Genomic DNA, 226331 nt, shown 5'->3' with positions numbered 1-226331 from the left:
CATGAATTGCATCGTTACCGTCCATGTAGTAGCCGCGCATATGCTCCATTCCCACCAGCTTCTCAATTTCAGCAAATGGAATGGGAGGCCTGCGTCCCGGAAAGAGTGGGGCTGCCCACCCATTCTGACGGAAAAAGTCACTCCCCCATGCCGCCTCTGCTCGACGTTCGATCTCTGCGTCTGATTCCTCCAGTGGCTCCGGTGCCCCTCCCTGCGCTTCGACTGTCCGTGCGGCCTTGCGGGCCTCGGCCACAGTCCAGGCCCCGTAGCGGTCAGAAACGTTCGTGGTCATCGGCCCCTGGAGGGAGAGAGCGAGTGTGATGACTGCGAGTTCATGCAAGCTCCTGGTCCTCGCTCTTACAGCTTCAGGGAACCCGTGCTCGGAGAGGAGCCGAACCTCATTCGAAATAGAGCATGCACGCGAGTGCAGTGAAAGCAATAGCAGGCATTTGAGTGCTTTCCCTCCCAAGGCGTCTTGCACGCCTAGAAGTGCCTCTTTGGGGATAGATTTCTGATGTTCGAGAGTCCATGTGCCGATAGTGTGCTCGATAGCCGCGTTTAGTACCTCCGAAGCCGTTAAGGTTTCGTCGAACAGGATGAGCCCCCGCCCCCATCTCCGTAGATGAGTGCGCCTGATCTTGGCCATCATCTTTTTGCGGGCTCGACGCCGCTTCTCTATCTCGCGCAGGAACCAATTGTGATCTTCAGGTGTTAGCTCGTTCGCCAATTTGATTGCCTCGTTCATGGCTGCAAACAAGGCGCTCCCAACTTCGTCCTTGTCTTCCTTGGTGAATGATCCCTTCGCGATGTCTTCATTGAGCTTATTTACGGCGTGCCGCAAAAGCGCCGAGTCTTCCGGTTTCAATCTGCTTCACCCCTCCTGTCGGAAACCTTCCATTCAATCGCAGGTCTCGTGCAGGAAGCAACGGGTATGCGCTCTCCCACGCCTCTTGGTGCTTCTTCCCGCCCCTGGGAGGAGCCACGGACCGTCTGCCCAGGCCAGGCGCGTGCCAGCTGGGTGTTGGAACACGCCGGGCAACGCAGCCCGAGGCCTTCCGTGGGGTCGGCCCTGATTGGGTGCGGCCAACCTGCGGCCAAGTTGGAGAGACTGTTCGGGGGTAAAAACGCTCCGTTGCAGGTCAGGGCAAGTGCTGTGCCGGAAGAGTCAGCAGTCTTGAAAACTGTCGTGGCGGCAACGTCACCGTGGGTTCAAATCCCACAGCCTCCGCAGACAGACGGCCCCTGACCTGGGAACTCCCGGTCGGGGGGCGCTTCGTTTCCCCCGTGTCGTCGATCCGATGGATCCGCGGCTGACGGCCTTGGCCGTGTGCGGCCGCTCCGTGGTGGTGGGCGGCAGAGGCCCGTCGTAGGTGCTGGTCAGTCATTCCCGCGTCAGGCCCCCGGCGCTCGGGGCGTTGGGTGAGACTGCCCGGATGCTCGATCTGATAGCAGTGGTGTTCAGGGCGCTGGTGGTGCTGGCGTTCTGGGGGTTGGTCACGGGAGTCGTCGGTTTGCCGGCGTTTGTGATCTTGCGATTGCTCGACCCTGGCGACCGGTGGCGCGTCCGCGCGAGGGTCATGTTCCTTGGCGCCCGCGTGGTGGCCCTGGTGATCCGGGGGTGGGTGAGAGTCGTACATGAGGCCGTACGGGTCCGCGCGCGGTCGACAGGGCGATACCTGGCGTGGGCCCGCCGAGGGTTCGGCCCAGCTGCGGATCGGCTGTTCCCGCGGTCGTACGCGGTGCGCACGGCGGTGGCGCGGTGGTACGAATCCATCCCGGGGGCCCTGCTCTTGTACGTCGTCAAGGCGTACGTCTTCCTCCAGGTCACCCTGAACGCCGGTGCGCTGGTGACAGGCCTGACGCGGGGAACGGTTGACCTGTGGGAGAGGAGCGGTCAAGCGGCGGAGGCGGCCGAGGCGCACGGTGCCATCATCACTCGCGTGGACACGCCGCCCGACGTCGTCAAAGGGGTCGGGGGCGGGGGCATTGATCCGCTCGCATCGATCGTGGCGACGTTGCGAAGGACGGTCGAGGCCATCGCAGATACGGCCACGCCGTATCTGCCGGCGCTTGCTGATCCACTGGGCCGGCCCAGAGACGCCGCAACGGCCGTGGTGGCGCTGGTCCTGACGGTGGCGGCCCTTATGGCGGTGCGGGCGGTCCTGGTCGCGGTTGGGTTCCTGGCACCTCCCACCCGGTACCAGCAGGCGAAGAAGACGGCGCACCTGGACCCCACCCCGCGGTTCGCGGCAGCACGGAAACTGCTGAGCCTGCGGGTGGGTGAGGCCAGGAGGAACCGGCCCGTGGTGGACCTGGTGCGATGCCTCGCCCGGGTGGGATACGCGCGCCGGCACTATCTCCGGATGGCCGAGATCCGTGAGCCCTTGGCCGCCCCGCGGGTGCACCTGGCAGAAGCCGAGCGGGTGGTGTGGTCGGCCTGGCGTACGCGGCATGCGGCCGTGCGGGGTGTTCAGGCGGCCCGGTTCAAGCGGCACGCGGCCGATGTGGTGGGTGTCCTGCGGGCCGTGGAAGCGCGGCAGGACTCCGATGCGGACACCAAGGCGGTGTTCGATGAGATGGCGCGGCTGTTGGCCAAGATTGCAGAGCGGTACGCCCAGGGCCGCACGCTGGCTCTGTTGGACCCGGACGACCTTGAGGGCGTCACGGCGGCCGTGAACCGGGAATGGGTACGGCTGGTGATCCTGGGCGCCGGTGTATGCGGGGTGGCTGTGGGCGGTGCGTTCCTGGATCTCCCCGACCAGGTGACGGCCCAGGTGACGGGGGTGTCTGCGCTGGTCTTGGTTGCGCTCCTGTACGGCGTCCGGTTGGCGCCCACGGACCTCATGGACGTGGTGCGGGGCCAGAGCCGTAAGTAACCGGGAGTCGGCTGAGGCCAGGGAGATCAGCTGGTCTTCGAGCGCTACCGGTGAGGCGGGGAGGCCGCCGTCGGACGGCAGCCGCTCGGCGGCGGACGTCCTCAGCGATCCCGGATGCGCGATCCCGGATGCGCGATCCCGGATGCGCGGGCGCGGACGCAGGCGTGGGGCGCATCGCACGGAGACGGGAGAAGCTTCTGCAACTGGGCGTCCACGTGCGGCAGAAGCCCTGATGGAAGGGCCGAGCGAGGCCTTGGTGCTGACCCGTGCAGGACGTTCAAAAGATCAGCCGGAGATGGTCAAGGGCGCATGGGGAAAGCTTCAAAAGTGCGTTCGTTTCTCGCCGTGCCTTCAAGAGGAGGGTGCGGCTCGCTGCCGGGCCGATGGGCTGTCTTCCGCTCCGGTACAGGGTGACGTCGTGCGCCGAGGCGGGGCGTGGCCCGGGCCGGCACCGGCCGGTACGTCGACGGGACTTGTCGTTTTTCCGGCATCGAGTGTCACGGCATGACCAAGAAGCGCAAAGGAGCGTGCCCTAGGTTGGCTGTTTGGCATCCGCCTGGAAGAAGGGATTGGCCCGATGGCCGAGAACGGCCAGTTCTCCGTGCACCCGGAGGACATGAAGAGCGTTGCGCCGACTTTCGGCACGCAGAGTGCACACCTGAACAAGGCCTTGGGGGCGTTGAAGCACTCGCTCGACGGGCTGGGGGCACCGTGGGGTGAGGACAAGCAGGGGAAGCAGTTCGCCCACTCCTACGCTCCCCAGCGCGATGCGATCCTCAAGGCGCTCGGCGTCCTGGTCAAAGGCTTGGACAGCATCCATGACGGGCTGACGCACCATGCCGACAACCACGCCGAAGGGGACCGGCACGCAGCCGGGCATTTTCGGCGCTGACCTCGAAGCGACTTCAGCCAGGGCAATATGAGGGGGCGTCAGTGGGGGAGTCCACCACTGCAAAAATTGTACGGAAGACCACAGGAATGTGGTGGCCTGATGCCGACGCGGACGGTCTTCGCAAAGTGGCCGATGCCTGGCGGGAGATGGCCACCGCCATCGATGACGTCAGAGGGCCCACCGGCAAGGCCGCCCACAGCGTGATCGATGGAAATCACGGGAAGGCCATTGACGCCTTTCACGCCTTCTGGAACCGCTACGACAGTGGCGGCAAAGGCTGGCTGCCCCAGACGGCTCACGCGTGTCGGCAAATGGCCAAGGCGTTGGACGAATTCGCCGACGAGGTCGACAAGGCCGTACACAAGCTGGAAGAAGAAGCGGCGATCGTCGGTGCCACGCTGGTTGCCGGTACCGCGCTGGCCTTCTTCACCGCCGGTATCTCCGAAGCCGCGGCGGGCGCCGCCACGGCAGGGATCGTCGCGGCAGCGGAAACGGTGGGTGTCGCGGTCTCCGAGACGGTGGCCTCCATCGCCGCCACCACGCTGACGGGTGCGGCGTTCGGCGCCGTGGAATCCGTGGCGGTCGACGTCGCCGTTGCCCAGCCCGTCCGCATGGCCTTCGGCGACGGCGGATTCAGCGGAACCGAACTCCTCGACGCTGCCGAAACCGGCGGCCTGGGGGGCGGGCTGGGCGCCGGCGCAGGCGCCGGCGCGCGGGCGGTGGGCAAGGCGGCCTCGGGTGCGGAAGGGGCATCCGCCGTTCTCGCCGGCATCGGCAAGATCTCCACGGGAATGGACACCATGCCCGGCAGGATGGCCACCGGTGCGGCGATGGGTGCCGGGCAGGACGCCCTGTTCAACGGCGGCCACGTCAATCCCCTGGACGTCGCCACGGGAGCGATCGGAGGTGCTGCCGGCCCCGGGGGTGGAAAGGGCCACGAGTTCCAACAGGCGGACACCGCACACTTCGCGAAGAGTTCGCGACTCGATGAAATCCGCACGCCCCTTCTCAACCGCTCCATCGAGGGCCTCAGGCCGATTCGCGCAGTGGACCAGCACATGCTGGAGGAAGCCATGCCGAGGACATCGGACGGCAGCTTCCAGAAGCACGCCGACCCCACGCAGTCCTGGGTGCAACACCAGAATGACGGCGGCCCTTCGGTACCGGGGCGCAGCAACAACTGTGCGGACAGTACGCGTTCATTTCTGGAAACGTGGTACGGAAATCCTCGCGTGTCCGCCGCACGCACCCCCGACCTGCTGCCGGACGGCACTCTGGACCGGGCCACGCCGGAACACGACTCCGTGGGAAACATGGAGAGGTGGACCGGGGCCGGGCACAGCGAGGGCGGTCCGGGCTATGCCGGCTACAAGGCCGTCCATGACGATCTCATCGCGGGTGGGCACGGGTCATCCGCGATGGTCGGTGTGACCTGGCCCGGTGGAGGCGGACACGCTTTCGCGGCGGTCAACCACCATGGAACGGTCCACTGGGTGGACCCGCAATCGGGTGTGGTCGGCACTCACCAGATCCATCCCGGCGCCGCATACGTCCGCTACATCCCCCTTGGGCCGGACCGGGCGCCCTTGCGTGCCGGTACGCGGCTCGCCACCCCCTGAAGGAGTTTCGATGAACAATATGGACACCCCCGCACCCGTGGGCCCCAAGAACCCGGAGGAGGCCGTGGAGATGGCTCGCCCCCACTACGGCTGGCGTCGGCCCGACGGCAGTGCCGGGGGGCTGATCGCCCGGGAATTCAGCCACGGGTACATCATCCTGCCGGACCAGTTCCCGCCTGCCGCCTCGCCCTCGCAGCCGCCGCCCGCGGTGGGATGCGCTGTCATCGACAAGGAGGACGGCAGGATCACGCACCTCCCGTACATGGGGGTGGAGGGAACCGCCGACTTCTACCTGCGGCAGCGCGGACCACGGGGCTGACGAACCGGCTGGAGCCCGTCGACGGTGCGGTCGGCGGGCCGGTACTCGCAGGCCTCCGGACGGCGCCCTGGGCAAGGGAGTGCCGCGCCGCGGTCATCCGGCTGGCCTGCTGTGGGGACTCCTGACGGAGGTTAAGAACGGCCCCTGACCAGGGACTTTCCGGTCAGGGGCCGTTCCAGTTGCGATATTTGCAGGGATGAGTAAGGAGTGAAGGTGGGTTTGTGGTGGAGCCTGTCGAAATGTGCTTCAGGTAGTGGGCAGGCTGATCTGAAGTCCAGGGATATGGGAGTTCGCCGGTGAGGCGGCTGGCCCCATATCCATATGCGGTCGTCGGGTCTGCTCTGTTGCTGGCGTGCGTGGCATGTGCGTCAGGGGAGGTTGAAGGGAATCGTTCTGCCCTCCCCGCGTCGGATTCCACGGGGCCTTCGCGGCTGTATCGGCTTCCCGTGGTCGGTCTGCCGGACGATCCGCTGTCCGAGCAGGACATATCGATGGAACCGGAGAAGCGGAGGGTGGTCGGGGAAGTCCGCAACGGGGACGACCGGATCATTGTTTATGTCGCGGGGCGGAAATGCGGTCTGGCGACGACTCGTGACGGGGACCAGAGGAATCTTTCCCTTCACGTGATCAGTGCTTGGCCGAAAGATGGTGCTCAAGGTGCTGAAGGTGTTCCCTATGGGCCCTACTCGGATACTTCGGCCAATGGAGCGGGTGGCACCTGGGCTTCTCTTTCCTGTGGGAAGGATGTGATGGTGGTGAAGTTCTTCTCCCCAAATCTCTCCAAGGCTTCGAAATGTCGGGGTTCGCTTGATGTCGTCAAGGCGACGAGCGCGGAGCGTTCTGTGTCCATTGTTGTGGGGGAGAGAGGTATTAGGGAGAAGGTCAGGGCAGCTCTTCAGTCTCATTCGTGAGTCGTGACACGTAAGTTGTGAGCTGGGCAATGTGAGTCGTGGGTCCACTTGACGGACGTCGACTCGGGTTGCTTCTCGTGGCCTGCTGGTTTGAGCGGCCTCGGTCATAGGGTGGCAGGGAAGCGCCGTCTTCCCTGGGAACCCATTGATGTCTGATCCGCTGCCTCGTTCGCTTGATCAACGGCTGGATGCCCTTGCGCGGCATCCGTTTCGTGCGAAGTTTCATCTGCGTGGTCGTGAGCGGGTCTCCGCCGAGTTGAGCGGGTCGGCCACGATGCGGTGGCACGCCTACGACATCGTGGCCAAGCGGCTGGCACCGGCCGAGCCGTACAAGGACGGCAAGCAGACCCCCTACCGCGGCCACCCGGTCTTCGTCGCTCAGCATGCGACCGCGACGTGCTGCCGTGGCTGCCTCCAGCGCTGGCACGAGATCCCCAAGGGGCGAGATCTGAACCGTGCGGAGCGTGCGTATGTGGTGGGCGTGATCTGCCGTTGGATCGAACGCGAGGTGGCGGGTGGGGGATCCTCGGGTGCGTTGCCTTCGGGGGAGGAAAGTCCTGGCGGTAATTCCTGAATCATTGCCTGAATCATTTCCTGGCTCATTCCTGGCACGTTCTTAGCGGTTAGCTCCTGGCGCCTTCCGGAGAGGGGGGAAGTCTTTCTCGCCTGTCAGGGGCGGGAGGATTCTGGGCAGTTTGACGATGGGGTTTTTCTTGTGCGGTAGAGTGGTGGTGGGAATGGAATGGTGAATTTCTCCGGGATGCGGGAAAGGGGAGAGGTCGCCGTGGGCGCGCGTAGGGCTGGGATGGTGCGTGGGGTGCGGCGGGGGATTGTGGTGATACGCCGGGCCGAGGAGCGGGATGCGGGGCGGCTTACGCGGCTGGTGCGGAGGTCTCGGGCTTATGAAGGGCGCTATTACTCGATGGTTGAGGACTATCGGGTGGGGCCGGATTACATCGTGGCGCACCGGGTTTTTGTCGCCGTGGAGGAGTTGCCCGGTGAGGAGGGCGGTGGCGAGCGGGTGGTGGGATTCTATTCGCTGATGGTGGAGCCGGCCGAGCTGGACTTGATGTTTGTGTCGGACCAGGCGCAGGGGTACGGCATCGGGCGCCGGCTGGTGGAGCACATGCTGGGGGAGGCGCGGAGCGCCGGGATCGACAAGGTGCGGGTGGTTTCGCATCCGCCTGCCGAGGGCTTTTACCGCAGTGTGGGCGCCAGGTTGGTCGGAACGGTGCCCGCGGATCCGCCGGCGGTGAGGTGGGACCGGCCGGAGCTCGAATTTGTGGTGGGCGATTAGAGGGAGAGGAGGGAGGGGCGGGAGAAGGGGGAGAGAGGGAGAGGGACAGAGGGGGAGAAGGTCGGGGGTGCGCACCGGGGCACGGCCCGGAGTAAATCGGTGGCCAGGTGGGTTCTCGGCGGTGAGTGTGGGGGGATGATGCGACCTTTTGAGGAGTTGGTGGCCGAGGCCGATGCCGTGTCGGTCGAGGGGTGGGACTTCTCGTGGCTGGCGGGGCGGGCCACGGAAGAGCGGCCTTCGTGGGGCTATCAGCGGGCGATGAGTGAGCGGTTGGCGCGGGCGTCCGCGGCGCTGGACATCCAGACGGGGGGCGGTGAAGTGCTCGCCGGGGCGGCGAAGCTACCGCCGGTGATGGTGGCGACAGAGTCCTGGCCGCCGAATGTCGCCAAGGCCACGGAGCTGCTGCATCCGCTCGGCGCGGTCGTGGTGGCCGACGCGGATGAGCCGCCGCTGCCGTTCGGCGATGCGGCGTTCGACCTGGTGACGAGTCGTCATCCGGTGACCGTGTGGTGGGAGGAGATCGCCCGGGTGCTGCGGCCCGGGGGCACGTACTTCTCCCAGCAGGTCGGACCGGCGAGCGTGTTCGAGTTGGTCGAGTACTTTCTGGGGCCGCAGCCGGAGCACGTGCGGCGGGCACGTCATCCCGAGGATGCGCGCCGGGCGGCGGAGGCGGCCGGCCTGGAGGTGGTCGATCTGCGTGCGGAGTCGCTGCGGACCGAGTTCTTCGACATCGGGGCGGTCATCTACTTCTTGCGCAAGGTGGTGTGGATGGTTCCCGGGTTCACCGTGGCGCAATACCGGGAGCGCTTGCGGGAGTTGGATGAGGTGATCCGTGAGGAGGGGGCGTTTGTGGCGCATACGGCCAGGTTCTTGATCGAGGCGCGTCGGGGCTGACCGCCCCTGCCGCCCTCCCTCTGCCCCTGCCCCAGTCCATGGCTTTATGCCTGTGCCTGTGCCTGTCCCTGCACTGTCCTGTCGCTGTCGCCTCTGCGCCGCTTTCCCCTACGGGATCCCGGGCCCAGCTTCCATCCCCTACGGGTTCCTGCGCCCCGGCTCCCCTACGGGTTCCCGGGCCCGGCTTCTTCCCCTACGGGCTCCCGCGCTTGCCGCCCCCCTGCCGGTGGCGGGCTGCTGAGGCGATCGTGGCGCGTGCCTCCTGTGCTGACAGGCCGGTGTGGCGGGCGGCCTCCGTCAGCCGGGCGGCGAGTTCCTGGCCGAGGCCGGACTCGTCGGCGCGGCAGGCGGCCCAGAAGAGGCGGGCATTGCGCTGGCCGGCCGGGGAGGTGCGGACGAAGCGTACGAGCGCCGCTGCGGACTGGGGCGGGACGCCGGGCGGGGGCTCGCGGCGGGCGGACGGGGGCGGGGCCGTGAGGAGCGCGAGCAGGGTGTTCGGTACGGGGGCGGGACGCCGGGGTGCGTCCGGCGCCAGGGTGTAGTGCCCGCGGACGGTGAGTGAGCCGGGGCCCACGAGATAGCCGCCTGCGCCGCGGACGTCGATGCCGGGCGCGAGCCGACCGGCCGAATTCGCAATGACGGGGGACGGCGGGCCGGTGAGCCAGAGGTGGCGGCCGCCGCTGGGGGTGAGGACCGTGATCGTGGGCGGGATCGGGAAGCCGTGCTGTTCGGCGAGGAAGCGGAGGGCGGTCAGGCCGTCGGCGCCGTGCTTGGTGTCGAGGTCGATGCCGATGAGGTGGTGCGGGGGCCGTCCGCAGGCGAGGCCGTAACCGGTGGCCCAAGGGGCGGCGGCGAACATGCGGCGGATGGTGAGCGGGTCCGTACTCGCGTCGTGCACGCCGTGCCCGAGCCGGCCGCACTCGCCGCGGCAGGTCGGGACCTCGGGGTGCCCGCGGTGCGGGGAGCGGAGGGCCGGAAGTTTGTTGCGGGTCAGTGGGAAGACGGGATAGCCGCGTTCGGCGGCAAGGAGGGCGTGGGCGAGGGCCGCGGCGTGCGCGTCTGTGGCGTGCGCCTCCGCGGGCCCCGTGGGGGCATGGGGCCTGGTGCAGGCCGGTGTTCCGGTGGCCGGCGGGGCGGTCGGTCTACCGGCTGGTGTTCCGGTCGGTGTGCCGGTGGGGCGTCCATGGCGGCGGTGCAAGGCCATGGATCTATTTTCGTACGAATGTTCGACGAAGGGAAGGGGGGCGTGCGTGAACCGGTTCGCGCGCCGGTTGTGGTGGCCGGGCGTGTGGGGCACGCGGGCGTGTGGTTGGCGGGGCGTGGTGGGGTGCTGTGGCTGACGGGCCGCCGACGGGGAGGTTCGTGCGCCGGTCGGGGTTTACCCGGGCTTCCTCATGCTTGCGGGGGAATCGGCTCTTCGTGGCGGGTTCGCCGGGGGTTGATGGGCAAGCCTGAGTGCGCGACGTCGAAGCGAACGTCGTGGCAGTTGGCCAACTGTCCGGTGAACAAGCGGAGTTCCATCGATCCAAGCAGCCGGAGCAGCCCGGAGCAGTGGAAGCAGCCCGAGCGGCGGGAGCAGGCCGAGCAGCCCGAGCAGCCCGGGCAGTACAAACGATCCAAGCAGCCAGACGATCAACAAGCAGCCCAAGCGACTCAAGCGACTCAAGCGATCCGAGTGGTCCGAACGATCCAGGTAACCCGACCGATCCAAGCGATCCCAGCGGCCCAAGTGATCCAGTAGTCGTGTTCCGTAGGAGGAAGAGACATGGCACGTACCCGTACCGCCCGCGTCATCGCCGTTGCTGCCGCACTGCCTTTCGCGGCCGCACTCTTCACGGGCGTGGCGCAGGCCGACAACGGCGGCTTCGCGACGGGTGGGTCGAGCTCGGCGGCGACGAGTCAGACGGGAACCGGTGTCGGGGGCAGCAACTCCGGCAACTCCACCACCGGTCAGCAGGTCGCCAATGGCGCCGGAGCCTCCAACCAGAACAACACCGCGAGCGTGAACGGCTCCGGCCCCACGCGTATCGACCAGACCAACGCCACCGTCAACTTCACCAACCTCTGGTGACCTGGCCCGCCGCAAGGGGAGGCGGCGGCTGACCGAGGGGTGATACGTCAGGGGCGGCACGGAGAGAATGGGGCTTCTCCGGGGTTCACTGCGCCGACCTTGACAGCGAGCGGGTTCCTGACGGACAGTCAGAAACCCGCTCGCTCGTTCGTGCGCCGGGACCCTGCGTTCGTACGCCGCCGGGGCCCTGCGCACCGGACGTACGGCCACCAGAAGGGGAGCCGTCGACGTGCACCTCGCCCCCACCGCGCGCCAGGAGCAGCTGCGCACCGAACTCCGTTCGTACTTCCGCGAGGTGCTGCCGGACGGGCCGGTCGAGGACCCCGTCCAGCAGCGGGCGGTGCTCCGCCGGATCGGCGCCGACGGCATGCTGGGACTGGGGTGGCCGACCGAGTACGGCGGGCAGGGCCGCGGCGCCGACGAGCAGTTCGTCTTCTTCGACGAGGCGTATCGCGCGGGCGCCCCCGTCTCGATGGTCACCCTCAACACCGTCGGCCCGACCCTGATGAAATACGGCACCCGGCGCCAGAAGGACTACTTCCTGCCGCGCATCCTCAGTGGTGAGCTCGTTTTCGCGATCGGCTATACGGAACCCGAGGCCGGCACCGATCTCGCCGCGCTCCGCACCCGCGCGACCAGAGTCGTGACGGGAGGGGCGGCAGGAAGGGCGGCAGGAAGGGCGGCAGGAGGTGCGGCAGGAGGGGCGACGGGCGGCGCGACGGGCGGCGCGACGGGCGGCGCGACCAGAGACACGGCGAGAGGGACGGCAAGAGCGACGGGCGACGGCGACGACCACTGGCTGATCAACGGCGCCAAGAGCTTCACCAGCAACGCCCACCGTGCCGACTGGATCTGGCTCGCCTGCCGCACCGACCCCGACGCCCCCCGGCACCAGGGCATCTCGATCATCCTCGTGCCCACCGACGCCCCCGGTTTCTCCTGGACGCCGATCGAGACGGTCGGCGGGCTGACGACCACTGCCACCCACTACGACGACATCCGCGTCCCGGCGGGGAACCTCGTAGGGGAGGAGAACGCCGGCTGGCGGCTGATCACGCACCAACTCAACCATGAGCGCGTGGCATTGGCGGCGATCGGTATGCAGGCCGAGGATGCCTTCGAGGCGGCGCTGGCCCATGCCCGTACGCCGGATGCGGTGACCGGTGAGCGGCCCGCCGACCGTCCATGGGTGCGGTCCCGGCTCGCCGAGGCGCACGCCCGGCTGGCCGCCACCCGGCTGCTGAACTGGCGGTTGGTCGGCGACGTGGGCGCCGGGACGCTCGGGCCCGGCGACGCCGCCGGCGTCAAGTTCGCCGGGACGGAGAGCGCCGTCGAGGTCTACCGGATGTGCCAGGAGGTGGTGGGCGACGCCGCCCTGGTGCGGGCCGGTTCGCCGGGTGCCTTCGGGGACGGGGAGCTGGAGCGGATGAACCGCGCGGCGCAGATCAACACCTTCGGGGGCGGCGTGAGCGAAGTCCAGCGGGAGATCGTCGCGTCCATGCGGCTGGGGATGCGGCTGGGAAAGCGGAGGGGGCGGTGATGAGCCGGGTGCAGCTCACCCACGAGCAGCTCAAGGCCTACGAGGGCCGGCCGACCGGGACCGCCGGCGTGGGAAAGGACCTGGTCAACGAGCCGATGATCCGGCACTGGTGCGAGGCCGTGGGCGACGCCAACCCCGCCTACCGGGGGCCGGACGCCATCGCTCCGCCGGCCATGCTGCAGGCCTGGACGATGGGCGGTCTCTCCGGCCACACCGACCGCTCGGGGGCGTACGGCGAACTGTCCGCGCTGCTGGACGGCGCCGGGTACACCTCCATCGTCGCCACCGACTGCGAGCAGGAGTATCTGCGGCCGCTGCGCCCCGGTGACCGGATCACCTTCGACGCGGTGATCGAGTCGGTGTCGGAGCGCAAGACCACGAAGCTGGGGACCGGGCACTTCATCACCACGCGGATGGACATCCGCGCGAACGGCGAGCCGGCCGGCACCCATCGCTTCCGGGTCCTCAAGTACGCCCCGGCGGTGCGGGACCCCAAGACGGCCGAGCGGACGCGGACACAGGCACGGAAGCGGACACAGGGACAGGCACAGGCACAGGCGCGGACACAGGCACCTCAGCAGTCGGATGTTGCCGACCAGAAGCCGCAAGCAGTGCAGCAGCCCCGGGCCCGGCGGCCCCGCCCCGTCGTCAACCGTGACAACGTCGGCTTCTGGGAAGGCGTCGCCGGGCACCGGCTGCTGATCCAGCGCTGCGCGGAGTGCCGGACGCTGCGTTTCCCCTGGTTGCCGGGGTGCAATGGCTGCGGGTCGGCGGAGTGGGACACCGTCGAGGCGAACGGCGCCGGGACGGTCTTCTCCTACATCGTGATGCATCACCCGTCTTTCCCGGCCTTTGCGGCACCCGAGCACTTAGGGGAAGCGCCCGGCCCCTACGCGGTCGGGCTGATCGAGCTCGCGGAGGGGGTGCGGATCGTCAGCAATGTCGTGGGCGTCCCCGCCGACAAGGTGCGGATCGGGATGCCGGTACGGCTCCTGTTCCTGCGCGTCGACGAGGAGTTGGAGCTTCCGGTCTTCCGCGCGGAAGAGGGCGGTGAGGGGTGACATGGACTTCACTCCCACGCCGGAGCAGGCGGCGGCCCGCGAGCTGGCGGCGCGGATATTCGGTGACCTGTCCACGCCGGAGCGCCTTGCCGTTTGTGGCGGTGGCACGGACGCCGCGCTGTGGAAGGCCCTGTGCTTGGCCGGTCTGCCGGGCGCGGTGGAGGAGACCGGCCTGCTCGGGCTCGTGCTGATGCTGGAGGAGCAGGGGCGTACGACGGCGCAGGTGCCGTTCGCGGCGACCTGTGTGTACGGGCTGCTGGCGGTCGGCGCGCACGGTGGCCCGGAACAGCGGGCGCGGCTGCTGCCCGCGCTGCGGGACGGCGACGCGGTCGCCACCGGGGCGTTTCCGGCGCGGCGCGGCGGCGTACGGGCCGAGCGCACGGCGGACGGTACGGGGCGGCTGACCGGCACCGTCCCCGTGGTGCCGTGGCTGCGCGAGGCCACCCATGTACTGGTGCCGGACGGGACGGCGCGGACGCTGTGGCTCGTACGCACCGACGACGCCGGGGTGCGGCGGGACCCGGTCGAGACCACCGCCCCATGGTCGGCGGGCCGGCTCGTTCTGGACGAAGCCCCCGCTGAGAGCCTGAACGGGCGAGCCGTCTCCCCACGGCGAGTCGCCACGCACCGGCCGCAGGCCACCCCCGCCGGCACCCACGCCGGCCCCGATGCCATCCCTCATGCCGGCCCCGATGCCATCCCTCATGCCGGGGCCGACCCGGAGACCGACCCTGATGCCACCCCCGACCCCACCCCCTACGCCGACGTCCTCGCCCTGGCCCGCACCGCCTTCGCCGGCCTCCAGGCCGGGGTCTGTGCCGGCTCCCTGGCCCGGGCGGTGTCCCACACCACCACCCGCGAGCAGTTCGGCCGCCCGCTCGCCACGAACCAGGGGGTGCAGCTCCGCGCCGCCGACGCCTGCATGGACACCGAGGCCATCCGCGTCACCGCCTACGAGGCGGCCTGGCGCCGGGACGCGGGCCTGGACGCCGGGCCGCATGCGCTGACCGCCGCCTGGTGGGCGTCCGAGGCAGGTACCCGCGTGGTGCACACCGGTCAGCATCTGCACGGCGGCATCGGCGCCGACGTCGACCACCCCGTCCACCGGCATTTCCTGTGGGGGAGACAGCTGGCCGGGTATCTGGGTACCGGGGCGGAAATCCTGGACAAATTGGGGGACTTGCTGATGTCACCACCTGGGGGCGTGGAAGACCGGAAAGAGCCCCGAGCGAGAAGAAGACCCAAAGAAGAAGCAGACCGGAAAGAGCCCTGGGCGAGAAGACGACGACCGATAGGAGAAGCAGACCCAAAGGAGAAGGAGACCGGAAGGAGGCCGGATGAAGGCCGGTGACGAACTGCCGACGCTCACCATCCCCCTCACCCGCACCCTGATCGTCGCCGGGGCGATCGCCTCCCGCGACTACCAGGACGTGCATCACGACCCCGAGGCGGCCCGGGAGAAGGGCTCCCCGGAGATCTTCATGAACATCCTGACCACCAACGGGCTCGTCGGCCGCTACATCACCGACCACTTCGGGCCGCGCTGCACCCTGCGCAAGGTCGCCATCCGTCTCGGCGCCCCCAACTACCCCGGAGACACCATGGTGTTGAGCGGCACCGTCACCGAGGTGACGGACGGTACGGCGGTGGTGCGGATCGTCGGCGCGAACGGCATCGGCCACCACGTCACCGGCACGGTGACCGTCAGCCTCCCGGAGGGCACGGCATGAGCGTCCACCGCCCCGACTCCCTCGGCGGCCGGGCCGCCATCGCCGGGATCGGCGCGACCGAGTTCTCCAAGGACTCCGGCCGCAGCGAACTGAAGCTCGCCGTCGAGGCCGTACGCGCGGCCCTCGACGACGCCGGCCTGACCCCCGCGGACGTCGACGGCCTGGTCACCTTCACCATGGACACCAACCCCGAGATCACCGTCGCGCAGGCGGCCGGTATCGGTGAGCTGTCCTTCTTCTCCCGGGTCCACTACGGGGGCGGCGCGGCCTGTGCCACCGTCCAGCAGGCGGCCCTGGCGGTCGCCGCCGGCCTCGCCGAAGTCGTCGTCTGCTACCGCGCCTTCAACGAGCGCTCGGGCCGCCGCTTCGGCTCCGGCGTACAGCAGCGCGAGCCCACCGCGGAGGGCGCGGCACTCGGCTGGAACCTCCCCTTCGGCCTGCTCACCCCCGCCTCCTGGGTCGCCATGGCCGCCCAGCGCTACCTCCACACCTACGGGCTGACCCCGGACGCCTTCGGCCCGGTCGCGGTCACCGACCGCCGTCACGCCGCCCGCAACCCGGCCGCGTACTTCTACCGCAAGCCCATCACCCTCGCCGACCACGCCGCCTCCCGCTGGATCGTGGAGCCGCTGCGGCTGCTGGACTGCTGCCAGGAGACGGACGGCGCCCAGGCGATCGTGGTGACCTCGCCCGAGCGGGCCCGCGCGCTGCCCCACCCGCCGGCGCTGATCACGGCCGCGGCGCAGGGCGCGGGCCGCGCCCAGGAGCAGATGACCAGCTTCTACCGCGACGACCTGACCGGCCTCCCCGAGATGAACGTGGTCGCCCGCCAGCTCTGGCGCACCGCCGCCCTGACCCCCGCCGACATCGACGTCGCGATCCTCTACGACCACTTCACCCCCTTCGTGCTGATGCAGCTGGAGGAGTTCGGCTTCTGCGCCCCGGGTGAGGCCTCGGACTTCGTCGCCGCGGACGCCCTCCCCCTGAACACCCACGGCGGCCAGCTCGGCGAGGCCTATCTGCACGGCATGAACGGCATCGCCGAGGCCGTCCGCCAACTCCGCGGCACCTCCGTCAACCAGGCCGGCAGCCCCGCCCATGTCCTGGTCACGGCCGGTACGGGGGTGCCGACCTCGGGGCTGATCCTCGGGGCGGACGGCTGAACGGCCGGCGCGCGCCACGACCCCGGACCCTAGGGGACCGCCGGCCCCCGTCCCCCCAGAGTAGGTAGAGCCGGCTCCACCCCTACAACTTGAGAGGGATGCCGCTTCGGCACCTGGGGGCGATCCGCCCGACCCGCCGTCGCTTCTAGCGTGGTCCACATGACCACGCCAGTGTGCACCAGCGCTTCGACCGCCGCTGTGTTCCCGACGTTCTCGTCCTATGTACGGGCCCGGGGGCCGGTCCTGCTGCGCACCGCGCGGTCGCTGTCCACCAACCCGAACGACGCCGAAGACCTCCTCCAGACCGCCCTGACCAAGACCTTCGTGGCCTGGGACCGGATAGAGGACCACCGCGCCCTGGACGGCTACGTCCGCCGCGCGCTGATCAACACCCGCACCTCCCAGTGGCGCAAGCGCAAGGTCGAGGAATTCGCCGTCGACGAGATGCCGGAGCCGGACCCGCTGCCCGCCCCCGACCCGGCCGAGCTCCAGGGCCTGCGCGACGCGATGTGGCGCGCGGTGATGCGACTGCCTGCCCGCCAGCGGGCCATGGTCGTCCTCAGGTACTACGAGGACCTGAGCGAGGCCCAGACCGCCGAGGTCATGGAGGTCTCGGTCGGCACGGTCAAGAGCGCCGTCTCCCGCGCCCTGGCCAAACTCAGGGAAGACCCGGAACTGGCGATGATCTCGGACTGAGCCTTCCCCGTCGAGGGAGCGCATCCGCAGAAGCGCCCTCCCGGAAAACCGTGACCGCCTCTACGCTCTCCGTAATCCTGACGTTCAACGAAGGGGAGACGGAAGTGGGCAAACACCGCAGCCCGATCGGGGATGACGGACAGCAGCCGGGCCGGCCGATTCCGCCGGCAGAGCCGACTCCGCCACCACAGCCGAAGCAGGCTCGTTGACCTCTCCCCTGACGCCTGAGGAAGCCATCGGCGATCTGCTGGAGCAGATCGCCGAAGTGCTCGGTTCCCCCGTCCCCGCCCCTCTGCGCGCGGCCCTGCGGGCCGTGCCTCGCCACCTCTTTCTGCCGTCCACCGTCTGGCTGCGCGACGGGAAGGGCAGCTACGAACCGTGCGACCGCGGCCAAGACCCCGACCGCTGGTGGCACACCGCCTACCGCGACGCCCCGCTCATCACCCAGTTCACCGAGCTTTCCGACGGCGACACGGTGCCGTCCTCCTCCGCATCAATGCCCAGCATGGTTGTCCGGATGCTGAGGGACCTCGATGTGCAACCGGGCCACCGCGTGCTGGAGATCGGCACCGGTACGGGATTCAACGCGGCCCTGCTCTCCTTCCTCTTCGGCGCCGAGAACGTGACGTCGCTCGATGTTGACCCGGGCCTGATCTGCCAGGCTCGGCGGGCGCTGAAGGCGAGCGGGCAACAGCCGGAGGTGGTCTGTGCGGACGGTGCGGCCGGCTGGCAGCCGAACGCGCCCTACGACCGGATCATCTCCACCTGCTCCGTCAGAACCGTGCCGCCCGCCTGGCTGGAGCAGATCTCACCCGGCGGCCTGATCGTGACGCCCTGGGACACCGCGTGGTGCAACTTCGGGACACTCATCGCCACCGGGCAAACAGACGGAACGGCCGAGGGTTCACTCGTCCCCTACGGGTCGTTCATGCTGATGCGGGCCCAGCAGGTCGATGTCGAGCTGCACCGCGACCTCCTGCGGGACGGCCAGATCCCCGAGCGGTCCGTGACGGAACTGTCCCCCTGGTCGGTCGCTGGGAACGACCTCGATGTCCAGATGCATATAGGTCTCCGGGTGCCGGGCGTCTGGCATGCGTGGGACACCGACGCACCGGAGGCGCACACCCGGCTGTGGCTGGCCGACGACGAGGCGACGAGCTGGGCCGGCGTGGATTACGACGGACGGCAGACGTCGACGTTCGCGGTGGCGCAGTACGGCCCCAGGAGGCTGTGGGACGAAGTCGCCCGTGCCCACGAGGAGTACGTGTCCGCCGGACGGCCCGGAGTCGCACGGCACCGGCTGCGCCTCTCTCCTGAGGGCCGGAGAACCCGCCTTGAGGTGAGTCTGACCTGACGGGGGCCCTCAGCACGAAGGGTGCCCTCGCATGGCCGCATAACGCGCCGGCGCCGTGCCCACATGGCGGGTGAAGTGCCGGTGCAGATGGGATTGGTCGTGGAAGCCCACGGTGCCGGCGACCTCCGCCGGGCGCCTGCCGTCGAGCAGGAGCCCGCGGGCCCGTTCGATGCGCTTGCCGGTCAGGTAGGTGTGCGGCGGCAGTCCGTAGGTCTGCTTGAAGCATCGGATCAAATGGGTGGGGTGGGCGTGCAGGACGGTGGCCGCCTCCTGGAGGGACAGGCCGGTGGCGAGCCGGGCGTCCAGGAGGTCCCGCAACGCGGCAGCCAGTCGGTTCGCCTCGCGGCCCGGTGTACGCGGCGGCCGCAGCGCGGCCAGGTGGAAGCGCAGCCGTTCCCGGATGAAGGACAGCCGGGACTCGGCCTCGAACGCGTCGCCAGGGTGGCCGAGGGACCTGTGGAGCAGGTGGATGCGATGGCGCAGCACCGCGTCGCCGAAGACCGGCCCGTCCACCGCGCGGCCGGTCAGCCCCGCGGGGAGCACGCTCGCGTCGAGGTAGAGCACCCGCTTGCGGAAGCCGGACGCGGTGACCGTCCTGCCGTCATGGGAGACGCCGGGCGGCAGCAGGACGACCGTGTCGGAGCCGGTCACGCCATGACGGTGGCGGTCACAGGCGAAGTCGACCGCACCGTCATTGAGGATCATCAGAGCCCAGGTGTCATGGGTGTGGGAGGGGTACGCGTGCTCGGTGAAGTGTGCGTGGAAGACCTCGGCTATGCCCGGGACGGGCGGCCGCCAGGCGCTGATCGTCGTACGGGGCGGACCGTCTGTCATGCCAGGAACGTACAAGACCGCCGGAGCACGGGCACGGCAGTCTCAAGGCATGACCAACTCTCCCGCTCCCATCAATCTCACCGCCAAGCTCTCGCAGTTCAGTGATCTCTGGTCGCAGAAGAGGATCGCTGACGTCAACGACTACGAGGTCAAACTCGCCAAGCTGAAGGGCGACTTCGTCTGGCACACCCACGAGGACACCGACGAACTGCTCCTGGTCCTCAGCGGCCGGCTCACCGTCCAGCTCAGGGACGGTGATGTGGTGCTCGGCCCCGGCGAGCTGTTCGTGGTTCCCCGGGGCGTCGAACACTGCACGGTGGCGGAGGAAGAGACCGCCATCCTCCTCCTCGAACCGGCCGGCACGCTCAACACGGGTGACGCGGGCGGGCCACGCACCAAGGCCCCGGAAGCGCTTGCCTGACGGCTCCGCTCCGTGAATTCAGTAGCGAGCGCGGGCTGTCGCCCACGACCATGCGACACATGACAACTGACGACCGACCCGCGCGATGGACCAAGGCAACCGTCTACTCCGACATGTGGGTCGACCCGGACGACGATCCCCGCGACAACCAGGGCCCGGCCCCGGAAGGCGAACTTGCGACGCTCCAGGGCTATTTGGCGGACTACCGCACGACCCTGCGGATGAAATGCGACGGCCTGGACGCCGAGCAGTTGGCCCGGCGCTCCGTTCCGCCGTCGACGATGTCGCTGCTCGGCCTGATCCGGCATCTCGCCGAGACGGAGCGGGACTGGCGCAACTGGATCACCGACGGTGACCCACTGCCGAAGTTGTACGGCGCGCGCGACGCGGACTTCAACGGAGCTGTCGCCGAGCAGGCCGTGATCGACGCCGCGTACGCCGACCTGGAACGCGAGCAGGCCGCGACCGACGCCGCGCTCGCCGCGTACCCGGACCTGGGCGAGCGCCTGCGGAAGGACGACATCGCGATCCGCGAGCTGCTGGTGCACCGCATCGAGGAGTACGCCCGCCACTGCGGCCACGCGGATCTGCTGCGCGAGTGCGTCGACGGCAGGGTCGGCCAGTAGCGAGCCCGCGGCCCGGTTCTAGCCCCGGGCCGCAGCGTACGCGACGAAGTCGGCCCAGGCGGCGGGCCGGAGGCGGAGCTGCGGGCCGTGGGGGTTCTTGGAGTCGCGGATGCGGATGGTGTCGGGGGTGGTGGCGACTTCCAGGCATTCGTTGCTGTTGCTGTCGCCGCTGTAGCTGCTCTTCTGCCAGGCGACTTCGAGGCATTCGTTGCTGTTGCCGTTGTCGCTGTAGCTGCTCTTGGTCCACTCCAGCTCGGCAACGCTTCCGGCAGAGGGCTTGAGGGTCATGTCTCTCCCAGCAGTTTCTCGATGAAGGCCAGTGACTCCCTGGGCGAGAGAGCCTGAGCCCGGATGACGCCATAGCGCAGCTCGAGGACTCGGATCTGATTTGGTTGCGAGATCGAGCGGCTGCCGAACTGGCTCGGCGAGTGGCCCACTGCTGTCCCGTCTCCGAATTTCAGCACCTCGATCTCACCTCCCATTCCTGCGTGGTCTTCGCGGTCCGTCGGCATCACCTGGATCTCGACGCTTCGCAACTGACCTACTTCCAACAGGCGTTCGAGCTGTCGGCGTAGGGTCATTCTGCCTCCGAGAGGGCGGCGAAGCGTCACCTCTTCCTGAACGAAGGAGAGCGTTGGAGCGGGCCTGCGGTCGAAAATTGACCCTCGCGTCATGCGGCCGGACACTAAGCGATCTACTTTGTCCTCCGTCCAGGCGGGCCGTCGCATCTCGAACAGTGCCCGCGCGTACTCCTCCGTCTGCAACAGTCCGTGCAGATTGTGGCTGCCATACGCCCCCAGCTCGACCGTCTCGGCCTCCCACCTCGTGAGATCTCTGACCTTCTTCGGGTACCGGGCCTGCTCCACGTCCTTCTTCATCGCGGCGACCTTGCCGCCTGCGCCTAAGACCTCATCGGCCTTGTCGAGGTATTCCGGGCGGGGGATACGTACACCGCGCTCGATCTTGTAGATCAGGTTCTCCCCGTACCCGATGGCTGCCCCGAACTCGGCCGGGCGCAGACCAGCCGCCTCCCGCCACAGTTTGAGCTGGCGCCCGACCGTCTCCACGGCCGCCTGGGCATCGTCTTCCGGGTCGAGTTCCCAGCCCCCGTCTTCCGCACCGTCAACATTCATCCGCTTCCACCTCCTGGACAGCGGGGACGCCCCTGGACAAATCCTGGACATCACCATGCGTACTGGCGTCATCACTATTCAGCGTAAGCACCCTCGACCACGCTGAGTGACATGAATCAGGAAATCGCCGAGTACAAGCTCCAGTTCAAGGTCCAGCTCTCCGCCACCCGGCGGGGCGCGCGCCTCGCGCGGCTGCTCGCCACCGAACAACTCCGGTCCTGGGGCCTGCTGTTCGAATCCCCGGCTCACGTCATCGCCGAGCTGGCCGCGAACGCCGCCACGCACGGGTGCGTGCCGGGCCGCGATTTCCGCCTTGCCGTCCTGTCTGACGCGGACACGCTCCGTATCGAGGTGACGGACGCGCGCGGTGACGAGCTTCCGGCCCCCCAGGCGTCAGGTCTACGGGAGTCGGGTCACGGCCTGGTTCTGGTCGAAGCGCTCGCCGACCGCTGGGGTACCTGCCGGGGGCCCTTCCCGTGCAAGACGGTCTGGGCGGAATTCGACCTGCCGATGTGGGGCCGATGAGACCGGGGGAGGGGAGACGACCGGCGGCCCCGGCCCGTCAACCGGAGGCCGGGAAGCCAGGCGCCGGTGTGCTGAGCGCCGGTGGTTCGGCCTGTAAAAGACCCATCACCCCAGGTAGAGAAACCCCTCCAACCCAGCCCAACCCAGCTCGACCCACCCCGGCGCGCCCCGTCGTCACTCGCTTGGGTGATCCATGACCGGAAGGCTCGCCTCCGCTGCCCTCGCCCCTGCACTCTCGGCAGCAACAACCCCAAATGCCCGCACACATGCGACGGCCCCCGGCCGGGACTGGCATCCCGATCGAGGGCCTGACCAACGAGGAAGTCAGGACCTTCCCCATGGCTGAGCAAAAGCTTAATGCGCCTCCGCGCGCCCAGTACGAGATTCGGCGATCTCCGGCCGGCGTCCGCAAGGTCACCGAGTACCAGGGCCCCGGCTACACGATCGTCGGCAATCACCTCACCCAGCACCGCTCCCTGTCCGGCCTCGCGATCGGGCTCGCCGCCCACATCCAGTCGCTGCCCGAGGGCGCGCCGGTCGACATCCGTACGCTGGCCAGGCGGTTCCCCGAGGGGCGGGACCGGATCGCCGCCGCCTTACGGGAGTTGGAGGCGTACGGCTACCTCGAACGGGTCCGGCGGCGCACCGATGACGGGCGGGTGGTTACGGTCACGCTCTCGTACAACAACCCGGAGGCCACCCGCGCCCGCCGCGCCCGCGACGCCGCCGAGCAGGCCAAACGCCGCGCCGTCACCGAACCGCCCCCTCCCGCGCCGGACCCGGACCCGGGCCCGGTCTCCGTCCCCGCCCTCGTCCCCGTAAGGCGACTCCCGCATCCGGACCCCACATCGGAGTCGGACCCCACACCGGAGTCGGACCCCACGCCCAAGCCTGCCTCCGCGCCAAGGCCGCCCCTCACACCAACGCCGTCCCCCGCGCCAAATCCGTCCCCCGCCCCGCGGCTACCGGAGCCCACGACCGACGAGCACCACACCCCGGCCTCCGCCCTCCTGGCGAACCTCCGCCGCGACGACCCCCGCCTCCTGCTCTCCGTACGGGACATCCACCGCCTCACCCCGCCCGTCGCGGCCTGGCTGGAACGCGGCGCCTCCCCGGAGGCCGTACGCGGCGCCCTGACCGCGGGCCTACCGCCCACACTCCGCCACCCGGCGGCCTTGCTCGCCCACCGCCTCACGGAGCTCCTGCCCCCACCCCTCCCGGCGGCACCGCCCTCTGCCCCCAGCGCCCCGGCCCCACCGCCGCTCCAAACCTGTGACGGCTGTGAACGCGCCTTCCGTGCCCGTGCTCCGGGTCTCTGCCGCGACTGCCGCCACCCCGGCCGCAGCGGAACAGAGGACCGCTTCCTGACTCCGTGACTTCGTACGACGTGGTGTGCACCGCCGTCGGGCAGGGAGAGGGCCACCTCCGAACCGGCGCAGGACACTCAGCACCACCGGCAGCAGGAACCGACCGCCGGTCACCGGACCAGGGCCTCGGCGAGTTCCCCTGGCCGGGCGGCGAACGGGCTGTGGCTGCTCGGCAGGGTGTGGACGGTGAACGGCTCGCCCGGCACGGCCCGGTCGGCCTCCGCGATCATCAGGTCCTGTGCGGCCGGCGCCAGCGCCCGGTCCTGCGCGCAGCGCAGGAAGGTGCGTGGGATGCGGCCCCATCGCGCCGCGGTCAGGGTGACCGGGGTTGTCGGGATGGCCAGTGGCAGGTCGGGGCTGAGCGCGGAGCGCCAGCGGTCGAAGCGGTCGGCGGGCGTGTCGTGGTAGTGGGTCTGCCGTAGTTCCTCGACGTAAGCGGGTTCCGGCGAGAGCGGGTTGATGCGTATGGCGCCCAGTGCCTCGGGATCACCGAGGTTGAGGCTCCGTCCCCGTGCGGTGGCGTTCTCGGGGGTGCTGAGGTAGTCGGAGAACCGGGGGCGGCCGGCGGGGACGAACGCGGAGAGGTAGACGATGCGGTCGACCAGTTCGGGGGCGCGCTCGGCGGCCAGCGACGCGGGTCCGCCGCCCGCGCTGTGGGAGACGAGCACGACACGGCCGTAGCGGCGGACCCGGCGCAGCGTGTCCAGGACGGCATCGGCGCAGTGGTCCATCGTCACGGCGGCGAGCGGCGACTTCTCGGTCAGCAGATCGGGCTGACCAGGCAGCAGGTATCCACTGGGCAGGGGGACATCGAAACCGTGCCCGGGCATGTCGACGGCCACGCTCGCGGCACCGAGACCGGCGAGTGCGCGCTGCGTCGCCGCCCACTGCCACGAGCCGTGCCAGGCACCGTGGACGAGGACGAAGACGGTGTCGTTCACATCGGTGTTCGGGGAGGTCGTCATGGCTGCCATCCCAGTCGGCGACGGCCGCGTCATCCAGCAGAAGATATGGAACGCTGGCCGGCGATACTTTCTGTGTATGAAGGGGTGGCCATGGAGGCGCGGCATCTGCGGTACGCGCTCGCCCTCGCCGAGCACGGACACTTCGGCCGGGCGGCCCACGCGCTGGGCATCGCGCAGCCTCCGCTCTCGAAACAGGTCGCCGACCTGGAGCGCGAGACGGGAGCCCGGTTGTTCGACCGCACGCGCCAGGGCGTGTTCCCGACCGCAGCGGGCCAGGCGTTCCTCGCCCGGGCGCGGCGGGCGCTGGAGGAGATGACGGCGGCCACGGTGGACGCCGGCCGGGCGGCGCGCGGCGAGACGGGGCGGCTGCGCCTGGGGTTCATCGCCTCCGCGTTGCTCGACCCGCTGCCGAACGTCCTGAGCCGGTTCGGCCGCGAACGTCCCGATGTGCGGCTGGAGTTGCACGAGATGGCGTCCAGCCGCAGCGCCGCCACCCTCATCTCCGGCGAACTGGATGTGGCCGTCACCCTCGGACCGCCACGGGGTTCCGGGGCCGAGCACCTGGTGTCCGTCCCGGTCGGGCACGACCACCTGATCGCCGTCGTCGGCAGCACGCACCCCTACGCAGGCCAGGCGTCGGTGAGCGTGGACCAGGTGCGGCGGCAGCCGCTGATCGTGGCCGCCGGGGAGGACGAGCCCGCGGTCACCGCCGGGCTGCGCACCCTGCTGGGCGACGACGCGGTGGACGGCGCGTCCGTCGCCAGGGACGTGCACACGATCATCGGCCTGGCCGCCTGCGGGGTCGGCGTGGGCCTCGGGCCCTCCCGCATGCTGTCGGCCCCGCGCCCGGGGACCTGGTTCTGCGAGGTGACTCCGCGCACGGCACTGCCCGAACTGATCCTCTCCTTCAACGGCCAGGACCGCTCCCCGGTGCTGGGTGCCTTCCTCGGCACCGTCCGCCGGAGCTGCCCCGGCGTGGGTGCCGCGCTCGACCGGTGATCGGGCCACGCCTGGGGATCGGGTTCGGTTCCGTCAGCGGCCCACTGAGGGGCCTGTCCGGGACTGTACCGGTGGTCCGAGCGCCGGGCGGACGAACTCGATGGCGTGTCGGTGGAGGGGGCAGACACTTCAAGTGAACTATCCGCCGTTCAACGGGAGTTGATGGACCCCGTGCCGCCTTCCGTGGCGTTTTCCCCGGCTGCGAATAGCCGGACATTGAGCTATCAGTCGGCCCAAACAGCATGATGGACTGCCACGTCAGAATTTCACAGAATCCTCATGCTCAAGACTGCTCAAGATCCGCCCACCCGGGTTCCGGACGCAGATGCGGACTAGTACGTTCGTGGATGACCAAGAACGGGCGCGGTATCTGACCCATACTGCCCTGTGTGAAAAGTTGAATGGGGAAATTCAATGAAGAGCCTTGCCTCGGGTGTGGTGGCGGGCGGGGCCGGGGCGCTGGTCGTCGGCCGGTACGTCAGCAAGGGCGTCGCCTCGGACCTCGCCTCGGACCTCGCGAAGAAGACCGTTGCGGGCGGCGACACCGCCTGCCTCTCGGCTCTCGCCTAAAGGCTTAGGAAATCCTGATGGGCAAGATTGCATTTACTGTTCTCTGGGCCGGTGTGCTCATCGCGGTGAACAGGGTGCTGGAGCACGCCATCTGGGCTCAGTATCTGGCGATATTCGCCCTGGCGGGAATTTACGCCTTCACCGTCGACAAGGTGCCGGGACCGCGTGGAAAGAGCAGTCGGGAAAGCTCAAGGGTGTGAGTTTCACGTCCCGCGGCTGACCATCAGCCTGCCGACGGCCTCCTCCAGTTCGGTGATGCGGTCGGCAAGGCGCTCCTTGTCGGAGCCTTTTGCGTCGCGCAGGAGGAGTTCCACCTCGGCGAGCTGGCCGGCGATGTCCGCGAGGCGGGAGGCGTCGCCGGCGGCGGGCGTCGTGGGCTGCCGGGACGGCTCCGCAGGCGTCGGGGCGCCGGGGCCCTCCGGGGGGATGGGAGGGTGCTCGGCCACCCCCGGCCTTGTAGGTGAGGGGGCGGGCGGGGGCGACGCCGCGTCCGGAGGTGCGGCCGCTTCCGTTCCGGCTGCGGCGGCTGCCGCGCTGGGGGGCATGGGCGTGGTCGTGGCCGTCGGTGCGGCCGGGGCCGTGGTGGTCGTGGTCGTCGCGGGCGGTGGGCCCTCGCCCGCGGGGTGGTCGTCCGAAGTCAGCAGGCGCTTCAACTGTTCGGCCTGGGCGGCGAGTTGGCGGTTCTTGCGGTGGAGGTCGAGGAATACGTTCACCTTGGTGCGCAGCAGCCAGGGGTCGAAGGGCTTGATGAGGAAGTCGGCGGCGCCGACCGTGTAGCCGCGGTAGGCGTAGTTGGGGTCGACCGAGGCGCCGGTGAGGAGAATGATCGGGACGTCCTTGGTCTGGTCCAGGCCCTTGATGTTGGCGGCGGTCTCGAAGCCGTTCATGCCGGGCATCAGCACATCGATGAGGACGACCGCGAATTCCTCACGGAGCATGGCCTTCAGGGCCTCTTCGCCGGATCGCGCGCGGACCACCTTCTGGGTGAGCGAGCCCAGTACGGCTTCCAGTGCGACGAGGTTTTCCTCCATGTCGTCGACGATGAGGATGCTGGATGAGGTGTCCGGTGCGGTCGTCATGATTGCTCCCCGGCTGCTGTTCCCCGTCCGTCCTGGCCGTTGCCCTCGGCGTCCTGGCCGGTGCCCTCGGTGGCCTGGCCCGCGCCCTCCGGGCCGGCGTCCTCAAGGCCGACGGCCTCCGGGAGCGGGACCGGACCGGCCTCCGGATGCGGTTCCGCCTCCGGATGCGGTTCCGCCTCCCGGTGCGGAACCGCCTTGCCCTCCTGCGGGTCCAGAAGGCCGCAGATCACGGACAGCAGGCGGTCCACATCCACCGGCTTGGGGATGTAGTCATTGGCCCCGCTCTCGATCGCCCTTTCGCGGTCGCCCGGCATGGCCTTCGCGGTGAGCGCGATGACCGGCAGGTCGGCGAATCGAGGTGCTTGTCGGATCGCCTTGATCATCTCGTAACCATCCATTTCGGGCATCATGATGTCCATCAGCACCAGCGAGACATCCGGTGTCCGGTCAAGGACCTCCAGCCCCTCGCGGCCGTTCTCGGCGTATTTGACGCTGATCCCGACCCGGCCCAGTACGTGCGTGAGCGCGAAGACATTGCGGATGTCGTCGTCGACGATGAGGATGCGGCGGTTGGCCAGCACCTCGCCGGGGCGTCCGCTGAGCCAGTCCCTGAGGCGGGTGGTCTCGGGCCAGGTGACATCGCCGCCGTCGGGGGAGGGGGCACCCGGGTGCTGGTCCGGGTGCTGCTCCGGATGCGGGGCCTGGTCCTGTGCCCCCTGGGTGGGGAAGACATCACTGACGTTGCCGGGAGGGCTGCTCCGCGGGGTGGTCGCGGTCGGGCCGGGCGGCGTGGCCGTGAGCTGTTCGGCCAGGACCGGGCGGGCGGGGCCGGCCTGTGCGGTGCTGTCCGCGGGGCGGATGGCGGCGGTGGGGCTCGGGGCGGGGAAGGGGCCCGTGTAGCGCGCGGGCACATACAGGGTGAAGGTCGAGCCGACGCCCGGCTCGCTCTCGGCGATGATCCGGCCTCCGAGCAGCGCGGCCATATCGCGGCTGATGGACAGGCCGAGGCCGGTGCCGCCGTATTTGCGGTTGGTGGTGCCGTCGGACTGCTGGAACGCCTCGAAGATGCCGTCGAGTTTTTCCGGTGAGATGCCGATGCCGGTGTCCTTGACGGAGAGGGCGATGACGTCGTCGGCGGTGCGGAGGGATTCCTCCTCGAATTCCGTGCCGGGGACGCGCTGGACGATGAGTTCCACGCTGCCCGAGGAGGTGAACTTCACGGCGTTGGACAGGAGGTTGCGCAGGATCTGCTGGAGGCGCTGTTCGTCGGAGAAGAGCTCCTTGGGGACGTTCTCGCCGACCTTGACGTCGAAGGTGAGGCCGCGGTCGACGGTGAGCGGCCGGAAGGTGGCGCGGACGTAGTCGAGGAGTTTGATCAGCGGCAGGGCCTTGGGGTGGACGTCCATCCGGCCGGCCTCGATCTTCGACAGGTCGAGGATGTCGTTGATGAGCTGGAGGAGGTCGGAGCCCGCGCGGTGGATGGTGACGGCGAACTCCACCTCCTGGGCGGAGAGCCGGCCGTCGGGGTTGTCGGCGAGGAGGCGGGAGAGCACCAGCAGGGAGTTGAGCGGGGTGCGCAGCTCGTGCGACATGTTCGCCAGGAACTCCGACTTGTACTGGGAGGAGGTGGCGAGGAGAGCCGCCTTCTCCTCCAGCTCGGCGTTCGTCAGCTGGAGTTCGTCGGAGCGCTGGCGCAGCTCGGCGGTCAGCCGCTGGGACTCCGACAGCAGCGACTCCGTACGGGAGTTGGCGATGATGGTGTTGATCGAGACGCCGATGGTGTTCACGAACTGGTCGATGAAGGCGAGGTGGACCTCGCTGAACCGGCTGAAGGAGGCCAGCTCGATGACGCCGAGCACCTGGTCCTCGAAGAGGACCGGGAGGATGACGAGGCTGGCCGGGGCCGCGGCGCCGAGCCCGGAGCTGATGGTGATGTAGTCGGGCGGGACGGCGTCGACGACGATGCGCTTCTTCTCCATGGCGGCCTGGGTGATCAGGCCCCAGCCGGGGGTGCCCAGCCGCAGCCTCGGCAGCGAGCGGCGGCCCTCGGGCTGGCCGGTGCCGTAACCGGCGATCAGCTCCAGGCCCTCGCCCGGCTCGGCGCCCGCCTCCGCCAGGAAGAACGCGCCGAACTGCGCATTCACCAGCGGGGTCAGCTCGCGCAGGATCAGGTCGGCGACCTCGACCAGGTCGCGGTGGCCCTGCATCAGGCTGGCGATACGGGCGAGGTTGGACTCCAGCCAGTCCTTGGCGCGGGTGGTCTCGCGGAGGTTGGCGACCATCAGGTTGACGTTGTTCTTCAGGGCCGCGACCTCGCCCTGGGCGTCCACGGTGATCGAGCCGGACATATCGCCCTGGGTGACCGCGCTGGCCACCTCGGCGATCGCCCGGACCTGCGTGGTCAGGTTCAGCGCCAGCTCGTTGACGCTGGTGGTCAGCCGCTTCCAGGTGCCGTAGACGCCCTCGACGCGGGCCTGGCCGCCGAGCTGGCCCTCGCTGCCGACCTCGCGGGCGACGCGGGTCACCTCGGACGAGAACGACGAGAGGGTGTCGACCATCGTGTTGATGGTCGTCTTCAGTTCCAGGATCTCGCCGCGGGCGTCGACGTCGATCTTCTTGGACAGGTCGCCCTTGGCCACGGCGGTGGCGACCTGGGCGATGTTGCGGACCTGGGAGGTCAGGTTGTCCGCCATGAAGTTGACGTTGTCGGTGAGGTTCTTCCACACGCCGGAGACGCCGTGGACCTGGGCCCGGCCGCCCAGCCGGCCCTCGGTGCCGACCTCGCGGGCGACGCGGGTGACCTCGTCCGCGAACGCCCGCAGCTGCTGGACCATCGTGTTGACCGTGTCCTTCAGTTCCAGGATCTCGCCGCGGGCGTCGACGTCGATCTTCTTGGAGAGGTCCCCGTTGGCGACGGCCGTGGTGACCTGGGCGATGTTGCGGACCTGGGAGGTCAGGTTGAGCGCCATGAAGTTGACGTTGTCGGTGAGGTCCTTCCAGACCCCGGAGACGTCCCTGACCTGCGCCTGACCGCCGAGGTTGCCTTCGGTGCCGACCTCGCGGGCGACGCGGGTGACCTCGTCGGCGAAGGCGGAGAGCTGGTCGACCATGGTGTTGATCGTGGTCTTGAGCTCCAGGATCTCGCCCTTGGCCTCCACGGTGATCGTCTTGCCGAGGTCGCCCTCCGCGACGGCGGTGGCGACCAGGGCGATGTTGCGGACCTGGGAGGTCAGGTTGTCCGCCATGAAGTTGACGCTCTCGGTGAGGTCCCGCCAGACCCCGGAGACGCCCCTGACCTGCGCCCGGCCGCCCAGCCGCCCTTCGGTGCCGACCTCGCGGGCGACGCGGGTGACCTCGTCGGCGAAGGCGGAGAGCTGGTCGACCATCGTGTTGATCGTCGACTTCAGTTCCAGGATCTCGCCCCGGGCGTCCACGGTGATCTTCTGGCTCAGGTCGCCGTTGGCGACGGCCGTGGTGACCTGGGCGATGTTGCGGACCTGCCAGGTCAGGTTGGACGCCATGAAGTTGACGTTGTCGGTGAGGTCCTTCCAGACCCCGGAGACGCCCCTGACCTGGGCCCGGCCGCCGAGCTGGCCCTCGGTGCCGACCTCGCGGGCGACGCGGGTGACCTCGTCGGCGAAGGCCCGCAGCTGGTCGACCATCTTGTTGACGGTGAGCTTCAGCTCCAGCAGCTCGCCGGTGGCCTCGACGGTCACCTGCTGGGTCAGGTCGCCGGTGGCCACCGCGGTGGTGACCACGGCGATGTCCCTGACCTGCGCGGTCAGCCGCGACGCCATGGTGTTGACCGCCTCGGTCACATGGAGCCAGTCGCCGGAGAGCCCCTGGACCTTGGCCCGGCCGCCGAGCCGGCCCTCGGTGCCGACCTCGCGGGCGACCCGGGTGACCTCGCCGGTGAACAGCGACAGCTGGTCGACCATGCGGTTCACCCCGCTGCCCAGCCGGCGCAGATCGCCGCGGAGCGCGCGGTTGCCGTCGTGCAGATCGACCCGCTGGGTCAGGTCGCCGTCGGCCACCGCGTCCAGTACCCGGGTGGCCTTGGCGAGCGGGACCACCAGCGCCTGGAGCACGGTGTTGGCCGCCTCGATGTTCGTCGTCCAGGTCCCCTGGCCGGGGCTGGCGGAGATCCGCTCGTCCAGCCGGCCCTGCCGGATGATCTCGCTGCGTACGCGTTGCAGCTCAGAGGCGAGATGGGCGTTGCGGGCGGTGATCTGGTTGAGGACGCCCGTCATATCGGCCACCACGCCGTCCGTGGAGAAGCCGTCCTGAGGGATATCCGCATGTGCGGTGAAATCCCCGTCCCGCAGCGCCATCATCGCCGCGAGGAGAGGCCGTAGCTCACTGGTGCGTACCCACTGCCCGTCGTGCCGGGGGACGGGGGGCTGTGGGGGCTCAGTGGGCTCGGGAGGCTCCGGGGGCGGGGAAGCGGACTCGGGCCGGGCCGGGTCGAGCGCCATGGCACACCATCCCCCCAACGATCGTTTGCGGAGAAGCCAGTCGAGCAGGGTGATCCATTTGGGCAGATATGACATAGTATAAAGCGCTTGTAATCAGTTTTTCCCGGCATATTCAGGGGGCGCAGTGGTAGCGCTGTCCTCCCCGTACACGACGGAATCCGTGTCCCGGAAAGGGCTGCCCGCGAACCAGCTCGCGGCCGCCGGCGCACGTAAATTCGTGCGCGCGCTGCTCACCGAGCGGGCGACGGCCCCGCCCGCCACGGCAGGCCCCGGTGCGGCGGCGATCAGCGCCGAGCTCATCCACGATGTCGTCCTGCTCACCAGCGAGCTGGTCACCAATGCCGTGATGTACGCCGGTACCGACATCGACGTGACCTGCCGCCTGGAGCACGACGGGCCGGCCGCCGCCGAGAACGACGGGGAGCGCCGCCCGGCCAAGGTGGGCGTCGTGGTGGAGGTCTCCGACCGCCACCCCGCCCGGGGCGTACGCGGCGGGGCCGACGCCCGCACCGGAGAGCCGGGGTTCGGACTCCAGCTGGTGAGCGCGCTGGCGGAGTCCTGGGGCGTGACCTACCGCCATGCGGTGAAGACCGTCTGGTTCCGCCTGGAGGCCACCGAGGGCGAGCCGCTGCGTGCCCGCGCCGCGCCCGCCGCGCCCCGCCGCGAGTCGCACGGCACCGAGCCTCCCGTACGCCTGGGCCACCCCGTGACGCCGCGCGGCCGCCCGCGCGGGTTCGCCGCCGAATGGGCCGACCGCGGCGGCCCGTCCTTCCTCGCCGAGACCAGCGAGCTGCTGGCCGGGCAGCTCGACCAGGACATGGTCACCGCGCTCGCCGCCCAGCTGCTGGTGCCCCGGCTCGCCGACTGGTGCGCCATCTGGCTCACCACGGAGGGCGGCGGGGTCCAGCTGTCGCGGGTCTGGCACGTCGACGAGCGGCGGATCACCCCGCTCCGCGCAGAGCTGGAACGGGAGCAGCCGTCCGACATCATCCGCACCGCCGGCACCCCCTGGCCCTGGCCGGAATGCGCCGGTGCGGCCCCCTCCGGCGGTTCCGCGCTGGCCTTCCCCCTGGTCGCCCGCGACACCGACCAGGGCATGCTGCTGCTCGGCCGGGCGGGGCACCTCCAGATGACCGACACCGTGGTGCGGATGGTCGAGGACGTGGCACGACGGGTCGCCCAGGCCGTGTACACCGCCCGCCAGTACACCCGGCAGACCACGATCAGCCTGGCGCTCCAGCGGCGGCAGCTGCCCGCCACGCTCGCCAGCATCCCCGGCGTCGACACCGCGATCGTCTATGAGCCGCACGGCGAGGGGCAGACCGTCGGCGGCGACTTCTACGACGTCTTCCCGATGGGCGACCGCCGCTGGTGTTTCCTGCTCGGGGACGTCCAGGGCAAGGACCCCGAGGCGATGTCCGTCACCGGCCTCGCCCGCCATCTGGTGCGGCTGCTGGCCCGAGAGGGCCATGGCGTCGAGTCGGTGCTCGGCAGGCTGAATCTGGCCATGGCCGAGGAGAGCGCGGAGGCGGTGGAACTGGGCGGCGAGCAGGCCACCTCCCGCTTCCTGAGCCTGCTGTACGGGGAGCTGGAAGTCGATACGGGCGTCCCCGGGGCCCGCTGCACGGTCGCCAGCGCCGGCCACCCGCCACCGCTGCACATGTTCGTCGACGGCGCCGTGGAGCCGGCCTCCGACCCCCAGATGCTGCTGGGCATCGACGAGGGCACCGAATTCCACGCCAGCTCCTTCGCCCTCGCACCGGGCGAGACACTGCTGTGCGTCACCGACGGCGTCACCGAACGCCGCTGCGGCAACTGGCAGTTGGACGACAACGACGGCCTGATCGAGGTGATGCGCGACGGCATGGGCCTGGGCGCCAAGGCCCTCGCCGAACACGTACGGCGCGCCGCCCACGACTTCGGCACCGGCCCGGTCGAGGACGATCTGTCGGTCCTGGTCCTCCAGGCGGTGACTCCGGCGGCTGAGCGGAGGGGGTGAGGGGGCAGGGGTGTGAGGGAGCGGCCACCCGAGTGCAGGACCGTCACCAGGCGCGCAACGCAACAAGGGGGCTCGCGGCTCCATGCCATGCGCCCAGGTGTGGCCCGCTGATGGCCGCATTCCTGCACGAGAGGGTAAGAACACACCTCGGAGGGCGTGACATACCGATCGGTATGCGCTGACAATCGCAGCACCACTACCCGCCCGTAACAAAGCGGAGGCACCCGGTGCTCAGCACGATGCAGGACGTACCGCTCACCGTCTCGCGAATCCTGGCCCATGGGGCGACGGTTCATGGTGAGTCGCAGGTCATCACCTGGACCGAGGGAGATCCGCACCGGCGCAGCTTCGCCGAGGTCGGCCGCCGGGCCGCGCAGCTGGCCCATGCGCTGCGCGAGGAGCTGTCGGTCGCCGACGAGGAACGGGTCGGCACCCTCATGTGGAACAACGCGGAGCACCTGGAGGCCTATCTCGCGATCCCCTCCATGGGGGCGGTGCTGCACACGCTCAATCTGCGGCTGCCCGCCGAGCAGTTGGTGTGGATCGTCAACCACGCCGAGGACCGGGTCGTGCTCGCCAACGGCAGTCTGCTGCCGCTGCTCGCCCCGTTGCTGCCGCAGCTGCCGAACGTCGAGCACATCGTCGTCGTCGGCCCCGGCGACCGCTCCCTGGTGGCGGGCGGCCCGGCGCGGGTGCACGACTACGAAGAGCTGATCGCCGGGCGGCCGGAGAGCTACGACTGGCCGGAGACCGACGAGCGGGAGGCCGCGGCCCTCTGTTACACCTCGGGGACCACCGGCGACCCCAAGGGCGTGCTCTACAGCCACCGCTCGCTGTATCTGCACTCGATGCAGGTCAACACCGCCGAGGCGTTCGCGCTCACCTCGCGCGACATCACCCTGCCCGTCGTGCCGATGTTCCACGTCAACGCCTGGGGCCTGCCGCACGCCGCCTTCATGGCCGGTGCCTCGCTGCTGATGCCGGACCGCTTCCTGCAGCCCGCGCCGCTCGCCGAGATGATCGAGACCGTACGGCCCACCATCGGCGCCGCGGTGCCCACCATCTGGCAGGGTCTGCTCGCCGAACTCGACGCCACGAAACGGGATGTCGCCTGTCTGCGGACGGTCGTCATCGGCGGCTCCGCCTGCCCGCCCGCCCTGATGCGCGGCTTCGAGGAGCGGCACGGCATCCGCGTCGTGCACGCCTGGGGCATGACCGAGACCTCCCCGCTGGGCAGCGTCGCCCACCCGCCGGCCGGGGTCAGCGGCGACGACGAGTGGGCCTACCGCGCCACCCAGGGCCGCTTCCCCGCCTCCGTCGAGGCGCGGCTGATCGGCCCCGGCGGCGAACAGCTCCCCTGTGACGGCCAGGCCGCGGGCGAACTGGAGGTCCGCGGCCCGTGGATCGCCGGCGCCTACTACGGCGGCGCACAGAGCGGCCCGCTGCGCCCCGAGGACAAGTTCAGCCCCGACGGCTGGCTGCGCACCGGCGACGTCGGCACCATCACCCCCAACGGCTATCTGACGCTGACCGACCGCGCCAAGGACGTCATCAAGTCCGGCGGCGAATGGATCTCCTCGGTCGAGCTGGAGAACCATCTGATGGCCCATCCGCATGTCGCGGAGGCCGCGGTGGTCGCCGTACCGGACGACAAGTGGGGCGAGCGGCCGCTGGCGACGGTGGTGCTCAACGACGGCGCGACCATCGGGTACGAGGAGCTGAAGGCGTTCCTCGGTGAGCGGATCGCGCGCTGGCAGCTGCCGGAGCGGTGGGCGGTGATTCCGTCGGTGCCGAAGACGAGCGTGGGGAAGTTCGACAAGAAGGTGCTGCGCCGGCAGTACGCGGACGGCGAGCTGGATGTGACCTTGCTGGCCTGAGCCAGGGCGGCCGGACGACGGCGGCCGGCGGCGGGCAGCGGCAGGGGGTCCGGCCGCCGCCCACCGCCCGCCGCGGGCAGCTCACTCGGTACGGGTCAGTTCGTGCCGATCTTGGCGAGCAGGTCGACGATCCGGGCCTGCACCTCGGCGCTCGTGGAGCGCTCGGCGAGGAAGAGCACCGTCTCGCCGGCCGCCAGCCGCGGCAGCTGCGCCGGGTCCATGTCGGCGGAGGTGTAGACGACCAGCGGCGTGTGGTCGAGCAGGCCGTTGGCGCGCAGCCAGTCGACGATCCCGGCCCGACGGCGGCGTACCTGCATCAGGTCCATCACGACCAGATTCGGCCGCATCTGTGTGGCGAGGGTGACCGCGTCGGCGTCGCCGCCGGCCCGTGCGACCTGCATCCCGCGCCGCTCCAGCGAGGCGGTGAGGGCGCCCGCGATGGCGTCGTTCTCCTCGATCAGCAGCACCCGCGGCGGGTGGACCTCACTGTCGCGCGGGGCCAGCGCCTTGAGCAGGACCGCCGGGTCCGCGCCGTACGCGGCCTCCCGGGTGGCCTGCCCCAGACCGGCGGTCACCAGCACCGGGACCTCGGCCGCCCCCGCCGCCTGGCGCAGTGACTGCAGCGCGGTGCGGGTGATCGGCCCGGTCAGCGGGTCGACGAAGAGCGCCGCCGGGTACGCGGCGATCTGGGCGTCCACCTCTTCGCGGGAGTTGACGATGACGGGGCGGTAGCCGCGGTCGCTGAGCGCCTGCTGGGTGGCGACGTCCGGCGCCGGCCAGACCAGCAGCCGGCGCGGGTTGTCCAGCGGCTCCGGCGGCAACTCGTCGTCCATCGGCAGGGGCTGACGGTCCACCACCTCTATGGCGCCGTTCGGGCCGTCCAGCGGCTCGGGGCCCTCGCTGCCCTCGTCGGGCGCGGAGATGGCGAAGGCCCGCCCCTCACCGGCATCCATCAGATGCGGCTGCGGCGGGGACTGCGGCTGGGCGGGGGCCTGGTGCCCAGCCGGCGGTCCGGGCTGCTGCTGAGGCTGCGGCGCACCGGGGTGCGGACGCGCCTCGGCCGGCATCGACCCGGCGGGGGCGCCCTCCTGCGGCGGCGCGGCGAGCTTACGGCGGCGGCCCGAACCCGCGGACGTGCCGCCGGGCGGTGTGCTGCCGGGCGGCGGACTGCCCGGGGGCGTGCTGCCCGGCGGCACCTGCCCGCGCTGCTGGTCGGCGATCTGCTGGGTGAACGGCACGCCCTGCCCGAGCGTGCGCACGCTGAACGCCCGCCCGTGGGAGTGTCCCGCGGCGTGCGCGTCGTCCTCGGCGGCGGGCGGCAGCGGCTGACGGTGCGGGGCGGCGGCGGGGCCGCCCCGCGGGGGTACGGGCGCCTGCCCCGCGGCCTCCTCGGCGGGGCTGGGGCGGCCGCGCCGACGGCCGGTGGGAGCGGGAGCGCCGGGCGCCTGGGGGGTCTGGGTGCGCTGGGAGTCTTGGGTGGTGGCGGGGCCGTGGGGCGCGTTGGGCACCTGAGGCGCACTCGCCTCCGGGGCCTGGGTCTGGGCCGGCGTCTGGGCCTGAGCCTGGCCCTGGGCGATCCCGGGCGCCGTGCCGGTGGCCGTGGCGATCCCGGGCGCCGTGCCGGTGGCCGTACCCGTCGCCTCCGCCGACTCGTTGTGCTGCGCCACGAGCCCTTCCGGGCCCGCCACGAACGTGCCGGACGACTCGGAATCGGCCATGGCGGCCGCCGCCCGCTCCTCGGCCGCGGCCCGTCTGGCCCGTCGCCGGCCGGTCGGCTCGCCCTCCCACCCGCCTTGCGCCGCACCGGAGTTGACGCCCGCTTCCAGCGCGTATTCCGGCTGTCCGCCGGCCATCGCCTGCTCAGGACCGTTGGCCACCGGACGGCGCGCCCGACGGCGTCCCGTCCCGGCGGCCTCCTGCGGACCGGCAGTTTCGTGCGCAACGGCGGCCTCGTGCGGACCGGCCTGTGCGGGCACCTGGTCGGCGGTCGCGGGCAGCGACTGCGGGGTGCGGTCCGCCGCGGCAGGCGGCAGCGCGAAGGCGGCACGTGCACCGGGCTGTGCCCCGGAGGCAGCGGCCGCCGATGCCCGCTCCCGGTCACCCTGCGCGGACCGTTCGGGCGCCTCGGCCAGCGCCCGGCGCGCCCGCCGCCCGCTCGGCTGTACGGGACCGAGGCCCTGCGGCCCGCCCGGAGCCGGCGCCTGACCGGGAACATGCGGCCCGCCCGGAGCCGGGGCCTGTCCCGGAACCGGAGCCGATCCCTGCGCGGGGACCGGGGCCGAGGCCTGCCCGGGAATCTGCGGACGGGCAGGAAGCGGCCGGGCAGGAACCGGAGCCGACCCCTGTGCGGGAACCGGAGCCGAGGCCTGCCCGTTGGCCGACGGCGTCGCCGCGGGCCCCTGGGGGCCGGCCGCCGGCCCACCCTGCGGGCCCGCCACCGGACCGTGTCCCGGCTGCTGCCCCGGTCCCGACGTCTGACTCGTTCCGGAGGGGAGCGCGGGCAGCCCGCCGCCCTCCGTGGCGTCCTGCCGCCCCCGGCGCCGTCCGGTCGGCGGCACGGACTCGGCGCCCGTCATGCCCGGCGGCAGCCCCGTACCGCCCGCCGGCCGGCCGCCCTGCGTACCCGGCGCGCCGTCACCGTGCGGCGGATGAGCCCCACGGCCGCCCTCGGCCGCCCCGGGACCCGTTCCGCCCGTCCCCGTCCCACCGTCGTCCATGGCACCGTGCGCCACACCGGCCCCCGGCCCCGTGCCCGGGTGCGTGCCGTGCTCCGCGCCCTGCTCCGCGCCCGAGTGCCGCGCACGGCGACGACCGGTCGGCTGTGCCCCGCGTGCCTGATCCGGCACCACGACGCCGCGCTCCGCGCCACCGCCACCGAGCGGTCCGCCGGCCCCACCACCGGTCCCACCGGAACCGCCAGGACCGCCGGACCCACCGGAACCGCCGTCACCACCGGGGCGGCCCTCGTCGCCGCCCTCGTGCCCGTCGCCCCCCGGCCCCTGCTCGCCGTTGCCCGAGCCGGTACCCGGACCCGAGCCGGTGCCGTTGCCCGAGCCGGCATCCGCGCCCTCGCCCGTGTCCGCCGCATTGCCCCGGGTGCCCCGCGCATGGGCAGCCGGTACCGGCATCACCGTCGTCTCATTGCCGGTCGGCCCGTCCGCCCGGTCCGCGCCGCTCGTCGCGCCGTCCACCGTCGTGCCGTCCGCCACCACCGGCAGCTCCAGCACATACGCACTTCCGCCCGCGCCGGGCCCGCCGCCGGGCACCTCGTGCGTCTGCATCAGCCCGCCGTGCTTGCGCACGATCCCGCGGACGATCGGCTCATGGACCGGGTCGCCGCCGCCGAACGGCCCGCGCACCTCGATCCGTACGACATCGCCGCGCTTGGCCGCCGCCACCACGATCGTCGAATCGCCGGGAATCGGCCCCGAACGCCCGCCGACGGCAGCCTCACCGGCCGGCATCCGGCCCGTCGAGTCCACGCCCGCGACATCCGCGATCAGATGGGAGAGCGCCTGGGCGATCCGCTCCGCGTCGACCGTCGCCTCTATCGGCGGCGCATGCACCGCGAACTGCGCCCGGCCGGGACCGATCAGCTCGATCGCGCCCTCCACGCCCGCCGCGACCACACCGTCCAGCGAAACCTTCGTGCGGTTGAGCTTTTCCTTGCCGGAGTCCAGCCGCTGATAGCTCAGGACGTTGTCCACCAGCGTCGTCATCCGGGCGTGGCCGGCCGCGAGGTGGTGCAGGATCTGGTTCGCCTCGGGCCAGAGCTGGCCGGCCGGGTCGGAGGCGAGCGTGCCCAGCTCGCCCTTCAGCTCCTCCAGCGGCCCGCGCAGCGCCTGGTCGAGCACCGCCAGCAGCTGGGTGTGGCGGGCCGCCAGCGAGTCGAACGCACGGCGGTCGGTGAAGGTCATCACCGCGCCGACGAGCTGATCGCCGTCCCGCACCGGCGCCGTCGTCAGATCGACGGGCACCGCCCGCCCGTCCTTCGACCACAGCGCCTGCCCGCGCACCCGGTGCTTGCGCCCGGACTTGAGGGTGTCGGCCAGCGGGGTTTCCTCCCACGGCAGTGCCGAGCCGTCCGCCCGCGAGTGGTGGATCAGCGGGTGCAGCTCCTTGCCGCCCAGCTCGCTCGCCCGGAACCCCAAAATCTGCGCGGCGGACGGATTGACCAGGACGACCTTGCCCTCGGCGTCCACCCCGACCACGCCCTCGGCCGCCGCCCGCAGGATCATCTCGGTCTGCCGCTGCTGGCGGGCCAGCTCGGTCTCGGTGTCCAGCGTCCCGGTCAGGTCACGGACGACGAGCATCAGCAGCTCATTGCCCGTGTAGCCATTGCGGTGATCGGCGTACGCGGCCTCGAAGGCGGACTCGTACGGGGTGCGCCCGTCCTCCAGGTTGGCGCTGGTCACCTCGACCAGCAGCTCGGTCCCGTCCGTCCGCCGCGCGACCATGCGGGTCGGCTTCGTCCGGCCGCCCTCGGTGTCCTCGTCCCGGCGCCGCATGGAGCCCGGGATGCGCTTGGAGTCGAAGGAGGGCAGCAGATCGAGCAGCCCGCGCCCCACCAGGGCCGTGCCCGGCGCCTCGAAGGTCTCCAGCGCGATGGAGTTGGCGTTGACGACCGTGCCGTTGCAGTTGACGAGCAACAGCGCGTCGGGGAGGGCGTCGAGTATGGCTGCGAGGCGAGCAGCGCCTCGGGATGGCCTGCTGCTCACGACGACGCTTCCTCCCTGTTACCGCACCTTGCCGACCCACCGTGGCGGATCGCTGGAATGGAGTCTACGGGCACTTGCCCCAGGCGCGGAGGCGGATGACGAGGAGGTAATGCCACGGGCTTGTGCGACTCACCGCACGCCCGACATGTGCCCCTCGTCCTGACCTGGCGCGCTACTACGGCACGAACCGGGTCAGGAACTGGTCGACGGGAGCAGGGGTTCGAACCGGCCCCAGCGGCTGATCTCACACCCATTGGTGCGCCGGAAATCCGCGTTGACGGGACGTCCCGCCCAGGTCCCGGTGACATGCGCGGTGGCCGGGCCGCCGTACATCATCGTGCAGTTCACGCCCTGCGGTACGGGTGCGAACGGGTCTTTGCCCCACTTCGTCATCCCGTCCAGCTTGGCGCAGGCGCCCTTGATGTGACGGTGGTTGCCGCCGCCGGGGTGGCAGTACAGCTCGAAGGTGCCGTTGCCGTCCGCCGAACCGGAGTCGTGGACGGTGACGGTGAGGTGGTCGACGGGGGTACGGCGGGAAACCGGTGCGCCGTGGCCGGCGGACGTGCCGTGGCCGATAGACGTGCTGCGGCCGGGGGACGCGCCGTGGCCGAGGGGTGCGTTGTGGCCGGTGGGTGTGCTGTGGCCGAGGGGTGTGTCGTGGCCGGCGGTGGTGCCGTGATCGGCGGTGGTGCCGTGGCCGAGAAGCGCGCCGTGACGAACGGGTGTGGGGATGCGGTGACCGACCGGGGCCTCGTGACCGGCGGGGGCGCGGTGATCGAGGGGCGCGTAGTGATGGGCAGGCGCGCGGTGATCGAGAGGTGCGTCGTCTTCCACGGGTCTGCCGTGGTCAACGGGTCTGCCGTGGTCAACGGGTCTGCCGTGATCAACGTGTCTGCCGTGCTCGGTGCGGCCCGGGCGGGCGGCGGCCGTGCGGTGCCCCATGCCCGTGATGCCGCCCCCGGACCAGTGGTGCCGCAACGGGATCGGGGCGGCCGACGCGGCGGGCGCCGCCAGGACCAGCGCCGCGCTGACGGAGACGACGGACACGGCGGCGGTGGCGGAGACGCGGCCCGCGGCGGCTGTGGTGGCGGTCAGGCGGGTGACGGCCGTGGTGGCGGCGCTGGCGGCCGCGGCGAAGAGGGATGACGTCCGGCGGTGCGGCATCACGGGCTCCAGGGAGGCGAGTGCGGGGCGGTACGCGGTACGTACACGCCGGGGGCGCACGACGACGCGAGCCGCCACGGGCCCCGACACTTCTAACGCGCTGCCGCCCCCGACGTTGCGCTGCAGGAACGTCTTTGCCCGCCGGCCCGCGCGCCTAGTACCGTAGGGGGCGATTGGTGACAGCCCTGGGGGCTGTGCCATCATCTGGACACACCACAGCGTGCCTGCACGCGTGGGGTGTGTGGAGGCGTCGCCTAGTCCGGTCTATGGCGCCGCACTGCTAATGCGGTTTGGGGCTTACCCCCCATCGAGGGTTCAAATCCCTCCGCCTCCGCTCTTCTTCGTTCAGGCCCCGGTCCTCACCGACCGGGGCCTGAACGCTTTTCCGCGCCCCCGAAGCGATCTTCCAGCCCCCGCGAAGCGACTTTCTCCCCGCAGACGCAACCCGCTCGCCGCGCCAGCGGAGTGATCTTTCCTCCCTCCCCCCGCGGCTCCTTCACGCGGCGCCCGGGTCACCCGCCGGAGGGATCGACGCCAGCCAGGCGCCGCGTCTACGTTTTCGGCGCCCACCACGGCCGCCGGCACGGCCTGGCCTTCGACCCGGAGCTGCTGTACATAGGAGCGCTCTTCCACGGCCTCGGCCTCACCGAGAAGCTCCGCACCTCCCAGCAGCGCTTCGAGCTCGACGGCGCCGACGAGGCCCGCGCCTTCCTGACCGCCCGCGGCATCCCCGCGGACCGCGCCCGCCTGGTCTGGGAGGGCATCGCCCTGCACACCACCCCGGAAATCCCGCACCACATGGCCCCGGAAGTGGCGCTCGTCACAGCCGGCGTCGAACTCGGCGTCCTCGGCATCGGCTACGACACCCTCCCGCCGGAAACCCGCGAGGCCGTCATCGCCGCCCACCCGCGCCCCGACTTCAAGCGCCGCATCCTCCACGCCTTCCACGCCGGCCTGGCCCACCGCCCCCAGGCCGCCTTCGGCAATGTGAAGGCGGACGTCCTGGACCGCTTCGAAGAGGGCTCCACCCGCCCGAACTTCGTCCGGATCATCGAGGACTCCCCCTGGCCCGATTAGCCCCCCGAGCCTCCCCAGAGACACGTTTCCGCAGGTCAGAGGTGCTGCGAGCAATGGATTTCGCCTCACGGCGCAGGTCATGTAATGTTGTTCCCGCAACGCCGACCGGCAAGAAAAACCGCCGGAAAGCCAAGCGCTCGTAGCTTAACGGATAGAGCATCTGACTACGGATCAGAAGGTTGCAGGTTCGAATCCTGCCGAGCGCACACAGGTCAAAGGCCCCCTGGATATAGTCCAGGGGGCCTTTGACATCAGCGGCTGACATCAACGCGGGACGCGTCGCCCCTCACGCGGCCGACGAACACCCCGGATCGTCCTCCTCGCCGTCCCCCAGGTCGTCCATCCCCAGGGCGTCGTCCATCCGGTCGGCCGCCGCCTTGAGAGTGGTCTGCATGACGTGCGCGTAGGTGTCCAGGGTCATCGTGATGGTGCTGTGGCCCAGCGTCTCCATGATCGTGCGGGCGTCGACCCTCTGGGCCAGCAGCAGGGAGGCGCAGGTGTGCCGGAGGTCGTGCACCCGTACGCGGCGCACCTTGGCATCTCGGCAGAGGATCGTGAGCATGCGGTTGAGGCTGCGGGGGTCCGTGGCCCGGCCGGTGGCGGTGGTGAAGACCAGGCCGTTCGGGTGGCCGGGGACCGGCTGCCATTTGGCGCCGGCCACCTTCCGCTCCTGCTCCTGCTGCGCCTGGTGGGCGATGAGTGCATCCACGCACCTCTTCGGCAGGGACACCGTCCGGAGTGACCGAGCCGTTTTCGGTGTGCCGAAGAGCAGTTCGCGCTTGATGCGCTGGAGGTTGCGCCGGACCCGGAGCTGTCCGGAGTTCAGGTCGATGTCCGACCAGGTGAGGCCGAGGGCTTCCCCGCGGCGCAGGCCGGTGGAGATGAGAAGCAGCCACAGGGCGTAGAGCCGGTGGTTGCGGGCCGTCCTGAGCAGGATTTTCGCCTCTGCGACGTCCAACGGGCGTACCTCCTGGCGTTCGGCGGTGGGCGTTTCCACGATGCGGGCGACGTTGCGTGCGATGAGCTCTTCCCGGACGGCCTGCTGGAGTGCCGACCGCAGTACCGCGTGGACGTACTGGACAGTGCGGGCGGACGGCCGGCGCTTGCAGCACTTGTTCACGGCGCAGCACGTCCGGTCTTCCTTGGCGCGTGCCGCGTCGACTCCTCGCAGGCAGCAGAGGCAACCGCCCTTGAACTCCGCGAGGAACAGCCGGATGTCGGTGGGGGAGAGCCGGTTGAGTTTCTTCTTCCCGAGCGCGGGTTTGATGTAGAGCCGCGACAGTCCTTCGTAGCTGTTGAGCGTCGCGGGCTTGAGGCGGGTGGGCGCGATGGCGGCGAGCCAGTAGGTGAGGAAGTCGCCGAATGGCATAGCGGACGTGGCGGCCGGGATGCCCTGCCGGGTCTTCTCCTGGAGTTCGATGAGTTTGCCGCTCACCTCCTCACGGGTCTTGCCGTAGACGAACTTCCGCACTCGTGTGCCGTCGGGCCGGTAGACGTACGCAGCGGCCTGATAGCGGCCGTCGGTGCGCTTCGTGATCGTGCCTTCTCCGTTGGCGCGCCTCTTCGCCATCAGGCAGCCTCCTCAAGCTTGTTTTGGATGTAGGTGCGGAGTGAGTCGAGGGGGATGCGGCGGGCGCGGCCCTCGGTGAAGCTCGGCAGGGTGCCGGAGCGGATCAGGTCGTAGACCTTGCTGCGGCTGAGCCTCAGAGCGGTCATGACCTCCGGGACGGTGAGGGTTTGGGGGTCGCTCGCGACGACGGTCAGCACGTTGAGACCTCCGGAAGAAGGCTGGACCTGCGAATGGAGTTGGTTCGGGGGCTTCTTGGGGCCCGCGCCTGTCCGAGGGGCGGTTTTCTGCGTCATCGCGTCACGCACGTCATTTGTGGCTCTGACCTGTGGTTATGCGGTGACGCGGGCAGCTCGGGGCGTGTCACGGGGCGGGGCGGAGCTCTGTCACCCGTGACGCGGGTGACGCGGGATGACACAGGTTTTGCCGTCTGCGTCACCGCTGTCATCGCTGGTCAGGGAACCAGTTCGGGTGGCTGGTGACGTGGGTGACGCAGGATCTCTTCTCTTAGGAAAAAGAGGGGTGGTGTCTGTGGTGGTGCGGCTCGTCTCAGGACGTGAAGAAGGAGCCGCTTCGCGGCGCGTCTTGTGCAGCGGCGGCAAGCCGCCGGAACAGCAAGAGGAGCACGCCTCGCGCGGGGTGCTCCTCTTGCTTGTTCAGTGCGGCGCCGTGATGGCCCGGGTCAGAACGCCGCTTCCTGCTGGTTTGGGGTCAGTGACGCGTGGTGGGCCATCTCGATGTAGCGGGCGGCGCTGGTGCGGCCCCAGTCGATGAGGACGCCGCGTGCGGCGAGGGTCGGCTGTAGCCGCTTGAGGCGGTCGGAGAGGACCTTGCCGGTGGTGGGCCAGCCCTTGGGCAGGGGGCGGCACTCCTCGCCGCTGTAGAGGCTTGTGAGGCAGTGCAGCCACTCCGAGGACGTCATACGGACTTCCGTACCCGCGTCGAGTCCAGCCGCGTGGTTCAGAACCGTCTGCGCCAGCAGGTCACCTTCGATGACGTCGTCGTTGAGGTCATCGAGGCTGGCCCGGTACGCGGCCAGCGAGCCGAAGCCGGTAGCTGTGTCGAGCTGCGCGCACAGGTGGGCGAAGTCGGCCATCCGCAGGTCGGTGGGGGTGTCCGCCTGTGCGGCTCGCACCTTGACGGTCAGGTCCAGCAGGGAGCCGAGTACGGCCGGCAGGATCTCCGCGTACTCCGTCCACAGCTCTGCCTCGGTTCGCCGCACCCGGGGCCGCACGAGGCGGAGCGGCAGGAGGCGTTCGGCGAGGTCGGGCCGGATGACGCCGACGTCGATACCGGTCAGCAGCATGGGGCGCCGGTAGCGGGAGCGGACGACGTCGCCGTCGGTGAACAGGGCGCGCTTGATGCTCTCGGCGCCGGTGACGATGCAGCACATGAGGTCGGACAGGTCCGGGGGCAGGTGGGAGAGGTTGTCCAGGGCGGTGACCCATCCGGCGGCGACGGCCGTGATCATGTTCTCCTCGTCCTTGGGAGCGCGGCGCAGGTCGCCGCTCATGCCCTCGATGATCCGCACCAGCATCCTGCCGCCGGTGGATTTTCCCGCGCCTTGGGGGCCGGTGAGGAAGGGGGCTGGGACGGGGACGGACGGTTCTAGGCAGCCGATGAGCCAGGCGAGGGCCAGGCACTCTGTCTCTGCGTTGGCGAAGTTGCACAGGCGGAGCAGTTGGTCGATGCCCTTGCCGTTGGTGTCCTGGGCGGGCAGGGGGAGTTCGCCGGTGAGCTGGGTGCGCCGCCAGCAGACTTCTTGCGGGTCGGGGGTGAGGATGTCCCAGCCGGTGGGGTGGATGCGGACGGACTTGCCGTCGTCGCGGCCCAGGTCGAGCCAGGTCGCCCCGTCGAATCCGGGCGCCACGCGGATGTGGGTGGGCTGTACGTCCTCGGTCAGCGCGAGTGCTTCGATCAAGTCCAACGCCTCCTTGAGTGCCGTGCCGTTGAACACGCCGACCCCGTCCCTGAACAGGCCGACCATGAGTTCCTGGCGGTGGCTTCCCGTCGTGCCCTGGGAGCGGATGGGCCGGGCCACGGGGTGGCCGTTCTTCTGCGCGTAGACGGTGCCGTCGATGGTGCGGAAGTACCGGAAGTGCGTTTGCGCGTAGTCGGTGATGATCTGGCGGGCCGGCGTCTTCTCGTCCTCAGACATGGCTCACATCCCCAGTGCGGTGCGGGCGTTGGTCCACGCGTCGGTGCAGTGCCGGGGCGATTCGCCCTTGGCCTGCGCGGCGGTGAACAGCCGCGAGACGTGGGCTTCGGTGAGGCAGCCGCACCGGCCATGGGCGGACAGCACGGCGAGGAACGTCCGGTACACGGTCGTGTGGACCGCACTGGAGGCATCGGTGATGCGCTGCTCAGCCATGGCGATGCCCCGCTCCAGGTAGGCGGGCGTGCGGTGGTGGCACTCCCCGCCCCCGCCTCCTGGTGGCACGCTGACGGAAAACGGCGCCGGGCGGGCCGTCGAGGGTTCCTTCACGGTCAGGGCGCGGACGGCGTCCGGCAGGGCGGTCATGGTGCCGGTGCCGGGCCCGAGCCACCGGGCGTAGGACATGGTCGACTTGATGTCGACACCGGGTCGCACCGCGTTGGACGAGCCCATGGTGCCCCGGTAGATCCAGTGCTCACCGCGCATGGTGGGCACGGTGCGGGTGGCGGGGAGCGTGCGCCGGGCCCATGCGACGGCGTCGGCATCGTCCAGGTCGACGACGGCGAGCCCGGCCCCGCCGGGGTGGTAGGCGACGGCCGAGGCGTCACGCCACGCTTCCGCCCACTCCGGGGACGTGAGAACGGCGTGGTCGGTGGCGGCCGCGGCCCATGCGTGGCAGGGGCGGGGGCAGTGGCAGGGGCCGGGGGTCTTCATGTTCGGCCGGCCGCCGCAGGCGTTTCGGTGGCAGGCGAGACAATTGCCGAACGGCACTTTCCCCGCCCTCAGCGGCAGTACCGGCACACCGGCCGTGGCCAGGGCCAGAGCGGTGCGTAGGCGCTCCACGGGCGGGCGATTTGCACTGCGGAGCCGCGGGGGCTTGCAGTCTGCTGTCATGCTTGAGGTCTCCTGTTTCTGCGAAGGGACGGAGAACCGGGCTCCTGCCGGAAGACAGGCGGCCCGGCCGGGGCGGTCGCGGTCTTTGGCGAGAGGCGACCGCCCCGGGCGTATCTACGCGGCTGTGGCGTGTTCTTCAGCGCCTGCTGGGTGGAGCAGGGAGCGCAGGGCGTGAGTGGCCTGTTGCGGGACCACGCCGTTGCCGAGCGCCTTGAGCTGCGCGGAGCGAGACAGGCCGGGGACGGCGGTGACGTGCCCGGCAGGCAGGCCCATGAGCCATTCGACGAAGACGGGGCTCAGCCGTCCCACAGCGTCAACTGGCCCGGGGGCGGGGCGCTGGAGGACCGTTTCCCACCGCGCGACCGCTTCGGCGTACTCGCCCCACTCGGCGGGTCCTTCGGGAACGCGCTCAGCGCCACCTCGGGCAGATTCGCCGTTCCGGACTGCACCCGTCGGTGCGTCGCCTCCGTGCGAGAGACCGCGCCCTTCGTGCCATCCGTGGCCCGCGGGGTCGGCAGGAGCGAGCCCATCTCGGCGGCCAGGCTCTTGCCGTGCGTGCCCGCTTCCTGCGATGGGCTGCGCCTGGTCTGCCGATTCTCGTTCTCCGACGCGCGCGGGGTGGGCAGCAGCGAGACGACGTGACGCAGGTTCATCCCGCCCTGAGCCGCGTGTCCGGCTCCGGTGTTCTCCGAGGTCGACGGGGTCGGCAGGAGCGAGCCGACGGCGGTCGGAAGCTGCCCGCGCTGCCCGCCGCCCTTGAAGTCCCGTGCTGCCGGAGTCGGCAGGCCAGGCGAGGACGAATAGGCGGTTGCGCTGGTGGGCGGCGCCGACATCCGACGCGCGAAGAGTGCGCCAGAGCGCATCGAGCCCGAGGGCGGCAAGGTCGGCGAGCACGGTGTCGAATCCGAGGGAAAGGTGCCCTGCGACGTTCTCAAAGACCGCGAGCTGGGGTCGTAGAACGCGAAGGGCACGGGCGATGTGGGGCCAGATGTGCCGGGCATCGGCGGTCCCTTTCCGTTTGCCGGCGGAGCTGAACGGCTGGCACGGATAGCCGCCCAGCACGATGTCGACGGGCGGCACGTCCCGCCAGTCCAGGGCGGTGATGTCGCCGAGGTTGGGCACGTGCGGGTGGTGGTGGGCCAGGATGCGGGCAGCGCCCGGGTCGTTGTCGGCGACCCAGGCCAGAGAGCCGCCGAACACTTGCTGTACGGCCATGTCCAAGCCGCCGTATCCGGTGCACAGCGAGCCGAGCCGCAGCGCGGTGGGAGGGCTCATGCAGGGGTCTCCTGTTTTCGCGAAGGGACAGGGAAGCGGGCTCCTGCCGGAAGGCGGGCGGCCCGGCCGGGGCGGTCGCGGTCTTTGGCGAGAGGCGACCGCCCCGGGCGTAGTCAGTGGTGGAAGTGGTTGCGCTTGATGACGGCCTTGCGGATGTGGACCGTGGTGGTGCCGGCGCGGTGGCCGGTGGCGCTGAAGATCTGTACGGCGATCCAGCCGCCGAAGATAACGGCGGCTAGGACGATGAGCTGGTGGATGAGCGCGGCGAGCGCGGCGATGAACGTGGTCAGCAGGAACAGCCCGCCGCAGACGGCACCGAACCCGATGCCTCCGAGGGCGATGTTCGCTGCTGCCCGGGAGACGGCCGGCTTGGCCGCGACCGGTTCGGGCTTGGCGGCCTCGATGGCGTAGCCGGTCACGATCCGGCCGTTCGGGAGGACCACGCTTGCCACGGCGGGGACGCTGTCCGGCTGGAGGGGGACGAGCGGTGCGGTGGGCGCGGGTGTGATCGGTGTGGGGTGGTGGACCGTGACGGCCGCCTGATGATGCGCAGGTGGGCGGCGCGGCGCGGTGGGCTCGTTCATGGCGGGCTCCTACAGCTTGCTGGTGGCGTCGATGACGGCGTGGGTGAGCTGGTTGATGGGGCCGGAGGCGCCGGTGGAGGCGAGGAAGAAGCCGAACATCACGGCGATGAAGGCCGAGCCGTAGCCGAGGCTCTTGGAGCGCAGCAGGAAGAACAGGACCAGGCCGAAGAGGAAGACGAGGGAGAGGGTGATGGCCACGACGGGCTCCTTGGCGTGAGGTGGTGGAGGGTGTCAGCGGGTGCCGTCGCGGTGCAGGCGGGCGGCGACGTTGAACAGGTGACGGCCGACGCGGATGCGCTTGCGGTCGCCTCGGCAGCGGCGGCAGGTCTTGCCGGGGCGGAGCCGTCCGCGGCGGTCTTTCTTGAGCGCGTAGCCGAAGCCGCGGCACTTGTGGCAGTCGCCGAACGGCGAGACAGCACACAGAGCGGCATAACAGAGTGTGACTATCGCCAGGCAGGCGATAGTGAGCGCGGTGGGGGTCATGAACGGCCTCCGGGGCGGTTTTCGAGGGTTTCCGCAGGTGGGCCGCTATCCGCTAGCAGCCTGATCAGATGTGGTGTGGGGCGCTAGCGGGGCCGCTAACGTTAGCGAGGGTTACTGCTAGCGATAGCGGCCCCGCGGGCTCATCCGACGTCGCGGTTTCCGTCACGCTCCGCTACTGCGGCGACGATGTGGGCGCGTTCGATGCCGCGCCGGTTGACGACCTTGTCCTTGTCCTTGAGGCGGCGCCCGATCTGGACGGTGGCGATGCCGTAGGGCTTGAGAGCTGCGGTGAGCTGTTCGGCGGCCCACTCGCCGTAGACCTCGGGCCGCAGCTCGGCCAGGCGGGCCACGACGGTTTCGTTCCAGACCTTGGCCTCTTCGGCCGGGATCACGCCGAGCAGATCCCGCAGCAGGTCATACGCTGCCGCTTCGGTCTCCGGCTCCTCGCCCAGCGCGTGACCGGAGAGCAGGCCGGCGTCCTCACGAGCCTTGCGAGCTCGCAGCGAGATGGCCTCGGCGCCGACGCCATCGACGTAGACGGAGCCGACGATGCGGGCGTCGGAGCCTTCGCCGACGAAGTAGTGAATGCCCTTGTCGGCCCAGGAGAACATCGTGGCCCGCACGCCCCGCTTGTAGGCGGACGTGCCAAGCACCATGTCGTTCTCCAGCTGGCCCATGACCTTCAGGCACCAGCGGGCAGAGGCGTTCGCGGAGACGCCGGTGGGCAGCGCCTTGGCGTCGGGGCGCTGGGTGGCCAGCAGCAGCACGATCCCGGTCGCGGGACCGCGCTTGACCAGGTCGGTGGCGATCTCCTCGAACTCGTCCTTGTGCTTGGGGTGCTCGAAGAGGACTTGGCACTCGTCCACTCCGATCACGATCGGGTGGAGCCGCAGTTCCTTCTTGCTGGCCAGCTCGGAGGTCACCTTCGACTCCGGGCAGATGTCGCGCGGCAGGGAGCGGATCATCTTGGTGCGGCGCCGCAGCTCGGTGCGCAGGTCGCGGAAGTCGCGAAGCGTGTACTCGATCGCCTCGTCGTCGTCGCCGGCGGCGTGGCGGTGGGAGACGGCGTTGCCGACGGGGTCCAGGTCGCCGGTGCCCTTCATGTCGTAGGTGTGCAGCTCGGCCCGCGGATCCAGGGCGGCGATGAGCAGCAGCAGCCGCAGAAGGAACGTCTTGCCCATGCGGGGGATGGCGCCGATGATCCCCGCGATGTACATCAGCGTGACCTCAACCCAGCGTCCGCGCTGATCGGTTCCGAACGGCACCGGCTTGAACAGATCCACCGTCCCGGACTTGGCCAGCGGCCACGCAGGCTTCTTGGCCTTGGACATGTCCTGATCGCCCACCCACAGCACCAGGCGACCGGTGTGCTCGTCCGGCACCGCCTCGGGCCACACGCAGCCCAGCGGCCGGCGCAGACCCGAGGCCAGCTTGTCGCGCCGCTCGATCACGTCGGTGACCGTCACGCCGTAGGGAAGGTCCCCTTCGGCGCGCCAGCCGGGGCCGTCGCGGGTGATGGGCGCGGTGAACGTGAACCCCTCCCGCCCCTTGGACTGTGCTTGGTTGATCGCCGGGATACCCAGCGCTCCCAGCGCCCGCAGGACAATGTCCGAGGTGAGCTTCTGGGCCTTGGGCAGCTCCACCGCCCGGTTGATGACCGGGGCATCGGCCGCGTCCCCGGCCCAGCCCAGGGCCAGCACCACCGCGCCCACCGACACCGCCATCAGCCAGGCCGGGGCCAGCACATACAGCGCCAGCGCCGCCCCCAGACCGATGAACGACGCCAGAATGACCACCAGGGTGCGCAGGCGCACGCGGCCGTCACGCTGGCGGGAGAGCTTGAGGTAGGTGGCAGCGTCCTCCTTGGTCACCATGGCCCGGCGCACCGGGTCGCCTTCCGCATCGGAGGCCCAACGCATCGTGCCACCGAGGAACTTCGCGGCACCGCGCGGCGCCTGGAAGGCCAGGCGGGCGGCGTAGACCGGGGTGCGCAGGGCGTGGTAGCCGGTCATGTGGCCGTAGTGGCCAGCGACCCAGGCGGCAGCGATCTTCAGTTCGTCGGTGGACTTCAGCCACTCCGGGACGATCGCCCGGCGCTTGGCGCCCATCAGCCTCCCCAGGTAGCCGGGGCCCTTGACGTCGGGGCCGTCCACCAGCACGCGGGCGGACGGATCCGGCTCCGCCGGGCGGTCGGTCGGCTCGGAGGCGGGCGATTCGTCGGCCGCACCGCGGGCGGAGCGGGCCTTGCCCAGGTCCACCACCTCCGCGCCCTCCTGGTGGGCGGTGTCGGCGGCCATGTCGGCTTCCAGCCGGTTGAACAGTTCGCGGTCGTCGTCGTGATTCACTGCTGCTTCCTTCCGGAAACGGGAGGTGGAAGGGGCCCGGACGGCGCTTTGGCCGGCAGACGTCCGGGCCCCGTTGAAACGAGAACGGGCAGTTCAGAGCTGGTTGGGCTGTTGTGCGGCCATCACCGTGCCGCGGCTGCGGGCACCAGGTGCAGGCCCTGGCGGGCGGCGGTGGCGCGGCGTTCGTCTACGGCCTTGATGCGCTTGCGGGCCCAGCCTTCGGAGAAGCCGAACTCCCGGCCCAGCGCGGCCGGGCCGATCGGCGTTCCGGCGTCCAGGGACTGCGCGTACGCCTCCTCGGCGCGCTGGCGCGTACGCTCCAGCTCCGCTTCCTCGTACGCCTTGTCCGACGCGGCCCGCGCGGCCGTACGGGCGGGCCGTACGGGCGGTGTACGGGTCGGCTTCGGAGGTTGGGGCGTACGGGGCTTGACCTGCTCGTACGGCCCGTTCGCGGGCTCGTCCGTACGGGGGCCGGTGAACAGCTCCAGCGAGGGAAGCGGCCCGGCGTCGGCGTGCTCGGTGACGAGCTGGGCGACCTTCCCGGCGCGCTTGGTGTGGCGCTTGAGCTCCCGGCGGGTGACGCCGGGTTCGGCAGCGTGGACCATCCGCCACGCGGTCTCCCACGCACGGGCCTCATCCATCGGCGGAACGGTGGCCCACCGCAGCCGGGTTGCGGCGCGGTGCACCTTGCGGTGGTGACGCCGCCGACGCCGGTTGTGCCGGATCTCCTCCGGGCTGGCGTCGGTGTCGTCCTCGGAGACCGACAGGCGGTAGGTCTCGTACGCCACCGGCGCGGCCAGCGAACCGACCGCGGCGACCACGCCGAAGCCGAAACCCCACATCTCCGCGCCGTGCGCCAGGTTGATCCCGGCGGCCACCAGGGCGGCCGACCAGGTTCCGGCTCGGTGGACGCCGGCGGACAGGCCGCGCTGTTCGCGGCGCTGGCCCTGGATGGCGAACATCCACGTCAGGGACTCCAGCGACACCCCGCCGGCCACGGCCATCGGCCACGCCCAGCGGCTGCCCAGGAAGTCGATCTGCGCGGGCAGCGCCACCGACACGAACAGCGCGATGACCGCGACGGTCACTAGCGTCACGCGGTGCGCGCCCATCTGCCCGCCGATCCGAGCAAATGCGGCCCGGCGCCGCTCCCGGCGGGCCGCCGCGTTCTCCTCGCGCTCCTGGCGCCGCTCGCGGCGGGCCTGGGCCGCGGCTTCCTGCCGGACGCGTTCGACTTCCACGTCGGCCTTGCCGGTCGCGGCGGCGGCCTGGGCCCGCAGCAGGTCGGCTTCGGCGTTGGCCTTGGCGACGGTGGCCGCGTCCATCTGCCGCGCGCCCCGCGCACTGTAGATCTGGCTCACGGCGCCCCTCCTTCGAGGCTGTGGTCCGCGCTGGTGCCGCGGCGGCCATCCCGACGGCCGTTGACCGTCCGGTACGCGGGAGAGGCGTTGTCGGCTCCGGCCCTCCAGCCGCCGCCGGTCTGCTTGGCGCCGTACATGACCTCATCCGCACACCGCATCAGCCGCGACAGGTCCGCCGCGCGGGTGTCCCGCTGGGCACGGACGACCCCGGCGGAGAACCCCACCCACAGCACGTGGCCCTCGAACTCCACCGGCGCGCGCAGCTGCTCCGCCAGGTCGTCCATGGCCTGACGGAGCCCCCGCAGGCTGTAGCAGCAGATCGAGGCGGCGAACTCGTCACCGCCCAGACGTCCGGCGACACCGCGGTAGAAGGTGCTCCACCGCGCCAGGCGCCGGCCCGTCACGGCGATCACCGCATCCCCGACCGCATGGCCGTAGGTGTCGTTGATCTGCTTGAAGCCGTCCAGGTCGAGGACCATCACCGCCCGCGGGCACACGCCCAGCGTCTTACGGGCGTGCTCCTCGAACGGCTGGCGCGTCCACAGTCCCGACAGCGGGTCGCGGCGCGCCGCCTCGATCCGGCGGCGCAGCTTCAGTGAGTGCAGGGACCATCCAGCCGCCACCGGCAACGCGGCGGCCAGGGCCGTCAGAGTCTGGCTCATGCCGCCACCTCGCCCGCGTTGTCCTGGTGGCTGTGGCTGTGGCTGTAGGCGGTCAGGCGCAGACGGACGCCGGTGTGGTCGGTCTCCGCCTGCAGCACCCTGGTCTGCCCACCGCTCTGCTCCGCGTACGACACCGAATCCGCCTCGATGCCCAGAGCCGAGCGCCACGCCTCGAACGCGCCGAAGTCGTCGTGGCTGACGAGCTCCAGCGTGTTCGGGAAGATCGTGGACACGTCCACGTTCACGGCCGGCAGGCCGGCGAAGTCCGCGGCCAGCAGCCGCAGCAGCCCAAGCGGTGCGGCCAGGTCGTTCATGGTCAAGAAGCTCATGCCGCCGCCCCCGTCCCCGCGGAACGGCCGGTGGTGCGGGTGGCGCGCAGGAACGGCACCGTGCGGGTCAGCGCGTCGGCGTACAGCGCGTCCCACGCGGCGATCTCGTCCCCGCCCTCCCCCTCGGCAGCCAGGTCCGCGATGACCTCCCGGGCCACATCCAGCCGCGCCGCCCGCTCCTGGGGGGACTCGGCGGCCAGCGGGCCACGGAACAGGTCACGGTCGATACCGGCGGGCAGCTCATCGAAACCGAGCGCCAGTTCCTCGAACTCGGCCGGGCTGGCGGCCTGGTGTGTGCCGATGTACGTACGCATCTCGGTGCTCTCCTTTGGAGCGAAGGGAGCCGGGGCGGCCTCGGTCTTTGGCGAGAGGCGGCCGCCCCGGCGGGAGGGAAGGTTTGGGTCAGCGAGTGCGGACGTCGCCGCTGACGCTGTGGGCGCTGACGCGCAGGCCGCGTCCGCCGCTAACGGTCACGTCGCCGGAGACGGTGGTGGCGCGCAGCGCGCCGGAGGCCTTGAGCGTGGCGTGTACGTTCACGTCGCCCGACGTGGTGTTCAGCTCGGCGTTGCTGCCGCTGTACAGGTCCACGGCGATGTCACCGGAGACCGAGCGGGCCACCATCTGCTCCGCCACGCGCCACACGGTCACGTCGCCGGAGGTGGTTGACGCGTTCACGGTCCGGGCCCCGTCGACCTGCAAGTCGCCGGAGGTGGAGCGGAACTCCATACGCTCCACATCACCGTCCACGACAGCGTCGGCGGATGTGGAGACCACGGCGAGGGAGGAGTTGGCCGGCAGGGCCACCCGGGCCTCAATCGGGCTGACCGTCGTCATTGTGTCCGCGCCACCGCCCGTGATCACGCGGCCGTTGATGATGGTGATGCCGGTGACCGACCCGTAGACGGTGCCCATGCTCTGCGTGATCCGGTTGCCCTGGACGCTCTGCATCATCACGTTGCCGGGGATCTTGGGGACCTCTACCGCGATGGCCTGGCCGTTCTCGGTGATGCGGGCCGCGTTGACCGCGTCAGCGGCCGGCCCCGAGGTGTCGGCGGTCCGCAGCGTCACGCGGGCGCTGGTGAGGTTGTCGATGACCTGCACGTGGACGCTGCCCATGGGCAGGTCCAGCCCCAGGACGACGGGGCCGGTGGAGCGGGAAGTGAAGGTGCGCTCAGTCATGGCTGATCTCCTGATTCGCGAAGGAAGGGCCGGGGCGGTCGCGGTCTTGTGGCGAGAGGCGACCGCCCCGGAAGGTGCGTGGATACGGCTACTTGTGTCCGCGCCAGGACTGGCCGCGGCGTTGGATGCCGGGGGGCGTCAGAAGGAACGCGAGATGGTGCCGTGGCTGTCGCCCTCGATGACGGTCATCCCGTTGCCGGAGTAGGTCCGGCTGCTGGTGTCCTCTCCGCCGTGGGTGCCGCCGTCGTGGATGTCGCCGTTGAGGGCGACCGGGCCGGAGGCGCCGGAGATGGTCGTCCCGCTGATGTCGCCGTGGTGGTCGCCGTTGACGGTGATCCTGGCCATGTCTGCTCCTTTGGTGAGGCGGCCGGTGGTGGCCGCAGCGCCCCGGCCGGGAGTCGAACCCGGCCTACGACCATCAGGGCGAACATGCAGGTGAGGGGCTTCAGCGCTGGACGACGGGGCGGTGAAGGTCCCGGTGCGTGACCGTGACCTGGTGGCCCGCCAGCCGCAGCAGATCGGCCAGCACGAGAGCGAAGGTCGGGGCGCGGTGTCGCCCGCCGGCGCAGCCATCGGCGACGATCACCGTTCCGGCACTCGGACCGGCGGCGAACGCGCCGACCGCCGTCGCGGTGGCCGCGACCAGCTCCGGAATGCCGGGGGTGCCCAGCACGGCGGCACGTACCGGCTCGTCCTCGGCGGTCATGTACCGCAGCTCCGGCGACACGTGCGGGTCACGAAAGTGGCGCCGCAAATCGAGGGTCAGGTGGGCGGCAGGCGGCGCGTCGTGCAGGTAGCCGAACGAGACGATCTCAACAGTGCTCATCAGGGCTCCTCAGAAGCGAAGGGGGTATTCCGGCTCCCCTCAACCCCGCCCGTATGGCAGCGAGCCAGACGGGCGGGGGAGGCAACCGGCCGCCGCAACGGAAGCGACGGATGGGTGTGGTGGTGCGTGTCTCCTTCAGGCAAGCAACTCCCGTACGAGGTAGAGCCGTTGTGCCTGGCGAAGGCGTATGGAGACATGACCTTTCGGTCTAAGCCCTCCGGTGAATGACAAGGCGCCGGGCCGCCTCCCCCCGTCCGCTGCGGGGCTCCTGGGTGGTGCACCTGGGCGCCGGTGAAGGCGTCCAGGCAGGCAATGCACGGGGCAGATGACCCCTGAACTCCTGCACTCATGCACTTATGTGCAGGAGTTGCTGCCATGAGAATGCCCAACTCCTGTACATGAGTCAACCCGCCGCGAGAGCTTTCTTCGCGACGGGCTGGAGGAGATGAGGCTTCGTCAGTCTCCGGCGGGGATGCGGTAGTCGAGAACGAACTGGTCAGCGGCCATGACGGTGTCGCAGACCTCGACCACCCGGCCGTCCTCGCTCTCCGCGTTCCGGACCAGGTGGATCACGGGCGAGCCGGGGCTCAGGCTCAGGGCGCTGGTCTCCTGCTTCGTGGCGAGCCGGGCGCGAACGGTCTCCGTGAACTCCTTCAGCATGTGCCCGTTCTCTTCCAAACGGGCGTAGATGCCGCCGCCCCCAGGGTTCTCCGCGAGTAGCTCGGGGATGTCCTCGGCGATGTCCCACGGAAGGTACGACGTCGCCTCCTCCGTGGGTGTCCCGTTGCTGAAGTACAGACGCCGACGCGCCAGCACCTTCGTGCCGGTGATCACGCCCAGCCGTTCCGCGATCTCCTCCGGTGCCTCGGTGGGGCCGACGTACAGCACGGTGACGCCCGCCGTCTTCCCGGCCTGCTCGGACTCCGCGAGGTAGGCGGCCTTGCCGGCCTTGCGGTGGGACCGGCGGAAGCGGTCGGACGACTTACGGCGTACCGGCGGCTGGCTCTTCACGAACGAGCCCTTGCCGTGGTGGGTGTCGATCAAGCCGGTGGGCCGGAGCTCTGCCACGGCCTTACGGGCCGTGCCCTGGGAGACGGAGTAGCGAGCCATGAGCTCCGACTCACTGGGAACCTTGGTTCCAGGGGCGAGGACTCCGGACCTGATCTGCTGAGTCAGGTCTTCCGCGATCTGTAGGTACCGTGGCTGACCTGAGTCTCTAGAGGCTGCTGTGCCCATGTCCTTCAGTCCTCCTATGCTCCTGTACATGAGTAACGCTAACCGGGAAGGCCGGTCAATGTCGCTTCACTCGGTTTCGGTGGCCGGAGTGGTGGTCCGCGAGGACGGCCGCGTTCTCGTGATCAAGCGCGCTGACAATGGCGCCTGGGAGGCCCCGGGCGGCGTCCTCGAACTGGACGAACGCCCTGAGGACGGCGCCTGCCGAGAGGTCTTGGAAGAGACCGGCATCAAGGTCGAGACGGAGCGCCTGACCGGCGTCTACAAGAACATGAATCGCGGCGTCGTCGCCCTGGTCTTCCGCTGCCGGGTGGTGGGCGGCGAAGAGCGCACGTCAGACGAGTCCGTTGACGTGCACTGGTTCAGCCGCGACGAGGTTGAGAGCCACATGGTGGAGGCGTACGCGGTACGAGTCCTCGATGCGCTCGATTCTGGGGAACCGCAGGTGCGTGCCCATGATGGCCGTCGTTTGCTGAACTAGCTCTGCGGGTGGCTATGAGGTGCGGGAGATGCGGAGCTCGTGCGAGTACGCGCGAGCACCCGGAGTCGTGAGCCGAAAATCGGGGGGACGCCCACGCGTCCTCGCTAGGGCCCGTCCGGTCGATTAGGCGGCTGCTTGAACCTCCGCATAATGACCCATACGCCGATGCCTCTAAACAAATCGGTAGGAGCGCTAGCGAACTGTTCTGGCGTAGGTGTGGCGCCCTCAGAGTCGTTCTCCAGCTGGCGGATAGCGTCCAGCTCCCATGGCTCCAGCTCGCCTTCCCTGATCGCCTGGCCACCGGCGATGATCATCTCAAGATGGAACGCCAGCGCCTCCGGCGTTCTGGGGGGTTGGTCAGGGTCTTCCGAGTTCGCCAATGGGAGCAGCGCATCGGCTCTCTCGAATAGGGGCCGCGCCTTGGCGACGATGAGATCTCTGTCGAAGTAACCGGTGTACAGGGCTTCTGCAAGAGCATCTAGGAGATCGCGCCGGCTGGGCCGTGTCCCTAGCCGCGGATCGTCCACATCAGACATGACCCAGGCCGCGATCTTCCGCGCCCAAGCCTTTGTGCGCCGAGGGTCACCGACCCATGTCTGAAGAGCGCGAAGCGCCTGATCGGTCGATACCCATTCGTCGCCACCGTAGAGCCAGAGTGACAGGGGAACCGAGGCAAGATCGGAGAGGCGGGGAGTGCTGACGCGTTCTCTCAGCAGGGCTATGAACAGAAAGCGTTGGTTCGCCGAATGAAGGGCCTTCTCTGAGCCGTTCGGCCCGGTACGGCGTCGCTGAGGCTTCCCAAGCAGCCCCTTAGAGACCCAGTCGTGCACGAGGCGAGACGTCGCGCGGTAGCCAGCGGCTGTTGCGTCCTCAACGAGATCGTCGATGGTGCCAGGCTCAGTGAACTCCATGACGTGAGCGTAGTTAAAAACCTAGATCAACTTGCCGTAGTTAGCGCCAAGTTGGCCTCTGGACCAGTGGCTGTCGTGCTGGTCATCAGATCATCGAGCCTGTCGAATCCCCCGCTGCTGGCTGGAAATTACATCGCCGACGCCTCGAAATTACATCGGTCCTGCGTCCTCAAGCTGTATGTCCGGGGCGCCTCAGCTCCTAGGCTCGGAGAAGAGCTCAGGGGACCGCCGAAGGCTCGAACTCGCCAGTGCTGCCGTCGACGGTTCCCTGATGGCACCACACGTCTGACAAGGAGACCGATGAGTAGTACCGCCCCCGACTGTAGGGCACCTATCCAGAAGCGTCACCAGAGGAAAGCTAGGCGCAGGTACGGGCGCCTCATTGGGCTTAGCGCCCTACGCGGGGCGGCCTCGGCCCTCGGATCGGCAGTGATCAGCGCTGTGCTGTGGTGGATGCAGTACCGCTGACGCTCGGCGGAGGGGCGAGGGGTCGGCAGGGGAGCCTCGAATGCCATGGCTGACATCAACAGCTGACATCAACACGGGCGCACAACGTCAGACGTGAGCGCCCTGGCACGCCTATGTTGCGGCTGTCGATTGCCTGCCACCATCCGCTGATCTGTCTGCGGCACCCGCCTACGGATCAGAAGGTTGCAGGTTCGAATCCTGCCGAGCGCACAGCAGGTCAAAGCCCCCGCCGGGTCACCCGGACGGGGGCTTTGTCGTGCCGTACGGCAGTGAAGCGCAGCAACCGGGTCAGCCGGTGCCACCCATCGCCCCGAAGAGCTTGGCAAGCGCCGAGCGCACCTCGTCCTCACTCGCCCCGGCGTAGCCCTCCATCGTCATCGCGATCTGCGAGTGCCGCAGGATCCGCTGCGCCACGTTGGGGTACACGCCGAGGGCGGCGAGGAGTGAGCTGCAGGTGTGCCGGGTGTTCGCAACGGGATCACGCGCAGGCCTGTGCGACGGGCGCGGAGAGCGAACATCCGGGTGAGGTTCCCCGGCTCGATCGGGGTGCCGTACTTCGTCGTGAAGACCAGCCCGTGGCGGTCCTGCCAGAGATCACCGGCCGACTTCCGGTCCCCGAACTGCTGAGCGCGTCGCATCCGGAGCGCCTTGAGGCAGAGCCCGGGCAGTGGCAGGTGCCACTCGTTCAGATTCCGGGCAGCTCACCAGCCTGCCCGAGTTGCCGGCAAGCGTACGGCCCCCTGATCATGCTCGACCCCCAAACCGGGCAGGCCACCGGCCAAAGCCGCTCCACCGGACTGCCCCCGACGGCCCGTCCGTTCAGCAGGGGGACTGCGACTCCGGGTACCTGCCGACTGCACCGCCGTGCAGCCGTGCCTGCCCGAACTGCGTGGTGGTGTCAGGTCATCAGCGCGGCGGCTTGCTGACGTGCCTGGCGCAGCCAGGATGCGCGCAATTCGTCAGTCGAGTCGGTGACCGTACGGAAGACGATTCGGCGGACGTCGGCGACGCCTACGTACGGCAGGACGCATGCCGCCCAGATCCTTTGCAGCGGGTCGCCGAACTCACTCTCTTCGCGCTCGGCAGGGGTGTCGGAGGTGTTCAGAACGAGCGCCCGGCCGGCCTTCAGCAGCCCTGCGGGTTCCCCGTCCGCGGTGCCCAGCTTGTACGCGACACCGGGTGCGAGCACACGCTGCACCCAGCCTGTGAGGACGGCGGGCGGCATGCCCCACCAGTTCGGATGGACCAACACTATGGCATCAAGGGTGGCCACCTCCGACCGGTGCAACTCCACCTGCACGTCGCGGGCGGGGGTGGCTGACTGGACCGTCTCCGTCTCGCCGGCGGTCAGCACCGGGGCGAATCCCTCGGCGTAGAGGTCGTGCGCGAGTACGTGACACCCCCGGTCGCGCAGTTCCTCCACGACGGCAGTGAACACCGCGTGGTTGAAGCTGCCCGGACACGGGTGCGCGAGGTAGACCCCGATGCGCATGGTTCCTCCCTGATCGATGGCCGGTCCTCCCCGACTATGCCCTGCTTGGTGCTGCAACGGCTCCAACGCTGTCCACGACCCATTGGTAGCCCGGATCTGACCCAGCCGGACCGCTGTATGGCGGCGAAGCGCAGCAAGCGGGTCACAGTGCCGGTGTCACCCCGGCCATGGAGCAGCCCTGGCGGACGGGGGCGGGGGGCTTCAGGGGTGTGCAGTCGATGAGTCCGGTGAGTGGGTGGTCGGCGGTTCGGGAGGCGTCGAGGCGGGGCGACGTCCAGGGTGAGGGCGTTGCACGGCGTGGTGGCCAAGGGGCGCCGGGGCAGAGTTGCTGCAACTGGTCTGAGGTGGTGGTGAGTTGAGTGGGTGCGGCCTGGGTGGGGGGAGCGGTGGGGGAAACGATTAGGCATTGGTGGAGGAGTGGCGTAATGTTCAGTTCACCGACGCGGGGTGGAGCAGCTCGGTAGCTCGCTGGGCTCATAACCCAGAGGTCGCAGGTTCAAATCCTGTCCCCGCTACTGATAGCCGCAGGCCCAGTGGAATTTTCTTCCGCTGGGCCTGCGGCTTTTGTGCGTGCGGGTGCGGGTGCGGGTGCGGGCCTGCGGAGTACGGGTCAGTCGTGGGCCGGTGGGGGTGGGGTCGTGTAGTGGGCGGCCGGGCCGGTGTGGGGGCGGGCCAGGGCGGGGTGGAGGAGCAGGTCGTCGTCGTAGTCGCCGTTGTTCTGGTGGCGGAAGGGCAGCGGCTCGGTGGTGGGGAGGGTGTGGAGGCGCTTGCGCAGGCGGGTGGCGGCGGTCGCGTAGGCGGTGGGGGTGGTGCGGTCCGCGCCGGGGACCAGGAGGGGCGGGACGACGGAGATTCCGGTGTACCAGAGGGTGCCGTGCTGGAGGGGGAAGAGGAGGTCGTTGAGGTCTCCGTTGACGCCGCGCGGCCCGAGGGTGGCGGCGCGGGCGCCGGCGGTGGTGAGGACCATGGCGCGCTTGCCGGTGAGTCTGCCCGTCGCCGTAGCGCCGGGGGCGGCCGGTGGCGGGGTCGGTGAGGCCGAAGGCGAAGCCCTTGACGAAGACGCGGTCGAACCAGCCCTTGAGGATGGCCGGCATGCCGTACCACCAGAGCGGAAACTGGATGATCAGCGTGTCCGCCCAGGTGAGTTTCTGCTGTTCGGCTTCGATGTCGGGGCTCAAGTGGCCGTTGGTGTAGGCGCGTTCCGAGGCCGTGCCGATCAGGAGGCGGTCGGCCGGGTCGTGGTCGTAATCGGCGGCGTCGACCACCGGGTTCCACTTCATGGCGTAGAGGTCGGAGACGCGGTACTGGTGGCCGTGGTCGTCGAGGGTGCGCAGCCCTTCGGCCAGGAGGGCGCCGCTCAGGGAGCGCTGGTCGGGGTGGGCGAACAGCCAGAGGACCTTCATGTCCTCCACTGTCCCGGGAGCGTGGGCGGCATACGAGTGGCCCGATGGCCATGGTGTGCAAGGATCGGGCCATGGGCGGCGTGGTGGAGAGCGGTAGGAGCAGTAGTGGTGGCAGCCGCGGAGGTGGCGGCAGTGGTGGGGGTGGGGAGGTGCGGGCCGTTTCCGGGGGTGGGCGGAGGGATCGGGTGGCGGTGCTGGTGCGGGACGGGATGCTGCCGATCGAGGTGGGGATCGTGCACCGGATCTTCGGGGAGGCCCGGTCGGCGGGTGGGGAGCCGCTGTACGAGCTGGTGACCTGCGCCTTGGCGCCGGGGGAGGTGCGTACGGACACGGATTTCACGGTGAATGTCGCCCACGGTCCCAAGGCGCTGGCGGCGGCCGACACCGTGGTCGTGCCGGCGTCCGGGGCGGATTACGGGTGGGGCGAGGGCGGAAGTGCGGGGCGGCTGAGTCCCGCGATGGCCGCGGCGCTGGGCCGGATCCGGCCCGGGACCCGGATCGCGTCGATCTGTACGGGGGCGTTCGTGCTGGCCGCGGCCGGGTTGCTGGACGGGCGGCGGGCGACCACGCACTGGCGGTCGGTGGAGGACTTCCGGCAGTTGTTCCCGGCGGTCGAGCTGGATGCGGATGTGCTCTACACGGATGAGGGTGAAGTGCTGACCGCGGCGGGGGTCGCCTCCGGGATCGATCTGTGTCTGCACATGGTCCGGTGCGATCACGGGGCGGCGGTGGCCAACGATGTGGCGCGGCGGACGGTCGTGCCGCCGCACCGGGAGGGCGGTCAGGCGCAGTACATCCGGCGGCCGGTGCCGGAGCCCCGGGAGTCCTCCACGGGAGCGGCGAGGGCCTGGGCGCTGGAACATCTGGACCGGCCGCTGAGCCTGCGGGAGCTGGCGGCGCGCGAGTCGATGAGCGTACGGACCTTCACCCGGCGGTTCCGGGACGAGGTCGGGGTGTCGCCGCTCCAGTGGCTGACGCGGCAACGGATCGAGCGCGCACGGCAGTTGCTGGAGGAGACCGAGCTGACGGTGGACCGGATCGCGGAGCAGGCGGGCTTCGGGACGGCTGCCTCGCTGCGGATGCATCTGCAGGCGGTGTTGGGGGTGTCGCCGCGTGCCTATCGGAGGACGTTCCGGGGGCTGGGGGGCGCGGACGGGAGTGGGGACTGAGGCGGGGGCGGGCACGGGGAGGGGCAGGGGACGGGCTGGTGGTGTGAGGCCCGACGGCCGGGTGTGGGCCGGGGCCCGTCGGTGACTGGGTGCGGGTGGCGTTGTCAGTGGGTGGTCGTACGCTGGCGGTGTGTGGCGATGTACGGGACCGCGCTGGTCAGGTGGCGGGCCGGGGCCGGGGCCGGAGGGGCGGTTCGGGCAGCGGCTCGGCTGGTACTGCGCCGAGCGGAGCGAGGAGCGGGTGAGCATGCTCCCCGCGGGCAAGGTGCTGGCGTTCGCCGCGCAGGGGGAGCGGCGCTGCCTGGGCGTACGGCGGGGCGCACGCCGGATCGTGTGCCCGTACGGTGCGGTGCTCGACGGGGCGGGTGCCAAGGACCAGTGCGCCCGGTGCGCCCAGTTGGACCGGTCGCGTTCGGTGGCCGCGGACACCATGGCCGATGATCCACGCCCCTACGGCGTCTACCTCGCGTACTTCGGTCCCGGACTGCTCAAGGTGGGGATCACGGCCGTCGAGCGCGGGCCGGCCCGGCTGGTGGAGCAGGGGGCGGTGGCGTACGCATGGCTGGGGCGCGGGCCCCTGATGGCGGCGCGGCGGGCGGAGGCGCTGCTGGGGAGTGCGCTGGGGGTGCCCGACCGGTTCGGGAAGGCGGTGAAACGGGCGGCTCGTGGGGCGCTGCCCCCGGTGCCGGAACGGGCCGCCGAGCTGGCTCAACTGCACGGGGCGGCACGGAGGTTGCCGGGCTGGCCGGAGACGCTTCAGCCGGTGGAGTTCGCCTGTGCGGACCATACGGAGCCGTTCGGGCTCGACCGTATTCCGGGGGTGGTGGCGGAGCTGGGCGGGATGACGTCCGGGGAGGAGGTCGTGGGGGAGGTACTGACCGGGGTGGGGCCCGATGTGTATCTGCGGCTGGTGGGGGATGTGTCTGGCGTGGTCGGTGGGGTGGCCGGCCGGGGCGGTGCGGCTAGCGGGACCGGTGGGGCGAGCACGGCCGGTGGGGTGGTTGCCGTGATGGATGCGCGGGTGTTGTCGGGGTGGGTGCTGGGGGCGGCAGTGGGGCGGGTGACGACGGCGCCGGTGCGGGCCGTGGGCTCCGGGACGGGGGAGCGGGAGGGGGAGGAGAAGGGGCGCCAGGAGGGGTTGTTCTGAAGGCGGGGGCGGGGGCGGGGGCGGGGGCAGGGGGCCGGCGGTCGGCTGGGTGGGCGTGCCCGTTGAGGCCGAGGTGGGGACTTCAGGGGTGGCGGAGGGCGGGAATGTTGCGTTCTCTGGGCTTGCGGGGGCTTGTGGGGGCTGTGGGGCTTGCAGGAAAGGGGCGATGGGGGTTGTTCCGGGCCGGGTGGGGGCGTTTAGATGCTGTGTGCAGGTAGGTCGGGGCGCGGTAACCGGCTGTGTTGGCTGGGCGCGTTGGGCCGGTCAGCGTGAGTCGGCGGATGGGTGAGTTGGCGTCGGCTGCGTGCGTTGGGGTTCGCGTGGGCCGGGCGTAGTTGGCGTCGGCTGGGTGCGCTTCGCGTGGGCGTTGGTGTGTGCGTCGGCTGGGCGTGTCGTGCCTGCTCGTGGTGGAGGGGCCGGCTCGCGGCGGGGGCGGCGTTCCGACCGCGGGTGTAGTGGCCGGAACGGTAGCGGTCGGGACCGTAGTGGGCCGGTCGGAAACGTAGTGGTCGGAACCGTACGGGGAGGGGCCCGGCGTGGTGGAGGGTGAAGAGCGGGTCGGCGCGTTCTGGCGGGAGTTGGGGCTGCCGGGGCTGATCGATGTGCATACGCACTTCATGCCCGAGCGGGTGCTGGCGAAGGTCTGGGCGTACTTCGACGCGGCCGGTCCGCTGGTGGGCCGGGCGTGGCCGATCACGTACCGGTTCGAGGAGGACGAGCGGCTGGCGCTGCTGCGGGGCTTCGGGGTACGGGCGTTCACGTCGATGATCTATCCGCACAAGCCGGATATGGCGCAGTGGCTGAACGGCTGGGCGGCCGACTTCGCCTCCCGTACGCCGGACTGCCTGCGGACCGCGACCTTCTTTCCGGAGGACGGCGCCGCGGCGTATGTGCGGGACGAACTGGACGGTGGGGCGCGGGTCTTCAAGGCGCATGTGCAGGTGGGCGGTTACGACCCGACCGATGCACTGCTCGACTCCGTGTGGGGCGCCCTCGCGGAGGCCGGTGTGCCGGTGGTGATCCACTGCGGGTCGGACCCGGCGCCGCGCAAACACACCGGGCCCGAGCCGATCGGGCGGCTGCTGGCCCGCCATCCCCGGCTGCGACTGATCATCGCGCACATGGGGATGCCGGAGTACGCCGATTTCCTGGACCTGGCGCAGCGCTATCCGGGCGTACACCTCGATACGACGATGGTCTTCACGGACTTCTCCGAGCAGCGGGCGCCGTTCCCGCGGGCCGAACGCCACCGGCTCACCGACCTCGGCGACCGGGTGCTGTTCGGCAGCGACTTTCCCAACATCCCCTATGGGTACGCGCATGCGCTGGAGGCGCTTGACCGGCTGGAGCTGGGCGAGGAGTGGCTGCGGGGCGTCTGTTACGGGAATGCGGCCCGGTTGTTCGGGGTGTGAGGCCGCTGGCCCCTCCTGGCGGCGCTGCGTGTCCCTGGGGTGCTCAGGGGCTTCTGAGCTGTGTACGGGACGGGTTCGGCGCCGCGTTCAGGGCCGTGCGGACGGGTGCGGGGCGGCGGCTGTGGATGCGGGGTCGGCTGTCGGTGTGGGTGCGGGTTCGGATGTGGCTGCGGGTTCGGATTCGGGGTCGGATGCGGCTGTGCCGGTGGCTGCCGCCAGATGGGACAGGGCCGCGCGTAGTCCGGAGAGGGTGGCCTCGTCCGTCACGCGTTCCGTAGTGGGGTCGGTCTTCGGGCCGATGGCGGGGATTTCGCGGCAGGCGGCCTGGATGACCTCGCCGGACATCATGCGCAGGATCTCGCGGAGCTGGGCGTTGGCGTGGTCGCCGCCGGTGGGGAACGGCGAGGCGGTGATCACCGCGACCGGCTTCGAGACGCATTCGCCGCTGCTGACCAGCCAGTCGAGGGCGTTCTTGAGGACGCCGGGCACGCCGTGCGCGTACTCGGGGCTGACGACGAGCAGGGCGTCGGCCGTCGCGACCTGGGCGCGCAGGGCGGCGACGGGTGCGGTGGGGGTGGCGTCCTCGCCGTCCAGATCGGGGTTGAAGTGCGGGAGGGCGCCGATGTCCGCAATGGCGGTCGGGCCGTCCCAGAAGGCGAGCGCGGAGCGCAGCACCGCGCCGTTGGAGGAGCGCGCACGCAGACTGCCGGAGAGGGCGAGGAGTCTCATGCGGTGACGGTATAGGGGTGGGTGCAGGGCTGCGAATGTGCTGGTCAGGGCGATTGTCAGTGGGGGGTGCGATGCTGAGGAAGTGGTGATCGAAGGGTGATGGACCTGGGCCGCGCGGGGGGCGGCCCAGGTCGGTCATGGGCCGCGCGGGGCCTCGCTCGATGGCCTCGGTCAAGGGCCTCGCTCAGTGGCGCCGGACGAGGTCCGGGACCCGGGGCAGACGCTTCGGAGGGGGGAGCACGGGGGATTCTCAGGAGATTCACAGAAAGGCGCAAGGGAGCTCTCACGGGGGCGGGTCAGGATCATGGGCATGACCGTGACTTCGTCGTCCCAAGCGTCGTTTCGTATCCCGGCTACCGGCTCGTCCTCCAGGGGCGCGCCCGAGAAGCAGCCGGCGTTGTCGCGGCCCGACGGCAGTCCGCTGCGGGTGCTGGTCGTGGACGACGAGTCCTCGCTCGCCGACCTGTTGTCCCTCGCCCTGCGTTACGAGGGCTGGGACATCCGCTCGGAAGGGGACGGGGCGGGAGCGCTGCGCTGTGCCCGTAGTTGGCGGCCGGATGCGGTGCTGCTCGATGTGATGCTGCCGGACATGGACGGGCTGACGGTGCTCGGGCGGTTGCGGCGGGAACTGCCGGACGTACCGGTGCTGTTCCTGACCGCCAAGGACGCGGTCGAGGACCGGATCGCCGGGCTGACGGCGGGCGGCGACGACTATGTCACCAAGCCCTTCAGCCTGGAAGAGGTGGTGGCCAGGCTGCGGGGGCTGCTCCGCCGGGCCGGGGCGGCCGCGGCCCGGAGCGAGTCGCGGCTGACGGTGGGCGATCTGGTGCTCGACGAGGACAGCCATGAGGTGTGGCGGGACGGCCAGGAGATCCATCTGACCGCCACCGAGTTCGAGTTGCTGCGCTATCTGATGCGCAATCCGCGGCGGGTGCTGAGCAAGACCCAGATCCTCGACCGGGTCTGGAGCTACGACTTCGGCGGCCAGGCCAACGTCGTGGAGCTGTACATCTCCTACCTGCGGCGGAAGATCGACGCGGGGCGGACGCCGATGATCCACACGCGGCGGGGCGCGGGCTACCTCATCAAGCCGGGCGGGTAGGCCGGTGCCGCACACACGAAACCCGGTGGCTGCGAGGCCGACCGGGCCGGATGCGTCGGCCGGTGCCGGTGCCTTGGCCGGTCCAGCTGCCGGTCCGGATTCCTCGGCCGCCCCCGCCACCCCAGGTACCTCGGCAACCCCCGCCACCCCTGCCGGCCGCGCCATACCGGCAAAGCCGACCACCCCGGCCCCCACCCCCCGCCGCCGCTGGTCGCTCCGGACTCGTCTCGTCGTGTCGGCGGTGGCGCTGATCGCTGTCGTCGGGGCCGTCATCGGCACGGTCACGACCATTGCGCTGCACGACTACCTGCAACGTCAGTTGGACCGGCAGCTGCTGGCTTTCGCCCTCCATGCCCAGCAGCCGCGGCCGCATGACCCGCGGCGTATGCAGGGGCTGGATTTTGTGGCGATGGGCGGCCAGCCGCTGAAGACGGTGGGGGCGCGGTTCGGGCCCGACGGCATGGCCTATGAGGGTGCCATTCTGAGCAATGCGACCAACCGGCTGCCCGAGGACCGGCTGTCGCCGCTGTCCGGGGCACAGGTGGCGGCGCTGAACGTACCGCGGGACGGCAGACCGCACACCGCCGAGCTGCCCGGCCTCGGTGACTACCGGGTGGTGTCCACCAAGGACGGCTCACTGGCGCTCGGTCTGCCGCTCGGCAATGTGCAGGACACGGTCAGCCAACTGGTGGTCATCGAGGAATGCGTGACGGTCGCCGGGCTGATCGCGGCCGGTATCGCCGGTTCCACCATGGTCGGCATCGCCCTGCGCCCGTTGCGCCGGGTCGCCGCCACCGCCACCCACGTGTCCGAACTCCCCCTGCACCAGGGCGAGGTGGCGCTGCATGTCCGGGTGCCGGCCTCCGAATCGGACGGCCGGACGGAAGTGGGGCAGGTCGGTGCGGCGCTCAACCGGATGCTGGGGCATGTCGGCTCGGCGCTCTCGGCCCGCCAGGAGAGCGAGACGCGGGTGCGGCAGTTCGTCGCCGACGCCAGCCATGAGCTGCGTACGCCGCTGGCGTCGATCCGCGGCTATGCCGAGCTGACCCGGCGCGGGCGGGAGCGGCCGGGCCCGGAGACCCGGCACGCCCTGGGACGGATCGAGTCGGAGGCGGAGCGGATGACGGGGCTGGTGGAGGACCTGTTGCTGCTCGCCCGGCTCGATTCCGGGCGCCCGCTGTCGTACGCGACCACGGATCTGTCGCCGCTGGTGGTGGACGCCGTCAGCGATGCGCAGGTGGCGGGGCCCGGTCACCGGTGGCGGCTGGAGCTGCCCGATGAGCCCGCGCTGGTCCACGGCGATGGCGGGCGGCTGCACCAGATCCTGGTGAATCTGCTGGCCAACGCCCGCACGCATACGCCCGAGGGCACGACGGTGACGGCCAGGGTGCGCGCTGCCCGTCGTATGGCCGCTCTCCCCGCTGCCGGTGACGGGGCCGGTGCCGCCGTTGCCGTTCCTGCGGACGCCCGCTCCGACGCCGGTGGCGCTCCTGCCGGGCGGCGTGACCTCGTCGCTCACGTCGTCGAGCTGGAGGTGCAGGACGACGGGCCCGGTATTCCGGCCGCGCTCCTGCCGCATGTCTTCGAGCGGTTCGCGCGGGGCGATGCCTCGCGGTCGCGGGCCGCCGGGAGTACGGGCCTCGGCCTCGCCATCGTGCAGGCGGTGGTTTCCGCGCACGGAGGCACGGTCGGGGTGAGCAGTGTGCCGGGGCGGACGGTCTTCACGGTGAGGCTGCCGACGACGGCGGCTGTCCCGTAGGCACCGGCTGTCCCGTAGGCACCGGCTGTTAGGCACCGGCCGTCCCCAGAGGGCCTGTTGCCTCGTAGGCACCGGCTGCCCCGGGAACACCGTCCGCCTCACAGCCAGGACACAGGCTCAGCACACCGCCGTGACAGCGCGGGCGGCGAATGTCGTAGGCATGACGACGACACAGCCGCCCCGCACACCGTGGGGTTCCCTCCCGCCGCGCGAGCATCTGCGGCTCGGTCAGATCGCGACCGTCCTCGATGTGGTGATCCCGGTCCACAACGAGGAGCGCGACCTGGAGCCCTGTGTGCGGCGGCTGCACGACCACCTCGCCCGCACCTTCCCGTACGGCTTCCGCATCACCATTGCCGACAACGCGAGCACGGACCGTACGCCGGAGGTCGCCGCCCTGCTCGACGACGCGATCGACGAGGTCACGGCGGTACGGCTGGAGCAGAAGGGGCGCGGGCGGGCGCTGCGCACCGTGTGGTCGCTCTCCGAGGCGCCGGTGCTGGCCTATATGGACGTCGATCTGTCCACGGACCTCAACGCGCTGCTGCCACTGGTCGCGCCGCTGATTTCCGGGCACTCGGATCTGGCGATCGGCTCCCGGCTCAGCCGCAGCGCGCGGGTGGTGCGCGGCCCGAAGCGGGAGTTCGTCTCGCGGATGTACAACCTCATCCTGCGCGGCTCGCTCGCCGCACGCTTCTCCGACGCCCAGTGCGGGTTCAAGGCCGTCCGCGGCGATGTCGCCGCGCGGCTGCTGCCGATGGTCGAGGACACCGGATGGTTCTTCGACACCGAGATGCTGGTGCTCGCGGAGCGGGCCGGCCTGCGGATCCACGAGGTGCCGGTGGACTGGGTCGACGACCCGGACAGCACCGTTCAGCTGGTGCGGACGGCCGCCGACGACCTCAAGGGCGTATGGCGGGTGGGGCGGGCGCTGGCGACCGGTGGACTGCCGCTGGACCGGCTCGCCCGGCCGTTCGGGGACGACCCGCGGGACCGTGAGCTGTCCGGGGTGCCGGGCGGCCTGGCCCGTCAGCTGGTCGGCTTCTGTGCCGTCGGCGGCCTCAGCACCCTGCTCTACCTCGGCCTGTACTCGGCCTTCCGGCTGGGGGTGGGGCCCCAAGCCGCCAATGCCGTGGCGCTGTTGCTGTCGGCGCTGGCCAATACGGCCGCCAACCGGCGGCTGACCTTCGGGGTGCGGGGCCGCGACCGGGCCGTGCGGCACCAGGCTCAGGGGCTGGTGGTCTTCGCCATCGGGCTGGCGCTGACCAGCGGGTCCCTGGCCGCCCTCGCAGCCGCCGGCGGCGACGCCTCGCACGGCACCGAACTCGCGGTGCTGGTGGCCGCCAACCTCGCGGCGACCGTCCTGCGGTTCCTGCTCTTCCGCGGCTGGGTCTTCCCGGACCGCGAGCGGCGCGACGACGCCGACGGACCGCGGCGGCACCCTTCGCACGATGCGCCCGATCACCACGACCTGACCAGGAGCACTCGATGACCCCGCACCCGCCCGCTACGCCGGCCCAGCCGTCGTACCGGCCCCCGTCCACGCCGCGGGGCGGGCCGCCGGGCCCGGCCGCCGCTTCCCCGGCGGCGCCGGACCCCGGTGCCTCTCCGCGCTGGGCGCGCCCCGCGCTGCTGGCGTTGTTGCTGGTCACAGCCGTGCTCTACCTCTGGAGCCTGTCCGCCTCCGGTTACGCCAACCAGTTCTACTCGGCCGCCGTACAGGCCGGCAGCGAGAGCTGGAAGGCGTTCTTCTTCGGCTCCTCCGACGCGGCGAACTCCATCACCGTCGACAAGCCGCCGGCCGCGCTGTGGCCGATGGCGCTGTCCGTACGGCTCTTCGGGCTCAGTTCGTGGGCGATCCTGGTGCCCGAGGCGCTGATGGGTGTGGCGACGGTCGGGGTGCTCCACGGGGCCGTACGGCGTCGGTTCGGTGCCGGGGCGGGGCTGCTGGCCGGCGGGGCGCTGGCCGTGACGCCGGTCGCGGCACTGATGTTCCGGTTCAACAACCCCGATGCGCTGCTGTGCCTGCTGATGGTCTGTGCGATCGCCGCCGTCCTGCGGGCGCTCGCGGACGGCCGTACGAAGTGGCTGGTGCTGGCCGGTGTCTGCTTCGGTCTGGGGTTCCTCACCAAGACGCTGCAGGCGTGGCTGATCCTGCCGGGCCTCGCCGTCGTCTACGCCTGCTGTGCGCCGGTCGCGCTGCGCCGGCGGCTGGGGCAGCTGCTGCTCGCCGGGCTGGCGGTCGTGGTGTCCGGCGGCTGGTGGGTGGCGATCGTCGAGCTGTGGCCGGCGTCCTCGCGCCCGTACATCGGCGGCTCGCAGCACAACAGCTTCCTGGAGCTGACCTTCGGCTACAACGGCTTCGGGCGGATCAGCGGCAATGAGACCGGCAGCGTCGGCGGGGGCGGCCGCGGTGGTCATGGCGGCGGCTGGGGGCAGACCGGGATCACCCGGCTGTTCTCGTCCGACATGGGCGGGCAGATCTCGTGGCTGCTGCCGGCCGCGCTGATCCTGCTGGTCGCGAGCGTGTGGGTGCTGCGGCGGGCCCGGCGCGCGACCGATGCCGAACAGGCCGGTCAGCGGGCGGAGTTCCTGGTGTGGGGCGGCGCCCTGCTGATGACCTTCGCGATCTTCAGCTTCATGTCCGGGATTTTCCATCAGTACTACAACATCGCGCTGGCCCCGTACCTCGCGGCGCTGGTCGGGATGGGGGCGACGCTGTGGTGGCGGCGCGGCGGGCGGAGCGCCGCGCTCGTACTGGCCGGGACGGTCGCGGTGACCGCCGGATGGTCGTATGTGCTGCTGGACCGCTCGCCGGACTGGCTGCCGTGGCTGCGCTGGACGGTGGTGGCCCTCGGGGCGCTGTCGGTGCTGGGGCTGCTGGTGCCGGTGTGGGCGGGAGCCCCTGCGAAGGACGCGGAGCAGGCGCAGGACGGAGAGCCCGCGAAGCATGGAGAACCGGCGAGTCACGGAGCGCCGGACCGCGCCCCGCGGCGGACGGGCCGACGCCTCGCGGTGCTGGTGGGCGGGCTCGGGGTGGCGACGGCGCTGGCCGGTCCGGTCGCGTACACGCTCCAGACGGTCAACACGCCCAAGGGCGGGTCGATCATCACCGCGGGGCCCACGGTGCGTGGCGGCATGGGCGGGCCCGGCGGCCGCTTCCCCGGTGGCGGGCGGCCCGGCATGTGGCGCGGCACCAACGGAGCCATGCCGGGTGGCCAGGGCAAGGGCAAGGCCACGGGCCGCGGCATGGCGCAGGGCGGCCAGGGCATGGGCGGAGCCCGGGGCAACCATCAGGGCCCCGGTCCGGGCGGTCCGGGCGCCTTCGGCGAACGGGGTGCCGGGCGCATGGGCGGTAGGGGCGCCATGGGGGGTCTGCTCAACGGCAGCACGGTGAGTGCCAAGGCCAAGACGCTGGTGGAGAAGGACGCGGACCACTACACCTGGGCCGCGGCGGCGATCGGCTCGCAGAACGCCGCGAGCTACCAACTCGCCACCGGGAAACCGGTGATGGCGATCGGCGGCTTCAACGGGAGCGACCCCTCGCCGACCCTTGCCCGGTTCAAGAAGGAGGTAGCGGCGGGGAAGATCCACTACTTCATCGCGGGCGGGGAGGGCGGCCGGGGCGGACGCGGCGGTCCCGGCGGTCCCGGCGGCGGTCCCGGCGGCTTCGGTGGCGGCACGGGCGGCCCCGTCATCGGCAGGGGCGTCGGCAAGGGCGGCCCCGGCGGCGGCCGAGGTGACTCGTCGAAGATCACTTCCTGGGTGGAGAAGACCTTCAAGAAGGTCACCGTGGGCAGCGCCACCTTCTACGACCTGACCCGGAAGGCGTGACCCGGGGGGCGGGGCCCCGGGGGCATGGCCGGCGAGACCGTCCCCCGGCCCCCCTCCCCTCGGGCCCCGCCCCCCGGGGCCCCGCCCCGTTCAGCCGAAAAACAAATGTACGGCGTATAGCCATCCCTGTACGGTGTAAATCTCCGCTCGCGCCGTACAGGGAGCCCGTATGTCCTCCGTGGCCTCCGACGCCACCCTCGCCACTCTTGAGCCACCGGGCCGGCCCGCCGCCCGCTGGCTGATCCTCGCCGTCATCTGCCTCGCCCAGCTGACGGTCGTCCTCGACAACACCGTCCTGAACGTCGCGATCCCCTCCCTCACCGAGGAGCTGGGCGCGACCACCGCCGACGTCCAGTGGATGATCAACGCGTATTCGCTGGTCCAGTCCGGTCTGCTGCTCACCGCGGGCAACTCCGCCGACCGTTACGGCCGCAAGAAGATGCTCATCGTCGGCCTGGCGCTGTTCGGGACCGCCTCGCTCGGCGCCGCCCTCGCCGGGTCCCCCGGCGAACTCATCGCCGCACGCGCCGGTATGGGCATCGGCGGGGCCCTGCTGGTGACCACCACCCTCGCCGTCGTCATGCAGATCTTCGACGACGCGGAGCGCCCCCGCGCCATCGGCATCTGGAGCTCGGTCAACTCCCTCGGCTTCGCCGCCGGCCCGCTGATCGGCGGTTCGCTGCTCGACCACTTCTGGTGGGGCTCGCTGTTCCTGGTCAATCTGCCCGTCGCGGTGCTCGCGCTGGCGGCCGTCGCCGTCCTCGTGCCCGAATCGGGCGGCCGCGGCGGCGCCCTCCCCGCGGCCGGTGCGCCCCCGGCCGGGCGGACCCCCCTCGACCTGCCGGGCGCCCTGCTGTCCATGACCGGCATGGCCGGGGTGGTCTTCGCGATCATCTCCGGACCGATGTACGGCTGGCTCTCCGGCCGGGTGCTGATCTCCGCGGCCGTCGGGGCCGCCGGGCTCGCCGTCTTCGCGCTGTGGGAGCTGCGCGTCCCGCACCCGATGCTCGACATGCACTTCTTCCGCAACCGCCGGTTCATCGGCGCCGTCTCGGGCGGCATCCTCGTCGCCTTCGGGATGGGCGGCTCGATGTTCCTGCTCACCCAGCACCTCCAACTGGTCCTCGGTTACGGGCCGTTGGACGCCGGTCTGCGGATGGCGCCGCTCGCCGTCACCGTCATCCTGGTCAACTTCACCGGTCTGAGCGCCCGTCTGATCACCCGGCTCGGCACCCCCGGAATGATCGTTTCGGGGATGTCGCTGCTCGCGGCCGGCCTCGCCGCCGTCTCCCTGCTCGGCGGCGCCGACTACGGCGGCATGCTGTGCGGCCTGGTCGTGATGGGGGTCGGTGTCGCGTTCGCCATGCCGACGATGGCCAACGCCATCATGTCCGCGATCCCGCCGGCCAAGGCGGGCGTGGGGGCCGGCGTCAACGGCACCCTGATGGAATTCGGCCAGGGCCTCGGCGTCGCCGCCCTCGGTGCGGTCCTCAACTCCCGTTTCGCGGCGCTGCTTCCGGCGGCCGCCGCGGGCACCGGATCGCTTACCGCCGCGCTCGCCCGGACCCGTACGGGTGCCGAACGGGCCGCCGTGCACGACGCCTTCGCGGCCGGCATCGGCACCAGCCAGCTGGCCGGCGCGGCCGCGGTGTTCCTCGGCGGGCTGCTCGCCGCCGTCCTGCTGCACCGGGCGGAGCGTACCGGCGGGGACGCGGGGCGGGCCGCCACGGCTCCCGGTGCAGGACAGGCCATCGCCGCGGCGGAATAGCATCGGCTCGGCAGGTGCGCGTGAACAGCGCGTACCGGCGGCACGTATGCCTCCATACGTGCCGTCACCGCCGACGACACCGATGACCACGCCGACGACGTCACCCCAGGGCGTCTTCGCATGACGACACCGGAGCCGACCGCGACGACGACACCACGACGTCGAAGACGCTCCGGACAGGGAGGGGCGCCATGGCAGCGACGGACGACCGCACCGGAAAGCGGCCGAACAGCGTCTGGCTGACCGAACGGCCCCCGCTCAAACGGAAGGCGGAGCAGCCGGCCGCACTCGACCTCGACAAGATCGTCGGGGCGACGGTCCGGCTGCTGGACGCCGACGGCCTGTCGAAGTTCTCGATGCGCAGGCTCGCCGCCGAGCTCGGCGTCACCGCGATGTCCGTCTACTGGTACGTCGACACCAAGGACGACCTGCTGGAACTGTCCGTCGACGCGGTGGTCGGCGAGATGACCCTGCCCGACCCGTCGGACTCCGGTGCCGACTGGCGCGACCAGCTGCGCACGCTCGCCGTCGGCTATCGCGACATGCTGCTGCGCCACCCCTGGGCGTCCCGGCTGCTGGGCGAGTTCCTCAACATCGGCCCGCATGCGACGGCCTTTGCCCACGCCACCCAGCGGGTGATGCGCCGCAGCGGCCTGGCCGCGGACCACATGTCCGGCGCGCTGGCGTCCCTCTTCCACTTCGTCTACGGCTTCTCGACGGTCCGGGCCACACACGAGGCCCGCTGCCGGGCCGTGGGCATGAGCCTCGACGACTACTTCGAACAGGTCGTCGCCGCGCTCACCGACCGGCCGGAGTTCGCCGGGCTGCTGGAACCCGCCACCCGGGCCGACCACCTCCGCCGGGGCCACAGTGCCGTGGACATGCTGAACCGGGACTTCGCCTTCGCCCTCGATCTCCAGATCGCGGGAATCGAGGCGATGCGGGACCGGTCTCAGGGCGCTCCGCCTGGCGCGTGAGGTACGTGCACACAGCGCGGGGCGGCGGCACGGCGGGGTGCTTCACCGCCGGCCGCGGCGCCGGCGCACACCGGCGAGGATGCCCATCACGAAGCCGGACACGAACAGCGCGAGCCCCAGGAAGACCACGGGATTCACCCAGCCCGGTACCAGCTCGGTTCCCACGCCGTCCGACGTGACGCACTGCGCACTGACCGGCAGCGTCTCCCGCGTCACGATGTGATCGCCCGGTGCTCCCAGCGCCGCACACATCTGATCCGGGTCAAGGACGTAGAACCCCGACATCACACCCCAGGCGTACGCGCCGAGCGCCGCCGCACCGGCCATGACCACGACCAGCGCGCACGTCGCGACGCCCGGCAGGTGCCACCCGCTGCCGGGTAATCGCCGGTAGGCCCGTAAGGCGAGCGCCGTGGCGGCGATCACGAACACGCAGGGCGCCACGAGCGGCGCCACGGCCAGGATCAGGAACAGAAGCTCTGCCATGCCTGCCAGGACACCGCAGGGGAAAGGCCGGTTCCGCCGGTCGCGCCCTTCCTGATCCGCTGGTGCCCCCACCACGGCACGGGCGGCAACGGCCGGCGGAACTCCCGCGTGCCGTCGGCGACTTCATGACGACGTCTCACCCGGTCGAGACGTATCACCCGGCCGAAGGGCCGCCGCCGCGGTGGCGCAAGAGCGTTTCCTCGAGAAGCTGCTCCACGAGGGAGGGCTTCGCCGTCCCGGAATAGCTCTTGACCAGGGCACTCATCCGCTGAGCCTCTTCGGTGGTCGGCAGGACACCCACCAGGAGCACCGGTAGGCCCAGGCGCCGGACAAGGAGCTCATTGCCGGAAACGCCCTGCGGCCGGCGCACGACCGAGACACTGACCCGGACGGCGTGTTCGTTGCCCGCCGGGACACCCGGCCGGTCCGTCTCGATCGCGGCATAGCGGAATCCGTGCGCCAGGTCGCAGGCGGAGCAGCCGACGGGGCCGCGGCTGAGCCGGTCGCCGCATTCGGAGCAGACCAGTCTGTCGAGCGCGGCATCCACCACCCGCCAGTCGTGGCGGTCGGGTTCCGTCGCCACCATCTCGGCGAGCGTGGCCTCCTGGTCCTCGCCGGCGTCCCACCGGTGCAGAAAGGCGGACCATTCGTCTTCCACGATGCGGTCCACCAGCTCGCCGCAGGCGCGGCAGCCGGGCGCACCGCTGTACTCATATCCGCCGCAGTGCGCACAGCGGCGTAAAGCCGCCCCGACCTCGGGTCGCGCCATGACTCTCCTCCCGTCGGCGCCGGTGCGGCGGGTGAGCCGGCCGGCGCAGTCGTTGCCCGCTGTCCCGGCGAGTTTCGCCCACCACGACCGACGGGAGAAGCGATTTACGACCACTCCGGGTCCGCACGCCACGTCCCGGGCCCGCACGCCACGCTCCGGGACCTCCCCCCCACGCCCGGGGCCCTCACCCCATCGGCAGGCTCTCCCCCTGCACCGCCTGGATGTCCAGTTCGACCTTGAGTGTGGTGCCGATCGCCGCGATGCCGGCCGCGACGACCTGGTTGTAGTTCATCTTGAAGTCCTCGCGACGCAGCTCCGCGGTGGCGCGGAAGGCGGCGCGCACCCCGCCCCAGGGGTCGGGACCGGTGCCGAGGTAGCTCAGGTCGAGGTCCACCGGGCGGACGACACCGTGCAGCGACAGCTCGCCGTGCACCGTCCAGCGGTCCGGGCCCGCCGGTGCCAGGCCCGAGCTGCGGTAGGTGATCTCCGGGAACTCCTCGACGTTCAGGAAGTCTTCGGAGCGCAGGTGCCCGTCGCGCATCCCGTTGCCGGTGTCGATGGACGTGGCCTTGATGGCCGCCTCGACCCGCGAGGCGGCAAGGTCCTCGGCGATCTCGATCCGGCCGCTGAACTCGGTGAACCGGCCGTGCACGCTGGAGATCCCCAGGTGCTGGGCGACGGCGGCCACCGTCGAGTGCATCGGGTCGATGGTCCAGGCGCCGGGCGGCGGCAGCTCGGCCCCGCCCTGCCGCGCCAGGACGACGTTGCCGACGTCCATCCGGCCGCTCGCGGTCACGATCGCGCTGGAGGCGACCGGTGCATAGCCGACGGCCGTCACGATGACCGTGTACGGGCCGGCGGGCAGCGGCTGTGCGCTGCGGATGGTGCCCTCGTTGTCCGCCGCCGCGCGCAGCACCTGCGCGCCCGTCATGTCGGTGACGGTCAGTACGGCGTGCTGGACCGCCCAGCCGTCGCGTGTGCGGATCTGAGCCCGCAGGCCCGCAGCTCCCGCGCCCGTCGAAGTCATTGCCTCTCCTGTTTCCTGCCTGGTCGGGGTCCCTCCGCTCCGGCGACGCCGGGAACGTGAGGGAGTGTCGGGCTCCGGACGGCGGCGTGCAGGCCGTCCCCTGCCTGTGCGCAGCGCCGCCGTCCGGAGCCCCGGGGTCCGGGCCGGGACGCGCCTCCGCTCAACGCGCGCCCGGCCCGGGGTATTGCTCCCGGGGGAAATCCCCGGGCCCGGGGTGCTTCAGCCCTCGGGGTGGGCGAGCTCGACGTCGTAGCCGTCGACTCCGCCGGCACCGACCGCAAGGCCGGTGGCGACCGGCGGGTAGCCGCTCGCGATGACCGTGTAGTCGCCGGCGTCCAGGTCGGTGAAGGCGTAGGCGCCGTCCTCCCCGGTCGTCGAGGTGGCCACGACATTGCCTGCCGCGTCCACCAGCGTGACCCGTGCGTCGGGCAGCGGCCGGGAGCCGTCAGGGCCGCCGGCCCGCACGATGCCCTGCACCCGCGCGCCGGACAGCAGCTCGATCTCGATCCGGGTCGTGCCCTGGCCGCCGATCTCGACCGGCAGCGCGGCCGGGCGGTGGCCCGGGGCGTTCACGGCGACGGTGAAGGTGCCGGGCGCCAGCTCGTCGAAGGCGAAGCAGCCCTCGGCGCCGGTCGCTCCGGTGGCCAGCACCTCGCCGCGGACGTCGGTGACGACGACCATCGCGCCCTCGACCGGCAGGCCGGTGGCCGCGCTGCGGACCAGGCCGCCGAGGCCGCTGGTGCCGCTGAGCAGGATGTCGTAGCCGTAGGGCTGGTCGCCGACGACGACCGTGGACGCCTGCGGCTGGTGGCCGTCGGCCGCGGCGATCAGCACGTACGAGCCGGCGCCGGGGGCGTCGAGCGCGTACGAGCCGTTGGCCTGGGCGACCGCGCGGCCCAGCTGACGCCCGCTGAGCGAGATCAGCGTCACCGCGGAGCGCGGTACGGGGTGGCCCTCCGCATTGCGGACGAAGCCGTGGACCGCGGAACCGGTCGGGAGGGCGTCACCGCCGCCGGCCGAGGCGTACGCCGCCAGCGGCTGGGTCGCGGTGGCCGCGGCCGGCTGCGCCCAGGACGGCGTGTGCGGGTTGTCGTCGGGGGCCGCCGACGGGGCACCCACCAGAGCGGGCTCGCGCTCCTCGCCGGGCGCCGCGGCGGCGACGGCGAGGTCCGGGACGACGGCATCCGCCGCCGGAGCGGCCGACGGGTTGCCCGCGGCCTGGGCGCTCTCCGCGCTCTGGGACAGTCCGCCACGCGTCTTCAACGCGACCTCCTTGATGAACAGGGTGAAGAGGAAGGCGAGCAGCGCGCAGGGCGCCGCGTAGAGGAACACATCGCCGACACCGTGACCGTAGGCGCTCTCCATGACGGTGCGCAGCGGCGCCGGGAGGGAGTCCAGGTCGGGGATGCCGCCGCCGCTGTTGCCGGCGCCGTGGGCGGCGGCCTTGGCGGCCTTGGGGCCGAGGCCGGCCAGACCGTCCTTGACGTAGTGGGTGACGCGGTTGGCGAGCACCGCACCGAGGGCCGAGACGCCCACCGCACCGCCGAGCGAGCGGAAGAAGGTCACGACGGACGAGGCGGAGCCGAGGTCTTCGGGGGCCACCTGGTTCTGCGTGGCGAGCACCAGGTTCTGCATCATCATGCCGATGCCCAGGCCCATCAGGGCCATGAAGATCGCGATGTGCCAGTACTCGGTGTCGTAGCGGATGGTGCCCAGCAGCCCGAGCCCCGCGGTCACCAGCGCGCCGCCGGCGACCAGCCAGGCCTTCCAGCGGCCGGTCCTGGTGATGACCTGGCCCGAGACGGTCGACGAGACGAACAGGCCGCCGATCATCGGAATCGTCAGGACGCCGGACATCGTCGGCGACTCGCCGCGTGCCAGCTGGAAGTACTGGCTGAAGAAGACGGTGCCGGTGAACATCGCGACACCGACGAACAGCGAGGCCACCGACGCCAGGGTGATCGTCTTGTTGCGGAACAGCCGCAACGGGATGATCGGCTCCTTGGCCTTGGTCTCGACGAAGACGAAGACCGCGCCGAGCAGGACCGCGCCGCCGACCATCGCGGCGGTCTGCCACGACATCCAGTCGTACTTGTCACCGGCCAGCGTCACCCACACCAGCAGCAGCGAGACCGCCGCGCTGATGAAGAAGGCGCCCGCCCAGTCGACCTTGACGCCCTCGCGCTTGACGACGGGCAGCTTCAGGGTCTTCTGCAGCACGATCAGCGCGAGGAGCGCGAACGGCACACCGACGTAGAAGCACCAGCGCCAGCCGAGCCAGTCGGTGTCGGTGATGACGCCGCCGAGCAGCGGGCCGCCGACGGTGGCGACGGCGAAGGTGGCGCCGAGGTAGCCGCTGTACCGGCCGCGCTCGCGCGGCGAGATCATCGCGGCCATCACGATCTGGGCCAGGGCGGACAGACCGCCCACGCCTATGCCCTGCACCACGCGGCAGGCGATCAGCATCCCGGTGTTCTGCGACAGACCCGCGACGACCGACCCCGCGACGTAGATGACCAGCGCGAACTGCACCAGCAGCTTCTTGCTGAACAGGTCGGAGAGCTTGCCCCACAGCGGGGTGGTCGCGGTCATCGCCAGCAGCGAGGCGGTGACGACCCAGGTGTAGGCGCTCTGTCCGCCGTCGAGGTCGTGAATGATCTCGGGCAGCGCGTTGGAGACGATCGTCGACGACAGAATGGCGACGAACATGCCGAGCAGCAGCCCGGACAGCGCCTCCATGATCTGACGGTGCGTCATAGGGGCTCCGCCGGAGGCGTGGTGTCCGCCTCCGTGCCTGGCGTGGCCGCCCCGCACACCGGCTGGTGTGGTCGTAGCCATGTGGTTCCTTTTCATCCTGCGGGTGTACGGGTGGTGGAGTCGTGATGCGCCCTGGGGCGGCAGTCGCCGAAGCTCGTACGGAGCCTGGCGAGCAGTTCGGTGAGGTGTCCGACGTCGGTGTCGGTCCAGTCGTCCAGGTACCGGGCGAGCGCTGCGGTGTAGCGCTCGGCGAGCTCCTCCAGGAGCTTTCTGCCGCTCGGCGTCAGGCGCAGCAGCCGCGACCGCTTGTCCGCCGGATCGGGCTTCCGCTCGATCCAGCCGCGCTCGGCGGCATGGGCGACATGCCGGCTGGTCACCGACATGTCGATGGCCAGCAGCTCGGCGAGCTGGCTCATCCGCATCTCACCGTGCCGGTCGAGAAGGGTGAGCACCCCGGCCGAAGCGGGCGGGCACTCCTGGGGCAGCATCCGCCCCATTTCGCGCTTGACGGCACCGATGGCGCTGAGTTGCCTGGCCAGTTCCTCGTACTGACTGTGGGCGGCCACGGGCTCCTCCACCATCCCTTGTGCACATCGCATGCATCCACGATCTTTTGTTGCTTGGGGCAACCATAATCAAGTTGGTTGCTGAAGGCAAACGAAATCGTCCAGGGTTGAAGTAAAGGGAGCGAAAAGTCTGCGCCGGGGATCGGTCAATCGGGGTGACGTGGCGCGCAAAGGTGCAGGTCGACGACCGGGTGAGGGGCCCCGGTCGATACCGGCCGGTAGCGGGACACCCCCAGACGACCCGCCCGTGCCTCCGTCCACGCCCCGTACCCGTCCCGACCCCGCTCCGTAGGCGCCTTCCCGGACGCCTCATACGCGCCCCAGGGGTGCCCCCCGGCCCCCGGTTCGCTAGGGTCCTTCCCCATGGCGACCAACCCGCAGAACCAGGCCGGCGGCAACTACGACCCGGCCGGCAGCACGCAGATGTTCCGGGCCTTCGTGGACGAGGGCGGCACCCCGCAGACCGGCAGCCGCCGCGCCCCCGCCCCGCAGCAGTCCGCCGGCCCCCGCGTGGGCGTCATCGTCGGCGTGATCGTTGCCCTCCTGGTCGTCGCGGGCGCCGCCTGGCTGGCGCTGGCATAACGAGTCTCCTCGCGGCTGTCCCCACGCGTACGGCTGCTTTTTGTCGCGCAAGGCCGTCCTTGCGCGCACGGGCCCGGCATCACGATGATGCCGGGCCCTTGATCATTCCTCCCCCGGTTACGTCACGTGCCCGTGCCCGCCCCTGCTCTCGGCGACCCGCAGTGCGTCCCGCAGCGCTTCACACAGCCTGTGGACACAGAACCGGAGTTCCCCGGCGGTCGCCTCGGCCGGCCCGTCCAGCAGCGCGGCCGTGTGGCCCAGCAACTCCTCGCCGGTGCGGAGTTGCGCCTCTTCCAGCTCGTCGGCTAGCTGGGACACGTATCCGCCGCCGTCGCTCTCATCGCTGGAGAGGTAGCAACGCTGCCCGTCCGGCCCGCTCCAGGGCAGCAGCCGCATCCCGCCGTTCATGACGCGACCGCCATCGCACGCAGAAACGCCCCCTCGCGCCGCGCCTCCCGGCGCTCGTGCGCGAGGAGGCAGGGGCGCACGAGGAGGGTGGCCTCGCCGTCGAGGGGGGATTCGGGGCGGCGACGGAGGGGGAGTGGCCGGAGGGGCGGCCGCTGTGGCTGGTAGGTGACTGTGGGGGCGGGGTCCGTTCGGTGCTTCATTAACCGGGCGAGGAGGCTGCGCATAAGGTTTTGCATGTCGACGCTCCTTGGACAGCGTTGGCCGTGCCCCGGGGCCGTTGCAGCGGTCGCCGGGGTCCTTGCTGCGCCACCGTAGGTGATCCTGGTAGCCCCTGTCTATAGCTATAGGCCTCTATGCCTGTCTAATTACCCGTGCGTACAGTCCCGTTCGTGATGGAGTTCGACCCGACGTTGCCCAAGTGGACGCAGATCGCCGACGTGATCCGAGCGCGGATCGCGGACGGCACCTACCCTCCGCGCCAGCTCATCTCCGAGGTGCGGATGGAGCAGGAGTTCGGCGTCGCGCGCGTAACCATTCGCAAGGTCACTGCTGCCCTCCGGGAAGAAGGGCTCATCGTCACCACACCTGGTATGGGCTCGTTCGTGACGGAGCGGCAACCGGACGCCTGACGCTTGCCGCCATGAAGTCCGCCCTGGCGCGGCCCCGGCGGACGTGGATCGCCGGGGCCCGTCTCAAGATCGTTCCGTGGGGTGAGACCCCCTCAGACGCAGCTGATCGGCCCACTCGGTGACGGTTGGTGCAGATACCAGACCACGAACAGCTGCAGTGCCACCAGCGGGATGTCGACTACGAGGGCGGCAATCGCGATCTTTCCCGGCCAGCCGTCGCCCACCCACGTGTCGCGCCTCCGGGCGCGCCTCGCGAGCCACCAGAACAGTGCGAGCGTGACTGTCCCGCAGGCCAGCGCACCGTAGGCGCTGAGGTAGATCTGCCAGGTCAGCGGGAGGTCTCCGCAGTGTGCCCACTCCGCGGCGACATGTGCGTCGTCAGCCTTGCCGTAGGCAGTGAGGCCGCCGAGCCCGAGCAGCGCGAACAGCGGGACCAGCAGGGGGGAGTGCCGGGCGCTCGTTGAGGTGTCAGTCATCAGTACCAATCCGGATGCGGGCGGACGATACGTACCCGCTGCTGTCCCTCGCCCTTCTCCACTGCCGGGAGACGGCCTTGCAAACTCGCGTTCTGATACGGGTCGCTGTGCTGTGTGTATTTGATCTCGCCGTCCGGCATCACCCCAGTGACGATCGCGGCATGGTGCGCCGCCCCCTTCTTGAGTTCGTCGTTCGGGCCGGACTGGTCGTAGTAGATGATGTCGCCGGGCCGCGCCTGGGAGCGATCAACCTCTTCGCCGCCGTGCCTGAGCATGAATTGCTGTTGGTTCTCGGCGCCGGCCCACGTTTTGGAGTGCCCGAGAGAGCGGTCCATCTGCTCGAAGCCGGGAAATGGAATTCCCGTAGGGTTCCCCCTCATCCATGTATCGTCTCCGCGAGTTCCTTCCCAGAACGAGGTCTTTTCCTGCATTCCGGCGTTGGTCAGCGCGTTGGAGACGAAATTGGTGCAGTTGTTGCCGAAGTCGACGGGGTCGTCCTTGTTCCAGTTGTCCAGCGCGTATTCCACCATCTTCACCCGATCGAACTTCCCGTCCGTGCCGCGCATTTCGCGCTTCGCGCTCTCGGGAATGCCGTCGAGGTGAGCGAGTTTCACCGGCTCGGCCCGCATCATGTCGTACTGCTGCTTCTCACTGAGGCCGTTCCACCAGGCACGTACCGCAGCCGGGTCGGTGTTGGCCTTCGGGATGTCGGCGGCGAGCATGTCCATCTCGACGTGCGAGGCGCGGTTCTGTTCCTTGAGGGCCTTGTCCGGGTCGGCGATACCGGTCATGCCCGCCAGGCGGTACAGCTCGGCGGATGTTTTCTCGTCCGCTTCCGTCGCCTGTCGCAGGGCTTGTTCGCGCAGGGCGACGATGTCGTTGTAGGCCTGCTGCTTGTCCGCGCCCGCGTTCGGGGCGGGGCATTCCAGCGGCATTCCGTCATCGCCTATGGGCAGGTCGTGGGCCCGGGAGAGGTCGGTGATCTGGCATGCGATGCTCATCGCCGTTTCCAGGCTGGTGTGCATGCCTTCCATGACCATTTTGACGCTGAGCAGCAGGTCGTACGCCGATTCCAGTTGATTCGCCAGCTTGACGAAATCGCCGGCCGCGGACGCGCCGACCGCGTCGGACCAGTTGTCGGCGAGCGGCTTGGCGCCCTGTTCGCGGACGTCATTCGCGGCGTTCAGCGCGTATTTCGCCAGCGCCGCCCAGTCGTCCGCGGCCTCTTTCCATTTCCGGGGGTGGGCACTGATGAGTTCCGAGTACGTGACCACGGTCAGTGCCTCCCCAGGTCCTTCATGCCGGCCCTCAACCGTGCGACCGCTTCCTGGTCCGCGGCGTCGTAGCCGTCGGCGGAGTCCTGCAATCGCTGCCCCAGTTCGCCCATCTTCTTGGCGAGGTCGATCATGTGATCCTGCCAGGCGGTGCGGCACGACATCACGGCGTTTCCGGACTTCCAGAACATGGCGTCGTAGTAGACCTCCTGAGAGCTGTCGAGGACATGCGACAGCCGCCGCTGAGTGTCACTCGACAAGGCCTTCATGTCGTCGCCGGTGCTGCGGACCTTCGCCGTGTCCACCCGTATGTCACCCACGGGTCCCCCGTTCCGTTTTCAGTTTCTCCGCATTGGTCCTGTGCATGACCAGTGCGCCCTGCCTGCACACCGTAGGAGATGGCGTACGTCCCTGGGTGGGAGGGAAGGTGGGCAGGCGGTTCCGGAGGGAACCGGGCAGATTCGGCAGAGCGGGCGGATCGGACGCCGCGAGCGGAGAGAGTGCCGCGAACGGGCCGTTCCTCTCCGGGGCGCCGGTTCTATGGTGTGTTCATGATCGATGCGCACAGCTCACTCGCCCGCATCATCGAGCGGGTGCCGCCGCCCGCCGAAGCGGTCAACGGGCGCGGCGACTGGGCCGATGCGGAGCGGGCCCTGGGCACCCGGCTGCCGGACGACTACAAAAAGCTGGTCGAGGCCTACGGCCGCGGGGACTTCTGGGGTGTGCTGTGTCTGTGCACCCCGTTCGGCGACGACAACCCGGTCCGGCTCGCAGCAGACCTGGTGGAGGACTTCGGCCCGCTGCGCGAGAGCTGGCCCGAGCAGTTTCCGTACCCCTTCTTCCCGGAACCGGGCGGACTGCTCACCTGGGCAATAACCGACAACTCGGCACAACTGTGCTGGCTGACCGAGGGGCCGCCCGAGTCCTGGCCAGTGGTGATCTGGTCACGCGACAGCGACTACGAACGATTCGACTGCGGGGCCGCCGCATTTCTCGACGGGTGGGTCAGCGGCCGCCTCAGTTCCGAACTGCTGCACCGCAGCAGGGATGCCGCCCCCTGGTTCGATGCGGCGATCGAACGCGACCATGTCTATGTCCGGCTGGAGGAGCCGGGGGAGGGAGAAGGAGGTCTCCTCCCCTATGCCGAGCGCCTGCGGATCCTGCGCGACGCGCTCGCTCCCACCGCGGACCGGGGCGGCTACGAGTACGACGGCAGACGGCAAGACCACTTCGTCGTCACCGAGACCGGCTGGCAGCTGACCTACGAAACGGCCTACGGGCACCAACTCCGTGTCGCGTTCCCACCCGCCGAGAGCGAAGCAGCCCGCCACGCAGTCCTCGCCGCCATCGGCCGCATGGGGTGTGCCGTACAGTCCATCGGCACCGTCCACGGCACGTCGTCCTGGGATCTTTCTCCTGGCCCGTCGGCGAATCCTTCGCCCGGCCCGTCAGCCGCTTGACCCACGCGCCACACGCCCGGACGGCTGCTGCCTAGCCCTTGCGGGCGAGCAGGTGAACCTCCTGGAACTGCCGCCGGTCGGTGGGCCGGGGCTCGCGAATCATCCGGGCCACCTCGGCCAGCCCGGAGGTGCGCAGCATCGCGGCAAGGTGATCGGGCGACCACCGATAGGCCGGCGCGACGGCGTGATCGAAGATCTGCGTGGGGTGGGACGGATCCTCGCTTGCCCAAAAGCCCAGCAGCAGGTGGCCGCCAGGCGCCAGTACGCGGTGGAACTCCGCCAGGATGGCGGGGAGTTCTTGCGGCGGGGTGTGGATGATGGACCAACGGGAGAGCACGCCGCCCAGCGCGCCGTCAGCGATGTTCAAGGCGGCCATCGAGCCCACGTCGAACCGCAGGCCCGGATAGGTCTGGCGGGCCAACTTGATCATCGCAGCAGAGGTGTCCACACCGAACGCCGTCGGCACCAACTCGTCCAGCCAGGCAGTGACATGGCCGGGCCCGCACCCCAGGTCCGCGACCTGGCCGTGCCCGCTCGTACGTACGGCCTCGGCGAAGGCGCCCAGCATCGCACGGTCCAGGGGACTGTCCCGCAGCGAGTCGCGGAACAGCTGCGCATAGGTGGCGGCTGCGGCGTCGTAGGCCTCGCGGGTGGCACTGAGGGCATCGTGTTCGACCATGCGCGCGACAGTAGTTCCTGGCGCCGACCGGCACTGACCGGCACTGACCGGCGCCGACCGGGGCCGCCCGGCGCCGACCGGCGCTGAGACGAGCCGCTAAGAGCTCGACGGAGAGCTCGACGCCCCGAGGCGTTCGGCGGCGCGGTGGGCCTCGGCCAGTACGCCGCCGAGGTCCGCGTACAGCAGCCTCCCGTTGCGCTTGACCGGGCGTCCGTCCACCAGGACCGTGTCGACGTTCCCGGGGTGCGCGGCGGTCACCACCGCGCCGATCGGATCGTGCGTCACCGGGGCGAGGTTGAGCGCATCGGCGCGCAGCAGGATGAGGTCGGCACGCTTGCCGATCTCCAGCGATCCCACCTCGTCGCCCAGGCCGAGGGCCGCGGCCCCTTCCGCGGTGGCCATGCGCAGCACATCGGCCGCCTTGATCGCGGACGTTCCGGAAGCGGTGTCGCCGTCGAAGTGACTGCTCATCAAGGCGGCGCGCATCTGCGAGAACATATCGCCCGGAGCCGAGGTGACCGCGTCAGCGCCCAGCCCCGTGGTGATGCCCGCCCGCCGCAGCCGGCCCGCCATCGGCGCGCCGAAGCGCATCGAGGCCTCGATCGCCGGCGTGATCGCCACCGCCCCGCCGGACTCGGCGATCAGCCGCAGCTCGGAGTCGGGCAGCGAGTTGCCGTGCACGTACAGGGTGCCGGCGGTGAGCAGGCCCTGTTCCTGAAGGGCGGCGATCGGCCGCTGGGCCACCGGGCCGGCCTGTACATGGACGGCGAGCGGCAGAGCCAGCTCGCGGGCGAGCAGCCAGTCCTCCCGCACGGCCTCCGGGGGAGTGAAGGACGGACCGACCGGGGCCAGGGCCATCGTGACCAGCGCCTCGTGCGAGGGAAAGTGGTCGGTGCGGGCCTTGCGCACCCAGTCGGCCTGCCGGGCGGCCTCGTCGAAGACGGGATACCCGTAGCCGAAGACCGCACGGATCCCCGCTTCCGTCAGCGCCTCGACGGCGGCGGCGGTGTGCTCCGGCGTGTGCTGGACGTGGGAGAAGTCCTGGACGGTGGTGACCCCGGAGTCCAGGCACTCCAGCGCGCCGAGGAGGTTGCCGGTGTACACCTCCGCGGGCGTGCAACGGGCGCCGAGGTCACCGAGGATCCGGTGGAGGTAGTGGTCAAGGCTCTCGTCGACCGCGGCGGACCGCAGCACCCCCTGCCACAGGTGCCGGTGGGTGTCGACGAAGCCGGGCAGCACGACCATCGCGCGGCCGTCGATCACCTCCAGGCCGGTATCGGTGTCGTCGAGGGGCAGGTCGGGGCCCACGGCGGCGATGCGGCCCTCCTCGACGAGGACATCGGTGTGCGGGTGGGCGATGGGGTGGGGGGCGGTGTCGATGACCAGACCACCGCGCAGGAGCAGGCGCGGCGTGTGGTGGCGCTCGATTCCCATGGCACGTCTCCCTCTGCACGTTCGGAAGAAAGCTTTATTGAAAGCTATCACGATAGTGATCGACTATCCTGTCGAGGTGACCGCGGCATCCGGACCAGGCCCCGACCCCGTCGATGCGCTGCTGAGCGCCTGGCGCACCGAGCTGCCGGATGTGCTCCGCCCGACGACGGAGCTGTCGAAGCGGATAACCCAGCTCGCGGGCGCGCTGGACGCGGCCACCCGCGGGGTACTGCCCGGACTCGGCCTGACCGTCGCCGAGTTCGACATCCTGGCGGCCCTGCGCAGGTCCGGCGAGCCGTACCGTATGAGGCCGAACGAACTGGTCCGCGCCCTGCTGCTGTCCTCCGGCGGCATCAGCAATGTCGTCAATCACCTCGCCGGCCGCGGGCTCGTCGTCCGCGAACCCTCACCGGACGACGGCCGGAGCACCATGATCCGGCTGACCCGGGAGGGGGTGCGCACCGCCGAGCGCGCCCTCCGCGCCCATGCGGACGCCCATGAGGCGGTCTTCGCCGAGGCGTCCCCCGCGGCCGTACATGCCGCCGCCCGCGCGCTGCGCGGGGTGGGCGTGGACCGCGGCCCCGCACCGCGCCCGCTGCGGACGGGGCGTAATCGCAGCCGGTCGTGAGGCGCCGGTGAGCCCCAGGTCGTGGCGGTGCCTCCAGGGATTGCCTCCGGTGCCCGCTTTACGCCTGGTCCGCCGCCGCCTGGAGGGCGGCGACATCGATCTTCTTCATGCCGAGCATGGCCTTCATGGCGCGGGCCGCGCGCCCCTGGTCCGGGTCGTTCAGCAGCTCCGCCATGCCACCGGGCGCGACCTGCCAGGACAGGCCGTACTTGTCCTTCAGCCAGCCGCAGGGGCCCTCCTCGCCGCCTTCGGAGAGCTTGGTCCAGTAGTAGTCGATCTCGTCCTGGCCGGCGCAGACGATCATCAGGGAGACCGCCTCGTTGAAGGTGAACTCGGGGCCGCCGTTGATCGCGGTGTACTGCTGGCCGTCGAGCTCGAACTCGACCGTCAGTACGGTCCCCGCAGGGCGCGGACCTGCCTCGTTGTAATAGGTGACGTTCTTGATCTTCGAGTTCGGGAACACCGAGCAGTAGAACTCCGCGGCTTCCTTGCCCTGGGTGTCGAACCAGAGGTTGGGGGTGATCTGGGGCATGTGTACTCCCTGGGACGGGGGCGCTGCCGGTGGCTGCGTCTGTGCCTCTTCAGACGGTCTCACCGGTCGGAACTCATCGCCCTTCGGGAAGGTCTCCCGTGGCGCCCGCCAGGGGCGGTTTTCGGCCAGTCCCGGGAGCCGGCCCTCACTTCCACCCGGACCGGCCCTCATGTCCCTCTGAACCGGCTCCCGCGTCCACCCGGACCGGCCCTCACTTCCACCTGAAGGTGACGTCCTTGGTGTCGAGGTGCATCCCCAGCGGCACCCGCCAGCCGTCCACACACACCCGCCAGGTACCGGTCTGCCTCCTGCCCACGGCGAGCGGCAGCGGAAGGGGGTGGGTGGAGGTGAGGGTGGCCCAGTCGATGCCGAGGGCGCCGATGATGTGGGTGCCGAAGACGACGCTGCCGGCGGTGACGGGCCGGTCGCCGTTGTTGAGGAAGTCCACGGTGACCTTCTGGCACCAGCGGACGTCCGTGCCGGCGAGCGCGGGCTTGCCGATCAGGAGGCCGGCGGGAGCCTCTGAACCGGCCGGGATGGTGGGGGAAGGGGGCTCGGGGGCGGGGGAGCCGTGCGGCGGGGTGGAACCGCCGGGGTGGCCGGGGGAGTTGGGCGCACCCGGTGAGGCCGGGGGCGTCGCGCCGCCGCCGTGACCACCGTGGCCGCTGTGGCTGCCGTGACCACCGGAGGGTGATGCGGAAGAGCCGGAAGGGGCGCCGGATGCGCTGGGGCTGCCCGCGGCTCCTGTGCCGCCGGCCTCGTCGCCCTCGCCCGCTCCGGCGGGGGACTCCGGCGCGGTCCGCCCGGGACGCGCCCGTCCGCTGCCACTGCCGCCGGCGCTGTCACTGCCGCCGTCTCCGCCACCGCGGTCGCCACCGTCCGCGCGGCCTCCGTCGCCGTCCAGCGGAGTCAGCTCGACACCGTCCTCGGGCGGTACGGCCCGGCTCGGCGCACGGTCATCAAAGGGGCCTGCCGCACCCACCGCGGCATAGCCCTGATCGGCCGCGCTTCCGCAGCCGGTGAGCAGGGAACCCAGACACAGCACGGCCGCCGAGGCGGCGGCCACAGTCGTCGTCCGTCGCATCGGCACAGTGTTGCTGACGGTACGTCAGGTGTACAGAGGCCGGTCGCACGGCCGTTGGCCGGCCGGACCCTGGCTCTCTCGCGGCCGGGCGGGCGCACCTCGCGCCACGCCCCCGCCATTCCTCCCTGCGTCTTTGCAACTGTCCGCCGAGCGGCACCAAGCGCTGTGCGGCCCCTCGGCGGACCGTTCCTCAGTCGGAGATCAGGCCCTCGCGCAGCTGCGCCAGGGTGCGGGTGAGCAGCCGGGAGACGTGCATCTGGGAGATGCCGACCTCCTCGCCGATCTGGGACTGCGTCATGTTGGCGAAGAAGCGCAACATGATGATCTGGCGCTCGCGGGCCGGGAGTTTGGCCAGCAGGGGCTTGAGCGATTCGCGGTACTCCACGCCTTCCAGCGCGGAGTCCTCGTAGCCGAGGCGGTCCGCGAGGGAGCCCTCGCCGCCGTCGTCCTCGGGGGAGGGGGAGTCGAGCGAGGAGGCGGTGTACGCATTGCCGACGGCCAGGCCGTCGACGACGTCCTCCTCCGACACCCCCAGGCACAGTGCCAGTTCGGGGACGGTCGGGGAGCGGTCCAGCTTCTGGGAGAGCTCGTCGCTGGCCTTGGTGAGGGCGAGCCGGAGTTCCTGGAGCCGGCGCGGGACGCGTACCGACCACGACGTGTCACGGAAGAAGCGCTTGATCTCGCCGACCACGGTCGGCATCGCGAACGTCGGGAATTCCACGCCGCGTTCGCAGTCGAAACGGTCGATCGCCTTGATCAGGCCGATGGTGCCGACCTGGACGATGTCCTCCATCGGCTCGTTGCGACTGCGGAATCGAGCGGCCGCATAGCGGACGAGCGGGAGGTTCAGCTCGATGAGCGTGTCACGGACGTAGGTACGTTCCGCGCAGTCCTTGTCGAGCGAGGCCAGCCGCAGGAACAGGGAGCGGGAGAGCGTGCGGGTGTTGATGGCGTCGTCGTCATGCACGTGTGGTGCGGGCGCGGGAATCGCGGGAAGCACCTTCGAGCTGCCCAGTTCTACGGACATGCCACCCCCTTGAGGTCGCGGTCGGGTCGCTGTGGCGTCCTCGGGCCGGGGCGGACCGAGGAGTGATACCTCCACCTGAATACCGGAGGCAGCGCTACGGCAAACGCGGTTCCTGCAGAATGTCACATGTCGGCAACACGCTGTAGCGCCTTGTCGACATATCTGTGCAGGATCGGGTCGCTCGTCCCGGCTACGCGTCGATCCTGTTTGCGGATCGCAGCCGGGCGAAGCTCCGCGACAGTAGCCGCGAGACGTGCATCTGCGACACCCCTAGCTCCGCACTGATCTGTGACTGCGTCAGATTGCTGTAGTAACGCAGCAGAAGGATCCGCTGCTCGCGCTCGGGCAGCTGGACGAGAAGGTGCCGTACGAGGTCGCGGTGCTCGACGCCGGCCAGCTCCGGGTCCTCGTAGCCGAGGCGGTCCAGCAGGCCGGGCAGGCCGTCGCCCTCCTGGGCGGCCTCCAGCGAGGTGGCGTGATACGAGCGGCCGGCCTCCAGGCAGGCCAGCACCTCGTCCTCGCCGATCTTGAGCCGTTCGGCGATCTCGGCGGTGGTGGGGGAGCGGCCGTGCAGCACCGTCAGATCCTCGGTCGCGCCGTTGACCTGCACCCAGAGCTCGTGGAGGCGGCGGGGTACATGGACCGTGCGGACATTGTCTCGAAAGTAGCGTTTGATCTCGCCGACAACGGTGGGCATGGCGAAGGTGGGGAACTGGACGCCCCGGTCCGGATCGAATCGGTCGATGGCATTGATCAGGCCGATGGTGCCGACCTGGATGACGTCCTCCATTGGCTCATTACGGCTGCGGAAGCGTGCCGCGGCGTAGCGGACCAGCGGCAGGTTGGCTTCGATCAGTGCGGCCCGGACCCGGGTGTGCTCCGGGGTGCCGGGCTCGAGGTCCGTCAACTCCGCGAACAGCACCTGCGTGAGCGCCCGCGTGTCCGCGCTTCGGCTCTCGCGGGATGGAGCCTTGGGCGCAGTACGGGCCGTCACGGTCACGCCACCCTTCACAGTGCATGTATCCGGCAAAAGCGGTCATAGCATCACAAGACATGTGCACTGTGTGCAAGCACCCCATAACGCCGTGTTGAACAGAGAGTTGGGGTGGGTGTGGGGCGGCCGGGAGGCCGGTGGGCGGCGATGGGCGCCCGGGGGTACGGCGAAGCCCCCCGCCCGGCAGGGGCGGGGGGCTCGGCGAGGTGAGGCGCGGCGGTGCCGGGGCTCAGAATTCGTAGTCGGCGATCACCCAGGTGGCGAATTCGCGCCACTGCGCGGCGGCCGCCTGGTGGGCCGGGTGCTCGAGGTAGCGCTTGAGGGCGTCCGTGTCGGCCACGGCGGAGTTGATCGCGAAATCGTAGGCGATCGGGCGGTCGGTGATGTTCCAGCCGTACTCCCAGAACGTCAGTTCCGGAATCTGGCCCTCCAGCGCCTCGAAGGCGCGGATGGCGGCCTGCACCCGCTCCTCGTCGCGGGAGACACCTTCATTGAGCTTGAACAGGACCAGGTGGCGGATCACTGGGGCCTCCGTACGGCGGGCGGGGCGCAGCCGGTCCGGGCGGCCCCTATTTGATCAGCTGCGTCATGAACTCGCCGACGCCCTGGGCGGCGGACGAGATGCCCTCGAAGCCTATCTGCACCATTTCGGCGGCCCGCTGAGGGGAGGTGATGATCGTGTACAGCACGAAGACGATGACCATGTACAACGCGATCTTCTTCGCCTGCGCCATCAGTCCCGTCTCCCCTACGCAGTCCCCTACGGCAGTACCTGCACTTCCCGGCAGTCGGGCGAGTGTAACCACAGGTGTTCGATCGCGGGAGTCGAGCCCACGGGTCCTCTGTAACCGCTCGCCGGCCTCACCTCCGTACTGCGGTACTGATCCGGACTTTATGGACCAAAGGCCCACCAAAGGAGGGCTTTTGCCTGTCTGTTGGGACAGGTCCCCCACGGCACCATGAGTGAGGTGGCCCGGTGGATACGGCAGGAATCCACGGGCCCGGGACCGGGACCCCGCTGCGGGGTCCGCGCCCGTACCGTCCCCGTGACGGCGGCGCGGGCTCGGGGTCCGGCCCGCGCCGGGGGAGCGGTTGTCCCTTACACCGTTCCCGCCCGGACAGGAGCCCCGCCTCCGAGCCGCCCCTGGATGCCACGGGGGGTCCCAGGGCACGGCACGGCGGCGGGGCTCCGTCGTACGTCTGCAACCGCGTGCGCGGCCGCCGCGTCTCCCACCTCGTACGACCCGGACCCCGCGGACGTCATACGGCTCGGAGCGCCTGGCCGGCATGCGCCATGCATCATGTACGCGACACAACGGAGCGCGGCAGTGCGCCGCGAGCCGCGGCGTGCGGCCGTGTGGGACGACGAAAGGAACACGGGCTCCAACGATGAAGATCGACTGGGACCGGCGTACCTGCGCGCGCCGCGGGCACATCACCTACCTCCCGCACGAGGAACACCTCCGGAACAAGCTGCGCGCGGATACCGCCCTCGGCGAGGCCTGGCGCTGTCTGCGCTGCGGCGACTTCGCCCTCGGCGACCCGCACGGCTCCGGCCCGGCCGCCGATGCCCCGCTGGTCCCGCGGGGCAAGGTCCTGCGCGATCTGTTCATCCTGCGGTTCCTGGCCGTCGAGCGTGCGGTGCGCGGTGTGTTCATCGTGCTGGCCGCGGTCGGCGTATGGCAGTTCAGCAACCGCAAGGACGCCGTCCGCCGGTTCTTCGACGAGTACATCGCCGTGCTCCGCCCGGTGGCCCGGCACTTCCACTACGACCTGGACCAGTCGCCGGTCGTCGGCACCATCCAGAAGACCTTCGGCTACCGTCACTCCACCTTGATGCTGGTGGCCGCGCTGCTGCTGGCGTACGCCCTGGTGGAGATCGTCGAGGGCGTCGGCCTCTGGCGCGCCAAGCGGTGGGCGGAGTATCTGACGGTGGTGGCGACGGCGGCCTTCCTGCCGCTGGAGATCTACGAGCTGACCGAGAAGGTCAGCTGGCTCAAGATCGCCACGCTGGTGATCAACATTCTGGCGGTGCTCTACATCCTGCTCACCAAGCGGCTCTTCGGGCTGCGTGGGGGGCGCGCGGCCTTCGACGAGGAGCGGCACAGCGCCTCTCTCATGGAGGTCGAGGCCTCCGCAGGGGTGCCCGTCACCGCCCATAATGGCTGAACGCTCGATCCGAGGGGGAAACGAAGAATGCCCATGAACTCCGTACCGCGCGAGTCCGATTCGTCCCGCGCGACAGCCCGGCCGGCTCCCCGGTCGTCCCTGGCGCGGCGGCCGGCCGTCGTGCTGGCGCTGTTGGCCGGTCTGCTGGCCGCGGCCGTCGCACCGGCCACGGCGGCGGACCGCGACGCGGTGGACGGCACCCGGGCGGTGGCCACCGCGAGCGCCCCGGGCCGGAGTGCCGATGCCTCCCGGCTCGCCGCCGCGCCCGCGCAGGCAGCTGGCTACCGCCACCACAGCGCGCACCACTCGGCCCCGCTCAAGACGGTCTTCAAGGCCAAGAAGTCCAAGACGTCGAAGTGGAAGTCGAAGGCGAAGAAGAAGGGCGGCTTCTTCAAGAAGCTCGGCATCTTCCTGATCGTGCTGTTCGTTCTCTTCCTCGTCGTCGTGATCCTGGTGATCTGGCTGATCGTGCGCTTCTTCCGCCGCGCGGCGCGCAATCGGCGCAACGGCTAGTCATTCCCCACGGGCCGACGAGGCCTCGCGGCGCGTCCGTTCCGGCGGGCGCGCCGCTTTGTGCTGTGGCCACCGTGCCGCGGGCCGTAGGCGTTCCGGCGCTGCCGGGATTCCGCTCCGGCCGGCCACAGCCTGACCGACTACAGCCCCGGCGGACCGCGTGCCTGCCGATTACCGCCCTGGCTGCGTCACTTGCCGCGGAGAAGCCCCAGAAGTGTCTTCAGCGTCAGCCGAAGGGACTGGTTCTTCTGCTTGAGGATGCGGGCCTGTTCCTGCGCCAGGTCACCTGAACGCCAGGCTCCGGCGCGCTGCTCCATATACGCAGCGGGATCTGCTTGAAACTCCCCGATGCGCGGGTCTGTTTCTAAGGCCACGCCGTTCCAGACACCTGCAGTCGTACTCATGACTGAATCCCCCCAGGATTCTGCATCGCGTGTGCGTTTGTCGCGGTGGTCGGGCATAAGTTCCGTCCCTAACCCCCGAGGTGAACGCCCGCCGTGAGCTGCCGATCTTTTTCACAGCGGGATCACTACCACTGGCCACTCGCCTTGCGATCATGAGCGGCCCCCTCCCGACGTGCACCCACCCGTACGTCGAGCACATCGCCCTTATCCGGCATCACACACTAGCTCAGGAGTACCCGAATCAACCCTGAGATAAACGAATTTCGCCCGATGAGACTACTCTGTGTGTATCGTGCGTGACAGCGCAAGCAGCCTGGGGTTGGGGACAGGGGAGGGGTTGCATATGGGGTGGGGTGCGTTTTCCGCCGGTGCGCTGGCGGTCCTGGCGTATGTGGCTCAAATGGTCATCGGGCTGGACATGGCCACGTGGCTGTTCTGGGTGATCACAGGGGTCGGGAGCGTGGCCACGGTGGCCACGGTCTGGCTGGCCAGCCGTCGGGTCACGACGGCGAACGAAGCCGCGAAGGCGGCGACGAAGAATCAGCGGCGGGCTTTCGAAGATGTGCTCGTCCCTCTTGCGTCCAACCTCGGTCAGATTGTTTCGAGTCCGACAAAGGCTGAACGAAATGCACTGCAACAGCAGACCAAGCAGGCCATCGTCTCGCTCACCGCTTCACTGATCGGCCCTCAGGATGTACGGGCCTGTTTTCTGGAGCAGGTTCCCGGTACGCCGGCCGGACAGCGCGAGGTGAAATGCCGTAACAGTCTCTGGTCGGGCCGGAATGTGGCACCCGTGACGACATTCCGGGAGACGGACCTCCGGGGCAAGGAGCTCTTGAAACTGCTCGATGACGGCACCAGTACGTTCGTGGAGAATGTGGACCTCTTACCTGATGCGTTAAAGCCCGACAGCGACAGCTACAAGACCTATATCGCCTGTGCGGTGACGGCCGGAGACGAATCCTTCGGGGTTCTGGCCGTCGACGGTCTGCGGCCGGGGGATCTGCACCAGGACGACGTGACCATGGTCGGGGTGTTCGCCCGCATGCTGGGCGTCGCCCTGGCCGTGAAGAAGTAACCGGCGTCGCCGCCCTCGCCGAGGGCCGGACCGTAGTGCGGTTCCCACGCCCGCCGCGGCCGCACCGGCCGCGGCGCGGGCCGCGCCCCGGACACGACGAGGGCCCCGATCCGTAAAGATCGGGGCCCTCGTCCTCTGAGCGGTAGCGGTGGGATTTGAACCCACGGAGGAGTTGCCCCCTCACGCGCTTTCGAGGCGCGCTCCTTCGGCCGCTCGGACACGCTACCGAGAGAGAGCTTAGCCCAAGAGGGGCCGTGCGCCGAAATCGGATACGGAGAGGGGCCGGCGCGGGGCCGTACGCCGGTCAGCGGTCGCGGAAGAAGTCGGTCAGCAGGGCCGCGCAATCGGCTTCGAGGACGCCGGTGATGACCTCGGGACGGTGGTTGAGACGCCGGTCACGGACGACGTCCCAGAGGGAGCCGGCCGCACCGGCCTTGGCGTCGCGGGCGCCGTAGACGACGCGGTCGACCCGGGAGAGCACGATCGCGCCGGCGCACATCGTGCACGGTTCCAGGGTGACGACGAGCGTGCAGTCCGTCAGCCGCCACTCGCCCGCCCGCCGCCCGCCGGCCTCCGCGGCCCCGCCGCGCGCGAGGTCCGTCCGGCGGGCCCCCGGGCGCGATGCCTGCTCCCGCAGGGTCCGGGCCGCTGCCCGCAGCGCCAGGATCTCGGCGTGGGCGGTCGGATCGCCGGTGGCCTCCCGCTCGTTGTGGCCGGTGCCCAGGACCGTGCCGTCCGCGGACAGCACGACGGCGCCCACCGGGACATCACCGGTCCCGGGGGCGTGGGCGGCCTCGGCCAGCGCCTGCCGCATCGGTGCGATCCACGGATCGCGCAGCGGGTCGGGTGCGGGGGAGGAGTGAGAGGCGGATGGGGGGACGGTCATGCCCCCAGTGTCGGGGACGTGACCGGGGCGGGGCCGTCGGGGCCCGGGTGCGAGCCGCCGGGGCCGGCTCAGCGCACGGCTTCCAGGACCTCCGTGCAGCCCAGTGCGTCGGCGATGGTGCCCAGGGCGTCACCGTCGAGGGCCAGCAGCTCCTTCTCGCCGATGCCCAGGTCGGCCAGCAGGCCGGCGTCGCCGAGCGGGCCGTGCGGCGGGCCGTCTGTGCCGTTCACCGCCTCCAGGGGGTCGTCGTCCTCCACGTCGTTGTCCGGTTCGGGTTCGCCGTCCTCCGTGCCGTCCAGGTCGAGGCTGTCGAGGTCGTCGGCCGCATCGTCCTCCTCGCGGCCGAGCAGCTCGTCGGTCAGCATCGCGCCGTACGAGCTTCTGGCAGCGGCGGCGGCGTTGGAGAGGAAGACCCGCGGGTCGTCCTCGCCGTCCACCCGGACGACGCCGAACCAGGCGTCCTCCTGCTCGATGAAGGCCACCACCGTGTCGTCGTCGACCGCCGCCTCTCGGGCCAGATCGGCCAGATCGGTCAGCGTCTCCACATCGTCGAGCTCCGTATCGCTCGCTTCCCACCCGTCTTCGGTGCGCGCGAGCAGTGCGGCGAAGTACACCGTGACTCTCCCACTGGTCATAGGCGTGCCGGGTCGGGCGGGGCGGCGCTGCACGCCGTTGGTCCCGCCCCTTTCGGAATCGTGGCAGAAACAACGCGTTCGCGCGGGGTCTTCGACGCTGCGTCGTGCGGAGGTTGTGAGAGATGTCGCTCACGTGCCGCAGTGCGGGCGGGGGCGAGAAGGTGGTTCGCTACCAGCGGAATGGGCTCCGCTACCAGCGGAATGTGCGCATCCGTAGGGCCTGGCGCATCCGTTCGGCCCGTGCGCGCCGCGGCTGGACGCGGTTCCGCAGTTCCTTGGCCTCGTGCAGTTCCCACAGAAATTGTGCGCGGCGCCGTCGGCGCGCCGCCGCGGCCCCGGCGTCCGGGGCCGCGCCCTCGGTGCTGAGGACGGCGTCGTTCGGGTCATCGGTCCGCTTGTGGTCGGGCACGCGCACACCACCTCGGGCGAGGACTTCGCCCGACGGCAGGACGGCCGATCGGGCGTACGTGCCCACTTTCCCTCCTTTCGGTGGTTTGATGCCGAGCACACTCCGATGCCGGGCGCGGCGGTCGGGTGCTGCACGACGGCCGCTGCGGCCTTCCGGCTCGGTTAGTGTCGATGTCATGCGGATCCACGTCGTCGACCACCCGCTGGTGGCGCACAAACTCACCACTCTGCGCGACAAGCGCACCGACTCCCCCACCTTCCGGCGGCTCGCCGACGAGCTGGTCACCCTGCTCGCCTACGAAGCCACCCGTGATGTGCGCACCGAGCAGGTCGGCATCGAGACACCGGTGACGGCGACCACCGGTGTGCGGCTGTCGCACCCGCGCCCCCTGGTCGTCCCGATCCTGCGCGCCGGTCTGGGCATGCTGGACGGCATGGTGCGGCTGCTGCCCACCGCCGAGGTCGGCTTCATGGGCATGGTCCGCAACGAGGAGACGTACGAGGCGAACACGTACGCCACGCGGATGCCCGATGACCTCTCGGGCCGTCAGGTGTACGTCGTCGACCCGATGCTCGCCACGGGCGGCACGCTGGTCGCGGCGATCCGCGAGCTGATCAAGCGCGGCGCGGACGACGTCACCGCGATCTGTCTGCTGGCGGCGCCGGAGGGCGTCGCGGTCATGGAGAAGGAGCTGGCCGGCGCGCCGGTGACGGTGGTCACCGCGGCGGTCGACGAGCGGCTGAACGAGGACCGCTACATCGTGCCGGGTCTCGGCGACGCGGGGGACCGGATGTACGGCACGGCCGGCTGACCGCGCTACGTCCTTCCTGCCTGATCATCGGCCGGGCCCCGCACCACGGGTTGGTGCGGGGCCCGTACGCGTGCGGTCAGGTCAGCACTTGGCGTCGGCGGCGGGGGCCGGGGACGGGTGGGTCAGCAGGGCCAGGGACTTGGCGGCGTTCTGCTGGGTGGTCAGGTCCTTGAAGGCGTCACCGATGATCAGGTCGAGGTCGGTGCCCTTGCGGCCGTCGGTCTTCTGCTGAGCGCCGGTGAGCTGGGTGGCCAGGACCTTCAGCGGGCCGTCGGCCGCTGCGGGGCCGAGCAGTATCCCGGAGCCCTTGACCTTCTTGTCGTAGGCGGCGGGGGCGTTGCCCACCTCGCCGATTTTGAAGCCGCGCTTGCGGAGCTCGTCGGCGGTGCGCTTGGCGAGGCCGGAGCGCGGGGTGGCGTTGAAGACGTTGACGGTCAGCGAGCCGGGCGCGGGAACTTTCCGCGCGGCGGTCCTGGCCTGCGCGGTGTCCGTTTTGCCGCGGTCGCGGCAGTGCGCTGCGCCCTGGGAGGCCTGGGCGGTGCCGCCGCGGCCGCCGAAGACGTCGATGAGCTGCAGGGCCCCCCAGCCGGCCAGGCCGAGGGCGCAGGCCGTGGCGACGACGGTGAGGGCGATCCGGCGACGGTGGCGGGGGCGGCGCATCCGCGGATACCTGTCGCCCGTGATGCGGTACTTCTTACCGCCCATCCCTGGGGGCGTGAGCATGCTCATGGGCGCAGCGTAGTGCGGTAGGCACGCCGTGCCTACTAGATGATCAACGCGTCGTGCGAGAGCCAACCCAAAAGGGTCAATTCGGGCAGGGCGGGTTGGGCGGTGCCGAGCGGTAAAGGGGGTTTTCCGGCCAGTTGGCCGGCCGGTGGGGGAGGCGGTGCGTCAGCCCAGTTCGAGCACGCGGGCGTGCAGCACCTGGCGCTGCTGAAGGGCCGCGCGTACCGCGCGGTGCAGCCCGTCCTCCAGATAGAGGTCGCCCTCCCACTTCACGACGTGCGCGAAGAGGTCGCCGTAGAACGTCGAGTCCTCGGCGAGCAGCGTTTCGAGATCGAGCTGCTGCTTGGTCGTCACCAACTGGTCGAGGCGTACCGGGCGCGGGGCGACGTCCGCCCACTGGCGGGTGCTCTCCCGGCCGTGGTCCGGGTACGGCCGGCCGTTTCCGATGCGCTTGAAGATCACACGGAAAGCCTACCGGGCGAGCGGCACCGGGCGCAGCCATGCCGCAGCAACGCAAAAGGATCATTGGCGGCAAATTTGGATCATTGGGGAGGGGTGGGCCGGAGGATATGGCTGGATGTGACCCGAACGGGCTACCCGCGCGGCGTGTCCCGGGCGGGGCAGGCCTCTCCCCTGTTCGCCGCGGTCCTGACCCGGGCCGTCACCACTTCCGGGCGGCCTCCAGGCAGGGCTGCCAGTAGGTGACCCTGGCGGTGCGCGGGTCGACATGGACGGGGGTGCGGCCGTCCAGACCGACCTGGGTGGGGGTGGCGCGGGCGGCCAGCGCGACGCCGAACTGGGCGATTTTCCGGCCGCGGTGGCCGGTGCTGCCCGGTCCGCCGGCGGCGGAGGTGATGATCGTGGCGTACGCCGTGTCGTCGGGCGCCAGGGAGACCGCGGTGGGCGGCCGGCTCGCCCCGAGCGCGGGAAGGGCGGGCTGCCGGTCGTCGCCGAACCGCAGCAGCGGGTAGCGCTGGGCGGCGAAGTCGCAGGTCCGGCGGGAGAAGTTGGTGACCGTCAGCAGCATGCGGCGGTCCCGTCGCGGCAGTGCGCCGGCGTGGAATCTGAGCATCTCGGGGGTGCAGGCGACCCGGCCGCCCCGGCCCGTGGGCGGGCTGCCGCCGTCCGGGAGGGGAGGGGCGGGGGCCGGCGAGACGGCCGTGACGGAGCCCTCGCCCCCCTTGCCGGGGGCGCTGTGGCAGCCGGCGGTCAGGGCCAGCGCGGCGGCGGCGAGGAGACCTGCGGCAGCGGCCCGGCAAGTGGTGGCCCGGCAGGTGGTGGCGGTGAACGGCATAGGGAGCTCCCCCGGGACGGTGGCGTGTACACGACCTTCGGCGCGGGTGCTGGCGATCCGCTAACGCACGGCTAACGGAGGCCATGGGTTTCGGCCCCCTTTGCCTGGTGGGGGTGGGAGTGGGGGTGCCGGGCGGTCGGACCGTTGCATGCTGCCCGTGGACCACTGCATGCGCACCACCGCATACGCACCACTGCATGCGCACCACTGCCCGTGGAAGCCCGTTCGCGGTGCTCTCAACTGGGGGGCGGTGCCGAGGAGGTGCCGCCTTTGCCGGGGGCGGCGCGGGTGCCGTCCCGTGGGGAGGGGGTGGCCGACGGAGTCGTGGAAGGCGCCACGGTGGTTCCCGAGGGGCTGCCGTCCGGCTCCTCCGGCGGCCGGGGGGTGGGGGTGTCCGAGCGGGAAGGGCGCGGCGGGCCCGGAACCCTGCTGGGCACTCCCGGGCGGGAGGGGCCGGCCGTACGGGGCGGTACCCGCGACGGGTGGCTCGGGGACGGGGCGGGGGACGGTCCCGTACGGGCCGACGGGGACGGTGCCGGGACGACGGGGCGCGGCGGCGTCGCGGGCCGGGGCCGGTCCGGGGCGCCGGGGACGGTCGCCAGGAAGCCGATCACGACGGCGGCGGTCGCGGCGGCCGCGGCCAGTGGCGGTCCGAAACGGCGCAGCCACGGCCGCACCGGGCCGGGCAGCCGGCCGCGGCGGGTGTGCGGGCCCGGGGGCGCGGCCGGCCGCAGGTCCCTCAGGGCGATGCTCTCGGCGCGCGCGGCGAAGGCCCCGCGCAGCCGGTCTTCCACGGGACGCCCGGACGCGGCGCCGTCGGGGCCGGGGCCCGTACCGCCGGCGCCCCGGCCGCCGCTGCCACCGGCGGCATCACCGGGCCCGCCGCCGGCGCCACCGGGACGTGTGCCGGGGCCGTTCATGACCGCTCCTTCAAGATCTTCTCCAGCGAGTTCAGCGCGCGGCTGGCGATCGACTTCACCGCGCCGCGGCTGATGCCCAGCGTCGCCGCGATCTGTGCCTCTGTCAGATCGCCCCAGTAGCGCAGGACCAGCACCTCGCGGCGGCGGGCGGTCAGCCCGTTCAGCGCGGCGAACACCTCCCGGTGCTCCTCGTCCAGCACGATCCGCTCCTCGGCGGACGGCGCATCCGCCTCGTACGGCGGGGTGTAGCCGCGTGCGGTGCGCCGGCGCCGCAGCACCGAGCGGGCGGCGTTGACGACCGCGGTACGCAGATAGGCGAGTGCGTTGTCGACCTCGCCGAGCCGTTCGCCGTGCCGCTTGTAGAGCGCGGCGAACGCGTCCTGGACGACGTCCTCGGCGGTGGCGCGGTCGTCGACGAGCAGGACGGCCAGCCGGACCATGGTCAGCCGGTGGGCGTGGTAGAGCTCGCTGATCGTCGGCCGGGGCTCGGGGGGTGCGGGCGGTGCGGGGGCGGCCTCGTCCGGCAACCAGGCCTCGAAATCCGCCGGTTGGCCGTACGCGGGAGAGCGGGCCGGGTGGCCGGGGCGCGGTGTTTCGCGGCGGGCGGCCGCCGGGCGGGCGGTGCGCAGCAGCCACCGCCACAGGGCAGGCCGGGGCCCCGGCAGGGCGAACCGTACCGGGGCGTACTGCGGGCCGGCGGAGTGCTCCATCGATTCCTCGGGGTGCGGCGGGGGGCCTCTCGCGGTCGCTCAGCCGCGCCGGCGGCGGACCACGTAGACGGTGCCGCCGCCCACGGCGATCAGGGCCGCGGCGGTGCCGCCGAGCGCCAGGGAGGTCGTGGAGGAGGCTCCGGTGCGGGCGAGTTCCTTCTCGCTCCCGGATCCCTTGGCGGGGGCGGGGGCGGGGGCCGGGCGGGCGGAGGCGCCGGGGCCGCCGCCGCGGGTGCCGGGCGAGGCGGGGGAGGCGCTGGGGTGGGGCTCGGCGCTGCTCGGCCGCGGTGCCGGGTGGCTGGGCGTGGCGGAGGGGCGGGGCGTGGCGGGGGCCCCGGTCGGGGCGCTGGGCGACGGAGAGGCGCTGGTGGCCGGTGCGGGTGTGGGCCGGGTGCTGCCGTCGGCCGGTCGCGGGGTGGGTGCTTGGGCCGCGGAGCCGGTGTGCGGGCGCGGCTGCGGTGCCCGGTCGTCGGCCTGTGCGGTACCGGCCACGGACAGCGCGGCCAGCGTGAGCGCCGCGACCAGCCCGGCGCCGACCGCACCGCGCGGACGGGAGCGGGGCCGGAGCGGGGCGGCGTACGGCCGGAAACCGGCGGAGGCGCGGGAGGTGCGGGAGGTACGGCTGAACTTCACGGACTTCACGGTCGGCTGCTCCACGTTCGTCGACGGGACGGCGCCTGAGGGCGCCCTCACCCGTGACGACGTGCGGCGGGGGCGGGGGTTGCCGGGCGGTGCGGAAAATCTTTGCCGGGGCCCGTGTTGTGGAGTCACCACATGCGCACGCCCGGGGCGGCCTTCGGCAGACCGTCCCGGGCGTGCGCGCCTCCGCCCAAAACCGGGCGGAAGGTGCTCGTGGATCAGGTGGATCAGGTGGATCAGGTGGATCAGGCGGATCCGATGAATCCGTGGGATCCGTGGGATCCGTGGGATCCGTGGGATCCGTGGGATCCGGGGGATCCGATGGCTCCGATGGTTCAGATCGTCGAGGTGTCGATCACGAAGCGGTAGCGGACATCGCTTGCCAGGACCCGTTCGTACGCTTCGTTGATCTGCTCGGCGCTGATCACCTCGATGTCCGCGGTCAGCCCGTGCTCACCGCAGAAGTCGAGCATTTCCTGCGTCTCCGGGATGCCGCCGATCAGCGAGCCGGCTATCGAGCGGCGTCGCGTGAGCAGGGCGAAGGGTGCGACGGGCAGCGGGCTCTCGGGCGCGCCGAGCTGGATCAGGGTGCCGTCGGTGCGCAGCAGCCCGAGGTAGGCGTTCAGGTCCAGGTTGGCGGAGACGGTGTTGACGATGAGGTCGAAGGTGCCGGCCAACTCCTCGAACGTGGCCGGGTCGGAGGTCGCGTGGTAGTGGTCGGCGCCCAGCCGCAGGCCGTCGTCCTTCTTGCGCAGCGACTGGCTCAGCACGGTGACCTCGGCGCCCATCGCGTGCGCGATCTTCACGCCCATGTGGCCGAGGCCGCCCAGGCCGACGATGGCGACCTTCTTGCCGGGTCCGGCCTGCCAGTGGGCGAGCGGCGAGTAGAGGGTGATGCCGGCGCACAGCAGCGGGGCCGCGGCGTCCAGGGGGATGCTCTCGGGGATGCGCAGGGCGTAGTTCTCGTCGACGACGAGGTGGGTGGAGTAGCCGCCGTGGGTGGTCTCGCCGTCCCGGCCGGTCGCGTTGTACGTGCCGACGTTGCCGAGCTCACCGGTGCAGTACTGCTCCAGACCGGCCCGGCAGTTCTCGCACTCCCGGCAGGAGTCGACGAAGCAGCCGACGCCGACCCGGTCGCCCGCCTGGTAGCGGGTGACCTCGGCGCCGACCTCGGCGACCACACCGGCGATCTCATGGCCGGGGACGATCGGGAAGGCCCCGCCGTCGCCCCATTCGGCGCGCACGGTGTGGATGTCGGAGTGGCAGATACCGGCGTACTTGATGTCGATCAGGATGTCGTGGGCACCCAGCTCGCGGCGCGGAATGGTGATCCGCTCCAGCGGTGCTTTCGGGGCGGGTGCGGCGTACGCGAAGACAGAGGTGTGGGTCATGCCACCGAGAATGCGGCGCTCCGCTTGCCGTAACCAGTGCACTCTTGAACGTATGCATGGCGTGCCTAGTACTGACGGAACCCCCCTCCGGCCCGGTCCGCTGCCGCAGACTGCGGTCATGGACCCGCGAACGGAGTTGAGCGAGTTCCTGCGTTCCCGGCGCGCCCGGCTGCGGCCGCAGGACGTCGGGCTGCCGGAGTACGGCGGGCGGCGCCGGGTGCCGGGGCTGCGCCGGGAGGAGCTGGCGCAGCTCGCCGGGGTGAGTGTGGCGTACTACATCCGCCTCGAACAGGGCCGTGGCCGCAATGTCTCGTCCGCCGTACTGGACGCCATCGCCACCGCCCTGCGGCTGACCCCCGCCGAGCGCGATCACCTCACCCATCTCGCCCGCCCGGTCTCCCGCCGCATCCGCCCGGCCGCCCGTGCGCAACGGGTGCGCCCCGCGCTGCAGCAGCTGATCGACACGATGGAGCGCGTCCCCGCCTACGTCCTCGGCCGGCGGCTGGACGTCATCGGCTGGAACCGGCTCGCCTGCGCCCTGCTCGGCGACTTCGCCGCGCTGCCGCCCGAGCGCCGCAACCTGGCCTGGCAGGTGTTCCTGGATCCGGCCGCACGCGAGCTCTACGAGGACTGGGACGCCAAGGCCGCCGCTGTGGTCGGCTATCTGCGGCGCGATGCCGGCCGTTATCCGGACGACCCCGAGATGGCCTCGCTGATCGGCCGGCTCTCGCTGGGGAGCGCGCAATTCCGGCAGTTGTGGGCCGCCCACGACGTGCAGGACAAGGGGTTCGGCAGCAAGGTCCTGCGCCATCCGCGGGCCGGCCGGCTGACCCTGGCGTACGAGACCCTGACCCTGCCCGCCGACCCCGACCAGCAGGTGATCACCTACCACGCCGAACCGGGGTCGCGGACGGCCGAAGCGCTCCGGATGCTGGCGTCGGACCAGGTGGTGACGTCAGATCAGGAAGTGCTGCCGGACCAGGCGGTGGCGCCGGATCAGGCGGTGGCGCCGGATCAGGCGGTGGCGTCAGATCAGGAGAAGACCACTGAACGGACCTTCAGCTGCTCGGAGGCGTGACCGCCGTTCGGCCGGAGGCTGAAGTGGTCGCCGGTGCAGTCGGAGCCCGTGAAGACCGTGACGACGGACGAGGTGTAGTTCTTCGGGGTGTGGGCGGGCTGGACGGTGGCGTCGGTCACCTCGGGGAGGGCGAGGCACGCCCGGCTGGGCGGGTCGGCGAGCAGGCCCACGTGCGGGGTGCCGGTCGAGTCGGTGTACACGTAGGTGAAGGGGCCGGTGGCCGCGCCGGCCGAGGCGGTGGGCAGGGCCAGGGCGAGCGCGAGGGCGCCGACGGCGGTGGCGACGGTGTGGCGAAGACGCATGGGGAGATGTCCTTCCATTCCTTTTCTTGTGGAATGTCTGTTTCCCGGGTGTGCGTCGGCTGATGTCCGTAGTCACACGAAGGAGTTCTGGGGAACGGTTCCCTACGGGCGCGGCCGTGCCTCGCTCCGCTCCCGCAGGACGCCGGCGATCCGCTCGCACCACGCGTGGGTCTCCCGTTCGAAGCCCAGGCCGCGCAGGCAGGTCAGATACGGGCCGATCCGGTCGCCGCCGGCCAGGAATTCCGCCTCGTCCCTGCCGCCGCGCAGCCGGGTCAGCAGTTGGTCGAAGACCTCGGCCTTGGCGGCGGCGAGCCGGGCCCGCTCCGTCAGCTGCTCGATCACCGGTGCGGCGTCGATCCGGTCCACGGCCTGCACCTTGACCAGCAGATCGTCACGGATGAACGACGGTTTGGACGCGGCCGCGGCAAACCGCTCCAGCTCGGCCAGGCCCTCGTCGGTGACGTGGAAAAGCCGCTTGTTGGGCCGGGTCTCCTGGACCACCTGGCGGCCGGCGATCAGGCCCTGCGCCTCCAGCTTGGCCAGCTCCGTATAGAGCTGCTGCGGCAGCGCGTGCCAGAAGTTGGCGACGCCGGCATCGAAGGCCTTGGCCAGTTGGTAGCCGCTGTACTCGCCGTCCAGCAGTGCCGCCAGCACCGCGTGCTTGAGAGCCATGTTGGGCCGCCACCCCTTCCCATACTCAAGAATATGACTAATCATAGTCGCGACTATGAGGCACCGGGGCCGGCCGGGTCGTGTGCCCGGCCGGGGCGAGGAGGACGAGCGATGGGGACGACGGCGGACCGCTTCAAGACGGCGGTGGAGGCAGCGGATCTCGACGGGGTGGAGGAGCTGTTCACCGAGGACGTGCGCCTGTACAGCCCGGTGAAGTTCACGCCCTTCGAGGGGCGGCCGATGGTGCTCGGGCTCTTCGGGGTTCTGCTGCGTACGTTCCAGGACTTCCGTTACGTCGGCGAGCTCGACGGCAGCGCCCAGACGGCGGCGGGGCCGGACGGCGGCTCCGCCGACTCGACGGTGCTGGTCTTCCGGGCCACCGTGAACGGCAAGCAGATCCACGGCATCGATCTGCTGCAGTTCGACGAGGCAGGCCGGATCAAGGAGTTCACGGTGATGGTGCGGCCGCAGTCCGCGGTGCAGGCGCTGGGCGAGGCGGTGCTGGCCGGGCTGGTCGAGGACGGTTTGGTGCCCCAGTCGTAGGCCGGCGCGTGCCCGGCCGGGTCAGCCGTCGATGAGCCGCTGGAGGGCGGGCGCGTAGAGGTCGGCGAGCCGTTCGGGCGGGGCCTGGGAGGCGGCGCCGGTGCGGTGGATGCTGAGGGTGGCGCCCAGGCCGATCAGCTGGGCGGCGATCAGCTCGGCCCGGAGGGCGGCGTCGGGGCCGGTGAGCCGGTCGGTGAGCCGGTCGGTGATCTGCTCCTGGAACCGGTCGCGCAGCAGCGAGCGTTCGTCGCTGATGCCCAGGGAGAAGACGACGCGCAGCAGCGGATCGCCCTGCTGGGCGCGGCGTTGGCCGACGAGGGTGTGCACCAGGTGCCGGCCGAGTTCCGGGAGCGGGGCGCCGAACAGCGCGTCCGCCGCCGGGCCGAAGTCGGCGACGGCGGCGAAGAGCTGTTCCTTGCTGCCGAACCGCTTGACGATCAGTGAGGCGCTCACCCCCGCGTCGGCCGCGATACCGCGCAGCGTGACCTCGGCGTACGGGCGCAGGGCGAAGGACCGCCGGGCGGCGCGCAGGATGGCATCGCGGCCGGTGCCGGGATCGGTGGCGATGCTCGGTTCCGTATCGGCTCCGGGGTGCTTTTCGGCAGCGTGGCCCGGTTCCGTGCCGGGGCTGGCGGCGGGGCCCGTACCCGTAGTGGGCGCGGCCGCAGGCGTCGGGACGGTGGCCGGGCGCGGGCGTCCCGTGCCCTCCGGGGCGGCGGCCTCGGCCTGAGCGGTCATGCGTCCTCCTGGGTGAGCGCCGTCCGCGCCGGCGGGGCCGGTTGCCGGACCTGTCCGACCGTACCGGCCGGCGGCGGTGTGCCCTCCCCCGGCAGGCACAGCGTGACGGCGAGGGCGAGCAGCGCGGCGCCGCCGGCGATGAGGAAGACCAGCAGGTAGGCATGGAGGGTCGGGGCGGTCCGGCCGCCCGCCCGGAAGGTGACATTGGTCAGTACGGCGGCCACCGCCGCGCTGCAGGACGCCTGCCCCACCGAACGCATCAGGGTGTTCAGGCCGTTGGCCGCCCCGGTCTCACCGGCCGGCACCGCGCGCATCACGAGCGCGGGCAGCGCGGAGTAGCCGATCGCGGTGCCCGAGGCCACCACCGTCGCGCCCGCGATGATCATCCACAGCTGGTGGCTGGTGAAGAACCGCACCACGTACCCCACCGCCATCAGCCCTGCGGCCAGCGCCAGGGTGACCTTCGGCCCGTGCTTCGCCGAGATCCGCGCGGACACCGGCGACAGCGCCACCATCGACAGCCCGCCCGGCAACAGGCACAGTCCGCTGACCACGAGGGACGCGCCCAGCCCGTATCCGGTGTTCCGGGGTTCCTGCACCATCTGCGCGGTGGCCAGCGAGTTGGCGTAGAAGGCGAAGCCGATCAGCAGCGCGGCGAGGTTCGTCAGCAGCACCGCGGGCCGGGCCGAGACCCGCAGGTCGACCATCGGCGACGCGCAGCGCAGTTCGTAGGCGCCCCACGCCAGGCCGGTCAGCACCGCCGCGACGAGCAGCCCGAGGGTGCGCGCGGAGGCCCAGCCCCAGCCGGCGCCCTGGGTCACGGCGAGCAGCAGGCAGCTCAGCGAAACGGTCAGGCCGAGCGTGCCCAGGACGTCGAAGCGGCCGCGCGAGCGCAGCGGCGATTCGGGCACGAAGCTCAGCACCAGCACGACGTCCAGCAGCCCGAGCGCCGCCGACACCCAGAACATGGTGTGCCAGTCGGAGTGCTCGATGACCAGCGCGGCGATCGGCAGCCCGATCGCGGCGCCGATACCCAGCGTGGAACTCATCAGCGCGACCGAGGACAGCACCCGCGCCGGCGGCAGCTCGTCGCGCATGATGCTGATGCCGAGCGGCACCACCGCGAGCGCCGCGCCCTGCAGGGCCCGCCCCGCGATGAGCACCCCGATCTGTGAGCTGACGGCGCACAGCACGGAGCCGAGCACCAGGACGCCGAGGGAGGCCAGCAGCACCCGGCGTTTGCCGTACATGTCGCCGACCCTGCCGAGGACCGGGGTGCAGATCGCGCCGGTCAGGAGGGTGACGGTGACCAGCCAGCTCGCGGTGGCCGGGGTGGCGCCGGTGAGCTGGGGGAGGTGCGGCAGCAGCGGTACGACGAGGGTCTGCATGACGGCCACGACGACACCGCAGAAGGCGAGGACGCCGACGAGTGCGCGCGGGTGGCCGGCCCCGCCGGGTACGGCGGTCGCGACGGGCCCGGGTATCGCTGCGGGCATGGCTCTCCGTAGGGCGCGGCGGAACGGCGGGCAGGGGTGCACGGACGTTCACCCCCAAGGGTAAACGCCTGTGCACCCCTGTCGCATGCCGAGCCGGAGCCACCGGGTGCCCTACGGCGGACCTGACGTGCCAGGCCCCCACCGGTGGATCCGGGCCGATCCGGCCCTGGGGGCGGCCCGCAGCCAGGTCTGTCGTCTAGGCCCGCCCCGCCCGGTCCGCCTGCTCGACCGAGATCGCCGCGGCCGGGCAGATGGCCACCGCCTCATGGACGGCGTCGTGGAGCCCGGCCGGCGGTTCGGCGTCGAGGAGGACGACGATGCCGTCCTCCTCGCGCTGGTCGAACACCTCCGGCGCGGACAGCACACAGCTCCCGGCGCCGCAGCACTTCTCCTGGTCAATGTGTACGCGCATGGTTCTCCCCACGATGGGCCGCCGGGCTGCTGAGGGCCGCGGGCGGACGGGCTGGACGGGATGGACGAGATGAACGAGAGGGACGGGAGGGGCGGGCCGGACGAGAGGGGCGGGCCGGGCTCACCACGCGACCGGCAGGGCGTGGACCCCGTAGATCCCCATGTCGTGACGGAACCGGACGTCCTCGAAGGGGACGGCGAGCCGCAGGTCCGGCAGGCGGCGCAGCAGCGTTTCGACGGCGATCTGCAGTTCCACCCGGGCGAGCGGCTGGCCCAGGCACTGGTGGACGCCGAAGCCGAAGGCGATATGACGCCGGGCATCGCGTCCGACATCGAGTGTGTCGCCCGCCGGGAAGACGTCGTCGTCGCGGTTGGCGGAGTTGAGAGTGCACAGCACGCCCTCGCCGACCCGGATGGTGCGGCCGCCGATCGTGACGTCCTCGGTGGCGACCCGCGGGAGACCGTTGTGGACGATCGTCAGATAGCGCAGCAGCTCCTCGACGGCCCCCTTGATCAGCGAGGGGTCCGCGCGCAGCCGCTTCAGCTGGGCGGGGTTGCGCAGCAGGGCGAGGGTGGACAGTGCGGTCATGTTGGCGGTGGTCTCATGGCCCGCGATCAGCAACAGCCGCCCCATGGAGGAGACTTCCTCGTCGTCGAGCTCGCCGCGGGCGACCAGCCGGCTGACGATGCCGTCGTCCGGCTCGCGTCGCTTGGACCGGGCGAGCCGGGTCAGATAGTGCCGCAGGTCCTCCTGTGCGGCACGCACCTCCTCGGCCGTCGACCGGAGGCTGAGCAGCAGGCGGCTCCGTTCCTGGAAGAACTCGTGGTCGTCGTACGGGACGCCGAGCAGCAGGCAGATCACCAGGGACGGCAGCGGCAGCGCGAATTCGGCCACCAGGTCCGCCGAGTCGCGCCCCGCGGTCATCCGGTCGAGCAGGTCATCGGCGAGGCGCTGCACCTCGGGGCGCATCGCCTCCACCTTCTTCACCATGAACTCGGCGGTGAGCATCCGGCGCAGCCGTGCGTGCTCGGGGTCGTCCTGGCGGATGAAGGTCGGTTTGACGGCCGCGAGTTCCCGGCCGCCCGCGGTGAGGAAGGGGAAGCCGGGCCGGGTCGCGTCGGCGCTGAACCGCGGGTCGCCCAGCACCTCCCGTACGTCCTGATGCCGGGTCACCAGCCAACAGGTGGAGCCGTCCCAGAGCGTGGCCCGGGTGACCGGTTCCTCCCGGCGGGCCCGTTCGACGCCGGGCGCGGGATCGAAGGGGCAGCCTTCGGCCCGCGCGGCCGGGACGGCGAGGGGGGCGAGGGGGGCGAGGCCTGCGTCCGGGCCGGGGTCGTGCTCCGCCTCGGTGCGTTCTGCAGTCGTCATGCGGCTGGTCCTTCCACGATCGGGACACGGCACTGCCGTGGCGAACGGTGCGGGTAGCGCTTTTCCTTGACGGGCTCTGCGAACTCGGTAACCACCTCGGCAACCATCGTGACCAGCGGGGATCACGGTCACCGAGGGCCGGGTCACCTCTAGTTACCTAACTTAAGCAAGTAAGTTGTTCACACGTTAACTCACCGCGAACGGGGGAGGGAAGAGGTGATCAAGGCGCCCCCGAGGTTGGCTCAATCCGAGCGGACGCGCGCGCCCGGAGCGACCTGCCACAGGGCGGATCCGGGCACCCCAAGGGCAGCTAAAGTGCCTGCATGCCGGACCCCGGAAGAGACCAGGACCCCATCGCCGCGCTGCAAAGAGTGCTGGCCACGCTGTCCTACCTGCTCACCCGTTCCCGGGCACACGAACGCCAGGCGGCCGAGGCGGGAGTCACGGCGGCGCGCTCCGACCTGTGGCTGCTGATGGCCCTGGAGGACAGCGGCGGGGTCAGCCGGGTCGGCGATCTGGCCGCACTGCTGATGGTCGAGCCGCCTCATGTCACCCGCCAGATCAGCCAGTTGGAGTCCCAGGACCTGGTCGAAAGGACCCCGGACTCCCTTGACCGCCGCGCCCGGCAGGTGGCGATCACGCCCCACGGCAAGGCCGTCCTGGGCCGCCTCCAGCACACCAGTCAGGCCGGTCTGCACGACGCGCTCGCCGGCTTCGACGACGCCGATATCGCCACCACCGTCGCCGTGCTCAACCATCTGGTGGCCCACGCCCGTCACAAGCACACGGCGGAAGACCGGCCGCGAGGGCGCGGGTGTGAGCGGGGCGGGGAGGTGAGTGGGCCCGGGGAGGTAAGCGGGCCGGGGAGGTGAGCGGGCCCGGGGAAGCGAGTGGGCCCGGGGCCCAGAGGTTGCCCCCTGGGACCCGGGCCCCACCCCGCGCGGAGCCGCTGCTCGCTCCCTGCGCGGGCTCTACGCGTTCCCTGGCCGGGCTCTACTCGATTTCGACCCGGCCGCTGTGGCCCTGCTGTGCGGCGGTGCCGCCGTTCTTGTCGGTCTTGCCGTCCTGGCCCTCGGGGGTGCCGAGGTTGCGGCGGACCGAGTCGAGGATGGTCAGGCCCTGTCCGACCAGGCCCGCGGCGATCTCGCCCAGGCCGTCGGTGCCGTTGAGGACATTGACATTGGCGTTGGCCAGGCCCGCGGAGGCTTCCTTGACGATCTGGGGGAGCTGGTCGATCAGCATCCGGTCCAGGGCCACCCGGTCGTGCGACGCGGCGGCCTCGGCCTGGATCTTCATCCGCTCCGCCTCGGCCATGGCCAGCAGCCGGATGCGCTCGGCCTCCGCCTCGGCGGGCTTGACGACCTCGGCCACCAGCTCCTGCTGACGCAGCTGCGCCGCGCGCTCGGCGAGTTCGGTCTGTGCGGCGAGGACTTCTTGCTGTGCGTGGGCCTGCGCGAGCGGACCGGCCTGCGCGGCGCGGGCCTGGGCGCGGTCCACCTCGGCGGAGTACTCGGCCTGGACCACGGCGGTCTGCCGGGAGTATTCGGCCTGATTACGCGCGGCCTCCTGCTGCGCCTCGACCGAAGCCTGAGTGGCCTGGGCCTGGGCGATCTGCGCCTGCCGCTGGATGGCCGCCTTGTGCGGGGCGGACATCGCCTCGATATAGCCGGTGTCGCCGTCGTCGATCGACTGGATCTGCAACGAGTCGACGATCAGACCGATCTTCGCCATCTCGGTCTTGGACGTCTCCAGGACCTCGGTGGCCAGCTTCTGCCGCTCGGTGACGATCTCCTCGACCGTCATCGAACCGATGATGGAGCGCAGATGACCGGCGAAGATCCGGCCGGTCAGGACCGACATCTGGTCCTGGTCGGACAGGAACCGCTGACCGGCGTTGACCACGCTCTCGGTGTCGTTGCCGACCTTGAACGCGATGACGGCGCGTACCGTCAGCGCGATGCCCTGCCGGGTCACGCAGGTCTCGGCGACCTCCGCCTCACACATCGCCAGCGTCAGGAAGCGGACTTTGCGGAAAACCGGCAGCACGAACTTTCCGTGCCCGGTCACCACTCGGAATGGCGCGCCCCCCTGTCCACGCCTGCCTCCCGAGATCAGCATGGCTTGATCGGGGGCAGGAACGCGGTAACCGAACATCCTCATTCTCCTCAACCGGCGTCGCCGGCATTGCCGGACAACGCGTCCAACGGATCGGCCCACTCCATGACGTCGACCTGACGACTGCCACGCGACTCGATCACGAGCACGGTCGCCCCTACCGGAAGGGGCTCGGCGGACCAGGCGAGAAAGGCCTCGCTGCCGCCTCTGATCCGTACCAGGACCTCCCCGGGACCGGCAGCCCCGCGCGTGCCGATCAGCAGCACTCCCGTACAGCCGATCACGGCATCGTCCTGTGCCATCCGCGGCTGCCCTCCCCCGTTACGTTCCTGGAAAACCGACCATAGCGCTCCGGCAGGCGGCGGCCTATGGGGGGCTGTCGGCGAGTTGGCGCAACGCGCCACGGCAGTCAATTTCCCGTTAAGGCATCCGCAAAGGACGTGCGGAATTCAGCGCGCCGGGGGCAATGCGTCAAGGGCGGTGAGGATGTCGGACGGTTCGGCGCGGTGGGTGTAGTAGAGGGTGAGCACGAGGATGCCGGTCGTGGGCAGGCCCTGCCGCCAGAAGACCTGGAGGGCGTCGTCGCGCCCGGTCCGTGCCACGAGGAGTCCGTCCCTGCGGCCCCTACGGCATCGGATTGACGGCCACGGCCTTGAAAAAGGTGTAGTGGAAGGTCCCGTCGTCTTCGGCGGCCCGTCGCAGATCGGTGATCCCCCGGTCCCAGTCGGCGGTGCTGGTCAGGCCGATGCCCAGGGCATCGTCCCGGACCGCTTCGATCATGGCGATGAAGGTGTTCCGGGTGAAGCCGTCCACCAGGGCGGGCCGGGTCCGGTCGGCGTAGACCGTCCGCGGACGGATGACCACGTTCTCGAATCCGGCGCCGCTGAGCAGTGGCTGCAACTCCCGTCCCAGCAGTGCGTTTCCGCCGGCCGCGGCCTGCAGGCGCACCTGATGGCCGATCACCTCATGGGCGTGCAGGCTGTCCGGATGGAAGACCGCCGAGCCGTGGTCGCCCTCGATCACGGTGAGTGTCCCGCCGGGCCGCAGGAGCCGGCGCAGCCCGGCCAGCGCCTTGTCGGGCTCCCGCAGGTGCTCCAGCACGAAGCAGGCGAAGACGTGGTCGAACTCGGCCTCTTTGAAGGGGAGATGCAGCAGGTCGGCGGCCCGCCACGTGACGTCGGCGTCGGGCTCCTGCTCCAGCATGTAGGCGCGGGCCTGGGTCAGCGACTCCTCGGAGCGGTCGACCGCGACGATGCGCGCCCCCGGACTGTTCCTGGCCAGATGTACGGTCTGCGCACCCACCCCGCAGCCGACCTCCAGGACCCAGCTGCCGGCGGGGTACGCCGTTCCGGCGTGCAGCAAGGGGGCCAGAGTGTCCGCCTGGTCGCAGAGGCGCCGGGCCTCGCGGGGCAAGTAGCCGTGGACGTACGCCGTTTTCCTGTTCATGGCTTCACCGTGCCGGGACAATGGCCCGGTGCACAGGTCCAAAGAACGGCCCGCCGGCAGGTCCATAACTCCTCCGGCTCCTCCGGCTCCTCCGATTTCTTCGGCTCCCTCGGGCTCCTCCGGTTCCTCCGATTTCCTGCAGCTGAACATCGCGGAAGCGCCCGCGGGCCGCCGGTCGGACTGGCTCGCCCGGGAGTTGCGGCGCGCGATCGCGGACGGCCGGCTGCCGGTCGGGAGCAGACTGCCCGCCACCCGGGTACTCGCCGCTGAGCTGCGGGTGTCGCGAGGTGTGATCACCGAGGCGTATCAGCGGCTGACCGAGGACGGACAGCTCGCCGGGCGGAGGAGGGGCGGGACCGTGGTCGTCGCCGCGCCCGTGACGGCCACGGCGGGGACCGCGGCGGGCTCCCCGGTGAGCGCCACGGGAACGGCACCCTCCGTGCACCGGGACCGGGCCGTCACGCCGTTCGCCGCTCCGCCCGGCCCGGAGATCTTCGACGAGCTGCGCTCCGCGCCCGCGCGGATCGATCTCTCGCCCGGCGTACCCGACCTGTCCGCCTTCCCCCGTACGTCCTGGCTCCGCGCCGAACGCGCGGTGCTCGCCGGTCTTGCGTCCGCCGAGCTCGGCTACGGGGACCCCCGCGGCACGCCCGCACTACGGCTGGCCGTCGCCAACTGGCTGGGCCGAAACCGCGGGATCAGGGCGGACCCGGACGACGTGCTGATCGTTTCCGGTACCGCGCAGGCCCTCGGCCTGCTCGCCCAGGTGCTGCACCGCGACGGAATCCGGGAGATCGCGGTGGAGGACCCCGGGTCCCTCGGGGCGCAACAGCATCTGCGCCACTGGCGGCAGGCGACGCCGCCGGTGCCGGTCGACGAGTACGGGATACGGGTCGACGCACTGCGGGCGACCGCTGCGCGGGCCGTCCTGCTCACCCCGGCGCACCAGTTCCCGACCGGGGTGGTGCTCGACGGCGGGCGGCGTCGCGAGCTGATGCGCTGGGCGGCCGACGGCGGCCTGATCATCGAGGACGACTACGACGCCGAGCACCGCTACGACCGTCCCCCGGCCCCCGCGCTGCGCTCACTCCTCGCCGACCAGGTCTGCTAGCCGGCAGCATCTCCAAGCTGCTCGCGCCCGCCCTGCGGGTGGGCTGGGTGCTGGCGCCGCCGCGGTACCGCACCGCGCTGGTCGACGCCAAACGGTTCGCGGACCTCGGCAATGCGGCACTGCCGCAGCTGGTACTGGCCCGGCTGATGGAATCGGGCGAGCTGGAACGCCGGTTGCGACTGCTGCGCCGGCGCCACCGGCAGCGCCGGGACGCCATGATCGCGGCGATCCGGGCCCAGCTGCCGGGGGCGACCGTGCACGGCGCGGCGGCCGGCCTGCATCTGACGATCACCTTCGCGCCGGGCGTCTGCCGTGGCTCCGATACGGACCTGGCCGCGGCGGCCCTCGCCCGCGGCGTCAAGGTCCAGCCGCTGTCCTGGCACCGCCGGCTCCCCGCCGCTCCAGGCCTGGTCCTCGGCTATGCCGCCCGCACACCGGGCGAGATCACGGAGGGCGTGGCCGTCCTGGGGGAGGCGCTGAGGAGCAGTTGAGCCCCGGGAGTCTCCCGCTGATCAGTGGAAGGGAAGAGGCCGTCCCCTCTCCTCCGCCGGGCGGGGCCCGAAGATGCGGCGTTCGTCGCCGGTGATCGCGACGTCGTGGATGCTGGCCTCCCGGCGGCGCATCAGGCCTGCCTCGTCGAACTCCCACAGCTCGTTGCCGTAGCTGCGCCACCACTGGCCGGCCGCGTCATGGGACTCGTACTGGAAGCGCACCGCGATGCGGTTGCCGCTGTAGGACCAGAGCTCCTTGCGCAGTGCGTAGTCCAGTTCGCGGGCCCACTTCTGGTGCAGGAACGCGATGATCTCGTCGCGGCCGGTGAGGAAGGTGTCCCGGTTCCGCCAGATGGAGTCCTCGGTGTACGCGAGGGCGACGCGCTCCGGATCGCGGGTGTTCCAGGCGTCCTCGGCCGCCTGGACCTTCTGCAGCGCGCTCGGTTCGTCGAACGGTGGGAAGGGCGGGCGTGGTGGTGTCATGGGGGGCTCCTTCTGCGGGCTGTGGGGGAGAACCCGGACGGGTTCTACGGATCACCCACGGTCCTCAGCTCCTCGGGTCGAGCCGCGGTCTAACTGGTGAAAATGATGTTAGGGGTTAGTGGTGTGCACGGGCAACCGCTTACGTACTCTTGAGTGGTTAGCCCGAGGGGGCGCCGACGTCAGGCGAAGGGCGTCGGAGGGCGGCCGCCGGAAGTAAGGACGCCGGACGAAGAGCGCCGGACGAAGCGCATCGGAAGACGGCTGTCAGAAGGAGGAGGCAGGGATGATGCCCGCACTCGACCCCCGTCCCCTGACCGGAGAGCCCGTCTCGCTGGATCTGCTGAACACCCGCTGGATGTCCGACGGCGTACGCCAGGATCTGCTCACCGGCCCCGAGGGGCTGCGCACCTGGCTCGTGAGCAACGGCCTCGACCGCCGCTTTCCCGCCGACGCCGCCGCGCTGGAGCATCTGCTGCTCGCCCGCGAGGCCCTTGCCGTCGCCGTCGACGACCCCGGCGGCGCGGCCGGCGTCGAGGGCGTCAACGCCGTACTCGGCCAGGGCCGGATCCGTGCCACCCTGACGCCCGAAGGCCCCGGCGAGGTGGCGGAGTTCGACGATCCGTCCTGGGGCGCGGCCTGGACCGCGGCCCGTGACTACCTGGATCTGCTGCGCACCGCCCCCGACCGGATCCGCGGCTGCGCGCACGGGGCGTGCATCCTGCACTTCTTCGACACCTCGCGGAACGGCACCCGCCGCTGGTGCTCGATGGCGGCCTGCGGCAACCGCGCGAAGGCCTCCCGCCACTATGCGAGGACCCGCGCGGGCTGACCGCCGACCGGCCCGGACCGCTCACGGTCACGGTGGGCAGCGTCTTCTCCCCCTTATGGCGCGTGAGTTCGAGGGGTCCGGCTAAGATCAACTGCGCGACCGCGGTCCCTGCCACGCCCCATTCGTGGCGGGGCCGTTGTGTCTTCTGCCGGTACATCGAGGAGAGGATTCCCCCCACACATGACCCGTTCGAAGATGCTCCGTGCGCTGACCGTCGCCGGAACGATCGCGCTGAGCGCCGTTGCCACCACCCCGGCCGCGCACGCCGCCGCATCCTCCTGCACCCACGACTGGTCGGGGCCGCAGATCTGCATCAAGACCGATGGCAGGGACGGGACGCCCAACCCCGGCACTGTCACCGCCTCCTGGACCAACCCGCCCAAGAGCCGGAATTCCGCGACCGTCTACCTCACCACCACGGACGGCGGGAACAGCTACTCCTTCAAGGCGAAGCGGTCCGGTGGCGAGATCGTCGGCCGCACCGTCCCGGGGCTGCAGCCGAGCGGCAGCACGCTCTGCGTCCGTTTCGCGGGCAGCTCGCACAAGGCCTGCCTGGAGATGATCAACCGCAACGGCTCCTTCTAGGGGACGACGGCTCCCTCCGGTTCCAGGAGACGGCGGCTCCCTCTGGAGGGCACGGCTCCTTCCGAGGGCACCATGCGGACACGACGCGGCCGCAGCTCACCCGAGCTGCGGCCGCGTCGGCCTTCCGGCGACGGTCAGCCCAGCGCCCGCTCCAGGCTTCCCAGCGCCGCGTCCAGTTCCTCACCGGTGATGGTCAGCGGCGGGGCCAGCCGGATCGTCGAGCCATGGGTGTCCTTGACCAGGACGCCTTCCTTGAGCAGGCGTTCGCTGATCTCCCGGCCGGTGCCGAGCGCGGGGTCGATGTCGACCCCGGCCCACAGGCCGCGGGCGCGGAAGCCGGTCACGCCCTTGCCGGTCAGCGCGGCCAGACCGCTGCGCAGCCGTTCGCCCAGTTCGGCGGCGCGCCGCTGGAACTCTCCGGTGGCAAGCAGCTCGACGACGGCCGAACCGACCGCCGCCGACAGGGGATTGCCGCCGAAGGTCGAACCGTGCTGGCCGGGGCCCAGCACACCGAGCACGTCGCGGCGGGCGACGACCGCGGAGACCGGGACGATGCCGCCGCCGAGCGCCTTGCCGAGCAGCAGCACGTCCGGCACCACGGACTCGTGCTCGACGGCCAGCGTGGTGCCCGTGCGGCCCAGCCCGGACTGGATCTCGTCGGCGATGAACAGGCACCCGGCCCGCCGGGTCAGGTCGCGTACGCCGGTGAGATAGCCGTCGTCGGGGATCACGACGCCCGCCTCGCCCTGGATGGGCTCGATCAGCACGGCGGCCGTCGTCTCGTCCACGGCCGCTTCGAGCGCGGCGAGATCGTTGTACGGGACGGTGCGGAAGCCGGGGGCGAAGGGCCCGAAGCCGACGCGGGCCGTGTCGTCGTCGGAGAAGCCGACGATGGTGGTCGTCCGGCCGTGGAAGTTGCCGCCGGCCACCACGATCGTCGCCCGGTCCGCCGGGACGCCCTTGACGTCGTACGCCCACTTGCGCGCGACCTTGATGCCGCTCTCCACCGCCTCGGCGCCGGTGTTCATCGGCAGGACCATGTCCTGCCCGGTCAGCTCGGCGAGACCTTCGGCGAAACCGGCGAGCCGGTCGTTGTGGAACGCGCGGGAGGTGAGGGTGAGTTGGTCGAGCTGGCGGTGCGCGGCCTCGATCAGGGCCGGGTGGCGGTGGCCGAAGTTGAGCGCCGAGTAGCCGGCCAGCATGTCGAGGTAGCGGCGCCCCTCGACGTCCTCGACCCAGACCCCTTCGGCGCGCGCGACCACCACGGGCAGCGGGTGGTAATTGTGCGCGAGGACCGGGCCCTCGGCCTGGATCAGCTCCGCGGACGAACGGGGAGCGTGCACGCGGGCGGTACGGGTGGGAGCGGTCATCAGCGAATCTCCTGTGTGCAGCACTTGATGCCGCCGCCGGCCTTGTGGAACTCCGAGAGGTCGACGGGGACGGGGACATAACCGTGCGCGCTGAGCTGGTCGATCAGGCCGGTCGCCTGCGGGGCGACGAAGACATGGCGGCCGTCGGAGACGGAGTTGAGGCCGAAGGCCAGGGCATCGTCCCGGGTGGCGAGCACCGCATCGGGGAAGAGCCGGCGCAGCACTTCCCGGCTGCCGGTCGAGAACGCCCCGGGGTAGTAGGCGACATGCGCCTCACCCGTCCCGGCCGTCTCCTCCAGGACGAACAGCGCGGTGTCCAGGTGGTAGAAGTACGGGTCCACCAGTTGCAGGCCGATGGTCGGTACGCCGAAGAACTCCTGGACCTCGCGATGCGCGGCCGGCGTGGTGCGAAAGCCCGTACCCGCCAGGATGTAGCGTCCGGCCGGAATGAGGTCGCCCTCGCCCTCGCACGGCGCCTCGGGCCGGTAGACGTCGTACCCGGCCGCCTTGAACCAGGTCTCGTACTCCACGGACTCCGGCCGCCGCTGCGGCGCATGGAAGGACGAGCCGAAGACCCGGCCGCCCACGACGAGCGCGGAATTCGCCGCGAACACCATGTCGGGCAGCGTGGCCACCGGGGGCACGGTCTCCACCGTGTGCCCGTGGTCGCGGTAGGCGCTCATCAGCGCCTCCCACTGGCGCCCCGCGAGGGCGGTGTCCACCGGGATGTCCGCACTCATCCACGGATTGATCGCGTAACGCACATCGAAGTGTCTGGGCTCGCAGACCAGATAGCGCCGGGGGCGCGACACACGACTCTTCGGCACGGAACGTTCCCTTCGCTTCTTACGGGGCTTGCGGGGCAATGCCGGCAATGCGAGGCACTGCGGGGCGACCGGACGTCACCGAGGGTCACCCGGAGTACTTCCACGGTAAGGAGCGACGGATTCGGGTCACAAGAAATAAATGCTGCTCATCAGCGCAGGAATCCTGCGTGGTCATGGACGAGGTAGCCGGATTCTTGCGCACGGTCGCCTGGCGCGCGTACCTGCTCCGCATGCGTCCGGCCCCGCGCCGCGGCCCCGTGCCGGCTCCGTGCCGCCCCCCGGCCGGCCCCATGTCAGGGCGCGGAGCCGCCCGGGGGCTGGCTGGCGCCCGCCTCCGGGCTGTCCGGCAGGAGGTGGGACAGCACCATGTAACTGATCGTCTTGCGGATGAACGGCTCGGCCCTGATCCGTTCGAGCACCCCCTCGAAGTGCTCGACATCCTTGGCCCGTACGTGCAGCAGCGCATCGGCGCCACCGGTCACGGTCATCGCCGCGGCGATCTCCGGATGGTTGCGCACGACCTCGGCAAGCCGCCGGGGCGGTGCCGCGCCGTCGCAGTACACCTCGACATACGCCTCGGTCAGCCAGCCCAGGGCGGCCGGCCGGACGGTAGCGGTGAACCCCGTGATCACGTTGTTCTCCCGCATCCGGTCCACCCGCCGCTTCACCGCGGTGGACGACAGCCCGATCGCCGCACCGATCTCCGCAAAGCTCGCCCGCCCGTTGTCGATCAGCGCCGCAACGATCTTGCGGTCGAGGTCGTCGAAGGGCGCGGCTTTGTTGGTCACTGGGGCTCCCGAATCGTGCTGGTGCGTTCAGTCCGCGCTGGTCCGAACCGGTCCGCGCCGGTCCTCTCCGTCGTGGTGGCCTCACGGTAGCGGGGGGCGGGGAGGTGGGAGGGTGGACAGGCGGGCGAGGGGGAGCGGACAGGCGGGTGAGATGAGAGGGAGCGGGCGTACGGGGCCGAGCGGGCCAGGAGGGGGCCGTACGAGCCGGGTTGGCGTACGAAGTGGTGCCGCCTCGTCGGAATGCGGGCCGGAGCCGGGTGCGTGGGTCCGCGGTCCTTGCCGGAATCCGCATGGGATCCTGGTACGTCATGGTTCTGCCGGACGGACGGTGGACGGACGTGCGGCGATGATGAGGGTGCCCCGATGAGACTCTGCTTCCTGGTGGAGGAGCAGTACCGCCACGACGGCATGCCGTTGGACGTCATCCGCCAACTCGGCTCCTGGGGACACCAGGTGGATGTGGTGTGGCCCGGCCGCTCGCTCATCCGCATATCCGAGGCGATCGAGGCCGGCAGCCATGACGCCTGGGTCCTCAAGACCGTCTCCGGCGGTCCGGGGCTGACGCTGCTGGAAGCCGCCGCTTCCGTCGGGCTGACGACGGTGAACGATGTCCGGGCGATCCGCGGCGTACGGGACAAGGCGCTGGCCGCGGTGATCGCTCGCCGCAGCGGGCTGCCCGTCCCGGTGACGTACGCGGCGGCCCGTCCGGAGGAGTTCGCGGAGGTCCCCGAGGCGGAGTTCCCCCTCGTGGTGAAGCCCGCTGACGGCAGTTCCGGGCGTGCCGTGCGGCTGGTGGCGACGCCGGACCGGCTGCTGGATCCCGTGGATGCGGCCGGTGCCGGGGAGCCGGGCGCGGCGGACGGGGGGCTGCTCATCGCCCAGCCCTATGTGGCCAACTCCGGTACGGATCTGAAGGTGTACAGCGTCGCGGGCGAGCTGTACGCGACCGAGCGGTGCTCTCCGCTGCATCCCGCGCATGCCGTACGCGAACGTCAGGTGCCGCTCACCCCCGACATCGCCCGGATCACCGCCGAGATCGGCGCGGTGTTCGGCCTCGATCTGTACGGGGTCGACATTCTGCTCGGGCCGGACGGCCCGGTGGTCGTGGACATCAACGACTTCCCGAGCTTCCGTCAGGTGCCGGACGCGGTCGCCCGGGTGTCCGCCGCGATCCTGGACCTCGCCCGTGACGGGACGGCGGGGCAGGGGGCCGGGCCGGCGACGCCGGGACCTGCCGAGGTGAAGCCGGGCGCCGTGGCGAGGCCGGGTGCGGCCGCGGCACCCGTGACGCCCCCGTTCACCGCTCCGCCCGTGCCCCGCCCCAGCCGGCCCGCGGCCTCGATCGGTGGTGGCCGGTGAGGATCGGGCTGGTCACCGCGGATCCCGGACATCCGCTGCTGGCCGCGGTCACCGAGCTGCTGACCCCGAAGCATCAGGTCGTATGGCTGGATCCGGGCGGCGAGGGACAGGGCCCGGATCCGGGCCTCGCCGCCTCGGCCGCTCTGTCATCGCTCGCCGATGTCTATCTCCTCAAGGCGCGTACGCCCCGGGCGCTGGCGCTGGCCGCCCTCCTGGAGGAGCACGGTGCGCCGGTGCTCAACTCCGCGGCGGCGACCGTGCGATGCCAGGACCGGGTCGAATTGGCGGCGGTGGCTCGCGCGGCCGGGCTGCCGTTCGCCGGTACCGCCGCCGTGGCCACGGTCGGGGAGCTGGCCGCGGCCGGCGAACCGGACGGGCCCCTGGTGATCAAGAGCCGGTTCAGCCGGCGCCATGACCTCGTGGCCCGTGCCGACGGCGCCGTACGACTGCGGGAGCTGGCGGCCGACTGGCCCGATGAGCCGGTGGTGGTCCAGGAGTTCACCGCGAACAGCGGCTGGGACCACAAGCTGTGGGTGGTCGACGGCCAGCTCTTCGCCGGATTGCGTCGGTCGGAGCTGTCCCCGGACGGCCGTGGGCCGACGCTGCCGCTGCCGGTCGGCGAGCTGCCCCGGAGCTGGACCGATGCCGCGCTCCGGGTCGGCGAGGTCTTCGGTCTGGACGTCTACGGGGTGGACGTTCTCGACGCCGGCGGCGGCGCGCCCCTCATCGTGGACATCAATGCCTTCCCCGGCATTCGCGGCCAGGCCGGCGCCCCGGAGGCGCTGGCACGGCTCGCCCTGCGCACGGCCGCAAGGGGCCGGCGCCTGGACGCCGAGGAACGAGGCGCCGGCGAACGAGGCGCCGGCGAACAAGGCGCCAACGAATGCGGCATCCGCGGGAGCGGTACCGGCGGAAGTGACGCCGGCGAAAGCGGCGCCGGTGAAAGGAAAGTGGCAGAAGTCGGCAAGAAGTAACCCCCGTTCGGAGGGTGCCGAACCGAAGTGAACCGGTGGCGGAAGCTCATCCTCCGTAAGGCCTAACGCGTTGACCCCTGGGGTAGCGCTGCTCCGTCCGGAGGGCGTGGTGCCCCGCGCCTTCCTTCCGTACGTATGGGGAGAGGCCGGCAACGGTGACACAGCCATTCGAACTGCCTGACTTCTATACGCCCTATCCCGCGCGGCTGAACCCGCATCTGGAGACGGCGCGTACGCACTCCAAGAAGTGGGCCCGCGACATGGGGATGCTGGAGGGCTCGCACATCTGGGAGGAGAAGGATCTCGACGCCCACGACTATGCCCTGCTGTGTTCCTACACCCACCCCGACTGCGACGCGGACGCGCTCTCGCTGGTGACCGACTGGTACGTCTGGGTCTTCTTCTTCGACGACCACTTCCTGGAGGAGTTCAAGCGGACGCTCGACCGGGAGGGCGGCAAGAAGTACCTCGACCGGCTGCCCGCCTTCATGCCGATGGAGCTGACCGCGGCCGTTCCCGAGCCGGCCAACCCCGTCGAGGCGGGGCTCGCCGATCTGTGGGCGCGCACGGTGCCGCACATGTCCATGGCCTGGCGGAAGCGGTTCGCCGAGAGCACCGAGCATCTGCTCAATGAGTCGCTGTGGGAACTGTCCAACATCAACATTCACCGGGTGCCCAACCCCGTCGAATACATCGAGATGCGCCGCAAGGTCGGTGGCGCGCCCTGGTCAGCGGGCCTGGTGGAGTATGCGACCGGCGCCGAGGTGCCCGCGGCCGTCGCCGGCTCCCGTCCGCTGCGGGTGCTGCGCGACTCCTTCTCCGACGGGGTGCATCTGCGCAACGACCTCTTCTCCTACCAGCGGGAGACGGAGGAGGAGGGCGAGCTGAGCAATGGCGTCCTGGTGCTGGAGACCTTCTTGAACTGCACCACCCAGGAGGCCGCGGACGCCGTCAACGACCTGATCACCTCGCGGCTGCAGCAGTTCGAGAACACCGTGGCCACCGAACTCCCCGCGCTCTTCCTGGAAGAGGGCCTGGACCCCCGGTCCTGTGCGGATGTGCTGGCGTACGCCAAGGGGCTCCAGGACTGGCAGTCGGGCGGCCACGAATGGCATATGCGCTCCAGCCGCTATATGAACGGCGGCGGCTCCGCGGCCGCCACCTCGCGCCCCTGGTCGCCTTTCTCCCCGGCCGGATTCGGCACCTCGGCGGCGGACCTGAGGACGGCGCTGACCACGGCCGGTGCGCGGCCGGTCAGGGCAGGTACGCCGCTGACCACGGCCGGTGCGCGGCCGGCCAAGGCCGGCAGGCAGCCGACCACGCCCGGTGCGCGCCGGCTCCGCAGCTCCACCCATGTCCCGTACCAGAAGGTCGGCCCCTCGCGCGTCCCCGACCTCTACATGCCCTTCACCACCACCCTCAGCCCGCATCTGGAGGGCGCCCGCCGCCGCGTCGTCGCATGGGCGTACCGGATGGGTATCCTCGGCCCGCAGCCCGGGGTGCCGCTGTCCGACATCTGGGACGAGCCCGCCATGGTCCGCTACGACCTGGCGCTGTGCGCGGCCGGCCTTCACCCGGACGCCACTTTGGAACAACTGGACCTGGACGCCGCCTGGCTGGCCTGGGGCACCTACGCCGACGACTACTACCCCCAGGTCTTCGGCCGGACCCGCGACATCGCCTCGGCCAAGGTGTGCACCGAGCGGCTGTCGGCCTTGATGCCGCTCGACCCGTCGGCCGCCGTGCCCCAGCCGGTCAACGCGATGGAACGCGGGCTGGCCGACCTGTGGACACGTACGGCGGGGCCGATGGCCCCCGAGGCGCGCCGGATGCTCCGTGCAGCCGTCGACGCGATGACGGCCGGCTGGCTCTGGGAGCTCGACAACCAGCTCCACCACCGCATCCCCGACCCCGTCGACTACATCGAGATGCGCCGTGCGACCTTCGGCTGTGACCTCACCATGAGCCTGAGCCGCATCGGCCACGACCGGCGGATCCCGCCGGAGATCTACCGCACCCGCACCCTGTGCTCCCTGCAGAACGCCGCGGCCGACTACGCCTGTCTGCTGAACGATGTCTTCTCCTACCAGAAGGAGATCGAGTACGAGGGTGAGATCCACAACGGCATCCTGGTCGTCCAGAACTTCTTCGACTGCGACTACCCGACCGCGCTGCACATCATCAACGACCTCATGACCTCGCGTATGCGCGAGTTCCAGCATGTCGCGGCCCATGAACTCCCGGTCGTCTGCGACGACTTCGACCTCTCGCCCGATGCCCGCAAGGCCCTCGACGGCTACGTCCACGAGCTGGAGAACTGGCTGGCCGGCATCCTCACCTGGCACCGGGGCTGCCTGCGCTACACCGAGGCCGAGCTGCGTCATCCCATGGGATCGCCGGGGCGGCTGGCGGCGCCGACCGGGCTGGGGACGTCGGCGGCCCGGCTCTTCAGGGCGTCGGTCGCGGGGGTGGGGTAGGCGGACCGGGCGGTCTGGGTGGGCCGGGCGGTCTGGGCCGGAGCCGGCTGGGCCGGGCGGACCGGTCCGCCCGGAGTTCGGCCACAGCACGTACGCCGGCCCGCGGACGCCGGCCACGGACACCGGTCCACGGGCAGCGTCCGTGGCCGTCCCTCGAACAGCGGCCCCGGGGACCCGCAATGCCTGCCGCGGGCTCCTGCTGGCTGGTGAATATCCCGTCCGAGGTGAATATCCCGATATGTCATCGGGAACCCCACATGGCGAAATCCCGCACGGGTGTGACCGAGGGCCGGACCGCTGCCCATGGCTGACGAGGAGTTCCGACTGTGCGACGCATGATCGCTTTGCTGGGCGCTGTGGCCTTCACGGGGGCGTCCGCCGCGTTCGGCCCCACCGACGCCGAGGCCGTCTCCGGCGTCATCACGTACCACATCCGGCAGGGCAACCGGATGTACCGGATCGAGGACCCCGGCGACGACCACTGCTACGGCGTCGGCGAAGGCTACGGCGAGGTGGACAACGACACCCCCACCGACCTGATCCTCTACAAGGGTCGCGACTGCACCGGATCCGTGGTGACCAGGGTGCGCGCCGGATCGTGGGTCAACGCACGGTTCGGGAGCCTGCGGCTGAGCGCGGACGGCCCGCGCTACCCGCAGGAGCCGGAGGACCGGGACACCATGGCGCGCACGGACGGCCCGGGTGACTCGGACGGCCAGGCGCGTTCGGATGACCCAGGACGTTCGGATGATCCGGGACGTTCGGATGATCCGGGACGTGCGGATGATCCGGGACGTTCGGATGATCCGGGACGTGCGGATGACTCGGGACGTGCGGATGAAGTGGGGCGTTCGGATGACCCGGGCGACACGGACGGCCCGGCGTCTTCGGGCGGTCCGGAGGACTCGGACCGCCCCGGTAACTCGGACGGGCCGGGGAACTCGGACGGTCCAGGTGACTCGGACGGACCCGGTAACTCCGACGACCCCGGTAACTCCGACGGCCCTGGCAACTCCGACGGCCCCGGTAACTCCGACAGCGCGGATCAGCCTGCCGACACGGAGCGTCCCGTGGATCCGGTGAATGCCGCGCATCCGATGAGCGCCAAGCACCGGGTGAACCCCGGGCACCCGGTGAGCGACAAGCGTCGGGTGAACGCGGAGCACCCGGCGAGTGCTGAGCATCGGGTGAGCGCTGGGCACCGGGTGAACGCCGGCCACTCGGTGAGTGCCGGGCATCGAGTGAGCCCTCCGCACCGGCTGAACCCTGCACACCGGGTGAACACCGCACACCGGTCGCGCCCGGGGAATCCGGGAAGCCCCGTGCGTCCGGGAAGCCCCGTACGTCCGGAGAGCTCCGTGCGTCAGGGGAGCCCCCTCAACCCGGGAAGCCCCGGGTACCCCGGCTTCGTCCACCCCGGCCTCACCTACCCCGGCTTCGTCCAGTCCGGTCTCGTCCACCCCGGTCTCGTCCACCCCGGCCTCGTCTCCCCGGGGTTCGCCGGCTGACGTGCGCCCCGCTCAGTCGCGCCGCCACGCTGCCGCGAACTCCTGGAAGCTGCGTGGCGGGCGGCCGGTGAGGCGTTCGACGGTGTCCGTGACGCGGTCTTCGGAGCCGTCGGCAATGGCGCGGTCCAGGCCGGCCAGCAGGGCGGCGAAGGCGGCGGGCATGCCGGCGGCCAGGCGGTCGTGCAACTGGTCGTAGGTGAGCGGGTGATGGCGCACCGGACTGCTGGTGAGGGCGGTGAGGATGACGGCGATGTCGTCGTAGCTCAGGGTCTGCGGTCCGGTGAGCACCAGGTCGGCGCCCGGGACTGCCGGTTCGGCGGTGAGGGCGTGGACGGCGACGGCGGCGATGTCGTCCGCGTCGATGAAGCCGATGCGGCCCTTCCCGGTCGCGGTCATGATGACGCCGCTGGTGCGGATGCTCTGTGCGTGCGGGTGGCTGCCGGTGAAGTTCTGCATGAACCAGGAGGGGCGCAGCACCGTCCATGCGTCGAAGAGCCCCGGGAGCGCGGCATGCACCTGGCCCACCCCCGGGCCGCCGGCGGGGATGGCGGAGGAGCTGAGGAGTACGACGCGGCGGATGCCTGCCGAACGGGCCCGTTCGAGAAACGGGATCATCACGGCGGCCGGTTCCGGGGCCGCGGTGGGCGGGACGAGGTAGAGCCCGGCCGCTCCCCGTAGGGCGGCATCGTGGGTGGCGGGGTCGTACCAGTCGAAGGGTACGGCCTGGGCGCGCGGAAGCTCGGGAGCGCGGCGCCCGGCGGCCCTGACGGGGTGTCCGAGCGCGGTGAGCCGGCGCACGAGGCGGCTGCCGGTGGTGCCGGAGGCGCCGGTGACCAGGATGGTGTCTCGGTGGGTCATCGTCACTCCGTCAGGACGTGGGGGCGAGCGGAGACTTCGCCTCGCGCAGGGAGGCCGGGACGGCCAGGGGGTTCCAGTAGTCGCGGTAGTGGGTGATACGGCCGTCCGCGACCGTCACCACGGCGATGTACGCCATCTCGTACGGTGCGCCGGACGCCACGAGCCGGCCGATGGCACGCATTTCGACGACGAGGGTGCCGGGGGCATCGGTCCGGTGGATCTCCAGGTGGGGGAACGCGTGGAGGTCGAGGTGATCGGGGTAGTCCCGCATGTACGCGGCGATCGCCGCCCTGCCCTCCAGCCGCTTCGGATAGCCGTCCGGGGCGAAGGGGAACTCGAAGACCGCATGGTCGTCGAAGAGGGCCACCCAGCCGTCGATGTCCTTGTCGAGAAGCAGCTGCAGCCCGTGGCGGTAGAGGTCTGCCGGTGGCGTCGCCTGAGCTGTGGGGGTCATGGGGCGGCCGGCTTCGCCGTCTTCGAGGGGGTTGCCGTGTGTGCTGTCGTTCATGGGACGCCTCGCCTCTAGACTGGGGCACAATGCGGACCGATGGTCCGCTTAATCGTCGCCGAGACTATACGGACCGACGGTCCGTTTCGTAAAGGGGCTCTCCCACCCATGGCTGAACGCAAGGCGCGCGCGGATGCGCTCCGTAACCGCGAGGCCGTTCTGTCGGCCGCCGATGAGCTCTTCGCCCGCAGCGCGAGCCCCCGCAGCGTGTCGATGGACGACATCGCGGCAGCGGCCGGTGTCGGCAAGGGGACCCTCTTCCGCCGCTTCGGTGACCGCACGGGTCTGATCCGGGCGGTGTTCGAGGCACGGATCGAGCCCGTGCGGCAGGCCGTGGCGGAGGGGCCGGCGCCGCTCGGGCCGTCGGCGCCGCCGCACGCGCGGGTGCCGGCGCTGCTCGACGCCCTCCTGTGCTTCAAGCTCGACCACCGCCATCTCTCCCTCGCCCTGGAGGAGGCCGGCAGCGGCAGCCCGTATCAGGGGGCGTCCTACGCGTGGTGGCACGGAATCCTGCGGGAGACGCTGGAACGGCCGGTCGTTACGGAGAGCGATGCGCCGGACGGTGCGGAGATCCATACGACGACCTATACGACGACCGATACGGCGGACGGTGCGGAGGCTGGTGCCCCGGCCGGTGCCCCGGCTCGGGCGGCAGCTCCGGACGCCGACTTCACCGCGCATGTCCTGTTGGCCGCGACCCGCGCCGATCTGGTCGAGCACCTTGCCGGCCAGGAGCAGATGACCCGCGACCGGCTGAGGGCCCAACTGGCCGCTTTTGTGACCAGGGTGCTGGGTGAGAGGTGAGGGGCGAGGGGCGAGGAGTAGGGGCGTGCGGCCCGAAGCCGCCGCGCCCCTCGTCGCTCAGTCCCCCGCGGGGCGGCCGGCCCAGCTGGTCAGTGCGCGGACGCGTTCGGTGCGGCGGGTCCGTACGTCCGTGCCGCGGGTGGCCCAGGTGATATGGCCGTCGGGGCGGACCAGGATCTCGCGCACCCCGTCCAGGTCGGTGCGGGATTCGTGCTCGGTGACGCTGAGTGCGGTCACCCGCTTCCCCCAAGCGGTCGCGACGGACTGCCGTATCTCCGGGTCCCCCGCGAGGTCGAGAAGGACGAACCGGCCGTGCGGGAGGAGTTCGCAGAGGCGTAGGGCCTCCGTGCCGGTCGCCGTCAGCGCGATATCGGGCATCCGCCGTCCCGCCGGCGGGTCGGCGTCCGTGCCGGCGGGGGGATAGGCGGTGTCGAGCGCGGAAATCCGTCCGGCCAGGCGGCGGTTGACCTCCTCGATGCCCAGGAGTTCGGTCAGCAGCCCGCGCAGTGCGACGGCCGGCCGCTGGTACGGCGGGAGCAGCGTCAGCTCCGCCAGCAGCGTCTGGACCTCGGTGTTCTCCGTGACCGCCTGCCCGACCGGGTGCCGCTCGGCGTGGTAGCTGTCGAGCAGGCCGGGCGGGGCCCAGCCGTTGATCTCGGCGGCGAGCTTCCAGCCCAGGTTCATCGCGTCCTGGAGCCCGGTGTTGAGACCCTGGCCGGCCGCCGGGAAGTGGATATGGGCGGCATCACCGGCCAGCAGGACGCGCCCGGCACGGTAAGAGGCCGCGAGACGGGTGGCGTTGCCGAACCGCGACAGCCAGCGGGGCCGCGCCACCCCGCAGTCGGTTCCGCAGATCCGTCGCAGGGAGGCCCGGAACTCGGCGAGGGTCAGTGGTGCGGCGGACGGGGTCCGCATCCGCTGGGGATCCAGGAGGACGATCCGGGTGCGCCGCCTCCCTCCTGCCCGCCCCCGGGGCCGGGCCCGGCCGGGGGTCCCGGCTCCAGCGGTACGGCCAGCACGCCATGGGCCCGCGCGCGGTCGAGGGCTGCCGGGTCGACGGTCGCGAAGTCCCCCAGCGCTCCGCTCAGCGTCTCGCCGGTGCCGGGAAACCCGATCCCGGCGGCCCGCCGCACCACGCTCCGCCCGCCGTCGCACCCGACCACATACGGGCCGGTGCGCTGTACCGCTACTTCGCGACCAAGCACGAGCTGCTGACCGCCATGGCCGAAGCGCTGCTGGCCGACTGCCTCGAACGGCCGCTCCCGTCGGCGGACTGGAGCGAGTGCCTGGCCGAACTGGCCCACCGGATGCGCGCGGCGCTCCTCGGCCGCCGGGACGGGGCCCGCGTCTACGCCGGTACGCACTCCACCGGCCGCCACACCCTCGGCTTCGCTGACACCCTCATCGGTGTACTGCGGGAGGCGGACTTCGCCCCCGACGACGCCGCCCGCGCCGCCCTCGCGGTCGTCCACTTCACCCTCGGCCACACCCTGGAGGAGCAGGCCGCCCTCCAGATCGCAGGCGACGGCCCGGCGGACCCCGACCGGCTCCGCGCCGCGGTGACACCGGCGCAGTACCCCCATCTCGCCCCCGCCCTGCCGGTGCTCACCAGCACGGACTTCGCCGCGCACTTCACCTTCGGCCTGCGCCTGCTCCTGGAAGGACTACGGGCCACCGGGCCGGGGCCCATGCCGCCACCCACCGGTAGCTGACCGCCGGCAGGGGGTATCGGTGCCGGACGCAGCCGCTGGTTCAGCCCCCGATGAGCTGGAGGGAGCCCCACAGCGCCACCGTGGCCAGGCCCAGGGCGGCGGGCACGGTGAGCAGGCCGAGGCGGGTGAATTCCTTGAGGGTGACGTCGTGTTCGTGGTGGTGGACGATGCGCCGCCACAGCAGGGTGGCGAGCGATCCGGCGTAGGTGAGGTTGGGGCCGATGTTGACGCCGAGGAGCACGGCGAGGACGGCACCCCGGCGGCCCGGACGACGGCGGCCGGGGTGGTGTCGCGCCGGGCGAGCGCACGGACCGCCATGACGAGGGCGCCGGCCGCCGCGGCCCAGGCCGGGTTGACGCCCAGCGCGGAGGTCAGCGCGAAGCCGGCGAGCGTGCAGGCCACCGTCACCAGGGCGAACAGCGGCAGCCCGGGGGCTCGGCGTTGTCCGGGCCGGGTGCAGGGCGCGCAGGTCAGCGGCGAAGAAGCGGCGGAAGACCAGGTACTCGACGCCGATCGCGACCACCCACGGCAGTGCCATCAGCGCGCCGAACCGGGTGAAGCTCAGCCCGCTCGCCGTGAAGGCCAGCAGGTTCGTCAGATGGGAGACGGGCAGCAGCAGCGATGCGGTGTTCGACAGATGGGTGCAGGCGTATACATGGGGTCCGGGACGGGCGCCCATGTGCGCGGCGGTGGCGAACACGACGGGGGTCAGCAGGACGGCGGTGGCGTCCAGGCTCAGTACGGCCGTGATGGCCGACGCGAGGGCGAAGACCGCGCCCCACGTGCGGGCGAAGGCCTCACCCGGGGCTCATGGGCCGTGCCCTGCGGTGCGCCCCGGAGGCGTCCCGGGCCTCGCCCGGCGCGCGGGCACGACGAAACAGGGTCAAGGCCGTGGCATCAGCCCGGAGAGGGTGGCCTCCACGAGGCCGCGCGCATACGCCGCGTCGGTCGGGCCCGGCCGGAAGACCAGCCGGTACATCATGGGAGCGACGATGTGGTCCATCACGAGTTCGGTGTCCGGGGCCGGCTCGCCGCGCTCGGCGGCGCGGGCGAGGATGACCTCCACCTGCTCGGCGGCGTAGGCCGAGCACTGGCCCGCATGACTGCCGTCCGGATCGCCGGCGAGCGCGTCGCGGAGGTAGGCCCGCCCCGGGGGCGAGGCCATCTCCTCCAGGAACTGTTCGGCCCATGCCTCCAGGTCCGTGCGCAGCGCTCCGTGATCGGCGGGCGGCGCCTCCGGACGCAGGCGCTCGACGGCCACGTCGGACAGCAGCTCCTGGAGGTCTCCCCACCGGCGGTAGATCGTCGACGGCGTGACCCCGGCGCGAGCGGCGACGAGGGGAACCGTCAGCGCCGCACGGCCCTCTTCGGCTTCGAGGGCGCGCACGGCTGCGTGCACCGATTCCTGGACGCGGGCACTGCGTCCCCCGGGGCGGGTCATCGGCCTGGGGCTCATGGCTCCACCTTAAGGGCTCGGAGCCGCGCGGGTCCACATAAAAGCAATCTGTTTGCGTTAGCGCCCCGACCGCGGTAGCGTGGCCTTAATGCAAAGGAATTGCCTTTGGTTCGGGAGAGGATACCTCATGCCTGCCGTCAGTGACGCGGTCCCCGCCTGGACGGTGGGCGAGATCACCGTCCGCCGCATCGACGAGACCGCGCTCCCCGCACCGACCGGCCGGTGGCTGCTGCCCGACGCCACCCCGGACGTGGTGGCCCAAGCGCCGTGGCTGCAGCCGGATTTCACCGACCACGACGGCACCCTCCGCCTGGCCACGCACAGTTTCGCGATAGAGGTGCAGGGGCTGCGCCTGCTCGTCGACACCGGAATCGGCAACGGCAAAGCCCGGACCAACCCCGCCTGGGATCAGCTGGACAGCGATTACCTCCCGCGCCTGACGGCGGCCGGCTTCGCCCCGGATACGGTGGACCTGGTCCTCCTCACCCATCTGCACACCGATCACGTCGGCTGGAACACCCGTGCCGACAAGGGGGATTGGGTCCCCACCTTCCCCCACGCCCGCTACCTGACGGCACGTACGGAGTGGGACCACTGGGCGGGCCAGGAGCTGGACGACGCGCGCCGCCAGATGTTCCGGGACTCCGTCCACCCCGTCCGCGATGCCGGACTGCTCGACCTGGTCGAGGTGCCCGGTGAAGGTGCCACGGTCGCTCCCGGCGTCCGCCTCCTGCCCACCCCCGGACACACGCCCGGCCAGTTCGCCGTGGAGCTGCACAGCGCCGGACAGACGGCCCTGATCACCGGCGACTGCATCCACCACCCCGTCCAGCTGCCGCGCCCCGACATCTGCAGCTGCGCGGACGTCGACCCCGCGCAGGCCGCCAGGACCCGCCGCGGCCTCCTCGCCTCGCTCGCCGGTACCGAGACCCTGCTCCTGGGCAGCCACTTCCCGCCGCCCACGGCAGGCCGCGTCATCGCCGAGGGCGACGCCTACCGGCTCTCACCCGTCACCCCGGACCGCCTCTGACCCCTTCGTCGCCGCTGCCCCGCCACTGCTCGTCGCTGCCCCGCCACCGCCCACCGCCGCCCGCTACTGCCCCGCCCGTGTCGTCGTCTGCGCGCCGCTTCCCGCCCCGACGCATGGCATCCGGAGAGTGATCCCTCGCCACCCTCAGCCACGTTTAATAAGAAAATCGGCTTATGTCTGAATTTTCACGCATTTCGCCTTGTTGGAGACAGTTGTGCGTCGTAGCTTGGGAGTTGTCGGAGCCGGAAACGGTCCGACAACGAGAAAACCCAACGAGGAGGCGAGTATGAGCTTCCGCAAGGTCTTCCCCAGAAGGCGTCGCCGCGACCATGACGACTGGCACGACCACGACCACGACCGCCGCAGGCGCCGCAGGCGGTTCCGTCGAGGCCGCGGGCGTTTCTACGGCTACGGCTACTGACGCACACCTCTGAGTTCGAGGCAGGCTCGCGTAAGGCGCGGGTTTGCCTCGTCATTTTAGGGGGCGGTGCCTAGTGGTTCCGCTCAACTACCCCACCAGCGACGAGATGACGTAGCGATCATGAACCTGCGTAGCTCACGCCGGCGCGGAGAGCGCCCCGCAGCATCGCCCCGACGAGGCGCGGAATCAGGGCCCGTTGAGGAGAATTCGGCACTGCCGCACGATGCCGGCGACCACTCCACCCAATCCACCCCATCCACCTCCTCCACCAAGACCAGCGAACCCGTCAGCGGTGCGCGGGCCCGGTCGCACCCGGACCCGGACCCCGCCATGGACCGGGTGTTCCGCGCGCTCGTCGCGGACACCTCCATCCGCACCAGACGGGTGGGCTTCAAGGAAGCGGTACGGCGCTTCTGGCCGCTGACCCGGGGCGACCGGCGCTGGATCGCCCTGGTCATCCTGAGTGCCATCGTCGCCGCGCTCGCGGAGACCGTGGCCATCCTGCTCTTCGCCCAACTCACCGACAATGCCCTGCAGAAGGGCTCGGTCAGCGCCTTCTGGCAACCTGCCGGGCTGTGGCTCGGCGTCGCCGTCGCCGGCGCGATCGTCGGGTACCTCGGCGGCTCACTCGCCGCCTGGACGGCGGAACGCTTCGTGATGCGGCTACGCGCCCGCGTCTTCACCCATCTCCAGACGCTGCCGCCGCACTTCTTCCAGCGCAACCGCCGCGGCGACCTGGTCGAGCGGCTGACCGGCGACGTCGACGCCATCGAACAACTCGTGGTCTCCGGCCTCGTCCAGGTGGCCACCGCCGGATTCGGCATCATCTTCTACGCCGGAGCCGCGCTCTTGCTGCGCTGGGACCTGGCGCTCGCCACCTTCGCCCTGGCCCCGGTGTTCTGGCTCGCCACCACCCGCTTCACCGGCCGGGTCAAGGAGGTGTCCCGCCGGGAACGGGCGGCGGACGGTGCCATCACCTCGGTGGTCGAGGAAGGGCTGGTCAACGTCGTCCTCACCCAGGCCTACAACCGGCAGCGGGACGAACAGGAACGGCTCCGCCGCGAGGCGCGCAGCTGGCTGCGGGCCTCGGTGACCAGCGCCCGGCTCAACGCGCTGTACGGGCAGCTGGTCGAGGTCCTGGAAACGCTCTGTGTCCTGGCGATCATCGGCCTGGGCGCGTGGGAGATCTCCGCGGGACGGATGTCGCTGGGGCAGCTCCTGGCCTTCGCCGCATTCGTCGGCTACCTCTACCCGCCGATCCGCGACCTCGGCCAGCTGGGTCTGACGGTCACCGAAGCGACCGCCGGCGCCGAGCGCCTGCTGGAAATCCTCGACGCCCCACCCTCCGTCACCGATCCCGACCCCGCGGTCGTCGTGCCGGCACCGGCGCGCGCCGTCGGCGCGGTGGAGGTGTGCCGGGTCGGCTTTCGCTACCCCGGCGGCAAGGAGGACGTACTCCGCGACTTCTCCTTCACCGCGGTGCCCGGCGAACTGGTGGTGATCACGGGCCCCAGCGGCGCGGGCAAGTCGACCCTGGCCGCCCTGCTGCTGAGGTTCTACGACCCGGACACCGGCAGCGTCCGGCTGGACGGCATCCCCGTGAACCGGCTGCCGCTCGACCGGCTCCGCCAGAACATCACCCTGCTGCCCCAGGACACCCTCGTCCTGCACGACACGGTGGAGGAGAACATCGCCTGCGGACGCGACGACGTGACGCACAGCGACGTCGTCGACGCCGCCCGTGCCGCCGACGCCGACGGGTTCATCTCCGCCCTCCCCGACGGCTACGACACCGTCATCGCCCCCGGCACCTCCCGGCTCTCCGGCGGCCAGCTGCAGCGCGTCGCGATCGCCCGCGCCATGCTGCGCAACGCCCCCGTGCTCATCCTCGACGAGCCCACCACCGGCCTGGACGCCCTGGCCACCCAGCGCATCCTCGGCCCGCTGCGGCGCCTCGCCGAAGGCCGCACCACCCTCGTGATCACCCACGACCTGGACCTCGCCACGGACGCCGACCGCATCCTGGTCCTGGACGAGGGACGCCTGGTGGAGTCGGGGCAGCACACCCAGCTACTCGCCGACCACGGCCTGTACGCCACCCTCTTCCACGCCCACCCACCACCCCGCAACGGCTCCTCACACCCGGTCGCCCGCCCGGGCAGCCACTAGCCACTAGCCACCGGCCGCAGGCGGCAACCGGCGCCCGGGCACCGCCGGAAGCGCCACGGCCGGGCCCACGCCCGTCGACACGCCCACCGCCACCCACGCACCCCACCCACGCGCACCCCGGCCACGCACCCCACCCACGCGCACCCCGGCCACGCACCCACCCGTCAACTCACTCTCGGTACCCACCCCGACACGCAACGCGCATACCCGCCTGCTCCGCCTCCCGGGACCAAGATGGTCCCGTGAACCAGGAGCGCGCGTGACCAGGCCATCCGCAGCGGGGAGTGACAGCGCCACCGGAACCCGCCACCTCCACCGGGCGGTCGGGTTCTGGGGGCTGATGTTCATCTCCCTGGGATCGATCATCGGCTCCGGCTGGCTGCTCGGCGCCCTGACCACCGCCGTCATCGCCGGACCGGCATCGCTGATCTCCTGGGTGCTCGCATCCACGATGCTCGCCGTGCTCGCGCTGGCCCACGCGGAACTGGGCGCCACCTACCCGATCGCGGGCGGCACCGCCCGGTTCCCCTTCTTCGCCTTCGGCCCCCTGGTCGGCTTCACCGCGGGCTGGATGTCCTGGCTGCGCTCGGTCCTGATCTCACCGATCGAGGTCGAGGCCACGCTCTCGTACCTGGACCGCATCGGCTGGGTCCACGACCGGATCGACGTCCTGCACCCCAACGGCACCCTCACCGCGGCCGGCCTGCTGATCGCCAGCGTCTTCATGCTGATCTTCACGCTGATCAACGTCCTCGGCGTACGCCTGCTGTCCGGGATCAACTCGGTCACCGCAGTGGTGAAGACGGCCGTACCGCTGCTGACCGTAGTGGTCTTGATGACCCTGTCCTTCCACGGCTCGAACTTCACCGCGGGCGGCGGCTTCGCCCCGCACGGCGCACACGGGGTCTTCGCCGCCCTGCCCGCCGGTGTGGTGTTCGCGCTGCTGGGCTTCGAGCAGGCCATCCAGCTGGCGGGTGAGGCGCGCGACCCGCAGCGCGATGTCTCCCGCGCGGTGATCGTGGCCATGGCGGTCGGTACCGCGCTCTACCTCCTGCTGCAGATCGCCTTCATCGCCGCCCTGAACCCCGACGCCCTGACCCAGGGCTGGGACAGCCCCGTCGGCAAGGGCAACTTCGGCCCCTACGCCACGCTCGCCACCGTCGTCGGGGCCGGCTGGCTGGCGACCATCCTCTACGTCGACGCCGTCATCTCCCCGGCGGGCACCGGCCTGGTCTACATGGCCGGCGCCGCGCGGCTCTCCTACGCCATGGGACGCGAGCGGGTCCTGCCCCGGTCCCTCACCCAGGTCGGCCGCAGCCGGGTGCCCGTCGTCTCGATCCTCCTCGCCTTCGTGGTCGGCGAGATCGCGTTCCTGCCGTTCCCCAGCTGGCAGGCGCTGGTGAGCGTGGTCACTTCGGCGGCGGCGATCATGTACGCCTTCGCCCCGGTGGCGCTGTACGCCCTCCGCGTACAGGACGGCGGCCGGAACCGCCCCTACCGGCTCCCCGCCGGCCCCGTACTGGCCCCCGCCGGCTTCGTCTTCGCCAACCTGATCTTCTACTGGTCCGGCTACGAGGCGGACTGGAAGCTCGGTATCGCGGCCTTGCTCGGCTTCATCGTCCTGGCGCTCACCCGCCGCGGCATCCCCGCCGCCGAACGCAGCGGACTGCGCGCGCGATCGGCCGCCTGGGTGTGGCCCTGGCTCGGCGGCATGATCCTCATCGGTCACTTCGGCCGCTACGGCGGCACCCGCGCGCTCCCCGACTGGTGGGACCTGGTCATCGTGATCGTCTTCAGCCTCGCCATCTTCTACACCGCCGTGCGCATGGCCATGCCCCCCGAGGCGGTGGACGCCGCCGTCCAGCACGAGGAAGCGGGCGAATCGGTACCACCGTCCGCCCCTTCGTCGAGCTGATCTCCTCCTGCCGAGGAGCGCCCCGCGCGGCGACCGGCCGGCCGGACTCCGGCGCCGTCCGCGCCTGGCCCGGCCAGTGACGTGCGGCAGGCGACCGAGTCGGACTCCGTCGCCTACCGCACCCACCCAACGAACCTGTGGGTGACACAGGAAGTCACCAACAGGTTCTCCCCCGTTCGGTGGCTCAGTTCTTGCAAGGCGGGTCGCCTCGCGCAGTTCCCCGTCGCGCAGTTCCCCGTCGTGCGTTCCCCGTCGTGCGGTTCGCCTCGCACGGGTCGCCCCCGCGGAAGGCCCCCCGGCCCGTTGGCCGGAGAGACCGAACCAGCGCCCTCCATGATGTCGGTGCGCGGCTGCTGAGTCGCTGGCTCAGAGTGCACAACCGAGTTGGCAATGCGTTCACTCGTGCGCGAGTTCACTCGAGGCCGTGGAGGGCCTGATGCCGGTGCTCCTTGGGCGTGGTGCCGTAGGCGGCGCGGTAGGCACGGCTGAAGTCGGTGGCGCGGGGGAACCCCCAGCGGGCGGCGATGGCGTGGAGGGGGAGGGCGCGGAGCGCCGGGTCGGTCAGGTCGCGGCGGGCCGCCTCCAGGCGCAGGCGGCGGATCCAGGCGGCGACGGTGGCGTCCTCCTCCCGGAAGAGGCGGTGCAGGTAGCTGCTGGAGATGTGGTGCGCGGCGGCGATGGTGGCCGGCGTGAGATGCGGGTCGTGCAGGTGCTCCCGGATGAACGCCTGGATGCGCAAGGTGAGGGCCTGCCGGCGGGTCTCCGGGGGGAGACAGTCGCCCGCTTCGAGCAGGTGGGCGAAGAGCGCGGCGACCAGATCGTTGAGGACCGTGCCCAGCCGGGGCCCGTCGGAGGGCTGGTACGCGCTCGTGTCCGCGGTCAGCTGGGTGAGAAACCGTGCCAGGAGGGCGCCTATACCGTCCCGGGCCGACACCGGCGCCCCGACGAGCCGTGGGGCCATGTCACGAGGCAGCGGCAGCAGGGCCTTGGGAGCCTCCAGCGCAAGGATCGTGACCGGGCCCCCCGTGCTGCGGATGTCGTTCGGCAGTGAGGTGGAGGTGACGAACAGGTCGTGCGGCTTGTACTCGGTCTCCCGGTGCCTCCACTCGCCTGTCCCGGTCCCCTGTACGACGAGGGAAAGATGGTAGGCCTCCGGGTCGGACTGCCGGATCAACTTCGGTGTGCGCCGGAAGAACAGGGGCTGGTAGGTGGCAGACCACACGGTGACACCACCGAGGTCCAGCACGCGTTGGGAAGCACGGAAGTCGTCGGTGTGGTCGCTGCGCAGCTCCATGGGGGCGTGGGTGCGGCCCAGCAGCTCGACCCAGTAGTCGAACCGGTCCGCCGCAGGCAGCGCATCGGTCCGGAACACCCTCTCGTCCAACAACAGTCTTTCCCCGTTTCTGAACCCGCGGTCAAGGGCTCCGTCGAGTGGTACACGGGTGTGCCAGAGGCCCCGGTTCCATGCCACGACGCCGGGAGTACGGACGCCCACGGCCGCGTGCGGGCCGACGCACCACGGGCCCGCCCGGCCCTCTGGCCAAGAGCCTCCGACAGCATCGGAGCCGGACCGCCCGAGACGAGAACCGACACGGACAGCGAAGCCGGAGAACCGCGAAGGGCCCCACCGCAAGCGGTGGGGCCCTTCGACGTTGTGCCCGGTGAGGCACTGGCGGAGGATACGAGATTCGAACTCGTGAGGGGTTGCCCCCAACACGCTTTCCAACTGTGCGCGTGGCCGTACGGGGTCGGTCGTGGGCGTTCACGCGACAGCTCAGACGGGGTGCGCGTACGAAGGTGAACGGGGGCGTTCGTCAGCGCACTGGACAAAGACCAGGACAACGAGCGGTACCGAGTCCAATGGGGAACCGCTATGCCGCACAGGGGCCTTGACCTACACGCTACGAGTTGTCCGATCTTGGTCCGGGGTGTCCATGGGTGTCCGCGTTCGGGGACCCGTCATCGCTCGCTGCGGCGGCCGCTCCGCGCGGCAGGGCGAAGCCAAAGCGGTCCCTGCCCGCTCCCAGGAGGCGGGCTGTGTGCGGCATCGAGTTGTTGGCCGATGCCTGCCTCTCGTTGAAACCCCTATGTCAAGGGAAGCTGCCAAGCCGGGGAACCCCCACCAAGAGGGAAAACCCGCCAGCGAGCCCTTAAGGGAAGTGCTTTTGCGGTTTTAGAACCCCTCCAGAGAGGGATTCAAAGTGGTTGTCGAGCCTGAATACCTCCCTGGAGGGATTTCGCGAGTCGATGCGGGGGTTATATCTACAGCACGTGCTGGATCGACTTTGGAAACGGGTCAAGATCAGCAGTCTCGGAACGTTCCAGGGGGTGGCCCCCCCAGGACTCCGAACAGTGAGAGCCCCGTCCGCATGGACGGGGCTACTTGCATGTCATCCCTGTTCACGGCATCGCGGTTCGTCGGCAAACTGCTTCCAGAGATGGAAGGCGAGTGCCTTTCGCCAGTTGAAGTGCCAACGCAGAAACGTATCTTCTCGCTTGCGTGACAGGCTGTTAAATCCCGTCTTCCGGACGGGAGTTTGAGTGGGCGATGACCTTCCCGGTAGGATTTGCCGCTAAGTCGATAGGGGCGCCCTAGCCAGGCCCCTGCGCGTTATCGGCGGAGCACGTATGACCCGTTTCCACTATGCGGCGGGCTTCGGTCAGTAACCGGAGCTCCGCCGCCTTCACCCCTCAGGGGAAGTCGATGTCCCAAGGGACCGTCGCGGTAGTGCTGATCTTTATGATCGTGCTGGCTGCCGCGTGCTACGCCATCTACCACCTCAAGAGCAAGCCCGTTCGAGTCGCCGCAGTGATCGGTGCGTTGGCTGCTCTGGTGGGAGCCCTCACCCCCGTCGTCCGAGTCGTCGTTGAGCAGCCGATCGCCCCCAGCACCTCGACCGTCGCCCCGAAATCCGTGACCGGCCCGGAGGCCGCGCCGTCGGAATCGGCGACTATGTCGGCGGTGGATGCCAGCGGTTCACCTCAGCCCAGCGGGGGGCGGTAGGGCATGTCCGCGATGAGACTCCCCATGTCAGATGACATGGTGGGCGTACCCGCCCGGGGTTACCAGGTGAGCAAGAGTGAAACCGTGCTGGAGCCCGACGCCCGCTCCAAGGTGAGGCGGGGCCGTGTCAGGACGGTCCTCGGTCGCTTCTTTGACCCCTACCGCGTCCATCCGACTGTCCTCGATAGCCTCGCTGACGTCTGCCGATTCCATGAGGGGTACGACGGGAAGGACGTCGTACTTTCCAGTGCGGTGTCCCGCCGGAGCACCAGGTGCGTGTTCCTTCTCCGCGGGTATGTCGTAATGCATTCCCTCACGGGGGCAGCTCGACTGTGGAGGGGCAGATCGTTCTTCGGGACCAGCCACGTGTGGCAGGAGGGTGCCCTGGACTTGGAGAATCCCCAGGTGGTCACGCGAGGGCCCGTAACCGCTCTCTCCCTCCCCGGCAGGGCGCTGCATCAGGTGATTTCCCATGAGCCGACCCTCGGGATGGCCCTGCTGCGCATGAGCTTTGAGCAGCAGCAGATCATGGAGGACGTCTACGGGGCGAGCAATGATGCTCCCTTGGTGAGGGTTGCTGGGCTGCTCGACTACCTCGCCATCGACAGGCCGGTCATCGCGATGGCTGATGACGGCAGGCGCGTGATGACCTCAGGACACAAGAAGGCGATCGCAGGGCCGACCCAGACCGATATCGCCGATGCCCTGGGAATGGGACGGGCGACGGTCGAGAAGGCACTCGCCACCTTGCGTAAGGAAGGCGCCCTCAAGCCAACGCCCCCCGGCCAGAGGAAGAACCGGTACTACGAGATCGCGGACGAGGAGAGGCTCAAGCCCATCGCGATGGGCATCACCCCCGTCTAACGGTGGACAGTCCACGGAGCCCCTGATCGATGTCAGGGGCTCCGCCGGGTTTCCATGTACGTGCGCCCGCGCGTGGGGCGGTCAAGCAAGTCGGTCGAACGCCGATGGCGGGAAGCTGGACTCACGAGACAGGCGACCGGCCAACGGATAGAGAGCGCGAGTGTCGCCGAAGTCCTCCCTCGGGGAACCTTCCTGTTGTCTTGGCCTCAATCCGAACCACTGCCGCCCTTGTTGAGATCGCTACCTGAGGCTCGATGTCAGAGCGCCGGCCACCGTAGCCATGTCGGTGACCACTGCATCGGCCCCTGCCGCAGCCAGGGCGAGGGCCTTGTGTGACTTGTTGGCGAAGCCGATGGACATCGTTCCAGCGGTATGAGCAGCTTCGATGTCTGTCACCGAGTCCCCGATGAGAGTGCAGTGATGGGGGAGCACATGAAGTCGTGCGGCGGCGAGCAGCAGCGAGTGGGGGTCGGGCTTCATCAGATCCGGCCAGTAGGCGGCGCGCCCAATGACCTCGTGCACCAGGTGGCGCAGGCCGTGCAGCATCAGGAACGCCCGTACACAGGCCGTCGAGTTGTTGCTGACGATCGCGACCTTTCGTCCGGACGAGTGCGCCGCTTCGAGGGCGGCGACGGAGCCGGGGACGGGCGGACCCGCGACCTTGACGGCCGACACTTCGGCTTTGGTCAGCGATTCCTCGATTGCCCGGATGACCGGCTCGCCGCCCTGCGGGGCAAGGCGCAGGATCTCCATCGGGTCGTCGACAAGACCCGCCCTGTCGCCAAGCGCCGCGTCGTGCCGGGCCACGACCTCCGAGAGCTCCCGCGCGACAACGGGGGCGGGCCGACCCGCGAACACGTCGCAGATCGGCCCGTCGAAGTCGAACAGGACTCCGCTGGTGGCTCCGGCGATCTCGGCGAGCTTGCTACTTTCCATCGGGGTCGAGGTCCCTTCCGATGGTGTTCCAAACGCTGTCGAACCACATGAGAGCCTGCTCGACCTGCTGAGCCCCGCTGGACGACTCGCCTTCGTTCACGGAGTAGTGGAACAGCGTGGCATCCGCCCCCACGAGGTCGTAGATCTCGATGACCTCCCCCTCTGCGACCACCTTGTTGGGGCGGATGGGGTAGTACCCGAAGAATGCGTCTTCCTGGTTGATCACGTACAGCTTGAAGAGCTGCGTCCCGCTGTGGACCCGCACGCTCACGTTGGTCTCCGCCACCAGCCCGAGAACGCTTAGTTCGTGGATGGAGTTGGTGATGCTGCGGGTGAAGCCGACCATCATGTCGTGCATTCGACGGCGAAGGCGCGGGTCGTCCGCCCCGTCTTCGCGACGCACGGGCGCGGCATGGGGCACCGACATGTCCGGCACCAGGATGCGGATGTTGATGCTCGACGGGGTTAGCCGGCCGACGCGGATCTTGTCGATGGGCTCCTGAAGAGCGCTGTGCAGGGTCTCGCTGGAGAACCCGGCGAAGTCAATCGAGACGTTCGTACTGGCAAACGCCTGTTCCACGTACGGGCGGAGACCGGCCGGCCGCTCCGTGCGGTTGCGGACGTATACGCCGCTGCCCTTCCGGGATACGACAAGGCCCTCATCTTCCAGATCCCGGAGCGCCCGCTGGATCGTGGCGCGGGCGAACCCGTACAGCTCGGTCAGGGTTTTGTGCGACGGGAGCTTGTCGCCGGGGCTTAGCTTCCTCGTCCGAATGGCGGCGCCAAGACTGCTCGCCACCTGCTCATACGGCGGCCGGTCGTCGTCCGGATCCAGGGGTTCGGGCGTGAAGGTCATGCCCCGATGCTACGTCCTTCCCTCTTGATCAGGACAGCCAGGCTAGTCAGGTGTTGACGTGACTAGCCTGGATGGCTACGTTGTTCTTGCGCTCACCGGGCTAGCCAAGTTGGTCAGGCTGCACGGGGCGAATGGGCCTTCTTTGGCCTGCACAGATGCGTGACCTGCACAGGAATGGGCTCCGCTTCGGCGGGGCCAAGGGGCCCGGGACAGAGCGGGCCGAGGGGCCCGGATCCCTGGTCAACCGGAGGGCTTAGACCGAAAGGTCACGTCTCCATACGCCTGAAACGGGAGCTCGCTCCCGAAGGAGACACCGCATCACCGCCCCGATGGTCGTAGGCAGGGTTCGACTCCCTGCCGGGGCGCTTGGCCGGCCGCTTCTTGCGGCTCCGGCCTTCATGACCGGCGCGGCGGCACTCCCGGACAAGGACAGCCCGCCGCGCCTGGTCTCTCTATCCCGACGCAGTCAGGAGTTCTTCCATGACCGAGCGCACGATTCCCGTGGACGTCATCGGCCCGATTGCCCTGGACCTGACGATGAACGCGGGCAGCATCCGCGTCGTCGTCGACCCCGCGCTGCAGCAGGCGTGGGTGGTGCTGAAGACCGAGGCCACCTCGGGGCCGTCCGCCGACGCGATCCGTGACACTGCCGTCAGCCTCGCCGGGCAGAACCTCAGGGTTCGTGTCCCGGACGCCGGGGGCATGAGCGGCAGCTCCACCATCCGCATGGGCGGCAGCACCATGACGTTCTCCGGCGGCAACGGCGTGCAGATCGTGGGCGGCAACGTCTACGTCTCCGGCAACGGCGGCGGCAAGGTCTTCATCAACGGCCGCGAGGTCACAGCCGCCGGCCCGGCCGGCGACGCGGTCACCCCGATCACCGCCGAAGTCCACCTACCTGCCAAGTCTGTGGCGCTGATCAGCACGCACACCGCCGACACCGTCATCACGGGCACCCTCGCCCGGCTGGAGTACGACGGCACCTCCGGCTCTCTGGTCGCTGACCGCGTCGGCGACCTGGACGTCACGGCCACCAGCGGCAGCGTGATCGTCAACGAGGTCACCGGCCCGCTGGACGCCAACCTCACCTCCGGCAACCTCGGCATTGGCGCCTACAGCGGCCATGACGCCCGGCTGAACCTCACCTCCGGCAACGTCCGGATGGCCGCGACGGCGCAGGCCACCGGCCGCCTCACCGTCAACGCCACCTCGGGCTGCGCGCGCATCACGGGCGCCTCGCACCTGAACGTCCGCCGCCGCGTCACCAGCGGCTACGTCCAGATCAGCTAGGCCCGCCCCTTCCTGCCGAACTGCGAAAGGAGCAGTCGTGCCCAACTTCGACGTTGAAATCATCTCGTTCGGCTACCTGCACGGGGAGCCTCCGGCCGCTCACCTGACCATCGACCTGCGCGAGCACTTCCGTGACCCACACGTCAGCCCGGAGCTGCGGTACATGACCGCCGAGGATGAACCGGTCCGCGCCGCTGTGCTGGGTACTCCGGGCATCCCGGAGCTGGTCGCGGCCACCGCGACGGCGGTCGGCGCGTTCGCCGCCGGTCCGAGTGCCGGGGCGGTGATCGTCGCCGACGGATGTGCCGGGGGCCGTCACAGGGCCCCAACCTTCGCTCTTTTGCTGGCCGATCTGCTGCGGCTGGCGGGTCACCGGGTCACGGTCACGCACCGGGACCTGCACCGCCCCGTCGTCCAGCGCTGACCCCTGCACCCGCACGTTTGCCCTGATGGTCGTAGGCCGGGTTCGACTCCCGGTCGGGGCACTGCGGCCACCACCGGCCGCTCTCACCCAAGGAGCAGACATGGCCCGCAAGACCACGAGCATCGTGAACGGCGACCACAACGGCGACGTCGGCGGAACGGTTATCTCCGGTGCCACCGGCGCGGTCGCCCTCAACGGCGACATCCACCAGGGCGACACCGGCCAGGACGGCAAGGACACCGGCAGCCGGACCTACTCCGGCAAGGGGACGACGACCATCAAGGGCGACTCCCACGGCACCATCTCCCGCACTTTCTGACGCACACCGCCCCGGCAACCAGCCGTGAAGGACGCCGGATCGAATCTGGCCCGGGGCACTTGGCCCACCGCTAACCGCGGTGGTGGCCCTCATTCCCGGCGCGGTCGCACTCCCGGACAAGGACAGCCGACCGCCCCGCGACATCCCGACGCACCTGACAAGGAGAGATCCACCATGCGCATGCGCACTTTCGTCGCCGGTCAAGAGGCCACTGATGAGGCGGAATTCGTGGAGCTGGCCCTCGGCATCGACATCGACTTGTTCCGTGGCCCACTGGAGAAGGAGGAGACGGCCGAGGAGCGGCGCGCTCGCCGGGACGTGGCTCGCGAAGTCCTGCGGGACCTGCGGGAGTCGGCGGACGCCGGTGACGAGGTCGCCGGATGGGATGCCCTGTACGCCGACGCGCTGACCCGCACGGTGCCGTTCATGCGGGCCGCTCGCGGCCGGCAGGCGGGGGCGGGGGCAGCGGCATGAAGGCCAAGACCGTGCTGCCCGCTGTGGCGATGACGGCGGTGTCCATGGTCCTCACCCTGGCCGTGGTCGTGATGTGGCTGGGCACGGCCGTGCCGTGGCTGATCGCGCTGGTCGTCGGTCTGGGAATCGACGGGGGATGGCTGGCGACCCTCGCCTACGAACGGCGGCTTGCCGCGCAGGGCGACCACTCCACCCCCGTCACGGTCGTCGGCTGGGCATTCGGCGCGGCGGCAACCGGCGTCCTCGTCGCCCACGCGCTCACCAGCTCCTCGCCTGCCGCCTGGCTGGCGGTCTCCTGGTTTCCTCTCGCTGCCAAGGCCCTGTGGCTGGTCCACGGGCTGTGGGAGCGCACGGCACTCACCCCGACGGCACTGGAATCGATCCGGGGTATCCGGCAGGAGGCCCGGGACGAGGCGGCCGTGGCACGCGCCCGGCTCCGCGCTGAAGCGGCCACGGAGGAGACTCGACTGACGGCCGTGACGGGTGCCGGGGCACGCGTCGCACGCGTCCAGGCCGAGACCGCCAAGACTCTCTCCGAGGCGTGGTCGACGCTGGAGGAGACGCGGGACGGCGCGGATACCGGACGGGCGCTGACCAGCGTGACGACGCCCGTCACGCCCGGCGTCACACCCCGCTGGGACCTGCCCGTCTGGGGCCCCGCAGAGCCCGTTCCCGCGCTCACCGACGAAGCGCTCGCTGCCACGTTCGGCGGGACTGCCCTCGATCCCACCCCGGCAGCGAATGCGGAGGAATCCACCGATTCCGAGAGGAAACGGTCTACGGCTGACCTGCCCGAATCGACCCCGCATCCGGTGGTGACGCTGGCCCGGCTGACTCTGCCCGATCCGGTCGCGGTCGACCTGGGCAAGTCGATGCCGCTCAAGCCGCTCCCACCGGCCGACCCCGCTCCGGTCACCTCGATCGAGCGGCGCCCGGTGGCGGCAGAGTCGACCCGACCGCGCCGCGCCACGGGCCGCGTCCCGGAGGCGGCGAAGCCGAGTCGACCGAAGCGCACGCCGGAACAGTTGCTCGCCGAAGCGCGGGCAGCAACGGCCGATTGGCCGGACGCGAAGGTGACCGGCGAGGGCATCCGCCGCGCCATCCACACGTCGCCGGCGAACGCCCGGTCGCTGCGGGACGCCATCCTCGCTGAGCGCGCCGCATCGGCTGAGGCCGCGTGATGGGGGCGCTGCGTATCGGCTCTTTGTGCACCGGTTACGGCGGCCTGGACATGGCCGTCCAAGCAGTGTTCGGCGGCGAGCTTGCGTGGGTGGCGGACAACGACCCCGGTGCGAGCCGCATCCTGGCCCACCGCCACCCCGAGGTGCCGAACCTGGGCGACATCACCACCGCCGACTTCTCGCGCGTGGGGGCGGTCGATGTCGTCTGCGGCGGCTATCCGTGCCAGCCGTTCAGCTCCGCCGGCAAAAGGAAGGGATCCGCCGATGCCCGGCACATCTGGCCCCACATCGCCCGTGCCCTTGGCGTTCTACGACCCCGCTACGCGGTCTTTGAAAACGTCGCAGGGCACCTTTCTCTCGGATTCGACGCCGTCCTCGCTGACCTTGCCGCCCTCGGGTTCGATGCGCGCTGGTGCACTCTTCGCGCATCTGACGTGGGCGCGGCTCACCAGCGCAACCGACTGTTCGTCCTCGCCTGGCCTGCCGACACCGGCGGCGAGGGACTGGCGGGGCGGCGGGCAGCGCGGGCAGCTCCCGACCGCCGTCGGCTCGCTCCTGCCGACCCCGTCGACCTCGGAGAACACCGGACCCGGGCACGCGGCACAGGGCGGGATGAACCTGCGGCACGTCGTCTCCCTGCTGCGCACCCCGCGGGCCACGGACGGCTCGAAGGGCGCGGTGTCGCGCACGAATGCAACGGACCGGCGGGTGCAGTCGGGCAGGGCGAATCTGCCCGAGGCGGCTCTGAGTGCGTTCCCGAAGGAGTCGCCGAGTGGGGCGCCTACGCCGCCACGATCGCGCACTGGGAAACGGTCCTCCAGCGGCCTGCCCCCGGGCCAGTTGACGCTGTGGGACGGCTGAGCCCTCTCTTCGTCGAATGGCTCATGGGTCTGGACGCCGGGCACGTCACCGCCGTCCCGGGCCTGTCCCGCTCCGCGCAGCTCAAGGCGCTGGGCAACGGCGTGGTCCCGCACCAGGCAGTGGCCGCGCTCCGTTTTCTCGCGCCCACCCTGCCCGCCCGCGCTGCCGCCTGAGCTGCGGAGGCGGCGTGAAACTCACGCAAGCACCTTCGCACCTCACACCCCGAGGAGTCCTTGACCATGGCCAACTCCGAACTGCGCCGCCTGGACCGTGAGATCCGGGCCACCGAGAAGAAGCTGGAAGCGGTCCGTCGGGGCGAGTCGTGGCCGCTGAACGGCCGTGAGCGCCGGGCCATGGCCCGCGCTCTGGCCGGCGGCTCCTACCGCGCCGCCCGGGGCCGCAGCACCGGCCGTGCCGAGGAGCAGATCGATTCCACCGGCAGTGCTGCCGAGATGCGGCTGAATGCCGAGTTGACCGCCCTGCACGGCGAGCGTCAGCGGCTCATCACCGAGGCCGCCCGCGACAAGGCCAAGAAGAAGTCGTCCGGCTGGTTCTGACCCGCCCAGTTCGGTGCCGGGGTGGCCGCCTCTTTCCACGGACACGGCCACCCCGGCCCTCTCCTTCACTCCCGCCCCCGAGGGGGCAGTCAGGAGCACGTTCAGCATGTCTGAGAACGTCGTTCACCTCCACAAGCCCACCGACCCTCCGACCGACGACACGGCCCCGACCGTGCTGACCGTCGTGCCCGACCCAGCCCCGGCGGCGCCCGTGCCGCTGTGGGTCCGCTCCGGCCGCGCCGTCAAGGGCGCCGCCACGCACGAGTCGACCAGGGCGACGGTCCGCGCGGCGGCCCGGCACAGCCTCTACACCCTCAACGGCGGCCGGATCGTGGCCCGCCGCGCCTGGGACGGCCGCACCGGCTCCCGCTATGAGCGGATGATCCGGGCGGCGGAAGCCGCGGGGAACCTTGAGGCGGCCGAGGAGTGGGAGGAGCGGTTGCAGCGCTTCCGCGCCGCCCGCCACCACCGCCGCATGGACCTCCTGCACTCGCCCGTGGAGGCCGCCAAGGGCGTGGCCGTCGGCGCCGGCATGAGCATCGGTGTCCTGGTCGCCCTCGGAGTCGTCATGGCCCTCAACACCGGGCACGTCGGCGACGTGATCACCCCCCTGTCGGCGACCATCGACTTCATCGCTCTGCTGATCCGGATCGTGCAGGTTGTCTGGGGCCCGGCGCTCGCGATCGGCCCGTTCCTCGCGCTGCTGGCCCTGTGGTCGGTGGGCCGCAAGCAGCAGGCCGCCCCGAACTGGGCGCTGCCCGCGAACGTCCGCAACGGTGAGGGTGAGCCGATCACGCCGTCCATCGTGGTCAAGGCCCTGCGCGACCTCGGAGTCCCGGCGCTGCGTAACGCCATCAAGGAGATGGGTGACGCTGGCGCGTCCATGCTCGGGCCGATCACCATCGCCGGATGCGGTGTGGAAGTCGACGTCACCCTGCCCTCCGGGGTCTCGACCAACGAGGTGCAGAGCAAGCGCAGGAAACTTGCCGAGAATCTGACCCGGCATGAGCACGAAGTGTTCATCACCATCCCGCAGGCCGCGCGAACGGTGCGGTTGTGGATCGCCGACTCGGGAGCCTTGGACGAGCCGATCGGCCCGTCGCCACTGGTCACCGACGAGTCGCTGAGGGCCGACTACGCCAAGGGCCGCGCCCCCTGGGGCCAGGACCTGCGCGGGGATGCCGCCGCGCTGAGCCTGCATCAGCGGCACCTGCTCATCACGGGTTTGTCCAACCAGGGCAAGACGGCCGCGCTGCGGGCGCTCGCCCTGTGGGCCTGCTTGGACAACCGGGTGGAGTTCCGGATCGCCGACCTCAAGGGCGCCGGAGACTGGGCCATGTTCGACGGCCTCGCCACGGTGCTGATTCAGGGCCCGGCCGATGAGCAGGTGATCGAGGCGACCGAGATGGTGGAGGGCCTGGTCGAGGAGATGAACCGCCGGATCGAGATCCGCCGACGGGACCCGGGGGCAGTGTTCGCCCCGTTGATCGGCATCGTGGACGAAGCGCAGGTGGCGTTCATGTGTCCGGTCAGGGACGAGGACGGCCGGCCCTACGGCGGTTCGAAAGCTGTCTCCCGGTACTTCATGGGCGTCCGCAAGGTCCACAACCAGGGCCGGGTGGTCGACGTGCTGATGTGGGAGGGCACGCAGGACCCCACCGATCAGAACCTTCCCAAGCTCGTGCGCGAGGGCGCGCACACCCGCGCCTCCCTCGCCCTCGGGACCGAGTCGCAGGCCCGCATGGCTCTGGGAGACAAGGCCGTAGACGGCGGGGCCGCGCCGCACCTGCTGCGCCAGGGCCTGGACAAGGGAACGCTGGTCGTTGCCTCGGACGGCATCGAGATTCCCGCCGGGCAGGCGTCCATCACCGTGCGCACGCACTACATCGACGACGACGCCGCCAAGGCCATCACCGACCAGGCCAAGGCCCTGCGCGACGGCGTCACCACCCTGCACGCCATCGAACGAGAAGAAGAGCACGACCCGCTCGCCGACATCGCCGCCGTCGTCGGCGGCGCGACCCGCGTGCGGACGAAGGACGTGCTGGCGCGGCTCGCCGCGCGGAACGCGGACGCCTACGGCGGCTGGTCGTTCACCGATCTCAAGAGCGTCCTGGACAACGCCGGCGCCGAGCCGCACAAGTCCGACGGCGTCATGGTCGTCACCCGCGACCGCGTCACCCGCGCCCTCGCCAACCGCGACGCGAACGGTTCCGCTTCCGCCGACGGATGACAGGGAGCCGAACCCCGGCGGGTCAGGGAGGCAGGGAGAACTCCCTGAACGCCTCCCTGACCCGCCTCCCTGGCCCTGACCTGCACAAATGATCGTTCAGGGAGTCAGGGAGGCACGCAGGTCAGGCCCCCAAACACCCCTCCACAGCGCCCCCTCAAGGGGGTGCCTCAGCCTCCCTGGCCAAGTGCCGGAAGGGATTCCGCATGTACCCCGACCCCGCCCACCACCCACCCGTGCAGCGGGCCGTGGAAGTCCACCAGCCCACCCCGTACCCGCTCGCCGTCGCCGCTCCGGCGCCGGTCGTGTCGGTGCAGCCCGGCAGCGTTCCGGCGGTGGCGAGCATCGTCCTGCCCGACGGCCGTGTCGTCACCGGCTATGCCGTCGACCCGGCCCAGCCTGAGCCGGTCACAGTCAAGCCAGCTGTGTCCCGTACGGCCGTGAACGTCGCTCTCGGGGGCGTCGGGTTCCTCGCCGTGTGCGGCGGGCTGATCCTGCTCACCTCGTTCATCGCCGCACTCACCGCGTTCATCACCCAGCTCATTGTCCTGGCCGCCGTGATTTTCGGCGGATGGATCGCCGTGCAGGTCTTCAGCGCGAGCGGCCACCAGGGCGGCACCACCGTGAACATCCGCAAGGCCGTGATCAAGCGCAACCACTTCCACGGCTAGCTACACCCGAGGGCGGCGGCACTCCCGGACAAGGACAGCCCACCGCCCCCGGTCTCCCAATCCCGACGTAGCAGAACAGGAGACCTACAGCATGACACCTGACTGCAAGGCCCGGTGCCCCGTCGACGGGACTCACCCGGACGAGAGCCACTTGCGAATCGCGTTGGCCCTCGCGGCGGCCGGCGTGCCACCGCTGCCCCTGCGGGCGGGAAAGGTCCCGTTCGGCAACTGCCAAGCATGCAAGGGGAATGCGTGCGGCGGCCGGCCGAACATGAAGAACGCCGGTCCCTGCGAGTGCGCCAGCATCTGCCATGCATGGGCCGCCGCCACCACCGACCCCGCCGTCATCGCCTCGCCCCCGTGGGCTGCGGCGTGGCGGCAGGCCGTCTGCGTCGGCTACCACCCCGGCGGCGCCGGGCTGACCGTGGTAGACCTCGATAACGCGGAAGCCATCACCTGGGCCCAAAGCACCCTGCCGACCACGCGGACCGTGTCGACGACTCGCGGTGAGCACTGGATCTACCGAGGCACCATGGCGTCACGTAACGCGGTGCGTCCCGGCGTCGACATCAAGTCGACCATGTCCTACGCCCGCTTTCTCGGGCCCGGCACCGGCACCATGACCGCCCTGCCGGACGCCGTCCGCGCCCTGGCCGTGAAGGAACCCCCCACGGCCCGCCCGGCACCGCACGCCGTCGCCGTGCCTGCAGAGGGCGGAGGCGGGGAGTGCCGCCACCGCACGCCCGCCTACCTGGACCGTGGCATCGCCATGGCAGAGCAGCGCATCACCGGCGCCTCCAGCGGGGTCCACACCACTGTGTACCGGACGTTCCTCGCCGTGCTGTCCGCGCATGGCCGGTGCGGCTGCCTCACCGACGCCCACGTCGTGCGCCTGTTCGCCGCTGCGCAGGCCAAGGGGGAATCCCCCCGGCACTGCACCGACGCATGGGCCAACGCCCGCACCAAGTTGGGACTGTGACCGTGGCCGACGAAGAGAAGAATCCCGCTCGCGAGGTCATCACCGACTACGCGCAGACGCACTTCCGGTACTTCCGCACCGCCGACGGGACCGTGTACGCGCAGAAGAACGGCCACCCCGTGGCCCGCCCGATCCGCTCCCAGGGCACGACGGGCAGCCACCGCCAGGAACTCATGGTCGGCCTGTTCAAAGACGGGCACGGCGTGTTCAACGGGACCGCGCTCAAGGAGGCGTTGGACTTGATCGAAGCCCTCGCCCTGACCGAGGACGTGCAGCCCGTCCATATCCGCGTTGCCCCCGGATTCGACGGGGCGACATGGCTGGACCTGGGCCGCAGCGACGGTCAGTCGGTCCGCATCCACCCCACGGGGTGGGACATCACCATCCCCGACCCGCGCGAGGTGTGCTGGCGACGCACCCAGCTCACCGGGGAACTCCCGTTGCCGGCCAAGGACACCGACGGCAAGGGCATCGACCAGCTGCTGAGGCTGTGCAACTTCGCCACCGCGGAGACCGAGTGCCTGGCCCTCGCGTGGCTGATCGGCTGCCTCGGTCCGTCCGTGCCTGTCCCTGCGCCGTTCCTCACCGGCCCGCAGGGCGCCGGCAAGTCCACCGGCGGCCGGATGCTGGTGCGGATCATCGAGGGGATGAGTGGTGACCTGCGCCGCGCTCCGAAGGATGAGGAGAACCTGATCGCGGCTGTGGCCGCCGGGTGGGTCACGGCCCTGGACAACCTCTCCCACATGACGCCGGACCTGTCCGACGCCATGTGCTGCATCGTGACCGGCGCCGAGAACGTCAAGCGCGCCCTGTTCACCGACGGGGACGTCTTCCGCGCTCGCTACCGTCGTCCCCTGCTCCTGACCGGCATCGATGTGGGAGTCATCCGGCCCGACCTAGCCGAACGGCTCTTGCCGCTGCGTCTGGAGCGGCCCCGCGTCCGGCGTACCGAGGCGGAGCTGTGGGCGGAGTACACAGAGGTTCTGCCCATGGTCCTCGGGTCTCTCCTGGACCTCACGGTCAAGGTCCGCGCGGCCGAGGCTGAGACGCCCACCGATCTGCGGATGGCGGACTTCGCGCACCTGTGCGCGCAGCTCGACGTGGCGACCGGCCTCGGAGCGCTCACCGCCTACCGGGCCAGCCTGGACGACCTCAACGACGACGTGATCGAGGGTGACCTCCTGGCACAGACCGTCCTCAGGTACGCCGCAGACATCGAACCGGGCGTAGAGCAGCGGATGACCTCCACGGAGTGGCTGCACTGCCTCACCCGCCTCTACACCGGCGAGGACTTCCGTCCCCTGCCCAAGGGGTGGCCGACCACCGGCAAAGTCCTCTCCGACCGTCTCAAGCGTCTACAGCCGACCCTGGCCGCCCGGGGCGTCCTCATCGACTCGGGCCGCACCAGGGAGGGCCGCTACATCGAGATGACCCGCTCACCGGCCACGCCCCCGCACGAGCAGCAGCCGTTCTGACTGTTGCCCCGACCGCACGAGCAACACGAGCAAGAGGAGCACCACGGGCCATGCGTGCTCCTCTTGCTGTTCGGCGGCGGCGCCGCCCTGCGATGGACGCGCCGCGAAGCGGCTCCTTCTTCACGCTCTGAGACGCGCAGCACCACCACAGACACCCCCTCTCTTTTTCCTAAGTGGGAAACCCTGCGTCACCTGCGTCACGGGGACTCGAAAAACGCCGGGTGACCTGGGCATACGACCGTGACGCAGACGGCCGCCCTCTGCGTCACGCCGCGTCACCTGCGTCACCGTGACGGACAGCCTGTGTCACTGGTGACGCACCTCCCACGCTCTGCGTCACCAAAAACGCGCAGGTCAGAAGCGCGTATGACGCAGGTGACGCGGTGACGCAGAAATCCAAACCTCGGACAGCTCGCCCTGATCGAAGGGGATCCCTACATGGACACGGCCGACATCGCCGCTGTTGATTCCACCCTCGTCCTACTCACTGTCGAAGAGGCCGCCCGCCGACTCCGCATCGGCAGGACCACCTGCTACGGGCTCATCCGCTCCGGAGAGCTGGAGTCCATCGACGTCGGCCGTCTCCGCCGCGTCCCTGCCGACGCGCCGGCCGCCTACCTCGCCCACCGCCGCGCGGCCAAACGAGCCGCTTGACGACGCCCGGGGCGGCGGCACTCCCGGACAGGACAGCCCGCCGCCCCGGCCCCCATCCCGACACCAAGAAACAGGAGCCTGCCTGTGGCAGAGAAAAAGAAGAAGGGCACCCGCCGGGCAAACGGCGAAACCGCCATCTACTTCGGCAAGGACGGCCGTTGGCACGCGCGCGTGCCGATGGGCTACAAGGACAACGGAGAGCCCTACCGCAGGCACATCACCCGTACCTCGGAAGACGCCTTGGTCGAAGAGGTCAAGCGGCTGGAGAAGCAGCGTGACCAGGGAACCGCACAACAGCCCGGGAGGCTGTGGACGGTTGAGAAGTGGCTGTGGCACTGGGTCGAGAACATCGCTAAGGACGTCGTCAGTGAGAACACTTACGACGGCTACGAGGTAGCAGTTCGCGTGCACCTCGTTCCCGGCATTGGCAGGCACCGCATCGACCGCCTGGAGCCGGAGCACCTGGAAAGCCTGTACCGCCGGATGCAGAAGAACGGCAGCAAGCCCGCCACGGCTCACCAGGCCCACCGCACCGCTCGTACCGCCCTTGGTGAGGCGGTACGGCGCGGCCACGCCGCGAAGAACGCCGCCTCGCTGGCCAAGCCGCCACGGGTGGAGGACGCGGAAGAGGAGATCGAGCCCTACTCGGTCGAAGAGGTGCAGAGCCTGCTGATCGAGGTGAACAAGCGCCGCAACAGCGCCCGCTGGATGCTCGCGCTGGCGCTTGGTCTGCGGCAGGGCGAGACCTTGGGCTTGCGGTGGTCCGACGTGGACCTGGACAACGAGTACCTGAAGCTGCGCCGGAACCGGCTGCGGCCGAAGTATGAGCACGGGTGCAGGGAGGCCGAGTGCGGCCGGAAGGCGGGGTACTGCCCTAAGCGCAGGCAGATGCGGCGCGAGACCAAGAACACCAAGTCGCGCGCGGGGCGCCGTGCAGTGCCCCTGCCGGGCCCCCTGGTCCTGATGTTGCGTACGCACCGGGAGGCTCAGGCCCGGGAGCGTAAGACCGCCGGGGACCTGTGGACCGAGTCAGACTACGTGTTCACGAAACCCCTCGGGGGCCCGCTGAGCCCGAACACGGACTACCACGACTGGAAGAAACTGCTGGACGACGCGGGGGTGCGTGACGGGCGCCTGCACGACGCCCGACACACCGCCGCGACCGTTCTCATGCTGCTTGGCGTCCCGGACCGAGTGATCGACCAGATCATGGGCTGGGAGGCGGGCACGTCCGCCCGGATGCGCGCGCGGTACCTGCATGTGCCCGATGCCATGTTGAAGGACGTGGCGCGGAAGCTCGCGGATGCCATCTGGGGGCCCTCGCTGAAGGGCCCTATGGACAAAAACCAGAACAACGAGGGCTGAGGAACGTCGAAGGGCCCCACCGCGAACGGTGGGGCCCTTCGACATCGTGCCCGGTGAGAGCACTGGCGGAGGATACGAGATTCGAACTCGTGAGGGGTTGCCCCCAACACGCTTTCCAAGCGTGCGCCCTAGGCCACTAGGCGAATCCTCCGCCGCAAACAATACAAGACGTTGGGGAGTGCTCGCGACCATGATCGTGAGGAGGGGGCCGGAGGGGGAGCGGAGTGGGTCCGGGGTGGGGTGTGGGTTCGTTTCCCGGGCGGGGGATCCGCTACTGTGGTGCGCAGCCCCTCACGTGGCGCTATCTGACTGAACTCCCCCAGGGCCGGAAGGCAGCAAGGGTAGGTCGGCTCTGGCGGGTGCGTGGGGGGCGCTTGCGTTTACGGGGCCCGTCGGTTGTCAGTGCGGCCCGATATCGTCGTATGCGTGTCGTCCCTTGCGCTGTACCGCCGCTACCGCCCCGAGACCTTCGCCGAGGTCATCGGGCAAGAGCACGTGACCGATCCGCTGCAGCAGGCGCTGCGGAACAACCGGGTCAATCACGCCTATTTGTTCAGTGGGCCGCGAGGTTGTGGCAAGACGACCAGTGCGCGGATCCTGGCGCGCTGCCTCAACTGTGAGGAAGGTCCCACTCCCACGCCCTGCGGGACGTGCCAGTCCTGTCTGGACCTGGCCAGGAACGGCCGGGGCTCGATCGATGTGATCGAGATCGACGCGGCGTCGCACGGTGGCGTGGACGACGCCCGTGAGCTGCGGGAGAAGGCGTTCTTCGGGCCGGCCAGCAGCCGGTACAAGATCTACATCATCGATGAGGCGCACATGGTGACCTCGGCGGGCTTCAACGCCCTGCTGAAGGTCGTCGAGGAGCCGCCGGAGCATCTGAAGTTCATCTTCGCGACGACCGAGCCCGAGAAGGTCATCGGGACGATCCGCTCGCGTACGCACCACTACCCGTTCCGGCTGGTGCCGCCGGGGACCCTGCGGGAGTACCTGGGCGAGGTGTGCGGCCGGGAGGAGATCCCGGTCGAGGACGGGGTGCTGCCGCTGGTGGTGCGCGCCGGGGCCGGGTCGGTGCGTGACTCGATGTCCGTGATGGACCAGCTGCTCGCCGGCGCCGGTGCGGACGGTGTGACGTATGCCATGGCGACGGCATTGCTGGGGTACACCGACGGCTCGCTGCTGGATTCGGTCGTGGAGGCGTTCGCCGCGGGGGACGGCGCGGCGGCCTTCGAGGTCGTGGACCGGGTCATCGAGGGCGGCAACGACCCGCGGCGTTTCGTCGCGGACCTGCTGGAGCGGCTGCGGGACCTGGTGATCCTGGCGGCGGTGCCGGACGCGGGGGAGAAGGGACTGATCGACGCCCCCGCGGATGTGGTGGAGCGGATGACGGCGCAGGCGTCCGTCTTCGGTGCGGCCGAGCTGAGCCGGGCCGCCGATCTGGTCAATACGGGTCTGACGGAGATGCGCGGGGCGACCTCGCCGCGGCTGCAGCTGGAATTGATCTGTGCGCGGGTGCTGCTGCCCGCGGCGTACGACGACGAGCGGTCGGTGCAGGCGCGGCTCGACCGCCTGGAGCGTGGCGCCGGTGCGGCGCTGCTGGGCGGCGGCGGGGCCGGTGGCATGAGCGGCGGTGCGGGCCCCGGGGGAGGCCCCGAGGCCGGGCCGGCGCCCGTGGTGGCGTCCGGTGGTGGGCCCGCGGCCGGATACGTACCGGGGCCGGAGGCTCATCCGGCGATGCCGGCGGCTGGGCCGTCCGGACCGGCTGCTGCGCGTGCCGCGGTGCGGGGCGCGGTGAGCGGCGGCTCGGCGGGCCCTGCGGGGGCTCCCCCCGCTCCGGCTCCGTCCGCGCCGGCTCCGGCTGCCCCGGCGGCGTCCGGCGGAGAGCAGCAGTGGGGTGACAGCGGTGGCGCGGCGGCTCCGCAGGGCGGCCCGGCGTCCGCTCCGCAGGCCGAGACGCAGGGCGGTGGCCGTGACGGCGCGGCAGCGCGCCCCGGAGCCTGGCCCGGGAGCACGGGCCGGGGCCAGGGCGGCGGCGCAACCCACGGCGGAGTCAACGGGGGCGGCGGAGCCAGTGGGGGCGGCAATGGTCCCGGTGGCGGGCGGCAGCCCGGTGGGTGGCCCACGGCCGTGGCGCCGGGGCAGGGGGGCCAGGCGCCGCAGGGCGGGTCGCCCGCGCCTTCACCCGCACCCGCACCTTCGCCCGAGCCGGTGGCCGGCCCGCCCGCGCCGCCCGTATCCCAGCAGCCCCAGGCCGGGGCCGCTCCGGGGGCGGCGCAGGGTGCCGCTCAGGTGCGGCAGATGTGGCCGGACATCCTGGAGGCGGTGAAGGACCGCCGGCGTTTCACGTGGATCCTGCTGAGCCAGAACGCCCAGGTCTCCGGCTTCGACGGCACGACGCTCCAGATCGGCTTCCCCAATGCCGGCGCCCGCGACAGCTTCGCCAACGGCGGCAGCGAGGACGTCCTCAAGGACGTGCTGGCCGAGCGGTTCCAGGTGCAGTGGCGGGTCGAGGCGATCGTCGACCCGTCGGGCGGTGCCAACCCGCCGGCCGGCGGCGCTCCCCGTAGTGGCGGTGGCGGCTTCGGCGGCGGAGGGGGCGGCGGCTTCGGCGGCGGGGCGCCCGCCGCGCCCCAGCAGGGCGGACAGCAGTCCCCGCCCCAGCAGGCCGGCCCGTCATCGCCGCCGCCGTCCGGGAGCCAGTACGGACAGGGCAGCGGCGCGGCCGGTGGTGGCAGCGGCAGCGCCGGCGGCAGCCAGGGCGCCCGGATGGCGCGGGAGGCCGTCTCCCCGTCGGCGTCCGCGGGCGGCGGGCAGTCGGCGTCCCGGGCGGAGACCTCCTACGCACCGCCGGAGCCCCCGCCGACGTCGATCGAGTACGACATGCCGGCCGAGGACGATCCCGACCTCGTCGACTCCGCGCTCAGCGGCCACGACCTGATCGTCCGCGAACTCGGCGCGACCGTGGTGGAAGAGTTCAACAACGAGTAGCCGAGGGGGGAGAGCGCAACTACGGGTGGGCGTGCAGCAGCACGTGGTCACGTAGCGGAAAGCGGTCACGTGACAACGAACGGTCACCGCATGGGCGGCGCGGCGCAGCGTGGGCAAGTCCGGGGCGCGGGGCCGGAGAACGGGTAAGCGGGCGTACACCAGGCGTACACCCGTGCTCCTCCCTACGGCGTAGGGCGCGGGGCCCGTGAAACACGTAGGCTCGGGCTACCGCACAAACGTTGTCGTATGGCAGGAGTCACGTCGTGATCCCCGGTGGTCAGCCCAATATGCAGCAGCTGCTTCAGCAGGCCCAGAAGATGCAGCAGGACCTCGCGGCCGCCCAGCAGGAGCTCGCGGAGACACCCGTCGAGGGTTCCGCGGGCGGCGGCCTGGTCAAGGCCACGGTGACCGGCTCCGGTGAACTCACGGGCCTGGTCATCGACCCCAAGGCGGTCGACACCGACTCCGCCGAGGAGACGGCCGAGACGATCGCCGACCTCGTGCTGGCCGCGGTCCGCGATGCCAACGCCAGTGCCCAGCAGCTCCAGCAGCAGAAGCTCGGTCCGCTCGCCCAGGGTCTGGGCGGTGGCGGAATCCCGGGTCTCCCCTTCTGAGGAGTAGCCAACTAGCGTACGCATCACGGCAGAAGAGAAAGAAGACGTTCCGTGTACGAAGGCGTGGTCCAGGACCTGATCGATGAGTTGGGCAGGCTGCCCGGCGTCGGTCCCAAGAGCGCGCAGCGGATCGCCTTCCACATTCTTCAGGCCGAGCCCACCGATGTCCGCCGGCTCGCGAACGCGCTGATGGAGGTCAAGGCGAAGGTCCGGTTCTGCGGCACCTGCGGCAATGTGGCGCAGGAGGAGCAGTGCCGGGTCTGCCTGGACCCGAGGCGTGATCCGGCGGTCATCTGCGTCGTGGAGGAGCCCAAGGACGTCGTGGCGATCGAGCGGACGCGTGAGTTCCGCGGCCGCTACCACGTCCTCGGGGGTGCGATCAGCCCGATCGAGGGCGTGGGACCCGACGACCTCCGGATCAGGGAACTGCTGGCCAGGCTCGCGGACGGCACCGTCACCGAGCTGATTCTGGCCACCGACCCGAATCTCGAGGGCGAGGCCACGGCCACGTATCTGGCCCGCATGATCAAACCCATGGGCCTGAGAGTGACGCGGCTGGCGAGCGGTCTGCCGGTCGGAGGCGATCTGGAGTACGCGGACGAGGTCACGCTCGGGCGGGCCTTCGAAGGGAGGAGACTTCTCGATGTCTGATGCCACGCTGCACAACGCGACACAGGACCCGGACGACTTCGCCGTATCGATCTCCGACTCGGTCGAGAGCTTCATCGTCGCGGTGACGGAGGTCGCCAAGGGCGACGAACCGGACAGCGCGGTGCCCTTCCTGCTGCTGGAGATCTCCCAGCTGCTGCTCACCGGCGGCCGTCTGGGCGCCCACGAGGACTTCGTTCCCGACGAGCGGTACGAGCCGGACACCGGCCCGGAGCCGGACGTCGACGAGCTGCGCGAGCGCTTCGCCGCCCTGCTCGACCCGGTGGACGTCTACTCCGAGGTCTTCGACCCGTATGTGCCGCGCAGCGAGCCGGTCGCCAGCCGGATCTCCGACGACCTGGCCGACATCATCACCGACCTCAGGCACGGCCTGGCGCACTACCGGGCGGGCCGGGTCAGTGAGGCCCTGTGGTGGTGGCAGTTCTCCTACCTGTCCAACTGGGGCCCGACCGCCTCGGCCGCCCTGCGCGCGCTGCAGTCGCTGGTCGCCCACGTACGCCTCGACCAGCCGCTGGTCGAGCTGGACGGCCTGGACACCGACAGCGGCGTCACCGGCGACGAGGAACGGCTCGCCGAGGAGGCCGGAAAGGTCATGGTGGCGGAGATCGCGGGACCACTGGGGCTGCGGGGAATGTGAGCCGGGGGCGTCCGCCCCGTGGGTCTCGTCGCCGTGGCCGGAGCTTGTGACCTGGGTTACGTTTTCGTGTGTACTGCCCAGAAGCGGGCATGTGCTCGCCGAGCGGGCGCGACGGTGCGCCTTGTGGAGCCGCCTCGGGACGTGGAACTCACGGGACAGGTGATCACGGTGAAAATCCGTGATCAACCAGTGAGCCGCATGTCTCACGATGTGGTATCAGCAGGGCGGATTCCGCTTGCTCGTTAGACTGAGCCGACCGCAGTACCCCCATTTCCGGGGGTCCGGGAGGAAACTCCCGATGAGACAGTTGCGAGGAGCGCACGTGGGCCTTGTCGTGCAGAAGTACGGCGGCTCATCCGTTGCGGATGCCGAGGGCATCAAGCGCGTTGCCAAGCGAGTCGTCGAAGCCAAGAAGAACGGCAACCAGGTTGTCGTGGTGGTTTCGGCGATGGGCGACACGACGGACGAGCTGATCGATCTCGCGCAGGAAGTGTCCCCGATCCCGTCGGGGCGCGAGTTCGACATGCTGCTGACCGCCGGAGAGCGGATCTCCATGGCCCTGCTGGCGATGGCGATCAAAAACCTCGGTCACGAGGCGCAGTCCTTCACCGGCAGCCAGGCAGGCGTCATCACTGATTCCGTGCACAACAAGGCACGGATCATCGACGTCACGCCGGGCCGCATCAAGACCTCCGTCGACGAGGGCAATATCGCCATCGTCGCCGGGTTCCAGGGTGTGTCCCAGGACAAGAAGGACATCACGACGCTGGGGCGCGGTGGGTCGGACACGACCGCCGTCGCGCTGGCGGCCGCCCTGAACGCCGATGTCTGTGAGATCTACACCGATGTGGACGGTGTCTTCACCGCCGACCCCCGGGTCGTGAAGAAGGCCCGGAAGATCGACTGGATCTCCTTCGAGGACATGCTGGAGCTGGCCAGCTCCGGATCCAAGGTGCTGCTGCACCGCTGCGTCGAGTACGCACGCCGTTACAACATCCCGATCCACGTCCGCTCCTCGTTCTCGGGGCTGAAGGGCACATGGGTCAGCAACGAACCGCAAGGGGACCAGCCGATGGAGCAGGCAATCATCTCGGGCGTCGCACATGACACCTCCGAGGCGAAGGTCACGGTCGTCGGAGTCCCGGACAAGCCGGGCGAGGCCGCGCGCATCTTCCGTGCGATCGCGGACTCCGAGGTCAACATCGACATGGTGGTGCAGAACGTCTCCGCCGCGTCGACCGGTCTGACCGACATCTCCTTCACGCTGCCCAAGGCCGAGGGCCGCAAGGCCGTCGCCGCCCTGGAGCGGACCCGTGCGGCGGTGGGCTTCGACTCGCTGCGCTACGACGACCAGATCGCCAAGATCTCGCTGGTCGGCGCGGGGATGAAGACCAACCCCGGTGTCACGGCGACCTTCTTCGAGGCGCTGTCGAACGCGGGCGTGAACATCGAGCTCATCTCGACCTCCGAGATCCGCATCTCGGTGGTCACCCGTGCCGATGACGTCAACGAGGCCGTACGGGCCGTGCACACCGCCTTCGGTCTCGACACCGACAGTGACGAGGCCGTGGTCTATGGCGGCACCGGCCGATGATTCCGGCCGAGGCGGGCCGTCCGTCCCTCGCCGATACGGCGTGGGCGGACGCCCGTAAGGCCGCCAAGCCGCATCTCGCCGTCGTCGGCGCCACCGGCGCCGTCGGCTCGGTCCTGCTCGGCATCCTGTCCGAGCGGGCCGACATCTGGGGCGAGATCCGGCTGATCGCGTCTCCCCGCTCGGCCGGCCGCAAGCTGACCGTGCGGGGTGAACAGGTCGAGGTCGTCGCGCTGAGCGAGGAGGCCTTCGACGGCATCGACGTCGCGATGTTCGACGTCCCCGACGAGGTCTCCGCGCAGTGGGCACCGGTCGCGGTGTCCAAGGGCGCGGTGGTCGTGGACAACTCCGGCGCGTTCCGGATGGACCGGGACGTGCCGCTCGTCGTGCCCGAGGTCAATGCGCACACGGCGCGGGTGCGTCCGCGCGGCATCATCGCCAACCCGAACTGCACGACGCTCTCGATGATCGTCGCGCTGGGGGCGCTGCATGCCGAGTACGGGTTGAGCGAGCTGATCGTCTCCTCGTACCAGGCCGTTTCCGGGACGGGCAAGGCCGGCGTCGACACCCTGCGCGCTCAGCTGTCCGCGGTGTCCGGTACGGAGCTGGGCACCACGCCCGGCGATGTGCGCCGGGCCGCCGGGGACACGCTGGGGCCGTTCCCGGCGCCGATCGCCCTCAACGTCGTGCCCTGGGCCGGCACGCTCCAGGAGGGCGGCTGGTCCTCCGAAGAACTCAAGATCCGTAACGAGTCCCGCAAGATTCTGGGGCTGCCGGATCTGCCGGTCACCGCCACCTGTGTACGGGTGCCGGTGATCACCACCCACTCCCTGACCGTGCACGCCCGGTTCGAGAACGAGGTCTCGGTCGGCGGTGCGCACGAGATCCTGGCCGCCGCCCCCGGGGTCGTCCTCAGCGACGACCCGGCCGAGGACGAGTACCCGACCCCTGCCGATGTCGTCGGTACGGATCCGACCTGGGTCGGACGGGTGCGGCGCTCCATGGATGATCCGCGGGCGCTGGAGCTGTTCGTGTGCGGGGACAACCTGCGCAAGGGGGCTGCCCTGAACACGGCGCAGGTGGGGGAGCTGGTGGCGGGGGAGCTTCGGGGATAGAGCGGGATGCCCCTGGGGGAGAGCCTGATGCCCTTAGGGGCAGGGCGGGCCCCCGTGGGGGCGGTGGGAGGTCCGGTCCCTTGAGGGGGCCGGACCTTTAACGGTTGCGGCGGGATGCCGGTGCGGGCTCCGGCCTTGGTGGGGAGCCGAGTTGGCGGGATACGACATCGTGTGCCTGCCGCCTGGGGGATACTTCGTGGAGCGTGTGAAGATTCTGTGAGCGGATTACCGGTCCGAACCTCTTGATCTGGACTGACGGCCTGTCCGGCCATTCGCTCCCCGCCAGACTGCAACCGGCAGTTGGGCGGGGAGCGTCTTTGTGGCCGCCCGCAGGGGTGGCCCGGGATGTCCGCGGGTCGCAGGGTGAGGCCCCGGTATCGGGGAATTCGCGTCGGGCAATTAGGGCATTCAGGAAGAGCTGGTGCGCATGAGGGCATTTGATGCATCGTCAAAAGCGATGCCTTGCGCGTACAACCCTTACAGGGGGAAGCGTGTCCAACAAGCGTGGCAGAGGTACTCGGATTCACCATCGCCCCGGCGGGGGCCGCGGGCGCGACAGTGCGCCCGCCGCGGCCCCTTGGGTCCGGGGGCATGCCAGTGATCACTCCCTGGCCCACCACCACGCGTCCCGCGCAGATTCCCCCGCAGCGTGGGGACACTGACGACGCGATGGCAGCGGGCACCACAGTCGACCACCTCACCGAGACCTACCGCGCGCACTACCGCTCCCTGCTCGGTCTCGCCGCGCTGCTCCTCGACGACACCGCCTCCTGCGAGGACGTCGTCCAGGAAGCCTTCATCCGCGTGCACTCCGCACGTGGACGGGTGCGCGAGCCCGAGAAGACCCTCGCCTATCTCCGGCAGACAGTCGTCAACCTCTCGCGCTCCGCGCTGCGCCGCCGCATCCTCGGTCTCAAGCTGCTCTCCAAGCCGATGCCCGACATGGCGAGCGCCGAGGAGGGCGCCTACGACCTGCTGGAACGGGACCAGTTGATCCAGGCGATGCGCGGTCTGCAGCGCCGGCAGCGTGAGGTGCTGGTGCTGCGCTACTTCGCCGATATGACCGAGGCGCAGGTGGCCCAGACGCTGGGCATATCGCTCGGTTCCGTCAAGGCCTACGGGTCGCGGGGCATCGCGGCGCTCCGCGTCGCGATGGAGGCTCCCGCATGAGTGGCACGACGCGCGGCCGGTACGACCCGTTCGACGCGTGTGGCCCGTCCGGCGCGGCCCGTCCGGGGTGCCCGGCCACGTCGGGCCGGCCGCTCGGCCCGGTTGCGTCGAGCCGGCCGCTCGACCCGGTACGTGAGCCGTACGCGGCGCGCGAGGCGCAGGGGCACCCCGGAGGCGAGCGGGGAGCCGGTCATCCGGGCGACGAACCGGGGGCGGGCCGCCCGGCGGACGAGCTGCGCGCGGGCCGCCGACGGGGCGAAACGGCGTGGTGGGGCGCGAAATCAAGCCAAAATTCCGGCGGCGATGACATCGGTGTCCTGGAGCAGGCATCCCTCGGTGCGGACGAGGCAGCGGCACCTACGGACGACGCAGCGGCGCGCACCGGGGGAGCACCCGCGGGCCCGGCGGGAGGCCCGCTCGGTGCCCTGGACCGAGCGGACGCCGGTGAGGGGCCCGACGGCCATGCGTACGGCAGCGACAGCGAGGAGCACAGCGGCACCGCCTTCGGCGGCGGCGCGGACGACGGTCACGGCCGCAGCCACCCCACCGGCGGCTTCGGCGGCTTCGGTGGCGAGGACGACCTGAGGCGGCTGCTGCAGTCCAGCGTCGGCGGCCTCGAACCCGCGCCCGACGCGCTGGAACAGCTGCGCCGTGCGGTGCCCGCCCGCCGTCAGCGCCGTCGGCACGCCGTCCTGGGCGCGGCCGCCGCGCTGCTCCTCGGCGGGACGTCCCTCCCCGCCATGGTCCATGTGGTGAACCTCGCCGACGGCTCCGAGGAACGGGCCGCCAACGCGGCGAGCAACCAGCACGCCCAGGGCGGTACCGGCGGCACACACGGCGAAGGCACCGAGCAGGCCGGCCCGCGGCCGACCCGGCAGGGCGGGGAGACGCCGGGCGGCGGCGAGCCGCAGGGCGATGGCCAGGCCAGGGGGAAGAACGGCGCGGGCCCCGGCGCGGGCGCCGGCACCCCCGGCCCGGACGAGACCATGGACGTCACCTCGCCGGTCTGCGGGCGCGACCAGCTCGGCAACGGCAGCAGCACGGTCGGTCCCGCGGACTCCACGGGCCGCATCTACGGCACGTTCCGGGTGGTCAACACCTCCGGCGCCGCATGCTCCGTCGAGGGCGGCGGCACCGTCGGACTGGTCGCACAAGGCTCCACGAACCCTGACCGCATCCACGTCGTCGACCACACCTCGGGTGATGAGGCCACCGGCCTTCCCGACCCGGCCACCACCCCTGACCAGCTGGTTCTCAAGCCGGGAGAGGCGTACGAGGTCAAGTTCGCCTGGATCCCGCAGTCCGGCGGCGGCACCACCGGATGCGTCAATCCCGGCCCCTCGCCCACCCCCGCACCCTCCAAGGACCCGGGGCAGTCCCCGGACGCCGGGGCCACGGCGCCGGGCGACGGCGGTGGCGGCAGCGGTGGCGGCCAGGCGGGCGGCGACGAGGGAGCCGGGGGCGGCAGCGCGTCCGGTGGAATCGTTCTCACCCATACGCCGGAGGCCGGCGAACCCTCCGCGGCCGACGCCAAGGTCACGGACGCCTGCGCCGGAACGGTGTACCGCACCGAGGCGCTGGCCGCGCCGTAGGAGGCGACGGCAGGGGCATGGCCGGGGGAGGCCGGAGGGGGCGGTGCGGCCCCGCCGCAAGGGCCCCGTACCGTGGTGGTGTGTACCGGTTCCTGCTGACCCCGCGGTGGTGGGGAATCAATGTGTTCGCCGTACTGGCGATTCCGCTGTGCCTCTTCATGGGCAGCTGGCAGCTGAGCCGCTTCGAGGACCGCGTCAACACCCATCAGCAGCAGGAGGACCGCTCCGCCCGGGCCAAGACCGAGGCGGCCCGGCCGCTGGCCGGTCTGCTGCCCGTCGACACGGTCACCTCCGGACGGCAGGCCAGCGCCCGCGGCCACTACGACACCGGGCATCAACTGCTCGTACCTGACCGCACCTTGAAGGACAAGCACGGGCGGCAGCAGGGCTTCTACGTCCTCGATCTGCTGCGGACGGACGGCGGCAAGGCGCTGCCGGTCGTACGGGGCTGGCTGCCCGGCGACGCCGGTTCGAAGGCCGACACGGCCAAGGTGCCCGCGCCGCCCAAGGGCGAGGTGACGGTCACCGGCGCGCTGCAGGCCTCCGAGAACCAGGGCACCGACGGTGTGCAGGCCGGCGGCGGGCTGCCACCGGGACAGCTCGGCATGATCAGCGCGGCATCGCTGGTCAACATCGTGCCGTACGAGGTCTACGACGCCTGGATCACCCTCACCGACACCCAGGCGCCGCTGCGCGCCGTCCCCCCGGCCGCCGCCGAGGGCAGCGGCCTGGACCTCAAGGCCTTCCAGAACCTCGGCTACACCGGTGAGTGGTTCGTCTTCGCCGGCTTTGTCGTCTTCATGTGGTTCCGGCTCTTCCGCCGTGACGCCGAAGCCGCCAGGGACGCGGCGTTGGGCATCGTGGCGGAGGGCGAGCCGGCGCCGCAGGGGGGCGCGGCTCAGGGCGAGGAGCGGGGCGCCGGTGAGGGTGCGGCGGCCCCGGCCCGGCGGGCCTGAAGCCGGCCGCCGCAACCCCGCTACTGCGACCAGGTCGCACCTGGTCGCAGGCCGTATCACGGCAGTAGCCGCAATCGGATCGGCGTGCCACGGTAGGCCATATGGCAGGCAAGAGCACCCACCCGCATGGTCATGATCACGCCCGTCACCCTCAGTGCCCCCCTCACGCCCATGACGCCCAGGGCCACCACCCCCTCCCGTCCGGTCAGGGTCAGCCCGGCCACCATGACCGCCAGGAGCACCGTGACCCCCAGGGTCACCATGACCACCACGTTCACCGTGATCGTCATGACCACCACGGTTCCGGCCGGTGGTCACGGATGATCCGGTGGTCACGGATCCGGCATCGGGTCGTCCACCTCGTCACCCCGCACAGCCATGACGCGATGGACAAGATCGACACCGCGATGGAGACCTCCCGCGAGGGCCTGCGCACTCTCTGGCTCTCGCTCGGCATCCTGGGCCTGACCAGCGCGATCCAGCTGGTGGTCGTGGTGCTGTCGGGGTCGGTGGCACTGCTCGGCGACACCATCCACAACGCTGCCGACGCCCTGACCGCCGTTCCGCTGGGCATCGCCTTCGTCCTCGGGCGGCGGGCCGCGAACCGCCGCTACACCTACGGCTACGGCCGGGCCGAGGACCTTGCGGGTATCGCCATCGTGCTGACGATCGCCGTCTCCTCGGCGCTGGCCGCCTACGAGGCCGTGGACCGGCTGCTGAACCCCCGCGACATCACCCACCTGTGGGCGGTCGCGGCGGCCGCCGTGGTCGGGTTCATCGGCAACGAATGGGTGGCCCGCTACCGCATCCGTACCGGGCGCAGGATCGGGTCGGCCGCGCTGGTGGCCGACGGCCTGCACGCCCGTACCGACGGCTTCACCTCCCTCGCCGTCCTCTTCGGCGCGGGCGGCGCGGCCCTCGGCTGGCGGGTGGCCGACCCGCTCGTCGGCCTGCTGATCACCGCCGCCATCCTCATGGTGCTGCGCGACGCCGCCAGGGAGGTCTACCGGCGGCTGATGGACTGCGTCGACCCCGGACTCGTCGACGCCGCCGAGACAGCTCTGCGCACGGTGGACGGCGTCCGCGGCGTCGGCCAGGTCCGGATGCGCTGGATCGGCCATACCCTGCGGGCCGAGGCCGACATCGTCGTGGACTCCCGTCTCACCGTGGTGCAGGCGCATGCCCTCGCCGTGGCCGCGGAACACGCCCTGATCCACGCCGTCCCCCGGCTCACCGCCGCGACCGTGCACACCGACCACACCAGCGAGGGCGCCGATCCTCATGCGGCGCTGGCACATCACGCCACTGCCTGACCGGGCCCCCGGGCCCCGCCCCCTCCCTCCCCCCTCCCCGCCCCTCCCAGAGTGGTGCCCCGTCAGCTGTCACTGTCCTGGGCCCACCGCCCCACCCGCCCCGCCCGGGCTCCGGGAGCACCCGCGGAGCCCGGGAGCACTCACGGAGCCCGGGAGCACCCGCGGGACGCCCCCGTTGCCACTCGTCCCTCTCCCGCCCCCCTCTCCGCCTCCGCTCCCGTCTCTAGTTCTTCTCGATCACATACCGCTGGGCGAAGTCGAGCTCCAGGCGGACCTGCTTGATGCGCTCCTCCACGACCAGGGAGCCGTGGCCGGCGTCGTAGCGGTAGACCTCGTGCGGATGGCCGCGGTCCGCCAGCCGCTGGACGTAGTTCTCCACCTGCTGGATCGGGCAGCGCGGGTCGTTGACGCCCGCGGAGATGTAGACCGGTGCCCGCACCGCGTCCACATAGGTCAGCGGCGACGACGCCTCGAAGCGTTCCGGGACCTCCTCTGGGGTGCCGCCCAGCAGGGTCCGGTCCATCGCCTTGAGCGCTTCCATCTCGTCGTTGTACGCCGTGACGTAGTCCGCGACCGGGACCGCCGCCAGGCCCACCGCCCAGGCCTCCGGCTGGGTGCCGAGTCCCAGCAGGGTCAGGTAGCCGCCCCAGGAACCGCCCGACAGCACCAGCCGCTCCGGATCCGCCAGGCCGGACGAGACCGTCCACTCGCGGACCGCGGCGATGTCCTCCAGCTCGATCAGCCCGACGCGATGCTTGAGCGCATCCGTCCAGGCACGGCCGTAACCGGTCGAGCCGCGGTAATTGACGCGGACGACCGCGAAGCCGTGGTCCACCCAGGCTGCGGGGGACGAGGCGAAGGCGTCGCTGTCGTGCCAGGTCGGGCCGCCGTGAATGTCGAAGACCGTCGGGAAGGGGCCCTCACCGGCCGGCTGCTGCACCAGCGCATGGATCCGGCCCCCGGGTCCCTCCACCCATACGTCCCGCACGGGCACCGAACCGGGCGCCTTCCTGCCGGGCGGGTCCAGCACGACCTTGCCGCTCGTCGACCGCACCTCCGGGGGCTGTGCCGCCGACGACCACAGGAACTCCACCGTGCCGTCCGGCCGCGCCGTCGCCCCCGAGACCGAGCCGGCCGGGGTCTCGACCCGCGTCAGCCGAGGACCACCGGCCGCGGCACCCGTGCCGCCCGGCCGGCCCAGCTCGTAGCGCCACAGCTCGCTCCGTGCCTGGTACTCGTGCTCCACCAGCAGCGCCGACCCGTCGGGATACCAGTCGGCACCCACGTCCCCGGGCAGGTCTATCTCCAGGGCCGTCTCCGTGCCCGTCAGCGGATCCCAGATCATCGGCTCCCAGCGACCTCGCCGCTGGTGCCCCACCAGCAGCCGGGCGTCCCCGTCCACCGGCGCGAAACCCATCACCGACAGGCCCAGCTCCTCGGTCCCGCCCTTGGTGTCGTCCAGCTCAGCGACCGTGGACCCGTCGGGCCGTACGACGCGGATCGCGGAGTGCATCGCATCGCCGTGTTCGGTGTGCTCAAGGGCGATCAGCGAGCCGTCGTGCGAGAGGTCGCCGACGCCCGCCGACTCGCGGTGCCGGTAGATCTCCACCGGCGCCTCACCAGGCCGTACGACGTGGACCGTCGAGCCCTCCTCGTCCGTGGAGCACCCGATGACCGCCGTGCCGTCCCGGCCGATCGCCAGCCCTCCCGGATACGAGGCGGCGAGCCCCGGGGTGGCCGGCTCATCCGGCCCGCCGGCGAACGGCTGCCGCATCCAGACGCCGAACTCGTCCCCGTCGGTGTCCGAGAACCACCAGATCCACTCGCCGTCCGGCGACAGCGTGCCGTCCGTCGTGCCGTTCGGCCGGTCCGTGGCCTGCCGCCGGCTGCCGGTCGCCCGGTCCCAGGCGTACAGCTCGAAGGTGCCGGTGGCGTTCGAGACGAACAACGAGCGGTCCGGGGCGTCCTCGGCCCAGTCCGGCAGCCCGATCCGCGGCGCGCGGAAGCGCTTCTCCCAGTCCGGCATCGCGGCCTCAGCGCCGCGGGTATCCGCCGGGCCGCCCGAGTCCTTCGCCGCACCGCCCGTCACCGCTACCGGGCCGGCCGAGGCCGGTCCCGTCACGGCTGTGTGCTGGCTGTCGGCCGTTGACGCGTGTGAAGAGTGCGAAGGGTTCGGAGCGGTGGCGGGGCCTGGGTCTGCGGTCGTCTCGTCAGTCATGGGCCCCATTCTGCGCCCGGCGCGGGAAATCCGTTGGCGAGGGCCACAAGCCTGTGGATAACTTCGCTGTATGCGAAGACACACCGGTCCCGACGACTGGTGGGAGGCCAACCGCGCGATGTGGGACGAGCGCGTCGCCCTCCACACCGTGAGCGATTTTTACGACCAGGACGGATTTCGCCGGGCGCGCGACGTGCTCCGTGATTTCGAGGTCGCGGAGGTCGGGGACGTCACCGGACGGTCCCTCCTTCACCTCCAGTGCCATTTCGGCCAGGACACCCTCTCCTGGGCCCATCGCGGTGCGGCCCGGGTCGTCGGCCTGGACTTCTCCGAACCCGCCATCGACGCCGCCCGTGAGCTGGCCGCCGAGCTCGGCTACGGCCCGGACCGCGCCGCGTTCGTCGCCGCCGACGTCTATGACGCCGCCGAAGCCGTCCCCGACACCGCGTACGACATCGTCTACACCGGCATCGGTGCCCTGAACTGGCTCCCGGACCTGGAGCGCTGGGCCGACACCGCCGCCTGTCTCGTCGCTCCCGGCGGCTTCCTCTACCTCGCCGAATTCCACCCGCTGTGCGACGCCCTGGACGACGAGACCGGATCGCGCCTCGTCCACGACTACTTCAGCCGCGAGGCATGGGTGGAGGAGACCCCCGGTACGTACGCGGATTTCGACGCACCGACGGTCCACAACCGCAGTGTCGAATGGCAGCACCCGCTCGGAGAGGTCGTCTCGGCCCTGGCCGGCGCCGGCCTGCGCATCGACTTCCTGCACGAACACGACATGACGATGTTCCAGCGCTTCGCCGCGCTGCGACGTGACGACGACGGCTACCACCGGTTCCCCGGCGAGCGGCCCCGCGTCCCCCTCATGTACTCGCTGAAGGCGAGCCGTACGCGCTGAGACGAGCCGTATCCGCTGAAGCCCCGGGCCCCCGGCGGCAGGCCGTCCGAGCGGCCTGCCGCGAGAGCGGTGCTCACCCCAGCCGCACCGGCAGCGCGGTCAGCCGCCAGTTGCCCGGCAGGGGCGTCCGCTCCAGGCGTTCCGGTGCGATGCCCAGCGCCATCTTCGGGTAGTGCGCGAGCAGTTTGCCGAAGGCGACCTCGCCCTCCTGCTTGGCGAGCGTGGCGCCCAGGCAGTAATGCGCCCCATGGCCGAAGCCCACATGGTTCTCCGCATGGCCCGCGGGGTGGCGGGTCAGGTCGAGCCGGTCGGGGTCGGTGTAGTGGCGGGGGTCGAAGTTCGCCGACACCAGGACGAGTTGGACGGCGTCGCCCCGGCGGATCGTGGTGCCGGCCAGGTCGACGTCGGTCGCGGCGTAGCGCAGCTGGGTCATCTGCACCGGCCCGCACCAGCGCATCAGCTCGTGGACGGCACGGGGGAGCAGGGCCGGGTCGTCCCGGAGCAGGCGCAGCTGGTCGGGGTGGGTGAGCAGCGCCGCCGTGCCGTTGCTGATGAGGTGAGCGGTGGTCTCGTGACCGGCGAGGACGAGCGTGAGGATCATGGTGACCATCTCGACGTCGCTGAGCCGGCCGCCGTCGTCGTCATGGGTACGGATCAGCTCACTGAGCAGATCGTCGGTGAGCGCGCCGCGCCGCTCCCGGACCATCTGATGGATGTGCTCGATCATCGGCGGGAACGAGGTGGCGAGCCGGTCCGGCTCCATCGAGACGAGGTCGGCTCCCCACTTCCGCCACTGCGGGCGGTCCGCTTCAGGTATGCCGACCAGTTCGCAGATGACCGTGATCGGCAGCGGGTAGGCGAAGTGCTGAATGAGGTCGACGACGCCGTCCTCGGCGTGCTCGGGCAGCCGGGCCAGCAGTGCGTCGGCGATCTGCTCGACCCGCGGCCGCAGGTCGGTGATCTTGCGGGCCGTGAAGGCCCGCGACACCAGGCGGCGCAGCCGGGTGTGATCGGGGGCGTCGTAATTGAGGATCGATCCGAGCAGGTAGGGGCGGAGGTGCCCGGGGAGGCCCAGCATGTCCATCAGCCTGATGAGCGGGTTGTCCTCGGTCGCGTGGCCCAGGGCGGGCGCCCCCGGGTTGTTCACGAACCGCTGGTCGCGCAGGACTTGGCGGACCTCCTCGAACCGCGTCACCAGCCAGACGGGTGAGTCGTCCATGAAGCGGCCGCGTACGACCGGGCCCTGCTCGCGCAGCGCGCCGTAGCCGGCGAACGGGTCGGTGAGCAGCGCCGGGTCCATCACGTTCGGCTCGCCCGGGTGTTTCCCGATGTGTGCGGCGAACGGTGAGGTGGGTAATGCCGACATCTTTCGTTCTCCTCCGGGTCGGGAGTCGGTCTGGGAGGTCGGTGAGGGAGTCGGTCCGGCGCCGGCCGCGCCGCCGTGGCAGGCGGACCGGCCGGACCGGCCGGATCAGTCGCGTACCTGCCGGCGGATCTCGCGCAGGGTGAGTTCCCCGAACTGTTCGTAGAGCGCGATGACTTCGGGCGCCGCGGCGGCCGCGGCCTTCTGCCCGCCGGGGGTCTCCAGCGCGCCGCGGACCGTGCGGGCGAGTATGTCGGCGCGTACCTCCGGGGTGACCGGGGACCGGCCGGCGAGCAGGGCCTCGCCCGTGAAGAAGCCGGTGGCCATGGCCAGCAGCGCGTACTGCTGGTGGTGCACCTCGAGATCGTCGTGCACCAGGCCGTACCCGCGCAGCACTTCGAGATGGCGGCACAGCGTCCGGTCGCCTTCGGCCATCAGCTCGGTGAGTTCCTTCTTCGCGGTGTCGTTGAGCCGGCCGAGGACGTCGGCGTCGTCGGTGTATACGGCCCGCAGCACCGGATCATTCAGGAAGTCGCAGAAGAGCCCGCGGAGCATCCGGCTCGGCAGGATGTCCAGCGGATCGGCGCGCATGCGCGCCACCTGCCGGTGATGGTTGCGGAATTGGCTCCGCAGGACGACTGCCAGGAACAGCGCGTCCTTGGTCTTCCAGTGGAGGTAGACCGTGCCCTTGCCGACCTTGGCGCGCCGGGCGATCTCATCGATCGTCACCCGGTCGTAGCCCCAGGCGAGGAGCAGTTCCCCGGCCACGTCGAGGATGCGTGCACGACGCTCCACCCGGTCCACGGTCAGTCCCCCTCTGACTCCGTGACCCGATTTCATATCTGGTCACGGAGTCAACGCTAGATCCCTCGGAGCGGTGGGATAAGGGCTATTCCGGCCAGGAGTTGGCCGGACGGGCCTTGGTGTGTGTGTCGGCTGAGTAGGCGTCAGGTGTTAGAACACTCTCAAAACGGGGTGGCCCGACGCCGTGCGGCACAGTGCGCCAGGCCGCGCATGGTGTGCGCGAGACGGCCGTGACCTGGTCATATGCGCGCGGGGCGCGGGAGTTTGGGCGGTGGAGTGCGGCCCTGTCAAGGTGACGAGAGATGTGCGAAGTTCTCCACTGCTGAGGGTGACTGGTGAGTACACTCGCCGACCATGTGTGAGGCCAGCGGGAACACAAAACGGCAAAATATACCCGTTTCTCAGCCATGTGCCGACGCTTCGGACTGGCAGGGAAAGGCTGTGCGGAACCCGGCCGCCGCCGGCGGATGCGCTCCCCTGCGGGCGTTCGCCGCCGGCGACGGGCGGGTTCCGACCGGGCGAGTGACCGTGACGGGCAGACCGGCCAAGACCTCGGCCTCCGAGGGCCTTGCGCCGTTTCCCCTTCCCGTCACGGCGGTCGCCCCGAGGGTCACCGCCGGCACCCGCAGCGCCTGCACTACCCCCACATCCCCCACCCCCACACCCCCCATGACCCCCACATTTCGCACCACCCCCCACATTCCCCCACACCCCCACACCCCCACGCTCCCCAACACCCCCACCACCGCCCCTTTCTCAAGAAACCTCACCCCGGCCGCGCCCAAGACCGTTCCGGGCGAGCCCAAGACCGTTCCGGGCGCGCCTGATACCGATCCGGTCGCGACGTGAGGGGCCGGAGCAACCGGGGCAGGCATGCCCAGTCCCGGGACCCGCGCGGCCATTGGCTGCTGCTGAGCCTTGTGCTGCCCCTGGTGTTCGGTGCCCTGTTCTTCGAGGGCTGGACCACCCATGAGGTGGATTCCGCCAAGGTCCGCAGCGACTGCACCCAGCCCGTACCGCCGGCGGTGGAGAAGGGCGGCCCGGTGGTGGATCTTCGCGGCGGCGCCGTGAAGACCGCCGCGATGCCGGCCCGTACGGTGGCGCTCACCTACGACGGCGGACCCGACCCGGTGTGGACGCCGCGGCTGCTCGATCTGCTGCGCAAGCACCATGTCCACGCCACCTTCTTCCTGTACGGCGCCCAGGCCGCCCAACACCCGGACCTGGTACGGCGGATCAGGGACGAGGGCCATGAGATCGGCTCGAACACCTACACCGGCGCGGTCATGGGCGAGGCCTCGCCCCTGCGTGCCCGGATGGAGCTCTCGCTCACGCAGAAGGCGCTGGCCGGCACGGTGGGCATCCACACCAGGCTGCTGCGGCTGCCGCAGACCACGTCGGCGGACACCATGTGCGGCGCGGAGTGGAAGGCCGCCAAGAAGGCCGGCGCGGAGGGCTACACACTGGTCGCCGCCGACCGGTGGTACCGCAAGCCGGCGCAGGGCCTGATCCGGCAGTTCAGCCAGAACGAGACCGCCTACACGGACACCGAGCGGCTGCTCGCCAACCGGAACGTCGACAGGTTCACCACCGTGACGGCCGGGGCCAAGCTGGCCCCGGCCGAGAAGACGGTCTCCGGCACCGAACAGGGGCTGGGCCAGGCCCTGGTCTGGGTCAAGGTCGCCGGCTACACCTTCGTGCACGGCATGACCTGGGTGCTGGGCATCGCCGGCACCCTGGGCGTGCTGCGGCTGGCGTCCCTCGTCGTCTTCGCCCGGACGCACGTCCGGCGGCTGACCCGCTTCCGGCCGGGCTCCCCCTGGCTACGGGAGGTCGCCGGTCCGGTGACGGTGCTCGTGCCCGCCTACAACGAAGAGGCGGGCATCGAGTCCACCGTCCGTTCGCTGCTCGCCTCCGCCCACGTGCAGCTGCAGATCATCGTGATCGACGACGGGTCGACGGACGAGACGGCGGACATCGCCGTCCGGATCGGCGATCCCCGCGTGGAGGTGATCCGCCAGTACAACGCGGGCAAGGCGGCAGCCCTCAACACCGGCCTGGCGCATGCCCGGTACGAGATCGTGGTCATGGTCGACGCCGACACGGTCTTCGAGCCGGATGCCGTCTACCGGCTGATCCAGCCGCTCGCCCACCCGGCGGTGGGGGCGGTCAGCGGCAACACCAAGGTCGGCAACCGCGGCCGCCTGCTGGGCCAGTGGCAGCACCTGGAGTACGTCTTCGGGTTCAACCTCGACCGGCGGATGTTCGAGGTGCTGGAGTGCATGCCGACGGTCCCCGGCGCCATCGGGGCCTTCCGGCGGGATGCGCTGATGGGCGTCGGCGGCGTCAGCGAGGACACCCTGGCCGAGGACACCGACCTGACGATGGCCCTGTGGCAGGCGGGCTGGCGGGTGGTCTACGAGGAGTCCGCGATCGCCTGGACCGAGGTGCCCACCTCGCTGCGGCAGCTGTGGCGGCAGCGCTACCGCTGGTGCTACGGCACGATCCAGGCGATGTGGAAGCACCGCCGGGCCGTCATCGAAGTGGGCCCGTCGGGGCGGTTCGGACGGCGCGGGCTGAGCTACCTCGCGCTCTTCCAGGTCGCCCTGCCGCTGCTCGCGCCGGTCGTCGATGTCTTCGCGCTGTACGCGGCGCTGTTCCGCGGCCCGGTGCTCGCGGCCACTGTGTGGTTCGGCTTCCTCGGACTCCAACTGGCCTGTTGCGCTTATGCGTTGAAGCTCGACCGGGAGCCGGTGAAGTCGCTGTGGGCGATGCCCTTCCAGCTCTTCGTCTACCGGCAGCTGATGTATCTGGTGGTCATCCAGTCCGTGGTGGCCTTCCTGCTCGGCACCCGCCTGAAGTGGCAGCGCATGCAACGCTCCGGCACCGCCGCCCAGCAGATCGGCCAGACGGTCGCGTACGAGGGCCTGACGTCGAGATGACCCCGTAAGGGCCCTGAGGGGCGTCCGCACGGCCGTGCGCCGTGCGGACGCCCCGGGCACCGGTCAACGGCCGGCCGCAGGCCCGGTCCCGCACCCTCCCGCTCGCTTGTGCAGATCCGAGCCCTCCTTGGTGAAGAGGACATGACATTGGAGACTTCCGCGCATGAATGACTGGCTGGACAGGCCGCCCGAAACCTGGCGAGGCGGCGAAACGGAGACGCCGTACCCCGGCCCCGGGCAGGTGTGGCTCCCGGAGGAGCAGCCGCCCCAGATGTATCCGCCCCAGATGTATCCGCCTCAGATGTACCCGCCCCAGGGGCCTTCGGCCCAGGAGCATCCGCTCCAGATGTACCCGCCCCAGGGGCCTTCGGCCCAGGAGCATCCGCCTCAGACGTATCCGCCCCAGGGGCCTTCGACCCAGGAGCTCCCGCTCCAGACGTATCCGCCCCAGGGCCCTTTGCCCCAGACGCACCCCACCCAGGAGCTTCCGCCCCAGGCGCACCCGTCTCAGGGGCCTCCGCCGCAGCTGCACTGGCCCCAGATGGACCCGGCAGGGCTCATGAACGCCCCGCTGCCCGGCGTCCGGGCGCCCGTACCGGCGCCGGTGCCCCCGGTGCGCTCCGACGTACCGGGCAGGAACGACGGGCGTGCGGTCCGGCCAGGCCGGGTGGGCCCCGGCACAGGGCGCCCGGGCCCCGAAGACGGGCGGCCGGGGCGCGGCCGGCGCGCCGCCCGCCGTTCCCCGCGCCGCCGCCGGATCAGGCGGACGGCGATCGTGCTGGTGACCGTCCTGCTCAGCGGTTCCCTCGGCAGCTACGTCTGGGCCGACACCCAGCTCAACCGCGAGGTCGACCTGAGTAAGATCGCGGACCGGATGCCGGAGGGCAAGGGGACCAACTACCTGATCGTGGGCTCCGACAGCCGGGTGGGCCTCTCCGAGCGGGCCAGGAAGGACCTGCACACCGGCGGTTCGGCCGACGCGGGCCGCCGCACCGACTCGATGATCCTGCTGCACACCGGCGCCCACGGCACCACGATGGTGAGCCTGCCGCGCGACTCGTGGGTGACCATCCCGCCGTACATCCGGCCCGACACCGGCAAGCACTACCCCGCGGCGAAGAACAAGCTCAACGCGGCGTTCTCGTTCGGCGGCCCCGATCTGCTCGTCCGGACCATCGAGCGCAACACGGGCGTGCACGTCGACCACTACACGGAGATCGGGTTCGCCGGTTTCGTGGGCATCGTCGACGCCATCGGCGGCGTCCCGATCTGCCTGGACCACGACGTCAGGGACAAGAAGTCGGGCGCGAACCTCAAGAAGGGCTGCCAGACCCTCGACGGCCGTGCGGCACTGGCCTTCGTCCGCCAGCGCCACCAGGAGGCCCAGGGCGACCTCGGCCGGAGCCAGAACCAGCAGAAGTTCCTGGCCGCCCTCGCCCGCAAGGCCGCCGACCCCGACATCCTGCTCGACCCGGCCAAGGTCTACCCGACCATGAGCGCGGGCCTCGGCACGCTCATCGTGGACGAGGACACCGGCCTGACCAACCTCACCTCGCTGTTCAAGGCGATGAAGGGCGTCACGGCGGGCGACGGCAAGCGGCTCAACGTCCCCGTGTCGAACCTCAACCTCCGCACCCCCAAGGGCAGCGCCGTGCAGTGGAACGAGGCGAAGGCGAAGGAGCTCTTCACCGAGCTGAACGACGACCGGCCGGTGACGGTCGGGGAGAAGGGCTGACCCGCCGCGCACGGGCCTACGGCCGATCAGCCTCCCGGGCCACCCCACGCCCGGGGAGCTGAACGACCGGGGGCCCGTGCGCTCCGGGCGCCGCTCCGCGGCCCACCGTTCCCGCCGCGGTCTGCCGCGGTCTGCCGCGCCGCTAGCGGAACAGGCCCAGCGCGCCGTCGAGCGACCAGCACTGCCAGCTCATGGCGAGCAGTCCCGTGAGGGAGATCAGGGCCATCATCAGGTTCTGCCCCTGCTCCGCCCAGTCGTGGATCATCAGCACGAGGTAGATCAGGTTGAGCACCGCTCCGCAGACCAGGGCTATCGGCGTCAGGAAACCCACGACGAGCCCGAGGCCGAGGGCCAGCTCCGCGTAGGCGACGAGGTACGCCATCGGCCGGGGGCGGGGCTTCACCCAGCGGTCGAAGCCCGTACGGACCGCGGACCACCGGTGCTTGTCCGCGATGCCGGCCGCCCAGGTGATGCCGCCGCCGGTGAACCAGGTCTTCTTGTCCTTGTGGCGCCAGCTCTCCAGCCACCACAGCCCGAGGCCGATACGGAGGACGGCGAACCACTCGGCACCGCTGAGCCAGATCGTCTGCATGCTGTCCCCTCGCTGCTCATCCACTGAACTGACGGTGTGTCAGTTCAACGGATGTCGTGGCGTCGCGCAAGGGGTGGAGTTTGCGGCTCCGCCTTGTCGTCGTACGGGGGAGCCCATAACCTCGAAACTGATGGGTCGTCAGGTATTGGTCCGGCGTGACCCACCGGCGGGCAGTTGGGGGTACAGCGTGAGCAGCAACGAGAGCGGCACGGCGGAGCTTCCCAGGGTCATCAGCGTGGACGATCACGTGATCGAGCCCGCGCACCTCTTCGAGACCTGGCTTCCGAAGAAGTACCAGGACAAGGGGCCGAAGCCCTTCACCGCCGGCATCGGCGGGCTGGAGTACGTCGGCGGGAAGTACCGGTTCACCACGGACCCGGAGGGCCAGCTCACCGACTGGTGGGAGTACGAGGGCCTGACCTTCCCGTACAAGCGCATCATCGCCGCCGTGGGATTCTCCCGCGACGAGATGACGCTGGACGGGATCACCCGGGAGCAGATGCGGCGCGGGTGCTGGGACCCGAAGGCACGGCTGGCGGACATGGACCTCAACCATGTCGAGGCGTCGCTCTGCTTCCCGACGTTCCCGCGCTTTTGCGGGCAGACCTTCGCCGAGGCCGGGGACAAGGAGGTCGGCCTCGCGTGCGTCCGGGCGTACAACGACTGGATGGTGGAGGAGTGGTGCGGGGACAGCGGCGGGCGGCTGATCCCGCTGTGCCTGATCCCGCTGTGGGACGTCGAGCTGGCCGTCGCCGAGATCCGGCGCAACGCCGCCCGCGGGGTGCGGGCGGTGACCTTCAGCGAGATCCCCACCTACCTGGGGCTGCCGTCCATCCACTCCGGTTACTGGGACCCGTTCTTCGCCGCGTGCGAGGAGACCGGGACCGTCGTGAACATGCACATCGGCTCGTCGTCGCAGATGCCGGCCGCCTCACCGGACGCACCGCCCGCCGTGCAGGCCTCCCTGAGCTTCAACAACGCGATGGCCTCGATGATGGACTTCCTGTTCAGCGGCGTCCTCGTGAAGTTCCCCCGGCTGAAGCTGGCGTACAGCGAGGGCCAGATGGGGTGGATCCCCTACGCCCTGGAGCGCGCCGACGACGTCTGGGAGGAGCACCGGGCGTGGGGCGGGGTCAAGGACCTGATCCCCGAGCCGCCGTCGTCGTACTACTACCGGCAGGTCTTCTGCTGCTTCTTCCGCGACCGGCACGGCATCGAGGCGATCGAGACGGTGGGGGTCGACAACGCGACCTTCGAGACCGACTACCCGCACGTCGACTCGACCTGGCCGCATACGAAGGACGTGGCCGCCGAGCACGTGGCGGGGCTGTCGGCGGAGGTGACGTACAAGATCCTGAGGGGGAACGCCATCCGGATGCTGGACCTCGCGTTCGACCGGGACTGACGGGGAGGCGGTCCTGGCCGGCCGGGGCCGCCGCCGGGAAGACCGGCCGGCGCTCACCACCTTTCCAGGGGCGTGACGAACAGCATCTCCGTGCGGTCACCGGGCAGGATGACGTCGGAGACGCCCACGATCCGGTCGTCGACGTCGATCGAGGTCTTCCGCAGGACGAGCACCGCCGTCCCGGGCGGCAGTTCCAGCTCCGCCGCCTCTTCGGGGGCCGGCGGCCGGGCGGTGACGCGTTCCTCGATGCGGCCCAGCTCGATGCCGAGGGTGTAGAGCTGGGCCTGTGAGCCGCCCGGCCAGGGCTCCTTGGTCTCGTCCAGCAGGTCGGGGTTCTTCGCGATCATGTCGCGGACGAGGTACGAGGTCATCAGGCCGAAGGGCGCGCTCTCGGCCGCGTACCGCGTTCGGTAGCGGCGTTCGAGGAGCGGAGTGCCTTTGGGCAGCGCGAAGGCCCGCGCCAGGTCCTCGTCCGCCTCGGTCTCGCGGTACGACGCCTGAAACACCAGGTCATCGGCGTGCAGACCGGTGTCCCGCTCGATGCCGCCGGTCCGGGCCCGTTCCTCCAGCGGCTCGCGCGCCCGGCTCTTCTCCCACTGGTGGCTGAGGTTCGTGCGCGTGGCGACGATGCGCGGGCGCCGGACGACGTTGCCGCGCCCGTGCTGCTTCTCGATGAGGCCTTCCTCGCACAGGAACCGGAGAGCGACCCGGACGGCCGGCACGCTCCGCCCGAACTCCTCGGCGAGCTCCGCCTCCGGGGGCAGCCGGTCGCCGGGCTTCCACCGGCCCGCCCGGACGGCCTGCCGGAGCTGGCCCGCGATCCGCTCGTACGCCACTGCCATGCCTGCTCACCGTTCCGTCGCTCGGCGCCCGGCCGGGCCGGCCGTCCCGACGGCGTCACCTTATGACTCAGCGCGAGCCGTTGACGTGCCGGAAGCGTCCAGATGGCCGAAGCCCGCGCGGCCGACGACTCTTTCCGGGGGCGGCACGGCGACCACGGCGAACCCGGCTCAGGGGCGGCGGGGAGGTGCGAAGAAGGGGGGAGGGGCTGTCCGCGTTTCACACCGGACACGAAAATGCCCGACCGCTGGCGACGGGGGATGCACCAGCGGTCGGACTGTAGGCAAGGTTAACAAGGCTGCTTGCGTGGTGGAGCAAACTACCCTGACACAATGCGGGGTTGTGATCGGGATCACGTTCCCCGGTCGGCCGCGGGAGCGGAACCCCACGGTGGCCCAGGGCGGTCCGGAGGCGTCCCGCCCGGTGCTCGGACGGGACGCCTCGGGCGGGAAGCCGCGGGCGGGCTGGCGGCCGTGATGCCCGGTTACTCGTTGCACGGGGGCGCGTACGAGAGACGGGGCAGATACTCCTGCCACCTCTCCGGGGTCAGCACGCCCCGGGTGGCGGAGCAGATGCGGCGCATTGCCGCATCGGTGTCCAGATCCCACAGCCGGACCGTATCGGCGCCGCTCGACACTCCGAGCATGTGGCTCTTGGGGCGGAAAGCCAGGAAGTTGCCCGTCTTGGCGTGGGGGCTGATCGACTCCCCGACGGGAGTGGCCCTGGAAGGGCGGGCGACGTTCCAGAGCCGGACCATGTCGTCGTCACCGCCGCTCGCCAGGGTGCGGCCGTCCTGGCTGAACGTCAGCGACGTGACCGCTTCGGTGTGGCCCGTGAGGGTGGCGAGCCGGGTGGCTTTGCGGGGGTCGGCGACGTTCCAGAGCCGGACCGTGTTGTCGTCGCTGCCGCTGGCCAGGGTATGGCCGTCCGGGCTGTAGGCGAGTCTGTTGACGGGTCCCAGGTGTCCCCGGAGAGGTGCGCCGAGCGGGGTGGCATGGCGAGGGTCGGTTATGTTCCAGAGCCGGATGGTGCCGTCGGCGCTGCCGCTGGCGAGAGTGCGGCCGTCCGGGCTGACGACGAGGGAGTTGACGTAGCCCTTGTGGCCGGAGAGCACGCGGCCGAGTGGACGAAGGCGGGACGGATCGCTGACGTTCCACAGCTGAATGGTGCGGTCGTCGTAGGCAGTTGCCAGCGTGTGCCCGTCCGGGCTGAACTCCAGCGAGTCCACGTACCGCGTCCGCAGCGTGACGGGCGGCCCGTAGGGGACGGGCCGCTTCGGGTCGGTCACGTTCCACAGACGCAGCGCGCGGCGTCCGGTCCGCACCGCGAGGGTGCGGCCGTCGGGGGAGAACACCACCGACCGCGTGTCACCCTCCCCCGGCTTGAAGGGTTTGCCCAGCAACGCGGTCCGGTGTGGAGCCCGCACGCTCCACAGCCGGACCCGTTCGTCGTCCGCAGTCGTTGCCAGCACCTGCCCGTCCGGGCGGAACGCTCCCGTGCGGCCGATCATGTCCGTCGGCGGCATCGACCACAGGCGGACCGTGTTGTCGCCGCTCCCGGTGGCGAGGCTTCGACCGTCCGGGCTGAAGCCCACGGCGTACATCTCGTCACTGCTGCCGGCGAGGGGCTGGCCGATCTGCGAGGGGTATGCCGGATTGCTGACGTTCCACATGCTCGCCGTTCGGTCCGCGCTGCCGGCGACGAGCACCGTCCCGTCGGGGCTGAAGGCCACGGACCACACGGCGCCGGTGTGGCCGGTGAGCGGCGAACCGAGTGGTGTGGTGTGACGTGGCGTGGCCGCGTTCCAGAGCCGGATGGTGTCGTCGTCGCTGCCGCTGGCGAGAGTGCGGCCGTCCGGGCTGAAGGCCAGGGAGTGCACCGTGCCCTTGTGGCCGGTCAGTGGCTTGCCGAGCGGCCTCGGACGATGCCGGTCGGCCATGTCCCACAGCCTGATCGTGTCGTCGTCGCCACCGGCCGCCAGTGTCCGCCCGTCGGGGCTGAACGCCACGGAGCGCACGGCGGCGGTGTGGCCGGTCAGGACACCGAGCCGCCTCGGCCGGCGCACGTCGCCCACATCCCACAGGCGGACGGTGTGTTCTTCGTCGGCGGCCGCCAGCGTGCGTCCGTCCGGGCTGAAGGCGAGCAGGAAGAGAGTGCCGTCGTGGCCGGTCAGGGGCGCACCGATCGGGTGCGGGTGACGGGGGTCGCGCACGTCCCAGAGCCGGACCGTGCCGTCGTCCGAAGCGCTGGCCAGGGTGTGTCCGTCCGGGCTGAAGACGGCGGTGCTCACCCAGCTCGTGTGTCCGGTGAGGGGCTTGCCCAGAGGCCTGGGGTGCGTCGGGTCCGCCACGTCCCACAGCCGGACGGTGTGGTCGTAGCTCGCGGTGGCCAGGACCCGCCCGTTCGGGCTGAACGTGGTGAGGTAGACGGCGCCGGTGTGGCCGAGGAGCGGCGTGGCCAGTGGCGCGTTCACCGTCGAGAGCAACCGGTTGTTCGTGCCGTCGTCGTGCGGTCGCAGGTGGTGTGCCACCAGGTCGAGCTGCGCGGACAACGACGGATCCGTCAACTGGACGCGGTCGGCCTCGGCGAGCACCTGCGCGAACACGGCGTCGTCCCGCTGCTGCCAGGCGACCAGCGCCGAACCGATGGCCATGACCGCCAGGACGGCCAGAGCCGACACCGCACCGCGGCTGATCCGGGCCGTGCGCTTGCGCAGCTTGACCGAAGCGGCCAGGAATTCCACCGCGCTCCGGGTCAGAAAGGTGTCACCGGCGGACTGTGCCCAGGTGCGGGCCTGTTCCAGCCGCGAACCCCGGTAGAGCAGCGAGGCGTCACGGTGCGCGTCCTCCCAGGCCCTGCCGTCCTCCTCCAGCCGCTGGCGCAGCAGGTTGCCGGCCCGGTCCTCGTCGATCCAGTCGCGCAGGCGTGGCCAGGCGTGGAGCAGCGCTTCATGGGTGATCTCCACGGCCTCCGCGTCGAGTGTCACCAGCCGGGCGTGCACCAGCGCTTCGAGCGATTCCTCGGTCTTGTGGGGGTCGGCGGACTCGTCCGCCAGCTGGCGCCGGGTCCCCCGCCGACGGGTGGCCTGAGTGTCCTCGCCCAGCCGGACCAGCCTGAGCAGGAGCAGCCGCGCGGCCGTGCGCGCCGTCGGGTCGAGGCTGGACCAGGCCCGCTCGGCGGTCGCCGCCACCGCTCCCTGGATGCCGCCCGCCGCGCGGTAGCCGGCCAGCGTCAGCTTTCCCGCCTTCCGCCGCTGCCAGGTGGCGAGCAGGGCGTGGGAGAGGAGGGGCAGCACCCCCGCGTCATGCGTCCCGCCGGGGCCGTCGGCGCTCACTTCCCGGACGACCAGCTCCGCCAGCCCCGGTTCGAGTTCCAGGCCCACGGCCTTGGCCGGGCCGGTCACCGCTTCGCGCAGCTCCGCAGTGGTCAGCGGTCCGAGCACCATGTGCCGGTGCTGCAGCGCATCGGCCAGTTCGGGATACCCGAGACATCGGTCGTAGAAGTCGGCGCGGATGCCGAGGATGACGCGCACGGGGGCCGGGGCGTCCGGATCGCCGTGGGTGCAGGCGGCGTGCAGGAGCTGGAGGAAGGTGCGCCGGTCCGCCTCGTCGGAGCAGAGGGTGAACGCCTCCTCGAACTGGTCCACGATGACGACCGGACGCGCGGTGGCGGACGCCTCCCGGCCCGCCCAGGCCCCGACGGCCTCGCGCACCGCACTCGCGAAGTGCGCCGTGCCGGGCTCCTGCGCCGCCGACTGCCCCGCGGCGGCCAGGACGGGGGCCAGCTCGGGTATTCGGGAGGCCAGCTCCCCGAGCGGATCGCCACCCGGCACCAGCTGCAGGACCTTCCTCTCCCGGCCCTTCCCGTCCTCTGTCTTCCCGTCCTGGGTCTCCCCCTCCGGGCTTTTCCCGTCGCCCAGCGCGCCGTTGCGCAGTGCGGGCACCAGACCGGCGTTCAGCAGGGAGGACTTTCCGGCCCCCGAGGCGCCCACGAGCATGATCAGGCCACCCGTCTTCTCCGCTGCGCGGAGCTGGGCGACGAGGGTGTCCGTGCACCGCTCCCTGCCGAAGAACCACCGGGCGTCTTCGGGACGGTACGAGGCCAGCCCCCGGTACGGGCACACGCCGGGTACGGCCGGGGCCTCGGCCGCGGCGCGCCCCTCCTCTTCCTCGGCCGCCGAGGCGCGGTCGCCGACCGCGCGCTCCCACAGGCGCTGCCACTCGGCCGCGTCGTACAGGCCCGTGGACACCGGAGTGGGCCGCTGGCGCCGTGCCTGGGGTATCAGGATGTGCAGCACCGCGGCGAGCGCGGGGAACTGCGCGGGCACGTTCTTGGCCCGCCGCCAGTCGCTGATCCGCTGCACGGACACCCGCACGGGCCGCCCGCGTTCGTCGACCCGCTGGAGCCGGATGACCGCCTCGGCCACTTTCTTGAGCGGAGGGTTGCCGGCCTCCTTGTACAGCAGCGCGAGGCGTTCCGCGAAGGCTGTGCGTGCTCCTGCATCGGAACTCACGGCCTCCCCCCTTCCTTCCCCCGCATCTGGACATCCGGACCGGAAAACTCACCTTAGCCGCCTGACCTGCGGCGAAGACTGCGGCCCGAGACCGGAACCTCCTCAGGGGGAACCTCACCTGGCAGGATCACTTCCCAACGGCGCATCAAGAGGTGCCCCACCCCGGCAAGCCACCGGCTCAGCCCCGGAGAAGCACTTCTTGATGCCTGTTCCCGGCCACCTGCTGCCGGACTCACGAGCCGTGTGACGGTCTTGGCTCATGAGCCCGGGGAACCCGTGGAGCCGGTCCCTCCGGACCGCTCGCACGGTGCCCCCGGGACCCGGCACCCACGCTCCGCGCCACCCGGCGCGGACCGCCCCCGCCTGCGCCATTCGGCACCGGTCCCCACGAGGGGAGGGACCGGTGGCGAATGGCGCGGCGCTGTTTCGCGACGCGACGCGGCGCGGCCCGAACCCTGGTGGTGAGGGGCGCCGCCACGGGCCATCGGGCCCGAGGAAGGCCCTCGCGGCGACCGAGCAGCAACTGCCGTTTTGGACGCGGCCTTCGACGCGGCCATGGCGGTCCTGACGGTGCACCACGGGCACGACCTGCGCCCGGCGCGTGCCGGCGCCGTCACACCGACCTGCTGGAGCACCTGCCGGAAACGGGCAGCACCGGCATGCGGCCGGCACCGGCGCAACAACGGAGTGTGCGCGACGTCACAGCTCCGGACTCGACGGCCTCCCCGCGTACACGCAGCAGCGGCCGCGCGGCGCGGCTCCACGGGGCCCGATTCCGAAGTCGCCCCCGAATCGCTCCCCGAACGGGCCGCACAACACATCGGGCCCGGTGCTGATCTCTCAGCACCGGGCCCGATGTTGTTTCTTCAGTCGGGGTGGCGGGATTTGAACCCACGACCTCTTCGTCCCGAACGAAGCGCGCTGCCAAGCTGCGCTACACCCCGAAGCAACGAGCTCTACTTTAGCGGACTGATCCCCGTAGGTGAAATCCGGTTGTGGTGGAGCCGGGGTGCGGGCCTGACCTGGTCGATCCCGATGGTGATCAGGGGGAGGGCGCAGATGGCCAGGCCGAGGGTGACGGCAGAGGTGACGGTGGGGGAGGGGACACCGGTGGCGGCGGGGAGGGCAAGGGTGAAGGCGAGGTAGAGGAGGGGGTAGGCCGGCCACTGCCAGGCGTAAGAGGGGCGGAAGCCGCGGGGGGTGGTGAGCAGGAGCCAGTCGGCGAGGGTGGCGAGCGGGGTGACGGTGTAGAGGAGCTGAGGGGAGAGGGCCTGGGCGACGCCGGAGGTGCCGGTGGCCGGCAAGGTGAAGGCGGTGGTGTCGGCGGCCGGGAGGACGTAGTGGAGCAGGGCGGGGAGGGCGAGGAAGGGGACGAGCGCGCCGGCGATGCGGGGGCTCACGGGGTGGCGGCCGGTCCAGGCGCGGTGCGCGGAGCAGGCGGAGACCAGCGCCGCGGCGAGGTTGGCCTGCACGGTGAAGCGGGTGAGCAGCTGGGCCGGGGCGGCGGTGCCGAGGGCCGCCAGGACGAGCCCTGTCAGGGCGGCCGCGGCGATGAGGAGGCGGAAGGCCGCTGCCAGCGGGTGGCGGCTGGTGGGGGCGACGGCTGCTGCCGGGGTGCGGGCGGCGGCGCCGGCCGGGCCGGTGGCGTGGCGCGTGGACTGCGAGGTCCGGGTGGGGTCGGACATCCCTCCACGGTAAAGGGATGATCAACGGGTGCGGGAGACCCCGTCGGGCAAAACGCCCCTCGGGCTGACGGAGCCGGCTGACGGAGCCGGCTGACGGGGCTGGGCAAGGCGGTCATCGGGCAAGGCGGCCATCGGGGGAAGCGGCCGCGGGGATGGCCGCGGGGGAAGGCGGCCGCCCGGCAGGGAGCCTTCCGGCAAGACGGCCGCCCGCCCGGCAGGTGACGGCCGCCCGCCCGGCAGGCCCTCGGTACGGGGCACCGGGCGCCCGGCCCAGGACGCCCCGGACCGTCTCAGCCCCGGACCGCTTCAGCCCCCGCCGCCAGGGTCGGCCCTAAGGCCAAGCCTCCGCCGCCCGGGTCGGCCCCTAAGGCTCAGGCCCCGCCATCAGGAGCAGTCCCAGGCTCAGCCCCCCGCCATCAGGGACAGCCCCTAACGCTCAGCCCCGCGCCGTAAGTGTCAGCAGCGTCGCCTCCGGCGGGCAGGCGAAGCGGACCGGGGTGTAGCGGTTGGTGCCGCAGCCGGCGGAGACGTGGAGGTAGGAGGTGTGGCCGCCGGCGGTGTGGGTGGACAGGCCCTTCACGCGGTCGGTGTCGATGTCGCAGTTGGTGACCAGGGCGCCGTAGAAGGGGATGCAGAGCTGGCCGCCGTGCGTGTGGCCGGCCAGGATCAGCGGATAGCCGTCGGCGGTGAAGGCGTCCAGGGAGCGCAGGTAGGGGGCGTGGACGACGGCCAGCGAGAGATCGGCACCGGATTCCGGGCCGCCGGCGACCTCGGCGTAGCGGTCACGCTTGATGTGCGGGTCGTCCAGGCCGGTCAGGGCGATCTCGATGCGCTCCAGCTTGAGGCGGCCGCGGGAGTTGGACAGGCCGACCCACCCGGCCGCGTCGAAGGCGTCGCGCAGCTCTTCCCACGGGTTGTGGACGACGCCCACGGCGGGTGCGTTGCCGTTGAGGCCGTGCCGGCCCTGGACCCGCTCGATGAGGTAGCGGGCGGGGTTGCGCAGCTTGGGGCCGTAGTAGTCGTTGGAGCCGAAGACGTAGGCGCCGGGGAACTCCATCAGCGGGCCGAGGGCGTCCAGCGCCTCGGGGACGCCCTCGGTGTCGGAGAGGTTGTCTCCCGTGTTGATGACGAAGTCGGGGCGCAGCCCGGCGAGTGACTGCAGCCAGCGCTGCTTCTTGCGCTGTCCGCTGACCATGTGGATGTCGGAGACCTGCAGGACGCGCAACGGCCGCATACCGGGGGGCAGTACGGGCACGGTGACGCGCCGGAGGCGGAAGGAGCGGACTTCGAAGCCGGCGGCGTAGGCCAGGCCGGCCGCGCCGACTGCGGTCAGGGACAGGGGTACCTCGTATCGCGCGCGCATCCACCCATCGTCGCAGAGTGCGGAGGGTGGATGCAGCGGGCGGGAGCCGTCCGGCGGGGTGGGGGCGTGGCGGCGCCGGGGAAAAGGCGCGGTGGTTGTCGGCGGGTGGGGGCATACTCAACGGCATGACCACGCTCAAGTCCAAGCTGCAGGACGACCTCACCACCGCGATCAAGGCGCGCGACGAACTGCGTTCCTCCACCCTCCGCCTCACGCTGACCGCGATCCAGAAGGAGGAGGTCGCGGGCACCGAGGCACGCGAGCTGTCCGACGACGAGGTCGAGAAGATCATCGCGCGCGAGGCGAAGAAGCGCCGGGAGGCCGCGGACGCCTTCGAGAAGGGTGGCCGGGGCGATTCGGCCGAGCGGGAGCGCGCCGAGGGTGAGGTGCTCGCCGACTATCTGCCCAAGCAGCTGACCGACGAAGAGCTGGAGCAGCTGGTCGCGGCGGCCGTGGCCGAGGCCAAGGGCGCCGGTGCCGAGGGGCCGCGCGCGATGGGTGCCGTGATGAAGATCGTCAACTCGCAGGTGGCGGGCCGCGCCGAGGGCGGCCGGGTGGCCGCGGTGGTGAAGAAGCTGCTCGCCGGCTGAGCGGCCGGACGGAGCCTTTCAGGGAAAGATGAGGGGCGCCCCCATGCCGTGGGGCGCCCCTCATCTTCCGTCGTACGGGTCGCTGCCCTTCGCCGTACGGGCCGGGCCCGCATCCCCGTCGCCGTCGTACGGGCCGGGCGGCCCCCGTCGCCGTCGTACCGTCCGCCGGCATCCCGTGAGCCGTGGTTCGCGCCAATCAGCCGGTCACCAGCCGCCGTTGCCGCCGCCCAGGATGTCGGGGAAGCCGGGAATGTGCCAGCCGCCGCCCGGCTTGTTGTGGCCGCCCCGGCCGGGCTTGTGCTTGCCGCGGCCCTTGTCGCCCTCGTCGCCCTGGGCCTTGTCCTTCGCCGGATCGTCGATCGCGACGGTGGGCAGGGTGGGTGCGGGCCGGTCGGCCAGCGCGCCGGACATGGCATCGCGCCAGATGGGGCCGGGGGTGTCGGCGCCGTAGACCTTGTCGTGGGGCACGCCCCCGATGGTGATGTCGTACATCTTGCGCTTGTGCTGCGGGTCGCCGACCCAGACCGCGCCGGCCGCGTTGGGGGTGTAGCCGACGAACCAGGCGGCGTAGCGGCTGTCGGTGGTGCCGGTCTTGCCGGCGCTGTCGCGGCCCTTGAGTCCGGCTTCCTTGCCGGTGCCGTCCTCGACCACGCCCTTGAGCAGCGTGTTGATCGTGTCCGCGGTCTTCTTGGACATGGCGGTGCGGCAGCTGCTCTGCGGGACCTTCAGCGCCCGGCCGCGCGCGTCGGTGATCGACTCGATGGCCACCGGCGAGCAGTACCGGCCGCCGCCGGCGAAGGCGGCATATCCGGCCGCCATCGTGAGCGGCGACATCTCCTGGGTGCCGAGTGTCATCGACGGGACCTGCTGCAGCGCCTTGCCGTCCGCCCGCTCGATGCCCATCTTCTGCGCCATGTTGACCACGGGGCAGACGCCGATGTCGCTGATCAGCTGCACGAAGTAGGTGTTGACCGACTTCGCGGTCGCCTCCTTCATGGCGTACGGACCGACCTCTTCCTTGTTCTCGTTCTCGACGTTCTCGGAGCCGCTGCCCCGCCATTCGCCGTCACAGGTCTGGACGGGGCTGGGGTAGGGCATCCGGTACGGCGACGGGTACTCCTGCTCCGGATTGGTCCCCTGCTCCAGCGCGGCCGCCGCGACCACCGGCTTGAAGGTCGACCCGGGCAGGTAACCGGCGCCGCCGCCCATGTCGTGGTTGACCGAGAGGTTGATCACGGTCTGGTTCTCACCGAATCCGTACGGGCGTGACTGGCCCATGCCGAGGATCTTGCCGGTGCCCGGTTCGACGATGGTGGCGGCCGAGGCGACCGGGTCGTCCTCGTAGACGTGGTTCTTGAGCGACGCCTGCACCGACTGCTGGGTCTGCGGGTCGAGGGTGGTGCGGATGGTCATACCGCCCTCGTTCCAGCGCTGCAGACGGATCTTCCGGCTCTTGCCGAACGACTTGTCGCGGAGGAACACCGTGCGGATGTAGTCGCAGAAGAAGCCGGCGCCACGGGTGGCGGTGATGCAGCCGTTCTTGGGGCGGCTGACCGCCAGCTTGATCGGCTTCTTGGCGGCCGCGTCGGCCTCCGCCTGGGTGACGTCCTTCATATCGGCCATCCGCTGCAGCACGGTGTTGCGCCGCCGGGTGGCCTCCTGCGGGTCATTGACCGGGTCATAGCGGCTGGGCGACTGGACGATGCCCGCCAGCAGAGCCGACTCCCCGAGGTTCAGGTCCTTGGCGTGCTTGCTGAAGTAGCGCTGGGCGGCCGCCTCGATGCCGTAGGCCTGCTGCCCGAAGAACGTGATGTTGAGGTAGTTCTGCAGGATCTTGCGCTTGCCGAGCTCTTTCTCGACCTGGATCGCGTACTTGAGCTCCTTGACCTTGCGGCCGAGGGTCTGCTGGGTGGCCTGCGCGACCTTGTCCGGGTTGTCGCCCGCTTCCTCGATGAAGACGTTCTTCACATACTGCTGGGTCAGCGTCGAGGCGCCCTGGGAGACGGCACCGGACTGGGCGTTCTTGTTGAGCGCCCGCAGGATGCCCTTCACGTCGACGGCACCGTGCTGGTAGAAGCGCGCGTCCTCGATCGCGACTATCGCCTTCTGGATATACGGCGACATGTCCTTGAGGTCGACGACCGTGCGGTCACGGGAGTAGACCTTGGCGATCTCGCCGCCCTTGGCGTCCAGAATCCGGGTCCGCTGGCTGAGCGGCGGCGTCTTGAGGTTCGCCGGGATGTCGTCGAAGCCCTCGACCGATCCCTTGGCGGTCAGGCCCAGCGCCCCGGCCGCCGGGAGCGCAAGGCCGGCGAGCACTGCTCCGGCCAGGACGCTGACACCGAGGAACTTGGCGGCCTGCTGAGTCTTGGGCAGACCCCCGCCATCGCGCTTCTTAGGCATGAGGGCACCCTACGTTCTCAATCGCCGGACAGGGGCGCACCTGTTCGTTTAGCCTGTTCTCAGCTACCACAGCTGAACGGTTACGCATCGGTTCGTCAACCCCCTCCTCCCGCGGGTCGCGCCCCCACGTGCCCGTGCATGTCGAGAGAAACCCCGTGTCAGGGCGGTGAACTGTCCCGTCTTGTGCACAACGTGACGTATGCCGTTCGGTCACTCCGTTGGGTGATCTGCCGCGTACGCATAGTCCGTTCGGGCCATTCAAGATTGGGCCCGAAGGGGGTGTTGCGCCCTGCCTGCCTTCCGTAACGTCCTCAACTGGCAACGGTGAATATGCCGCTTGCCGCCGTGGGGGAGCCTCGATTCGGGAGAGGACGGCGCCAGCATGAGCTGGGTAACCGACTGGAGTGCACAGGCAGCCTGCCGCACTACCGATCCGGATGAACTGTTCGTACAAGGGGCAGCGCAGAACCGCGCCAAGGCAGTGTGCACCGGGTGTCCGGTACGCACGGAATGTCTGGCCGATGCCCTGGACAACCGGGTGGAATTCGGCGTGTGGGGCGGGATGACCGAGCGCGAGCGGAGGGCGCTGCTGCGTCGCCGCCCGACCGTGACGTCATGGCGTCGACTGTTGGAGACAGCGCGCACGGAGTACGAGCGCAGCACGGGCATTCTGCCGTTGGACTGCGAGGACGAGATCTTCGACGAGTTCGCCGCGGTCGGGTAGGCGGGCACCTGCGGGCTGTGGCCCGTGGCCCGCGGACCGCGGCCGGGAGATTTGGCCGAGAAGCTTTGGCTGGTGGCGCGTTCTGAGTGACGTGTGATGGCGTGCCATCAGTGTTTACGGCGTCCGGGAGTTGAGTGTTCCGGGCGCTGCGTGCTCGGGAGTTGGTGCGTCCGGCAGTTGGGCTGCCAGATGTGGGGCGCCCGGGGCGTGCGCAGGTGGTGCGGTGTGACACTTGGCTGTGTGTGACATGCGCCGACGTGCGGACGTGTCGGTGCGTGTGTGCCTGCCTGTTGTGCGCGCCGGTGAGAGGCGTTGCGTGAGGTGAGAGGCGCTTCGGTTTTAAGGCGCTTCGTGAGTGGTGACGGGCGCTGCGGGGTGGCTGGCTGAGCTGGCCGTGCGCACGGCTCAGCCGTCGGTGTCCGCGGGGCCCAGCGCCAGGCGGTCGCCGATGGCACGCAGCCCCGCGAGGTCATGGACATCGCCGGGCAGTGCGGCGACCTCGGTCACCGGAACCTCGGGATGCAGCGCGGTGAAGCGGTCCCGCGTGCGACGTTCGCGCGCGAGGACCTGCATACGTTCCGCGTGCAGCCGTAGCAGCCCGGCGGCCAGTTGGGCCGCCGAGACCGACGTGGGTGCTACCTGATCCGCCGCGGCAGCGGGGGAGAGGCTGCCGGCGGTACGTGATCCAGCCTTCCCGCCGTCGAGATCCACAATGCCGGTGGTTTCAAGATTATTTTCTGCGCGGCCGGGAGCCGGGCCGGCATCCATGGCGGAGTCGTGGTCGGGGCCGGCCGCTGGGGCCGGGGCGGCGCCGGTGTCCGTGGCGGTCTCCGCGGCCGTGTCCGACGTCGTTTCCGAAGCCGTGTCCGCGTGGGTGTCTTCCGCCATGCGGTCGGTCAGGGTCTCCGCGGCGGCCAGGGCGCGCTCGGCGCTCAGTTGGGCGGCGCCGCTGCCGTGCACCCGGTTCAGCACGAGGCCGGCCAGCGGCATCTGCTCGGCGGCCAGCCGCTCGACGAAGTACGCCGCCTCGCGCAGCGCGTCCCGCTCCGGCGCGGCCACCACGAGGAACGCCGTGCCGGGCGCCTGCAGCAGGCGGTAGGTGGCGTCCGCGCGGGTGCGGAAGCCGCCGAACATGGTGTCCATGGCTGCCACGAAGGTCTGCACATCGCGCAGCAGTTGACCGCCCATGAGCTTGCTGAGGGTGCCGGTCATCATCGACATGCCGACGTTGAGGAACTTCATGCCGGCCCGGCCGCCGACCTTCGCCGGCGCCATCAGCACCCGGATGAACTTGCCGTCCAGGAAGGAGCCGAGACGCTTGGGCGCGTCGAGGAAGTCCAGTGCGGAACGGCTCGGCGGGGTGTCGACGATGATCAGGTCCCACTCGTCGTTCGCGCGGAGCTGGCCGAGCTTCTCCATGGCCATGTACTCCTGTGTGCCCGCGAAGCCGGCCGACAGGGACTGGTAGAAGGGGTTCTCCAGGATGGCGCGGGCCCGGTCGGCATCCGCATGGCCCTCGACGATCTCGTCGAAGGTGCGCTTCATGTCCAGCATCATGGCGTGCAGTTCGCCGCCCGCGCTCTCGTCGACGTCCTTGACCTGGCGCGGGACGTTGTCGAGCTCGGAGATGCCCATGGACTGGGCCAGCCGTCTGGCCGGGTCGATGGTCAGCACGACGACCCGGCGGCCGCGCTCGGCGGCGCGTACGCCCAGGGCCGCGGCGGTCGTGGTCTTGCCGACGCCGCCCGAACCGCAGCACACCACGATGCGGGTGTGCGGGTCGTCGATCAGCGCATCGACCTCGAGCCGCGGGGCCGAGGCGTCCAGCGTCGTGGTGTCCGAGGTCATATGGGCCCCTGTTTCCGCAGGTCTCTCGCCAGGTGGTAGAGCCCGGCGAGGTCCACTCCCTCGGGGAGCAGCTCCAACTCGTAGGTGGGCAGGCCGATCGCGGTCAGTTCGGCGTGTTCGGCGCGCTCCAGCTCGACCCGCTCGGCGTGTTCGCGCGCCTGCTCCAGCAGGGGGTCGATCAGCCGGTCCGCCAGGCCGCCGCGGCGGGCCCCGCCCAGACCAACCTCGGAGAGCGCCTTGGCGACGCCCGTACGCGCCCCGCGGGCGGCGCTGTCGAGGGCGCCGTTGTCCAGCAGCGCCGGGCGGGTCATGTTGATGACGATGCCGCCCACCGGGATGCCGGCGGCCCGCAGCTCGGCGACGCCGTCCGCGGTCTCCTGGACCGGCATCTCCTCCAGCAGCGTCACCAGATGCACCGCGGTCTCGGGCGATTTGAGGACCCGCATCACGGCCTGTGCCTGGTTGTGGATCGGGCCGATCTTCGCGAGGCCGGCGACCTCGTCGTTGACGTTCAGGAAGCGGGTGATCCGGCCGGTCGGCGGGGCGTCCATCACGACCGCGTCGTAGACGAACTTTCCGCTCTTGTCCTTGCGGCGCACCGCTTCGCACGCCTTGCCGGTCAGCAGGACGTCCCGCAGGCCCGGCGCGATGGTCGTGGCGAAGTCGATCGCGCCGAGTTTCTTCAGCGCCCGGCCCGCGCTGCCGAGCTTGTAGAACATCTGGAGGTAGTCCAGAAGGGCGCGTTCGGCGTCGATGGCCAGGGCGTGGACCTCCCCGCCCGACCGTCTTCCGCCGCCCCGGGAGGACTCTCCCGGGGACTCCGCCCGGGGGGCGCCCCACGGCGAGGCACCGTCCGACGCGGGACCCACCGCGATCTTGCGTTCCTCGTAAGGAAGCGCTTCCGTTTCGAACAACTGGGCAATGCCCTGCCGGCCCTCGACCTCGACCAGGAGGGTTCGTCGTCCCTCGGTGGCCAGGGCGAGGGCGAGGGCAGCGGCGACCGTGGTCTTGCCGGTACCGCCCTTGCCGCTGACGACATGGAGCCTGCTCACGCAAAGGAGCCTAACCAGTCCGCGTCCCGGCTACGCACGGGATACACCTGGGAAGCCCCGGAGAATCTTCCCGCGGCTTCTCCGGGAAGGGTCCGGGATGCTCCGTAGGGGTCGGGCGGCCGTGCGGCCGGAACGCCGTACGGGAGGGGTGCGGGCGGCCCGCGGCGGACGGCGTCCACCGCGCTCGTGGACAGGCATTACGCTCGCCCCATGACCAAGTGGGAATACGCGACCGTGCCGCTGCTGGTGCACGCGACGAAGCAGATTCTGGACACCTGGGGCGAGGACGGCTGGGAGCTCGTCCAGGTCGTGCCCGGCCCGAACAACCCCGAGCAGTTGGTGGCCTACCTGAAGCGGGAGAAGGCGTGAGCGCGGCGGAGGACAAGATCGCGGCGCTCGGGCTCAAGCTGCCGCAGGTCGTGCCGCCGCTGGCCACCTACCAGCCCGCCGTACGCTCCGGCGCCTATGTGTACACCTCCGGCCAGCTGCCGATGGTGGACGGCGCGCTGCCGGTCACCGGCAAGGTCGGTGCCGAGGTCAGCGCCGAGCAGGCCAAGGAACTCGCCGCGACCTGCGCACTCAACGCGCTGGCCGCCGTGAAGTCCGTCATCGGCGACCTCGACAAGATCCAGCGGGTCGTGAAGGTCGTCGGTTTTGTGGCCTCCGCGCCGGACTTCACCGGCCAGCCGGGTGTCCTCAACGGCGCCAGCGAGCTGCTGGGCGAGATCCTCGGCGACAAGGGCGTGCACGCCCGGTCCGCGGTGGGCGTGGCGGTGCTGCCGCTGGACGCCCCCGTCGAGGTCGAGATCCAGGTCGAGACCGCCGGGTAGACACCCTGTAACGGCGCCGGAAAGACACCCCCGTATGGGGCGCCGGGCCAAGACCCGTACGGGCTCTGCGCCCGAAGCGAGCGCCGTGTGCCGGAGGGCCCCTCATCAGCAGGGGCCCTCCGGCGCGAAAAGACGCCCTCGAACATCCGCGCGCGAGCGCATAGCATCCGGCCATGTCGTCCACGACCAACGGCCAGTGGTACCCACCGGAGTGGCCGGACCGCATCCGGGCACTCGCGAACGGCGAGCTGACCCCTGCCGAGCCCCGGCGGGCCGCCACCGTCCTGCTGCTGCGGGACTCCGCCTCCGGCGGGCCCGCCGTCCACATGCTGCGCAGACGCACCTCCATGGCCTTCGCGGGCGGCGCGTACGCCTATCCGGGCGGCTCCGTCGATCCACGCGACGAGCGACCGGTGGCCTGGGCCGGCCCGTCGCGCGCCCAGTGGGCGGTCCGTATGGGCGTCGACCCGGCGACCGCGCAGGCCATCGTCTGCGCGGCGGTCCGCGAGACGTTCGAGGAGGCGGGCGTGCTGCTCGCGGGCGCCTCGGCCGACACGGTCGTCGCGGACACCACCGGCGAGGACTGGGAGGCCGACCGCGCCGCCCTCGTCGCCCATGAGCTGTCCTTCGCCGACTTCCTGGGCCGCCGCGGCCTGGTCCTGCGCTCCGATCTACTCGGTGCCTGGGCCCGCTGGATCACCCCGGAGTTCGAGCCGCGGCGCTACGACACCTGGTTCTTCGTCGCGGCGCTCCCCGAGGGCCAGCGCACCTGGAACGCCTCCACGGAGGCGGACCGTACGGTATGGATCCGGCCACAGGAGGCGGCGGCCGGATACGACCGCGGTGAGCTGCTGATGATGCCGCCGACCATCGCGACCCTGCGCTCGCTCCAGCCGTACGCCGCCGCGGCGGAGGCGCTGGCCGCGGCGGAGGCCCAGAACCTGACGCCGGTGCTGGCGCGGGCCCGCCTCGTGGGCGGTGAGATCGAGTTGAGCTGGCCGGGGCACGACGAGTTCACCAAGCACATCGCCCGGACCGGTGCTGATGCCGGTGCCGGCACCGATACCGCTACCGATGCCGGCGCTGATTCCGGTACCCCTGCCGGCACCCGTGCCCCCGGGGACGACGACCTTTCGGACGGCCCCGGCCCCTCGGACAGCCCCAGCCCCTCGGGAGGGACCCCCGCATGACCGAAGCATCCGCCCTCCCCGGCCGGCCCCGTGGCGGAGTGATCGCCGGGCAGGCGACCGCGCGGGCCCGGTGCGTACTGGCCCCGAATCCGTCGCCGATGACGCTGGACGGCACCAACACCTGGATCGTCGCCGAGCCGGACTCCGATCTCGCCGTCGTCATCGACCCCGGGCCGCTCGACGAGAGCCACCTGCGGGCCGTCATCGAGACCGCCGAGCGGGCCGGCAAGCGCATCGCACTGACCCTGCTGACCCACGGTCACCCCGACCACTCCGACGGCGCCGCCCGCTTCGCCGAACTGACCCGTTCGGCCGTACGGGCGCTGGACCCGGCGCTGCGCCTGGGCGACGAGGGGCTCGACGCGGGCGATGTCATCACCACCGGAGGCCTGGAACTGCGCGTGGTGTCCACGCCGGGCCACACCGCGGACTCGCTCTCCTTCCACCTCCCGGCCGACCGCGCGGTACTGACCGGCGACACGATCCTGGGGCGCGGCACCACCGTGGTCGCACACCCCGACGGGCGGCTGGGCGACTACCTGGACTCGCTGCGCCGGCTGCGCTCCCTGACGGTCGACGACGGGGTGGCGACGGTCCTCCCGGGGCACGGGCCGGTGCTGAACGACGCCCAGGGGGCGGTGGAGTTCTATCTGGCGCACCGCGCGCACCGGCTCGCCCAGGTGGAGACCGCGGTCGAGGCCGGACACCGCTCACCCGCCGAGGTCGTCGCGCACGTCTATGCCGATGTCGACCGCTCGCTGTGGCCGGCCGCCGAGCTGTCCGTGCGGGCACAGCTGGACTACCTGGGCGAACACGGGCTGATCGAGAGCTGACGGCGGCGGGCGGGGACGAGGGCGGGCGGCCGGGGAACTCCGGGCGAGGCCGTGGGCCGGGCGATGGCGAGGGCGTGAGCCGCCCCGCCCCCGGGCCCGGCGGAGAGGCGCCGTCAGCCCGCCCGGGGCGGGGGCGTCTTCGCCCCGAGGACGGCCAGATATTCGGCGGCCAGCCAGGGGGCGAGGCCGGTGAGCAGGTCGTCCAGCAGCTCCGGGTACGCGGCGGGCGCCCGCGCGGCGCGTGCCGCGGCGTGCATCTGCCGGGCGTGCGCCGGGTAGTAGCGGCCGAACACCTCGGCGGACTCGGCGAGATCGCTCGTCCAGCCGCCCCAGCGCGGCATGACCAGGGTGAATCCGGTGCGCACCAGCCGGCGCGCCACACCCCGGGTCAGCCGGGTGCGCTCGGCTTCCGTAGTGGCCGCCGCGGCCTTGTCACGCAGACCGGGCAGGCTGCGGAAGAGGTCGCCGTTGGTTTCCCGGGCGAGGAGCGAGGTGGGACGGTAGCGGGGCAGCTCGGCGGCGAGATCCGGACCGCTGACCGGGGTGCACAGACAGGCCACGAACCATCCGAGGTCGTACCGCTCCCGCTCGCTGCGCAGCCGGTGCACGCCGAACAGCAGGATTCCCGCGCCGTTGATCTGGGGAAACGCGGCATCCAGCGCATGCTCGACGGCGCGGACGGCAGCGCGATCGGCAGCGGTCGGCTCGTCCCGCAGGGCGATCAGCGCGTCGAGGTCGGAGACCCCGGGGACGGCGGTGCCGCGCGGGACGCTGCCGAAGAGATAGCTGCTGTGCAGGCGACCGGGGCCGAAGCACGCGCCGATCCGGGCGACCAGCTCCGCCACGACGGGCGCGAACGGCGCTGAGACGCGGTCCAGGGAGCCTTCCCGCAGGAAGTAGCCGTCCTGGTCCAGCCCCGCGCCGTGTTGGTTCATGGCGCCACTATGGCCAGCAGGGCGGCGGTGCGGCGATCTGTTTACGGGGGCCGGCGACTGCGTTACGGGCGGAGCCGGTGATTCCGCGGGTCCTGACGAGGGAAACGGCGGCCCCCCACGAAAGCAGCGGCAGGCCTCTCACGAAGGAAGCGGCGGCCGCCGTGGCCCCATGACGAAGGGCCCCGCCGGAGCGGGGCCCTTCCAAGAGTCAGCGGGGGCTCAGCGCGAGCGCTTGGCCAGCCGCTCGACGTCCAGCAGGATCACGGCGCGCGCCTCCAGACGCAGCCAGCCGCGACCCGCGAAGTCCGCGAGCGCCTTGTTGACCGTCTCGCGGGAGGCGCCGACCAGCTGGGCCAGTTCCTCCTGCGTGAGGTCATGGACGACATGGATGCCTTCCTCGGACTGCACGCCGAAGCGGCGCGACAGGTCGAGCAGGGCGCGGGCCACCCGGCCCGGCACGTCCGAGAAGACCAGGTCGGACATCTGGTCGTTGGTCTTGCGCAGTCGGCGGGCCACCGCACGCAGCAGGGCCGTGGCCACCTCGGGGCGGGCGTTCAGCCAGGGCTGAAGGTCGCCGTGGCCCAGGCCGAGGAGCTTGACCTCGGTGAGGGCGGAGGCCGTGGCCGTACGCGGGCCCGGGTCGAAGAGCGAAAGCTCCCCGATCAGCTCTCCGGGGCCGAGAACGGCGAGCATGTTCTCCCGGCCGTCCGGGGAAGTGCGGTGCAGCTTCACCTTGCCCTCGGTGACCACGTACAGGCGGTCGCCGGGGTCCCCTTCGTGGAACAGGGCGTCGCCGCGGGCGAGCGTGACCTCTCCCATTGAGGCGCGCAGCTCGGCCGCCTGCTCGTCATCGAGCGCCGCGAAGAGCGGTGCGCGCCGCAGAACGTCGTCCACGAGATCTCTCCTTGTCGACATGCTCCGGGGGACTGTGGTCCCCATCATGCCGGAATGCAAAACAGTGCGATCAATCACAAGTTTGCCGGACCGGCGCCCCGAGCCATAAGGCAGGGGGCCGATTGGGGTCAGGAATCACAGCGATCAAGCCGGATGTCAGTGGCTGGCCTTAGTCTGGCCGAGTGTCCAATACGCCGGTGAGAGCAGAGGAGTGGGGGGCCGGAAGAGTGAGCGCAGGGCGTGATTCCGCTGTGGGCGAACAGCCGTCCGGCCGCACATCGAATTCCGATAAAAGTAACAAATCGCCCTCCGGGGTGACGTCCGGCAGGACGCCGGACACCCTCAAGCCTGGCGCGTCGCCACCGGCGGCGCCGGACACCACCCCGCAGACCTCCGTGAAGAAGACCCAGGTAGGCAGGACCTCGGCAGGGAAGAAGGCCGCCGTGAACGAACCACCAGAGCAGCCGGCGGCGGCCACGAAGGCCGCGGCGAAGAAGGCCGTCACGAAGAAGGCCACCGCGAAGAAGGCCACCGCAAACGCGAAGAAGACCGCCGCAGAGAAGACGGCGGCCAGTAGGACGGTGGCCAAGAAGACGGCGGCCAAGAAGACCGCCCCGAAGGCCCCTGCCAAGAAGGCCCCCGCCGAGCAGACCCCCGCGCGTAAGCCCGAGTCGCGGGTCGCCATGGTGCGGCGGGCCCGCCGGATCAACCGTGAGCTGGCCGAGCTGTATCCGTACGCCCACCCCGAGCTGGACTTCACCAACCCCTTCGAGCTGCTGGTCGCCACGGTCCTGTCCGCGCAGACCACCGACCTGAGGGTCAACCAGACCACCCCGCGCCTCTTCGCGGTCTGCCCGACGCCCGAGGACATGGCCGCGATGGACCCGGAGCGGCTGGAGGAGCTGATCCGGCCGACCGGCTTCTTCCGGGCCAAGACGAAGTCGCTGCTCGGTCTGTCGGCCGCGCTGCGCGACCGCTTCGGCGGCGAGGTGCCGGGCCGCCTGGAGGACCTCGTCACCCTCCCCGGGGTCGGCCGCAAGACCGCCAATGTGGTGCTGGGCAACGCCTTCGGCGTCCCGGGCATCACCGTCGACACCCACTTCGGCCGGCTCGCCCGCCGTTTCGGCTGGACCACCGCCGAGGACGCCGAGAAGGTCGAGGCGGATGTCGCCGAGATCTTCCCCAAGAGCGAGTGGACGATGCTCTCGCACCGTGTGGTCTTCCACGGCCGCCGCGTCTGCCACTCCCGCAAGCCCGCCTGCGGCGCCTGCCCCATCGCCCCCCTGTGCCCCGCGTACGGCGAGGGCGAGACGGACCCGGAGAAGGCGAAGAAGCTGCTGAAGTACGAGCTCGGCGGCCAGCCGGGGCAGCGGCTGAAGCCGCCGCCCGGCTATCCGGGCAAGCCGGCGCCCCCGATGGCGCCCTCGGTGGCCGCCTCATGAGGCGCCCGCCAGAGGTGACCGACGATCGACGCCAGGCCTGAGGGGGCGCGTATGAGGAGCGCACGGGAGCAGCGGTACGGCGAGGAGGCGGACGCCCGCGCGGCGACGGCAGGCGCGGGCGCCAAGGTGGCGTCCGGCCGGGACGCCACGGTCACCGCCGAGGGCCTGCCCGAGTGGCTGGCCCCGGTGGCCCGCGCGGCCGCCACGATCGAGCCGCGCCAGCTCAGCCGCTTCCTGCCGCCCAAGAGCGGAGGCCGGCAGTCCGCCGTGCTCATCCTCTTCGGCCACGGCGCCCGCGGCCCCGAGCTGCTTCTCATGGAGCGCGCCGGGACCCTGCGCTCGCATGCCGGCCAGCCCTCCTTCCCCGGTGGCGCCCTCGACCCGGAGGACGGCGACCCCGACGGCCCCGGCCCCGTGCGGGCGGCGCTGCGCGAGGCCCAGGAGGAGACCGGCCTCGACCCGTCCGGTGTGCAGGTCTTCGGCGTGCTGCCGCGGCTCTACATCCCCGTCAGCGGCTTCGTGGTGACGCCGGTCCTGGGGTGGTGGCGCCGGCCGAGCCCGGTCGGCGCGGTCGACCAGGCGGAGACCGCCCGGGTCTTCACGGTCCCCGTGGCGGATCTCACGGACCCGGCCCATCGGGTGACAACCCGCCATCCCAGTGGCCACACGGGAGCCGCGTTCCTTGTCGAGAATGCCCTGGTCTGGGGTTTTACGGCCGGAGTGATCGACCGGATCCTGCACTACGCCGGCTGGGAGATTCCGTGGGACCGTGACAAGGCGGTCCCACTGGACTGGCGCTCATGAGACGGTGGCCGGCGTGAACGTCCTGGACATCTTGCTGCTGGTCGCGGCCGTGTGGTTCGCGATCATCGGCTATCGGCAAGGCTTTGTCGTCGGCATCCTGTCCGTGATCGGCTTCCTCGGAGGCGGTCTGATCGCGGTCTATCTGCTGCCCGTGATCTGGAACGAGATCACCGGAGATGCGACACCCGGCAGCTTCGCGGCCATCGCGGCGGTTGCCATCGTGATCGTGTGCGCATCCGTGGGCCAGGCGCTCACCACCCACTGGGGCAACAAACTGCGCCGCTACATCACCTGGTCACCGGCGAGAGCCTTGGACGCGACCGGCGGCGCGCTGGTCAACGTCCTGGCGATGCTGCTGGTCGCCTGGCTGATCGGCTCGGCGCTGGCCGGTACGTCCCTGCCGACGCTCGGCAAGGAGGTCCGCAACTCCAAGGTGCTGCTCGGTGTGTCCCGGGTGATGCCCCAGCAGGCCGGCACCTGGTTCGCGGACTTCTCCTCGGTCCTCGCGCAGAACGGCTTCCCGCAGGTCTTCACGCCGTTCTCCAACGAGCCGATCCACAACGTGCCGGCGCCCGACCCCCGGCTGGCCTCCAGCCCGGTGGCGGCGCAGGCCAGGCAGAGCATCGTCAAGGTCGTCGGCACGGCCCCCGGCTGCGGCAAGGTCCTCGAAGGCAGCGGCTTCGTCTTCGGCCGGCACCGCGTCATGACCAACGCCCATGTGGTCGGCGGTGTGCGCGAGCCGACCGTCCAGGTGGGCGGCGAGGGCCGTACGTACGACGCCAAGGTCGTGATCTACGACTGGCGGCGCGATATCGCGGTCCTGGAAGTGCCCTCCCTGGAGGCACCGGCGCTGCAGTTCGCCAACGGGGACGCGAACAGCGGCAACAACGCCATCGTCGCCGGCTTCCCGGAGAACGGCGGCTACGACGTCCGCGCCGCCCGTATCCGCGGCCGCATCCAGGCCAACGGCCCGGACATCTACCACCGCGGCACGGTCGGCCGCGATGTCTACTCCCTCTTCGCCACGGTCCGGCAGGGCAACTCCGGCGGCCCGCTGCTCACCCCGCAGGGCAAGGTCTACGGCGTCGTCTTCGCGAAGTCGCTGGACGACTCGCACACCGGCTATGCGCTGACCGCCGACGAGGTCCGCCAGGACGTCCTCAAGGGACGTACGGCCCGGCAGCAGGTCGACAGCCAGGGCTGCGCCATCTAGCGAGCCGACAGCCGGGGCGGCGCCATCCGGTCGGCACTCGGGGAGGCACCCTTTGGGGGTGCCTCCCCGAGACGCATGCAGACGGTGTCCGTAAGGCCCTCACGGGTGCCCGGCGCATGTGCGCGGCGCCCGGTCAGGTGTGCCCCGGCGGTCGGCACGGCCGATGGAGGTACGCCGTGGATTCAGGTACGCCGTGGTTCAGGTACGGGGATGGCGTAGCCGCGCGCTCATCCAGCGCGCTCTGCGGCGCAGGATGCGCGGGATGCCCATGGGGTGCGCCGGGTCGGGGGATTGGCCGGACCCGAGGTCCGGGGTCCCCCTGTCCTGAGTACCCACTACAGCGGCACTGCTGCGGCGGTTGCGTGCCACGTCACGGTAGTCGTGCGTCCAGCCCATACTCTCGACTCTGCCCGTGGCTCAAGGTCCGTAACCGCCTCGGGGGCCGCCAATTGGCCTATGCGCCAGGCAAGTGGCTGTTCGCCATACGCACGTTCGAGCTTCGGATGGGTGAGCCCCGCCGAGCGGTGCGCGCCGCCCGCTCAGCGGGGTACGGGCCCATGACGGCACGGGGCGCACGCCGACGCCCACGGGACGCCCACGGCAGGCTTCCGCGGCCGGTACGCCTGGCAGGCGGGCACTGCAGGCGCGCACGGGCCGCAACGGTCGGACCCGGGGCTCCTGTTGCCGCGGGCCCGCTCCCGCGCGCGCCCGTTCAGCGATCCGGTTCCGGGTCCTTGAGCCAGTTGATCAGCTCCGTGGAGAACGCCACCGGGTCCTCCTCGTGCGGGAAGTGGCCCAGGCCGTCGAACAGCCGCCAGCGGTACGGCGCCTCGACGTACTGGCCGGAGCCGGCCGCGCTGCGGGTGCGCATCACGGGGTCGAGCGAGCCGTGCAGGTGCAGGGTGGGGACCCGTACGGGCATCTTCATCCGGCGGTTGAACTGGAGTCCGTCGGGGCGCGCCATCGACCGCACCATCCAGCGGTACGGCTCGATCGAGCAGTGCGCCGTCGACGGGATGCTCATCGCGCGCTGGTAGACCGCGATCGCCTCGTCCTCCGGCTGCCGGGGTCCGGACCAGTCGCGGATCATCCGGCCCACCAGCGCCGCACCGTCCGCCGTCAGCGCGCGTTCGGGCAGCCAGGGCCGCTGGAAGTTCCAGATGTGCGAACTCCGGGCGCTCTGCCGGACGTCGGCGAGCATCGCCGAGCGCCAGCGCCGCGGATGCGGCATCGAGGACACGGCCAGCCGGCGCACCAGCTTGGGCCGCATCACCGCCGCCGTCCAGGCGAGGTAGCCGCCCAGGTCGTGCCCCACGAGCGCGGCGTCCGGCTCGCCCAGGGACCGTATGACGCCCGTGACGTCCAGGGCGAGGTTCGCCGGGTCGTAGCCGCGGGGGGTGCGGTCGCTGCCGCCGACGCCCCGCAGGTCCATCGCCACCGCGCGGAAGCCCGCGTCGGCCAGAGCGGTGAGCTGGTGCCGCCAGGTCCACCAGAACTGCGGAAAGCCGTGCAGCAGCAGCACCAGCGGGCCTTCGCCCAGCTCCGCGATGTGGAAACGGGCGCCGTTGGCCGCGACGTCGCGGTGCGACACCTCTTTCCCGCCGGGGATGCCGAGCCGTACGACCGAGGCGGTGCTGTCAGGGGCTGTCATACCGATGAGCGTGTCACAGACTCCAGCGCCGGGTGTTCCACCGGGGCCAGGCGCGGGTGCGGCTTGGCCTTCTGGAGCACGGCCGCGGTCTCCTTGGCCGAGCTGATGGACCTCTCCGGCTTCTTGATCTTCTTCATCTTGGCCATCGCGATGAGGGCCAGCAGGCCGGCGAGGACCAGGAAGGCGCCGCCGACGATCAGGAAGGACCAGGCGAGCCCGAGTCCGAGGTTGTGGATGCCGTAGGCCGCGGCGAAGCTCAGTACCGGCAGCGCGAACAGCGCCAGCGCGCCCGCGACCATGAACGCGGCACTGCCGATGCCCGCCCGCTTGGCGTCCTGGCGGAACTCCGCCTTGGCCAGCGCGATCTCGTCGTGCACCAGCGCGGACATCTCTGCCGTGGCCGTGGCCACCAGCTGTCCGAGGCTGCGGTCCGTGCTGTCGTCGACTGCGCTCATCGCCGTCTCCCTCTTTTCTTCACCCGGATGCAAAGCCTCTCAGATCATGCCGGACCATCGTCTCCGGCATGCCTGCCGGAGGCCACTTCGGCAAGCCGCCGGTGTTCCGCGGCCTTGGCTTCGTGGATTGCCGCCATCCGCAGGTGGTACTCCGGGTTGTCGCGTTCGTAGACGTCGGGGATGCCGTCCTGGTCCTCGTCCCGCTCCTCTTCCTCGCACAGTTTCTTGTACTTGGTGTTACGGAGCTTGAGGAGGATGCCGGCGAAGACGGCCGCCAGCAGCGAGCCGATCAGCACCGATGCCTTGATCTCGTCGGTCAGTACCGGGTTCTGGGAGAACGCGAGTTCGCCGATGAGCAGCGAGACGGTGAAGCCGATGCCGGCCAGGGAGGCGAGGGCGAAGACGTCCGGCCACTTGAGGTCGGGGTTGAGTGTGGCCTTGGTGAAGCGGGCGGTGAGCCAGGTGCCGCCGAATATGCCGAGCGTCTTGCCCACCACCAGGCCGAGCACCACGCCCAGCGTCTCCGGCCGGGTGAAGACGTCGTGGACCGCGCCGCCGGATATGGAGACGCCCGCGGAGAAGAGGGCGAACAGCGGCACCGCCAGGCCGGCCGAGAGCGGGCGGACCAGATGCTCGATGTGCTCGCCCGGGGACTGCGTCTCGCCGTCGCGCCGGGTACAGCGCAGCATCAGGCCCATGGCGACGCCGGCGATGGTGGCGTGCACCCCGCTGTTCTCCATCAGGCCCCAGATGACCACGGCGAGCGGGACGTGGACGTACCAGCCCCGGACGCCCTTGCGCAGCAGCACGTAGAAGAGCACCAGACCGGCGACGGCCAGGCCGAGCGCCAGGAAATTGATCGTCGAGGTGAAGAAGACCGCGATGATCAGGATGGCGAAGAGGTCGTCGACGACGGCGAGGGTGAGCAGGAAGGCGCGCAGTGCGGCGGGCAGGGACGTGCCGATGACGGCGAGTACGGCGAGGGCGAAGGCGATATCGGTGGCGGTGGGGACCGCCCAGCCCTGCAGTGAGCCGCCGCCGATGCTGTTGACGGCGAAGTAGACCAGCGCCGGCACCGCCATGCCGCAGAGCGCGGCGATCACGGGCAGGGCGGCGGCCTTCGGATCGCGCAGTTCGCCGGCCACCAGCTCACGCTTGAGCTCGATGCCGGCGACGAAGAAGAAGACCGCGAGCAGTCCGTTGGCGGCCCAGTGCTGAACGGACAGGTCCAGGCCCAGCGTGGCCGGTCCCAGGTGGAAGCCGCGGACCGCCTCATAGCTCCCACCGAGGGTGTTTGCCCAGATCAGGGCCGCTACGGCGGCGGCGAGCAGAAGGACGCCGCCGACGGTTTCGGCGCGCAGCGCGTCCGCGACGAAGTTCCGCTCGGGCAGCGGCATCCGCCCCAGGAAGAGGGAGCGGCGGTGGGTGGGGGTGCTCACGCGGTGACCTCCGGGCCTCTCGGTAGCTGCGTACGGCTGTTGCAGTTGCCGACCAGACTTCCCGGCGCACCCTGAGTTCCTTGACGCGTCATTGACGCGGTTCCCACTGTACCGGGGAGGGGCAAGCGGCTATCCGGTGGCCTCACTTTACGGGCATTTCGGACCTAGGGCCGCTGGAGCGGGGCGGGCTGCCGGGACGGGTAACCGGGGTGGGCGGACTGGAGGGGCTGGAGTGCCGGAGACGGCGGAGGGGCACCCGGCCGCGTCGGCCGGGTCCCCTTCCGCGATCCGTCCCGCTCAGTCCTCGGAGGGCGCGCTCGGCAGCTTCGCCTGGATCAGGTCCATGACCGAGGAATCGGTGAGGGTCGTGACATCGCCGAGGTCACGGTTCTCGGCCACATCGCGCAGCAGCCTCCGCATGATCTTGCCGGAGCGCGTCTTGGGCAGCTCCGCGACCGGCAGGATCCGCCGGGGCTTGGCGATCGGGCCGAGCTGCTGGGCGACATGGGCGCGCAGCTCCTCGACCAGGCCCTCGTCCTCGGCGGTGGCGCCGCCGCGCAGGATGACGAAGGCGCAGATGGCCTGGGTGGTCTGCGGGTCGGCGGCGCCGACGACCGCGGCCTCGGCCACCTTCGGGTGCGAGACCAGCGCCGACTCGACCTCGGTGGTGGAGATGTTGTGGCCGGACACCAGCATCACGTCGTCCACCCGGCCGAGCAGCCAGATGTCGCCGTCGTCGTCCTTCTTGGCGCCGTCGCCGGCGAAGTACTTGCCCTCGAAGCGCGACCAGTACGTGTCGAGATAGCGCTGGTCGTCGCCCCAGATCGTGCGGAGCATGGACGGCCAGGGCTCGGTCAGCACGAGGTAGCCGCCCGCGCCGTCGGGAACCTCGCGGGCCTCGTCGTCCACCACGGTCGCGGCGATACCGGGCAGCGCCACCTGGGCCGAGCCGGGCTTGGTGGCCGTGACGCCCGGCAGCGGGCTGAGCATCATCGCGCCGGTCTCGGTCTGCCACCAGGTGTCGACGATCGGCGTCGCATCGGCCCCGATGTGCTTGCGGTACCACATCCAGGCCTCGGGGTTGATCGGTTCGCCCACCGACCCGAGGACCCGCAGCGATGAGAGGTCGAACTTCGCCGGGATGTCGTCGCCCCACTTCATGCAGGCGCGGATCGCGGTCGGCGCGGTGTAGAGGATCGTCACGCCGTACTTCTGCACGATCTCCCACCAGCGGCCCTGGTGCGGGGTGTCCGGCGTGCCTTCGTAGAGCACCTGGGTCGCGCCGTTGGAGAGCGGGCCGTAGGTGATGTACGAGTGGCCGGTCACCCAGCCGACATCGGCGGTGCACCAGAAGACGTCGGTCTCCGGCTTGAGGTCGAAGACCGCGTGGTGGGTGTACGAGACCTGGGTGAGGTAGCCGCCGGTGGTGTGCAGGATGCCCTTGGGCTTACCCGTCGTGCCGGAGGTGTAGAGGATGAACAGCGGGTGCTCGGCCTCGAAGGCCTCGGGCGTGTGCCGGTCGCTCTGGCGCTCGACGATCTCGTGCCACCACACGTCCCGGCCCTCGTGCCAGGCGACGTCCTCCTGGCCGGTGCGGCGGACGACCAGGACGCTGCGGACGTTCTCCGTGCCGGGCTTGGTCAGTGCCTCGTCGACGGCGGGCTTGAGGGCGGACGGCTTGCCGCGGCGGTAGCCGCCGTCGGCGGTGATCACCACCCGGGCGTCCGCGTCGTTGATGCGGGTGGCCAGCGCGTCCGCGGAGAAGCCGCCGAAGACGACGGAGTGCGGGGCGCCCAGGCGCGCGCAGGCCAGCATGGCGATGACCGCTTCCGGGATCATCGGCAGGTAGACGGCGACGCGGTCGCCGCTGCGCACGCCCAGCTCGGTCAGTGCGTTGGCGGCCTTGGAGACCTCGCGCTGCAGCTCGGCGTAGGTGATCGCGCGGGTGTCCCCCGGCTCGCCCTCGAAGTGGATGGCGACCCGGTCGCCCAGGCCGTTCTCCACATGACGGTCCACGCAGTTGTACGCGACGTTGAGCTTGCCGTCGGCGAACCACTTCGCGAAGGGCGCGTTGGACCAGTCGAGGGTCTGGGTGGGAGCGGTCTCCCAGGACAGGCGTTCGGCCTGCTCGGCCCAGAAGCCCAGCCGGTCCGCCGCGGCCTGTTCGTACGCGGCGGCCGTGACGTTGGCGTTCGCGGCCAGATCGGCGGGCGGCGTAAACCGCCGCTCCTCCTTGAGCAGGTTGGCCAGGCTTTCGTTGCTCACAACTTCTCCCATTCCCAGGGCGTCCGATGTGTCCCCAGGTCATAGCTCATCAGCCCGCGCCTGGCCCTGACAAGGTCTGTGGAAAAATATTGGTGTAGACCTGTTGGTTCGGCGCTGTTTCAAGGGTGTTGTGAGGCCGCCGCGCAGGTCAGACCGTTACCGGTGCCGGTTCGCCGCGGACCGGGCTGAACCGCCCGGTCGCCTCGTCGAGCACGTAGGTCTGGGCCTCGCCGACATGGAAATACATGCCGTGCAGCGTGAGCGTGCCCTCGGCCACCCGGCGGGCCACGCAGGCGTGCTCCCTGAGGTGGTCGAGCTGCTGCATGACGTTGACGAGCGCCAGTCGCTCGTGGTCGTCGTTCACCGGCCGTCCGCTCAGCGAGACTTCGCCCCGTCCCAGCCGTCCGATGCGCTCCATACGGGCCAGGCTGGGCCGGCCGTGCCGCAGCCAGCGGGTGAGGGAGGTCGGCTCGGCTTCTTCCGGTGCGGCGGCGCCCAGGAGCGCCCCCATGGCACCGCACCCCGAATGGCCGCACACCGTGATCGAACCGACCCGCAGTACCTCGACGGCGTACTCGATCGCCGCTCCCACGGAGTCGCAGGAGGCATCCGAGCCGGGCGGCGGCATCAGGTTGCCGACGTTGCGGACGGTGAACAGATCACCCGGTCCGCTCGATGTGATCATGCTCGTGACCAGCCGGGAGTCCGCACAGGTCAGAAACAGCTGACGGGGTCGCTGGCCCTCGCGCGCCAGCCGGGCCAGCTCCTCGCGCACGAGCGGAGCCGTATGGCGCTGGAACGCGCTGACCCCGCCCAGCAGTTGGCTGCCGCTGCTCTCCGGGGCCGCAGCCGGGTCCGCGGCGGGCCGGGTGCAGTGATGGTTGCGCCACGGGGTCCACGGACGGCAGGAGTGCGCACTGGCCGGCTCGGCGATCGGCCGGCCCGAACGGCCGCCGAGGGTCACCCAGCCGCCGTGCGCCCGATGGGCGCTGGACCAGGACTGCAGTGCCTCGTAGGCGGCGTGGTCCATGAACGAGCCGCCCAGCTCGACGACGACATCGGTGTGCGCCGGCACCTGCCCCAGCGCCCGGGTCAGCCGTGGCACCGCCAGAAAAGTCAACTGCCCGCTGACGCGCACCCGGTAGCCGTCGGCCTCCGCCGTCACGGTGATACGGGTGTGCGTCAGCCGCCGCAGTGCCAGGAAGAGCGCGACCGCGATGCCCGTCACCACGCCCTGGAGCACACCGAGCAGCACGACGCCGCCCAGCGTGGCGGCGTACACCGGGAATTCGCGGTGCCGCTGGACGTGCCGGATGTGCGCGAAGCTCACCATCCGCACGCCGACGACCATCACCAGCGCGGCGAGCGCGGCCAGCGGGATCATCTCCAGCGCCCCGGCCAGCAGGCCCGCGCACACCAGCACCCAGACGCCGTGCAGCACGGTGGCGCGACGGGTGGCCGCACCGGCCCGCACATTGGCCGAGCCGCGCATCGCGCCTCCGGACACCGGCAACCCGCCCAGCAGCCCGGAGAGGGCATTGGCCACGCCCTGCCCGGCCAGCTCGCGGTTGAGCCGCGTCCGCCCCGTGGGAGCGCCCGGCCGTTCGGCCGCCAGCCGGTCCACGGCCACCGCCGACAGCAGTGACTCCATACTGGCGACGAGGGTGACGGTCAGCACCGCGGCGGCGAGGGCCGGCAGGGACGCGTCCGGCAGCGCGGGCTGCTCGGGCAGTTGCCAGGACGGCAGCTCCACGCGCGAGACCGACGCCCCCGCACTGACGGCCGTCGCGGCGAGCACGGCGGCCAAGGGGGCGGGGAGGACGCGCGCCCACCGCCCGGCGCGGCCCGGCAGCCGTCCCCAGCCGATGAGGATGCCGACGGTGACGGCGCCGATCAGCAGCGCGGTGGTGTGCGGATGCGCCAACTGGCCGGGCAGCGCGGTCGCGTTGTCGAGCGCCGACCCGTCGGGGCTGCCGCCGAGCACCACATGCAGCTGCCCGAGAGCGATGGTGACCCCGATACCGGCCAGCATGCCGTGCACGATCGCCGGGCTGACGGCCAGCGTCGCCCGTGCCACGCGCAGCGCGCCCAGGACGAGTTGGGTGAGGCCGGCCAGGACCGTGATGGCGCAGGTGGCGCGCCAGCCGTAGCGCTGGACCAGGTCGGCGGTGACCACTAGGAGGCCGGTTGCCGCGCCGCTCACCTGGAGCGGGGCGCCGCCCAGCAGGCCGGCGACGATGCCGCCGACGACCGCGGCGACCAGTCCGGCCTGGAGCGGGGCGCCGGTGGCCAGGGCGATGCCCAGCGACAGGGGGACGGCGAGCAGGAAGACGACGGCCGAGGCGGAGAGGTCCCCTCGGAAAGCGGCCCGGCGGGCCTTCTTGGTGTGAGGGTCGGCCCCGGGGGGCGCAGGGAGCCCGGGAGGGATTTCGGTGGGGTGCGAGGTGCGCGGCGGCTGCGGCGGTGACTTCTCGATCTGCGGCATTCCCGTCTCCTCCGGGGCGACGCGGTCGCGCGGGGCGCGATCGTGGGGCGGCGGTGTACTGCGGCGGGACGTGAGCCGGCCGGCGGTCGTCGCTGTGGGGCGATGGTCCGGCGACTCTCAAGCATCGGTAAATGAACCGTAATGACAGGTAAAGGAAAGGAGAGGATTTTACCGGCATACGCCCTCATTCACCCCTCTATCGGGTGAATCCGAGGGTTTCTGGCTTGCTCTTTCCCTGCCTTCTTCTTCGCGCAGGGAGTGGGTGCGCAGTTATTCCGGTGCCTCACCCGGAAGGTGCGCACCGGCGCCGGGAGCGGGAAAGGAGTCGTCCGAAACGACCCCTTTCCGCCCCGGGCGCCCGTCTGCGGGTCAGGCAGGCTGTGCGGCGGCCGTTCCCTCGAAGAGCACGAAGGACGGGTCGACCTGGGCCGCGAGGTCGACGCCGGTCTTCGCATTGCCCCAGCTCTCCGCGTTCTTCAGATGGAAGTGCACCATCTGGCGTGTGTAGCGCTCCCAGTCCCGGCGCCCGTAAGCGGCGTCGGCCGTGCGGTGCAGCGTCTGCAGGGCGTGGCGGTTGTCCTCCTCCAGGCGGCTGAAGGGGGCCGGGCGGCCCTTCTCCATGGCCCGCACCCAGTCGGAGTGGCCGACGGTCACCAGCAGGTCGTCGCCCACCTCCTCGCGCAGGAACGCCAGGTCCTCGGGGCCTTGCACCTTGTTGCCCACCACCCTCAGGGGGACGCCGAAGTCCCGGGCGTACTCCTTGTACTGGCGGTACACGGCGATGCCCTTACGGGTCGGCTCGGCGACCAGGAAGGTCATGTCGAAGCGGGTGAACATCCCGGACGCGAAGGAATCGGAGCCGGCCGTCATATCGACGACGACATACTCCTCGCGGCCGTCCACGAGGTGGTTCAGGCACAGCTCCACCGCGCCGACCTTGGAGTGATAGCAGGCCACGCCCAGGTCGGACTCGGTGAACGGCCCCGTCGCCATCAGCCGCACGGCGGACTCATCGAGCCGCACCGTCCTGGCGCAGGCCTGGTAGACGGGGTTGTCCTCGCCGACCCGCAGCAGCCGTGACCCCTCGCCGGGCGGGGTGGTCTTGATCATTGATTCGGCGGACGGGATCCGCGGGTTGCTGCCGCGCAAGTAATCCTTGATCAGCGGAAGGTGGGCGCCCATCGCGGGAAGCGCCGCGCCCTCCGTCTCGTCGAGGCCGAGGGCGGCGCCCAGGTGCTGGTTGATGTCCGCGTCCACGGCGATCACGGGGAGCCGGGCCGCGGCGAGATGCCGGATGAACAGGGAGGACAGGGTGGTTTTGCCACTGCCGCCCTTGCCTACGAAAGCGATCTTCATGTTCACCAAGGGTAAGTGCGATATCGCTCTGAGTGAGAGATCCGCGTGAGGAAGACCACTCCTTCGAGGGGTCGGGTCCGGTGGTGCGTAGGGTCGTACCCATGGCTGGAAACACCCGGGGGACGTCCCCCGCACCCCCGAAAGCGAGCGACGACCCGCTCGCGACCCTGGCCTCGCTCCCGGGGGTCGCCGACTCCGTGGACTCCGTGCGCAAGGGCGTCGACCGGGTATACGGGCACCGGATCATGCGACGCCGCAGCAATGAGGTGACATCCGAGGCGGCGCTGCGCGGAGCGCGCGGTTCCGCGGCCCTTTCGGGGGCCGACTGGGCGCTCGAAGAGGTACGGCGGCGCACCGACTTCGGGGTCGAGGGCGAACCGCGGACGGTCGGCGCGGCCCTGCGGCTGACGGCCGAGGCCGGACAGCTGCTCAGTGTGTGGCGGCAGTCGCCGCTGCGGGTGCTGGCACGGCTCCATCTGGTGGCGGCATCGGGCGGGCGGAGTTCCGACGGTGCCGACGGGGCGCGAGAGCCGGTCGGGACGGCGGACGAGACGGTGGGGCGGCCCCGTTTGGCCGCCGAGCCGGTGGACGAACCGCTCATCGAGCTGCCGCTGCCGGATGCCGACGAGGTCGCCGGACGGCTGGACGGGCTGTCGCGGCTGCTGCTCACCGGCACCGAGGCCCCGGCCCTGGTGACCGCGGCGGTGGTACACGGCGAATTGCTCGCCCTGCGGCCGTTCGCCACCTGTAACGGGCTGGTCGCGCGGGCCGCGGAGCGGATCGTGCTGATCGGCAGCGGGCTGGACCCGAAGTCGATCTGCCCGGCCGAGGTCGGGCACGCCGAACTGGGACGCGCCGCCTATGTCGCGGCCCTGGAAGGCTATGTGTCCGGCACCCCGGAGGGCGTCGCGGCGTGGATCGCGCACTGCGGACGCGCGGTGGAACTGGGCGTACGGGAGAGCACCGCAGTCTGTGAGGCGCTGCAGCGCGGCGCGGCATAAGGGGAACCGGGGCGAAAGCTCCGTGTGATGTTCAACAATTCCGGAAGCATTGCTTCATTCGCCCCTGAACAGGGTTGCGGCGGTACCAATGGGTGGTACCGCCGCTGGCATGTCCGCCTAGTTACCATGCGTGCTCACATATATGCCCATCAGGTCGGAATCTTCGTCCGGTTACCTGGTGCGGCTGGCCCGTAATCGACGGGTCGGCGTCGCGTGGGTGCTCGGCATTCATGCATCGGTCCGTGGGCCACTTCCTGCGTTAAAGGTGTTCCTCTCGGATGTCCTTGGTCTCGCGGGCCGTTAAGTCCTTTGTACTCCACGGGCCGGACAAGCGGAACCCCCACCTGCAGATCTTTACGTTTGGCTTCAAACGCGGGCATTGCGGGCGGTGCGACCGGTCCGGCCGACAATGCCGAGCCGTGGTTTTGTGGATTTCCGCCGGCTCGTGTACCAGACCAGCGTCGCGGTGGCCATGGCCGCACCCACCGCCGCCATGGCGGCGAGCGCCGGCCGGGAGGGCATCGTCAGGGCCGGGAGCCGCTGCTTGAGCGGGACCGGGCGAGTGAAGGAGAGAACCGGCCAACCGCGCGCGATCGCCTCACGGCGCAGTGCCCGGTCCGGGTTGACCGCGTACGGATGACCGACCGCCGAGAGCATCGGTACATCGGTCGCCGAATCGCTGTACGCATAGCAGCGCTCGAGGTCGTAGCCCTCGGATGCGGCGAGTTCCCTCACGGCCTCCGCCTTGGTCGGGCCGTAGGCGTAATACTCCACCTCGCCGGTGAAGCGGCCGTCCTCGCCGACGACCATACGGGTGGCCACCACCCGGTCCGCGCCCAGGAGTTCACCGATCGGTTCGACGACTTCGGCGCCGGAAGTGGAGACGATCACGACATCCCGCCCGGCGGCGTGATGTTCCTCGATGAGCGAGGCCGCCTCGTCGTAAATGATGGGGTCGATCAGATCGTGCAGCGTCTCGGCGACGATCTCCCGCACCTGCGCGACGTCCCAGCCGCGGCACAGTGAGGAGAGGTATTCCCGCATACGCTCCATCTGATCGTGGTCGGCGCCGCCCGCCAGGAACACGAACTGGGCGTACGCAGTGCGCAGTACGGCCCGCCGATTGATCAGGCCGCCTTGGTAGAAGGACTTGCTGAAGGTCAGCGTGCTCGACTTTGCAATGACGGTCTTGTCCAAGTCGAAGAACGCGGCAGTACGGGGAGTCGAGTGAGGCACGGAGTGGTTTTCCACGGGGCGAGCATAGGCGCCCACCATTCGGCGTAAGGTGTGGCGCGTGGGTTTGCCTGAGAAGGCTCTCGGGTACACCATGGAAGTCACGGATCGTTCGCGACCGTGCTAACCCGGTCCGGCTCCTCCCCCCCCGAGTCGGCCGTGGGGACGACCCCCGCTCTCCCCCCCGGCGGGGGTCGTCGCATGTCCGGACGCATTTTCCGTGGCCGGACGCCGACCCGCTCCAGCCCTTGCCCGTGGGCCGTCGGCATCCTCGGCGCAAGCGTTCCATTACACCCTGTAGTCAGCGTGCTGCTCCGGGGGGAGTCCCGTGAGTCCCAGAAGTGGCCGTTCGTCGCTGGAATAGGTGACGGGGATATTCACAGCCCTGGAGTTGTCCACAATTTCAGCTCAAGATCCACAAGATTTTCCCGATCGCTGCATCGTAAAAGTCGCGAGTTCGCGGATGTGCGAGTTGCGTAGCGACAGGGGGACGGAACGTGGCCGAAACCACGCCATCGAAAGGATCGGTCCGGACCGGCGAAGAGCGGGGCGGACCTTTGATCATCACCGAGGACGAAAGGCTCCTCGACGATCTTCTGCGGCTGTGTGCCGCAGCCGGTGCGCTGCCCGAAGTGGCACATGGCCTCCCGGCCCGCCGAGCGGACTGGGAAGCGCCGCCCCTGGTGATCGTCGGCGGTGACTGCGCGCCCCGGCTGCTCGGCTGCGCACGGCGCGCGGGGGTCATCCTCACGGGCGGCGATGCGGACGACCCGGATCTCTGGCGCCAAGCCGTCGCCCTCGGGGCCGAGCGCGTCCTCGCCCTCCCCGACGGCGAGCGCTGGCTGGCCGACCGGATCGCCGACGCGGTCGAAGGCGTCGGGCCCCCGGCCCTGACGGTCGGAGTCATCGGCGGCTGCGGCGGCGCCGGAGCCAGCACCCTGGCCGGCGCGCTGGCCGTCACCGCGGCCCGGACGGGGCGGCGCACCCTGCTCGTCGACGGAGACCCCCTGGGCGGCGGGCTGGACGTCCTGCTCGGCGGGGAGAAGGAAAAGGGCCTGCGCTGGCCCGCCTTCGCCGAATCGCGCGGCCGGGTGGCCTGCGGCGCGCTGGCGGAGTCGCTGCCGCGGCTGCATGCCTTACGGGTCCTCAGCTGGGACCGGGGAGGCGATGTCATCATCCCGCCCCCGGCCATGCGCGCGGTCATGGCCGCGGCCCGGCGGCGTGGCGGCGTCGTGGTGGTGGACCTGCCGCGCAGGGTCGACGAGGCGGCCGCGGAAGCCCTCGCGCAGGTGGACATGGGCCTGCTGCTCATCCCTACGGAACTGCGCGCGGTAGCGGCGGCCCAACGGGTGGTGTCGGGGGTGCAGAAGGTACTCGGCGATCTGCGGGTGGTGGCGCGCGGGACTCCCGGACGCCATGGGCACGGACTGCCGCCGGACGAGATCGCCCGCCTCATGGAGCTGCCACTCGCCGGTGAAGTGGCCTGGGAGGCAAGCCTGGTGGCGGATCTGGCGCGTGGTGTGCCACCGGGGGCGCAGGTGCGCGGACCGCTGGCGCGATTCTGCGCGGGGTTCTGGGGGCGCGTGGCGGAGAGCGGCAGCGAAGGCGGCGGGGCGGGAGCCGCCGGGCCGCCGGGTGTCCGGCCCGGCAGCGGTCCGGGGCCGGAGCCGGAGCCGGGCGGTGGCCAGGGGGCCGGGGCGGGGTCGAGGCCAGGTGCGGTGTCGTGGCCGGTCGCCGAGCCCATGCGGTCCCGTGCAGTCGGCCAGGACGGGGGATGGTCATGAGCCAGGGCCAGGGCTTGCTGGAGGTGGTGCGCAGACGGCTCGCCGAGGCCGGGGCGGAGCCCACGCCCGCCCGGGTAGCGGTGGCGCTGCGCGAGCAGGGGCGGCTGCTCGGGGATGCCGAAGTGCTGGGCGTGGTGGCCGCGTTGCGGTCCGAAATGGTGGGCAGCGGGCCGCTGGAACCCTTGCTGGCCGCGCCCGATGTCACGGACGTCCTGGTCACCGCGCCGGACGAGGTGTGGGTGGACCGCGGCAGTGGGCTGGAGCGTACCGGCGTGCGTTTCCGGGACGCGGCAGAGGTGCGCAGGCTCGCCCAGCGGCTGGCGGCGGTGGCCGGGCGGCGGCTGGACGATGCCCGGCCATGGGTGGACGCCCGGCTGCCGGACGGCACCCGGCTGCATGCGGTGCTGCCCCCGGTGGCGGTCGGCGGGACCTGTCTGTCGTTACGGGTGCTGCGGCCGCGGGCCTTCTCCCTTGCGGAACTGGTGGCGGCCGGCACGGTGCCGCCGGGCGGCGACCGGCTGCTCGCGGCCATGCTGGCGGCCCGGCTGTCCTTTCTCATCAGCGGCGGTACGGGATCGGGAAAGACCACATTGCTCAGCACGCTGCTCGGGCTGGTCGGCCCGGCCGAGCGGATCGTCCTGGCCGAGGACTCGGCGGAGCTGCGGCCGGACCACCCCCATGTGGTGCGGCTGGAGAGCCGGCCGGCCAACCAGGAAGGCGTCGGGCGGGTGACGCTGCGCGACCTCGTACGGCAGGCACTGCGGATGCGTCCGGACCGGCTGGTGGTGGGGGAGGTGCGCGGCGCCGAGGTCACGGACCTGCTGGCGGCGCTCAATACGGGCCACGAGGGCGGCTGCGGCACGGTCCATGCCAATGCGGCATGCGACGTCCCCGCGCGCCTGGAGGCCCTTGGTTCGGCGGCGGGCCTGGATCGCGCCGCGCTCCACAGCCAGCTGGCCGCCGCACTCTCCGTCGTCCTGCATCTGGTGCGCGATCGGACCGGCCGCCGCCGGATCGCCGAACTCCATGTCCTGGAGCGGGACCGCGACGGATTCGTGGTGACCGTACCGGCTGCCGTCTGGGGCCCCGACGGCTTCCAGGAGGCGCGGGGATGGGGGCGGTTGCTGCGGCTGTGTGAGCGGAGCGAGGGCGGAGTCCGATGAGCGCGGTCGGTAGGACGCCGGTGGCCGCGGTGCTCTGCGTGGTGGGCGCGGGCCGGCTGGTCAGCGGACGTCGGGGCGACGTACGGCAGCGGGCCCGGGCGCTGTTCGGGGGCGTCGGAGAGGCGGATCCGGAAGCGGGGTGGCGGGCCTGGCTGCGGGGTGAGGGGGCGCGGAAGTGGTGTGCGGGGCGGTTGGCCGAGGGGGAAGCGGGACGGCGCTGGAGCTTCGGCCGCTGGGGGGATTGCGGGCGGGAAATCTGGTGCCTGCCGGCGGGGCTGGTGGCGGCGGTGACGGGCAGATCGGTCCTCCCGGTACTCGCCTCCGTGGTCGCCTTCTTCCTTGTCCGCCGGTGGCTGACCGCCCGCGGAGCGGCGCACGCAGGGGAGGGGCGCTCTGCCGCGGTGATCGGGCTGTGTGCGGCGGTGGCGGGCGAGCTGCGGGCCGGACGGCAGCCCGCCCAGGCCCTGCTGGCCGCGGGTGCCCCGGGGCTCGGTGCGGCCGGCTCGGCGGTGATGGCGGCCGCGCGGTACGGCGGGGACGTGCCCCGGGAGCTGCGGGCGGCGGCCCGGCTGCCGGGGGCCGGGGGACTGGCCGGGATGGCCGCGTGCTGGCAGGTGGCGGTGGAGGGCGGCGCAGGACTGGCCTCGGGTCTGGAGCGGATCGCGGCAGGACTCAGAGCCCAGAGGGATCAACGCGACGACCTGCGGGCGCAGTTGGCGGGCCCGCGGGCCACCGCTCTGATGCTCGCACTGCTGCCGGCGGCCGGGCTCCTGATGGGCAGCGCACTCGGCGCCGACCCGCTGCGGGTGCTGCTGCACACCCCGGCCGGGTGGGGCTGCCTGGCGGTCGGCGGGCTCCTGGAGTGGTGCGGAGTGGCCTGGACGGCCCGGATCGTCGCTGCCGCGGAAGACGCGTAGGGAGGGGGTCGGAGTGAGCGTGGAAGTTGTCCACAGGGTGGGGATGACGGTTGCCGTGATGGCGGTGGTGCTGTGCGCCGTGGCCCTGGTGCGGGAGGCGCGCCGTGGGCGTGCCGTACGGATGCGGGTCTCGGAGATGTGGCCCGCCGGACCCGGCCGGTACGGCGGGCCCGGCGCCCCGCACAAGCAGTTCGCCCGGCTCCGGCTCCGGAGCCGAACGTCGAGCACGGAGGACGGCACGCCGCGAACCGGCCTGCTGAAGCAGTGGGCCGGGCCTCTCGGAGCGGCCGCATTCGTGGTCATTCTCATCGGTGGCGTCACGGGCGCCCTCGCGGGACTCGCCGTGGGATATGGGGCGCATCGCAGGCTGGCGCGGCAACGGGACGCGGACGCGGCCCGGTCGGCGGACGCGGAGGTACGGGCGGAGCTGGCACCGGCCGGCGACCTGCTGGCCGCCTGCCTCGCGGCGGGAGCCGGGCCGCGGGAGTCGGCCGAGGCGGTGGGCAGGTCGCTCGACGGGCCGGTTGCCGAGCGGCTGCGCCAGGTGGCGGCGGAACTGCGCCTGGGCGGTGAACCCGCGGTCGTATGGCCTCGGCTGGCGGCTCTTCCCGGCGCTGAAGGGCTGGCGCGCTGTATGGAGCGCGCCGGGATATCCGGGGTGCCGGCCGTCGAGTCGGCCTCCCGGGTCGCCGCCGAACTCCGTGCGGAGCAGGCCCGAGCGGCGACCGCACGGGCCCGGCGGGCCGGGGTGCTGGTCACTCTGCCGCTGTCGGCGTGCTTCCTGCCCGCGTTTTTGGCACTCGGAGTCGCGCCGGTGCTGATCGGGCTGGCCGGCGGCCTCCTGGGGCGTAACTGAGTGGCGGGAGAGACGAGTTCGAGACCCGGCGGGAAGAGCGGGAAGGGCACACGCCCGAGGCCGCACATCACAAGCCACGTATCAAAGGCCATTCATGCAGAGGCCGTGCAAAGGGGGATGGAATGTTTCGGTGGGGAAGTTTTCGACGGTGGTGGGCGGAGCTGCGTGCGCTCGGGGCCGACGACCGGGGGATGACCACGGCGGAGTACGCCGTGGGGACGCTTGCGGCGTGCGCCCTGGCGGCGGTGCTCTACAAGGTGGTGACGAGCGGGCCGGTGAAGGCGCTGCTCCAGTCGGTGCTGGAGCGGGCGATCAATGTCCAGTTCTGACAGCCGGTATCCGTGCCTCCGGGCCCCGTGCCTCCGGGCCCCGTGCCTCCGGGCCCCGTGCCCCAAGGCCCCGTGCCCCAGGGCCTCGTGCCCCAAGGCCCCGTGCCACCGAGGTCCGGGTCCCACGGCCGGGGGCGTCCCGCGCGGCGCTCGTGACGCCGGGTTCGTGACGGCGGAGACCGCCGTGGTCCTGCCCGTGCTGGTGGCGGTGGTGGCCGCGCTCATCTGGGGGCTGATGGCGGTCTGCGCCCGTATCGAGTGCGTGGATGCCGCGCGGGCCGGGGCACGGGCCGCTGCGCGGTCGGAACCGCGGGCGGCGGTGCTCTCGGCGGCGCGGGGCGCGGCTCCTAGGGGCGCGCGGGTCGCGCTGGCACGGGAGGGCGACCTGGTGCGCGTACGGGTCGAGGCCGAGCTGCCCGGCGTGGGTCAACTCACCGTGCAGGTCGGAGGGGAGGCGGTGGCTCTTGCGGAGGAGACGGTGCGGCGATGAGGGCTCGGCGACGGTCTGGACGGTCTTCGCGGTGGCGGCGCTCTGCGCGGTCTTCGTGGCGCTGATCGGAATGGGCCAGGCGGTCACGGCGCGGCACCGAGCGGGCGGGGCCGCGGACCTGGCGGCGCTGGCCGCCGCGGACCACGCCCGGCAGGGGCTCGCCGAGGCCTGCGCCGCGGCCCACCGGGTGGCGGCCGCGCAGCACACCCGCCTGGTGCGCTGTGCGCTGGCCGGGCCGGTCGCCGACGTCTGTGCCGAGGCGGGCAGCAGTCCGTTCACCTCCCGGGTACGGGCCCGGGCCGGCCCGCCGGGGCGCAGCGATCCGGCGCGGGCCCGAGCCGGAGCCGCTGCCCGCGCCCGCCCGCTAGGCCTGCTCCGGCACACCCCGCAACAGCTCGCCCAGCAACCGGATGGCTCCCCGCTTGTGGAGCGGGTCGTTACCGTTGCCGCACTTCGGGGACTGGATGCAGGAAGGGCAGCCGGCCTCGCATTCGCAGGCGGCGATGGCGTCACGGGTGGCGGTGAGCCAGTCGGCGGCCGTGTGGAAGGCGCGCTCGGCGAATCCGGCGCCGCCCGGATGGCCGTCGTAGACGAAAACGGTCGGCAGCAGGGTGTCCGGGTGAAGCGGCACGGAGACGCCGCCGATGTCCCAGCGGTCACAGGTGGCGAAGAGCGGCAGCATGCCGATGGAGGCGTGTTCAGCGGCGTGCAGCGCGCCGCCCAGCTGCTCGGGATTGACGCGGGCGGCGTCGAGCTGGTCCTCGGTGACCGTCCACCACACCGCACGGGTGCGCAGCGTACGGGGCGGCAGATCGAGCTTGGTCTCGCCCAGGACCTCGCCGGTGATCAGTTTGCGGCGCAGGAAGGAGACGACCTGATTGGTGACCTCCACGGATCCGAAGCACAGCCGGCCGTCCCCCCACGGGATCTCGGTGTCGGTCTCGAGGACGGCGATGGCGGTGGTGTCGCGGGCGGTCGTGGAATAGGGCGGGTGTGCCTCTTCGACGAGCGCCACGCTGTCGGCCAGGTCGAGGTGCCGGACGAGATAGGTACGGCCCTGGTGAAGGTGGACCGCGCCGTCGTGGACGGCGGTGTGCGCGGCGGCGGCGTCCACGGTGCCCAGCAGCCGTCCGGTGCCCTCCTCCACGACCTGCACCGGCGAGCCGCCCTGGCCGCGGATGTCGGTGAGATCGGCGGCCCGCTCGCGGCGCGTCCAGTGCCAGGCCCTGGCTCGCCGGCGCAGCAGGTTCGCGGCCTCCAGCTGCGGCATCAGTCCGGCGGCCGCGGGCCCGAAGAGCGCGAAGTCGGCTTCGGTGAGCGGGAGTTCGGACGCGGCCGCGCACAGATGCGGGGCGAGCACGTACGGGTTGTCGGGGTCGAGGACGGTGGACTCCACGGGCTGGTCGAACAGCGCCTCGGGGTGGTGCACGAGGTAGGTGTCCAGCGGGTCGTCGCGGGCCACGAGCACGGCGAGGGCGCCCTGCCCGGAGCGGCCCGCCCGGCCCGCCTGCTGCCACAGCGACGCCCGGGTGCCCGGATAGCCGGCGATGACCACGGCATCCAGCCCGGAGACGTCCACGCCCAGTTCGAGCGCGGTGGTGGCGGCCAGACCGAGGAGATCGCCGTTGTGCAGCGCGCGTTCCAGGGCACGGCGCTCCTCGGGCAGATACCCGCCCCGGTACGCGGCGACCCGCCCGGGCAGCGAGCGGTCCACCTCCGCGAGCCGTTCCTGGGCGATCAGGGCGATCAGCTCGGCGCCGCGCCGGGAGCGGACGAAGGCGACGGTGCGTACGCCCTGGACGGCGAGGTCGGTGAGCAGGTCCGCGGTCTCGGCGGTGGCGGTCCGGCGGACCGGGGCGCCCTGCTCGCCATGGAGTTCGGTGAGCGGCGGCTCCCACAGCGCGAAGACCAACTCGCCGCGCGGCGAGGTGTCCTCGGTGATTTCCACCACGGGGAGGCCCGTGAGCCGGGTCGCGGCCTCGGCCGGCTTCGCGGCCGTGGCGGAGGCGAGCAGAAAGACCGGCTCGGAGCCGTACCGCGCGCAGACGCGGCGCAGCCGGCGGATGACCTGCGCGACGTGCGAGCCGAAGACACCGCGGTAGCTGTGGCATTCATCGATGACGACATAGCGCAGCGCGCGCAGGAAGGAGGACCAGCGGGGGTGGGCCGGCAGGATGCCGCGGTGCAGCATGTCGGGGTTGGTCAGGACGTAGTTGCCGTACTGGCGGACCCATTCGCGCTCTTCGACGGGGGTGTCGCCGTCGTAGACCGCGGGCCGCACGGCCGTCCCCAGGGGAGCGGCCAGCTCGCGCACGGCACGCCGCTGATCGGCCGCCAGTGCCTTCGTGGGGGCCAGATACAGGGCCGTGGCGCCCCTTCCGTTCGGCGCCTCGGAGCCGTCCAGGAGCGTGGAGAGGACCGGCGCGAGATAGGCCAGGGACTTCCCCGAGGCGGTGCCGGTGGCGACGACGACCGATTCGCCGCGCAGTGCGTGTTCGGATGTCCGTGCCTGGTGGGCCCAGGGACGATCGATTCCGGCCGAACGGATGGCGTCGATCACTTCCGGCCGGATCTGTTCCGGCCAGTCGGCATGGCTGCCGATGCGCGGGGGCAAGTGCTCCGTATGAGTGATGCGCGCAGCGCGGGTCGCGCCCCGGGCGAGACGTTCGAGAATCATGCCTGGGGAAGGGCGCGCGCCCGCATCCGGCGGGACTGGATTGGAGGCCATCGGCACCGAGTGTGTCACCGGAGTGACGGACAATGCCTAAAGGGCGTCGTGCACGCCTGCCGGTAAGTGATTGAATGCCATCGCGGCTGCCAGATCCGCCCCTACCTTCGGTGGGGAGGCCCCAGGGGGGCGACCGCTCGATAGCAAGGTGCTGGAGGATCCGTGGACCTGTCCCTGTCGACCCGGACCGTTGGCGACCGTACGGTCGTCGAGGTCGGTGGCGAGATTGATGTATACACCGCGCCCAAGCTGCGGGAGCAGCTGGTCGAGCTTGTGAACGACGGAAGCTACCACCTCGTGGTGGACATGGAACGTGTCGACTTCCTCGACTCCACTGGGCTCGGCGTGCTGGTCGGCGGACTCAAGCGGGTGCGTGCCCATGAGGGCTCGCTGCGCCTGGTCTGCAACCAGGAGCGCATTCTCAAAATCTTCCGAATCACCGGACTGACCAAGGTGTTTCCCATTCACACCTCGGTCGACGAAGCCGTCGCAGCCACTGACTGACGGTTTTGCCGGTCCCCCGCGCCACCAGGCGCGGGGGGAGGAAGCAGTGGGGGGTTCCGGACACGGTGTCCGGCCCCCTACGTCGCACGCCCGCAAAACGAGGGGGATGGCATGGCCACCGTCGAACTTCGCTTCAGCGCCCTTCCCGAGCACGTCCGCACCGCGCGTCTGGTCGCGGCTGCCGTGGCACGGCGCGCCGGGGTGGACGAGGCCGTGCTGGACGAGGTGCGGCTAGCCGTCGGTGAGGCCTGCAGCCGAGCCGTGGGGCTGCACGAGAGCCATGACATCGCGGAGCCCGTCCGCGTCCTGCTGATCGAGGACGAGAAGAAGTTCTCGATCGAGGTCGGCGACGGCGTGTCCGGCGACTCCGGTACGGCCGGGACCCGTGGCGGCGGCGCGGCCGAGGGCGCCGCGGAGAGCGACGCCGAGGGCGAGGACGAAATGGGCCTCGCGGTGATCAGCGGGCTCGTCGACGACGTCGAGGTGACCGCCGGCAAGGACGGCGGGCTGATCCGGATGACCTGGCCCACCACGACGGCCGTGGTGGTGCCGTAGCGCCTGGCCCAGCGCCCGGCGAATGCCCTGACCCCGGACTCCGTCCGTAGCCGGTGGGGGCACCCATCGTTGCCTGCTGCCTGCTGCCTGCTGCCTGCTGCCTGCTGCCTGCTGCCTGCTGCCTGCTGCCTGCTGCCTGCTGCCTGCTGCCTGCTGCCTGCTGCCTGCTGCCTG

206 protein-coding genes, 6 tRNA genes, 1 other RNA gene and 9 pseudogenes (1 of these 222 running past the window's edge) are annotated in these 226331 nt (G+C 70.9%); 112 read left to right on the top strand and 110 right to left on the bottom strand.

Features of this window, described 5'->3' with window-relative positions:
• Nucleotides 1-865 carry the 5' portion of a DUF5677 domain-containing protein gene (locus ABZ851_RS01720; RefSeq protein ID WP_361120647.1) on the bottom strand. It extends 257 nt beyond the left edge of the window, so 865 of the gene's 1122 nt are visible here — the first part of the coding sequence; the start codon lies at nt 863-865; its stop codon lies off the left edge, out of view.
• Nucleotides 866-1454: 589 nt separating this feature from the next.
• Between ABZ851_RS01720 and ABZ851_RS01715 the strand changes: the two genes are divergently transcribed.
• The 8 genes from ABZ851_RS01715 (at nt 1455) to ABZ851_RS01680 (ending at nt 8808) form a co-directional block, all read left to right on the top strand.
• On the top strand, nt 1455-2876 hold the full coding sequence (locus ABZ851_RS01715) for a hypothetical protein (protein ID WP_361120645.1): 1422 nt from the start codon (nt 1455-1457) through the stop codon (nt 2874-2876).
• 577 nt (nt 2877-3453) lie between these two features.
• A complete protein-coding gene (locus ABZ851_RS01710) occupies nt 3454-3768 on the top strand; it encodes a hypothetical protein (protein ID WP_361120642.1) in 315 nt (104 codons plus the stop codon).
• Between the two features lie 41 nt (nt 3769-3809).
• Nucleotides 3810-5387: a toxin glutamine deamidase domain-containing protein gene (locus ABZ851_RS01705; RefSeq protein ID WP_361120639.1), complete on the top strand. Its 1578-nt coding sequence runs from the start codon at nt 3810-3812 to the stop codon at nt 5385-5387.
• 10 nt (nt 5388-5397) lie between these two features.
• Nucleotides 5398-5706, top strand: a complete 309-nt coding sequence (locus ABZ851_RS01700) for a hypothetical protein (protein ID WP_361120636.1) — start codon at nt 5398-5400, stop codon at nt 5704-5706.
• A gap of 446 nt (nt 5707-6152) precedes the next feature.
• The gene (locus tag ABZ851_RS01695) at nt 6153-6617 is read left to right on the top strand and encodes a hypothetical protein (protein WP_361120633.1); all 465 of its coding nucleotides are present in this window, start codon (nt 6153-6155) and stop codon (nt 6615-6617) included.
• A 148-nt stretch (nt 6618-6765) separates the two neighbouring features.
• Nucleotides 6766-7191: a DUF4186 domain-containing protein gene (locus tag ABZ851_RS01690; protein ID WP_361120630.1), complete on the top strand. Its 426-nt coding sequence runs from the start codon at nt 6766-6768 to the stop codon at nt 7189-7191.
• Between the two features lie 231 nt (nt 7192-7422).
• A complete protein-coding gene (locus tag ABZ851_RS01685) occupies nt 7423-7914 on the top strand; it encodes a GNAT family N-acetyltransferase (protein ID WP_361121762.1) in 492 nt (163 codons plus the stop codon).
• A gap of 135 nt (nt 7915-8049) precedes the next feature.
• Complete coding sequence (locus ABZ851_RS01680) at nt 8050-8808, top strand: class I SAM-dependent methyltransferase (RefSeq protein WP_361120627.1); 759 nt, start codon at nt 8050-8052, stop codon at nt 8806-8808.
• 193 nt (nt 8809-9001) lie between these two features.
• On the opposite strand, the gene ABZ851_RS01675 is transcribed toward ABZ851_RS01680, so the two are convergent.
• A complete protein-coding gene (locus tag ABZ851_RS01675) occupies nt 9002-10012 on the bottom strand; it encodes a bifunctional DNA primase/polymerase (RefSeq protein WP_361120624.1) in 1011 nt (336 codons plus the stop codon).
• A 561-nt stretch (nt 10013-10573) separates the two neighbouring features.
• Here ABZ851_RS01675 and ABZ851_RS01670 point away from each other — a divergent pair.
• The 8 genes from ABZ851_RS01670 to ABZ851_RS01635 all read left to right on the top strand — a co-directional run bounded on the left by ABZ851_RS01670 (nt 10574) and on the right by ABZ851_RS01635 (nt 18423).
• On the top strand, nt 10574-10879 hold the full coding sequence (locus ABZ851_RS01670; RefSeq protein ID WP_336047634.1) for a hypothetical protein: 306 nt from the start codon (nt 10574-10576) through the stop codon (nt 10877-10879).
• 229 nt (nt 10880-11108) lie between these two features.
• On the top strand, nt 11109-12419 hold the full coding sequence (locus ABZ851_RS01665) for an acyl-CoA dehydrogenase family protein (protein WP_361120620.1): 1311 nt from the start codon (nt 11109-11111) through the stop codon (nt 12417-12419).
• Complete coding sequence (locus ABZ851_RS01660; RefSeq protein ID WP_361120617.1) at nt 12419-13480, top strand: OB-fold domain-containing protein; 1062 nt, start codon at nt 12419-12421, stop codon at nt 13478-13480. Before ABZ851_RS01665 ends, ABZ851_RS01660 begins: the two co-directional genes overlap by 1 nt.
• A gap of 1 nt (nt 13481) precedes the next feature.
• On the top strand, nt 13482-14831 hold the full coding sequence (locus ABZ851_RS01655) for an acyl-CoA dehydrogenase family protein (RefSeq protein ID WP_361120614.1): 1350 nt from the start codon (nt 13482-13484) through the stop codon (nt 14829-14831).
• The gene (locus tag ABZ851_RS01650; protein ID WP_093492184.1) at nt 14818-15210 is read left to right on the top strand and encodes a MaoC family dehydratase; all 393 of its coding nucleotides are present in this window, start codon (nt 14818-14820) and stop codon (nt 15208-15210) included. Before ABZ851_RS01655 ends, ABZ851_RS01650 begins: the two co-directional genes overlap by 14 nt.
• Nucleotides 15207-16373, top strand: a complete 1167-nt coding sequence (locus ABZ851_RS01645) for a lipid-transfer protein (RefSeq protein WP_361120610.1) — start codon at nt 15207-15209, stop codon at nt 16371-16373. The genes ABZ851_RS01650 and ABZ851_RS01645 overlap by 4 nt, the downstream gene beginning before the upstream one ends.
• Before the next feature lie 159 nt (nt 16374-16532).
• Nucleotides 16533-17069 (top strand): SigE family RNA polymerase sigma factor, encoded by a 537-nt coding sequence (locus ABZ851_RS01640; protein WP_361120607.1) that lies wholly within the window; start codon nt 16533-16535, stop codon nt 17067-17069.
• Between the two features lie 205 nt (nt 17070-17274).
• Complete coding sequence (locus tag ABZ851_RS01635) at nt 17275-18423, top strand: methyltransferase domain-containing protein (RefSeq protein WP_361120604.1); 1149 nt, start codon at nt 17275-17277, stop codon at nt 18421-18423.
• Between the two features lie 9 nt (nt 18424-18432).
• On the opposite strand, the gene ABZ851_RS01630 is transcribed toward ABZ851_RS01635, so the two are convergent.
• Nucleotides 18433-19257, bottom strand: coding sequence for an AraC family transcriptional regulator (locus tag ABZ851_RS01630; protein ID WP_361120602.1), 825 nt, complete (start codon nt 19255-19257; stop codon nt 18433-18435).
• A gap of 49 nt (nt 19258-19306) precedes the next feature.
• Here ABZ851_RS01630 and ABZ851_RS01625 point away from each other — a divergent pair, with 49 nt between their 5' ends.
• The gene (locus ABZ851_RS01625; RefSeq protein WP_361120599.1) at nt 19307-19678 is read left to right on the top strand and encodes a cupin domain-containing protein; all 372 of its coding nucleotides are present in this window, start codon (nt 19307-19309) and stop codon (nt 19676-19678) included.
• A 50-nt stretch (nt 19679-19728) separates the two neighbouring features.
• Nucleotides 19729-20304, top strand: a complete 576-nt coding sequence (locus ABZ851_RS01620) for a DUF664 domain-containing protein (RefSeq protein WP_361120596.1) — start codon at nt 19729-19731, stop codon at nt 20302-20304.
• 18 nt (nt 20305-20322) lie between these two features.
• Here ABZ851_RS01620 and ABZ851_RS01615 read toward each other — a convergent pair whose 3' ends face one another.
• Both ABZ851_RS01615 and ABZ851_RS01610 read right to left on the bottom strand, forming a co-directional pair.
• Nucleotides 20323-20592, bottom strand: a complete 270-nt coding sequence (locus ABZ851_RS01615; protein WP_361120593.1) for a DUF397 domain-containing protein — start codon at nt 20590-20592, stop codon at nt 20323-20325.
• A complete protein-coding gene (locus ABZ851_RS01610) occupies nt 20589-21437 on the bottom strand; it encodes a helix-turn-helix transcriptional regulator (RefSeq protein ID WP_361120590.1) in 849 nt (282 codons plus the stop codon). Before ABZ851_RS01610 ends, ABZ851_RS01615 begins: the two co-directional genes overlap by 4 nt.
• A gap of 111 nt (nt 21438-21548) precedes the next feature.
• Here ABZ851_RS01610 and ABZ851_RS01605 point away from each other — a divergent pair, with 111 nt between their 5' ends.
• Together ABZ851_RS01605 and ABZ851_RS01600 are read left to right on the top strand one after the other, a co-directional pair.
• The gene (locus ABZ851_RS01605; RefSeq protein ID WP_361120587.1) at nt 21549-21962 is read left to right on the top strand and encodes an ATP-binding protein; all 414 of its coding nucleotides are present in this window, start codon (nt 21549-21551) and stop codon (nt 21960-21962) included.
• Nucleotides 21963-22300: 338 nt separating this feature from the next.
• Complete coding sequence (locus tag ABZ851_RS01600) at nt 22301-23338, top strand: helix-turn-helix domain-containing protein (protein ID WP_361120584.1); 1038 nt, start codon at nt 22301-22303, stop codon at nt 23336-23338.
• A 101-nt stretch (nt 23339-23439) separates the two neighbouring features.
• Here ABZ851_RS01600 and ABZ851_RS01595 read toward each other — a convergent pair whose 3' ends face one another.
• Nucleotides 23440-24294: an alpha/beta fold hydrolase gene (locus ABZ851_RS01595; protein ID WP_361120581.1), complete on the bottom strand. Its 855-nt coding sequence runs from the start codon at nt 24292-24294 to the stop codon at nt 23440-23442.
• A 90-nt stretch (nt 24295-24384) separates the two neighbouring features.
• On the opposite strand from ABZ851_RS01595, the gene ABZ851_RS01590 reads away from it, so the two are divergent.
• The 3 genes from ABZ851_RS01590 to ABZ851_RS01580 all read left to right on the top strand — a co-directional run bounded on the left by ABZ851_RS01590 (nt 24385) and on the right by ABZ851_RS01580 (nt 26063).
• Nucleotides 24385-25293 (top strand): LysR family transcriptional regulator, encoded by a 909-nt coding sequence (locus ABZ851_RS01590; RefSeq protein WP_361120579.1) that lies wholly within the window; start codon nt 24385-24387, stop codon nt 25291-25293.
• A 414-nt stretch (nt 25294-25707) separates the two neighbouring features.
• Nucleotides 25708-25863 carry a hypothetical protein gene (locus ABZ851_RS01585; RefSeq protein ID WP_361120576.1) on the top strand — a complete coding sequence of 52 codons (156 nt, stop codon included), beginning with the start codon at nt 25708-25710 and terminating at the stop codon, nt 25861-25863.
• Between the two features lie 17 nt (nt 25864-25880).
• Nucleotides 25881-26063 (top strand): hypothetical protein, encoded by a 183-nt coding sequence (locus tag ABZ851_RS01580; protein ID WP_088798949.1) that lies wholly within the window; start codon nt 25881-25883, stop codon nt 26061-26063.
• A gap of 435 nt (nt 26064-26498) precedes the next feature.
• Here the strand turns inward: ABZ851_RS01580 and ABZ851_RS01575 are convergent.
• Together ABZ851_RS01575 and ABZ851_RS01570 are read right to left on the bottom strand one after the other, a co-directional pair.
• A pseudogene (locus tag ABZ851_RS01575) lies at nt 26499-26942 on the bottom strand (response regulator); the annotation flags it as partial.
• Nucleotides 26939-31276, bottom strand: a complete 4338-nt coding sequence (locus ABZ851_RS01570; protein ID WP_361121759.1) for a HAMP domain-containing protein — start codon at nt 31274-31276, stop codon at nt 26939-26941. The gene ABZ851_RS01570 and the pseudogene ABZ851_RS01575, both read right to left, overlap by 4 nt.
• Nucleotides 31277-31577: 301 nt before the next feature.
• On the opposite strand from ABZ851_RS01570, the gene ABZ851_RS01565 reads away from it, so the two are divergent.
• Together ABZ851_RS01565 and ABZ851_RS01560 are read left to right on the top strand one after the other, a co-directional pair.
• On the top strand, nt 31578-33416 hold the full coding sequence (locus ABZ851_RS01565) for a SpoIIE family protein phosphatase (RefSeq protein WP_361120573.1): 1839 nt from the start codon (nt 31578-31580) through the stop codon (nt 33414-33416).
• A 227-nt stretch (nt 33417-33643) separates the two neighbouring features.
• Nucleotides 33644-35293 carry a long-chain fatty acid--CoA ligase gene (locus tag ABZ851_RS01560; protein WP_361120570.1) on the top strand — a complete coding sequence of 550 codons (1650 nt, stop codon included), beginning with the start codon at nt 33644-33646 and terminating at the stop codon, nt 35291-35293.
• Nucleotides 35294-35388: 95 nt separating this feature from the next.
• Here the strand turns inward: ABZ851_RS01560 and ABZ851_RS01555 are convergent, their stop codons facing one another.
• Both ABZ851_RS01555 and ABZ851_RS01550 read right to left on the bottom strand, forming a co-directional pair.
• Nucleotides 35389-39945: a PAS domain-containing protein gene (locus ABZ851_RS01555; RefSeq protein WP_361121757.1), complete on the bottom strand. Its 4557-nt coding sequence runs from the start codon at nt 39943-39945 to the stop codon at nt 35389-35391.
• A 258-nt stretch (nt 39946-40203) separates the two neighbouring features.
• Nucleotides 40204-40530 (bottom strand): annotated as a pseudogene (locus tag ABZ851_RS01550) (SSI family serine proteinase inhibitor); the annotation flags it as partial.
• Between the two features lie 888 nt (nt 40531-41418).
• Between ABZ851_RS01550 and ABZ851_RS01545 the strand changes: the two are divergent.
• From ABZ851_RS01545 to ABZ851_RS01535, 3 genes are all read left to right on the top strand, one after another.
• A tRNA-Ser gene (locus ABZ851_RS01545) sits at nt 41419-41509 on the top strand.
• Nucleotides 41510-41640: 131 nt separating this feature from the next.
• Nucleotides 41641-42252, top strand: coding sequence for a phosphohydrolase (locus tag ABZ851_RS01540; RefSeq protein WP_361120567.1), 612 nt, complete (start codon nt 41641-41643; stop codon nt 42250-42252).
• 133 nt (nt 42253-42385) lie between these two features.
• Nucleotides 42386-42458: transfer RNA gene (locus ABZ851_RS01535), tRNA-Arg, on the top strand.
• 80 nt (nt 42459-42538) lie between these two features.
• Here ABZ851_RS01535 and ABZ851_RS01530 read toward each other — a convergent pair.
• The 19 genes and pseudogenes from ABZ851_RS01530 to ABZ851_RS01440 form a co-directional block, all read right to left on the bottom strand.
• Nucleotides 42539-43822, bottom strand: coding sequence for a tyrosine-type recombinase/integrase (locus tag ABZ851_RS01530; protein ID WP_361120564.1), 1284 nt, complete (start codon nt 43820-43822; stop codon nt 42539-42541).
• Nucleotides 43822-44019: a helix-turn-helix domain-containing protein gene (locus ABZ851_RS01525; protein WP_361120561.1), complete on the bottom strand. Its 198-nt coding sequence runs from the start codon at nt 44017-44019 to the stop codon at nt 43822-43824. The genes ABZ851_RS01530 and ABZ851_RS01525 overlap by 1 nt, the downstream gene beginning before the upstream one ends.
• A gap of 482 nt (nt 44020-44501) precedes the next feature.
• A complete protein-coding gene (locus ABZ851_RS01520; protein ID WP_361120558.1) occupies nt 44502-45977 on the bottom strand; it encodes an ATP-binding protein in 1476 nt (491 codons plus the stop codon).
• A gap of 3 nt (nt 45978-45980) precedes the next feature.
• Nucleotides 45981-46868, bottom strand: a complete 888-nt coding sequence (locus ABZ851_RS01515; protein ID WP_361120555.1) for a bifunctional DNA primase/polymerase — start codon at nt 46866-46868, stop codon at nt 45981-45983.
• A 114-nt stretch (nt 46869-46982) separates the two neighbouring features.
• A complete protein-coding gene (locus tag ABZ851_RS01510; protein WP_361121848.1) occupies nt 46983-47177 on the bottom strand; it encodes a hypothetical protein in 195 nt (64 codons plus the stop codon).
• The gene (locus tag ABZ851_RS01505; protein WP_361121845.1) at nt 47165-47731 is read right to left on the bottom strand and encodes a hypothetical protein; all 567 of its coding nucleotides are present in this window, start codon (nt 47729-47731) and stop codon (nt 47165-47167) included. Before ABZ851_RS01505 ends, ABZ851_RS01510 begins: the two co-directional genes overlap by 13 nt.
• A pseudogene (locus ABZ851_RS01500) lies at nt 47706-48083 on the bottom strand (DNA cytosine methyltransferase); the annotation flags it as partial. The pseudogene ABZ851_RS01500 and the gene ABZ851_RS01505, both read right to left, overlap by 26 nt.
• 173 nt (nt 48084-48256) lie before the next feature.
• Nucleotides 48257-48727: a hypothetical protein gene (locus ABZ851_RS01495; RefSeq protein WP_361120552.1), complete on the bottom strand. Its 471-nt coding sequence runs from the start codon at nt 48725-48727 to the stop codon at nt 48257-48259.
• Between the two features lie 9 nt (nt 48728-48736).
• Nucleotides 48737-48925 (bottom strand): hypothetical protein, encoded by a 189-nt coding sequence (locus ABZ851_RS01490; RefSeq protein WP_361120550.1) that lies wholly within the window; start codon nt 48923-48925, stop codon nt 48737-48739.
• Nucleotides 48926-48958: 33 nt separating this feature from the next.
• Nucleotides 48959-49210 carry a hypothetical protein gene (locus ABZ851_RS01485; RefSeq protein ID WP_361120547.1) on the bottom strand — a complete coding sequence of 84 codons (252 nt, stop codon included), beginning with the start codon at nt 49208-49210 and terminating at the stop codon, nt 48959-48961.
• Between the two features lie 140 nt (nt 49211-49350).
• Entirely contained in the window at nt 49351-51555 is a 2205-nt protein-coding gene (locus ABZ851_RS01480) for a cell division protein FtsK (protein ID WP_361120544.1), read from the bottom strand.
• Between the two features lie 122 nt (nt 51556-51677).
• The gene (locus tag ABZ851_RS01475) at nt 51678-52916 is read right to left on the bottom strand and encodes a hypothetical protein (RefSeq protein ID WP_361120541.1); all 1239 of its coding nucleotides are present in this window, start codon (nt 52914-52916) and stop codon (nt 51678-51680) included.
• The gene (locus tag ABZ851_RS01470; protein WP_361120538.1) at nt 52913-53578 is read right to left on the bottom strand and encodes a GGDEF domain-containing protein; all 666 of its coding nucleotides are present in this window, start codon (nt 53576-53578) and stop codon (nt 52913-52915) included. Before ABZ851_RS01470 ends, ABZ851_RS01475 begins: the two co-directional genes overlap by 4 nt.
• Nucleotides 53575-53907 carry a hypothetical protein gene (locus tag ABZ851_RS01465; protein ID WP_361120535.1) on the bottom strand — a complete coding sequence of 111 codons (333 nt, stop codon included), beginning with the start codon at nt 53905-53907 and terminating at the stop codon, nt 53575-53577. Before ABZ851_RS01465 ends, ABZ851_RS01470 begins: the two co-directional genes overlap by 4 nt.
• Nucleotides 53904-54221: a hypothetical protein gene (locus ABZ851_RS01460; RefSeq protein ID WP_361120532.1), complete on the bottom strand. Its 318-nt coding sequence runs from the start codon at nt 54219-54221 to the stop codon at nt 53904-53906. Before ABZ851_RS01460 ends, ABZ851_RS01465 begins: the two co-directional genes overlap by 4 nt.
• A gap of 88 nt (nt 54222-54309) precedes the next feature.
• Nucleotides 54310-55086 carry a DUF4097 family beta strand repeat-containing protein gene (locus tag ABZ851_RS01455; RefSeq protein ID WP_361120529.1) on the bottom strand — a complete coding sequence of 259 codons (777 nt, stop codon included), beginning with the start codon at nt 55084-55086 and terminating at the stop codon, nt 54310-54312.
• A 138-nt stretch (nt 55087-55224) separates the two neighbouring features.
• Nucleotides 55225-55431: a hypothetical protein gene (locus ABZ851_RS01450; RefSeq protein ID WP_361120526.1), complete on the bottom strand. Its 207-nt coding sequence runs from the start codon at nt 55429-55431 to the stop codon at nt 55225-55227.
• A gap of 100 nt (nt 55432-55531) precedes the next feature.
• Nucleotides 55532-55912: an RNase adapter RapZ gene (locus tag ABZ851_RS01445; RefSeq protein WP_361120523.1), complete on the bottom strand. Its 381-nt coding sequence runs from the start codon at nt 55910-55912 to the stop codon at nt 55532-55534.
• A 456-nt stretch (nt 55913-56368) separates the two neighbouring features.
• The gene (locus ABZ851_RS01440) at nt 56369-57148 is read right to left on the bottom strand and encodes a GntR family transcriptional regulator (protein ID WP_361120520.1); all 780 of its coding nucleotides are present in this window, start codon (nt 57146-57148) and stop codon (nt 56369-56371) included.
• Nucleotides 57149-57164: 16 nt separating this feature from the next.
• On the opposite strand from ABZ851_RS01440, the gene ABZ851_RS01435 reads away from it, so the two are divergent.
• On the top strand, nt 57165-57626 hold the full coding sequence (locus ABZ851_RS01435) for an NUDIX domain-containing protein (protein ID WP_361120516.1): 462 nt from the start codon (nt 57165-57167) through the stop codon (nt 57624-57626).
• Between the two features lie 104 nt (nt 57627-57730).
• On the opposite strand, the gene ABZ851_RS01430 is transcribed toward ABZ851_RS01435, so the two are convergent.
• The 3 genes and pseudogenes from ABZ851_RS01430 to ABZ851_RS01420 all read right to left on the bottom strand — a co-directional run bounded on the left by ABZ851_RS01430 (nt 57731) and on the right by ABZ851_RS01420 (nt 60497).
• A complete protein-coding gene (locus ABZ851_RS01430) occupies nt 57731-58537 on the bottom strand; it encodes a hypothetical protein (RefSeq protein ID WP_361120513.1) in 807 nt (268 codons plus the stop codon).
• A gap of 756 nt (nt 58538-59293) precedes the next feature.
• Nucleotides 59294-59679 (bottom strand): annotated as a pseudogene (locus ABZ851_RS01425) (tyrosine-type recombinase/integrase); the annotation flags it as partial.
• A 224-nt stretch (nt 59680-59903) separates the two neighbouring features.
• Nucleotides 59904-60497 carry an NAD(P)H-dependent oxidoreductase gene (locus ABZ851_RS01420; RefSeq protein ID WP_361120510.1) on the bottom strand — a complete coding sequence of 198 codons (594 nt, stop codon included), beginning with the start codon at nt 60495-60497 and terminating at the stop codon, nt 59904-59906.
• A gap of 441 nt (nt 60498-60938) precedes the next feature.
• Here ABZ851_RS01420 and ABZ851_RS01415 point away from each other — a divergent pair.
• Nucleotides 60939-61012, top strand: a tRNA-Met gene (locus tag ABZ851_RS01415).
• 95 nt (nt 61013-61107) lie between these two features.
• On the opposite strand, the pseudogene ABZ851_RS01410 reads toward ABZ851_RS01415, so the two are convergent.
• A pseudogene (locus ABZ851_RS01410) lies at nt 61108-61900 on the bottom strand (NAD(P)H-dependent oxidoreductase).
• Between the two features lie 44 nt (nt 61901-61944).
• On the opposite strand from ABZ851_RS01410, the gene ABZ851_RS01405 reads away from it, so the two are divergent.
• From ABZ851_RS01405 to ABZ851_RS01395, 3 genes are all read left to right on the top strand, one after another.
• Nucleotides 61945-63069 carry a helix-turn-helix domain-containing protein gene (locus ABZ851_RS01405; RefSeq protein ID WP_361120507.1) on the top strand — a complete coding sequence of 375 codons (1125 nt, stop codon included), beginning with the start codon at nt 61945-61947 and terminating at the stop codon, nt 63067-63069.
• Nucleotides 63070-63199: 130 nt separating this feature from the next.
• Complete coding sequence (locus ABZ851_RS01400) at nt 63200-64216, top strand: DUF2797 domain-containing protein (RefSeq protein WP_361120504.1); 1017 nt, start codon at nt 63200-63202, stop codon at nt 64214-64216.
• A gap of 536 nt (nt 64217-64752) precedes the next feature.
• A complete protein-coding gene (locus tag ABZ851_RS01395; protein WP_361120501.1) occupies nt 64753-65628 on the top strand; it encodes an amidohydrolase family protein in 876 nt (291 codons plus the stop codon).
• Between the two features lie 87 nt (nt 65629-65715).
• Here the strand turns inward: ABZ851_RS01395 and ABZ851_RS01390 are convergent, their stop codons facing one another.
• Nucleotides 65716-66357, bottom strand: a complete 642-nt coding sequence (locus tag ABZ851_RS01390; RefSeq protein ID WP_361120498.1) for an NAD(P)H-dependent oxidoreductase — start codon at nt 66355-66357, stop codon at nt 65716-65718.
• A gap of 310 nt (nt 66358-66667) precedes the next feature.
• Here ABZ851_RS01390 and ABZ851_RS01385 point away from each other — a divergent pair, with 310 nt between their 5' ends.
• The 6 genes from ABZ851_RS01385 (at nt 66668) to ABZ851_RS01360 (ending at nt 75797) form a co-directional block, all read left to right on the top strand.
• A complete protein-coding gene (locus ABZ851_RS01385; protein ID WP_361120495.1) occupies nt 66668-67459 on the top strand; it encodes a response regulator transcription factor in 792 nt (263 codons plus the stop codon).
• Nucleotides 67460-67622: 163 nt separating this feature from the next.
• The gene (locus ABZ851_RS01380; protein ID WP_361121754.1) at nt 67623-69218 is read left to right on the top strand and encodes an ATP-binding protein; all 1596 of its coding nucleotides are present in this window, start codon (nt 67623-67625) and stop codon (nt 69216-69218) included.
• 160 nt (nt 69219-69378) lie between these two features.
• Nucleotides 69379-70710 (top strand): dolichyl-phosphate beta-glucosyltransferase, encoded by a 1332-nt coding sequence (locus ABZ851_RS01375; protein ID WP_361120492.1) that lies wholly within the window; start codon nt 69379-69381, stop codon nt 70708-70710.
• Nucleotides 70707-73052 (top strand): glycosyltransferase family 39 protein, encoded by a 2346-nt coding sequence (locus ABZ851_RS01370; protein ID WP_361120489.1) that lies wholly within the window; start codon nt 70707-70709, stop codon nt 73050-73052. Before ABZ851_RS01375 ends, ABZ851_RS01370 begins: the two co-directional genes overlap by 4 nt.
• Before the next feature lie 169 nt (nt 73053-73221).
• Nucleotides 73222-74820: an MFS transporter gene (locus tag ABZ851_RS01365; RefSeq protein WP_361120486.1), complete on the top strand. Its 1599-nt coding sequence runs from the start codon at nt 73222-73224 to the stop codon at nt 74818-74820.
• Between the two features lie 191 nt (nt 74821-75011).
• Nucleotides 75012-75797 carry a TetR/AcrR family transcriptional regulator gene (locus ABZ851_RS01360; RefSeq protein WP_361120483.1) on the top strand — a complete coding sequence of 262 codons (786 nt, stop codon included), beginning with the start codon at nt 75012-75014 and terminating at the stop codon, nt 75795-75797.
• Between the two features lie 42 nt (nt 75798-75839).
• On the opposite strand, the gene ABZ851_RS01355 is transcribed toward ABZ851_RS01360, so the two are convergent.
• The 5 genes from ABZ851_RS01355 to ABZ851_RS01335 all read right to left on the bottom strand — a co-directional run bounded on the left by ABZ851_RS01355 (nt 75840) and on the right by ABZ851_RS01335 (nt 81402).
• Nucleotides 75840-76283 carry a hypothetical protein gene (locus ABZ851_RS01355; RefSeq protein WP_361120480.1) on the bottom strand — a complete coding sequence of 148 codons (444 nt, stop codon included), beginning with the start codon at nt 76281-76283 and terminating at the stop codon, nt 75840-75842.
• A gap of 154 nt (nt 76284-76437) precedes the next feature.
• On the bottom strand, nt 76438-77052 hold the full coding sequence (locus tag ABZ851_RS01350; protein WP_361120477.1) for a hypothetical protein: 615 nt from the start codon (nt 77050-77052) through the stop codon (nt 76438-76440).
• Nucleotides 77053-77236: 184 nt separating this feature from the next.
• Nucleotides 77237-78079 carry a YceI family protein gene (locus ABZ851_RS01345; protein ID WP_361120474.1) on the bottom strand — a complete coding sequence of 281 codons (843 nt, stop codon included), beginning with the start codon at nt 78077-78079 and terminating at the stop codon, nt 77237-77239.
• Between the two features lie 219 nt (nt 78080-78298).
• The gene (locus ABZ851_RS01340; RefSeq protein ID WP_361120471.1) at nt 78299-80917 is read right to left on the bottom strand and encodes an MFS transporter; all 2619 of its coding nucleotides are present in this window, start codon (nt 80915-80917) and stop codon (nt 78299-78301) included.
• Nucleotides 80918-80928: 11 nt separating this feature from the next.
• On the bottom strand, nt 80929-81402 hold the full coding sequence (locus tag ABZ851_RS01335) for a MarR family transcriptional regulator (RefSeq protein WP_361120468.1): 474 nt from the start codon (nt 81400-81402) through the stop codon (nt 80929-80931).
• 363 nt (nt 81403-81765) lie between these two features.
• On the opposite strand from ABZ851_RS01335, the gene ABZ851_RS01330 reads away from it, so the two are divergent.
• Complete coding sequence (locus ABZ851_RS01330; protein WP_361120465.1) at nt 81766-81984, top strand: hypothetical protein; 219 nt, start codon at nt 81766-81768, stop codon at nt 81982-81984.
• A 117-nt stretch (nt 81985-82101) separates the two neighbouring features.
• On the opposite strand, the gene ABZ851_RS01325 is transcribed toward ABZ851_RS01330, so the two are convergent.
• Entirely contained in the window at nt 82102-82392 is a 291-nt protein-coding gene (locus tag ABZ851_RS01325; RefSeq protein WP_361120462.1) for a hypothetical protein, read from the bottom strand.
• 389 nt (nt 82393-82781) lie between these two features.
• Here ABZ851_RS01325 and ABZ851_RS01320 point away from each other — a divergent pair, with 389 nt between their 5' ends.
• The gene (locus ABZ851_RS01320; RefSeq protein ID WP_361120455.1) at nt 82782-83021 is read left to right on the top strand and encodes a GntR family transcriptional regulator; all 240 of its coding nucleotides are present in this window, start codon (nt 82782-82784) and stop codon (nt 83019-83021) included.
• 92 nt (nt 83022-83113) lie between these two features.
• On the opposite strand, the gene ABZ851_RS01315 is transcribed toward ABZ851_RS01320, so the two are convergent.
• From ABZ851_RS01315 to ABZ851_RS01305, 3 genes are read right to left on the bottom strand one after another with little or no spacing between them, the layout of a single operon-like run.
• Nucleotides 83114-83497: a hypothetical protein gene (locus ABZ851_RS01315; RefSeq protein ID WP_361120452.1), complete on the bottom strand. Its 384-nt coding sequence runs from the start codon at nt 83495-83497 to the stop codon at nt 83114-83116.
• Nucleotides 83497-84771 (bottom strand): amidase domain-containing protein, encoded by a 1275-nt coding sequence (locus ABZ851_RS01310; protein ID WP_361120449.1) that lies wholly within the window; start codon nt 84769-84771, stop codon nt 83497-83499. Before ABZ851_RS01310 ends, ABZ851_RS01315 begins: the two co-directional genes overlap by 1 nt.
• 2 nt (nt 84772-84773) lie before the next feature.
• A complete protein-coding gene (locus ABZ851_RS01305; protein WP_361120446.1) occupies nt 84774-85091 on the bottom strand; it encodes a type VII secretion target in 318 nt (105 codons plus the stop codon).
• Nucleotides 85092-85322: 231 nt separating this feature from the next.
• Between ABZ851_RS01305 and ABZ851_RS01300 the strand changes: the two genes are divergently transcribed.
• Nucleotides 85323-86231, top strand: coding sequence for an SMI1/KNR4 family protein (locus ABZ851_RS01300; protein ID WP_361120443.1), 909 nt, complete (start codon nt 85323-85325; stop codon nt 86229-86231).
• A 31-nt stretch (nt 86232-86262) separates the two neighbouring features.
• Here the strand turns inward: ABZ851_RS01300 and ABZ851_RS01295 are convergent, their stop codons facing one another.
• Entirely contained in the window at nt 86263-86910 is a 648-nt protein-coding gene (locus ABZ851_RS01295) for a class I SAM-dependent methyltransferase (protein WP_361120440.1), read from the bottom strand.
• A 96-nt stretch (nt 86911-87006) separates the two neighbouring features.
• Entirely contained in the window at nt 87007-88344 is a 1338-nt protein-coding gene (locus ABZ851_RS01290) for an amidohydrolase family protein (protein ID WP_361120437.1), read from the bottom strand.
• Nucleotides 88345-88420: 76 nt separating this feature from the next.
• Here ABZ851_RS01290 and ABZ851_RS01285 point away from each other — a divergent pair, with 76 nt between their 5' ends.
• Nucleotides 88421-88972 (top strand): MarR family transcriptional regulator, encoded by a 552-nt coding sequence (locus tag ABZ851_RS01285; protein WP_361120434.1) that lies wholly within the window; start codon nt 88421-88423, stop codon nt 88970-88972.
• Between the two features lie 58 nt (nt 88973-89030).
• Here the strand turns inward: ABZ851_RS01285 and ABZ851_RS01280 are convergent, their stop codons facing one another.
• The 6 genes from ABZ851_RS01280 to ABZ851_RS01255 all read right to left on the bottom strand — a co-directional run bounded on the left by ABZ851_RS01280 (nt 89031) and on the right by ABZ851_RS01255 (nt 93343).
• The gene (locus tag ABZ851_RS01280) at nt 89031-89504 is read right to left on the bottom strand and encodes a VOC family protein (protein ID WP_361120431.1); all 474 of its coding nucleotides are present in this window, start codon (nt 89502-89504) and stop codon (nt 89031-89033) included.
• A 211-nt stretch (nt 89505-89715) separates the two neighbouring features.
• The gene (locus tag ABZ851_RS01275; RefSeq protein WP_361120428.1) at nt 89716-90588 is read right to left on the bottom strand and encodes a hypothetical protein; all 873 of its coding nucleotides are present in this window, start codon (nt 90586-90588) and stop codon (nt 89716-89718) included.
• Between the two features lie 190 nt (nt 90589-90778).
• Complete coding sequence (locus ABZ851_RS01270) at nt 90779-91615, bottom strand: RNA polymerase sigma factor SigF (protein ID WP_026169669.1); 837 nt, start codon at nt 91613-91615, stop codon at nt 90779-90781.
• A gap of 190 nt (nt 91616-91805) precedes the next feature.
• Nucleotides 91806-92615, bottom strand: coding sequence for an RNA polymerase sigma factor SigF (locus ABZ851_RS01265; RefSeq protein ID WP_026169670.1), 810 nt, complete (start codon nt 92613-92615; stop codon nt 91806-91808).
• Nucleotides 92616-92838: 223 nt separating this feature from the next.
• Complete coding sequence (locus ABZ851_RS01260; protein ID WP_361120423.1) at nt 92839-93132, bottom strand: Dabb family protein; 294 nt, start codon at nt 93130-93132, stop codon at nt 92839-92841.
• A gap of 46 nt (nt 93133-93178) precedes the next feature.
• Nucleotides 93179-93343, bottom strand: coding sequence for a hypothetical protein (locus ABZ851_RS01255; RefSeq protein WP_164993001.1), 165 nt, complete (start codon nt 93341-93343; stop codon nt 93179-93181).
• Nucleotides 93344-93998: 655 nt separating this feature from the next.
• Between ABZ851_RS01255 and ABZ851_RS01250 the strand changes: the two genes are divergently transcribed.
• Both ABZ851_RS01250 and ABZ851_RS01245 read left to right on the top strand, forming a co-directional pair.
• Nucleotides 93999-94778 (top strand): DUF2127 domain-containing protein, encoded by a 780-nt coding sequence (locus ABZ851_RS01250; protein ID WP_361120419.1) that lies wholly within the window; start codon nt 93999-94001, stop codon nt 94776-94778.
• 33 nt (nt 94779-94811) lie between these two features.
• On the top strand, nt 94812-95291 hold the full coding sequence (locus ABZ851_RS01245; protein ID WP_361120416.1) for a hypothetical protein: 480 nt from the start codon (nt 94812-94814) through the stop codon (nt 95289-95291).
• A gap of 188 nt (nt 95292-95479) precedes the next feature.
• Here ABZ851_RS01245 and ABZ851_RS01240 read toward each other — a convergent pair whose 3' ends face one another.
• Nucleotides 95480-95695, bottom strand: coding sequence for a hypothetical protein (locus ABZ851_RS01240; protein ID WP_336047707.1), 216 nt, complete (start codon nt 95693-95695; stop codon nt 95480-95482).
• 292 nt (nt 95696-95987) lie between these two features.
• Here ABZ851_RS01240 and ABZ851_RS01235 point away from each other — a divergent pair, with 292 nt between their 5' ends.
• Nucleotides 95988-96773 (top strand): hypothetical protein, encoded by a 786-nt coding sequence (locus tag ABZ851_RS01235; protein WP_241720962.1) that lies wholly within the window; start codon nt 95988-95990, stop codon nt 96771-96773.
• Nucleotides 96774-96913: 140 nt separating this feature from the next.
• On the opposite strand, the gene ABZ851_RS01230 is transcribed toward ABZ851_RS01235, so the two are convergent.
• The 4 genes from ABZ851_RS01230 to ABZ851_RS01215 form a co-directional block, all read right to left on the bottom strand.
• Nucleotides 96914-97000 (bottom strand) — tRNA-Ser (locus ABZ851_RS01230).
• Nucleotides 97001-97077: 77 nt separating this feature from the next.
• Nucleotides 97078-97587 carry a nucleoside deaminase gene (locus tag ABZ851_RS01225; protein ID WP_361121752.1) on the bottom strand — a complete coding sequence of 170 codons (510 nt, stop codon included), beginning with the start codon at nt 97585-97587 and terminating at the stop codon, nt 97078-97080.
• Between the two features lie 140 nt (nt 97588-97727).
• Complete coding sequence (locus ABZ851_RS01220; protein ID WP_311624853.1) at nt 97728-98294, bottom strand: hypothetical protein; 567 nt, start codon at nt 98292-98294, stop codon at nt 97728-97730.
• A 190-nt stretch (nt 98295-98484) separates the two neighbouring features.
• Entirely contained in the window at nt 98485-98703 is a 219-nt protein-coding gene (locus ABZ851_RS01215) for a hypothetical protein (protein WP_336047709.1), read from the bottom strand.
• Nucleotides 98704-98878: 175 nt separating this feature from the next.
• Here ABZ851_RS01215 and upp point away from each other — a divergent pair, with 175 nt between their 5' ends.
• Nucleotides 98879-99514: a uracil phosphoribosyltransferase gene (upp, locus tag ABZ851_RS01210; protein ID WP_361120410.1), complete on the top strand. Its 636-nt coding sequence runs from the start codon at nt 98879-98881 to the stop codon at nt 99512-99514.
• A gap of 81 nt (nt 99515-99595) precedes the next feature.
• On the opposite strand, the gene ABZ851_RS01205 is transcribed toward upp, so the two are convergent.
• From ABZ851_RS01205 to ABZ851_RS01175, 7 genes are all read right to left on the bottom strand, one after another.
• On the bottom strand, nt 99596-100243 hold the full coding sequence (locus ABZ851_RS01205) for a LytR C-terminal domain-containing protein (protein ID WP_361120406.1): 648 nt from the start codon (nt 100241-100243) through the stop codon (nt 99596-99598).
• A gap of 162 nt (nt 100244-100405) precedes the next feature.
• Nucleotides 100406-100702 carry a type II toxin-antitoxin system VapB family antitoxin gene (locus ABZ851_RS01200; RefSeq protein WP_030084955.1) on the bottom strand — a complete coding sequence of 99 codons (297 nt, stop codon included), beginning with the start codon at nt 100700-100702 and terminating at the stop codon, nt 100406-100408.
• A gap of 199 nt (nt 100703-100901) precedes the next feature.
• Nucleotides 100902-101534, bottom strand: coding sequence for a DUF4232 domain-containing protein (locus tag ABZ851_RS01195; RefSeq protein ID WP_361120402.1), 633 nt, complete (start codon nt 101532-101534; stop codon nt 100902-100904).
• 236 nt (nt 101535-101770) lie between these two features.
• Entirely contained in the window at nt 101771-102454 is a 684-nt protein-coding gene (locus ABZ851_RS01190; RefSeq protein ID WP_361120399.1) for a hypothetical protein, read from the bottom strand.
• Nucleotides 102451-103164 carry a SigE family RNA polymerase sigma factor gene (locus ABZ851_RS01185; protein WP_361120396.1) on the bottom strand — a complete coding sequence of 238 codons (714 nt, stop codon included), beginning with the start codon at nt 103162-103164 and terminating at the stop codon, nt 102451-102453. Before ABZ851_RS01185 ends, ABZ851_RS01190 begins: the two co-directional genes overlap by 4 nt.
• A 39-nt stretch (nt 103165-103203) precedes the next feature.
• Entirely contained in the window at nt 103204-103821 is a 618-nt protein-coding gene (locus ABZ851_RS01180; protein ID WP_361120393.1) for an LAETG motif-containing sortase-dependent surface protein, read from the bottom strand.
• 317 nt (nt 103822-104138) lie between these two features.
• Nucleotides 104139-105194 (bottom strand): NAD(P)-dependent alcohol dehydrogenase, encoded by a 1056-nt coding sequence (locus ABZ851_RS01175; RefSeq protein ID WP_361120390.1) that lies wholly within the window; start codon nt 105192-105194, stop codon nt 104139-104141.
• Between the two features lie 118 nt (nt 105195-105312).
• Between ABZ851_RS01175 and ABZ851_RS01170 the strand changes: the two genes are divergently transcribed.
• A complete protein-coding gene (locus ABZ851_RS01170) occupies nt 105313-106272 on the top strand; it encodes a helix-turn-helix transcriptional regulator (protein ID WP_361120387.1) in 960 nt (319 codons plus the stop codon).
• On the opposite strand, the gene ABZ851_RS01165 is transcribed toward ABZ851_RS01170, so the two are convergent.
• Nucleotides 106227-106574, bottom strand: coding sequence for a hypothetical protein (locus tag ABZ851_RS01165; RefSeq protein WP_336047718.1), 348 nt, complete (start codon nt 106572-106574; stop codon nt 106227-106229). The genes ABZ851_RS01170 and ABZ851_RS01165 overlap by 46 nt on opposite strands.
• Before the next feature lie 102 nt (nt 106575-106676).
• Nucleotides 106677-107246 carry a PadR family transcriptional regulator gene (locus ABZ851_RS01160; protein ID WP_336047719.1) on the bottom strand — a complete coding sequence of 190 codons (570 nt, stop codon included), beginning with the start codon at nt 107244-107246 and terminating at the stop codon, nt 106677-106679.
• Nucleotides 107247-107357: 111 nt separating this feature from the next.
• Between ABZ851_RS01160 and ABZ851_RS01155 the strand changes: the two genes are divergently transcribed.
• Nucleotides 107358-107789: a nuclear transport factor 2 family protein gene (locus ABZ851_RS01155; protein WP_361120384.1), complete on the top strand. Its 432-nt coding sequence runs from the start codon at nt 107358-107360 to the stop codon at nt 107787-107789.
• 21 nt (nt 107790-107810) lie between these two features.
• Here the strand turns inward: ABZ851_RS01155 and ABZ851_RS01150 are convergent, their stop codons facing one another.
• The 4 genes from ABZ851_RS01150 to ABZ851_RS01135 form a co-directional block, all read right to left on the bottom strand.
• Nucleotides 107811-108527 (bottom strand): TetR family transcriptional regulator, encoded by a 717-nt coding sequence (locus tag ABZ851_RS01150; protein WP_361120381.1) that lies wholly within the window; start codon nt 108525-108527, stop codon nt 107811-107813.
• Nucleotides 108524-110023, bottom strand: a complete 1500-nt coding sequence (locus tag ABZ851_RS01145; protein ID WP_361120378.1) for an MFS transporter — start codon at nt 110021-110023, stop codon at nt 108524-108526. Before ABZ851_RS01145 ends, ABZ851_RS01150 begins: the two co-directional genes overlap by 4 nt.
• 196 nt (nt 110024-110219) lie before the next feature.
• Nucleotides 110220-110435 (bottom strand): ferredoxin, encoded by a 216-nt coding sequence (locus tag ABZ851_RS01140; RefSeq protein WP_361120375.1) that lies wholly within the window; start codon nt 110433-110435, stop codon nt 110220-110222.
• 120 nt (nt 110436-110555) lie between these two features.
• Entirely contained in the window at nt 110556-111803 is a 1248-nt protein-coding gene (locus tag ABZ851_RS01135) for a cytochrome P450 (protein ID WP_361120372.1), read from the bottom strand.
• A 323-nt stretch (nt 111804-112126) separates the two neighbouring features.
• Between ABZ851_RS01135 and ABZ851_RS01130 the strand changes: the two genes are divergently transcribed.
• Entirely contained in the window at nt 112127-112675 is a 549-nt protein-coding gene (locus ABZ851_RS01130; protein ID WP_361120369.1) for a MarR family winged helix-turn-helix transcriptional regulator, read from the top strand.
• 121 nt (nt 112676-112796) lie between these two features.
• Here ABZ851_RS01130 and ABZ851_RS01125 read toward each other — a convergent pair whose 3' ends face one another.
• From ABZ851_RS01125 to ABZ851_RS01110, 4 genes are all read right to left on the bottom strand, one after another.
• Nucleotides 112797-113957 (bottom strand): SPFH domain-containing protein, encoded by a 1161-nt coding sequence (locus ABZ851_RS01125; protein WP_336047727.1) that lies wholly within the window; start codon nt 113955-113957, stop codon nt 112797-112799.
• A gap of 11 nt (nt 113958-113968) precedes the next feature.
• A complete protein-coding gene (locus tag ABZ851_RS01120; protein WP_086716653.1) occupies nt 113969-114220 on the bottom strand; it encodes a hypothetical protein in 252 nt (83 codons plus the stop codon).
• A 147-nt stretch (nt 114221-114367) separates the two neighbouring features.
• Nucleotides 114368-114520, bottom strand: coding sequence for a hypothetical protein (locus ABZ851_RS01115; protein ID WP_361120365.1), 153 nt, complete (start codon nt 114518-114520; stop codon nt 114368-114370).
• A 22-nt stretch (nt 114521-114542) separates the two neighbouring features.
• Nucleotides 114543-115364, bottom strand: coding sequence for a methyltransferase domain-containing protein (locus ABZ851_RS01110; RefSeq protein ID WP_361120362.1), 822 nt, complete (start codon nt 115362-115364; stop codon nt 114543-114545).
• Between ABZ851_RS01110 and ABZ851_RS01105 the strand changes: the two are divergent.
• Nucleotides 115363-116966: pseudogene (locus ABZ851_RS01105) on the top strand (PLP-dependent aminotransferase family protein). The gene ABZ851_RS01110 and the pseudogene ABZ851_RS01105 sit on opposite strands and share 2 nt — an antisense overlap.
• A 21-nt stretch (nt 116967-116987) precedes the next feature.
• Here ABZ851_RS01105 and ABZ851_RS01100 read toward each other — a convergent pair.
• On the bottom strand, nt 116988-117449 hold the full coding sequence (locus ABZ851_RS01100; protein ID WP_361120359.1) for a nuclear transport factor 2 family protein: 462 nt from the start codon (nt 117447-117449) through the stop codon (nt 116988-116990).
• Between the two features lie 286 nt (nt 117450-117735).
• Here ABZ851_RS01100 and ABZ851_RS01095 point away from each other — a divergent pair, with 286 nt between their 5' ends.
• Together ABZ851_RS01095 and ABZ851_RS01090 are read left to right on the top strand one after the other, a co-directional pair.
• Nucleotides 117736-118278: a CGNR zinc finger domain-containing protein gene (locus tag ABZ851_RS01095; protein WP_361121749.1), complete on the top strand. Its 543-nt coding sequence runs from the start codon at nt 117736-117738 to the stop codon at nt 118276-118278.
• Between the two features lie 180 nt (nt 118279-118458).
• Nucleotides 118459-118863, top strand: coding sequence for a hypothetical protein (locus tag ABZ851_RS01090; protein ID WP_336047733.1), 405 nt, complete (start codon nt 118459-118461; stop codon nt 118861-118863).
• A gap of 134 nt (nt 118864-118997) precedes the next feature.
• On the opposite strand, the gene rocD is transcribed toward ABZ851_RS01090, so the two are convergent.
• The 3 genes from rocD to ABZ851_RS01075 all read right to left on the bottom strand — a co-directional run bounded on the left by rocD (nt 118998) and on the right by ABZ851_RS01075 (nt 121848).
• A complete protein-coding gene (rocD, locus tag ABZ851_RS01085; RefSeq protein ID WP_336047734.1) occupies nt 118998-120233 on the bottom strand; it encodes an ornithine--oxo-acid transaminase in 1236 nt (411 codons plus the stop codon).
• Nucleotides 120233-121099, bottom strand: coding sequence for a dimethylargininase (ddaH, locus tag ABZ851_RS01080; RefSeq protein ID WP_361120355.1), 867 nt, complete (start codon nt 121097-121099; stop codon nt 120233-120235). The genes rocD and ddaH overlap by 1 nt, the downstream gene beginning before the upstream one ends.
• Before the next feature lie 254 nt (nt 121100-121353).
• A complete protein-coding gene (locus ABZ851_RS01075; RefSeq protein WP_361120352.1) occupies nt 121354-121848 on the bottom strand; it encodes an Lrp/AsnC family transcriptional regulator in 495 nt (164 codons plus the stop codon).
• Between the two features lie 363 nt (nt 121849-122211).
• Between ABZ851_RS01075 and ABZ851_RS01070 the strand changes: the two genes are divergently transcribed.
• The 4 genes from ABZ851_RS01070 (at nt 122212) to ABZ851_RS01055 (ending at nt 128166) form a co-directional block, all read left to right on the top strand.
• Nucleotides 122212-123207 carry a hypothetical protein gene (locus ABZ851_RS01070; RefSeq protein ID WP_361120349.1) on the top strand — a complete coding sequence of 332 codons (996 nt, stop codon included), beginning with the start codon at nt 122212-122214 and terminating at the stop codon, nt 123205-123207.
• The gene (locus ABZ851_RS01065; protein ID WP_361120347.1) at nt 123204-124181 is read left to right on the top strand and encodes an alpha-L-glutamate ligase; all 978 of its coding nucleotides are present in this window, start codon (nt 123204-123206) and stop codon (nt 124179-124181) included. Before ABZ851_RS01070 ends, ABZ851_RS01065 begins: the two co-directional genes overlap by 4 nt.
• Nucleotides 124182-124336: 155 nt before the next feature.
• Nucleotides 124337-126658 carry a terpene synthase family protein gene (locus ABZ851_RS01060; RefSeq protein ID WP_361120344.1) on the top strand — a complete coding sequence of 774 codons (2322 nt, stop codon included), beginning with the start codon at nt 124337-124339 and terminating at the stop codon, nt 126656-126658.
• 335 nt (nt 126659-126993) lie between these two features.
• Nucleotides 126994-128166 (top strand): hypothetical protein, encoded by a 1173-nt coding sequence (locus tag ABZ851_RS01055; protein ID WP_361120341.1) that lies wholly within the window; start codon nt 126994-126996, stop codon nt 128164-128166.
• 12 nt (nt 128167-128178) lie between these two features.
• Here ABZ851_RS01055 and ABZ851_RS01050 read toward each other — a convergent pair whose 3' ends face one another.
• Both ABZ851_RS01050 and ABZ851_RS01045 read right to left on the bottom strand, forming a co-directional pair.
• Nucleotides 128179-129024, bottom strand: a complete 846-nt coding sequence (locus tag ABZ851_RS01050) for an NAD(P)H-binding protein (protein ID WP_361120338.1) — start codon at nt 129022-129024, stop codon at nt 128179-128181.
• Between the two features lie 10 nt (nt 129025-129034).
• On the bottom strand, nt 129035-129478 hold the full coding sequence (locus tag ABZ851_RS01045) for a nuclear transport factor 2 family protein (protein ID WP_361121747.1): 444 nt from the start codon (nt 129476-129478) through the stop codon (nt 129035-129037).
• 162 nt (nt 129479-129640) lie between these two features.
• Between ABZ851_RS01045 and ABZ851_RS01040 the strand changes: the two genes are divergently transcribed.
• Entirely contained in the window at nt 129641-130336 is a 696-nt protein-coding gene (locus ABZ851_RS01040; RefSeq protein ID WP_361120335.1) for a helix-turn-helix domain-containing protein, read from the top strand.
• A gap of 57 nt (nt 130337-130393) precedes the next feature.
• Here ABZ851_RS01040 and ABZ851_RS01035 read toward each other — a convergent pair.
• Nucleotides 130394-131502, bottom strand: a pseudogene (locus tag ABZ851_RS01035) (FAD-dependent monooxygenase); the annotation flags it as partial.
• 54 nt (nt 131503-131556) lie between these two features.
• Here ABZ851_RS01035 and ABZ851_RS01030 point away from each other — a divergent pair.
• On the top strand, nt 131557-132048 hold the full coding sequence (locus ABZ851_RS01030) for a TetR/AcrR family transcriptional regulator C-terminal domain-containing protein (RefSeq protein WP_361120332.1): 492 nt from the start codon (nt 131557-131559) through the stop codon (nt 132046-132048).
• Between the two features lie 40 nt (nt 132049-132088).
• Here ABZ851_RS01030 and ABZ851_RS01025 read toward each other — a convergent pair.
• Nucleotides 132089-132823: pseudogene (locus ABZ851_RS01025) on the bottom strand (SLC13 family permease); the annotation flags it as partial.
• Between the two features lie 108 nt (nt 132824-132931).
• On the bottom strand, nt 132932-133504 hold the full coding sequence (locus tag ABZ851_RS01020) for a TetR/AcrR family transcriptional regulator (RefSeq protein WP_336047750.1): 573 nt from the start codon (nt 133502-133504) through the stop codon (nt 132932-132934).
• 127 nt (nt 133505-133631) lie between these two features.
• Between ABZ851_RS01020 and ABZ851_RS01015 the strand changes: the two genes are divergently transcribed.
• The 4 genes from ABZ851_RS01015 (at nt 133632) to ABZ851_RS01000 (ending at nt 139039) form a co-directional block, all read left to right on the top strand.
• Nucleotides 133632-134534: an MBL fold metallo-hydrolase gene (locus ABZ851_RS01015; RefSeq protein ID WP_361120329.1), complete on the top strand. Its 903-nt coding sequence runs from the start codon at nt 133632-133634 to the stop codon at nt 134532-134534.
• A gap of 286 nt (nt 134535-134820) precedes the next feature.
• Nucleotides 134821-134955: a hypothetical protein gene (locus tag ABZ851_RS01010; protein WP_361120326.1), complete on the top strand. Its 135-nt coding sequence runs from the start codon at nt 134821-134823 to the stop codon at nt 134953-134955.
• Between the two features lie 330 nt (nt 134956-135285).
• Nucleotides 135286-137124: an ABC transporter ATP-binding protein gene (locus ABZ851_RS01005; RefSeq protein ID WP_361120323.1), complete on the top strand. Its 1839-nt coding sequence runs from the start codon at nt 135286-135288 to the stop codon at nt 137122-137124.
• Between the two features lie 259 nt (nt 137125-137383).
• Nucleotides 137384-139039 carry an APC family permease gene (locus tag ABZ851_RS01000; protein ID WP_361120320.1) on the top strand — a complete coding sequence of 552 codons (1656 nt, stop codon included), beginning with the start codon at nt 137384-137386 and terminating at the stop codon, nt 139037-139039.
• A gap of 412 nt (nt 139040-139451) precedes the next feature.
• On the opposite strand, the gene ABZ851_RS00995 is transcribed toward ABZ851_RS01000, so the two are convergent.
• Nucleotides 139452-140423: a helix-turn-helix domain-containing protein gene (locus tag ABZ851_RS00995; RefSeq protein WP_361120317.1), complete on the bottom strand. Its 972-nt coding sequence runs from the start codon at nt 140421-140423 to the stop codon at nt 139452-139454.
• A gap of 1344 nt (nt 140424-141767) precedes the next feature.
• Between ABZ851_RS00995 and ABZ851_RS00990 the strand changes: the two genes are divergently transcribed.
• Complete coding sequence (locus tag ABZ851_RS00990; protein WP_361120314.1) at nt 141768-142043, top strand: hypothetical protein; 276 nt, start codon at nt 141768-141770, stop codon at nt 142041-142043.
• A gap of 24 nt (nt 142044-142067) precedes the next feature.
• Nucleotides 142068-142907, top strand: a complete 840-nt coding sequence (locus ABZ851_RS00985; RefSeq protein WP_361120311.1) for a helix-turn-helix domain-containing protein — start codon at nt 142068-142070, stop codon at nt 142905-142907.
• Nucleotides 142908-143147: 240 nt separating this feature from the next.
• Here the strand turns inward: ABZ851_RS00985 and ABZ851_RS00980 are convergent, their stop codons facing one another.
• Nucleotides 143148-143843: an HAD-IA family hydrolase gene (locus ABZ851_RS00980; RefSeq protein ID WP_361120308.1), complete on the bottom strand. Its 696-nt coding sequence runs from the start codon at nt 143841-143843 to the stop codon at nt 143148-143150.
• Nucleotides 143833-144699, bottom strand: coding sequence for a GntR family transcriptional regulator (locus tag ABZ851_RS00975; protein WP_361120306.1), 867 nt, complete (start codon nt 144697-144699; stop codon nt 143833-143835). Before ABZ851_RS00975 ends, ABZ851_RS00980 begins: the two co-directional genes overlap by 11 nt.
• Before the next feature lie 480 nt (nt 144700-145179).
• Between ABZ851_RS00975 and ABZ851_RS00970 the strand changes: the two genes are divergently transcribed.
• The 13 genes from ABZ851_RS00970 to ABZ851_RS00910 all read left to right on the top strand — a co-directional run bounded on the left by ABZ851_RS00970 (nt 145180) and on the right by ABZ851_RS00910 (nt 157179).
• On the top strand, nt 145180-145989 hold the full coding sequence (locus ABZ851_RS00970) for a DUF4097 family beta strand repeat-containing protein (protein ID WP_361120303.1): 810 nt from the start codon (nt 145180-145182) through the stop codon (nt 145987-145989).
• 37 nt (nt 145990-146026) lie between these two features.
• Nucleotides 146027-146413 (top strand): RNase adapter RapZ, encoded by a 387-nt coding sequence (locus ABZ851_RS00965; protein WP_361120300.1) that lies wholly within the window; start codon nt 146027-146029, stop codon nt 146411-146413.
• Nucleotides 146414-146513: 100 nt separating this feature from the next.
• Complete coding sequence (locus ABZ851_RS00960; RefSeq protein ID WP_361120297.1) at nt 146514-146732, top strand: hypothetical protein; 219 nt, start codon at nt 146514-146516, stop codon at nt 146730-146732.
• A 180-nt stretch (nt 146733-146912) separates the two neighbouring features.
• A complete protein-coding gene (locus ABZ851_RS00955) occupies nt 146913-147206 on the top strand; it encodes a hypothetical protein (protein ID WP_361121745.1) in 294 nt (97 codons plus the stop codon).
• Nucleotides 147203-148387 carry a hypothetical protein gene (locus ABZ851_RS00950; RefSeq protein ID WP_361120294.1) on the top strand — a complete coding sequence of 395 codons (1185 nt, stop codon included), beginning with the start codon at nt 147203-147205 and terminating at the stop codon, nt 148385-148387. The genes ABZ851_RS00955 and ABZ851_RS00950 overlap by 4 nt, the downstream gene beginning before the upstream one ends.
• The gene (locus ABZ851_RS00945; RefSeq protein ID WP_361120291.1) at nt 148387-149421 is read left to right on the top strand and encodes a DNA cytosine methyltransferase; all 1035 of its coding nucleotides are present in this window, start codon (nt 148387-148389) and stop codon (nt 149419-149421) included. The genes ABZ851_RS00950 and ABZ851_RS00945 overlap by 1 nt, the downstream gene beginning before the upstream one ends.
• A gap of 66 nt (nt 149422-149487) precedes the next feature.
• Nucleotides 149488-149805: a hypothetical protein gene (locus tag ABZ851_RS00940; RefSeq protein WP_361120287.1), complete on the top strand. Its 318-nt coding sequence runs from the start codon at nt 149488-149490 to the stop codon at nt 149803-149805.
• A gap of 106 nt (nt 149806-149911) precedes the next feature.
• Entirely contained in the window at nt 149912-152038 is a 2127-nt protein-coding gene (locus ABZ851_RS00935; protein WP_361120284.1) for an FtsK/SpoIIIE domain-containing protein, read from the top strand.
• A gap of 203 nt (nt 152039-152241) precedes the next feature.
• Nucleotides 152242-152706, top strand: coding sequence for a hypothetical protein (locus ABZ851_RS00930; protein WP_361120281.1), 465 nt, complete (start codon nt 152242-152244; stop codon nt 152704-152706).
• A gap of 91 nt (nt 152707-152797) precedes the next feature.
• On the top strand, nt 152798-153685 hold the full coding sequence (locus tag ABZ851_RS00925; RefSeq protein ID WP_361120278.1) for a bifunctional DNA primase/polymerase: 888 nt from the start codon (nt 152798-152800) through the stop codon (nt 153683-153685).
• Between the two features lie 2 nt (nt 153686-153687).
• Nucleotides 153688-155160, top strand: a complete 1473-nt coding sequence (locus ABZ851_RS00920) for an ATP-binding protein (RefSeq protein ID WP_361120276.1) — start codon at nt 153688-153690, stop codon at nt 155158-155160.
• 438 nt (nt 155161-155598) lie between these two features.
• Nucleotides 155599-155814: an excisionase family DNA-binding protein gene (locus ABZ851_RS00915; RefSeq protein WP_361120273.1), complete on the top strand. Its 216-nt coding sequence runs from the start codon at nt 155599-155601 to the stop codon at nt 155812-155814.
• Nucleotides 155815-155898: 84 nt separating this feature from the next.
• Nucleotides 155899-157179: a site-specific integrase gene (locus ABZ851_RS00910; protein ID WP_361120270.1), complete on the top strand. Its 1281-nt coding sequence runs from the start codon at nt 155899-155901 to the stop codon at nt 157177-157179.
• Between the two features lie 63 nt (nt 157180-157242).
• On the opposite strand, the gene ABZ851_RS00905 is transcribed toward ABZ851_RS00910, so the two are convergent.
• Nucleotides 157243-157330 (bottom strand) — tRNA-Ser (locus ABZ851_RS00905).
• A 131-nt stretch (nt 157331-157461) separates the two neighbouring features.
• Between ABZ851_RS00905 and ffs the strand changes: the two genes are divergently transcribed.
• From ffs to ABZ851_RS00855, 10 genes are all read left to right on the top strand, one after another.
• Nucleotides 157462-157560: signal recognition particle sRNA small type (gene ffs, locus ABZ851_RS00900), an RNA gene on the top strand.
• A 45-nt stretch (nt 157561-157605) separates the two neighbouring features.
• Nucleotides 157606-160167 (top strand): DNA polymerase III subunit gamma and tau, encoded by a 2562-nt coding sequence (locus ABZ851_RS00895; protein WP_361120267.1) that lies wholly within the window; start codon nt 157606-157608, stop codon nt 160165-160167.
• A 263-nt stretch (nt 160168-160430) separates the two neighbouring features.
• Entirely contained in the window at nt 160431-160781 is a 351-nt protein-coding gene (locus ABZ851_RS00890) for a YbaB/EbfC family nucleoid-associated protein (protein ID WP_093484352.1), read from the top strand.
• A 51-nt stretch (nt 160782-160832) separates the two neighbouring features.
• Complete coding sequence (recR, locus tag ABZ851_RS00885) at nt 160833-161432, top strand: recombination mediator RecR (RefSeq protein ID WP_018089931.1); 600 nt, start codon at nt 160833-160835, stop codon at nt 161430-161432.
• Nucleotides 161425-162087 carry a DUF5063 domain-containing protein gene (locus tag ABZ851_RS00880; protein WP_088799021.1) on the top strand — a complete coding sequence of 221 codons (663 nt, stop codon included), beginning with the start codon at nt 161425-161427 and terminating at the stop codon, nt 162085-162087. Before recR ends, ABZ851_RS00880 begins: the two co-directional genes overlap by 8 nt.
• Before the next feature lie 322 nt (nt 162088-162409).
• The gene (locus ABZ851_RS00875; RefSeq protein WP_129298571.1) at nt 162410-163681 is read left to right on the top strand and encodes an aspartate kinase; all 1272 of its coding nucleotides are present in this window, start codon (nt 162410-162412) and stop codon (nt 163679-163681) included.
• Nucleotides 163678-164793 carry an aspartate-semialdehyde dehydrogenase gene (locus ABZ851_RS00870; protein WP_361120262.1) on the top strand — a complete coding sequence of 372 codons (1116 nt, stop codon included), beginning with the start codon at nt 163678-163680 and terminating at the stop codon, nt 164791-164793. Before ABZ851_RS00875 ends, ABZ851_RS00870 begins: the two co-directional genes overlap by 4 nt.
• A 591-nt stretch (nt 164794-165384) precedes the next feature.
• Complete coding sequence (locus tag ABZ851_RS00865) at nt 165385-165963, top strand: SigE family RNA polymerase sigma factor (protein ID WP_361120259.1); 579 nt, start codon at nt 165385-165387, stop codon at nt 165961-165963.
• Nucleotides 165960-167555, top strand: coding sequence for a hypothetical protein (locus ABZ851_RS00860; RefSeq protein WP_361120256.1), 1596 nt, complete (start codon nt 165960-165962; stop codon nt 167553-167555). The genes ABZ851_RS00865 and ABZ851_RS00860 overlap by 4 nt, the downstream gene beginning before the upstream one ends.
• A gap of 80 nt (nt 167556-167635) precedes the next feature.
• Nucleotides 167636-168511 (top strand): SURF1 family protein, encoded by an 876-nt coding sequence (locus tag ABZ851_RS00855; protein ID WP_361120253.1) that lies wholly within the window; start codon nt 167636-167638, stop codon nt 168509-168511.
• 56 nt (nt 168512-168567) lie between these two features.
• On the opposite strand, the gene ABZ851_RS00850 is transcribed toward ABZ851_RS00855, so the two are convergent.
• Nucleotides 168568-168801 (bottom strand): hypothetical protein, encoded by a 234-nt coding sequence (locus ABZ851_RS00850; protein ID WP_361120250.1) that lies wholly within the window; start codon nt 168799-168801, stop codon nt 168568-168570.
• Between the two features lie 30 nt (nt 168802-168831).
• Between ABZ851_RS00850 and ABZ851_RS00845 the strand changes: the two genes are divergently transcribed.
• On the top strand, nt 168832-169824 hold the full coding sequence (locus tag ABZ851_RS00845) for a cation diffusion facilitator family transporter (protein WP_361120247.1): 993 nt from the start codon (nt 168832-168834) through the stop codon (nt 169822-169824).
• A gap of 223 nt (nt 169825-170047) precedes the next feature.
• Here ABZ851_RS00845 and ABZ851_RS00840 read toward each other — a convergent pair whose 3' ends face one another.
• Complete coding sequence (locus ABZ851_RS00840; RefSeq protein WP_361121741.1) at nt 170048-171850, bottom strand: prolyl oligopeptidase family serine peptidase; 1803 nt, start codon at nt 171848-171850, stop codon at nt 170048-170050.
• Between the two features lie 262 nt (nt 171851-172112).
• Between ABZ851_RS00840 and ABZ851_RS00835 the strand changes: the two genes are divergently transcribed.
• Nucleotides 172113-172946: a methyltransferase domain-containing protein gene (locus tag ABZ851_RS00835; RefSeq protein ID WP_361120244.1), complete on the top strand. Its 834-nt coding sequence runs from the start codon at nt 172113-172115 to the stop codon at nt 172944-172946.
• Between the two features lie 73 nt (nt 172947-173019).
• Here ABZ851_RS00835 and ABZ851_RS00830 read toward each other — a convergent pair whose 3' ends face one another.
• Both ABZ851_RS00830 and ABZ851_RS00825 read right to left on the bottom strand, forming a co-directional pair.
• Nucleotides 173020-174312, bottom strand: coding sequence for a cytochrome P450 (locus ABZ851_RS00830; RefSeq protein WP_361120241.1), 1293 nt, complete (start codon nt 174310-174312; stop codon nt 173020-173022).
• 105 nt (nt 174313-174417) lie between these two features.
• Nucleotides 174418-175104 (bottom strand): helix-turn-helix domain-containing protein, encoded by a 687-nt coding sequence (locus ABZ851_RS00825; protein WP_361120238.1) that lies wholly within the window; start codon nt 175102-175104, stop codon nt 174418-174420.
• An 854-nt stretch (nt 175105-175958) separates the two neighbouring features.
• Here ABZ851_RS00825 and ABZ851_RS00820 point away from each other — a divergent pair.
• On the top strand, nt 175959-178055 hold the full coding sequence (locus ABZ851_RS00820; RefSeq protein ID WP_361120235.1) for a bifunctional polysaccharide deacetylase/glycosyltransferase family 2 protein: 2097 nt from the start codon (nt 175959-175961) through the stop codon (nt 178053-178055).
• 541 nt (nt 178056-178596) lie between these two features.
• On the top strand, nt 178597-179790 hold the full coding sequence (locus ABZ851_RS00815; protein WP_361120232.1) for an LCP family protein: 1194 nt from the start codon (nt 178597-178599) through the stop codon (nt 179788-179790).
• A 142-nt stretch (nt 179791-179932) separates the two neighbouring features.
• On the opposite strand, the gene ABZ851_RS00810 is transcribed toward ABZ851_RS00815, so the two are convergent.
• Nucleotides 179933-180382, bottom strand: a complete 450-nt coding sequence (locus ABZ851_RS00810) for a DoxX family membrane protein (RefSeq protein ID WP_361121738.1) — start codon at nt 180380-180382, stop codon at nt 179933-179935.
• A gap of 187 nt (nt 180383-180569) precedes the next feature.
• Here ABZ851_RS00810 and ABZ851_RS00805 point away from each other — a divergent pair, with 187 nt between their 5' ends.
• The gene (locus ABZ851_RS00805) at nt 180570-181787 is read left to right on the top strand and encodes an amidohydrolase family protein (protein ID WP_361120229.1); all 1218 of its coding nucleotides are present in this window, start codon (nt 180570-180572) and stop codon (nt 181785-181787) included.
• 53 nt (nt 181788-181840) lie between these two features.
• Here the strand turns inward: ABZ851_RS00805 and ABZ851_RS00800 are convergent, their stop codons facing one another.
• The 5 genes from ABZ851_RS00800 to ABZ851_RS00780 form a co-directional block, all read right to left on the bottom strand.
• A complete protein-coding gene (locus ABZ851_RS00800) occupies nt 181841-182629 on the bottom strand; it encodes a GntR family transcriptional regulator (RefSeq protein ID WP_361120226.1) in 789 nt (262 codons plus the stop codon).
• A 482-nt stretch (nt 182630-183111) separates the two neighbouring features.
• The gene (locus ABZ851_RS00795) at nt 183112-187140 is read right to left on the bottom strand and encodes a hypothetical protein (protein WP_361120223.1); all 4029 of its coding nucleotides are present in this window, start codon (nt 187138-187140) and stop codon (nt 183112-183114) included.
• Nucleotides 187141-188010: 870 nt separating this feature from the next.
• A tRNA-Pro gene (locus tag ABZ851_RS00790) sits at nt 188011-188084 on the bottom strand.
• A 12-nt stretch (nt 188085-188096) separates the two neighbouring features.
• A complete protein-coding gene (locus ABZ851_RS00785; RefSeq protein WP_361120220.1) occupies nt 188097-188825 on the bottom strand; it encodes an integral membrane regulator in 729 nt (242 codons plus the stop codon).
• A 436-nt stretch (nt 188826-189261) separates the two neighbouring features.
• Nucleotides 189262-190188 (bottom strand): metallophosphoesterase, encoded by a 927-nt coding sequence (locus ABZ851_RS00780; protein ID WP_361120217.1) that lies wholly within the window; start codon nt 190186-190188, stop codon nt 189262-189264.
• A gap of 125 nt (nt 190189-190313) precedes the next feature.
• Between ABZ851_RS00780 and ABZ851_RS00775 the strand changes: the two genes are divergently transcribed.
• A complete protein-coding gene (locus ABZ851_RS00775) occupies nt 190314-190778 on the top strand; it encodes a GatB/YqeY domain-containing protein (protein ID WP_361120214.1) in 465 nt (154 codons plus the stop codon).
• Nucleotides 190779-190982: 204 nt separating this feature from the next.
• Here ABZ851_RS00775 and ABZ851_RS00770 read toward each other — a convergent pair whose 3' ends face one another.
• On the bottom strand, nt 190983-193181 hold the full coding sequence (locus tag ABZ851_RS00770) for a transglycosylase domain-containing protein (RefSeq protein ID WP_361120211.1): 2199 nt from the start codon (nt 193179-193181) through the stop codon (nt 190983-190985).
• A gap of 382 nt (nt 193182-193563) precedes the next feature.
• On the opposite strand from ABZ851_RS00770, the gene ABZ851_RS00765 reads away from it, so the two are divergent.
• A complete protein-coding gene (locus ABZ851_RS00765; RefSeq protein ID WP_088799104.1) occupies nt 193564-193905 on the top strand; it encodes a WhiB family transcriptional regulator in 342 nt (113 codons plus the stop codon).
• A gap of 405 nt (nt 193906-194310) precedes the next feature.
• On the opposite strand, the gene ABZ851_RS00760 is transcribed toward ABZ851_RS00765, so the two are convergent.
• Complete coding sequence (locus ABZ851_RS00760) at nt 194311-195753, bottom strand: ArsA family ATPase (RefSeq protein ID WP_361120208.1); 1443 nt, start codon at nt 195751-195753, stop codon at nt 194311-194313.
• Nucleotides 195750-196805, bottom strand: coding sequence for an ArsA-related P-loop ATPase (locus tag ABZ851_RS00755; protein WP_361120205.1), 1056 nt, complete (start codon nt 196803-196805; stop codon nt 195750-195752). The genes ABZ851_RS00760 and ABZ851_RS00755 overlap by 4 nt, the downstream gene beginning before the upstream one ends.
• 210 nt (nt 196806-197015) lie before the next feature.
• Here ABZ851_RS00755 and ABZ851_RS00750 point away from each other — a divergent pair, with 210 nt between their 5' ends.
• The 4 genes from ABZ851_RS00750 (at nt 197016) to ABZ851_RS00735 (ending at nt 199658) form a co-directional block, all read left to right on the top strand.
• Entirely contained in the window at nt 197016-197174 is a 159-nt protein-coding gene (locus ABZ851_RS00750) for a DUF4177 domain-containing protein (RefSeq protein WP_003967454.1), read from the top strand.
• On the top strand, nt 197171-197635 hold the full coding sequence (locus ABZ851_RS00745; RefSeq protein ID WP_361120202.1) for a RidA family protein: 465 nt from the start codon (nt 197171-197173) through the stop codon (nt 197633-197635). The genes ABZ851_RS00750 and ABZ851_RS00745 overlap by 4 nt, the downstream gene beginning before the upstream one ends.
• 173 nt (nt 197636-197808) lie before the next feature.
• On the top strand, nt 197809-198825 hold the full coding sequence (locus ABZ851_RS00740) for an NUDIX hydrolase (protein WP_361120199.1): 1017 nt from the start codon (nt 197809-197811) through the stop codon (nt 198823-198825).
• A complete protein-coding gene (locus tag ABZ851_RS00735; protein ID WP_336047787.1) occupies nt 198822-199658 on the top strand; it encodes an MBL fold metallo-hydrolase in 837 nt (278 codons plus the stop codon). Before ABZ851_RS00740 ends, ABZ851_RS00735 begins: the two co-directional genes overlap by 4 nt.
• Before the next feature lie 113 nt (nt 199659-199771).
• Here the strand turns inward: ABZ851_RS00735 and ABZ851_RS00730 are convergent, their stop codons facing one another.
• Nucleotides 199772-200593 (bottom strand): nucleotidyltransferase domain-containing protein, encoded by an 822-nt coding sequence (locus ABZ851_RS00730; protein WP_361120195.1) that lies wholly within the window; start codon nt 200591-200593, stop codon nt 199772-199774.
• A 219-nt stretch (nt 200594-200812) separates the two neighbouring features.
• A complete protein-coding gene (locus ABZ851_RS00725) occupies nt 200813-201487 on the bottom strand; it encodes a Crp/Fnr family transcriptional regulator (RefSeq protein WP_006604164.1) in 675 nt (224 codons plus the stop codon).
• Nucleotides 201488-201930: 443 nt separating this feature from the next.
• On the opposite strand from ABZ851_RS00725, the gene nth reads away from it, so the two are divergent.
• The 3 genes from nth to ABZ851_RS00710 are packed head-to-tail and all read left to right on the top strand — an operon-like array spanning nt 201931 to nt 204946.
• Nucleotides 201931-202929, top strand: coding sequence for an endonuclease III (gene nth / locus ABZ851_RS00720; protein WP_361120192.1), 999 nt, complete (start codon nt 201931-201933; stop codon nt 202927-202929).
• Nucleotides 202930-202980: 51 nt separating this feature from the next.
• The gene (locus ABZ851_RS00715) at nt 202981-203733 is read left to right on the top strand and encodes a CoA pyrophosphatase (RefSeq protein WP_361120189.1); all 753 of its coding nucleotides are present in this window, start codon (nt 202981-202983) and stop codon (nt 203731-203733) included.
• A 13-nt stretch (nt 203734-203746) separates the two neighbouring features.
• Nucleotides 203747-204946, top strand: coding sequence for a MarP family serine protease (locus ABZ851_RS00710; protein ID WP_336047794.1), 1200 nt, complete (start codon nt 203747-203749; stop codon nt 204944-204946).
• 198 nt (nt 204947-205144) lie between these two features.
• Here the strand turns inward: ABZ851_RS00710 and ABZ851_RS00705 are convergent, their stop codons facing one another.
• From ABZ851_RS00705 to ABZ851_RS00675, 7 genes are all read right to left on the bottom strand, one after another.
• Nucleotides 205145-205342 carry a hypothetical protein gene (locus ABZ851_RS00705; protein ID WP_088799112.1) on the bottom strand — a complete coding sequence of 66 codons (198 nt, stop codon included), beginning with the start codon at nt 205340-205342 and terminating at the stop codon, nt 205145-205147.
• Between the two features lie 316 nt (nt 205343-205658).
• Complete coding sequence (locus ABZ851_RS00700) at nt 205659-206597, bottom strand: alpha/beta hydrolase (protein WP_336047795.1); 939 nt, start codon at nt 206595-206597, stop codon at nt 205659-205661.
• Complete coding sequence (locus ABZ851_RS00695) at nt 206594-207052, bottom strand: phage holin family protein (protein WP_336047797.1); 459 nt, start codon at nt 207050-207052, stop codon at nt 206594-206596. Before ABZ851_RS00695 ends, ABZ851_RS00700 begins: the two co-directional genes overlap by 4 nt.
• Before the next feature lie 44 nt (nt 207053-207096).
• Entirely contained in the window at nt 207097-208449 is a 1353-nt protein-coding gene (gene nhaA / locus ABZ851_RS00690; protein WP_361121735.1) for a Na+/H+ antiporter NhaA, read from the bottom strand.
• A 339-nt stretch (nt 208450-208788) separates the two neighbouring features.
• The gene (acs, locus tag ABZ851_RS00685; protein WP_361120184.1) at nt 208789-210756 is read right to left on the bottom strand and encodes an acetate--CoA ligase; all 1968 of its coding nucleotides are present in this window, start codon (nt 210754-210756) and stop codon (nt 208789-208791) included.
• Nucleotides 210757-210904: 148 nt separating this feature from the next.
• Nucleotides 210905-213241, bottom strand: coding sequence for a SulP family inorganic anion transporter (locus ABZ851_RS00680; protein ID WP_361120181.1), 2337 nt, complete (start codon nt 213239-213241; stop codon nt 210905-210907).
• Nucleotides 213242-213610: 369 nt separating this feature from the next.
• Nucleotides 213611-214597, bottom strand: coding sequence for an ATP-binding protein (locus ABZ851_RS00675; RefSeq protein WP_361120178.1), 987 nt, complete (start codon nt 214595-214597; stop codon nt 213611-213613).
• 101 nt (nt 214598-214698) lie between these two features.
• Between ABZ851_RS00675 and ABZ851_RS00670 the strand changes: the two genes are divergently transcribed.
• Nucleotides 214699-215598: an oxidoreductase gene (locus ABZ851_RS00670; RefSeq protein WP_361120175.1), complete on the top strand. Its 900-nt coding sequence runs from the start codon at nt 214699-214701 to the stop codon at nt 215596-215598.
• A gap of 366 nt (nt 215599-215964) precedes the next feature.
• On the opposite strand, the gene ABZ851_RS00665 is transcribed toward ABZ851_RS00670, so the two are convergent.
• Entirely contained in the window at nt 215965-216873 is a 909-nt protein-coding gene (locus tag ABZ851_RS00665) for an HAD-IB family hydrolase (protein WP_336047859.1), read from the bottom strand.
• Between the two features lie 455 nt (nt 216874-217328).
• On the opposite strand from ABZ851_RS00665, the gene ssd reads away from it, so the two are divergent.
• The 7 genes and pseudogenes from ssd to ABZ851_RS00630 form a co-directional block, all read left to right on the top strand.
• Nucleotides 217329-218615 (top strand): septum site-determining protein Ssd, encoded by a 1287-nt coding sequence (gene ssd, locus ABZ851_RS00660; RefSeq protein ID WP_361120171.1) that lies wholly within the window; start codon nt 217329-217331, stop codon nt 218613-218615.
• Nucleotides 218612-219778, top strand: a complete 1167-nt coding sequence (locus ABZ851_RS00655; RefSeq protein WP_361120168.1) for a TadA family conjugal transfer-associated ATPase — start codon at nt 218612-218614, stop codon at nt 219776-219778. Before ssd ends, ABZ851_RS00655 begins: the two co-directional genes overlap by 4 nt.
• The gene (locus ABZ851_RS00650; RefSeq protein ID WP_361120165.1) at nt 219775-220695 is read left to right on the top strand and encodes a type II secretion system F family protein; all 921 of its coding nucleotides are present in this window, start codon (nt 219775-219777) and stop codon (nt 220693-220695) included. Before ABZ851_RS00655 ends, ABZ851_RS00650 begins: the two co-directional genes overlap by 4 nt.
• 13 nt (nt 220696-220708) lie before the next feature.
• Complete coding sequence (locus ABZ851_RS00645) at nt 220709-221551, top strand: type II secretion system F family protein (protein ID WP_361120162.1); 843 nt, start codon at nt 220709-220711, stop codon at nt 221549-221551.
• A gap of 122 nt (nt 221552-221673) precedes the next feature.
• Nucleotides 221674-221880, top strand: a complete 207-nt coding sequence (locus tag ABZ851_RS00640; protein ID WP_361120159.1) for a DUF4244 domain-containing protein — start codon at nt 221674-221676, stop codon at nt 221878-221880.
• A 166-nt stretch (nt 221881-222046) separates the two neighbouring features.
• Nucleotides 222047-222370, top strand: a complete 324-nt coding sequence (locus ABZ851_RS00635) for a TadE family type IV pilus minor pilin (RefSeq protein WP_361120156.1) — start codon at nt 222047-222049, stop codon at nt 222368-222370.
• A 31-nt stretch (nt 222371-222401) separates the two neighbouring features.
• Nucleotides 222402-222617, top strand: a pseudogene (locus ABZ851_RS00630) (Rv3654c family TadE-like protein); the annotation flags it as partial.
• Nucleotides 222618-222734: 117 nt separating this feature from the next.
• On the opposite strand, the gene ABZ851_RS00625 reads toward ABZ851_RS00630, so the two are convergent.
• Nucleotides 222735-225098 carry a DEAD/DEAH box helicase gene (locus ABZ851_RS00625; protein ID WP_361120153.1) on the bottom strand — a complete coding sequence of 788 codons (2364 nt, stop codon included), beginning with the start codon at nt 225096-225098 and terminating at the stop codon, nt 222735-222737.
• Between the two features lie 162 nt (nt 225099-225260).
• Between ABZ851_RS00625 and bldG the strand changes: the two genes are divergently transcribed.
• Complete coding sequence (gene bldG / locus ABZ851_RS00620; protein WP_004571875.1) at nt 225261-225602, top strand: anti-sigma factor antagonist BldG; 342 nt, start codon at nt 225261-225263, stop codon at nt 225600-225602.
• A gap of 111 nt (nt 225603-225713) precedes the next feature.
• Nucleotides 225714-226157, top strand: coding sequence for an ATP-binding protein (locus ABZ851_RS00615; protein ID WP_336047815.1), 444 nt, complete (start codon nt 225714-225716; stop codon nt 226155-226157).
• Nucleotides 226158-226331 lie beyond the last annotated feature (174 nt).

The sequence above is a fragment of the Streptomyces sp. NPDC047049 genome (genome assembly GCF_040643995.1).
Taxonomy (GTDB): domain Bacteria; phylum Actinomycetota; class Actinomycetes; order Streptomycetales; family Streptomycetaceae; genus Streptomyces; species Streptomyces mooreae.
The sequence above is the reverse complement of the archived record's forward strand: the minus strand, read 5'-3'. Positions and strand labels throughout refer to the sequence as shown.

Excerpts from the sequence above, each read along its gene's own strand:
- ABZ851_RS01160 (WP_336047719.1), bottom strand. The coding sequence starts at position 107,246 with ATGGCTCTCAAGCACGCGGTGCTGGCGGCACTGCTGGACGGCGAGTAC.
- ABZ851_RS00740 (WP_361120199.1), top strand. The coding sequence starts at position 197,809 with ATGTCGTCCACGACCAACGGCCAGTGGTACCCACCGGAGTGGCCGGAC.
- ABZ851_RS00650 (WP_361120165.1), top strand. The coding sequence starts at position 219,775 with ATGAGCGCGGTCGGTAGGACGCCGGTGGCCGCGGTGCTCTGCGTGGTG.
- ABZ851_RS01640 (WP_361120607.1), top strand. The coding sequence starts at position 16,533 with ATGACCACGCCAGTGTGCACCAGCGCTTCGACCGCCGCTGTGTTCCCG.
- upp (WP_361120410.1), top strand. The coding sequence starts at position 98,879 with ATGCGGATCCACGTCGTCGACCACCCGCTGGTGGCGCACAAACTCACC.
- ABZ851_RS00950 (WP_361120294.1), top strand. The coding sequence starts at position 147,203 with ATGAAGGCCAAGACCGTGCTGCCCGCTGTGGCGATGACGGCGGTGTCC.
- ABZ851_RS00860 (WP_361120256.1), top strand. The coding sequence starts at position 165,960 with ATGAGTGGCACGACGCGCGGCCGGTACGACCCGTTCGACGCGTGTGGC.
- ABZ851_RS00980 (WP_361120308.1), bottom strand. The coding sequence starts at position 143,843 with ATGGAAAGTAGCAAGCTCGCCGAGATCGCCGGAGCCACCAGCGGAGTC.
- ABZ851_RS01570 (WP_361121759.1), bottom strand. The coding sequence starts at position 31,276 with ATGATGGCGCTGCGGGACGGGGATTTCACCGCACATGCGGATATCCCT.
- ABZ851_RS01670 (WP_336047634.1), top strand. The coding sequence starts at position 10,574 with ATGGCACGTACCCGTACCGCCCGCGTCATCGCCGTTGCTGCCGCACTG.
- ABZ851_RS01505 (WP_361121845.1), bottom strand. The coding sequence starts at position 47,731 with ATGCGCTCTGGCGCACTCTTCGCGCGTCGGATGTCGGCGCCGCCCACC.
- ABZ851_RS00915 (WP_361120273.1), top strand. The coding sequence starts at position 155,599 with ATGGACACGGCCGACATCGCCGCTGTTGATTCCACCCTCGTCCTACTC.
- nhaA (WP_361121735.1), bottom strand. The coding sequence starts at position 208,449 with ATGCCGCTGCCCGAGCGGAACTTCGTCGCGGACGCGCTGCGCGCCGAA.
- ABZ851_RS01690 (WP_361120630.1), top strand. The coding sequence starts at position 6,766 with ATGTCTGATCCGCTGCCTCGTTCGCTTGATCAACGGCTGGATGCCCTT.
- ABZ851_RS00925 (WP_361120278.1), top strand. The coding sequence starts at position 152,798 with ATGACACCTGACTGCAAGGCCCGGTGCCCCGTCGACGGGACTCACCCG.
- ABZ851_RS01190 (WP_361120399.1), bottom strand. The coding sequence starts at position 102,454 with ATGAACGGCCCCGGCACACGTCCCGGTGGCGCCGGCGGCGGGCCCGGT.
- ABZ851_RS01350 (WP_361120477.1), bottom strand. The coding sequence starts at position 77,052 with ATGGCGCGACCCGAGGTCGGGGCGGCTTTACGCCGCTGTGCGCACTGC.
- ABZ851_RS00625 (WP_361120153.1), bottom strand. The coding sequence starts at position 225,098 with ATGGCCTCCAATCCAGTCCCGCCGGATGCGGGCGCGCGCCCTTCCCCA.
- ABZ851_RS01030 (WP_361120332.1), top strand. The coding sequence starts at position 131,557 with ATGGCCGAAGCGCTGCTGGCCGACTGCCTCGAACGGCCGCTCCCGTCG.
- ABZ851_RS00840 (WP_361121741.1), bottom strand. The coding sequence starts at position 171,850 with ATGCCGGACTGGGAGAAGCGCTTCCGCGCGCCGCGGATCGGGCTGCCG.
- ABZ851_RS00785 (WP_361120220.1), bottom strand. The coding sequence starts at position 188,825 with ATGTCCGACCCCACCCGGACCTCGCAGTCCACGCGCCACGCCACCGGC.
- ABZ851_RS01005 (WP_361120323.1), top strand. The coding sequence starts at position 135,286 with ATGGACCGGGTGTTCCGCGCGCTCGTCGCGGACACCTCCATCCGCACC.
- ABZ851_RS01675 (WP_361120624.1), bottom strand. The coding sequence starts at position 10,012 with ATGGCCTTGCACCGCCGCCATGGACGCCCCACCGGCACACCGACCGGA.
- ABZ851_RS01135 (WP_361120372.1), bottom strand. The coding sequence starts at position 111,803 with ATGACGACTGCAGAACGCACCGAGGCGGAGCACGACCCCGGCCCGGAC.
- ABZ851_RS00960 (WP_361120297.1), top strand. The coding sequence starts at position 146,514 with ATGGCCCGCAAGACCACGAGCATCGTGAACGGCGACCACAACGGCGAC.
- ABZ851_RS00735 (WP_336047787.1), top strand. The coding sequence starts at position 198,822 with ATGACCGAAGCATCCGCCCTCCCCGGCCGGCCCCGTGGCGGAGTGATC.
- ABZ851_RS00670 (WP_361120175.1), top strand. The coding sequence starts at position 214,699 with ATGGCTGGAAACACCCGGGGGACGTCCCCCGCACCCCCGAAAGCGAGC.
- ABZ851_RS01405 (WP_361120507.1), top strand. The coding sequence starts at position 61,945 with ATGGCCATGGTGTGCAAGGATCGGGCCATGGGCGGCGTGGTGGAGAGC.
- rocD (WP_336047734.1), bottom strand. The coding sequence starts at position 120,233 with ATGACCGCTCCCACCCGTACCGCCCGCGTGCACGCTCCCCGTTCGTCC.
- ABZ851_RS01245 (WP_361120416.1), top strand. The coding sequence starts at position 94,812 with ATGAACTCCGTACCGCGCGAGTCCGATTCGTCCCGCGCGACAGCCCGG.
- ABZ851_RS01155 (WP_361120384.1), top strand. The coding sequence starts at position 107,358 with ATGGGGACGACGGCGGACCGCTTCAAGACGGCGGTGGAGGCAGCGGAT.
- ABZ851_RS01355 (WP_361120480.1), bottom strand. The coding sequence starts at position 76,283 with ATGGCAGAGCTTCTGTTCCTGATCCTGGCCGTGGCGCCGCTCGTGGCG.
- ABZ851_RS00935 (WP_361120284.1), top strand. The coding sequence starts at position 149,912 with ATGTCTGAGAACGTCGTTCACCTCCACAAGCCCACCGACCCTCCGACC.
- ABZ851_RS00955 (WP_361121745.1), top strand. The coding sequence starts at position 146,913 with ATGCGCACTTTCGTCGCCGGTCAAGAGGCCACTGATGAGGCGGAATTC.
- ABZ851_RS01600 (WP_361120584.1), top strand. The coding sequence starts at position 22,301 with ATGGCTGAGCAAAAGCTTAATGCGCCTCCGCGCGCCCAGTACGAGATT.
- ABZ851_RS01270 (WP_026169669.1), bottom strand. The coding sequence starts at position 91,615 with ATGTCCGTAGAACTGGGCAGCTCGAAGGTGCTTCCCGCGATTCCCGCG.
- ABZ851_RS01625 (WP_361120599.1), top strand. The coding sequence starts at position 19,307 with ATGACCAACTCTCCCGCTCCCATCAATCTCACCGCCAAGCTCTCGCAG.
- ABZ851_RS01435 (WP_361120516.1), top strand. The coding sequence starts at position 57,165 with ATGCTCCTGTACATGAGTAACGCTAACCGGGAAGGCCGGTCAATGTCG.
- ABZ851_RS00715 (WP_361120189.1), top strand. The coding sequence starts at position 202,981 with ATGAGGAGCGCACGGGAGCAGCGGTACGGCGAGGAGGCGGACGCCCGC.
- ABZ851_RS01660 (WP_361120617.1), top strand. The coding sequence starts at position 12,419 with ATGAGCCGGGTGCAGCTCACCCACGAGCAGCTCAAGGCCTACGAGGGC.
- ABZ851_RS01530 (WP_361120564.1), bottom strand. The coding sequence starts at position 43,822 with ATGGCGAAGAGGCGCGCCAACGGAGAAGGCACGATCACGAAGCGCACC.
- ABZ851_RS01020 (WP_336047750.1), bottom strand. The coding sequence starts at position 133,504 with ATGAGCCCCAGGCCGATGACCCGCCCCGGGGGACGCAGTGCCCGCGTC.
- ABZ851_RS01365 (WP_361120486.1), top strand. The coding sequence starts at position 73,222 with ATGTCCTCCGTGGCCTCCGACGCCACCCTCGCCACTCTTGAGCCACCG.
- ABZ851_RS00830 (WP_361120241.1), bottom strand. The coding sequence starts at position 174,312 with ATGTCGGCATTACCCACCTCACCGTTCGCCGCACACATCGGGAAACAC.
- ABZ851_RS00845 (WP_361120247.1), top strand. The coding sequence starts at position 168,832 with ATGATCCGGTGGTCACGGATCCGGCATCGGGTCGTCCACCTCGTCACC.
- ABZ851_RS01430 (WP_361120513.1), bottom strand. The coding sequence starts at position 58,537 with ATGGAGTTCACTGAGCCTGGCACCATCGACGATCTCGTTGAGGACGCA.
- ABZ851_RS00775 (WP_361120214.1), top strand. The coding sequence starts at position 190,314 with ATGACCACGCTCAAGTCCAAGCTGCAGGACGACCTCACCACCGCGATC.
- ABZ851_RS01360 (WP_361120483.1), top strand. The coding sequence starts at position 75,012 with ATGGCAGCGACGGACGACCGCACCGGAAAGCGGCCGAACAGCGTCTGG.
- ABZ851_RS00865 (WP_361120259.1), top strand. The coding sequence starts at position 165,385 with ATGCCAGTGATCACTCCCTGGCCCACCACCACGCGTCCCGCGCAGATT.
- ABZ851_RS01150 (WP_361120381.1), bottom strand. The coding sequence starts at position 108,527 with ATGACCGCTCAGGCCGAGGCCGCCGCCCCGGAGGGCACGGGACGCCCG.
- ABZ851_RS01205 (WP_361120406.1), bottom strand. The coding sequence starts at position 100,243 with ATGAGCATGCTCACGCCCCCAGGGATGGGCGGTAAGAAGTACCGCATC.
- ABZ851_RS01590 (WP_361120579.1), top strand. The coding sequence starts at position 24,385 with ATGGAGGCGCGGCATCTGCGGTACGCGCTCGCCCTCGCCGAGCACGGA.
- ABZ851_RS01325 (WP_361120462.1), bottom strand. The coding sequence starts at position 82,392 with ATGAACGGCGGGATGCGGCTGCTGCCCTGGAGCGGGCCGGACGGGCAG.
- ABZ851_RS01375 (WP_361120492.1), top strand. The coding sequence starts at position 69,379 with ATGACGACGACACAGCCGCCCCGCACACCGTGGGGTTCCCTCCCGCCG.
- ABZ851_RS01070 (WP_361120349.1), top strand. The coding sequence starts at position 122,212 with ATGAGACTCTGCTTCCTGGTGGAGGAGCAGTACCGCCACGACGGCATG.
- ABZ851_RS01055 (WP_361120341.1), top strand. The coding sequence starts at position 126,994 with ATGATCGCTTTGCTGGGCGCTGTGGCCTTCACGGGGGCGTCCGCCGCG.
- ABZ851_RS01040 (WP_361120335.1), top strand. The coding sequence starts at position 129,641 with ATGGCTGAACGCAAGGCGCGCGCGGATGCGCTCCGTAACCGCGAGGCC.
- ABZ851_RS00640 (WP_361120159.1), top strand. The coding sequence starts at position 221,674 with ATGTTTCGGTGGGGAAGTTTTCGACGGTGGTGGGCGGAGCTGCGTGCG.
- ABZ851_RS01255 (WP_164993001.1), bottom strand. The coding sequence starts at position 93,343 with ATGGCGCAGGCGAAGAAGATCGCGTTGTACATGGTCATCGTCTTCGTG.
- ABZ851_RS01685 (WP_361121762.1), top strand. The coding sequence starts at position 7,423 with ATGGTGCGTGGGGTGCGGCGGGGGATTGTGGTGATACGCCGGGCCGAG.
- ABZ851_RS01300 (WP_361120443.1), top strand. The coding sequence starts at position 85,323 with ATGATCGATGCGCACAGCTCACTCGCCCGCATCATCGAGCGGGTGCCG.
- ABZ851_RS01015 (WP_361120329.1), top strand. The coding sequence starts at position 133,632 with ATGCCTGCCGTCAGTGACGCGGTCCCCGCCTGGACGGTGGGCGAGATC.
- ABZ851_RS01050 (WP_361120338.1), bottom strand. The coding sequence starts at position 129,024 with ATGACCCACCGAGACACCATCCTGGTCACCGGCGCCTCCGGCACCACC.
- ABZ851_RS00975 (WP_361120306.1), bottom strand. The coding sequence starts at position 144,699 with ATGACCTTCACGCCCGAACCCCTGGATCCGGACGACGACCGGCCGCCG.
- ABZ851_RS01515 (WP_361120555.1), bottom strand. The coding sequence starts at position 46,868 with ATGACAGCAGACTGCAAGCCCCCGCGGCTCCGCAGTGCAAATCGCCCG.
- ABZ851_RS00765 (WP_088799104.1), top strand. The coding sequence starts at position 193,564 with ATGAGCTGGGTAACCGACTGGAGTGCACAGGCAGCCTGCCGCACTACC.
- ABZ851_RS01385 (WP_361120495.1), top strand. The coding sequence starts at position 66,668 with ATGACCGTGACTTCGTCGTCCCAAGCGTCGTTTCGTATCCCGGCTACC.
- ABZ851_RS01290 (WP_361120437.1), bottom strand. The coding sequence starts at position 88,344 with ATGGGAATCGAGCGCCACCACACGCCGCGCCTGCTCCTGCGCGGTGGT.
- ABZ851_RS00665 (WP_336047859.1), bottom strand. The coding sequence starts at position 216,873 with ATGGTGGGCGCCTATGCTCGCCCCGTGGAAAACCACTCCGTGCCTCAC.
- ABZ851_RS01420 (WP_361120510.1), bottom strand. The coding sequence starts at position 60,497 with ATGCGCATCGGGGTCTACCTCGCGCACCCGTGTCCGGGCAGCTTCAAC.
- ABZ851_RS00945 (WP_361120291.1), top strand. The coding sequence starts at position 148,387 with ATGGGGGCGCTGCGTATCGGCTCTTTGTGCACCGGTTACGGCGGCCTG.
- ABZ851_RS01630 (WP_361120602.1), bottom strand. The coding sequence starts at position 19,257 with ATGACAGACGGTCCGCCCCGTACGACGATCAGCGCCTGGCGGCCGCCC.
- ABZ851_RS01710 (WP_361120642.1), top strand. The coding sequence starts at position 3,454 with ATGGCCGAGAACGGCCAGTTCTCCGTGCACCCGGAGGACATGAAGAGC.
- ABZ851_RS01250 (WP_361120419.1), top strand. The coding sequence starts at position 93,999 with ATGAAGATCGACTGGGACCGGCGTACCTGCGCGCGCCGCGGGCACATC.
- ABZ851_RS01140 (WP_361120375.1), bottom strand. The coding sequence starts at position 110,435 with ATGCGCGTACACATTGACCAGGAGAAGTGCTGCGGCGCCGGGAGCTGT.
- ABZ851_RS00870 (WP_361120262.1), top strand. The coding sequence starts at position 163,678 with ATGATTCCGGCCGAGGCGGGCCGTCCGTCCCTCGCCGATACGGCGTGG.
- ABZ851_RS01100 (WP_361120359.1), bottom strand. The coding sequence starts at position 117,449 with ATGACACCACCACGCCCGCCCTTCCCACCGTTCGACGAACCGAGCGCG.
- ABZ851_RS01700 (WP_361120636.1), top strand. The coding sequence starts at position 5,398 with ATGAACAATATGGACACCCCCGCACCCGTGGGCCCCAAGAACCCGGAG.
- ABZ851_RS01275 (WP_361120428.1), bottom strand. The coding sequence starts at position 90,588 with ATGCGACGGACGACGACTGTGGCCGCCGCCTCGGCGGCCGTGCTGTGT.
- ABZ851_RS00760 (WP_361120208.1), bottom strand. The coding sequence starts at position 195,753 with ATGACCTCGGACACCACGACGCTGGACGCCTCGGCCCCGCGGCTCGAG.
- ABZ851_RS01315 (WP_361120452.1), bottom strand. The coding sequence starts at position 83,497 with ATGACTGACACCTCAACGAGCGCCCGGCACTCCCCCCTGCTGGTCCCG.
- ABZ851_RS01580 (WP_088798949.1), top strand. The coding sequence starts at position 25,881 with ATGGGCAAGATTGCATTTACTGTTCTCTGGGCCGGTGTGCTCATCGCG.
- ABZ851_RS00835 (WP_361120244.1), top strand. The coding sequence starts at position 172,113 with ATGCGAAGACACACCGGTCCCGACGACTGGTGGGAGGCCAACCGCGCG.
- ABZ851_RS01280 (WP_361120431.1), bottom strand. The coding sequence starts at position 89,504 with ATGCCCCAGATCACCCCCAACCTCTGGTTCGACACCCAGGGCAAGGAA.
- ABZ851_RS01090 (WP_336047733.1), top strand. The coding sequence starts at position 118,459 with ATGACCCGTTCGAAGATGCTCCGTGCGCTGACCGTCGCCGGAACGATC.
- ABZ851_RS01680 (WP_361120627.1), top strand. The coding sequence starts at position 8,050 with ATGATGCGACCTTTTGAGGAGTTGGTGGCCGAGGCCGATGCCGTGTCG.
- ABZ851_RS01195 (WP_361120402.1), bottom strand. The coding sequence starts at position 101,534 with ATGCCGTTCACCGCCACCACCTGCCGGGCCACCACTTGCCGGGCCGCT.
- ABZ851_RS01295 (WP_361120440.1), bottom strand. The coding sequence starts at position 86,910 with ATGGTCGAACACGATGCCCTCAGTGCCACCCGCGAGGCCTACGACGCC.
- ABZ851_RS01175 (WP_361120390.1), bottom strand. The coding sequence starts at position 105,194 with ATGACCCACACCTCTGTCTTCGCGTACGCCGCACCCGCCCCGAAAGCA.
- ABZ851_RS00770 (WP_361120211.1), bottom strand. The coding sequence starts at position 193,181 with ATGCCTAAGAAGCGCGATGGCGGGGGTCTGCCCAAGACTCAGCAGGCC.
- ABZ851_RS00880 (WP_088799021.1), top strand. The coding sequence starts at position 161,425 with ATGTCTGATGCCACGCTGCACAACGCGACACAGGACCCGGACGACTTC.
- ABZ851_RS01605 (WP_361120587.1), top strand. The coding sequence starts at position 21,549 with ATGAATCAGGAAATCGCCGAGTACAAGCTCCAGTTCAAGGTCCAGCTC.
- ABZ851_RS01595 (WP_361120581.1), bottom strand. The coding sequence starts at position 24,294 with ATGACGACCTCCCCGAACACCGATGTGAACGACACCGTCTTCGTCCTC.
- ABZ851_RS00815 (WP_361120232.1), top strand. The coding sequence starts at position 178,597 with ATGGACCCGGCAGGGCTCATGAACGCCCCGCTGCCCGGCGTCCGGGCG.
- ABZ851_RS01010 (WP_361120326.1), top strand. The coding sequence starts at position 134,821 with ATGAGCTTCCGCAAGGTCTTCCCCAGAAGGCGTCGCCGCGACCATGAC.
- ABZ851_RS01445 (WP_361120523.1), bottom strand. The coding sequence starts at position 55,912 with ATGAGCACTGTTGAGATCGTCTCGTTCGGCTACCTGCACGACGCGCCG.
- ABZ851_RS01370 (WP_361120489.1), top strand. The coding sequence starts at position 70,707 with ATGACCCCGCACCCGCCCGCTACGCCGGCCCAGCCGTCGTACCGGCCC.
- ABZ851_RS00970 (WP_361120303.1), top strand. The coding sequence starts at position 145,180 with ATGACCGAGCGCACGATTCCCGTGGACGTCATCGGCCCGATTGCCCTG.
- ABZ851_RS01495 (WP_361120552.1), bottom strand. The coding sequence starts at position 48,727 with ATGAACGAGCCCACCGCGCCGCGCCGCCCACCTGCGCATCATCAGGCG.
- ABZ851_RS00780 (WP_361120217.1), bottom strand. The coding sequence starts at position 190,188 with ATGCGCGCGCGATACGAGGTACCCCTGTCCCTGACCGCAGTCGGCGCG.
- ABZ851_RS00655 (WP_361120168.1), top strand. The coding sequence starts at position 218,612 with ATGAGCCAGGGCCAGGGCTTGCTGGAGGTGGTGCGCAGACGGCTCGCC.
- ABZ851_RS01345 (WP_361120474.1), bottom strand. The coding sequence starts at position 78,079 with ATGACTTCGACGGGCGCGGGAGCTGCGGGCCTGCGGGCTCAGATCCGC.
- ABZ851_RS01225 (WP_361121752.1), bottom strand. The coding sequence starts at position 97,587 with ATGCGGCAGGCGCTGGCCGAGGCCGCCCACGCCCCCGGGACCGGTGAT.
- ABZ851_RS01620 (WP_361120596.1), top strand. The coding sequence starts at position 19,729 with ATGCGACACATGACAACTGACGACCGACCCGCGCGATGGACCAAGGCA.
- ABZ851_RS01465 (WP_361120535.1), bottom strand. The coding sequence starts at position 53,907 with ATGAGCTTCTTGACCATGAACGACCTGGCCGCACCGCTTGGGCTGCTG.
- ABZ851_RS01145 (WP_361120378.1), bottom strand. The coding sequence starts at position 110,023 with ATGCCCGCAGCGATACCCGGGCCCGTCGCGACCGCCGTACCCGGCGGG.
- ABZ851_RS00800 (WP_361120226.1), bottom strand. The coding sequence starts at position 182,629 with ATGGCAGTGGCGTACGAGCGGATCGCGGGCCAGCTCCGGCAGGCCGTC.
- ABZ851_RS01170 (WP_361120387.1), top strand. The coding sequence starts at position 105,313 with ATGGACCCGCGAACGGAGTTGAGCGAGTTCCTGCGTTCCCGGCGCGCC.
- ABZ851_RS01165 (WP_336047718.1), bottom strand. The coding sequence starts at position 106,574 with ATGCGTCTTCGCCACACCGTCGCCACCGCCGTCGGCGCCCTCGCGCTC.
- ABZ851_RS01340 (WP_361120471.1), bottom strand. The coding sequence starts at position 80,917 with ATGGCTACGACCACACCAGCCGGTGTGCGGGGCGGCCACGCCAGGCAC.
- ABZ851_RS01585 (WP_361120576.1), top strand. The coding sequence starts at position 25,708 with ATGAAGAGCCTTGCCTCGGGTGTGGTGGCGGGCGGGGCCGGGGCGCTG.
- ABZ851_RS01045 (WP_361121747.1), bottom strand. The coding sequence starts at position 129,478 with ATGACCCCCACAGCTCAGGCGACGCCACCGGCAGACCTCTACCGCCAC.
- ABZ851_RS01485 (WP_361120547.1), bottom strand. The coding sequence starts at position 49,210 with ATGACCCCCACCGCGCTCACTATCGCCTGCCTGGCGATAGTCACACTC.
- ABZ851_RS01655 (WP_361120614.1), top strand. The coding sequence starts at position 13,482 with ATGGACTTCACTCCCACGCCGGAGCAGGCGGCGGCCCGCGAGCTGGCG.
- ABZ851_RS01095 (WP_361121749.1), top strand. The coding sequence starts at position 117,736 with ATGCCCGCACTCGACCCCCGTCCCCTGACCGGAGAGCCCGTCTCGCTG.
- ABZ851_RS00930 (WP_361120281.1), top strand. The coding sequence starts at position 152,242 with ATGTACCCCGACCCCGCCCACCACCCACCCGTGCAGCGGGCCGTGGAA.
- ABZ851_RS01110 (WP_361120362.1), bottom strand. The coding sequence starts at position 115,364 with ATGAACAGGAAAACGGCGTACGTCCACGGCTACTTGCCCCGCGAGGCC.
- ABZ851_RS01330 (WP_361120465.1), top strand. The coding sequence starts at position 81,766 with ATGGCGACCAACCCGCAGAACCAGGCCGGCGGCAACTACGACCCGGCC.
- ABZ851_RS01130 (WP_361120369.1), top strand. The coding sequence starts at position 112,127 with ATGCCGGACCCCGGAAGAGACCAGGACCCCATCGCCGCGCTGCAAAGA.
- ABZ851_RS00940 (WP_361120287.1), top strand. The coding sequence starts at position 149,488 with ATGGCCAACTCCGAACTGCGCCGCCTGGACCGTGAGATCCGGGCCACC.
- ABZ851_RS01450 (WP_361120526.1), bottom strand. The coding sequence starts at position 55,431 with ATGGCCAGGATCACCGTCAACGGCGACCACCACGGCGACATCAGCGGG.
- ABZ851_RS00695 (WP_336047797.1), bottom strand. The coding sequence starts at position 207,052 with ATGAGCGCAGTCGACGACAGCACGGACCGCAGCCTCGGACAGCTGGTG.
- ABZ851_RS01520 (WP_361120558.1), bottom strand. The coding sequence starts at position 45,977 with ATGTCTGAGGACGAGAAGACGCCGGCCCGCCAGATCATCACCGACTAC.
- ABZ851_RS01615 (WP_361120593.1), bottom strand. The coding sequence starts at position 20,592 with ATGACCCTCAAGCCCTCTGCCGGAAGCGTTGCCGAGCTGGAGTGGACC.
- ABZ851_RS00730 (WP_361120195.1), bottom strand. The coding sequence starts at position 200,593 with ATGAACCAACACGGCGCGGGGCTGGACCAGGACGGCTACTTCCTGCGG.
- ABZ851_RS01645 (WP_361120610.1), top strand. The coding sequence starts at position 15,207 with ATGAGCGTCCACCGCCCCGACTCCCTCGGCGGCCGGGCCGCCATCGCC.
- ABZ851_RS00700 (WP_336047795.1), bottom strand. The coding sequence starts at position 206,597 with ATGACAGCCCCTGACAGCACCGCCTCGGTCGTACGGCTCGGCATCCCC.
- ABZ851_RS01610 (WP_361120590.1), bottom strand. The coding sequence starts at position 21,437 with ATGAATGTTGACGGTGCGGAAGACGGGGGCTGGGAACTCGACCCGGAA.
- ABZ851_RS00705 (WP_088799112.1), bottom strand. The coding sequence starts at position 205,342 with ATGGGCTGGACGCACGACTACCGTGACGTGGCACGCAACCGCCGCAGC.
- ABZ851_RS01460 (WP_361120532.1), bottom strand. The coding sequence starts at position 54,221 with ATGCGTACGTACATCGGCACACACCAGGCCGCCAGCCCGGCCGAGTTC.
- ABZ851_RS01390 (WP_361120498.1), bottom strand. The coding sequence starts at position 66,357 with ATGAGACTCCTCGCCCTCTCCGGCAGTCTGCGTGCGCGCTCCTCCAAC.
- ABZ851_RS00810 (WP_361121738.1), bottom strand. The coding sequence starts at position 180,382 with ATGCAGACGATCTGGCTCAGCGGTGCCGAGTGGTTCGCCGTCCTCCGT.
- ABZ851_RS00750 (WP_003967454.1), top strand. The coding sequence starts at position 197,016 with ATGACCAAGTGGGAATACGCGACCGTGCCGCTGCTGGTGCACGCGACG.
- ABZ851_RS00675 (WP_361120178.1), bottom strand. The coding sequence starts at position 214,597 with ATGAAGATCGCTTTCGTAGGCAAGGGCGGCAGTGGCAAAACCACCCTG.
- ABZ851_RS01120 (WP_086716653.1), bottom strand. The coding sequence starts at position 114,220 with ATGGCACAGGACGATGCCGTGATCGGCTGTACGGGAGTGCTGCTGATC.
- ABZ851_RS01185 (WP_361120396.1), bottom strand. The coding sequence starts at position 103,164 with ATGGAGCACTCCGCCGGCCCGCAGTACGCCCCGGTACGGTTCGCCCTG.
- ABZ851_RS01650 (WP_093492184.1), top strand. The coding sequence starts at position 14,818 with ATGAAGGCCGGTGACGAACTGCCGACGCTCACCATCCCCCTCACCCGC.
- ABZ851_RS01455 (WP_361120529.1), bottom strand. The coding sequence starts at position 55,086 with ATGACTGAGCGCACCTTCACTTCCCGCTCCACCGGCCCCGTCGTCCTG.
- ABZ851_RS00985 (WP_361120311.1), top strand. The coding sequence starts at position 142,068 with ATGTCAGATGACATGGTGGGCGTACCCGCCCGGGGTTACCAGGTGAGC.
- ABZ851_RS01125 (WP_336047727.1), bottom strand. The coding sequence starts at position 113,957 with ATGTTCGGTTACCGCGTTCCTGCCCCCGATCAAGCCATGCTGATCTCG.
- ABZ851_RS01470 (WP_361120538.1), bottom strand. The coding sequence starts at position 53,578 with ATGAGCCAGACTCTGACGGCCCTGGCCGCCGCGTTGCCGGTGGCGGCT.
- ABZ851_RS01440 (WP_361120520.1), bottom strand. The coding sequence starts at position 57,148 with ATGGGCACAGCAGCCTCTAGAGACTCAGGTCAGCCACGGTACCTACAG.
- ABZ851_RS00615 (WP_336047815.1), top strand. The coding sequence starts at position 225,714 with ATGGCCACCGTCGAACTTCGCTTCAGCGCCCTTCCCGAGCACGTCCGC.
- ABZ851_RS00680 (WP_361120181.1), bottom strand. The coding sequence starts at position 213,241 with ATGCCGCAGATCGAGAAGTCACCGCCGCAGCCGCCGCGCACCTCGCAC.
- ABZ851_RS00850 (WP_361120250.1), bottom strand. The coding sequence starts at position 168,801 with ATGACGATCACGGTGAACGTGGTGGTCATGGTGACCCTGGGGGTCACG.
- ABZ851_RS01220 (WP_311624853.1), bottom strand. The coding sequence starts at position 98,294 with ATGACCAGTGGGAGAGTCACGGTGTACTTCGCCGCACTGCTCGCGCGC.
- ABZ851_RS01240 (WP_336047707.1), bottom strand. The coding sequence starts at position 95,695 with ATGAGTACGACTGCAGGTGTCTGGAACGGCGTGGCCTTAGAAACAGAC.